This is a genomic window from Variovorax sp. MSC1_012 (assembly GCF_023667525.1).
Taxonomy (GTDB): Bacteria; Pseudomonadota; Gammaproteobacteria; order Burkholderiales; family Burkholderiaceae_C; genus Variovorax; species Variovorax beijingensis_B.
In genome coordinates this window covers 2190060-2416040 of record NZ_CM174443.1, presented here as the reverse complement: position 1 = coordinate 2416040, position 225981 = coordinate 2190060, and the positions used below count along the sequence as shown (strand labels likewise).

Genomic DNA, 225981 nt, shown 5'->3' with positions numbered 1-225981 from the left:
ACGGTGCGGCGGGTGGCGTAGTACTGGACCTCGGCGCGGCTCGCGGCGTCGAGCGTGAGGCGGCTGCCGTCGGGCAGGGCCTGTCCCTGGATGCGGCCGATGGCAGTCGCGAGGGTGGTGCTGTAGCCGGGCATCCATTGGCGCCAGGCCTGCCAGAGCGCGGCGCTGCCGACGCCGAGCCCGCACACGCCGAGCAGGGCCGACAGCGCGCGGCGCCGTCCGGTGCGCGCTGGCGCCACATCGCCGCGCCAGCGGTGCAGCGCCGCCTCGACGCTATCGAGCGCCCGCATCACTTCGCGTTCCACGGTCTTGATCGACACCCCATGGCGGCGCGCCAGTTCGGCATGGCAGGCGCCATCGAGCCGGTCGGCCAGGAAGATGTCGCGGCTGCGCGGCGGCAGAGCCCGCAACGCGGCATCCACTGCATCGAGCGCCTGCCGGTGGGCGAAGCCGTCGGCCACGTCCCGCGTGCTGTGGTGTTCGTGTCCGGCCATCAGTCCGGTGTCGAGGTCGGCGGGGGCCGGGCTGAAGCGCTCCGCACTGCGCTGGCGGCGGCGCAGGTGGTCGATCGCGAGGTTCTCGGCCACGGTGTAGACGTAGGCGTGCGCGGCGGCCTCGGGCGGTGCGGGGTCCGCGGCGGTGTCGCGCATTTGGGCGCGTTCGGCCAGCCGGACCCAGGTGTCGTGCGCCAGCTCCCGCGCCTCGTGAGGGCTGCCGGTGCGGCGCGCGATGAAGCGCACCAGTTCCTGGTAGCTGTCCTGGAAGGCTTTCAGCAGCGGGCTGGGAGAGAGTTGGGCGGACATGGGCTGGGAAGTGGCGTGCGAATCGCTGGAGAATTATTGTCGAGAATAGTTCTCATTTGACGGCGGCATACCCGAATCGGCCCCGTTCTGTGGCGAGCGAGGCCACCGCCGGCCCGGGCCGGAGCAGCGGCTAGCTGGCGCAGCCGTCGGGGCCGCAGGCTTCGGACGCTGCTGCAGAAGGCGTCGGCGCGACAAAGGTGGCGAGTTGCGCCTTCCATTCTTCGGTACGGCCGAGCCAGGGACCGATCTCGATGCGGCTCGCGCTGCCGTCGGCCTGCGCGAGCACGAAGGTCGGAAAGCCCTGGCCGCCCGCGCGCTGCAGCAGCTGGCGGCTTGCAGCGATGTGTTCAAAGGTCGCTTCGCCGGCGAGGCACGAGTAGGCCGATGCGAAGGCGCCTGCATCGAAGCCGAGCTCCGCTGCCAACGCTGTAAGCACATCCGCATCGGCGATGCGCCGGCCTTCGACATAGTGCGCGCGCTGCAGGCGATGGATCATGTCGAGGCCGCCACCGCTTCGCAGCGCCTCGGCCGCGAGCACCGCGGTGGTCGGCGGTTCGGAGTCCATCACCGCGCCGGTGTCGCGCAGCAGGCCGTCGAGGTAGGCCTCGCCGAAGGGCTGGCCCGTGAGCTCGGCGATGCGGCGGTCGTGCGGCATCACGTAGTCGCGCCACTGCGGCGTGATCGCGCGCCGGTTGGCGCCCGTCATCATGCCGCCGCCGTGGAACTCGACCTGGAGGCCCGGCACGCTGCGCGCCGCCTCGACCAACGGCGCGGCCGCATAGCACCAGCCGCACATCGGATCGAAGATGTAGTGCAGCGTCGTGGTGCTGCCGTCGTTCACTGCGGCCATTTCATTTCTCCCTTGATGACCTTGGCCCCCAGTTCAAGCGACGAGGTGCCTTCGAGCTTGGGGTAGCGCTTCTTCATCGCGGCGATCAGTGCGGCCGAGTCCTTGGTCTTCCTCGCCTCGGTCTCGAAGGCCTGCAGGTAGGCGCGCGTGAACTTCACTGAGGCGAGCGCGTAGGGCGCGCTGCCGTCCGGATTCGGAAGGTAGTGGCCGGGCACCACGGTCTTCGGGTGCAGCGCCTCGATACGGCCGAGCGTCTTGATCCAGTCGCGGCGCGAGGCGGGCGTCTGCGTGTCGGCCACCCACACATGGATGTTGGCCGAGACCGGGATGCCGCCGACCACCGCCTTGAGCGAGGGGATCCATGCGAAGCTGCGTTCGGGCGTGGGACCGTCGAGGCCGACGACCTGGATCTTGCGGCCCTCGAGCGTGATGCTGTCGCCGGCCAGCGGCTCGGGCACGACCAGCGCCTTGGGCGCGTTGTCCTTCAGGATCGGGCCCCAGTGCGCGAGCTTGCCGTCCTTCGAGGCCTGGATGGCGGCCACGGTCTGCGGCGTGGCGACGATCTTCGCGTCGGGGAACGCGGCCTGGATCACGTCGAGGCCGAAGTAGTAGTCGGGGTCGCTGTGGCTGATGTAGACCGTGGTCAGCTTCTTGCCGCTGGCCTTGATCTTCTGCACCAGCGCCTCGGCGTCGTTGCGCTGGAACTGCGCGTCGATCAGCACGGCATCGGTCTGGCCCATGACCAGTTCGGAAGAGACCGGGAACATCGACTTGGCGCCGGGGTTGTACACGTCGAGCTTGAGCGGCTCGGCGGCGTGGGCCGCCAGGGCGGCGAACGACAGTGCGGCGGAGAGAAGGGTTCTGCGGAACATTCGGGTCTTTCGGTGGCGTTGGCGGGATCGCCAACGTGAACAGACCAGATGTTAAGTTTCGTGAATGGAAGCAAAAACCCTGTATTTGCCAATGAATAGTTTCTGTTTTCGATCGAATCAGGCGGCGGCAACCCGGTCCGTTACGCACCGTTCGAGATGCGCCACCAGCAATTGCGCCGACGGCGACAGCGCCGCTTCGTCGCGGAAGCAGATGGCGAAGCGGCGGCGCGCCCAGGCATCGGCGAGCGGCATCAGCCGAAGGCCGTAGGTGTCGGTAAAGGGCTGCGCCACTTCGGCCGGCACCACGCTGATCGCGAGCCCGGCCCGCACCACGCGCAGGGCGGCATCGAAGTTGGACACCAGTACGCGGTACACCAGCGGCTTGCCCGCCACCGCCGCCTCGCGCGCGAGCATGAGCTGCACGGCGCTCAGCGCGGGCATGCCGACGAACTCGTGGTCGAGCACGTCCTCGAAGCGTACCTGGCCGCGGCGCGCCGCCGGATGCGAAGGGTGCGCGACGATCGCCAGGTGGTCGGTGCGGTAGTCGCGCCGCTGCAGGCCATCGAGGTCGGCGGCGTCCCAGCACAGGCCGATCGAGGCGCTGCCTTCGCGGATGCCGCGCACGATCTCGGGGCTGACGCGCTCTTCCATGTCGACGCGGATGTTGCGGTGCGCGGGGTTCTGCAGGAAGTTCGCCACGTCCTCGGCCAGCGATTCGGCCAACGCCGAGGCCGAGGCCAGGATGCGCACATGCCCGCGCGCGCCGCCTGCATAGGCCGCCATGTCGCGCTCGATGCGGTGGGCGCTGCCGAGCATCGCGCGCGCATGCTCGAGCAGCGTTTCGCCGGCGGGCGTGGGCACCACGCCGCGGCGCTTGCGCAGCAGCAGCGGCGTGCCGACGGCGTCTTCGAGCTGGGCCAGGCGCTTGCTGATGGCCGAGCCGACGATGCTGGCCTGCTCGCCCGCGCGCGCGATGCTGCGGGTTTCGCAGACGGCCACGAAGAGGCGGAGGGTGGTGAGGTCGAGGTCTCTCATGGTGTTCCGTTTTGGAATCGGATGGCTTCCAAAATATACCTTCTGGATCGAATCGGAACTTCTAAGATCGACGCCGACCCTCACGACGGAGACAAGTTTTGATTCACGCCTTCCTGCCGCCCAGCGCGGCCGTCCGCGAAGTGGGGCTGCGCGACGGCCTGCAGAGCATCGCCAGAACCCTGCCCACCGCCCAGAAGCTCGAATGGATCCGCGACGCCCATGACGCCGGCCAGCGCGAGATCGAAGTCGGCTCCTTCGTGCCCGCGCGCCTGCTGCCGCAGCTGGCCGACACGGCCGAGCTGCTGGCTTTTGCAAAGACGCTGCCGGGGCTCTTCACCTCGGTGCTGGTGCCCAACCTGCGGGGCGCGGAACTGGCCATTGCGGGCGAGGCCGATCTCATGATGGTGCCGCTGTCCGCCAGCCATGCCCACAGCCTTGCCAACCTGCGCAAGACGCCCGACGAAGTGGTGGCCGAGGTTGCCCGCATCCGCGCCGCGCGCGACGCCGCGGGCTCCAGGACCCTGATCGAGGGCGGCGTGGGCACCGCGTTCGGCTGCACGATTCAGGGCCATGTGGCGCCGGATGAAGTGCTGCGTTTGATGCAGGCGCTGCTCGACGCGGGCGCCGACCGCGTGGGCCTGGCGGACACCGTCGGCTATGCCGATCCCGCGATGGTCCGCAGCCTGTTCGAGCGCGCGCAGCGCATCGCGGGCGAGCGCCTGTGGTGCGGCCATTTCCACGACACGCGCGGCCTCGGGCTGGCCAATGTCTATGCCGCGCTGGAAGTCGGCATCGCGCGCTTCGACGCCTGCCTGGCCGGCATCGGCGGCTGCCCGCACGCGCCTGGCGCGAGCGGCAACGTCGACACCGAGGACCTCGTCTTCATGCTCGAAAGCATGGGCGTTTCGACCGGCGTCCAGCTGCCGAAGCTGCTCGGCCTGCGACAGCGCGTGGCCGGCTGGCTCGAAGGCGAAACGCTGCAGGGCACGGTGTGGCGCGCGGGCTTTCCGAAAACTTTCGCGCCGGCCACCGGAGTGGCAGCATGAGCGTCACCACCGAAGAGAAACGCCTGCCGCTTGCCGGCATCCGCGTGGTCGAGTTCACGCACATGGTCATGGGTCCGACCTGCGGCATGGTGCTGGCCGACCTGGGCGCCGAGGTCATCAAGGTCGAGCCGATCGATGGCGACCGCACGCGGCACCTGCTGGGCGCGGGCGCCGGCTTCTTCCCGATGTTCAACCGCAACAAGAAGAGCATCGCGCTCGACCTGCGCCATCCCCAGGGGCTCGAAGCGGCGCTGCGCCTGTGCGCCACCGCCGACGTGGTGGCGCAGAACTTCAGGCCCGGCACCATGGACAAGTACGGCCTCGGCTACGCCGCGCTCGGCAAGCTCAACCCGCCGCTGGTGTACGTCAACCACACGGGCTTCCTGCCCGGCCCCTACGAGCACCGCACCGCGCTCGACGAGGTGGTGCAGATGATGGGTGGCCTGGCCTACATGACCGGCCGTCCCGGCGACCCGCTGCGCGCGGGCACCAGCGTGAACGACATCATGGGCGGCATGTTCGGCGCCATCGGTGCGATGGCCGCGCTGATGCAGCGCGCGCAGACCGGCAAGGGGCAGGAGGTGCAGTCCGCGCTGTTCGAGAACAACGTGTTCCTGGTCGGCCAGCACATGCTGCAGTACGCGATTACCGGCCAGGCTGCGGCGCCGATGCCCGAGCGCATCTCGGCCTGGGCGCTGTACGACGTGTTCACCGTGAAGGACGGCGAGCAGATCTTCCTGGCCGCGGTGAGCGATGCGCAATGGACCGTGTTCTGCGATGCGCTGGGCTTCGACGACCTCAAGGCCGACCCGGCCCTGCGCACCAACAACGACAGGGTCCGCCTGCGGCCCACCCTGCTGGCGGACCTGCGCCAGCGCCTGGCCGACCGTCCGGCTGCCGAACTGTCGGCGATCTTCGAGGCGCGGGGCCTGCCTTTCGCGCCCATCGTGCGGCCCGAAGACCTCTACGAGGATCCGCACCTGAAGGCGACCGGCGGCCTCGCCGATATCCGCCTGCCCGACGGCGAGCGCGCCGGCCAGACCGCGCAGACCACGCTGTTCCCGATCACGCTCGGCGGCCAGCGCCTGGGCGTGCGCCTCGATCCGCCGACACTCGGCGAGCACACGCGCGAGCTGCTGGCCGAGCTCGGCTACGGCGACGCGCAGGTGGCCGCGATGCAGGCCGAATCGGCCGTCGCCTGAGCGCCTTTTCAAAACCACAAAGAGAGACAAGCCATGCGCACGATCCTTCCCCCGATGACCCGCCGCACCGTCCTGGGCTTCGGCGCCTCCGCCGCCGCAGTGGCGGCATGCCCCGCGCTCGCGCAGGGCTCCGACAAGCCCATCCGCTTCATCCTGCCAATCAGTGCCGGCTCGGGCGTGGATGCCATCGTGCGTGCGGCGTCGGTCGCGCTCGGCAAGGCCTTCGGGCAGCCGGTGGTGATCGAGAACCTGCCGGGCGCGGGCGGCATCACCGGCACCTCGGTGCTCGTCAAGGCCGCGCCCGACGGGCTCACGCTCGGCGTGGTGTCGAACAACCACGTCATCAATCCGGCCGTCTACAAGAAGATGCCCTTCGACGCCATCACCGACGTCACGCCGATCAGCGTGGTGGGTGCGACGCCGCTGGTGCTGGTGGTGAACCCCAAGCTGCCCGCGAAGAACGTCAAGGAACTGGTCGCACTGCTGCGCGCCAGGCCCGAGAGCTACAACTACGCCTCGTCGGGCAACGGCACCATCATTCACCTGGCAGGCGAAATGTTCATGGACGAAGCGGGCGTGAAGGCGCGGCACATTCCCTACAAGGGCACGGGCCCGATGGTCACCGACATGATCGCGGGCCAGGTCGAGATGGGCGTGGTGGCGCTGCCCGCGGTGCAGCCGCATCTCAAGAGCGGCGCGCTGCGCGCCATCGGCCTGTGCGGACCGGCGCGTTCGCCGGCCGCGCCCGACATTCCCACCATCGCCGAGCAGGGCCTGCCCAACTACGTCGTGGAAGGCTGGTTCGCGGTGATCGGGCCGCCGAAGATGCAGGCCGCCGACGTCCATCGCGTGCACGACGCGGTGGCCGCGGCCTTCACGAGCGCCGAGGTGCGCGAGGCCATGGACAAGCAGGGCAACATCATCAAGCCCACCTCGCCCGAGCAGGCCGCGAGCTACTTCCGCAGCGAGGCGGCGCGCTATGCGGCGCTGGTGAAGAAGGCAAACGTCGTGCTGGAGTGAAGCGCCAAATTCAGGTCGGGCTCGTCAACTTGAGGCCGAGGATGCCCGCGACGATCAGGCCGACGCAGATCAACCGCGCCGCGTTGGCGGGCTCCTGGAACAGCGCGATGCCCAGGATCACCGTGCCCACGGCGCCGATGCCGGTCCACACGGCGTAGGCCGTGCCCACGGGCAGCGAGCGCATCGCCCAGCCCAGCAGCACCACGCTGAGCACCATCGAGGCGGCCGTGCCCACCGAGGGCCAGAACCTCGTGAATCCTTCCGTGTACTTGAGTCCGATGGCCCAGCCCACCTCGAGCAGGCCCGCCACCAGCAAAACCATCCACGCCATGCGCGCTCCTTGAAAAGTTTCAGTTCTCCGGCCGCACGGCACGGTAGAGGGCGCGCACGAAATCCGACTGCGTGATCATGCCGGTGAGGCGCTTTTCATGGTCGATGATGGGGATATGGTGGTGGCCGCCCTCGGAGAACAGCGGCACCAGGTCGACCACCGGGCGGTCCGCGCTGGCCACGCGCACCTGGCGCGTCATGATCTGGCCCACCACCTCCGGCTTGTTCGACACCACGGTGCGCGTGGCGCGGATCAGGTCGCGCAGCCGGCCGGCAATGCCTTCGTGGTGCTCCAGGTCGAGCTGGCGGAAGAAGTCGGCCTGCGTGACGATGCCGACCACGCGGCGCGTGCGGTCGGTGACGGGCAGCGCCTTGATGCGGCGCTGGTTCATCAGCATCCAGGCCTCCTGCAGCGGCGTGCCGAACTCCACCGACACGGGGTCGCGCGACATGATGTCGGCGCAGTGCAGGGTGCCGAGCCGGCGCTTGTACGACTCGAGCTCGGTCTGCTGGATCAGCGACTCGAGGTCGTCGCGGCTGATGTCCAGCACCTGGTTGTAGCGCGCCAGCACCGCATCGATGTCGGCCTGGCTGAAGCGGGAGTCCGCCGAGGGCGGCCGCACCACCTGCACATGCGGATAGCGCCTGCCCGTGAGCGTGTTGTAGGCCACGCCTGCCAGCACCAGCAGCAGCGAATTCGCAAGGGTAGGGAACAGGGTCGCCGAGAAGTCCGTGGTGTGCGTCAGCACGGCCAGCAGCGCCGCCGCGCCGCCCGGCGGATGCAGGCTGCGCGTGGCGAACATCAGCCCGATGGCGGCGCCAACGGCCAATGCCGCGGCCCAGGCCGCATCCGGTATCCAGTGGACGCAGGCGATGCCAACGAGCGTGGACAGCGTGTTGCCGACAATGACCGACCAGGGCTGTGCCAGCGGGCTCGCGGGCACGGCAAACACCAGCACCGCGCTCGCGCCCATCGGTGCGATCAGCCAGACGCTGATGCCTGCCGCCTGCGCCATCCAGCGGCACAGCAGCGCCGTGATCACGAGGCCGATGGCCGCGCCGGCCACGGCGCGCATGCGCTCGCGCGCGTCGACGGTGTTGCGGCCCGGCAGCCAGGCGCGCGCATGCGTCAGCAAGGCGGAAAGCTGCGGCATCGCGTCAGGCCTCCGCAGCCACCCGGCGGCCGATCTCGGGCCACTGCCCGTGCAGCCAGACCCAGGCGACAAGGCCGATGCCCAGCATCAGCGTCGAGGTCAGCGCCAACGCCAGCGTGGAATGCATGACCAGCGGCGCCACCACGCCGGCCACGATGCCGTTGGCGGTGGAGCCGATCACGGCCTGCAGCGACGAGGCCATGCCGCGCCGCTCCGGATGCAGGTCGAGCACCAGCAGGGTGACGACCGGCACCATCAGCGCCCAGCCGAACGCGAACACCGCCAGCGGCCACAAGGCCCAGGCCGCGTGCGCGGTGAACAGCGCGTTGGCCGCGACGTTGACCAGCGAGGTCACCAGCATGATCAAAAAGCCGTCGCGGATCTGCCGCTTGGGCGCCACCTTGCCCGCCATGCGGCCGCTGGCCCATGCACCCGACATGATGCCGCCGATGGTCAGCAGGAAGAACCAGAAGAACTGCGTCGGCGCCAGCGCCAGGTGGTCGCCGAGAAAGGCCGGCGCGGCCAGCACGTAAAGGAACATGCCGTTGAACGGAACGCCGCTCGCGAACGCGAGCAGCAGGAAGCGCGGATCCGAGCACAGGTCCCAGTAGCCGCGCATCAGGTGGCGCACCTGGAAAGGCTGGCGCTGGCTCTGGTGCAGGGTTTCGGGCAGCAGCTTGTAGTTGGCCGCGAACAGGATCACGCCGACCGCCACCAGGAACCAGAAGATGGCGTGCCAGCCGGCATGCACGAAGAGAAAGCCGCCGACGATCGGCGCGATGGCCGGCGCCACGCCGAAGTAGATGGTCACCTGGCTCATCACGCGCTGCGCGTCGGCCGGCGGAAACATGTCGCGGATCACGGCGCGCGACACCACGATGCCCGCCCCGGTCGACAGGCCCTGCAGCCCGCGGAACAGCACCAGCTGCGCGATGTTCTGCGACAGCGCGCAGCCCAGCGAAGCGAGCGTGAATACCGCGAGCCCCCACAGCACCACGGGCCGGCGGCCGAAGCTGTCCGACAGCGCGCCATGGAACAGGTTCATGAAGGCAAAGCCGAACAGGTAGGCCGAAAGCGTCTGCTGCATCTCGGCCGGCGTGGCGCCGATGGAGCGCGCAATGCCCGAGAAGGCCGGGATGTAGGTGTCGATGGAGAAGGGGCCCAGCATGCCCAGCACCGCGAGCAGCACGGCCAGTGCCCAGCGCGGGGCCTGCCAGAGTTTGTCTGCATCGGGATTCATGGCAATTGCTCCATTCTTCTTGTTTGCGTTGCACAAAAGAGAGCGCCCGCCGCCCGTATGACGGGGCGCTGCGGGCGCTTGTGGCTTCAGGGAACCCGGATTACAGAGTATCGATGAAGCTGCGCAGTTTGTCCGAACGCGACGGATGCTTGAGCTTGCGCAAGGCCTTCGCCTCGATCTGGCGGATGCGCTCGCGGGTCACGTCGAACTGCTTGCCGACTTCTTCCAGCGTGTGGTCCGTCGACATCTCGATGCCGAAGCGCATGCGCAGCACCTTGGCTTCGCGCGGCGTGAGGCTGTCGAGGATGTCCTTGACCACGTCGCGCAGGCCGGCCTGCATTGCGGCCTCGATCGGCGCCGTGTTGCTGCTGTCCTCGATGAAGTCGCCCAGGTGCGAATCGTCGTCGTCGCCGATGGGGGTTTCCATCGAGATCGGCTCCTTGGCGATCTTCATGATCTTGCGGATCTTGTCTTCCGGGATCTCCATCTTCGCGGCCAGGATGCCGGCGTCGGGCTCGAAGCCGAACTCCTGCAGATGCTGGCGCGAGATGCGGTTCATCTTGTTGATCGTCTCGATCATGTGCACCGGGATGCGGATGGTGCGCGCCTGGTCGGCGATCGAGCGCGTGATGGCCTGGCGGATCCACCACGTGGCGTAGGTCGAGAACTTGTAGCCGCGGCGGTATTCGAACTTGTCGACCGCCTTCATCAGGCCGATGTTGCCTTCCTGGATCAGGTCCAGGAATTGCAGGCCGCGGTTGGTGTACTTCTTGGCGATGGAGATCACGAGGCGCAGGTTGGCCTCGATCATCTCCTTCTTGGCATCGCGCGAGGACGATTCGCCCTCGTTCATGCGCTTGTTGATTTCCTTGAGCTGGGTCAGCGGCACCACCACACGCGACTGGATGTCGGCGAGCTTCTGCTGCAGTTCCTGCACCGGCGGAATATTGCGTGCGAGCACGGCGCTCCAGGGCTTGCCGGCAGCGGCCTGCTTCTCGACCCACTTCTGGTTCAGCAGGTTCGACGGCACGCGGTTGCCGTTCTTGTCGTAGCCCGAGAAATCGCGGATGAATTCGTCCTGCGGGAAGCCGCACTTGTCCACGATGATGCGGCGCAGCTCGCGCTCCTTCTTGCGCACGTCGTCGACCTGGGTGCGAACCAGGTCGCACAGCTTCTCGATGGTCTTGGCCGTGAAGCGGATGGTCATGAGCTCGTCCGACAGGGCCTGCTGGGCCTTCTCGTACGCGGGCGTGCCGTAGCCTTCCTTGTCGTAGATCTTGTGGACCTTCTCGAACATCGAGGCAATGCGGTCGAAGCGCTCGAGCGCATCGCGCTTGAGTTCCTCGAGCTTCTTGGTGAGGGCCTTGGAGCCGCCCTTGCCGTCGTCGTCGTCTTCCTCGTCGAACTCGTCGAAGTCTTCCTCGGCCACGTAGTCGTCGGCCTCGTTGGGGTTCGAGAAGCCATCCACCACGGTGGAGATGACGACCTTGCCTTCACGGATGTCGGAGGCCAGGCGCAGGATCTCGGCGATGGTGGCGGGGGAGGCCGAGATGGCTTCCATCATGGCCATCAGGCCGCCTTCGATGCGCTTGGCGATTTCGATTTCGCCTTCGCGCGTGAGCAGCTCGACCGTGCCCATTTCGCGCATGTACATGCGCACCGGGTCGGTCGTGCGGCCGAATTCGCTGTCCACCGTGGACAGGGCCGCTTCGGCTTCTTCCTCGGCCTCTTCCACCGTGGTGGCGGTGGGGGCGGTGTTGTTCAGCAGCAGGGTCTCGGCGTCGGGCGTTTGCTCGTACACCGCCACGCCCATGTCGTTGAGCATGGTGACCACGACTTCCATGGTCTCGGCGTCGACCAGCTTGTCGGGCAGGTGGTCGGAGATTTCGCCGTGCGTGAGGTAGCCGCGGGTCTTGCCGAGCGTGATCAGCGTCTTCAGGCGCGAGCGGCGCTTGGCCAGGTCTTCCTCGGAGAGCACGGTCTCGTCGAGGCCGAACTCCTTCATCAAGGCGCGTTCCTTCGCCTTGCTGATCTTCATGCGCAGCGGCTTGACCTTTTCCTCGGTGGTCGTGGCAACCGCCGGCTCGTCGCCGGCCAGGTCTTCCTCGATGTCCGACAGGTCGACGTCGCTTTCGGGCGCTTCGTTGCCGGCCTTGGGCTTGCGGCCGCGCTTGGCGCCGGTGGCGGGCGCAGCAGCGCCGGCAGCCTTGGGCGGGCGGCCTACTTTCTTGGCGGCAGGGGCGGCGGCAACTGCCTTGGCGGCAGCTTTTTTCGGATCGTCGATGGAGGTCGATTTCGTGGGCACGGTTTTCACTTTCGTTGCGGCTGCCGATTTGGAAGCGGCGGCACCCGACTTAGTTGCCGGCATAACGCCAGCTTTCAACGGTTTTTCTGCGACAGACTTCGCGGCGACGCTTTTGGCGAGTGAAGGAGCAGGCTTCTTTGAACTGGGCATACGACCTCGTTACAGCAAGATGGACCAAGCGGAATCACAGGCGCACCGCCACACGGCAGCGCCACCACGGTCCGGGCACAGGCACGGACGGAACAATTGGGAAAGAGGAAGAAATTCCTCGTCAGGCAAGATGTCGGGCGAACATTTGGTGTGCAGTCCTTGCGGTTATTGACCCTTTCCGACGGATTCTTTCCGTTGGAGTGCGTTGCGCTAGGGGTCGGCCCGGAGGTGCTGCTGTCGCTCTTGCCTAATTTCGCCAGTTGCGAAGCCTTACATTATAGCCTATTGCGCAAATTTCAAGCAGTTTCTGCTCCTCGCGGGTTCAATCGGTTGCGCAACTCGAGCCGCCTGGCCTCCAGCGCCTTGTAGCGTTCGAGAGCCTTCGGGTCCTTTCCGACCGCGGCAATGGCCTCGCTCTGCTGGGCCTTCAGCCGGTCGTCGAGCATGAAGTCGAGCACGCTCGCGAGCTCCTTGGCGGCATCGGCCAGGTGCTGCTCTTCCTCGCCCTCGGGGATCGGAGCGCTTTCGGAAACGTTCATGAGGCGCTCCGCCAGGGTCTCGAAATCGAGCCCGCGCATGCCTTCGCGAAGCGCCGCCCACGGCTGCACGCCGTGCTCGTGCAACTGGCTGTCGAGCCAGGTGAAAAGCGCACCGTGCGGGCCCGGCAGGTCGCACAGCATCACATGAAGCTCGTGCGACAGCGCGTCCCACTGCGCCATGTTGGACAGCAGCAGCCGCGCCGCCACGTCCGGCCGGCTCGGCGGCTTGCCCCGGCCGCGCAGCGGCTCGATCGGCGCCTCGAATTTGCCGCCCCAGCGCTTGCCCTTGGTGAATTTGCGCGGCTTGCTATCGCTTTCATAGCGCGGCGGCTCGTATTCGGCCGGAGGCGGCATGTCGGGGTATTCGCTCTCGTGGCTCGGGTCGCCCTGGCGCTGGCCCGGCGCCGCGGCCGGCCTGCGTGGACCCGGCGTGGAAGCCCAGAGTTCGGAGAGCGCCGCGGCGTCGAGCTGCACCAGCGCGGCGATCTCGCTCAGCAGCTGGCGCTTGAGCGCGCCGTCGGGCATGGCGCTCCAGAGCGGACGCACATTGCTCGTCATGTGCGCACGGCCTTCCGCGGTGCTCAGGTCGCAGCCCTCGCGCGCGGCCTCGAGCATGAAGCGCGACAGCGGCGTGGCTTCCTGGATGAAGCGCGCAAACGCATCGGCGCCGAATTCGCGGATGAAGCTGTCGGGGTCGTGTTCGGCCGGCAGGAACAGGAACTTGATGCTGCGCACGTCGGTGGCATAGGGCAGGGCGCCGTCGAGCGCCTTGCGCGCGGCGCGGCGGCCGGCGGCGTCGCCGTCGAAGCTGAACACCACCGATTCGGTGAAGCGAAAGAGCTTCTGCACGTGCTCCGTGGTGCAGGCCGTGCCGAGCGTGGCCACGGCATTGGGAAAGCCGAGCTGCGCCAGGGCGACCACGTCCATGTAGCCCTCGGTCACCAGGGCGAAGCCGCGCTCGCGGAAGGCGGCGCGGGCCTCGTACAGGCCGTAGAGCTCGCGCCCCTTGCTGAACACGGGCGTCTCGGGCGAATTGAGGTATTTGGGCTTTTCGTCGCCGAGCACCCGGCCGCCGAAGCCGATGCATTCGCCCTTCACGTTGCGGATGGGGAACATCACGCGGTCGCGGAAGCGGTCGTAGCGCTTGGCGTCCTCGGCGCCGTCTTCGGTGTTGACGATCACCAGGCCGCTTTCGGCCAGCAGGGGGTCGTCATAGTCGGGGAACACGCTCGCAAGCGCGCGCCAGCCGGCGGGCGCATAGCCGATGCCGAACTGCCTGGCCACTTCGCCCGAGACGCCCCGGCCCTTCAAATATTCGATGGCGCCCGGCGCCTGCCGCAGGGCCTTGCGGTAGGCCTCGCCGGCTTTTTCGAGCACGTCGGTCAGCGTGGCCTGCTTCTGGCGCTGGCTGGCGGCGCGGGCGCGTTCGGCGGGGGAGGCGTCGTCCTCGGGCACCTGCAGGCCGTACTGGCCGGCGAGGTCGTGCACCGCCTCGACGAAGCCCATGCCCGCGTGCTCCATGAGAAAGCCGATGGCGTTGCCGTGGACCCCGCAGCCGAAGCAGTGATAGAACTGCTTGGTGGGACTGACCGAGAAGGAGGGTGACTTCTCGCCGTGGAACGGGCACAGGCCCATGAAGTTGGCGCCGGCCTTCTTGAGCTGCACGTAGCGCCCGACGATTTCCACCACGTCGGCGCGCGCGATGAGTTCCTGGATGAATGAAGCGGGGATGGTCATGTAGGCGAAGAGCGGCAAATCATACGCAAGCCTTCGAGCGCCCGCGCGCGGAGGCCATACTGCCCGCAGCTGGAACTCACGGATGAAGACGCTCAACCCATTGCACCACGTCGCGCCGCTGCTGCGCCATCCCCTGCGCTTCGTCTGGGATGCGCTGAAGGCTTTCCGCGCCAACCAGGGGCTGCTGCTCGCGGGAGCCGTAGCCTATTACGCCTTGCTTTCCATCGTGCCGCTCCTGATCGTGAGCGTGATCGCGATGTCTCACCTGATCGAGCAGGCCGAGCTGCTGCGCACCATCGGCCGGTACCTCGAATGGCTGCTGCCGGGGCAGTCGAAGGCGATCGTGACGGAGCTGTCGAACTTTCTCCAGCACCGCGACGTGATGGGGCCGGTGCTGTTCGTGACCATGATCTTCTTCAGCTCGCTGGCCTTCAGCGTGCTCGAGAGCGCCATGGCGGTGATCTTTCATCACCGCAAGGCCGATCATCGGCGCCATTTCCTGGTTTCGGCGGTCATGCCCTATCTCTACATCCTGTTCCTGTGCGTGGGCCTGCTGCTGGTCACGCTGGTGTCGGGCGCGCTGCAACTGGTGGGGCAGGAAAGCGTCGACCTGCTGGGCCGCAGCTGGTCGCTGTCGGGGGTGTCGGGCCTGCTGCTCTACCTGCTGGGGCTGGGCGGCGAGATCTTCATGCTGACCTCGCTCTACCTCGTGATGCCGGCCGGCCGCATGTCGCTGCGCCATGCGCTGCTGGGCGGCGTGACCGCCGCGCTGCTGTGGGAGGCCACGCGGCGGGTGCTGATCTGGTACTTCTCGACGCTGTCGCAGGTCAACGTGGTCTACGGCTCGCTCACCACGGCGATCGTGGTGCTGCTGAGCCTGGAGATCGCCGCCACGTTCGTGCTGCTGGGCGCCCAGGTCATCGCCCAGTACGAGCGGCTGGACCGCACCGGCAGCACGGCGGTGCCGCCGCTCACCGGGGCGGAAGCCGAATCGCTCCGTCGAGACGAATCACCTCGCCGTTGAGCATGTCGTTCTCGATGATGTGCTTCGCGAGCTTGGCGTAGTCCTCCGGCGTGCCCAGGCGGGAGGGGAAGGGCACGCTGGCGGCCAGCGCGTCCTGCACCTCTTGCGGCATGCCGAAGAGCATGGGCGTGCCGAAGATGCCGGGGGCGATGGTCATGTTGCGGATGCCGTTGCGCGCCAGGTCGCGCGCGATGGGCAGGGTCATGCCGACCACGCCGCCCTTGGAGGCGCTGTAGGCGGCCTGGCCGATCTGGCCGTCGTAGGCCGCGACCGAGGCGGTGGAAATCAGCACGCCGCGCTCGCCCGTGGCTTCGGGCTCGTTCCTGCTCATGGCATCGGCCGCGAGGCGGATCATGTTGAAGCTGCCGATCAGGTTGACCGTGACGGTCTTGCTGAACACCGCCAGCGCGTGCGGGCCGTTCTTGCCCACGGTCTTCTCGGCCGGCGCAATGCCCGCGCAGTTGACCAGGCCCACCAGCTTGCCGAGCTTCTGCGCCGCGGCAACCGCCGCCTGGCCATCGGCCTCCTGGCTCACGTCGCATTTGACGAACACGCCGCCGATGTCCTTGGCGACGGCTTCACCCTTGTCGGCCTGCATGTCGGCGATCACGACCTTGCCGCCGCTGGCAGCCAGCATGCGCGCGGTGCCTTCGCCGAGGCCCGAAGCGCCCCCGGTCACGATAAAAACCTTGCCGTCGATCTGCATTGAGAGTCTCCTGAAATGAGACCGGCATTATCGAAGACGGGCGGGGGGCAAAAAAAAAGGCCTCATCCGAAGATGAGGCCCTGAATTGGATCCGTGAGGACCCAAGGAGACAACTGGTGGTGGTCGGCGGCTTAGCGCTTGCGCGAGGTGGTCGCGGTCTTGGCGGCGGCAACGGCTTGCGTCGACACGGCGTTGAAGTTGGCTTCGGCAACGTCCGACGCTTGCTTGACGGCCTTCTGGACCGATTCGAAAGCGTTGTTGGCGGCAGCCACGGCGCTCTTCAGCACGGCAACGGCGGTTTCCGAGCCGGCGGGTGCATTCTTGGAAGCGCTGTCGACCAGGCCGACAAAGGTTTGCTGGGCTTCAGCAGCCTTGGCTTCGAAAGCCTTGGTGAACTCGGCGCCGGTGCCCTGGGCGATGTCATAGAGGTGACGGCTGTAGGCAGCGGTCTTTTCGGCCAGGGGCTGGAACAGGCTGGCTTGCAGCGTCAGCAGTTCCTGTGCGTCCTTGACGTTCAGGGCGGCTTGGGCGGTGCCGGCAGCTTCGGCCAGGGCAGCCTTGGAAGCGGTCACGTTGAGTTCGACGAGCTTCTCGACGCCTTCGAAGGCCTTGGTGGTCAGGCCGAACAGGGTTTCGAGGTTTGCTTTTTGGGCGGCGAGGATTTGGTCAGCGGTCAGGGCCATTTGGGAATCTCCGGTAAGGATGAAAGGTGGTCGGTTCACGTTGCGCTGCCTCGTCGTCCATGTTTATGTTGCGGTGCAGCATGGCCTCAAGTATAGGCAGCACAGCTTTGCGATCAAGGGGGTTTTGCTGCTTTGCAGCAATTTAGAACACACTTTCTAAATTCGCTCCGGCATCCAGAATGCGGGCCATGCGCGCGTTCTATTCCGGCCAGTTCGTCCTGCCCCTGCCTCCGGGGCACCGCTTCCCGATGTCCCGCTATGCCTTGCTGCGCGACCGCCTGATCGAGCACCTGCCGGCGGTGGACATGGACCAGGCCCCGCGTGCCACCGACGGCGAGCTGGCGCTGGCCCATACCCCGCAGTGGATCGCCGCCATCAGCGACGGCAGCGTGAGCCCGCAGGCCATGCGGGAGATCGGCTTCCCCTGGAGCGAGGCGATGGTCGAGCGCTCGCGCCGTTCCACCGGGGCGACCATTGCAGCCTGCCGCGCGGCATTTGCCGGCGGCGTGGCGGCCAACATGGCGGGCGGCACGCACCACGCCTATGCCGACAAGGGCGGCGGATTCTGCGTCTTCAACGACGCCGCCGTGGCCGCGCGGCTGATGCAGGCGGAGCACGGCCGCGGCGGCCGGCAGCTCAAGGTCGCGGTGATCGACCTCGACGTGCACCAAGGCAACGGCACGGCCAGCATCTTCCGCAGCGACCCGAGCGTCTTCACGCTGTCGCTGCACGGGCAGAAGAACTTTCCCTTCCGCAAGGAGGCGAGCGATCTCGACGTCGAGCTGCCCGACGGCTGCGGCGATGCCGACTACCTCACCGCGCTCGAGCACGCGCTCGACGAACTGGACCGGCGTTTCTCGCCGGGCCTGGTGATCTACCTGGCAGGCGCCGATCCCTTCGAGCGCGACCGGCTCGGCCGGCTCAAGCTGACTTTCGACGGCCTGGAGGCACGCGACCGGCGGGTGTTCGACTGGGCCTGGCAGCGCCGCATTCCGCTGGCCTTCGCGATGGCCGGAGGCTACGCCAGCGACATCGGCGAGACAGTGCAGGTGCAGCTGGGCACCTTCAAGGTGGCCTTCGACTACTGGCGCCGCTGGCAAAATGCCGCGCGATGAGCTCCGCCCCCAAACCCACGCCGCATTCCCGAAGCAGCTATCGCGCGTTTCGCAGCATTCCCACGCGCTGGGCCGACAACGACATGTACGGCCATGTCAACAACGTCGTCTACTACAGCTGGTTCGACACGGCGGTGAATGCGCTGCTGATCGAACGCGGCGCGCTCGACATCCACCAGGGGCCGGCCATCGGCTTCGTGGTCGAGACGCAATGCAACTATTTCGCCCCGATTGCGTTTCCCCAGACCGTGGAGGCCGGCATCCGGGTGGCCCAGGCCGGGCGCTCCAGCGTGCGCTACGAGATCGCGCTCTTTGCGGAAGGCGCGGACACCGCGGCCGCGCAAGGCCACTTCGTGCATGTGTATGTGGACCGGGCCACGCAGCGGCCGGTGCCATTGCCCGAGGCGCTGCAGCGCGTGGTCGACTCGCTGAAAGCCTGATCCAGAAAAAACGGCGCCCGAAGGCGCCGTTTTGTCTTTTTCCGTGCGGCCCGTGAGCCACGTCGGTCCTACATGGTCTTCTTCATGGCCTTGATGTCGGCCTTGCCCTTGGCTTCGTCGGCCTTGGCCTGCTTCACGCAGGCGGCCTTGGCGTCGCCGGTCTGGTCGTCGCACTTTTCCTTGGCGACTTCGTACGTCGCCTTGACCTTCTCTTCCGCAAGCTTGCGGGCATGGGCGTCGCTCGGCTTGTACTGCTGTTCGAGTTCGGCCTTCGCCACGTCTTCCTTGCCCTTGGCTTCCTTCTGGCAGACGTCCTTCGCGTTGTCCTTCATCGAATCGCACTGGGCCTTGGCGACCTTGTAGTCGGCTTCGATCTTTTCCTTCTCGACCTTGTACTCGTCCTTGGTCATCGCGCCGGCCTGGGTGGCCATGAAGCAGGTGGAAGCAAGAGCGAGCATGAGCAGATGTTTCTTCATTGTTTTCTTTCTTTGCGGTTCATAGGAATCGGAGGCTCAGTATTTTTCGTACCAGAGGGCGTCCGGCGTGCGGCCGTCGCGCGATTCCCAGTCCTTGACCTGCTTTTCGGCCTCGTCGCGGCTGATGCCGTGGCGCTCCTGGATGCGGCCGAGCAACTGGTCGCGCTTGCCGGCAATCACGTCGAAGTCATCGTCGGTCAACTTGCCCCATTGCTCCTTGACCTTGCCCTTGAGCTGTTTCCAGTTGCCTTCGATGGTGTCCTTGTTCATGCGAATCTCCTTTAAAAAATGATTCGGCGGGCTCGTTGGCTGCCGTGCACGAACTGTCGCGGGGCCTATTCACCCTGGCGGTAGGACGCCCAGTGCTGGCGCCGTAGGCACAAGCCGACGGCGCCCGTGATAATCGGACGCACGCCGAAAAGCTTGGGACAACGCGCGCCGCACCATGATCATTCACAGCCTGCTCGACACCGACCTCTACAAGTTCACCATGATGCAGGTCGTGCTGCATCACTTCCCGGGAGCCCGGGTCGAGTACCGGTTCAAGTGCCGCAACCCCGGCATCGACCTGGCGCAGTTCGCGGGACAGATCCGCGAAGAGGTGCGAAGCCTCTGCTCGCTGCAGTTCCGGGACGCCGAGCTGGCGTACCTGCGCTCGATGCGTTTCATCAAGAGCGACTTCGTCGACTTCCTGGGCCTGTTCCGGCTCAACGAGAAGTACATCAGCATCACGCCCCAGCCCTCGGGCGAGCTCGAGATCCGCATCAAGGGGCCGTGGCTGCACACCATCCTGTTCGAGATTCCCGTGCTGGCCATCGTGAACGAGGTCTACTTCCGCAATACGCAGAAAAAGCCCGACTTCGAGGAAGGCCGGCGGCGCCTGGAAACCAAGATCGGGCAGCTGCAGGACGCCGGCCTGTCGGACCTCAAGATTGCCGACTACGGCACGCGCCGGCGCTTCTCCAAGAACTGGCATGAAGAGGTGCTGCGCACGCTGAACGCAAGGCTCGGTGCCGTCACCTCGCCGCCGGTGCACGCCGAGCCCGGCGCGCGGTTGCCCCAGCTCGCGGGCACCAGCAACGTGCTCTATGCCATGAAGCTCGGCCTGATTCCCCTCGGCACCATGGCGCACGAATACCTGCAGGCCTGCCAGGGGCTCGGCCCGCGGCTGCGCGACAGCCAGATCTTCGGCTTCGAGAACTGGGCCCGCGAATACCGCGGCGACCTGGGCATTGCGCTGTCCGATGTCTACGGCATGAGCGCCTTCCTGCGCGATTTCGACCTCTACTTCTGCAAGCTGTTCGACGGCGCGCGCCATGACAGCGGCGATCCGTTCCAGTGGGGCGAACGCATGCTGGCGCACTACGCCGCCAACCGGGTCGATCCGCTCACCAAGACGCTGATCTTCAGCGACAGCCTCACCGTGCCGCGCACCATCGAGCTCTACCAGCAGTTCCGCGGCCGCTGCCAGCTGGCGTTCGGCATCGGGACCAACCTCACCAACGACCTCGGCTACGAGCCGCTGCAGATCGTCATCAAGATGATCACCTGCAACGGCCAGCCGGTGGCCAAGCTGTCGGACACGCCTTCCAAGAACATGTGCGAGGACGAAAAATACCTGGCGTACCTGCGCCAGGTGTTCGAGATCGAGCAGCCGCCGGCCTGACGCGCGTCTGGTACGGTACCGCTCCATGAAAAAAACAGTCCGCCTCGCGGCAGCCGCAGCGCTGCCGATGATGTTTCCCGCGCTTGCCATGGCTGCCGAATTCGACGGCAGCAAGCTGTCGGCGCTCTGGGGTGTTCCGTTCGCGGGCATCCTGCTGTCGATTGCGCTGATGCCGCTGCTTGTGCCGGCGTTCTGGCATCACCACTATGGCAAGGTTTCCGCGGCCTGGGTGCTGGCGTTCCTGCTCCCGTTTGCCGCGATCTTCGGCGTGCCGCTTGCGGGCGCCCAGTTCGTGCATGCCCTGGTGGAGGAATACATCCCCTTCATCATCCTGCTCACGGCGCTGTTCACGGTGGCGGGTGGCATCCACATTCGCGGCAACCTGCATGGCGCGCCCGGCCTCAACACGGCCATCCTTGCCATCGGCGCGGTGCTCGCGAGCCTCATGGGAACCACGGGCGCCTCGATGCTGCTGATCCGACCGCTGATCCGCGCCAACGACAACCGCCTGAAGAAGGCGCACGTGGTGGTGTTCTTCATCTTCATCGTTTCGAATGCCGGCGGCTCGCTCACACCGCTCGGAGATCCGCCGCTGTTCCTCGGCTTCCTGAAGGGTGTCGACTTCTTCTGGACCGCGCGGAACATCCTGCCCGAAACGCTGTTTCTCGTTGGCACGCTGCTTGCGCTGTTCTATGCCATCGATCGCCATCACTACCGCAAGGAAGGCGTGCTGCCGTTCGATCCCACGCCGGACACCCCGCGCATCGGCTTCGACGGCGCCGCCAATTTCTGGCTGCTGGGCGGGATCATCTTCTTCGTGCTGCTTTCCGGCGTCTGGAAATCACCGGTCGGCTTCGGGCTGTTCGGCACCCACGTCGGCTTGCCCGGGCTCGTGCGCGACGCCGGACTCATCGCCATCACGCTGCTCTCGCTCAAGATCACTTCCGACAAGGTGCACGCCGACAACCAGTTCGAATGGGGCCCGATGGTCGAGGTGGCCAAGCTGTTCGCAGGCATCTTCCTGACCATCATCCCGGTGATCGCAATGCTGAAAGCCGGCGTCCACGGACCCTTCGGAGCGGTGGTGTCGGCGGTGACGCGGGCCGATGGCCAGCCCGATCCGGCCATGTACTTCTGGGCCGCCGGCCTCCTGAGTTCTTTTCTCGACAACGCACCCACCTACCTGGTGTTCTTCAACACCGCGGGTGGCGATGCCGCCGTGCTCATGACCACCTACGCCACCACTCTGGCTGCCATCTCGGCCGGCGCGGTGTTCATGGGCGCCAACACCTACATCGGCAACGCTCCCAACCTCATGGTCAAGGCCATCGCCGAGAGCCGCGGCGTACGCATGCCGGGCTTCTTCGGCTACATGGCGTGGTCGGTGGGCATCCTGGTACCGCTGTTCGTCCTCATCACCTTCATCTTCTTCCGCTAGGCACAGACATCATCATGAGCAAGCCCAAGATCCTGGTCGCACGCGCGATCTTTCCCGAAACCATCGAACGTCTCTCGCAGCATTTCGAGGTCGAGTCGAACCAGGCCGACGAGAGCTGGAGCAAGGAGCAGCTGATCGCCAAACTGCAAGGCAAGCAGGGCGCCTTCACCACCGGCAGCGAGCGCATCGACGCCGCCGTGCTCGACGCCTGCCCCGGCCTGAAGATCTGCGCCAACATGGCTGTCGGCTACAACAACTTCGACGTCGACGCGATGGCCGCGCACGGCGTGCTCGGCACCAACGCACCCGACGTGCTCACCGAGACCACGGCCGACTTCGGCTTTGCGCTGCTGATGGCCACGGCCCGCCGCATCACCGAGAGCGAACACTTCCTGCGCGCGGGCAAGTGGCAGAAGTGGAGCTTCGACATGTTCGCGGGCTCCGACATCCATGGTTCGACGCTCGGCATCATCGGCATGGGGCGCATCGGGCAGGGCATTGCCAAGCGCGGTGCGCACGGCTTCGGCATGAAGGTGGTCTATCACAACCGTTCGCGGCTCGATGCGGCCCTGGAGGCCGAATGCAAGGCCAGCTACGCAAGCAAGGAAGAGCTGCTCAAGACGGCAGACCACGTCGTGCTGGTGGTGCCGTACTCGCCGGCTTCGCACCACACCATCGGCGCGGCCGAAATCGCGCTGATGAAGCCGACCGCCACGCTGGTGAACATCGCGCGCGGCGGCATCGTCGACGACGCGGCGCTGGCCGTTGCGCTGCGCGAGAAGCGCATTGCGGCGGCGGGGCTCGATGTGTTCGAAGGCGAGCCCAAGGTCCACCCCGATCTGCTGACCGTGCCCAACGTGGTGCTGACTCCGCACATCGCGAGCGCCACCGTGCCCACGCGCCGCGCGATGGCCGAACTCGCGGCCGACAACCTCATCGCCTGGTTCGGCGGCAAGGGGCCGCTGACTCCCGTCACGCCCGTTCCGCCCGCCGCCAGATAAGCAAACAAACACGGACCCTCATCGCCACCTTGGACACTTCCCTGATTCTTCTTCTGCTGGCCGCCTTCGCGGTGGTCCAGCTGGTGCTCGCGGTCTGGCTGCTGGCACGCCGCCAGCCTGCGCCCGACCACAGCGAACTGCTCTCCACGCTGTCCGCGATGGGCGCCGCCAACGAACGCACCGAGCGCGAGCTGCGCCACGAAATCGGCGAAAGCTCGCGCGGCGCGCGGCAGGAAACCGCGCAAGCCTTCGCCACCTTCCAGCAGGCCCTGGTGCAGCAGGGCGCCGAAGCCACCCGCACGCAGAACGCCCAGCTCGATGCCTTCTCGCTGCAGCTTGCCTCCTTGCAGAAGACCCTGGCCGACACGCTCAACACCCAGCTCCAGGGCCTGAGCGAATCCAATGCGCGCCGCCTGTCGGAAGTGCGCGCGACCATGGAAGCGCAGCTGGCGCAGCTCCAGCAGAGCAACACCGCCAAGCTCGACGAGATGCGCAAGACCGTCGACGAGAAGCTGCAGAGCACGCTCGAAGCGCGCCTGGGCGAGAGCTTCAAGCAGGTGGCCGACCGGCTCGAGCAGGTGCACAAGGGCCTGGGCGAGATGCAGACGCTGGCCGTCGGCGTCGGCAGTCTGCAGCGCGTGCTGACCAACGTCAAGACGCGCGGCGTGTTCGGCGAGGTGCAGCTCGAGGCGCTGCTCGAGCAGGTGCTCACGCCCGAGCAGTACGCCAAGCAGATCGAGACCAAGCCGCGCAGCGGACAGCGCGTGGACTTCGCGATCCGCTTCCCGGGCCGCGGCGACGACGGCGCTCCGGTGTGGCTGCCGATCGACGCCAAGTTCCCGCGCGACGACTACGAGCGCCTGATCGATGCGCACGAGCGTGCCGATGCACCCGGCGCCGAGTTGGCGGCCAAGGCGCTCGAGGCGCGCATCCGCGTCGAGGCCCGTTCGATCGCCGAGAACTACCTGGCGGCGCCGCACACCACCGACTTCGCCATTCTTTTCCTGCCGGTCGAAAGCCTCTATGCCGAGGTGCTGCGCCGTCCGGGCCTGATGGATGCCATCCAGCGCCAGCACCGCGTGACGCTGGCCGGCCCGACCACCCTGCTTGCCATGCTCAACAGCCTGCACATGGGCTTTCGCACACTGGCGCTGGAGCAGCAGGCCTCCGAGGTCTGGAAGGTACTGGGCGCGGTCAAGACCGAGTTCGAGCGCTATGGCGAATGGGTTTCGCGCATCAAGGAGCAGGTGGCCAAGGCCTCCGACACGCTCGACAAGGCCGACACGCGCGCCAAGCAGATGCGCCTGGCACTGCGCAAGGTCGAGGCGCTGCCCGAGGCCCAGTCGCAGGTGCTGCTGCCTCCCACGGCCGACAGCGAGGGCGACGACACCCCGTGAAAGGCTCCGAATTGCTGCGGGTGATCGGCGCCCAGGTCTGCCTGCATGCCACCATGGCCGGCATGCGGCTCGCGACCCCGCTGCTGGCGCTGCAGCAGGGCTACAGCGCGGCAGCTGTCGGCGTGCTGATCGCTCTGTTCGCGCTCACGCAGGTGTTCCTGGCGCTGCCGGCGGGGCGCTTTGCCGACCGGCACGGATTCAAGCGGCCGCTGTGGCTGTCGGTCATCGCGGCCTCGGCTGGCGCGGGACTCGTGCTCGTCTTCCCGACCTTTCCGATGATGTGCATTTCGGCGCTGCTGACCGGCGGCGCCACGGGCGCGACCGTCATCGCACTGCAGCGCCATGTGGGCCGCTCCGCGACCAACGCCACGCAGCTCAAGCGCGTGTTCAGCTGGCTTGCGATTGCGCCCGCGGTCGCCAATTTCGTCGGTCCGTTCGTCGCCGGCCTGCTCATCGACCATGCGGGACGTGCACCCGCGGACATGCTGGCGTACCGGGTCTGCTTCGCGGTGATGGCGGCTTTTCCCATCGCCTGCTGGCTGCTTGCGCGCGGCGCGCACGAGCCGCCGCCTGTCGCACCCGCCGCCGGCGCCGTGCCCACGCGGGCCTGGGACCTGCTGCGCGAGCCGATGTTCCGCCGCCTGCTGTTCGTGAACTGGCTGCAGTCGTCGAGCTGGGACGTGCATGCCTTCGTGCTGCCGGTGCTGGGGCATGACCGCGGCATCGGCGCTTCGGTAATCGGCTCCATCCTCGGCGCCTTCGCCATTGCCGCGGCGGCCATCCGGGTGGTGCTGCCGCTGGTGGCCTCGCGCGCTTCGGAGCGAAGCGTGATCCTGAGTTCGACCCTCGTCACGGCGCTGGTGTTCGCGGTCTATCCGCTGCTCGACTCGGCCTGGAGCATGGGCCTGTGCTCGGTGATCCTGGGCTTTGCGCTCGGCGCGGTGCAGCCGATGGTGATGAGCATGCTGCACCAGATCACGCCGCATGCGCGGCACGGCGAGGCGCTGGGCCTGCGGCTCATGACCATCAATGCATCGAGCGTGGCGATGCCGATGCTGTTCGGCTCGATCGGCGCGCTGATCGGGATCGCGGGTGTCTTCTGGGTGGTGGGCGGCGTGGTTGCGCTGGGGGCGCGGGCGACCTGGGGTTTGAAGGCCTGACTCCGCGGCCCAAGCCCGTCCGCGAACCGTTGAAATCCATGCTGCAAATAAGATCAATTCTCATTTGTTGACTTTGAACTGACTTGAAGTCAGTATCGACGCCTTCCTCAACGACCCTTGAAGGCGTCCATGGACTTTCCGGATCCGGCCGCAGCCGACCCGCGGCGCCGTGCCGCGCTCGTGGCCGCGGTGTACCTCGGCAGCTTCATCGCCACGCTCGACGCGAGCATCGTCAACGTCGCGCTGCCCACGCTGCAGCGCGCGCTTTCCACCGACCTTGCGGGGCTGCAGTGGGTGGTCGACATCTACGCGCTGTGCCTTTCGGCCTTCATGCTGTCGGCCGGACCGCTCGGCGACCGCTATGGCCGCAAGCGCGCCTGGCTGGCCGGGGTGGTCGTGTTCACCGCGGGATCGGCCATGTGCGCGATGGCCGGCAGCCTGGCCACCTTGCTTGCGGGGCGGGCGGTGCAGGGCGTGGCCGGTGCATTGATGATCCCTGGCGCGCTCTCGCTGCTGGCGCACGCGTTTCCGGAGCCGGCCAGCCGGACGCGGGTGATCGGCGGCTGGTCGTCGTTCACGGCGCTGTCGCTGATCCTCGGGCCGCTCGTGGGCGGGGTGCTGGTGGACCATGCGGGCTGGCAGAGCATCTTTCTGATCAACCTGCCCATCGGCCTGCTGGCGGTGGCGCTGGGCGCCTGGGGCCTTCGCGAGAGTTCGCATCCCGAGCACGCGGCGCTCGATCCGGCCGGCCAGGTGCTCAGCGTGGTCTGGCTGGGCGCGCTGACCTACGGGCTGATCTCGGCCGGGGAACGTGGCTGGGGCTCCGCAGAGGCCACAGCGGCGCTGGCGGTCGCGGCCATCGGCCTCGCGCTGTTCCTTGCGGTGGAGGCCAGGGTGGAACGGCCGCTGCTGCCGCTCGCGCTGTTCCGCGACGCCCGCTTCTCGGTGACCAGCTTCGCCTCGTTCGTACTCGGCTTCTCGGTGTATGCGAGCCTGTTCTTCTTCTCGCTGTTCCTGCAGCAGGTGCAGGGCTGGTCGGCCAGCGACACGGGCTGGCGGCTGATGCCGCAGTTCATTGCGACGGGCATCGTGGCATCGCAGTTCGGCCGCCTGGCGCGGCGCTACCAGGTGCACACGCTGATGATCGCGGGCTACGGGCTCGTCGGCGCCTCGATGCTGTTGCTGACGCTGTTCTCGGCCGACACGCCCTATGCGCTGCTCGCATTCCTGTTCCTGTTCCTGGGCGCTGGTTCGGGCCTGGCGGTGCCGGCCACGAGCGCTGCGGCGATGGCATCCGTGCCCGCCCAGCGCTCGGGCATGGCTTCAGCCACGACGAACGCGCTGCGCCAGGCGGGCATGCTGATCGGCATTGCACTGCTCGGCACCTTGATGAGCACACGCGCCATTGCGCTGCTCGCCGAAGCGCTTGCGCGTGCCGGGGTTCCGGATGCACGCCAGGCTGCCGTGGCCGCGGTGTCGCGGCATGAGCTTGGCGCGCTGGCCTCGCTCGATCCGGGCATGGCGCACGGCCTGCTGGCGGGCGCGCTGACCGGCGGTTTCCATGCGGCCATGCTCTGCGCGGGGTTGGCGGGCCTGCTGGCGGCGGGGCTGCTGGCGAGCGTCAGGCCGCGTGCCGCCGCCTTGCCTGCCCGCGCCTGAAGGCACGCACCGCCATGCCCGCCGCGCTCGTGCCGTCGTTCTTCAATGCGCGGCTTCGTTCGACTCTTGAAGAGGAGCTTTCGATGATCCGGCACGAACTCGCTCAATGGCCGCTGGTCGTCAGCGTCTCGGCCGGCTTGCAGACAGTGCAGAGCCTGGATGCGTTCGCGCAGGACTGGAGCCGCTGGCTCGACCGCGGCGAACCCTTTGCGATCCTGCGCGTGTTTGCCGACGCCGATTCGCTGGTCCACCCTGAAGGCGGCGCCCGGAACGCGAAGCGATGGTTGCAGGAGCGGGGCAAGGACATCCGCCGCGGGATGCTCGGCATGGCGAGCGTGGTACCGGCCGACCAGTACGAGAAAATGCGCAGCATGAATATCGAGAAGCTCCTTGGCGTGCCGGCCCGCATTTTCGCGAACACCGATGATGCGCTGGCGTGGCTCGGCGAAGAGGTGATGGCGCCGCGAGGGCTGCGGCTTGACGCGCTCGCGGTGCATGCGGCGATCGGCACGGCGCATGCGGCCGCCGTTGTTCCCTGAAGGATCTTTGCATGGCGCGAAGCGGCACGATCAATGCTCCGACTCCCGCGGGCGAGCCCGAGCCGCCGCCGCCGCGCCGCCGCACCAAGGCGCCCGAAACCCGCGCTGCCGCGCTGATGGATGCCGCCGAGCGGCTGTTCATCGCCAAGGGCATCGCCACCACCAGCATCGATGACATCGCGGCCGGCGCACAGGTCGCCAAGGGCACGTTCTACCTGTATTTCGCCTCGAAGGAGGCGTTGCTGGGCGCATTGCAGCAGCGCTTCGTCGACAGCTTCCGCGCGCGGCTGCAGGAAGCCATGGACCGACATCGCCCCGGCAACCACCATGCACGACTCAGGGCTTGGGTGGAGGCGGGACTTGAAACCTATCTGGACAACGTGGCCCTGCACGACGTGGTCTTTCACGAGTACCGGCCCGAGGACCGGCGCATGCGCAACGACAACGCCGTCATCACGCAGCTCGTCGATCTGCTGAAGCAGGGCGATGCCGCCGGGGCCTGGAAGGTGGACGACGCGACGCTGACGGCGGTAATTCTTTTCAACGCGCTGCACGGCGTTGCCGACGATGCGGTGGCCATGGGCTCTGCTGGCGATCCGGCCGCCGATCGCCGCCGCCGCGCCCGCGCGCTCATCCGGTTCTTCGAACAGGGACTGCTCGGGGCAGGCTAAAGCTTGTAGAAGCGCTTGATCGCATCCCACGCATCTTCGGGCGCGTCGACGTATTCGAAGAGCTTCACGTCGGCCGGGGAGATCACGCCTTCCTCGACCAGGAAGTCGAAGTCGACGAGCTTCTTCCAGTAGGCCGAGCCGAACAGCACGATCGGCACCGGCTTCGACTTGCGGGTCTGCACCAGCGTGATCACCTCGAACAGCTCGTCCAGCGTGCCGAAGCCCCCCGGAAACGCCACCAGCGCCTTCGCACGCATCATGAAGTGCATCTTGCGGATCGCGAAGTAGTGAAACTTGAAGCTCAGCGCCGGCGTGACGTAGGGGTTGGCTTCTTCTTCCATCGGCAGCGCGATGGCCAGGCCGACCGAGAGGCCGCCGCCTTCATGTGCGCCGCGGTTGGCCGCCTGCATGATGCCGGGGCCACCGCCGGTGCAGACGAAAAGCTTGTCCTCGGGTTCCTTGCCGTTGCTGTACTCGGCCACCAGCTTGCCGAAGGCGCGCGCCTTCTCGTAGTAGTGCGAGCTGCGCGCCAGGCGGCGCCAGCGGTCGGCCGCCACGGCATCTCCGGCGGTTTCGGCCTGCGCGACCAGCGCGGCTGCTTCTTCTTCGCTGCGAAAGCGCGCGCTGCCGAACACCACCACGGTGTTCTCGATGCCATGGGCGCGCTGCTCCAGGTCGGGTTTCATGAGCTCGAGCTGCATGCGGATGCCGCGGGTTTCGCGGCGCAGCAGGAATTCCGGATCGGCAAAGGCGAGGCGCGAAGGATCGGGATCGAGCGGGAGGCCTTTTTCGGCGTGCGCCTTGAGGGTGGCCCAGGCGTCCGCGAGGCGCTTGTCGTGAAGGTCGTGCGTGTTGTTCATGGAGAAATCGGACAGGAAGACTTGCAGCATTGTGCAGCGTCGGGGAGGCGGTGCCCCGCGGCTCAGAAGGCGCCGTGCCGCCCCTCGCCGCGAACGAAACGCTCGGAGCCGGCTGCGCCCTCGGCCGCGACGATCGGCACGCCGAGCCGGCCTTCCTGCCGCAGCGCATCGGCCAGCGGCAGGTTCCACTGGGCATAGGCGGAATACCGGTCCGCCAGCATGCACTGCTGGGGGAACGACGCGATCTCGCGCGCGAGCGCTTCGGCCGCGTGCCGGGCGCCGCCTGGCGGCACCACGCGGTCGACCAGGCCCATGGCCTGCGCTTCCGTGGCGCTCACGGGCCGCCCGGTCAGGATCAGGTCGAGCGCGCGGCCCATGCCGATGATGCGCGGCAGCCGCACCGTGCCGCCGTCGATCAACGGCACGCCCCAGCGACGGCAGAGCACGCCGAGCACGGCATCTTCCTCGGCCACGCGCAGGTCGGCCAGCAGCGCGAGCTCCAGGCCGCCAGCCACCGCATGGCCGCTGATGGCTGCGACCAGGGGTTTGGCGAGCGCCATGCGGGTCGGGCCCATCGGGCCTGAACCGCCGCCTTCGGGGTCGAGTTCATTGCGGCGCGCGGGATCGCCGACCGCGCCCAGGTCGGCGCCGGCGCAGAAGCTGCCGTGCTCGCCCCACAGCACGGCAACGCGCTGGCTTTCATTGGCTTCGAAGCTTTCGAAGGCAGCGCGCAGCGCCTCGGCCATGGGCCGGTCGACGGCGTTGCGCTGCTTCGGGCGGCTCATGACGATGGTGCTGACCGGCCCATCGATCTCGGTGCGGACGCTCGCGGATGTGTTCATGGGCAAAAGGGTAAACCCATCAACGGAAAAAGGCTCCTTGCGGAGCCTTTGTCGTCCTGATGCTGGCCAGCCAGCAGGGTGCAGGGGCTTAGACGCGCTTGCGGTATTCGCCGGTGCGGGTGTCGATTTCGATCTTGTCGCCTTGCGAAACGAACAGCGGCACCGGCACTTCGAAACCGGTGGCGATCTTGGCGGGCTTGAGCACCTTGCCCGAGGTGTCGCCCTTGACGGCCGGCTCGGTCCAGGTGATTTCGCGCTCGACGCTGGTCGGCAGTTCGACCGAGATGGCCTTGCCGTCGTAGAACACCACTTCGACCGGCATGCCGTCTTCGAGGTAGTTGAGGGCGTCGCCCATGTTCTCGGCTTCGACTTCGTACTGGTTGTACTCGGTGTCCATGCAGACGTACATCGGGTCGGCGAAGTAGGAGTAGGTGCACTCCTTCTTGTCGAGCACGATCTGGTCGATCTTGTCGTCGGCCTTGAAGACCACTTCGGTGTTGAAGTTGGCGATCAGGCTCTTGAGCTTCATGCGCACGGTGGCGGAGTTGCGGCCGCCGCGGCTGTATTCGGTCTTGAGGACGACCATCGGGTCCTTGCCGTGCATGATGACGTTGCCGGCGCGGATTTCTTGAGCGATTTTCATGTCAGGTTCTCTGGATGTTGGCCGCTCGGTGCGCGGAGCCATCGGGCGACGTTTGCAATCTGGTTTGCAAGGTCTTGCCGGCGTGTCTTGCCGGCCTCATTGGCCCCACGGTACATGTCCCGCGGCAGGTTTGGCGGAGAGCATCTCGGATCTGTGTAAATCCGGGCCGAAATCCGCAAAGCCCGCTATTTTAGCTTTTTCCAGCGACCAGATGCCGCAATTGAGTGACCAAGTCCTCTTGTGCGGACAGCCTTTCGCGGGCGGCCAGCACGGTTTCACGCCATGGGCCGTGCGTTTCGAGAGGGGGCAGCGGGTTGCTGTCGAACCCGTTCCAGGCATGGTGGAACTGCCGCAGCGACGGCGGTGCGCCCAGCCAGTCGAGCCATGCGCCGAGCTTGACGTGGTGCGCGTCGTCATCCTGCGGGTAGATCTGCCAGACCAGCGGGGCGCCGGCCCACAGGCCCCGCACGAGCGAATCCTCGCCGCGCACGAAATTCAGGTCGCAGGCCCAGAGGAGGTGGTCGAAATCGGTCTGCGTGAAATAGGGCAGGTATGAAATTGATAGCGCACCGAGTCCCGAGAGCCCCTGGTCCGGCTGTTTCCTGTCGGCAAAGAACGCCCTGACCGCATGCGCGGCGCGGCCCGAGGTGACCAGCAGCCGCGTGGCCTGCGAACCTGCTGCCAGCTGCTCGAGCAGGGTCGCCAGCGCCGGGGGCTCGTAGCAGAAGAGCGACACCAGGCGTTCGCCATCGCGCCAGGGGATTTGCTGCGCCGCCAGCCACTGCGCGCGGTCGAAGCGTGCCCTTCGCTCCAGCAGGCCGGGCTCGCGCAGCAGCCCCCCCGTGGCGGGCGTGAAGCCCGGATAGAAAAAGCGCTTCGTCAATCCCGTGCCGGGGCCCTTGAACACGGGCGAGGGCAGGCCATGCAGGCGTTCGACATACGGCTCGGCCGACAGGTATTCGAGATTGATCCACGTCCGGCCTGGCCCGGTCGGGGCCTGCGGCTCGGCAAAACGCGCGATCAGTTCGGGCGCGGGCTCGCAGCCGAAGGCCTCGATCAGCACATCGGGCGGCGGGGCTGCCACGGCTTGCCGGATGGCGGCGGGCTCGAGCCAGTCGACCACGCTCACGCCTTCGCAGCCCGTGGGGGCCATCCAGTGCAGCGCCGTGGCGTCGTCGATCCATAGGCGCACGCGCTCGCCGAGCGCCGCCAGTTGGCCGGCCAGCCGCCAGCACACGCCGAGGTCGCCGTGGTTGTCGATGACCCTGCAGAAAATGTCCCATTGCATGGGCGCCAGTGTGCCTGTCTTCGGCCTCGGCAAGACCCGCCGCATGCTTGGTATGCTGGCCGGCACCCAACATCCGGAGAGAGAAACCATGCGCTTGCCGATCCGCCGCCGTTCGCCTCTTTCCCTTGGTTTCTTTGGTCCACCCGGTGTGGCGAAAACAGTGCTCGCGCTTTCCCTGGCCCTGGGCGGCCTGGCCGGCGCCTCGGCGCAGACGACGCCGTCGCTGACACCGCAGCAGCAGCGCTTCCACGACATCTACAAGGAGCTGATCGAGATCAATACCAGCCATTCGGTGGGCGATAACACGCTCGCGGCGCGCGCCATGGAAAAGCGCCTGGTCGAATCGGGCTTTGCGCCTGGCGACATCCAGATCTTCGAGCCCTTCCCCAAGAAGGGCAACCTGGTGCTGCGCTTCAAGGGCAACGGCAGCAAGAAGCCGCTGCTGCTGCTGGCCCACATCGACGTGGTCGAGGCCCGGCGCGAGGACTGGAAGACCGATCCGTTCAAGCTGCAGGAAACCGGCGGCTACTTCACGGCGCGCGGGTCCATCGACGACAAGGCCATGGCCTCGGCGCTGGTGTCGGTACTGGGACAGCTCAAGCAGGAAGGCTTCAAGCCCAGCCGCGACATCATCCTGGCGCTGACGGCCGACGAAGAGCGCGGCGATGCGCTCAGCAACGGCGCCTTCTGGCTCATCAACAACAAGCCCGAACTGCTGCAGGCGGAGTTCGGCATCAACGAAGGCGGCGGCGGCGAGCTGCGTGGCGGCAAGCCCAACCTGCACCGCATGCAGGTGGCCGAGAAGATGTACACCACCTACATGCTCGAGGCGCGCGACGTCGGCGGCCACAGCTCGGTGCCGACCAGGAACAACCCGATCTACGCGCTGTCCGCGGGGCTGGAGCGCCTGGGCAGCTATGCGTTCCCGGTCAAGCTGGGCGAGGTCACCAAGACCTATTTCGCACGCAGCGCGCCGTTTGCCACAGGGCAGCTGGCCGACGACATGCGCGCCGTCGGCGGCGGCAACCCCGAGCCCGCGGTGATCGAGCGGCTCTCGGCCAATCCGGCCTACAACGCGCAGCTGCGCACCACCTGCGTGGCGACCATGGTGCAGGCGGGCCACGCAGAGAACGCGCTGCCGCAGTCGGCCAAGGCCACGGTCAACTGTCGCATCCTGCCGCATGACGACCCGGACGAAGTCGAGCGCCTGCTGACCCAGGCCGTCGGCAATGACAAGATCGTGGTGCGCAACCTCGGCAAGCCCTTGCGCAGCCCGGCCTCGCCGCTGAACGGCGACCTGGTGAAGACCGTCGAATCGGTGACGCAGGTCATGTGGCCGGGCGTGCCGGTGGTTCCCGCGATGAGCACCGGCGCCACCGACAGCCGCTTCATGCGCAACGCCGGCATTCCGATGTACGGCGTGACGGGCATGTTCCTCGACCCGGCGGATGCGCGCGCCCACGGGCTGGACGAGCGCATCGAGATCCAGCGGCTCTACGACGGCCGTGAGTTCCTGTACCGGCTGGTGAGCGAGCTCGCCAGATAGGCGCCGCCCTCTCGCGGAGAGGGCGGGCGTCTTCGGTCAGGGTGTGAAGGTGTCTCCCAGCACGATGCCTTCGCGCCGCGGATCGGCGCCGCCTGTGAGCACCGGTTTGCCGCCCACGTTCGTGCGGATGATGGTGCTGATGCCGCTGGACTGCGCCCCGAAGCCCACCGTGTGGCCGAGCGCGCGCAGCCCCGTGATCAGCGGGTCGTTGTTGCCCGAGTCCGAAGTGTCGATGGCCGGATGCTCGCCGCCCACGTTGGTGGTCTTGCTGTTGGAGGCGCCGAAGTCCACCAGCGAGGTGGCCTGCTGCGCATCGAGGCCCCAGTCGAGCGCGCCGACCAGCGTCTTCACCACGTACTGGATGATCGTGCCACCGCCCGGCGATCCGGTTCCCATCACGAACTCCCCCATGCTGCCGTCGCTGTTCTTCCTGAACACCATCGTGGGCGCCATCGTGCTGCGCGGGCGCTTGCCGGGAGCGACGCGGTTGGCCACCTTCACGCTCGGGGTGACGCTGGTGTCGTCGGGGTTGGAGGCGAAGTCCGTCAGCTGGTTGTTCAGCATGAAGCCCTGGGTCATGTGGAACGAACCGAGCGTGCTCTCGACGGTGGTGGTCATCGTGACGACGTTGCCCTGCTTGTCGACGATGGTGAAGTGCGTCGTGCCGTGCTCCTCGGTCTTGTCGATGCCCAGGGGCACGCTCCCGAGATCGCCCGGCAGCGCCGTCCCCATGCTCGCCGACAGGCTGATCAGGCTGGCCCGCTTCTGCAGGTAGGGCTTGTTGATCATGGTGTCGACCGAGCCGCCGGGCAGCGGCACGAAGTCGGTGTCGGCCACGTACTTGTCGCGGTCGGCATAGGCCAAGCGCTCGGCCTCGCTCACCAGGTGCACACCCATCACGGTGGGCTTGCCGCCTTCGAGGTCGATGGCGGTGGGCTTGTACAGGCCCAGGTTGAAGGTCTCGAGGATGCCCAGCGACTGCACCACCGCAATGCCGCCGGACGACGGCGGCGACATGCTGCACACGTAGTAGTCGCGGTAGGTGCCGCAGACCGGTTCGCGGCGCTTGGCCACGTAGCCGGCCATGTCGGCCATGGTCGTCTTGCCGGGCGTGATGGCCGAACCGTCGACGGCCGCCGTGATGCCGATCTTGTCGACGATGCCTTGTGCAATGGCGCCGGTGTAGAACGCGTCTGCGCCCTGCGTGGCGATGGTGCCGAGGGTCCTCGCGTAGGCCGGGTTCCTGAGCCTGGTGCCCAGCGCCTTCGGCGTGCCGTCGTCGTTGAAGAAGTAGGCCGTGGCCTCGGCGTCGCGCTTGAGGCTGGCGGCCGAGCCGGAGATGGCGGCGGCCATGCGTCCGCCGATCGGAAAGCCATCGGCGGCGAGCGTGATGCCGTAGCTGAAGAGGTCCTTCCAGGGCAGCTTGCCGTGGTCCCTGTAGGCGATGTCGAGCATGCGCACCGCGCCGGGTGTGCCGATGGAACGGCCGCTCGCACGGGCGCTGGGCTTGGGCGGGTTCTGGTCCGCCACGTCGTCGATCCAGCGCAAGTAGTTCTCGGTTGCCGCAGCCGGCGCCATTTCGCGCCCGTCGTAGGCCTGCAGCTTCCTGGTCGCCGCATCGTAGTGAAGCATGAACGCGCCGCCGCCCAGGCCGCTGGATTGCGGCTCGACCAGGCCCAGCACGGCCTGCACCGCCACCGCCGCGTCGACCGCGCTGCCGCCGGCCTTGAGGATGTCGCAGCCCGCGCGCGTGGCGAGCGGATGGTTGGCCACCACCATGTAGTTCTTCGCGTAGACCAGCTTGTGGCCGACGACGTAGCCCGAGGCGGGCTCGGGTGCTGCCGGGTCGCCCGGGTCGCCGGAACCCACCACGACCGGCGTGCCGCCGTCGCCGATCAGGCAGCCCTTGTCGGCTTCGGGCGGCGGCGGGACGGGCCGGTTGGCATTGGCCGCGTTGATGGCGGCGATCGTCGCGACCAGGGCGGCGTTGTCCTGTGCGCCGCTGCCGCCGCCCCCGCAGCCGGCCACGGTCAATGCCAGTGCGATCGGAGACAGTGCCAGCCAGGCGCCCGTCCGGATGTTTTTCTTCATGGAGAGTTTCCCCGAGTAGTCTTGATGAAATGACACAGGCGCTCCTCGCGCCCGCCATCATCAGCACAATTCATTCCAGGCCGATCGGGGTTTCCTCGCAGGCTGGCCATGCGGGCCTGGCGTGCGCGCCACAATAGCCGCCATGTCAGACGTGCATTCCGATCAATTGCTCAGCGAAGTCGCGGCCCTGCCGCAGCTGCCGGGCGTCTACCGCTATTTCGACGCGGCCGGCGCGGTGCTCTACGTGGGCAAGGCGCGCAACCTCAAGAAGCGGGTTGCCAACTATTTCCAGAAGAGCCATGGCGGCACGCGCATCGGCCACATGATCAGCAAGATCGCGCGCATGGAGACCACCGTGGTGCGCTCCGAGGCCGAGGCGCTGCTGCTCGAGAACAATCTCATCAAGACGCTCAAGCCGCGCTACAACATCCTGTTCCGCGACGACAAGAGCTACCCCTACCTGAAGATCGCCTCGCACGAGTTTCCGCGCCTGGCCTACTACCGCGGCGCGGTCGACAAGAAGCACCGCTACTTCGGGCCCTACCCGAGCGCCTGGGCGGTGAAAGAGTCGATCCAGCTGCTGCAGAAGGTCTTCAAGCTGCGCACCTGCGAAGACACGGTGTACGCCAACCGCACGCGGCCCTGCCTGCTGTACCAGATCAAGCGCTGCACCGGCCCCTGCGTGGGCTACATCTCGTCCGAGGCCTATGCGCAGGATGTGGCCAGCGCCGAAGCCTTTTTGATGGGCGACACCCAGCTCGTGCTCTCGAAGCTCGAGGCGCGCATGACCGAGCACGCCGAGAAGCTCGAGTTCGAACAGGCGGCCGAGCTGCGCAACCAGATGTCGGCGATCTCGCGCGTGCTGCACCAGCAGTCGATCGAGATCGCTTCCGACAAGGACGTCGATATCCTTGCCGTCAAGGTGCAGGGCGGCAAGGCCTGCGTCAACCTGGCGATGGTGCGCGGCGGCCGGCACCTGGGCGACCGCGCCTATTTTCCGGTGCATGTGGAGGACGCCGTGCAAATCCACCATGGCGAGTTCGATGCGGAAGAGGGCGCAGTGCCCGCCGCGGCCGATCCGATCGAGGTGCAGGTGCTCGAGGCCTTCATTGCCCAGCACTACATCGACGTGCCCGTGCCCGCCACGCTGGTGCTGAGCCACCTGGTGAGCCGCGAGCTGATCGAGGCCATCTCGCAGCAGGCCGGCGCGCGCGTGACGGCCGTGTTCCAGCCGCGCGAGCAGCGCCGGCATTGGCTCGAAATGGCCGAGACCAACGCCGGCCTGCAATTGGCTCGGCTGCTGGCGGAAGAAGGTTCGCAGCAGGCGCGCACCCGCGCGCTGGCCGATGCGCTCGAGCTCGCGCCGGACGACCTCGACAACTTCCGTATCGAATGCTTCGACATCTCGCACACCGCGGGCGAGGCCACGCAGGCTTCGTGCGTGGTGTTCGAGCACCACACGATGCAGAACCGCGAATACCGCCGCTACAACATCGAGGGCATCACGCCCGGCGACGACTACGCCGCGATGCGCCAGGTGCTGCACCGCCGCTACGGCAAGCTGGCCGAGGCCATGGCGGCCGAGACCGACGCGCCGCCCATGGGCGATGCCGGCGGCGCGGGCAGCGATGCGCCCGCCAAGACGAAAGCCGCACGCATGCCCGACCTGGTGCTGGTCGACGGCGGCAAGGGCCAGGTGTCGATGGCGCGCGAGGTGTTCAGCGAACTGGGCCTGGCGCTGTCGCTCATCGTGGGTGTCGAAAAAGGCGAGGGGCGCAAGGTCGGGCTCGAGGAACTGGTGTTTGCCGATGGCCGCGAGAAGGTCTACCTGGGCAAGGACTCCGCGGCGCTGATGCTGGTGGCGCAGATCCGCGACGAGGCGCACCGCTTCGCCATCACCGGCATGCGCGCCAAGCGCGCGAAGGTCCGCGTGGGCGGCAGCCAACTCGAGGACATTCCGGGCATCGGACCGAAGCGCCGCGCGCGCCTGCTGCAACGCTTTGGCGGAATCCGCGGCGTGGCAGCCGCCAGCGTCGAGGACATCGCATCGGTCGAAGGCATTGCCACCGACCTGGCCGAGGAAATCTATCGCGCGCTGCATTGAGGCCGATTGCCCCGGCTTTCGCTTCCGCCTCTCGCACATGACACAATCGCCCGCATGTTCTGGACCCTCCCGACCATCATGACCTGGACGCGCATCGTCGCGATTCCATTGATCGTTGGTGTGTTCTACCTGCCGATGGCAGAGCCGATGCGCAACCTGATTGCCACGGTCATGTTCATCGTCTTCGCGGCCACAGACTGGCTCGACGGCTACCTGGCGCGCAAGCTGAACCAGACCTCGGCCTTCGGCGCCTTCCTCGATCCGGTGGCCGACAAGTTCCTCGTGTGCGCCGCGCTGCTGGTGCTGGTGCACCTGCAGCGCGCCGATGTGTTCGTGGCGCTGATCATCATCGGCCGTGAGATCGCCATCTCGGCGCTGCGCGAATGGATGGCGCGAATCGGCGCCGGCAAGAGCGTGGCGGTCCACATGATCGGCAAGGTCAAGACGACCGTGCAGATGATCGCGATTCCCTTCCTGCTCTATGACGGGCGTCTGTTCAAAGTCATCGACACGGGCCTCTGGGGCCAGTGGCTGATCTGGATCTCGGCGGTGCTCACCGTGTGGTCGATGGTCTATTACCTGCAGAAGGCCATTCCCGAGATCCGGGCCCACAGCAAATGACGATGGTGGCCACGGCACGCGGCTCGGGCTGGCTGCGGGCCATGCCGGCGGTCTTCGTGCTCATCTGGAGCACGGGTTTCATCGTCGCGCGCTATGGCATGCCCTACGCGCCGCCGCTCAAGTTCCTGGCTGTGCGCTTTGCGCTCTCTCTCGTGTGCTTCGGTATCTGGGTCGCGCTCGCGCGGGTTGCCTGGCCGAAGGAGCGCGCGCAGTGGGGGCACCTGGCGGTCACCGGCGTCCTGATGCAGGCGGGCTACCTGGGCGGCGTCTGGGCGGCTGTGCATGCGGGCATGGGTGCGGGGCTGGTGGCACTGCTGGTCGGCATCCAGCCGGTGCTGACCGCTGTCTGGCTGTCGTTCAATGGCGGGCGCATTTCGCAGCGCCAATGGGCCGGACTGGTGCTCGGCTTTGCGGGCCTGGTGCTCGTGGTGTCGCGCAAGTTCGGCCAGGGCAGCGAGGTCAGCGCGTTGACGATGGGGCTTGCCGTCATGGCGCTCCTTTCGATCACGGCGGGCACGCTGTACCAGAAGCGCTTCGTCGCGCCGTGTGACGTTCGCAGCGCGAGCGCCGTGCAGATGGCGGCCGCATTGATCGTGAGCCTGCCCTTTGCGGCGATGGAATCGCAGGGCATCGAATGGAATGCGTACTCGACCGGTGCCATGGCCTGGTCGGTCCTGGTGCTGTCGCTCGGCGGCAGCTCGCTGCTCTACATGCTGATCCAGCGCGGCACGGCCACCGCCGTCACCAGCTTGCTCTACCTCGTGCCGCCATGCACAGCGGTGATGGCCTGGCTGCTGTTCCGCGAGCCGATCACCCTGGTGACCTTGCTGGGCATCGGGCTGACCGCGGCAGGCGTGAGCCTGGTGGTGCGCAGCGAGCGCTGACTGGGCGCGTTTTCTTTCAGCGCGGCGAACCGGCCTTGCCTGGCTTCCAGGGCTCGCCGCGGAACTGTTCGGCCAGGTGATCGAGCAGCAGCCGCACGCGGCGCGGCGTCTTGGGGCGCCAGGGCGCAATCCAGTGGATGTCGGCATCGGGCATGGCGTAGTGGGGCAGCACGCGCACCAGTTCGCCGGAAGCCAGTTGCGGTGCGATGTCCCACAGGCTGCGCAGCATGATGCCGTGGCCGGCCAGGCACCAGTCGCGCACCATCTCGCCCGAATTGCTCGCGAGCGGTCCCTGGACGCGCACGCGCGCCGTGCTGCCGTCGCGCGCGTGGCGCAGGGTCCACAGGGCGAACTGGTGCTGGTTGACCTCGCCGTTCTCGCGGGCCACCAGGCAGTCGTGCGCCGCCAGCGCATCGACCGTGGCCGGCAGGCCGCGCCGTTCCATATATGAAGGAGATGCGGCGAGCACGCGCTGGTTGCGCGCAATGCGGCGCGTGACCCAGTCGGCCGCCCGGCGTTGCTGCACGGCCCAGAGCCAGAGCGCGCCGTCATAGCCTTCGGCGCCGAGGTCGGGGAGCCGCTCGGTCAGCAGCAACTCGATCTGCAGCCCGGGATGGCGCGCCTGAAAGCTGGCCAGGGCAGGGCCGAGCCAGCGCCGGCCGAAGCCGAAGGTCGCAGCCAGCCGGATGGTGCCGACCAGTTCGTTCTGCCGCTCGCCGAGTTCGCTTTCGAGCGCGGCAAAGCCTTCGAGCAGCGCCCTGGCATGCAGGCAGACCGCTTCGCCCTCGGCCGTCACGCTGAGCCGGCGCGTGGTGCGCTCGAACAGCCGCTGGCCCAGCCGTGCCTCGAGCGCACCGAGCCGCTTGGTCACGACCGAGGGCACCACGCCCAGCGTGGCGGAGGCGCCCGCCAGGCTTCCCTGGTCGCGAATGGCCAGCACCAGTTCAAGATCGCCGCGGTCCATCGACAGTGGATTCATGCCAAATCGGAAAGTATGAATTGGCTGATTGTTGCTTGATGATCGATGGAGCGCAACGCACAATCGCCGCGTGACTGCTTCCTTCTTCGACTATCCCGAATTCGACATCGAGCGCAACGGCGTGCGCGTGCATGGCCGCATCGGCGGGCGCGGCGCGCCCCTGCTGCTCTTGCACGGACATCCGCAGACGCATCTGATCTGGCATCGCGTGGTGCCGGCGCTCGCCCAGCAGTTCACGGTGGTGGCGGTGGACCTGCGCGGCTATGGCGACTCCGGCCGCCCCGCGGACGATGCGGATCACATGGTCTACAGCAAGCGCGAAATGGCGCTCGATGCACTCGCCGCCATGCGCCATCACGGCTTCGAGCGCTTCGGCGTGCTGGCGCACGACCGCGGCGCGCGCGTCGCGCACCGGCTGGCCGCCGACCATGCGGCGGCCGTCGACCGCATGCTGCTGCTGGACATCGCGCCCACGCTCTCGATGTACGAGAACACCACCGAGGCCTTTGCGCGCGCCTACTGGCACTGGTTCTTCCTGATCCAGCCGCCGCCGCTGCCCGAGGCGCTGATCGCCTCCGATCCGGTGCACTACGTGCGCAGCGTGATGGGCGGCCGCCACGCGGGGCTCGCGCCCTTCGCGCCCGAGGTGCTGGCCGAATACGAGCGCTGCGCGGCCATTCCGGGCACGGCCGAATCCATCTGCGGCGACTACCGCGCGTCCGCCACCATCGATCTCGTGCACGACCGGGCCGACATCGCCGCCGGCCGCAAGCTTGCGCAGCCGCTGCGCGTGCTCTGGGGCGAGCACGGCGCGGTGGGCCGCTGTTTCGACGTGCTCTCGCTCTGGCGCGAATGCGCAGCCCAGGTTTCGGGCCGCGCCTTGCCGTGCGGCCACTACGTACCGGAGGAAGCTCCGGGCGAGCTGCTCGCCGAGGCGCTCCAGTTTTTCACTTCCCCTCTCCAGCAAGAAGGAACCAGACCATGACCACCCACAGAATCGCAGTCATCGCCGGCGACGGCATTGGCAAGGAAACCATGCCAGAAGGCCTGCGCGTGGTCGATGCCGCGGCGCGCAAGTTCGGCATCGACCTGAAGTTCGACCACTTCGACTTTTCGAGCTGGGACTACTGCGAGAAGCACGGCAAGATGCTGCCCGACAACTGGAAGGACCAGATCGGCGGACATGACGCCATCTACTTCGGTGCGGTCGGCTGGCCCGAGAAGATTGCCGACCACGTATCGCTCTGGGGCTCGCTGCTCCTGTTCCGCCGCGAGTTCGACCAGTACATCAACCTGCGCCCCGCGCGCCTGATGCCCGGCATCACAGCCCCCGTGGTGCGTCGCGACGGCACGCCGCGCGAGCCCGGCGAGATTGACATGTACATCGTGCGCGAGAACACCGAAGGCGAATACTCGAGCATCGGCGGTCGCATGTACGAAGGCACGCCGCGCGAGATCGTGGTGCAGGAAACCGTGATGTCGCGCGTGGGCGTCGACCGCGTGCTCAAGTTCGCCTTCGAGCTTGCGCAATCGCGCCCCAAGAAGCATCTGACCAGCGCGACCAAGTCGAACGGCATCTCCATCACCATGCCGTACTGGGACGAGCGCGTGGCCGAAATGGCGAAGAACTATCCGGGCGTGAAGCTCGACAAATTCCACATCGACATCCTCACGGCCCACTTTGTGCAGCGGCCCGACTTCTTCGACGTGGTCGTGGCCAGCAATCTGTTCGGCGACATCCTGTCCGACCTGGGCCCTGCGTGCACCGGCACCATCGGCATTGCGCCCAGCGCCAACCTCAACCCCGAGCGCACCACGCCCTCGCTGTTCGAGCCGGTGCATGGCTCGGCGCCCGACATCGCGGGCAAAGGCATTGCCAACCCCATCGGACAGATCTGGTGCGGCGCGATGATGCTCGAGTTCCTGGGCCACAAGAAGGCGCACGACGCGATCCTCGCCACCATCGAAAAGGTGCTCGCGCCCCAAAGCGGAGCGCCGCGCACGCCCGACATCGGCGGCAAGGCGAGCACCAGCGACCTTGGCAAGGCCATTGCCGAGGCCCTTTGAAATTCGACTTCACGAAACGCCCCTAAAATCGCGCGCTCCGCTGTTCTGCACGGCCTCGTGTCGTATTGACACCCTGCAGACCAGTGGTTGTAATCCTCGCTGGCAGCGCGCTGCCGAGGCGTCAGTCCTGCCAGGCTTGTCGAGCCGCGTCATTTCGCGGCCAGTTCGCAGCTGACGAAAGCCGACCAACTTTATTTCTTCTACAAGGGGCCCTTGTGAACAAGACCGAACTGATTGAGCACATCGCAAAGAACGCCGATATTTCCAAGGCAGCCGCCACCCGCGCGCTGGAGTCCACCATCGGCGCCATTCGTACCACGCTCAAAAAAGGCGGCTCGGTGTCGCTGGTCGGTTTCGGCACTTTCGCAGTCGGTAAAAGGGCCGCTCGCACCGGTCGCAATCCACGCACCGGCGACGCGATTAAAATCAAGGCCGCCAAGATTCCGAAGTTCCGTCCGGGCAAGGCGTTGAAAGACGCGCTGAACTAAGACGTAGACTACGGAGAGTATTCCCGGTGGGGTGCTTAGCTCAGCTGGTAGAGCGGCGCCCTTACAAGGCGTAGGTCGGGGGTTCGAGCCCCTCAGCACCCACCACCACCCGATGCAAAGGCGAACACAGGTTCGCCTTTTTTATTGCCGTCCCGACATCCGTCGCAAAAGAGTGTTCAAGCATGTTTGATTTCTTCCGCAAGTACAACAAGATCGTCATGATTTTCTTGTTCTTGCTGATCATTCCCTCGTTCGTCCTCTTTGGCGTGGAGCGCTATCAGGGCTCCGGCGGCGAAGAGAAGGTCGCGCGGGTCGATGGCCAGGCCATCACCCGGCCCGAGTGGGATGCACAGCATCGCCTCGAGACCGACCGCATCCGCCAGCAATCGCCCAACGTCGATCCGACGCTGCTCGAATCCGATGTGATGCGCTACGCCACGCTGGAGCGCATGGTGCGCGATCGCGTGCTGGCCGCGGCGGCGGCCAAGTCGAACGTCACGATCTCCGAAGAGCGGCTGTCGCGGATCTTTGCGCAGGACGCGGGTCTTGCCGCGTTCCGCACGCCGGACGGCAAGTTCGACCGCGAGAGCTTCCAGCGCGTCACGGGCCGCACGCCGGAGCAGTACGAGGCGTCGATGCGCGCCGAGCTGGCCACGCAGCAGATGCTGCTGGGCATCTCAGGCACGGCGTTCACGCCGCCCGCGCTGGCTGCGGCAACCATCAACGCCTTCTACGACCGCCGCGAGATCCAGGTCGCGCGCTTCAGCCCCGAGAGCTTCGCGTCGAAGGTGACAGTGAGCGACGCCGACATCGAGACCTACTACAAGGACCATGCGGCCCAGTTCCAGGCGCCCGAGCAGGCCAGCATCGAATACCTCGTGCTCGACCTGGAGGCGGCCAAAAAGAACATCTCGGTCAACGAGGCCGACCTCAAGACCTACTACGAACAGAACACGGCGCGCTTCGGCACCAAGGAAGAGCGCCGCGCGAGCCACATCCTGATCACCGCGCCGGCCAGCGCATCGGCAGCCGACCGCGCCAAGGCCAAGGCCAAGGCGGAGCAGCTGCTCGCCGAAGTGAAAAAGGCGCCCGCCACCTTCGCCGACGTCGCGCGCAAGAATTCGCAGGATCCCGGATCGGCGGAGAAGGGCGGCGACCTCGACTTCGTGACCCGCGGCGCGATGGTCAAGCCTTTCGAAGACGCGATGTTCGCGCTCAAGAAGGGCGACATCAGCGACGTGGTCGAAACCGAGTTCGGCTATCACATCATTCGCCTCGCTGACATCAAGCCGGCCGTGGTGCCTCCTTTCGAGCAGGTGCGCGCCACCATCGAGAACGAAGTCCGCGCACAGCAGGCGACGCAGGAATTCGCGAAGGCCGCGGAAACCTTCACCGATGCGGTCTACCAGCAGCCCGACAGCCTCAAGCCCGCGGCAGAAAAGCTGAAGCTCACGATCCAGACGGCAAGCAACGTCGCGCGCACCCCGGCGCCGGGTGCCACCGGCGTGCTGGCGAACCGCAATTTCCTGAGCGCGCTGTTCGCGGCCGATTCGCTGGACCGCAAGCAGAACACCGAAGCCATCGACGTCGGTTCCAACCAGCTCGCGGCGGGCCGCGTGACGCAGTACACGCCCGCGCATCCGATGCCCCTGGCCGAAGTCAAGGAGAAGATCCGTGCGCAGCTCGTCACCGAGCGTGCCGCGGTCATGGCCAAGGCCGAGGGCGAAGCCAAGCTCGCCGCCTGGACCGCGAAGGCCGACGGCGCCACCTTTGGCGCGCCGGTCACGGTGTCGCGCCGCGAAGTGCAGGCCCAGCCCATCGCCGTCATCGATGCCGCGCTGCGCGCCGACGCGTCCAAGCTGCCCGCGCTGGTGGGCGTGGACCTGGGCACGCAAGGCTATGCGGTGGTTCGCGTGACCAAGGTGGTTCCGCGCGCGCCGTCGGCGCCCGAGCAAACCCAGCAGGAGAACGCGCAGGTCGGCCAGTCGGTGACTGCGGCGGAAGAAGTTGCCTACTACAACCTGCTGAAGGAACGCTTCAAGGCCGAGATCATCGTGCCGAAGCCGGCGGAGACGCTGCCTGTGGCCCGCTGACCTGGGCCCGCTGAACCGCGGCGTGATGCACGCCGTGTCGCATCCGGGTCAGCAGCCCGGGCGCGACCGCGCATTTCGTCGCACGTGGGACAAGCGCAAGGTGCGCTTGTCGCCAGAATCCCATGCATGGGAACCCTCTATCTCGTGCGCCACGGCCAGGCCAGTTTCGGCGCCGCCGACTATGACAACCTGAGCGAACTCGGGCACAGGCAGTCCGTGCGCCTCGGCGAGTACTGGCGAGAGCGCGGCATGCATTTCGATGCCGTGATCACCGGCACCCTGAAGCGCCATCGCCAGACCTGGGAAGGCATTGCCGAGGGGCTCGCGCTGAAGCGCGACGATGTGCTCCCGTGGCCCGGGCTCAACGAATACGACAGCGAAGCGGTCATTGCCACCATTTACGAGGGCAAGCTCGAAAAGCCCGATTCGCCCGAGATGTACCGGCACCACTTCCGCCTCTTGCGCGATGGGCTCGGCGCCTGGATGCAGGGCCGGACCCAGCCTGTCGGCATGCCGAGCTATGTCGACTTCCTGGCGGGTGTGACGACGGCGCTCGACCACGTGCGCGACCGCCACCACGGCGCCAAGGTGCTGGTGGTGTCGAGCGGCGGACCGATCAGCACGGCGGTCGGCCATGTGCTGGGTACGAGCCCCGAAACGACGATCGAACTGAACCTGCGCATCCGGAACACTGCGGTGACGGAGTTTGCCTTCACGCCCAAGCGGCACATGCTCGTCACGTACAACACGCTGCCGCACCTGGACGCGCCGGCCTACGAGAACTGGATCACCTACGCCTGAGCGCCTGAAGCAGCGGCTGCCTCAGGCCTGCCAGACGCCGTAGCCGCTCTGGCGCAGCGCAATGCCGAGCTCGACCTCCATCGAGCGCGCATCCTCGTAGCTCATCGGGTTGTAGCGTTCGTAGAGGGCGGGCAGCAGCCTGAGGCCGAAGGCCTGGACGAAGCTGTTGGCCTGGATGCCGGCCTTGTGCTTGTCGAAGCGTATGTCCGGGTCGAGCCCGGTCATTCCCACGTAGACGAAGGGCTTGCCGAGCTGGTAGTCGGGATTGGCGCGCCTGAACCGGCCGTGGTTCCAGACGCGGTCATCGAGTTCGACCACGTAGACGTGGTGCCTCGCCCGTGGCTTGCGCGGCATCGATCCGCACTGCCGGCCGGATCAGCTCTTGCGCTTGATCAGGCCGTACAGGATCAGCAGCACGATCGCGCCGAGCACCGAGGCAATGAAGCCCGCACCCTGGCCCGCGGTGTACCAGCCGAGTGCCTGGCCGACATAGGTCACGATCAAGGAACCTGCCACGCCGATCAGCGTGGTCACGATGAAGCCTGCGGAATCGTCACCCGGCTTGACGGCCCGCGCCACCAGACCCACGATGAACCCGATCAGGATGGTCCAGACGATGCTCATGAAGAAATTCCTTTGGCGGTGAAGTGGACAGTGGCGGCCGCGGCGAAAAGCGCGAACCGTCGAAGCAAGTGGCGCTCATGATAGCGGAGCAGCGCCATCGCCGAAGCCGGCTGGATCACATCGAGCTCGATGTCCGAGAACTTTGGCGCAGACGGCCATGTCATGGTTGCTGCTGCGTCCTACAGGGTGCTTCGCGGCGCAGCGCTATACCGGGACCATGCTGGAAAAACTGCCTGAAGTCATCGGCCACGCGTTGCAGGGAATGCGCGCGGGTCTGGACAAGATCGTCTTCAATGCGCTGGGCATGCGGCAGGGCATGGCGTCGATCGCCTTGAGCAGCGTTGCGTTCGCGGACCACGCGCCCTTGCCGTCGCGCTATACGGCCGATGGCGAGGGACTGTCGCCGCCGCTGCAGTGGGCCGGGCTTCCGGCGGGCACGGAATCGCTGGTGCTGGTGGTCGAGGATGCCGATTCACCCACGCCGAATCCGCTCGTGCATGCAATCGTCGTCGGGCTGCAGCCGAACGAAGGCAAGCTCGACGAGGCGGCCATCCCGAGCCGGGACAACGCCGGCGCTGCCGGTTTGCGCGTGGGGCGCAACTCCGGACTTCAGGCCGCCTGGCTGCCTCCCGATCCGCCTCCGGGACACGGCGCTCACCGCTACGCCTTTCAACTGTTTGCGCTCGACGACACGCCCGCGTTTTCCGCCGCGCCAGGGCGGGACGAGGTGTTCGACGCGCTGCGGGAGCACGCGCTCGCGAGCGGCCTGCTGATCGGCACCTGCGAAAGGCCGGATGGTTCGATCAAGATCAAGAAGACGGCCCCGGCCGGGCCCCTTGCCACCGGTTGAGAAGAATTTCAGACCAGTTCGCATGCCCCTGTGGCGAAAACCGGGGTTTTTGCCGCTACAATTGAAGGCTCTGCGGTGGCTGTAGCTCAGCTGGTAGAGTCCCAGATTGTGATTCTGGTCGTCGTGGGTTCGAGTCCCATCAGCCACCCCAAAATACCTTTTCCGACTGCTATTGCGCAATAGCGTCCACGGGAACACAGCGCCGAGCCAGCCTCGGCGTTGTCATTTCCGGCCCCCGTGGCCGGCGCAGCCCTCTTCCCTTGGTCTGATAAAAAGCGTCCAAACCGGGTGCGCGCTGCATTGTGCGCTGCCGCAAACCTGACGCAGGGCCTTCAATTTTCCCGCAGCGGCCCGCTTGTAATAAATTGGAATTGAATTAAAATCCGCCCCGTTTCCAATTTTCAGGAGTCCAACAATGGCTTCGACCCTTGCCGATATCAATTCCCAGATCAAGAAGTACGACGAGCAGATTGCGCAATTGCGCAAGCAGGCCGAAGACCTTCGCAACCAAGAGCGCGCGGGCGTGATTGAAGATGTGCGCCGGAAGATCGCTGAATACGGCCTGACCGCGTCGGACCTGAAACTCAGTGCACGCGGCGGCTCGGTCAAGCGCAGCGCAGGGGTTCCTGCGGTCAAGGCAGCAGCCAAATACCGTGGTCCGACCGGCGAAACCTGGTCTGGCGGCCGCGGCCGCAAGCCCCGTTGGGTGACCGAAGCACTGGCTGCGGGCAAGTCGCTTTCCGAGTTCGAGATCAAGTAGGCGACCGAAAAGGCCACCGGCCAATAAAAAAGCCCGCGGTTGCGGGCTTTTTTATTGGGTGCGAAACCCGGGCAAACCCGCAGCGCTCAGTTCACCATCACGAGTTTTCCTTTGACGCCGCGCGATCCCATGTGGGCATAGGCAGCTTTCAATTGTGACATCTGCATCGTGCTGTCGATCACGGGCTTGATCTTTCCCTGTCCGTACCAGTGCGCCAATTCGGCCATCATTTGTGCATTGGCCTTGGGCTCGCGCTTGGCGAAATCGCCCCAGAACACGCCGACCAGGGAAGCGCCTTTCAACAGCGTGAGGTTCAATGGCAGCGACGGAATCGGCCCGGAGGCAAAGCCGACCACCAAATAGCGTCCGCGCCACGCAATCGAGCGAAATGCAGGCTCAGCGAAATCGCCGCCCACCGGGTCGTAAATGACATCGGGGCCTTTGCCGTCGGTCGCGGCCTTGATGGCATCGCGAAAGCCGCCTGGAAGCGCATGCGTCGTGTAGTTGATCGTGGCATCGGCGCCAATGGAGCGGCAGAGTTCGCATTTCTCGTCGGTAGAGGCTGCTGCAATCACTTTTGCGCCCGCTGCCTTTGCGATTTGTATGGCGGCGGTGCCCACGCCGCCCGCTGCACCGAGCACGAGCACGGTTTCACCGGCCTTGAGCTGTGCGCGGTCCATCAGCGCATGCCACGAGGTGGCATAGATCATGATGAACGCCGCCGCGTCGACATGGCCGAAGCCTTCGGGCAGCGGCATGCACAGCGCCGCCGGTGCCAGCGTGTGGGTCCCGAATCCGCCCGTGCCCGACAGGCACGCCACGTTCTGTCCGACCTTCAGGTGGGTGACGCCTTCGCCCACCGCCTGGACGACGCCGGCGTATTCCGAACCGGGCACAAACGGTAGGGGCGGCTTGATCTGGTATTTGTTCTGCACGATCAGCAGATCGGGAAAGTTGAGGCTCGCCGCCCTGATTTCGATCAGCACCTGGCCCGGACCCGGCGCCGGCGTCGGCAGTTCCTTCCAGGTCAGCGCATCAACGCCGGTGGGGTTTTCGCAAAGCCATGCGTGCATGCTCGGGTCTCCTTTGAATCAGTCGTGTGTGGGCAATGAATGCGAGGCGATGATAGGGGGCGCGGCAGGGCGCCCTTGTCCCTGCTGCGACGCACGCGGCGCCTACAATCCGGGCACTGAAAAGCACCATGAAGATACTTATTTCCAACGACGATGGCTTTCAGGCGCCGGGCATCGTCGCATTGCACGACGCATTGAAAGACATCGCGGACGTCGAGGTGGTTGCGCCCGAGCACAACAACAGCGCCAAGTCGAATGCCCTGACGCTGGCGGCGCCGCTCTACGTGCACAAGGCGCACAACGGTTTTCGCTATGTGACGGGCACGCCGGCCGATTGCGTCCACATCGCGCTCAAGGGGCTGCTCGGCTACCGGCCCGACCTGGTGGTTTCCGGCATCAACAACGGCGCCAACATGGGCGACGACACCATCTACTCCGGCACCGTGGGTGCGGCCATGGAGGCCTATCTGTTCGGCATCCCGGCCATCGCGTTCTCGCAGATCGAGAAGGGCTGGGCGCATGTCGACGCGGCCGCGCAGGTGGCTCGGCGCCTGGTGCAGCAGATCGAGCGCGAGCGCATGCTGGACGGCGGTGCCTTCCTGCTCAATGTGAACGTTCCGAACCGGCCGCTCGAAGAGCTCAAGCCGATCCAGGTTTGCCGGCTGGGCCGGCGCCATTCCGCGGAGAAAGTCATCACGCAGGAAAGTCCGCGGGGCGAGACGATGTACTGGATTGCAGGTGCCGGAGGCGCCAAGGACAGCGGCGAAGGTACCGACTTCCATGCCACCGCCGCCGGCCACATTGCGCTGACGCCGCTGCAGATCGACTTGACCGACCATGCCAACCTGGGCCAATGGCGCGAGACGGTTGCCCGTCTCGGTAATTGAGCATGGCCACGCAACGGCCTGGATTCCCGGTTCGCCTGACACCCACCGCCTCGGCCGCCACGCGCGGGCGCCTGCCCGCCGTGCCTGCCAAGCCGATGGTGCCGGCCACCCCCTCGATGGCCTCCGATGCCGTGCGCGCGCGCATGGTGCAGAAGCTCGCCGCCCAAGGCATTGCCGATGCGCGCGTGCTGCGCGCGCTGAGCGCGGTCGAGCGGCATCGCTTCGTCGACAGCGCGCTTGTCAACCAGGCGTATGAAGACACGAGCCTGCCCATCGGGCTGGGCCAGACCATCTCCAAGCCGAGCGTGGTGGCCCGCATGATCGAGCTCCTGCTGGGCGCGCCCGCACTGGTCGGCAAGCCGCAGGACCGTCTCGGCCGCGTGCTGGAAATCGGCACCGGCTGCGGCTACCAGGCCGCGGTGCTGAACCACGTGGCCACGGAGGTCTACAGCATCGAGCGCCTGCGCGGACTGCACGAGCGCGCGCGCGCCAACCTGCGGCACTTCCGGCTGGCCACGGTACATCTGATGCTGGGCGACGGCATGGTCGGCTATGCGAAGGGTGCTCCGTATGCCGGCATCATCGCCGCGGCAGGCGGCGAAGCGGTGCCGCAGGCCTGGATCGAACAACTCGCCGTCGGCGGACGCATCGTGGCGCCCACGCACTCGGCAGGCGGCGGGCAGGCGCTCGTCGTCATCGATAAAACCGCCCGTGGACTCGAGCGCCGCATTCTTGAGGCGGTTCACTTTGTCCCCCTAAAATCGGGCATCGCTTGAAGGAACAACAAATGCAGGGTTTTGGCAATCGGAGTTGGTGCGCTGGTATCACGTTGGCAGTTGTGCTCGTGATCGCGGGCTGCGCCGCACCGCGAGGGCCGGCACCGGTCGAAGACCGGGGCACGATGACGCGCGCGCCCAATGCGGCACCCGGTGGCCCGCTCATCACCACCGACGCTTCGGGCAAGCCGCTTCCAGGCATCGAGAACTATGGCAAGCCTGGCTATTACGCAGTGCGCCCCGGCGACACGATTCGCCGCATCGGCAACGAAACCGGCCAGAGCTGGCAGAACATCGCTCGCTGGAACAATCTTGAAAATCCCGACCTGATCGAAGTCGGACAGGTGCTGCGCGTGGTGCCGCCGGTGGGACCGGCCACCTCTGTCGCAACCGCGCCTGCTCCTTCTTCCGAGGGCGTGGTGACCAAGCCTGTCACGCCGCCGTCGTCGGTGGTGCCTGCGGCGCCCGCCAGTGCCGCGGTCGGCAAGCCGCCGGTCACGGCGTCGCCGTCGGCGCCGGCAGCAAGCTCGGGCGACGAGGACCTCGGCTGGATCTGGCCTGCGCACGGCACGCTGCTTGCGGGGTTCGACGACGCCAAGAACAAGGGCTTCGACATCGGCGGCAAGGCGGGCGATGCCGTCCTCGCGGCTGCCGATGGCCGCGTGGTCTATGCCGGCGCAGGTTTGCGCGGCTATGGCAACCTGATCATCCTGAAGCACAACAACACCTACCTCACGGCCTATGCGCACAACCAGACGCTGCTCGTGAAGGAAGACCAGTCGGTGCAAAAGGGCCAGAAGATCGCCGAGATGGGCAACAGCGACGCCGACCGCGTCAAGCTGCATTTCGAGATCCGCCGCCAGGGCAAGCCCGTCGACCCAGCGCGCTACTTGCCGAGCCGGTGATGCCATGGCCGCTTCCAGCCCCCGTCGCGCACTGCCCGTGCGTCGGCCGGTGGGCCGGGGCCGGGCGGCAGTAGAGAACGGCCGGCAGGCCTCGCCTGCGAAGCCTGCTGCACTTGCTGCAGACCTGATTGCCGCAACCGATTCGCCCGGCGGCGAGGGCGCCGATGCCCTGACGATCTACCTGCGCCAGGTGCGGCGTACCGAACTCTTCACGCCCGAAGAGGAATACCAGGCCGCATGCGCCGCGCGCGCCGGCGACTTTGCAGCGCGGCAATCGATGATCGAGCACAACCTGAGGCTGGTTGTGAACATCGCCAAGGCCTATCTGGGCCGGGGCGTGCCGCTTTCCGATCTCATCGAGGAAGGCAATCTCGGCCTGATGCACGCCATCACCAAGTTCGAACCCGAACGGGGCTTTCGCTTTTCCACCTATGCGACCTGGTGGATTCGCCAGTCGGTCGAGCGCGCAGTGATGACCCAGGCGCGCGCGATCCGTCTGCCGGTGCATGTGGTGCGTGAACTGCAGCAGGTGCTGCGGGCCCGCCGCACGCTCGAAGGCGATGCCGAGTTCCTGGCGCATCGGCCCGACGGTGTGCGCGTGGAGGATGTCGCCTCATTTCTGGGGCTGGAGGTGCAGGCGGTCGCGGAACTGCTGGCGTTGGCCGAGGCGCCGCGATCGCTCGATGCCGGCGATGCGCACGGAGATGAAGGCTTCACCCTGGCCGACACCGTGGCGTCCGAGGATGGCCAAGGCGATCCGACCGACGTCACACACACCCACGAGGTCGCGCGCTTGCTCGATCAATGGGTCCACGCCCTCGATGCCCGCGAGCGCGAGGTGCTGGAGGGCCGCTATGGCCTGCACGACCGCGAGCCCGAGACGCTCGAGGTGCTGAGCGTGCGCCTCGGGCTGACGCGCGAGCGTGTGAGGCAGATCCAGAACGAGGCGCTGGCCAAGATGCGGCGCCAGCTGATCCGTTCCGGCGTGGGGCGCGACGCCTTGTTCTAGCAGGGCTTGCCGTGGCCGCCGAGGGCCGGGCCGGCGCTGAGACAATCGGGGGATGACGGAATCCATTGAAGAAAAGAAAGTCCCCGCGAAAACGCCGGCCACCGCGGCGGGCGAATGGCTCAAGGTCGAGTCGCTCGACCTCGACGCACAGGGCGTGGCGCACAACGCCGAAGGCATGGTCGTGTTCATCGAGGGCGCCTTGCCTTTCGAGGAAGTGCAATTCAACGTTCATCGCCGCAAGAACAACTGGGAGCAGGGCACGGTCACGGCCATCCGGCGCGAATCGTCGCAGCGGGTGCGGCCCGGCTGCCCGCATTTCGGTTTGCACACCGGTGCGTGCGGCGGCTGCAAGATGCAGCACCTGGACGAGGCGGCGCAGGTTGCAGTGAAGCAGCGCGCCCTCGAGGACAACCTTTGGCATCTTGGCAAGGTGCGGCCCGAGAACGTGCTGCGGCCCCTGGAAGGGCCGGCCTGGCACTACCGCTACCGCGCCCGGCTCTCGGTGCGCCATGTGGTCAAGAAGGGCACCGTGCTGATCGGCTTTCACGAGCGCAAGAGCCGGTATCTCGCCGACATGCAGGTCTGCCCGGTGCTGCCGAAGCAGGTCAGCGAGATGCTGATGCCGCTGCGCGCATTGATCGGCTCGCTGGACGCCCGCGAGACCTGCCCGCAGATCGAACTCGCCTGCGGCGATGCGCCCGGCACGACCTCGCTCGGCACGATCGCTTTGGTGCTGAGGCATCTGGAGCCGCTCTCCAATGCGGACATCGGCCGCCTGAAGGCCTTCGCGGCGCAGAACGCCGGCGTCCAGTGGTGGCTGCAGGCCAAGGGGCCGGACACGGTGAAGCTGCTGGAGGAGGGCGGCATGCCGCTGTCCTACGAGCTGCCCCAGTTCGGTGTGACGATGCCGTTCAAGCCCACCGATTTCACGCAGGTCAACCCGCACATCAACCGCGCCCTGGTGGGGAAGGCGCTGCGCCTGCTCGACGTGCAGGCGCACGAGCGCGTGATCGACTGGTTCTGCGGCCTCGGTAACTTCACCCTGCCGCTGGCCAGCCGTGCGCGCGAGGTCCTGGGCATCGAGGGCAGCGACACCCTGGTCGCGCGCGCGAGCGACAACTTCAGCAAGAACCAGCCCGCCACCTCCGCCAGGCGGGCGCTGTCGGCGACCCGGTTCGTGGCCCGCAACCTCTTCGAAATGACCCCCGCCATGCTGGTGGCCGACGGCAGCGCCGACAAGTGGCTGGTCGACCCGCCGCGCGAGGGCGCCTTCGCGCTGGCCAAGGCCATGGCCGACCTGCACCTGCAGCCCGAGCTGCGAACCGATGGCTGGGCACCGCCCAGGCGCATCGTCTACGTGAGCTGCAATCCGTCCACCCTGGCGCGGGACGCCGGCCTGCTGGTGCACCAGGCCGGCTACCGCTGCACGTTCGCGGGGGTGATCAACATGTTCCCGCACACGGCGCACGTCGAGTCGATCGCGGTGTTCGATCTGGCATGAAAAAAGGGCCCGACGGGCCCTTTTTTCACTGGCGCATGCGGCGCCTCGTTCGTTGTTCGCTCAGTCGCGTTCGCCGCCAGCGAGGCCGAGCAGGGCCAGCAGGCTCTGGAACACGTTGAACAGGTCCAGGTAGAGCGCAAGCGTGGCGCTGATGTAGTTGGTTTCGCCGCCATCCATGATCTGCTTCAGGTCATACAGCATGAAGGCCGAGAAGATGCCGATGGCCGCCACCGAGATGGCCATCATGCCGGCGCTCGAACCGACGAAGACGTTGATGATGGCTCCCACCATCAGCACCAAGGCGCCGACGAAGAGCCACTTGCCCATGCCGGACAGGTCGCGCTTGATCACCGTGGCCAGTGAAGCCATCACGAAGAAAACGCCGGCGGTGCCGCCGAACGCGGTCATGATGAGCTCGGAACCGTTCTTGAAGCCCAGCACCATCGCGATCAGCCGCGACAGCATAAGGCCCATGAAGAAGGTGAAGGCCAGCAGCACCGGCACGCCGGCTGCCGAGTTCTTGGTTTTCTCGATGGCGAACATGAAGCCGAAGGCGCCGCCGAGAAAGACGATGAGGCCCAGCCCGCCCGTGAGCGAACTGGTAATGCCGGTGGCGACGCCGAGCCAGGCGCCCAGCACGGTAGGCAGCAGGCTCAGCGCGAGCAGCCAGTAGGTGTTGCGCAGGACGCGTTGGCGCTCAGCCTGCGGCAGCGCCTGGCCGTAGCCGGCGGAAGTGTCGAGGGTGGTAACGCGGTCGTTCATGGCCGTAGCTCCTTTGGTTGCTGCAATGACGCAGTTGGGCGCATTCTAGGGGTCTGCAAGAGGGGGGCGGCACAAAGACCGTATGGACGATGGTCCTAAGCGCTGCGGCGGTCCCGGGCCGGTTGGCCGTTATGCTGTGGGGTTTTACGCAACCTGATTCTCAACATGAAGACCAAGTCCTTCCTCGAACTCGCCGATGTCAAGGCCATTGCCGCAGCTGCCGAGGCTGAAGCCCTCAAGAACAACTGGGCCGTGACCATTGCCATCTCCGACGATGCCGGCAACCTGCTGTGGCTCCAGCGCCTCGATGGCGCCGCGGCACTGTCGTCCCACATCGCGCCTGCCAAGGCGCACACCGCAGCCATGGGACGCCGCGAGAGCAAGGTCTACGAGGACATCATCAACGGCGGCCGCAGTGCGTTTCTCACGGCGCCCGCCGTGCAGGGCCTGCTGGAGGGCGGCGTGCCCATCGTGAAGGACGGCCAGGTGATCGGCGCCGTCGGCGTGAGCGGCGTGAAGTCGAACGAGGACGCCCAGATTGCCAAGGCGGGCATTGCAGCCCTCGGTCTTTGAGCATTCGACGCGCCAAAGCAAAACGCCGACTTTCGAGTCGGCGTTTTTTTGGATATCCAGCGTGAAAAAAAGCTTGGCTAGTCGGCGAACCGTTGGCTAGCAAAAAACGACCCTCGGAGATGAATCTCCTCAAGTCGCCCCACGATGAAACTTGCGCGAAGGGCGGGCTGACTGCTTACTTGGTAAGAATCAGCTTGCCGAGTTTGGTGGCTTGGAGCCGATAGAGGGAGCCGTTGTGCATGATGCCCACGGTCTTGCTTCCCTTGAGAAGCTCCGTGCTTTCGACCATCGGCGCCGGGCGCGGTGCCTGGATGGACGCATGTCCGCCACCCGATTGGTCGAGCGAAGGATGGCTCAGAACAGAAAAGGCGTTCGGCTTGGCTTGCATCTAAATTCCCCTTATCGAAGCGATGAGTGAATGATAATGATTCGCAATAAAAAGTCAATCGCCACGATCAACTTTTTTTAGGGCCATTCAGTGACTTACTTCGCGTCGGGCTCGGTAATGAAGCCGATCTTGCGCACGCCGGCCTCGCGGGCTGCCGACATCGCCTTGGCCACGCGCTCGTAGCGGACTTCCTTGTCGCCGCGGATGTGCAGTTCGGGCTGCGGGTTCTTGGCGGCTTCGGCGGCAAGGCGGGCGGGCAGATCGGCGTCTTCGATCTTCTGTTCGTTCCAGTAGTAGTCGCCCTGGGCAGCAATGCTGAACAGGATGTTCTCCGGCTTGGCCTGCTCGGGTTCGCTGGTGGCGCGGGGCAGATCGATGTTGACTGCGTGCTTCATCACCGGCACGGTGATGATGAAGATGATCAGGAGCACCAGCATGACGTCGACCAGCGGCGTCATGTTGATCTCGTTCATCACCTCATCGGGTTCGTCCTGGGTTCCGAAAGCCATGATGCTCAGCCCTTCTTGAGCGGAACCACGATGGCGTCGCCACCGCCGCTTTGCACGCGCGCGCCCGTCACGAAGTAGGCGTGCAGGTCATGGGCAAAGCTGTTGAGCTTGGTGAGAACAAACTTGTTGCCACGCACCAATGCGTTGTAGCCCAGCACCGCCGGAATGGCCACCGCGAGGCCCAGCGCTGTCATGATCAGTGCTTCGCCGATCGGGCCTGCCACCTTGTCGATGGTGGCCTGGCCGGCCGAGCCGATGCTCATGAGCGCGTGGTAGATGCCCCAGACCGTGCCGAACAGGCCGATGAACGGCGCCGTCGAGCCGACCGATGCCAGGATGGCGAGGCCGGTCTGAAGGCGCGCGGTGAACGCATCGATGCCGTTGCGCAGCGAACGCGTGATCCAGTCGCTCACGTCCAATGCATCGTGCAGATGGGCTTTCGTGTTGCGATGGTGCGCAGCCGCTTCACGGCCTTCCAGTGCCAGGGCGCGGAACGGGTTGCTGTCGTCCTTGCCGAGCTTGTTGAGTGCGGTTGCGAAGTCTTCGCTGTGCCAGAAGTCCTGCGAATGCTTGGCAAGGCGCTTGTACTTGATGACGTCGAGTGCCTTGACGATGATCACGATCCACGACGCAAGCGACATGCCGATCAACAGCAGCGCGACGGCCTTGGTGACGAAATCGCCCTGGTTCCAGACGTTCATCAAGCCGAATTGGGAATCCATACGAAGTTGCTCCAGAGAAAAATTAGTTCAGTTTGAATGAGAAGGGGGCCCGCAGCAGGTAGGTCGTCTGTGCGTTGCCTCCCGTTTGCCTGAAGGGCGTGACCTGGGCGGTGCGGGCGGCGCTGAGCGCCGCTTCGTCGAGCCGTTCGAATCCGCTGGACTTGAAGAGTTCGACGCGCTTGGCGAAGCCCTCGCTGTCGAAATAGATCGAGACGACGGTGGTGCCCGACTCGCCCAGGCGCCTGCTCATGCTGGGATACACGAGCCTGGGCTCCCTGACGTAGCGCGTCTGGCCTTCCGAGATTTCGATCGTCCGTGGTGCAGGCGGCGCCGGCGGCGGGGGCAGAGGAGCGGGCGGCGTGGGCGCGGGAGCTTCCGCAACGGGGGCAGGAGGCGGAGGCTCGGGCACGCCGACCGGCGCACGGGGCGCGGGTGTCGGCTTCGGCTCGCGGACGGCCACCGGGCGAGGCGGAGGCTTGACGGCCTCGGGCTTGCGCTGCGGAGGCGGCGGCGGGGGAGGAGGCGGCTCGGCCGGCTTGGGCGGCTCGACGAACTGGCTCAGGATTTCGACGGGGATCACCACTTCGGCAGCGCGGCGCAGCAGGCCGCTTTGCAGCGCCCACAGCGCGGCTGCATGAAACAGGATCACGCCTCCGGCAATGAGTGCATTGCGCGAGAGGCCCAGAACGGAGGGAGGGGGGGCAAAGCGGTCAGACACGATCAACCAATTCGAATGCGGGCACCCACGGAGCGTGCCTCGATTGCAGCAAAACCGCTACGACTACTGTTTACTTACGAAAGATCCACCAGACCGAGCCTGCAACGAGTATCAGGCTGCCGCCGAGTGCCGCGAAGAGTTCCATGCCTTGCTTTCCGAGATGGAGGTGGCAAGCTGGATCGCACTCGTTCCCGATTCGCGGTTCAACGCGGCAACCGGGTGAGAGGCGCTGCACTGCGCGACGATATCGCGCGCACAACCTTCACACTGGCCACACTGGGTGGCCACGCCAAGCTCGAACTGGACTTCGTCGAAAGTCATGCCGGCCCGCACGTGACGTGCGATTTCACGGTCGGAGACTCGGCGGCAGACGCAAACGATCATGGCGGTGAAAGCGGCAGTTGGCTGGCTGGTTGGGTACGAGCCGATTATAAATACGAATCTCTCGCATTTTCAATAACTATCCCCGCAGGAGGTCTTCCGTACTGATTTTTCGGGAAATCGGGCGGGTGAAGCAGCCATTCCGAGAAACCGGGCGTGCGGCTTCGGGGCGTTCGCGGGTGCAAACCTGGGTGCGTTCGGCCGGGCCCTCGACACTGGTGGCGATGGTCGCCCTGCATCTGGCCGGTGTTTGCTTTCACGAGCTGGTGGCACCGGAAAAACCTGGTTGCCGCCATGCTCGGCGGGCGCAAGCGCCCGCGGGAGCCGGGTGACGTCGACCGAGACGTCGCCCCGGCCTGGTCGAAATCAGCTGACTTCGCCCATCTGCGACTGCAGATAGTTCTGCACGCCGACCTTGTCGATCAGGTCGATCTGGGTTTCGAGGAAGTCGATGTGCTCTTCCGTGTCGTCCAGGATTTCCTGCAGCAGGTCGCGCGAAACGTAATCGCGCACCGTTTCGCAGTAGGCGATGCCATCCTTGATGGTGGCTTGCGCGCCGGTTTCCGCGCCCAGGTCGCAGCTCAGCAGTTCGGGCACGTCTTCGCCGATGTTCAGCTTGCCCAGGTCCTGCAGGTTCGGCAGGCCGTCGAGCATGAAGATGCGGTCCATCAGCTTGTCGGCGTGCTTCATTTCGCCGATCGATTCCTCGTATTCCTTCTTGGCCAGCTTGTCCAGGCCCCAGTGCTTGAGCATGCGGTAGTGGAGGAAGTACTGGTTGATGGCGGTGAGCTCGTTCTTGAGCTGCGCCTGCAGATGTTCGATGACCTTGGGGTCGCCCTTCATGATGTTTTCCTTGTTCTGAAAGCACCGATTGTCAGAGGGGCGGACGCGCCCTTGCAAGCAATCCCATGCTGCGCCGGTCTGCATGCGTGTGATGGTGATACACGTTCGTATTGCGGCCTGCCGAACATGGCGCGGAGCCCATCGCAAACATAGCAAGCTCCAATAGCTTTAATAGCCCATGGCTATTGAAAATATAAGATTGGTAGTTATACTCATGGCTCGCACTTATTTTTCCACCCGCAGCATCCAAGGAATCACCATGTCCCTGATCAACACCCAAGTCCAACCCTTCAAGACCCAGGCCTACCTCAACGGCAAGTTCATCGATGTGTCCGACGAGACGCTCAAGGGCAAATGGTCCGTGCTGATCTTCATGCCGGCGGCCTTCACCTTCAACTGTCCGACCGAAGTCGAAGACGCGGCCGACAACTACCCCGAGTTCCAGAAGCTGGGTGCCGAGGTCTACATCGTGACCACCGACACGCACTTCTCGCACAAGGTCTGGCACGACACGTCGCCTGCCGTCGGCAAGGCCAAGTTCCCCCTGGTGGGCGACCCGACCCACACGCTGACCAACGCTTTCGGCGTGCACATCCCCGAAGAAGGCCTGGCGCTGCGCGGCACCTTCGTGATCAACCCTGAAGGCATCATCAAGACCGCCGAAGTGCACTCCAACGAAATCGCCCGCGACGTCAAGGAAACCCTGCGCAAGCTGAAGGCAGCGGTCTACACCGCCGCCCACCCGAACGAAGTCTGCCCGGCCAAGTGGAACGAGGGCGACAAGACCATCGCTCCGTCGTTCGACCTCGTCGGCAAGATCTAAGCGTCCCCGCGCGAAAGCCCGGGCGCTCACAAGGCCCCCGGGCTTTTTTGTCCCCAGTTGATAGTTTTCAGTTATCGAAAGAGAGTCCGTCATGCTCGACGCCAGCACCAAAGCCCAATTGAAGAGTTACCTCGAACGCGCCACGCAGCCGATCGAGATCGTCGCCTCGCTCGACGACAGCAAGGCCTCGGGCGAAATGCTGTCGCTGCTGAAGGACGTCGCCGAAGCGTCGCCGCTGGTCAAGCTGACCGAAAGCCGCGACGACAACCATCGCAAGCCCTCTTTCTCGGTCAACCGCCCGAGCGAGAACCACGGCCCGCGTTTCGCCGGCCTGCCGATGGGCCACGAATTCACCTCGCTGATCCTTGCACTGCTGCAGATCGGCGGCTATCCCCCGAAGGTCGAGCAGGCGGTGCTCGACCAGATCCGCGCACTCGACGGCGACTTCGAGTTCGAGATCTATGTTTCGCTCACCTGCCACAACTGCCCCGACGTGGTCCAGGCCCTGAACCTGATGGCCATCCAGAACCCGCGTATCCGCACCACGATGATCGAGGGAGGCACCTTCCAGGACGAGGTCAAGGAGCGCCAGGTGATGGCCGTGCCGACCGTGTTCCTGAACGGCACCGAATTCGGCCAGGGCCGCATGAGCCTGGAAGAGATCCTCGCGAAGATCGACACCAGCGGCGTCGAGCGCGAGGCGAAGAAGATCGCCGCCAAGGACCCGTTCGACGTGCTGATCGTCGGCGGTGGCCCCGCCGGTGCCGCGGCTGCCGTGTATGCGGCGCGCAAGGGCATCCGCACGGGCGTGGCCTCGGAGCGCTTCGGCGGCCAGGTGCTCGACACGCTCGGCATCGAGAATTTCATCTCGATCAAGGAAACCGAAGGACCGAAGTTCGCCCACGCGCTCGAAGAGCATGTGCGCGACTACGACGTCGACATCATGAACCTGCAGCGCGCCAAGGCGCTGGTTCCGGGCAAGGACCTGATTGAAGTGCAACTCGAGAGCGGCGCTTCGCTCAAGAGCAAATCGATCATCATCTCGACCGGTGCGCGCTGGCGCAACATCAACGTGCCCGGCGAGCACGAGTTCAAGAACAAGGGCGTGGCCTACTGCCCGCATTGCGACGGCCCGCTGTTCAAGGGCAAGCGCGTGGCCGTGATCGGCGGCGGCAATTCGGGCGTCGAGGCGGCTATCGACCTGGCCGGCATCGTGGGCCACGTCACGCTGATCGAGTTCGACACGCAGCTGCGCGCCGACGCCGTGCTGCAGCGCAAGCTCAAGAGCCTGAAGAACGTGGACGTGTTCACCAACGCGCAGACCACCGAGATCACCGGCGACCAGAAGGTCAACGGCCTGGTCTACAAGGACCGCGCGACGGGCGAGCTGAAGAAGGTCGAACTCGAAGGCGTGTTCATCCAGATCGGCCTGGTGCCCAATACCGACTGGCTCAAGGGCGTGGTCGAACTGACCAAGCACGGCGAGATCGTGGTCGACGCCAGGGGGCAGACTTCCGTGCCAGGCGTGTTTGCCGCGGGCGACGTGACGACCGTGCCGTTCAAGCAGATCATCATTGCGGCCGGCGATGGCGCGAAGGCGGCGCTCGGCGCTTTCGATCACCTGATCCGGACCTCGGCCCCGGCCGAGCAGGCGGCTGCCTGAACGGCGCCTGCGGCAGCCTGGCAGAGCGGCTGCCTCAGTAAACCAGCCGCTCCGGCTTCAGTTCCTGCAGGATGGTGGTGGCAATTTCCTCGATCGACTTGGTCGTCGTCGAAAGCCACCGGATGCCGGCCCGGCGCATCATGGCCTCGGCCTCGCTGACTTCGTGGCGGCAGTTCTCGAGGCTGGCGTAGCGCGAATCGGGCCGGCGCTCGTTGCGGATCTGGCTCAGGCGCTCGGGCTGGATCGTGAGCCCGAAAATCTTCTTGCGGTGGGGCATCAGCGCCGGCGGCAGCTGGCGGCGCTCGAAGTCCTCCGGAATCAGCGGGTAGTTGGCCGCCTTCAGGCCGTGCTGCATTGCCAGGTAGAGCGAAGTCGGCGTCTTGCCGCTGCGGCTCACGCCCACCAGGATCACGTCGGCACCTTCGAGGTCCCGGTTGCTCTGGCCGTCGTCATGGGCCAGGCTGAAGTCGATGGCCGCAATGCGGGCGTCGTATTCCTTGCTCTTGCTGACGTCGCTGAAGCGGCCGATGCGGTGGTTCGACTTCACCGCCAGCTCGATCTCCAACGGCCGCACGAAGGTGCCGAACATGTCGAGCAGCATGCCCTTGCAGCCGGTTTCGATCACCTCCAGCACCTCCATGTTCGCCAGCGTCGTGAAAACGATGGGGCGCACGCCTTCCAGTTCGGCCGTGTGGTTGATCTGCCGCACCGCCTGGTGCGCCTTGTCGACCGTGTCGGTGAACGGCAGCCGCACGTGGCGCGGCTTCATCTCGAACTGGGCCAGCACGGCGTTACCGAATGTTTCGGCGGTAATGCCGGTGCCATCGGAAATGAAGAAAACGGTGCGTGTATGCATGGTGTTGCTCTTGCGGCCTTGTCCTGCGGCGCGTGCAATCTCGCCACGCCTACAATCCGGGCCATTATCGGGAATCCGCTTTCCCACCCCCAATTCTTTCCATGCACACCGCGCCCGCACCCAGAGCAACGAGAACGATCGTGTCGCGCCGTCTGCATGCAGCACCGGTTTCAACTTCTGGAGCTTTCCCATGTCTGCACTTTTCGACGCGACCGCCCTGGTCGTACCGTTTGAAAACCTGAGGATGACCGACGTCGAGTCGGTCGGCGGCAAGAACGCCAGCCTCGGCGAAATGATCTCGCAGCTGCCGCAGGGCGTGCGGGTGCCCACGGGCTTTGCGACCACGGCGCATGCGTTCCGCCAGTTCCTGGCCCACGACGGCCTGGCCGACAAGATCAGCAAGCGGCTCGCCGCACTGGACACCGAAGACGTGCGGGCGCTGGCCGTGGCCGGCGCCGAGATCCGTGCGATGGTCGAGGCCCAGCCCTTTCCGGCCGATCTGCAGAAGGCCATTGCCGATGCGTTTGCGGAACTGAGCGCCGGCAACCCCGCGGCCTCGTTCGCCGTGCGCTCCTCGGCCACCGCCGAAGACCTGCCCGACGCCTCGTTCGCGGGCCAGCAGGAAACCTTCCTCAACGTGGTCGGCATCGACGACGTGCTGCACAAGATGAAGGAAGTCTTTGCTTCCCTCTACAACGACCGCGCCATCAGCTACCGCGTGCACAAAGGCTTCGCGCACGACGTGGTGGCGCTCTCGGCGGGCGTGCAGCGCATGGTCCGCTCGGACCTCGGCGCGGCCGGCGTGATGTTCACCATCGACACCGAATCGGGCTTCGAGGACGTGGTGTTCATCACCTCCAGCTATGGCCTCGGTGAAACGGTGGTGCAGGGCGCCGTGAACCCCGACGAGTTCTATGTTCACAAGCCCACGCTGCGCGCCGGCAAGAAGGCCGTGATCCGCCGCAACCTGGGCTCCAAGCTGATCCAGATGGAGTTCGCGTCGCCCGAGGAGAAAAAGGCCACCGGCAAGCTGGTGAAGACCACCGACGTGAAGGCCGAGCAGCGCAACCGCTATTCGCTGAGCGACGCCGACGTCGAGCAGCTCGCCAGGTACGCACTCGTCATCGAAGAACACTATGGCCGCCCGATGGACATCGAGTGGGGCAAGGACGGCACCGACGGCCAGCTCTACATCCTGCAGGCGCGCCCTGAAACCGTGAAGAGCCAGCAGCAGGGCAAGGCCGAGCAGCGCTACAAGCTGCTGGGCAAGGGGGCGGTGCTCGCCGAAGGCCGTGCCATCGGCCAGAAGATCGGCACCGGCCCCGTGCGGCTCGTGCACAACATCAGCGAAATGGACAAGGTCCAGGCCGGCGACGTGCTCGTCACCGACATGACCGACCCCAACTGGGAACCGGTGATGAAACGCGCCGCCGCCATCGTCACCAACCGCGGCGGGCGCACTTGCCACGCCGCCATCATTGCGCGCGAGCTCGGCATTCCGGCCGTGGTCGGCTGCGGCGATGCGACCGACCTGCTGAAGGACGGCACGCTGGTGACCGTGAGCTGCGCCGAGGGCGACACCGGCTTCATCTACGACGGCCTGCTCGAAACCGAAGTGACCGAAGTGCAGCGCGGCGTGATGCCCGAGATCGACATCCAGTTGATGATGAACGTCGGCAACCCGCAGCTGGCCTTCGATTTCGCGCAACTGCCGAACCACGGCGTGGGCCTGGCTCGCCTCGAGTTCATCATCAACAACAACATCGGCGTGCATCCGAAGGCGATCCTCGATTATCCGAACGTCGACAACGACCTGAAGAAGGCCGTGGAGTCGGTGGCCCGCGGCCATGCCTCGCCGCGCGCTTTCTATGTCGACAAGGTCGCCGAAGGCATCGCGACCATCGCTGCGGCCTTCTGGCCCAAGAAGGTGATCGTTCGCCTGTCGGACTTCAAGTCGAATGAATACCGCAAGCTGATCGGCGGCAGCCGCTACGAGCCGGAAGAAGAAAACCCGATGCTCGGCTTCCGCGGTGCGGCGCGCTACCTGAGCAAGGATTTCGGCGAGGCCTTTGCCATGGAATGCGAGGCGCTCAAGCGCGTGCGCAACGACATGGGCCTGACCAATGTGCAGATCATGGTGCCCTTCGTGCGCACGCTGGGCCAGGCCGAACGCGTGACCACGCTGCTCGGCGAACATGGCCTGAAGCGCGGCGAGAACGAGCTCAAGCTGATCATGATGTGCGAGGTGCCGAGCAATGCCATCCTGCCGGAAGAGTTCCTGAAGTACTTCGACGGCTTCTCGATCGGCTCGAACGACCTGACCCAGCTCACGCTCGGCCTGGACCGCGATTCGGGGCTCGAGCTGCTCGCCGCCGATTTCGACGAGCGCGATCCGGCCATCAAGGCACTGCTGAGCCGTGTCATCAAGGCCTGCAAGGCCGAGGGCAAGTACGTCGGCATCTGCGGCCAGGGTCCCAGCGACCACCCGGACTTTGCGCTCTGGCTGGCAGAGCAGGGGATCGAGTCGATTTCGCTCAACCCTGACAGCGTCATCGACACCTGGCAGCAGCTCGCCAAGCGCTGACAACTGAAGAGCGGCGGGGGCGCGCGCCCGCCGCGCGAGTAGCCCTTGCGGGAAGTCCCTCACCGGGGAATTCCCGCTTTGGCACGTCGCTTAATTGAATCAGAATGTGTTACTTGTGTCAGACTTGCGACATTCGCAAGCTGGCGGGTTGCTTGCGGATTGCATGGCGAAGCCGCTCGTCGCCGCACCCGCCGGTTTTTCGCGGAAGAAACCATCATGATTCTTGTCAAGACAGAAGCCGGACAGCAGGTTCTCAAGGATCGCTCGGTGCCGCTTTCGCCGCGCCAGCGCACCGCCTTCATCCTGTTCGACGGCAAGCGCTCGGTCGACGAGGTGCTTGCCTCCGGAACGGGCATCGGGCGAGAAGAAATCGACCAGATGGTCGATCTCGGGCTGCTCGGGCCCGCGGCGGGGAGCAAGCCGGCTGCGCCGGCGCCAGCCAGGCCGCCCGTGCCCGAGGCGCCTGCGCCGGCTGCTGCAAGCAAGGCGCCCGCGGTGCCAAAGCCGGCCGAACCCGCGCCGTCCACCGGGCGCAGCAGACAGCAGCGCTACAAGGATGCCTATCCCATCGCCACCCAATTGACAGGTGCGCTCGGCCTGATGGGCTTCAGGCTCAACCTGCAGGTCGAAGGCACCACCAGCTACGAAGACCTGGTCGCCCTGGCGCCCAAGATACGCGCCGCGGTGGGCGCGGAGAAGGCCGCAGCGCTGGACCGGGCCCTGAACGACTGAGGCTGGACACGCGTGGCGTAAGCAGTGCTACAATAGCCGGCTTTGCCTTGCCACACTGCGCCCGACGCTGCAGGTGGCTTTTCCTCTTCCACGGAAGAATCCACAAGGAGTGCCATGCGTCACTACGAAATCATTTTGCTGATCCACCCGGATCAGAGCGAACAAGTTCCGGCCATGCTGGAGCGCTACAAGGGCCTCATCACGGCCGGCGGCGGCAAGGTCCACCGCGTTGAAGACTGGGGCCGCCGCCAGCTGGCCTACCAGATCAACAAGCTCAGCAAGGCGCACTACCTGTGCGTCAACATCGAAGCCGAGCAAACCGTGATGGGCGAACTGGAACACGCGTTCAAGTTCAATGACGCCGTGCTGCGCCACCTCACCGTTCAGAAGAAGAAGGCCGAAACCGGTCCTTCGTCGATGATGAAGACGGTCGAGCGCGAAGAAGCCCGCAAGGCTCAGCAGGCCGAATACGCCGCCAACAACAGCTGATGGCGTGACCGCTGCCGCTGCTGCGGCAACCGGAGTCAATCAGCTTGTGCTGACCGCCTCGGTTGCTGAACTCGGAGCCTTGCGATACACGCCCGCCGGCCTTCCCGCCATCGATCTGAAGCTCGAACACGAGTCGACGCTCCAGGAGGCAGGAAAAGCCAGGCAGGTGAAAGCGGCCCTCAGGGCCGTTGCCTTCGGCGCCATCGCCGAACGGCTCGCAAAGCAATCGATGGGAAGCCTCTGGCGTTTTCAGGGCTTTCTCGCGACACCGGGCAATGGCAAGCATCCGGTCCTGCACATCCAGGATTTTCAGCAAGATTAATTTTCGACAAGAGGTCCCCAAATGGCCACGTTCAAGAAATTCAACAAAGACAAGCGCCCGAAGCGCAACACCCAGTCGCTGCTGTTCAAGCGCAAGCGCTTCTGCCGCTTCACCGTCGCTGGCGTCGAGGAAATCGACTACAAGGACATCGACACGCTGCGTGACTTCATCAGCGAAAACGGCAAGATCATTCCCGCCCGCCTGACCGGCACGCGCGCGATCTACCAGCGCCAGCTGAACACCGCCATCAAGCGCGCGCGCTTCCTGGCCATGGTGCCGTACAGCGACCAGCACCGCGTCTAAGAAGGAGCACACACCATGCAAATCATTCTTCTGGACAAGGTTCTGAACGTCGGCGGCCTCGGCGACATCGTCAAGGTCAAGGACGGCTACGCACGCAACTTTCTGATCCCGACGGGCCGCGCCCGCCGCGCCACCGCTGCCAACAAGGCCGAATTCGAAGCCAAGCGCGTCGAACTCGAAAAGGCTGCGGCCGCCAAGCTGGCCGAGTCGCAAGCCCAGGGCGAAAAGCTCGGCGGCACGACCGTCAAGCTGACCCAAAAGGCCGGCGTCGACGGCCGCCTGTTCGGCTCGGTCACCAACGGCGACATCGCCGAAGAACTGGGCAAGCAAGGCTACAAGGTTGCCAAGTCGCAGGTGCGCCTGCCCAACGGCCCGATCAAGGTCGTTGGCGACAGCACCGTGAGCGTTGCGCTGCACACCGACGTGGTGGTCGACATCACCGTCACGGTCTACGGCGAAACCGCCTGATCGTCCACAGCGCCTTGTGCGCTGCCGCAAAAGCCGCCTCCGGGCGGCTTTTGTCTTTCTGCGCACCGGTTTTCCAGCGCGATGCACTGAAAGATCACTGTTTATTCACAACTTTGTCCACACACGCCAGCGCGTGCGCGGCTTAGCATGCAGGGTTGCAAGGGAAGTCCATGTCCGCCGTTTTTTCCTATGCCGACAATGACCCGTCGGCCGATCGTCAAGTTGCCCAGCTTCGCATTCCGCCTCATTCGATCGAGGCCGAGTCGAGCGTGCTCGGCGGCCTGCTGCTCGACAATGGAGCCTGGGACCGCATGGGCGACCTGCTGGTGGATGGCGACTTCTACCGCCACGAACACAAGCTGATCTATGCCGCGATCGGCGGATTGATCAACGCCAGCAAGCCGGCCGACGTCATCACGGTCTACGAGCAGCTGCAGGGCCTGGGCAAGGCCGATGAAATCGGCGGCCTGGTCTACCTCAATTCGCTCGCGCAGTATGTGCCGAGCGCGAGCAACATCCGCCGCTACGCGGAGATCGTGCGCGAACGCTCGATCCTGCGAAAACTCGTCTCCGCGAGCGACGAGATCGCGACCAATGCCTTCAACACGCAGGGCAAATCGGTCGACAAGATCCTGGACGAGGCCGAGCAGAAGATCTTCAACATCGGCGAAGAAGGCACGCGGATGAAGCAGGGCTTCCAGAGCATGGATGCCCTGGTGGTCGAACTGCTCGATCGCGTGACCGAGATGGCGGAGAACCCGAACGACATCACCGGCGTGCGCACTGGCTTCTACGAGTTCGACAAGATGACCTCGGGCCTGCAGCCGGGCGACATGATCGTGCTGGCCGCGCGTCCTTCGATGGGCAAGACCTCGCTGGCCATCAACATCGCCGAGCACGTGGCGCTCAACGAAGGGCTGCCGGTCGCGGTCTTCTCGATGGAAATGGGTGCGTCGCAGCTGGCGGTGCGTATCGTCGGCTCGATCGGGCGCATCGACCAGGGACACCTGCGCACCGGCAAGCTCAGCGACGAAGAGTGGCCGCGTCTCACGGAAGCGATCGAAAAGCTGCGCAACGTGTCGCTGCACATCGACGAGACCCCTGGCCTGACCACCAGCGAGCTGCGCGCCAACGCGCGCCGCTTGGCGCGCCAGTACGGGCGCCTCGGCCTGATCGTGGTCGACTACCTCCAGCTCATGAGCGTGTCGACCAGCATGAACGACGAGAACCGCGCCACGGCCGTGGGCGAAATCTCGCGCGGCCTGAAGATGCTCGCCAAGGAGCTCAAGTGCCCGGTGATCGCGCTGTCGCAGTTGAGCCGCGGCGTCGAAAGCCGCACCGACAAGCGTCCCATGATGAGCGACCTGCGCGAATCCGGCGCCATCGAGCAGGACGCGGACATCATCATGTTCATCTACCGCGACGACTACTACGACAAGAACAGCAAGGAGCCGGGCGTGGCCGAGGTGATCATCAGCAAGCACCGCAACGGGCCGACGGGCACCGTCAAGCTGACCTTCCTCAAGCCGCTCACCAAGTTCGAGAACCTGGCCAGCTACGGCAGCAGCGACGACTACTGACGCCGCCGCATCTTCATTTCCGCTGCTCCGGCAGCTTCGCTTCGGCCGCCCGCGCCTTCACCTGGCGCAGCATGTCGGCCAGCGTTTTGCCTGCTTCGTCGCGAAAGCGTTCGGGCAGCACGTCGACCGCGTCCATGCGGTCGATGCGAAAGCCACGGAAGTCGTTGCGTAGCTCGCACCAGGTCGAAAGCGTCCAGACCCTGCCCCAGTAGAAGCAGCCGAGCGGACGCACGGTGCGTTCGCTGGCATCGCCCGACACGTCGCGATAGTGAAGGCGCAGTTTCTGACGCGCCTGCACGGCTTCGCGCAGGATCTGCAGCCGCGCGCGCAGGGCGTCGCCCAGGCCCAGTGCAGGCGCGTAGAGCGCCAGTGCCTCGGCCGAGACGCGTGCCGCCGGCGGCAGCACCGAGAGGATCTTGCCGAGCCCGGTTTCGATGTCGCGCGCGAGCGCCGGATCGACCCAGCTCTGCGCCAGGCGGGCCGCGGCCACGAGCGCCGAAGCCTCGTCCTGCGTGAACATCAGCGGCGGCAGCTCGAAGCCCGCACCCAGCCTGTAGCCCACGCCGGCCTCTCCCTCGATCGGCACGCCCTGGTGCTGCAGGTCGGCCACGTCGCGGTAGACGGTTCGCTCCGATACCTCGAGGCGCTGCGCCAGGAAGGCCGCGGTGGTGAGCCGGCGCCCGCGGATGATCTGCACGAGCTGAAACAGGCGGTCGGCGCGGCGCATCAGCGTGCTTCCCGGGGTGGCCCGGCGAGCGCCTTCGGCCGGCCCTGGCGTGTGCTCATGAAACTCCGATGTGGATCGCCACCTTGTCCGGCCCCTCGTAGGCTTCGAAATCGCTGCGGTAGCGGCGCGCGATTTCCGGGTGTGCTTCGAAATACTGCCAGATGCGTTGCCAGGCGGCGATCACCATCTGCGGCATCTCGCCCTGGCCCGTGAAGACGAGGTAGTCGCCGGCCTCGAGGACCACGCTGCCCGTTGTATCCGCGACGGCCACGCCCACGGTCACGTCGAAGGCGCCATGCGCGTCGGATTCATAGCTGGAGTAGACGCCGAAGATGCGGGCGTCGCCGGTGCGGCCGGGCGTCGACCGGTAAGTCTCTTCGCCGAAGAAGCGATTCCATAGCGCGCCGATACGGGCGCTTGCGGGGTCGTTCTCTTCGCGGTTGGTGGTGCGGACCGTGAGGCCCGCGACCTGGAAGGCGTCGTGGTGCCGGCGGATGGGTTCCATCGGGGTTGTCTTCTGCATGGATGATGTGAGGATTGTGGCGCTCAAAGCGCGAGCGCCTTCAGGTCGGCTTTCATGGCCTGTGCGATCAGCACCATGTCGGCGTCGGAGACATCGAACAGCCCGAAGCGGAACTTGTAGCCCCACTGCTTGGGGTTCTCGATGAAGGCCAACTGCCCCAGCAAGGGCGCGATCGGCGCTTCGCGGGAGGCCGCGTAGGCCACGTCGAGCCTGCAAGGAACAAAGCCGTTGCCCATGTCCGCGTCATACGGCCCGCCCGGCTGCACGATGCCGATAGAGACGAAGCTGCGCAGCTTGTCGGTGCCGCCGAAGACCATGGCCGGTGCGTAGTAGGCGACGCGGTCGCCCGCCGCAACCCGCTTGAGCGGACCGAGCTTGCCGTGGCCGACCTGCATGAAGCCGAGCGGCTTGTGGTCGCGCCCGCGGCGGGCGTGTTCCGCGCTGGCGACGGCGATCCAGTTGCGCTGTGCCATGGTGCGATTCAGGCGAGCGCGTGGAGGCCGACTTCGTTGCCTTCGGTGTCGCGCAGATGGGCGATGAAACCCATGCCCGGCGGCAGCGCGGACTTGGGCGCGACGATGTGGCCGCCTGCCGCTTCGATGCGTGCCAGCGCAGCATCGATGCTCGGCATGCAGTCGAGGTAGATGCGGATGCCGCTGCCCGCGCGTGCGCTGGCGTTCGCGCCGGCCTGCAGGGCGCCCCCGGTGGCGGGGTTGTCGTACGGGAAGATGGCCAGCGTCTGGCCGCCGAAGTCTTCGCGGCGCAGCTTGCGGCCGAGCACGGCTTCGTAGAAGGCCTGGGCGCGGTCGATGTCGGTGACGGGAATCTCGAACCACGTGATGGCGTTTTGCATGGAGGACTCGCTTTCGTTGTGTTGAAGGAGCCCTGATGGTGCGGGCCGCCTCCTGACAGCGTGTTGTCAGGAGCCTGTCACCGCGGACGAAAAAAGGCCCGCAATGCTCTGGGAGCATTGCGGGCCTTTGGACGGCCGTGGACCGGCGGCTCTTAGAGCACGTCGCTCGCGAAGTCAGCCAGCCGGGAGCGCTCGCCGCGCGCCAGCGTGATGTGTCCGCCGTGCGGCCAGCCCTTGAACTTGTCGACCGCGAAGGTGAGGCCCGAGGAGCCTTCCGTCAGGTAGGGCGTATCGATCTGCGCAAGGTTGCCCATGCAGATGATCTTGGTGCCCGGACCGGCCCGGGTGATCAGCGTCTTCATCTGCTTGGGCGTCAGGTTCTGCGCCTCGTCGATGATCACGTACTTGTTCAGGAAGGTGCGGCCGCGCATGAAGTTCATGCTCTTGACCTTGATGCGGCTTCGGATCAGCTCGTTGGTGGCTGCGCGGCCCCATTCGCCTGCGCCGCCGCCGTCGCCCTTGGCAAGGAACTCGAGGTTGTCGTCGAGCGCGCCCATCCAGGGGCCCATCTTTTCTTCCTCGGTGCCGGGCAGGAAGCCGATGTCCTCGCCCACGCTCACCGTGGCGCGGGTCATGATGATCTCGGTGTAGCGCCGGTCGTCGAGCACCTGCGTGAGGCCCGAGGCGAGCGCCATCAGCGTCTTGCCGGTACCGGCGGTGCCCGTGAGCGTGACGAAATCGACTTCGGGGTCCATGAGCAGGTTCATCGCGAAGTTCTGCTCGCGGTTGCGCGTGTTCACGCCCCAGACCGCGTTCTTGCCCGAGCTGTAGTCCTTGAGGGTCTTGAACACCGCGGTCTTGTCGCGGATCTCGGTGACGCGCGCGTACATGCTCGGCTCGCCCGGGGCTTCGAAATAGACGAACTGATTGATGTACAGGTTGGGCACCAGCGGACCGCTGACCCGGTAGTAGGTGTTGCTGCCGCTTTGCCAGCTTTCGACCGTCTTGCTCTGGCGCGTCCAGAAGTCGGCCGGCAGCGCGAGCGAGCCCGCGTAGAGCAGGTCGCCGTCTTCCAGCGTCTTGTCGTTCTGGTAGTCGTCGGCGGCCAGGCCCAAGGCGCGCGCCTTGACGCGCATGTTGATGTCCTTCGACACCAGCACGACTTCCTGCTTCGGGCGGCCGGGCTGGTCGTTGGCGTAAAGATCGCGCAATGCCTGGACCACGCCGAGGATCTGGTTGTCGGCCTTGCCCTGGGGCAGGCTGATCGGCAGCGAGTAATCGAGCGGCGCGGTCTGGAAGAACAGCTTGCCGCCGGCCTCGCGATGGCCGGTGGTGTCGAGCTTCAGGCCCTTGGCAATGTCGGCGTCCTGGGCAGCGGCCAGCGCATCGAGCGTACGGCTGGTCTGGCGGCCGTTGCGGGCGACTTCCGTGGTGCCTTTCTTGTGGCCGTCCAGCTCCTCGAGCACGATCATCGGCAGGAAGATGTCGTGCTCCTCGAAGCGGAACAGGCACATCGGGTCGTGCAGCAGCACATTGGTGTCGAGCACGAACAGCTTGGCGGGCCCGTTGGATTTGCTGCGCTTGGGCCGCGCCGGGGCCTGCGGCGCCGCAACTTGCTGCTGCTGCGGTGCCGGCGCATGGACGGCGGGCGCCGGCGCCTCAGGCTCCCGGCGTGCAGCGGGCTGCTGACGCTGGCCGCGGGAAGGGGCGGGTTTCGATTTCGCGTGGATCGGTGGCGCGGCCTCGCTGCCGCCGCCTACCGCATCGGCGGCATCGCGGTCGAACAATTCCAGCGGCTGGGAGGAGCCGCTCGACGACGCCGAATCAGTGCGCGATTCGCCCGAGCGGCGCGATCCCCTGTGCGAGGAGCGGGCGGGTGCATCGTGCGCATCCGGCGAGAGCAATGCGGCGCGTTTCGTGGGGGCGGGAGGCAATGGCATGTGTCAGGTCGCTCGCAGGAAGTGGAAACCAGAAAACGAAAAAGCCGCCTGTAGACCAAGGCGGCTTTGTTCGGGGGATGCGGTCGTGGAGCTCAACGGCATGAGGCCATTATGCACACCGCCGGTGACCCGTCTCGCGCTCTTTGCACAGTCCGTTGGGCATTTCCCACGGCCGGATGCAAAAGCGCACAGACGGCGCTTCTTGTAACGCTCAGGCGGCCTTCTTGAGGGCCTTGACGGCCTTGAGGACGTCGTCGACGTGGCCCGGGACCTTGAGGCCGCGCCATTCGGCCTTGAGGATGCCGTCCGCGCCGATCAGGAAGGTGCTGCGCTCGATGCCCTTGACCTTCTTGCCGTACATGATTTTGTTCTTGACCACGCCGAACATGTGGCACATCTTTTCTTCGGTATCGGCGATGAGTTCGAACGGGAGTTCGAGCTTGGCCTTGAACTCGTCGTGCGACTTCATGTTGTCGCGGGACACGCCGAACACCGTGGCACCGGCCTTTTCGAAGTCCTTGTAGCGGTCGCGAAACTGCATGGCTTCGGTCGTGCAACCCGGAGTGTTATCTTTCGGGTAAAAATACATGACCAGCACGTGGCCGAGGTGAGAGGTATTCGAGACTTTCAGTCCGCCCGTGGCGTTGGCGTCGAATTCAGGAATGGGTTTGTTGACAACGATCGCCATGAAACTTGTTTTCTCCGTTGGTTTCCATTGATCGGGCGCTTTGCAGCACACTCGACGAATGGAGGATTGGTCGTTGCTAACTGGAGCAGCAGGCCTGTTCGCAACCCGGTATTTTACCCCGAAAAGCCTTCTCTCACCGCTCGGGCGGTTCCACGAGGAGGGCGGCGATCACGTGGCGGCCTTCGCCGGCCAGGATGTTGTAGGTGCGGCAGGCTGCCGGGGTGTCCATGGTCTCCACGCCGGTGCGCCTGGCCATCAGGGGCTGGAGCCAGGCAGGCTGCGGAAAGCGGATGCGTGATCCGCTTCCAAAAATGACCAATTCCGCGCCCAGCGACGCAAGCTGGGCGAAATGCTCGGGCCCGAGCTGGTCGAAACGGGAGCAGTTCCATTCGAAGCGCTCGCCGCGGGAGCCCACCACCACGCTGCCCTCGACCTTTTCGTTGTTGATTGCGACCCACCCGGGGCCGTGCGCGGTAAGGGACTGGGCGTCGGATTTGTCGGGCTGGAGCTTCATCGGGGCACTGGGAACTGTGGTCAAATTATAGGTTTTCCCAGTGACACGAGGCCTTCCAGGGCCTTTCGATCTCGAGTAGTAACCCGCGCCCGGGAGGGCCCTTTGAAGCAGTTCAAGAAATCGGCCAAGCTGGCCAACGTGCTCTACGACATCCGCGGCCCCATCATGGACGCCGCGAAGCAGATGGAGGAAGAGGGCCAGAAGATCATCAGGCTCAACATCGGCAACCTGGCCGTGTTCGGCTTCGATGCGCCGGAAGAAGTCCAGCAGGACATGATCCGCAACCTGCCGGGGTCGGCGGGCTATTCGGACAGCAAGGGCATCTTCGCGGCCCGCAAGGCGGTGATGCACGAAACCCAGAAGCAGGGTGTCGCAGGCGTCACGCTCGAGGACATCTACCTGGGCAACGGCGCGAGCGAGCTGATTGCCATGGCCACCAACGCGCTGCTGAACGACGGCGACGAAATGCTGCTCCCGGCCCCCGATTACCCCTTGTGGACGGCTGCCTCGAGCCTGTCCGGCGGCAAGCCGGTGCACTACCTCTGCGACGAAGCCAACGGCTGGATGCCCGACCTGGACGACATCCGCGCCAAGATCACGCCCCGCACCAAGGGCATCGTGGTCATCAACCCCAACAATCCGACCGGTGCGCTCTATTCCGACGAACTGCTCAAGAGCATCGTCGCCATTGCGCGCGAGCACCACCTGGTGATCTTCGCCGACGAGGTATACGACAAGGTGCTGTACGACGGTGTCCGGCACACCGCGATCGCGAGCCTGTCGACCGACGTGCTCACGCTGACCTTCAATTCGCTGTCCAAGAGCTACCGCTCGTGCGGCTACCGTGCGGGCTGGATGGTGGTTTCGGGCGACAAGGCGCGGGCGCAGGACTACATCGAGGGCTTGAACATGCTCTCGAACATGCGCCTGTGCGCCAACGTGCCCGGGCAATGGGCCATCCAGACCGCGCTTGGCGGCTACCAGAGCATCAACGACCTGGTCGGCGACGGCGGCCGCCTGCGGCGCCAGCGCGACCTGGCCTACGAGCTCATCACGGCCATTCCGGGCGTGAGCTGCGTCAAGCCGAGCGCCGCGCTCTACATGTTCCCCAAGCTCGATCCCGAGGTCTACCCGATCACCGACGACCGCCAGTTCTTCCTCGAGCTGCTGAGGGAAACCAAGGTGATGCTGGTGCAGGGCACGGGCTTCAACTGGGCCACGCCGGACCACTTCCGCATCGTGTTCCTGCCCCACGAGGACGACCTGCGCGAAGCGATCAACCGCATTGCCAGGTTCCTGGAGCTGTACCGGCTGCGCAGCAAGACGGATTGATCGCGCGGCCGCTCGCCGCGCGGCCGGCGGTCCCTTTCTTTCCCCCTTTACGAACCATCCACGCGAATCTCCAATGAAACCCATCCAAGTAGGCCTGCTCGGCGCAGGCACGGTCGGCAGTGGCACCTTCAAGGTGCTGCTGCGCAATCAGGAAGAAATCAAGCGCCGCGCAGGCCGGGGCATCGAGATCACGATGGTGGCCGACCTCGACGCGGCGCGTGCGCGCGAAGTGGCCGGCGAAGGCGTGAAGGTGGTTGCCGATGCGCGCGAAGTCATCGCCAACCCGGACATCGACATCGTCATCGAACTCATCGGCGGCTACGGCATTGCGAGGCAGCTGGTGCTCGAGGCGATTGCGGCCGGCAAGCACGTGGTCACGGCCAACAAGGCATTGCTTGCGGTGCATGGCACCGAGATCTTTGCGGCCGCGCATGCCAAGGGCGTGATGGTGGCTTTCGAAGCGGCCGTGGCCGGCGGCATCCCGATCATCAAGGCGCTGCGCGAGGGCCTCACGGCCAACAGCATCCAGTGGCTGGCCGGCATCATCAACGGCACCACCAACTTCATCCTCTCCGAGATGCGCGACAAGGGGCTCGACTTCGCCACCGTGCTCAAGGAGGCCCAGCGCCTGGGTTATGCCGAGGCCGACCCCACCTTCGACATCGAGGGCGTGGACGCCGGCCACAAGGTCACGCTGATGAGCGCCATTGCCTTCGGCATTCCGGTGCAGTTCGACAAGGCGCACATCGAAGGCATCACCAAGCTGGCGGCGCAGGACATCAAGTACGCCGAACAGCTTGGCTACCGCATCAAGCTGCTCGGCATCACCAAGCGCACCGCGCAGGGCATCGAGCTGCGCGTGCACCCCTCGCTCGTGCCGTCGAAGCGGCTGCTTGCGAACGTGGAAGGCGCGATGAACGCGGTGGTGGTGCATGGCGATGCCGTCGGCACCACGCTGTACTACGGCAAGGGCGCGGGCAGCGAGCCGACCGCCAGCGCGGTGATCGCCGACCTCGTCGACATCACCCGCCTGCACACGGCCGATGCCGCGCACCGCGTGCCGCACCTGGCCTTCCATCCTGACGCCATGAGCGATCTCAAGGTGCTGCCGATGGCCGAGGTGGTCACCAGCTACTACCTGCGCCTGCGCGTGGCCGACCAGGCCGGCGTGCTTGCCAAGGTCACGGGCCTGCTGGCCACCGCGGGCATCAGCATCGACGCGGTGCTGCAGCGCGAAGCCGACGAAGTGGGCGGGGAAGGCTCCACCCAGACCGACCTGATCATCCTCACGCACGATGCCCGCGAAGGCACCGTGAACGACGTGCTCGCCGAACTGCAGGCCCTGCCCACCGTGCTGCAGCCGATCGTGCGCATCCGCAAGGAAGAGCTGTCCTGAGGACGGCGCAAGAGACATAACGTGAACTACCTGAGCACCCGCGGCCACCCCGACCGCAAGCGTTTCTGCGAAATCCTGCTCGAGGGCCTCGCGCCCGACGGCGGGCTGTACCTGCCCGAGCACTATCCGCAGATCGACACCGCCATGCTCGCCAAATGGCGCGGCCTGCCGTATGCGGAACTGGCGTTCGAGATCCTCTCGCTCTACATCGACGACATTCCGCCGGCCGAGCTGAAGGCCATCTGCGCTAGGACCTATACGGCCGAGGTGTTCGGCTCAGATGAGATCGTGCCGCTGCGCGAGCTGGAAGACGGCGTGTACCTCGAGGCCCTGTCCAACGGCCCCACGCTGGCCTTCAAGGACATGGCGATGCAGCTGCTGGGCAACCTGTTCGAGTACGAACTGGCCCGCCGCGGCGCCGAGCTCAACATCCTGGGCGCCACCAGCGGCGACACCGGCAGCGCAGCCGAGTACGCCATGCGCGGCAAGAAGGGCGTGCGCGTCTTCATGACCTCGCCCGACGGCCGCATGAGCCCCTTCCAGCAGGCGCAGATGTTCAGCCTGCAGGACGAGAACATCCACAACATCGCCATCAGCGGCGTGTTCGACGACTGCCAGGACATCGTCAAGGCCGTGTCGAACGACCTGGGCTTCAAGCGCAAGTACCGCATCGGCACGGTCAACTCGATCAACTGGGCAAGGCTGCTCGCGCAGGTCGTCTACTACTTCGCAGGCTACTTCCAGGCCACGGCCAGCAACGACAAGCCCGTGAGCTTTACTGTGCCTTCGGGCAACTTCGGCAACGTCTGCGCGGGCCACGTGGCGCGCATGATGGGCCTGCCGATCCAGACGCTGGTGGTCGCCACCAACGAGAACGACGTGCTCGACGAATTTTTCCGCACCGGCATCTACCGTGTTCGCGCGGCAGCCGACACGCACGAGACCTCGAGCCCCTCGATGGACATCAGCAAGGCCAGCAATTTCGAGCGCTTCGTGTTCGACCTGGTGGGGCGCGATGCCGGCAAGCTGCGCTCGCTGTTCGTGGACGATCTGGGCCGCCACGGCCGTTTCGACCTGAGCGCCGATCCCGCCTTCGGGCAGGCCGCGGAACGCTTCGGCTTCAAGAGCAGCCGCAGCACGCATGCCGACCGCCTGGCCACCATCCGCGACACCGACAAGCGCTTTGCCACGCTGGTCGATCCGCACACGGCCGACGGCCTCAAGGCCGCGCGCGAGCACCTCGCGCCCGGCGTGCCGATGGTGGTGCTCGAAACCGCACTGCCGATCAAGTTTGCCGCCACGCTGGTGGAAGCGCTGGGCCACGAGCCCGCGCGCCCGGCCAGATTCGAAGGCATCGAGGCGCTGCCCAAGCGGGTCGTCAAGCTGCCGGCCGATGCCGAGGCCGTGAAAGCCTACATCGCGCAGAACTGTGATTGATCCTTGCCGCATGCCGCGCCCTGCAGCGGCTGCCCCGCACATGCATTCGGCGGCCGCATAGACGGCCGCCACAGGAACTCGACATGAAGGTGATCGGCTTTTCCGGGTATTCGGGTTCGGGCAAGACCACGCTGGTCGAGCGCCTGATTCCCGTGCTCAAGCTCCATGGCCAGCGCGTGTCGGTGGTCAAGCATGCGCACCACAAGTTCGACATCGACCATCCCGGCAAGGACACCTACCGCCATCGCGAGGCGGGGGCTTTCGAGGTGGTCGTGGCGTCGGACAAGCGGCTTGCGCTGATCCGCGAATTCGAGCAGCCCGCGCAGCTGTCGGTGCACGACCTCATCGCCGAGCTCCATGACGGCGTCGACTGGGTGCTGGTCGAGGGCTTCAAGCACAGCGACCTGCTCAAGATCGAGGTCTGGCGCGCCCCCGAGGACGGCAAGCCGCCCCGGCCCTCGCAGTACATCGAGGACGCCTTCGTGACCGCCATTGCCACCGATGCGCCCGCGAGCCTGCCGGTGCCCACCAGCCTGCCGCTGTTCGACCTCGACGACATCGAGGGCATCGCGCAGTGGTTGATCGACAGCGCAAGCCGCTTCGAATACAACCCCGAACACCATGGCTGATTCCGCCACTCCCTCGCGCCCGCCGCTGATGGCGCTCGACGATGCCCTTGCGAGCCTGCTCGCCAAGGCGCTGCCGAAGCTGCCCGCAGAAAGCGTCGCCACCTTCGATGCGGACGGCCGCGTGCTCGCACAGGACATCGTCTCCGCGCTCACCGTGCCGCCGCGCGACAACAGCTCGATGGACGGCTATGCGGTGCGCGTGGCCGACTGCGCCGCGCCGGGCGCCGTGCTGCAGGTCGCGCAGCGCATCCCCGCGGGCACTGTGGGTACGCCGCTGGCGGCCGGCACCGCGGCGCGCATCTTCACCGGCGCCCAGATCCCCGAAGGCGCCGACGCCATCGTGATGCAGGAAGACACCCAGCCCGTGCCGCAGGAGGGCACCCTCGGCGTGGTGCGCATCGATATCGTTCCCGCGGCCGGCCAATGGATTCGCCGCGCTGGAGAAGACGTGGCCGCCGGCGACGTGGTGCTGCGCCAGGGCGAGCGCCTGACGCCCGCCGCGCTCGGGCTCGCCGCCAGCGTGGGGTTCGACCGGCTCCAGGTGGCGCGGCGGCCGCGCGTTGCGCTGCTGTCCACCGGCGATGAACTGGTGATGCCCGGCGAAGTCGCGCCCGAGGCCATGAAGCCCGGCGCGATCTACAACTCCAACCGCTTCTTCATGCGCGCCTTGCTGCACCGGCTCGGCTGCGAGGTGGCCGACCTGGGCATCGTGCCCGACAGGCGCGAGGCCACCATCGAGGCGCTGCGCGGTGCTGCCGAGACCAGCGACCTGATCATCACCACCGGCGGCGTGTCGGTGGGCGAGGAAGACCACATCAAGGCCGCGGTGCAGGCGCTCGGCGAGCTGCAGCTGTGGTCGCTCTCGATGAAGCCCGGCAAGCCCTTCGCCTACGGGTCGATCGCCAGGGCCGGTGGCGAGGCGCAAGGGCGCTGCCACGTCACGGGGCTGCCCGGCAACCCAGTGTCCAGCTTCCTGACCTTCCTGCTGCTCGTGCGCCCGTTCCTGCTGACGCTGCAGGGCGCCACGCGCGTGGCGCCCGAGCCCGTGCAGATGCGCGCCGACTTCGACTGGCCGCGCGCCGACCGCCGCCGCGAGTTCCTGCGCGCCCGGCGCAACGCCGCGGGCGGGCTCGACCTGTTCGCCAACCAGAGCTCGGGTGTGCTGACCTCGATGGTCTGGGGCGACGGCGTCGTCGACAACCCGCCCGGCCAGACCATCCAGGCCGGCGGTACGGTGAATTTCATCCCCCTGGCCTCGCTGCTGGCCTGACCGAAGCTGTCCATGAAGGTCCAGATCCGTTACTTCGCCTCCGTGCGCGAGGCGCTCGACACCAGCGGCGAAACCGTCGACACCGGTGCCGCCACGCTGGCCGCGCTGCGCGACGAACTCATCGCACGCGGCGGGGCGTATGCCACGGCGCTCGCGCGCGGCAAAGCCGTGCGCATGGCGCTCGACCAGGCCATGAGCGACGAGGCGGCCGCGCTGCGCGAAGGCTGCGAGGTCGCCTTCTTCCCCCCGGTTACGGGCGGCTGAGCCGGGCGTCCAGCGCCACCAGGCGCTCGCGCAAGGCATCCGACGCGCGGGTCATCGGCAAGCGCAACTCGTCGCGCATCGATCCGCCGTGCGCCAGCAGCGCCTTGAGCGGACCGGGGTTCGGTTCGGCAAACAGCATCTCGATCAACGGCTGCAGCGGCTGCCACTCGGCGCGCGCCTCTTCGAGCCGGTTCTCGGCCAGCAGGCGCAGCACCTGCACGAAGCGCTTCGTCTGCACATGCCCGCTCGCCGCGATGGCGCCCACGCCGCCTTCGGCCACTGTGCCGAAGATCTGGTGGTCTTCGCCCGACAGCACCTGCAGCCGGCCGTCGGCAATCACGGCGCGCGTCTTGGCCATGTCGCCGCCGCAGTCCTTGATGCCGCGGATGCGCGGGTGCTCGGCCAGCGCCAGCAGCGTTTCGCGCGCGAGGGTTGCGCCAGTGCGGTAGGGAATGTCGTAGACCAGCACCGGCGCGGCGCTGGCGTCGGCAATGGCGCGGAACCATTCGAGCAAACCGGCCTGCGAGGGCCGGATGTAGTGCGGTGCAGGCACCAGCAGCCCCGCCAGTGGCCGTTCGGCGAGGCGGCGCACCCAGGCCGTCGTCTTGCCCAGGTGATAGCCCGAGAGGCCCATGACGATCGGCAGCCCGGCCGCAGCGGCCTGCACCGTGTCGAGCGCGGCGAACTGTTCGGTTTCATCAAGCGCGGCGGCCTCGCCGGTCGAGCCGCAGACCACGAAGCCGGCCACGCCGTCGCCGGCAAGCCGGCGGGTCAGCGCCGACAGCGCGGCGTGGTCGACGGCGCCGTGCTGGAACGGCGTGACAAGGGGAATCCAGAGGCCCGAGAAGTCAGGGCTGGAGGAGGGGATGGGCGATGGCGGCACGCGGGTTTCCTCAAGGGAATCGACCGATGGAAAGGAACCGTCGTTCGATGCGCGCGCAACCCATTCGGGGCCAAGGCCTTGGCAGGCTCCGTCGCTCATCCGACGACGGAACCGCAGCTCCGGTCAGACGAGCTTTGGTTTTTTGGCTTTGCTGCCCTGGCGCGCACGGGTGCCTTCGGTGTGCGAAGGCACTGAAGAAAGCATGGCGAGGCGGGGCATTGCCGAAGTCTAGCGCGATGCCACAATCCCGGCATGAGTGGCACACGCGTTTCGATCCAGACAGCCGATTTCGACCTGGGGCAGGAGGTCGCCGCGTTGCGCGCCGGCGACAAACGCGTGGGTGCGGTCTGCAGCTTCGTCGGCACCGTGAGGGATCGCAACGACGGCAGCGCGATCGCCTCGATGGAGCTCGAGCACTACCCCGGCATGACCGAAAAGGCCATCGAGGCCATGATCGACGAGGCGCACAAGCGCTTCGACATCCTGGGTGCGCGCGTGATCCACCGCGTGGGCCTCTTGCAGCCGCTCGACCAGATCATGATGGTCGCGGTGGTCTCGGCCCACCGCGGCCAGAGCTTCGAGGCCTGCGAATTCCTGATGGACTACCTGAAGACCCAGGCCCCGTTCTGGAAAAAGGAACAGACGCCCGAAGGCGCCCGCTGGGTGGATGCGCGCGTCAGCGACGATGCCGCATTGGCGCGCTGGGGCATCACCGCCCCCAATGCCTAGTCAGAGAGGCTTGAAGCCGCTCGACTGGATGATCCGTTCCCAGGTCTGCGTGTAGCTGCGCACGCGGCCTGCGAACTGGCCCTGCGGCTCGTAGCCGACCGTCAGCCCCATGGTGGTCAGCTTCTGCTTCACGTCGGGCATGGCCAGCACCTTCTGCAGCGCCTCGCCGTACTTGTCGATGATCGACTGCGGCGTGCCCACGGGCGCGAAGATGCCGTAGTAGGGCAGGTCTTCCAGGTTCGAGAAGCCCAGCTCGGTGAAGGTGGGCACGTTCGGCAGCACGGCCTGGCGCTTGGCGCCGATGGAAGCGACGATGCGCACCTTGCCGGCCTTGTGGTTCTCGATGAAGTCGGGCACCGAGGCGATGCCGGCCGTGATCTGGTTGCCCAGCATGTCCGCCGTCATCGGCGCGCTGCCGCGGTAGGGCGCGGGCTGCACGTCGATCTTGTATTTTTCCGAGATCATCTTCACCAGGAACTCAGGAATAGAGGCCGGCGCCGGAATGCCGATGGTTTCCTTGCCGCCGCGCTGGGTGCGAACCCACTTCACATATTCGTCGATGCTCTTGGCCGGCGTGCCGCCCGAGACGGCCAGCACGTTGGCAAAGGTGGCGAAACCGGCCACCGGCACGAAGTCGGTCGCGGGGTTGAAGCCCGGGTTCTTCACCACCTGCGGCAGGATGGAGATCGAATGGTCATGGGAGAGGAACAGCGTATGGCCGTCGGCCGGGGCCGCCTTGAGCGCTTGCGCTGCGATCTGCCCGCCGGCGCCGGCGCGGTTTTCCACCACCACCGGCACGCCCAGCACGTCCTTGAGTTTTTCGCCGAGTGTGCGTGCAATGGCGTCCGTGCCGGCACCGGCCGGAAAACCGACCAGCAGGCGGATGGGCGTGCCTTGCGCCTGCGCAAGTCCTGTCAGGCCCATGGCCGCTAGAAAGAGCCCGACGCCGAGCGCCCGGCGAACCGGATGGGCGCGCTGCATTGAAAAAACCATGATCGACTCCATTCGAAAGATGACGAGGCACAGTGCAATAGCCGTGCCCGAAGTGCCGGACACCTTGAATCGCGCCCGAACAGTCCTATTTTGAGTGCAGGAATACCACCATGCGACAAGACAAACTCACCACCAAGTTTCAAGAAGCGCTGAGCGACGCCCAGACGCTCGCGCTCGGCAACGACAACGCCTACATCGAACCGGCCCACTTGCTGGTCGCGATGCTGCGCCAGGAGGACGGCCCGCGCGCCCTGCTGGAGCGCGCCGGCGTCAACGTGCAGGGGCTCGCGAACGCTGCCGAGGCGGCCATCAAGAAGCTGCCGCAGGTGCAGGGCCACGACATCGTGCAGGTCGGCCCTGAACTCGGCAAGCTGCTGCAGGCCACCGAGAAGGAAGCCATCAAGCGCAACGACCAGTTCATTGCGGGCGAGCTCTTCCTGCTGGCCGTGGCCGACAGCAAGTCGGACATCGGCAGGATCGCCAAGGAAAACGGTCTCGGCCGCAAGTCGCTCGAAGCTGCCATCGACGCCGTGCGCGGCGGTCAGGGCGTGAACAGTGCCGACGCCGAAGGCCAGCGCGAAGCCCTCAAGAAATACTGCATCGACCTTACCGAGCGTGCCCGCCTGGGCAAGCTCGACCCGGTGATCGGGCGCGACGAGGAAATCCGCCGCGCCATCCAGGTGCTGCAGCGCCGCACCAAGAACAACCCCGTGCTCATCGGCGAACCCGGCGTCGGCAAGACCGCCATCGTCGAAGGCCTGGCCCAGCGCATCGTTGCGGGCGAAGTGCCCGACTCGCTCAAGGGCAAAAGGGTGTTGTCGCTCGACATGGCCGCGCTGCTCGCGGGCGCCAAGTTCCGCGGCGAGTTCGAGGAGCGCCTGAAGACCGTGCTGAATGAACTGGCCAAGGACGAAGGCCAGACCATCGTCTTCATCGACGAACTGCACACCATGGTGGGCGCCGGCAAGGCCGAGGGCGCGATGGATGCGGGCAACATGCTCAAGCCCGCGCTCGCACGCGGCGAACTGCACTGCGTGGGCGCCACCACGCTCGACGAATACCGCAAGTACGTCGAGAAGGACGCCGCGCTGGAGCGCCGTTTCCAGAAGATCATCGTGGGCGAACCCAGCGTCGAGGCCACCATCGCCATCCTGCGCGGCCTGCAGGAAAAGTACGAAGTGCACCATGGCGTGCAGATCACCGACCCGGCCATCGTGGCCGCGGCCGAGCTCTCCGACCGCTACATCACCGACCGCTTCCTGCCCGACAAGGCCATCGACCTGATCGACGAGGCCGCGGCCAAGATCAAGATCGAGATGGACTCCAAGCCCGAGGTCATGGACCGGCTCGACCGCCGCCTGATCCAGCTGCAGATCGAGCGCGAGGCCGTGCGCCGCGAAAAGGACGAAGCCTCGCAGAAGCGCTTCGGACTGATCGAGGACGAGATCGGGCGCCTGCAGAAGGAGATTGCCGACTACGACGAGATCTGGCAGGCCGAGAAGGCACAGGCGCAAGGCAGCGCGAAGATCCGCGAGGACATCGACAAGATCAAGTTCGAGATCGAGGAATGGAAGCGCAAGGGCGACTTCAACAAGCTCGCCGAGCTGCAATACGGCCAACTGCCGGCGCTGGAGAAGCGCCTGCGCGAGGCCGAGGAAAGCGAGGCGAGCAAGGGTAAGTCCAGCGCACCCACGCTGCTGCGCACGCAGGTGGGCTCCGAAGAAATCGCCGAGGTCGTGGCGCGCGCCACCGGCATTCCGGTCGCCAAGCTGATGCAGGGCGAGCGCGACAAGCTGCTCGTGATGGAAGACAAGCTGCACGAGCGCGTGGTGGGGCAGGACGAGGCCATCGGCGCGGTGGCCAACGCGATCCGCCGCTCGCGCTCGGGCCTCTCCGACCCGAACCGCCCGACCGGCTCGTTCCTGTTCCTGGGCCCCACGGGCGTGGGCAAGACCGAGCTGTGCAAGGCGCTCGCGGGCTTCCTGTTCGACAGCGAAGACCATCTGATCCGCATCGACATGAGCGAGTTCATGGAGAAGCACTCGGTCGCCCGCCTGATCGGGGCGCCGCCGGGCTACGTGGGCTACGAGGAGGGCGGCTACCTGACGGAGGCCGTGCGCCGCAAGCCCTACAGCGTGGTGCTGCTCGACGAGGTCGAGAAGGCGCACCCGGACGTGTTCAACGTGCTGCTGCAGGTGCTCGACGACGGCCGCCTGACGGACGGCCAGGGCCGTACCGTGGACTTCAAGAACACCGTGATCGTGATGACCAGCAACATCGGCTCGCCGATCATCCAGGCCATGGTGGGCAAGCCTTCCGAAGAGATCAAGGAAGCGGTGTGGGACGAGCTGAAGAACTACTTCCGCCCCGAGTTCCTGAACCGCATCGACGAGACCGTGGTGTTCCATGCGCTCGACGCGAAGAACATCGAGTCGATCGCCGCGATCCAGCTCAAGGTGCTGCAGGCGCGGCTTGCGAAGATGGACCTGGGCCTGGAGGTGTCGCCTGCGGCGCTGGCCGAGATTGCCAAGGTCGGCTTCGACCCGGTGTTCGGCGCGCGGCCGCTGAAGCGTGCGATCCAGCAGCGCATCGAGAATCCGCTCTCGAAGCTGCTGCTCGACGGCAGCTTCGGGCCGAAGGACACCATTGAAGTGAACACCGACCCGATCCGGACCCCCGGCCAGTTCTCGTTCACCAAGGCCGGGGAACCATCGGAGGCCGTTGCGGCCTAAAGTCGGATGATGAACTTCATTTTTCGCGTCATTCTTCTGCTCCTGGGGCTGATCTTCGCGGCCAGCCTGGCGGTTGCCGTCATGTTGCTGGCGGCCGTGTGGGGTGTGCGCTACGCCTGGGGACGGGTCACGGGCAAGCCCGTGACGCCCTGGATGGCTTCGATGGGCGGGCGCTTCAACCCGCGTTCGGGCTTCGAGCGTTTTCGCAATGCGGCACAGCCAGCCGAACCGACCGCCGCCGATGTGGCCAATGCGCGTGCGCGCGGCGAATCGGTGCGCAGCCCGCTGTCGCTGCGTCCCGCAGGCGACGTGACCGACGTGCGGGCCCGGCCCGCGCGCGGCGAATAAGCCCGCCAGCGAGGGTCAGGCGCGGTACAGCGCCTCGATCTCTTCGGCGTAGGCCTCGTAGATGCTGGAGCGCCGCACCTTCATGGTTGCGGTGACTTCGCCGTCGTCGTGGTCCAACTCTTTTGTGAGCAGGTGAAAACGCCGGATCTGCGACACCTGTGCGAGCCTGTCGTTGCCGCGTGAAATTTCCGTTTCGATCAGCGCGCGCACCCGCGGCTCTTCCACCAGCGAGCGGAAGTGCGTGAACGGAATGCGCTCGGCCTCGGCCCACTTGCCCACCGTTTCGTAGTCGATCTGCAGCAGCGCGCCGACGAACTTGCGCCCGTCCGCCACCACGATGCATTCCTTGATGAAGGGGCTGCCCTTCATGGTGTTCTCGATTTCCGAGGGCGTGAGGTTCTTGCCGCCGGCCGTGATCATGATGTCCTTCAGGCGGTCGACGATGCGCAACTGGCCGTCTTCCTCGCGCACCACGTCGCCGGTGTACAGCCAGCCGTCGCGGATCGACGACGCGGTGGCCTCGGGGTTCTTGTAGTAGCCCTCGAACACCATCTCGCCGCGCACCAGCAGTTCGCCCGCTTCGCCGATGCGGTGCTCGGTGCCGAGCGTCGGCGGGCCGACGGTGCCGATCCGCACGGCATCGCTGCGGTGGCCGGCGATCATGCCGGTCGATTCGGTGAGGCCGTACACCTCCACCAGCGGCACGCCCAGCGTGCGGAAGAAGCGCACCACGTCGGCCGGAATCGGCGCCGCGCCGGTCAGCGCGATGCGCGCGCGCCGCAGGCCGATGAAGTTCTGCAGTGCGCGCAGCACCGTCCAGTAGTGCAGAGCGAAACGGGCGCGCTCGGCCAAGGTCCAATCGCTGCGCGGCTTCTCGGCCAGCGGCGCGCAGGCCGCGAGCGCGCGGCGGAACAGCGCGCGCTGCAGCCGGCCCGATTCCTGCATCTTGATGCTGATGCCCGCATGCAGCTTCTCCCAGATGCGCGGCACGCCGAGGAACATGGTGGGCGCCACTTCGCGCAGGTCTTCCTGCACGGTGCGGATCGATTCGCCGAAGTTCACCTGCGAGCCCAGGTAGACCGGCACGAAGGCCGTGAGCATCTGCTCGGCCACGTGGCACAGCGGCAGGTACGAGAGATGCGTGGTGTCGCCGTCGAGCGCCAGCCGCTCGACGATCCCGGGCACCACGCCGCGGATGTTGCGGTACGAGATCATCGCGCCCTTGGGCTTGCCGGTGGAGCCCGAGGTGTAGATCATCAGGCCGATGTCGGCGAGCGTCTGGCCTGCCAGCGCGGCGTCGATCGGCGCGTCGCCCTCGCGTGCGTACACCTCGGCGCCGGCCTGTTCCACCTCGGCAAAGGTCGCGATGAGCGCGCGCACTTCGGGCGGATAGCTCGCGAGGCCCTTGGTCTCGATCACGACGATCTTGCGCAGGCGCGGCAGCTGGCCGATGGCGTCGAGCACCTTGTCGGTCTGCTCCTGGTCCTCGCAGACGATCACCTCGATGTCCGCATGGCCGACCACATAGGCCACCTCGTTGCTCGGGCTGGTCGGGTAGACGCCGACGGTCACGGCGCCGATCAGTCCGGCGCCCATCTGCGCGAGCAGCCACTCGACGCGGTTCTCGGAGATCACGCCAAGGTGCCCGCCGGGCGCCAGGCCCATCGCATGCAGGCCAAGGCCGAAGCGGGATGCGCGGCGCAGGTAGCCGGCCCAGTCCAGCGGATGCCAGATGCCGAAGTCCTTCTGCCGTATCGCGATGCGTTGCGGCTGCATGCGCGCCTGCTCGCGCAGCATCTGCGGCAGCGTGAGGGAGGGAAGAAGCGCGTCGGTCATGACAGCCAGCGCTTGCGGCGCTTGTAGTGCTTGAGCGCGCGGAAGCTGCGCGACTCGCCGCTGCCGCCTACGCCCAGGTAGAACTCGCGCACGTCGGGGTCGGCCGCGAGCCGCTCGGCGCTGCCGTCGATCACCACCTTGCCGCTTTCCATGATGTAGCCCGTGTGGGCAATGGCCAGTGCCACGCTCGCGTTCTGCTCCACCAGCAGCATCGAGGTGCCGCGCTCGGCGTTGATGCGCGCAATGATCGTGAAGATGTCTTCCACCAGCCTGGGCGAGAGGCCCAGCGAGGGTTCGTCGAGCAGGATCAGCTTGGGCTGCGCCACCAGCGCGCGGCCGATGGCCAGCATCTGCTGCTCGCCGCCCGAGAGATAGCCCGCGAGGCCTTTGCGGCGTTCGTGCAGGCGCGGGAAGTACGCGTAGACGTCGTCGAAATTGCGCGGCGGCGCGGGGCCGTCGCGCCCGGTTAGCGCATAGGTTGCGGCGATCAGGTTCTCCTCGACCGTCAGATCCTCGAACACGCGCCGGCCTTCCATCACGTGGCTGAGGCCGCGCCGTACGAGCTGCTGCGGCGCCAGTTGCGCGGTCGGCGCGCCATCGAACACGATGCGGCCCGCCTCGACCTCGCCGTCTTCCAGCGCGAGCAGACCCGACACCGCCTTCAGCGTGGTCGACTTGCCCGCACCGTTGCTGCCCAGCAGCGCCACGATCTGCCCGCGCGGCACGGCCAGCGACAGGCCGCGCAGCACCTGCACGACCTTGTTGTAGACCACCTCGAGGTTGTTGACCTCCAGCACGAGGTCGGGTGCCGCGCGCGCGTCCATCAGTTCAGCGAGATCCAGTCCGATGCCGGCACCATCTTCTGCGCCTTCATGTCGGCCTTGTAGACGCGGCCCACGGGAATCGAGTTGCCCTTGACCGTGATCGGCATGCCGATGAGCCCGCCGGTGTCGAAGTCCTTGATGGTGTTGAGCGAGGCCTTCAGGTTCTTGCCGTCCAGCGGCTTGCCCGCATCCAGCGTGCGCCTGGCCGCTTCGGTGAACAGCATCGCCGTGAGAAAGCCCTGCGTGTAGGCCGTGCTCTGGTACTCGGGGCGCAGCGCGCGGATCCTGTCGAGCATCGGCGCCTTGGCCGAGGTGTCGTAGTAGTAGCGGTAGGGCATCACGCCCATGAAGCCGTCGGCGCCTTCGCCCATCTTCATGACGGTGGAGCTGTCCATGGTCCAGAAGGTGCCCATCCACTTGCTGCTCATGCCCATCTGCTTGCCCTGCTGCACGAACTCCGGAATGGGCGCGAGGATGTAGCCGTGGAAGATGGTGTAGTCGGGTGCGGCGCGGCGCAGCTTGATGACTTCGGTCGACACGTCCACGCTGCCCGGCGGCGTCATGAGCTTGACCGGCACGGTGAGGCCCAGCTTCTTGGCGGCGGCTTCGCTGGCTTCGATCGGATCGCGGCCGAATTCGGAATCGGAATACACGAAGGCCACCTTGGCACCCGGCTTTTCCTTGGCGATGTGGCGCAGCAGGATGCCGATCTGCTCGGTGTAGTCGGGGCCGACCAGGAACTGGTTCGGGTACTTGGCCGAATCGTTGAGTTCGGTGGCAAAGGAAGCGCCTGCCATGAGGATCTGGCCGTTGCGTTCGAGCTCGGGGTTGATGGTCTTGGAGAAGCCGGTCGAGTCGCCGTAGTAGAGGTTGACCTTGTTCTGGCTCGTGATCTTCTTGAAGGCCGCCACCGACACGTCGACCTTGTAGCCCGTGTCTTCAGGCACGTAGCGCAGCTTGCGCCCCTTGATGCCGCCCGCGTCGTTGACGATCTTTACGTAGTCGGCAATACCGGCGTTGATGCCGACGCCTGCAAAGGCGAACACGCCGGTCATCGGAATGGAGCCGCCGATGACAATGTCCTCGTTGCCTTGCGCGTTCGCGAACGGCGCGGCGGCGGTGATTGCAAGGCCGGCCGCGATCAGCAGCGCACGGCGGTGTTGGGAAAGCTTCGGTGTCTTGTCGGGCATGCTTGTCTCCTGGGTCTAGTTACGAAACGGCCATAGATGGAAGAAGCGGCGGATGCGCCGCCACACTTCTGCGAGCCCGTGCGGCTCGAACACCAGAAATCCGACGATCAGCAACCCGAACACGACGGTGCGCACGGGCGACAGGAATACGGTCATCTCGACGCCGCCGGGCAGCAGGTCGACGATGAGCTTGAGCAGCTCGGGCACCATGGTCATGAACACCGCGCCGAAGATGCCGCCCAGGATCGTGCCCATGCCGCCGACGATGATGGCTGCGAGGAAGAAGATCGACATCAGCAGCGGAAAGCTCTCGGGCGTGACCACGCGGAAGAAGTAGGCCCAGAGGCCGCCCGCGACGCCCGCGTAGAACGACGAGAGCCCGAACGAGAGCAGCTTGTAGCGCAGCAGCGGAATGCCCAGCACCTCGGCCGAAATGTCGCGGTCGCGGATCGCGATGAAGGCGCGGCCCACGCGCGTGCGAAACAGGTTGGCCGCACCGAGCACCATGAGCAGCATGACGGGCACGATCACCCAGTAGAGGCGGAACGAGGTGTCGAGCGGCAGCCCGAAGAACTGCGCAGGCGGCAGCGAGAGGCCCGAGGTGCCGCCCGTGAGCTTGAGGTTGGCGAACAGGAAGTGCGCGATGAACGACGCCGCGATGGTGGCAATGGCGAGGTACAGCCCCTTCACGCGCAGCGAGGGAATGCCGACGATCAGCCCGCCGAGCATGGCGACGATGCCGCCCGCGGCGATATTGACAAGGAAGGGCGTGCCGAGCCGCGTCTGCATGATCGCGACGGTGTATGCGCCCAGGCCCATGAAGGCTGCTTGCCCGAGGCTCACCAGACCCGTGTAGCCGGTAAGAATGTTGAGGCCCGTCGCACTCGCCACGTTGATGGCGACCAGGCAGGCCAGGTAGAGCCAGTAGTCGCTGGCCATGAACGGGAACAGCACCAGCAGTGCGGCGCCGATCGCGAGCCATACCTTCTGGGTGCGCGAGTCGAACAGCGCCGCGTCGGCTGTGTAGCTTTGCTTGAGGGTGCCGATGCGCATCAGAGCCTCTCGATCTCGTGCGTGCCGAAAAGACCGTACGGCCGCACCATCAGCACGAGCACCAGCACGATGAAGGTCGCAAGCAGCTTGTACTCGCCACCGAGATAAGACCCCGCCAGTGCCTCCACCAGCCCGATGAAGACACCGCCGACCAACGCCCCCAGCACGCTGTCGAGCCCGCCGACGATCACCACCACCAGCACCGAAAGCCCGAACACGCCCATCGACGACGAGATGCCGCCGATGGCGCCGACGATGATGCCGGCCACCGCCGCGATCATGGCCGAGGCCACCCATGCGAGCGAGAACACGCGCGGCACGTTGATGCCCATCGAGTAGGCCGCCGCCTGGTCGGAAGCAGTGGCCCGCAGCGCCACGCCGCCGCGCCAGAAGCGGAACAGCAACAGCACCATGCCGATCAGCACCACGGCAATCAGCGCGCCGTAGGCGATCTTCGGTGCAAGGAACGCGTCGCCGATCATCACCGGCGCGTTGGGCAGGAATTCGGGCAGCCGGCGCTGGTCTGCGGTCCAGATGATCTCGACCAGCCCGACGAGGATCGACGCAAGGCCCACCGTCACCATGAACACCGAGATCGGCGGCTCGCCCAGCAATGGCCGGATCATCGTGCGCTCGATCACCGCGCCCAGCAAGCCGGTGCCGATCACCGAGCCGAGCACGGCGAGCCAGATCGGCAGCGAGAAGCTCGCAGCAAAGGTGAAGAACAGGTACGCGCCGACCATCAGCATCTCGCCGATGGCGATGTTGACCACGTGCGTGGCCTTGTAGACCAGCACGAAGGCCAGCGCGGCCAATGCATAGAGCCCGCCGCCGGCAATGCCGGTGAGTGCGATCTCGAACAGGTAGGCCCAATCCATCAGGCCGCTCCCACCGCGGATTCGCCGCGCAGCCGCCGCCGCAGTTCGCCGACGTCGCCCGCGCCCAGGTAGGCGCGAATCACCTCGGGGTCGGCCTGCACCTGCGCCGGCGTGCCTTGCGCGATTACCTGGCCGAAGTTGAGCACCACGACGTGGTCCGACAGGTCCATCACCATGCCCATGTCGTGCTCCACCATCAGCACCGTGATGCCCCATTCGCGCCGCACGTCGAGAATGAAGCGCGCCATGTCCTCGGTCTCCTCGCGGTTCATGCCGGCCACGGGTTCGTCGAGCATCAGCACCTTGGGCTGCATGGCCAGCGCGCGCGCCATCTCCACGCGCTTCTGCAGGCCGTAGGGCAGGGCTGCGACCGAGGCGTGGCGGATGTGGTCGATCTCGAGGAAATCGATGATGCGTTCCTCCACGTCGCGCCGCAGCTCGGCTTCTTCGCGGCGCGCACGGCCCAGGTAGAACAGCGCGTCGAACACATTGGCCTTCAGGTGCGTGTGGCGGCCGAGCTTGATGTTGTCGAGCACCGTCATGCCGCGGAACAGCGCGATGTTCTGGAAGCTGCGCGCCAGGCCTAGCGCGGCGCGCTTCGGCGCGGGCAGGTGCGTGATGTCCTCGCCCTCGAACAGCACGCGGCCCTGCGCGGGCTTGTAGAAGCCGGAGATCGTGTTGAACAGCGATGTCTTGCCCGCGCCGTTGGGGCCGATCACCGCGGTGATCGAGCCGGGCGCCACGCCGAAACCCACGTTGGTCAGCGCCTTGACGCCGCCGAACGCGAGCGTCAGCGCATCCACCCGCAGCACGGATGCGGCTGGCGCGGAAAGGTCGTCCCGTATGGGCTCATCAGGCATGGCTAAGAGGGAGGTGCTGGCGTCAGGGTTTGTGTCCAGGACCAGAAAAGCTACTGGCCCGTAAAATTCCTACTGACGGGTAATGTCAAGGTTTGCCGCAGGCCGCGGCATCAGGACTTTCCCCGCCCGCACAAACCCCATGGCCCGTCCCGCCCCCATCGCATCCTCTCCCTCTGCGTCCCCCGCAGCGCCTTCTCCCTGGGCACCCGCCGGCAAGCGCGCGCAGCAGCGCGAGGTCAAGCGCAACGCCGTGCTCCAGACGGCGGCGCAGCTTTTCAACGAGCGCGGCTTCCATGCAACGTCGCTCGACGACATTGCCGAGCGGCTCAACGTCAGCAAGCCCACGCTCTATTACTACGTCGAGAGCAAGGACCAGATCCTGCTGGAGTGCGTGAAGACCGCGCTCGACCTGATGCAGGCCGGCATCGGCGAGGTGCGCGCCGCGGGCGGCAGCGCCATCGACCAGCTCAAGGCCTGCATGCGCATCTATTCGGGCGTGGTCACGCAGGACTTCGGCATGTGCGTGATCCGCATCGGCGAAGACCCGCTGCCCGCTCCGCTCAGGAAGGAGCTGCGGCGCCTCAAGGCCGGCATCGACGGGCAGTTCCGCCGGCTCATCGAGGATGGCGTGGCCGAAGGCTCGATCGCGCCCTGCGATCCCAAGATGGCCGCCTTCATGCTTGCCGGCGCGCTGAGCTGGATCGGCCGCTGGTACCGACCCGATGGCGACCTGACGCCCGACCAGATTGCCGACCAGGGCATCGAACTGCTGTTGAATGGCGTACTGAACCGCCCGGCCGCGCCGCGCCGCAAGCCCGCGGCGACGAAGGCCAGGTGAGCGGCCACCGAATCCAATTTTCAATCCAGGAGAGCGACACCATGACAACGCGCGACATCTTCGTGGTCGGCACCGCCCGCACCGCCATCGGCACCTTCGGCGGCGCGCTGAAGGACGTGCCCAACACCCAACTGGCCACCACCGCCGTCAAGGCGGCCATCGAACGCAGCGGCGTGGCGGCCGATGCCATCGGCCACGTGGTGATGGGCAATGTGATTCCCACCGACGTGAAGGACGCGTACCTGAGCCGCGTGGCCGCCATCGATGCGGGCTGCCCGATCGAGACGCCGGCCTTCAACGTCAACCGCCTCTGCGGCTCCGGCCTGCAGGCGATCGTGTCGGCCGCGCAGGCCATTGCGCTGGGCGACTGCGACATCGCCATCGGCGGCGGTTCGGAATCGATGAGCCGCAGCCCGTACTTCGACACCTCGGCGCGCTACGGCGCGCGCATGGGCGACGCGGTGCTGGTCGACTACATGCTGGGCATCCTGCACGACCCGTGGGAGAAGATCCACATGGGCATCACGGCCGAGAACGTGGCGGCGCGCTACGGCATCACGCGCGAGCAGATGGACGAACTGGCCGTGGCCAGCCAGCAGCGCGCGGCGGCCGCCATTGCGGCGGGCCGCTTCAAGGAGCAGATCGTTCCGGTCGAGGTGAAGACGCGCAAGGGCGTCGTGCTGTTCGACACCGACGAGCATGTGCGCGCCGACACCACCGTGGAGACGCTCTCGAAGATGAAGCCCGCCTTCAAGAAGGACGGCCTCGTGACTGCCGGCAATGCCTCGGGCATCAACGACGGCGCGGCCGCCGTGGTGCTGGCCAGCGGCGAGAGCGTCAAGGCGCGGGGCCTGAAGCCGCTGGCACGCCTGGTGGGCTATGCGCATGCCGGCGTGGAGCCCGCATACATGGGCATCGGCCCGGTGCCGGCCACGCGCAAGGTGCTGGAGCGCACGGGCCTGAAGGTCGCCGACTTCGACGTGGTCGAATCGAACGAAGCCTTCGCGGCGCAGGCCTGCGCGGTGATCAAGGAGCTGGGCTTCGATCCGGCCAAGGTGAACCCGAACGGCTCTGGCATTTCGCTGGGCCACCCGGTGGGCGCGACCGGCGCGATCATCACGACGAAGGCGATCGCAGAGCTGCACCGTACCGGTGGGCGCTATGCGCTGGTCACCATGTGCATTGGCGGCGGACAGGGCATTGCGGCGGTGTTCGAACGCGTTTGAAGGCACACTTGCGGGCATGCCCCGCGCCCCCATTCAGGTCGACCCCGACGAAGTCGAGTTCAGCGCCATCCGCGCGCAGGGCGCGGGCGGCCAGAACGTCAACAAGGTGTCGAGCGCGGTGCACCTGCGCTACGACATCCACGCGAGCTCGCTGCCTGCCGACGTGAAGGAGCGGATGCTCGCGCTGCGCGACAGCCGCATCACGCAGGAGGGCGTCTTCGTGCTGAAGGCGCAGCAGCATCGCACGCAGGAGATGAACCGCGCCGACGCGCTCGCCCGCCTGCAGGAGGTGGTCGACAGCGTGGCCACGCCGCCGCGCGTGCGGCGCGCCACCAAGCCGACCTACGGTTCGAAGCAGCGCCGGCTCGAAGGCAAGAGCCAGCGATCGCAGATCAAGAACCTGCGCGGACCGGTGCGGGACTGACCGGCTTGCCGCCGCGCAGCCGCTTGATCTGCAGTGTCACGCCGACCAGGTACAGCACGCCGAGCACCGCGGTGATCGCCTTGAGTTCGGGCGCATCGGCATTGGGCAGCAGGGGCGCGCCCAGCGGCAGGCGGGTCAGGGTTTCGGTGAAGGCCGGAATCCAGTGGAACAGGAAGCTGGCCGAGAAGGCCGCGGCTTCGACGTAGCGCGAGGCCTGGCCGAAGAGGGCGCCGCGGCCGGCGGCTGCACCCACGGCCAGTGCCGCGAGCGTCAGGATGCCCAGCGCATGCGGCTTGCCGAAGCCGCCGTGCTGGAAGATGCCGAAGCCGGTCAGGCACGTCAGCACGGTGGTCCACACGAAGATCCGGCCCCAGCCGGTGCGCAGCGTGATTTCCCTGTAGCGGAACAGGGCGACCAGCCCCGCGATCACGGCAATCAGGCTGATCGCGGTGTGGACAATGCCAAGGGACGTGAGTCCCAGCCATCCTGTTTCAGCCATGCGGATCTCCTCGGAGTCGTGGTGGCGCGATTCTGGCCGGGCACGGGCAATTTGTCTTCACCGTTAAGCCTCCGCTAAGCTGGCGGACGCGGGCCGCAAGCACAATAGGCGCCATGAGAGCCTCCATCCGACACGCTTTGCCGGCCTTCCTGCTGGCGCTGGGCGCCGTTGCCTTGGCAGGCTGCGAGCCGGCCGCCGACAGCGCCTCGGCTGCGGCGGGTGCCGTGCAGGAGCTCAAGTGGGAAGAGCTCGTTCCCAAGAACTGGGACCCGACCAAGCGCTACCGCAACCTGAGCCTGGAGTCGCTGCGCGACAACGATCCGCGCGCGATCCAGATGCTCGACGAGATGCGCGCCGTCTGGGACAACGCGCCGGTCAACGTGGCGCTCGATGGCACGGCCGCGCGGCTGTCGGGCTTCGTCGTCCCGCTGGACAACACGCAGGCCGGCATCCGCGAGTTCCTGCTGGTGCCGTACTTCGGTGCCTGCATCCACACGCCGCCGCCGCCGGCCAATCAGATCGTGCACGTGGTTGCGGCCGACACCGTGAAGGGCCTGCACGCGATGGACACGGTGCGCGTGAGCGGCCTGCTGAAGGCAGCGCGCTATTCCTCCGTGGACATGGGCGTGAGTGGCTACGAGATCAAGTCGGCCTCGGTGGAGCCTTTCGTCGCGGCGCGCTGAGGTGGTCTTGATGGCGTGGCCGCCCGGGCCTTCGTTCAGCTGCCGTCGTCGCTTTTCGGCAGGGGCACTGCCGGCACGTCGGTCCCCTGCGTCAGCGCCGCCAGCGCCTCGCCGTCGGTACGGTAGCTGAACAGCATCGGCCCCGGTGCGAGCAGGCCGGCGCGCTCCAGCACCTGCATGGCCGGCAGCTTCAGGCCGCTCAGGTGCAGGCGCACGCCCTTGGCTTCCATCATCCGGCGGATCGAGCCGAACACTTCGGCACCCGTGATGTCGATGCGGTTGATGGGCTGCGCAAAGAGGCACACGTCGGTGAGTTCGGGGCGCTCGGCCAGCGCGGTCGTGAGCGCGCGTTCGAGCGTGGAGGCCGAAGCGAAGTCGAGCTCGGCATCCATGCGCAGCGCATAAAGCTGCGGTGCCAGCGGCGGCAGCTTCCAGAGGTTGCGGTCGCGCAGGCTGCCGTCGGGATGCAGGCCCACCTCGACGATGCGCGGATGCAGGTGGCGGTACATGTAGTGCGCCAGGCTCGCGAGCAGGCCGCCCAGCACGCCCCAGTAGATGCTCGGCGCCGTGGCAATGGTCAGCACGAAGGTGCCGAACGAAATGCCCGCTTCGATGCGCGACACGCGCCAGAGCGCGACGAAGCTCGCCGGCTTGACCAGCCCCAGAATGGCCGTGACCACCACCGCCGCCAGCACCGCCTGCGGCACGTGATAGAGCAGCGGCATCAGCCACAGCAGCGCGCCGGCCACCACCACCACGCTGAACAGCGTGGCCCAGCCGGTCTGGGCGCCCGCATACAGCGTGATGGCCGAGCGCGAGAACGACGAGCTGGTCGGAAAGGCGCCAGTGAAGCCCGAGGCCAGCTTGGCCAGGCCCTGGCCGATCAGGTCCTGGTTCTCGTTCCAGAGCGTGCCGGCGCGCGCGTTGTCTACCTTGGCGCTCGACGCGGTCTCGAGAAAGCTCACGAGCGTGATCATCAGCGCGGGCAGCACCAGCGCGCTGAACGTGTTCAGCGGCAGCAGGCCCGGCCAGTAGAAGGAAGGCAGGCCCGAAGGCAGGCTGCCCACCACGGCCCCGCCGCGCAATGCGTAGTTGATGCTCCAGCTGATGGCCGCGGCGCCCGCCACCAGCGCCATGGTGGTCGGGAAGCGCGGCGCGAGCCGCTTGCCGAGCCACAGCACGGCGATGCTGCCGAGTCCGAAGGCGATGGCGACCAGGTCGGGCGGCGGCCCGCCTTGCAGCACCTGGGGAAGGGTGCGCCCCGTGAAGCCGAGCAGCGCCGGCAGCTGCGAAATGGCGATCAGCACCGCCGCGCCCTGCGTGAAGCCGATCAGCACCGGCGAGTTGACCAGCCGCAGCAGCCAGCCGAAGCGCCCGATGCCCAGCACGATCTGGATCGCGCCCGACATCAGCGTGAGCCACACCGCCATTTCCACCCATTCGGCGCTGCCGGGCACCGCCAGCGGCGCGAGCGATGCACCCACCAGCAGGCTGGTGAGCGCCGTGGGCCCGACCGACAGCCGCTGCGACGAACTGAAGATCACCGCGATGAGCGCCGGAAAGAGCGCCGCATACACGCCGGTGACCAGCGGCATGCCCGCCAGCGCCGCGTAGGCCACGCCCTGAGGAAGGACCATCAGCGCCACCGTGATGCCGGCAATTGCCTCGTTGCGCAGCAGCGCCGCGGAAGGACGGGGCCAGGCCAGGCAGGGAACCCAGCGCGCGATGCGCTGGCGCAGGGAAGAAGAGGAGGAGGGGGTGGCTGCCGGATTCATGGATGGTGGGTGGCTTGCTGGCGATTGTCCTGCGCCACCGCAGGGGGAAACCTGCGCGGCCATTTGGGCCGCGCGCATGGAGAGCAACTAGACCAGCGAACTCGCGTTCTCGAGCACGTAGTCGCAGGCCTTCTCCTTCACCTTCGACGAGAGCATCTTGAAGTTCAGCGTCTTGCCGTCGCCGCCCTTGAGCAGCCCCTTGGCGCCGCTCGCGAAGCCGGTTTCCTGCTGCTTCTGTCCGGTGATCTTGGCCAGCAGCTTGTCCTTTACCGAGGCCGCATCGCCGCCGAGATAGTTGTTCTTGACGCAGTACTGCAGCACGCCGGCCGCATTGCCCATGGTGCTGGAGCCGATCGCGGGCATCTTGAAGCCGAGGTTCTCGCCGAGGGCAGAACTGCCGCCCGAGGAGCCCATCTGGTCCTTGAGCTTGCCGAGCAGGTCCGATTGGGCCGAGACCGAGGCGCCGGCCGCAACCAGCGCCATGGAAATCAGTGCGGTGCGAAAACGCATGATGACGAACTCCCGTCTGTAGAGGTGAATGAAGATTCCATCGTCAGCATACCCCCGACGGAACCCCGGTTTCACGGGCGGCGGAAGAGCAGCACCGAATTCGTGCCGCCGAATGCGAAGGAGTTGCTCATGGCCGCCTCGATGTTGGGCGCGCTGGTATCGTGCTGCGTGACGAGGTTCAGGCTGCAGGCCGGATCGACCTCGCTGCAGTTCGCGTTCGGCGGCAACTGGCGGCGATGCAGTGCCAGCACCGTGATGAGCGCCTCGATGGCGCCCGCGGCCCCGAGCATGTGGCCGTGCAGCGCCTTGGTGGAGCTGACGCGCAGGCTGTCCAGGTCATCGCCCCACACATCGGCCAATGCGTTGCGCTCGACCACGTCGCCGATGCGCGTGGCCGTGCCGTGCGCGTTGCAGTAGCCCACGTCGCGCGGCGCGAGGCCGGCCTGCCGCAGGGCTTGGCGCAGTGCGCGCGCCTGGCCGGGTGCGTCGGGCTTCGTGAGATGGGTGGCGTCGCTGCCGAGGCCCCAGCCGGCCAGCGTGGCGTAGCTGCGGGCGCCGCGGCCGCGCGCGCGTTCGGCGGATTCGAGCACCAGGAAGGCCGCGCCTTCGCCCAGCGCAAAGCCGCTGCGGTCGCTTGCAAAGGGCCGCACCGCGCCGGCCGCTTCGCCGGGCTGGAAGCTGGCCAGGGTCTGCATCGCCTGCCAGGCCAGCACCACGCCCGGCACGATCAGCGCTTCGCTGCCGCCGGCAATGGCCATGTCGACTTCGCCGCGCTCGATGGCCTTGGCCGCTTCGGCAATGGCCACCGACGACGAGGCGCAGGCGACCGAGTAGGTCAGCACCGGTCCCTGCACCCCCTGGCGCATGGCCACGTGGGCCGCGGGCGCGTTGGGCATGAAGGCGGGAATGGTGAGCGGAGACACCCGCCCGTTGCCGCGGTAGGCGGCCTCTAGCGCCGCGGCGCCGCCCATGCCGCAGCCGGCGTAGACGCCGACACGTTCGGGATCGGCGTCGTTGTTGGCGGCAAGACCGGCATCGCGCAGCGCGAGGTCGGCGGCGGCCACCGCGAGCTGGCTCACGCGGTCGACGCCGGCGAGCTGCAGTTTGGTGAACCAGCGTGTTTCGTCGAAGGCCACCAAGGCCGCGGCGGCGGGCTTGGGCAGTTCGGGAAAGATCGGCCGGATGGCCGACTGGCCGTCGAGCAGGGCCTGGAATAGTGCGCCGGGCTCGTCGCCGTGCGGCGCCACGACGCCCAGTCCGGTGACGCAGACCTCGTGCTTCACGCTGTCTTCGCGGCCCTGACCTTGTCGACCAGCACCGCCAGCTCGGTCAGCGTGTCGATGTTGGCGTCTTCATCGGGCATGGTGATGCCGAAGTGGTCTTCGATGGCAAACAGGAACTCGGCCAATGCCAGCGAGTCGAGCCCGCCGGTTTCGCGCATCGATGCGTTGGGGTCGAGTTTCGACGGTTCGATACCGTACTTCTCGTGGATCAGGTCCTGCAATTCCTTCAGCGAACTCATCGTGCGATGCCTGTTGTCGTGTGCCGGCCGCTGATCGATCGCCGCCCTCGGGGCGCGCCATGGGATCGACCCCTTCCTCGCTCGGCTTCTGGGTCAGTGATGGCCAATGATATCCGCTCCCACCAGGGTATTGCCTCGGTGCATGCCCTCCGGCCGCCAGCGCAGCGAAGGGAGCGCGAAGGCCATTCCCAGCAGCGCGCCGGCCAGCGCGTCGAGCACCACGTGCTGCTTGACGGCCAGCGTCGAGTACGCGATGGCGGCAAACCACAGCCAGTTGGCAAGGCGCAGAAAGACCGGCGTGCGCGCCTCGCGCAGCACATGGTCCAGCCGGATCGCCGTGAAGATGGCCACGGCCACGTGCATCGAGGGGCAGGCGTTGCCCGCGGCATCCACGCCCTGCAGCATCGCAAAGCCGGGATAGCCCGACACGTCGATGGCCAGCGGCGGTATCTGCGTCGGCCAGAAATAGAAGAGGCCCAGGCCCGTCAGGCACAGCGCGCCGATCCACAGGCCGTAGACCACCAGCTCGCGGAAGTTGGGCTGCAGGCCGGGTGCGACGCCCACGTAGACCCACAGCGAGAGGTAGGCGCCCAGCGTGTAGGGCTGGAACGGAATCAGGTGGTCCAGCGCCGTGAGCGGCATCACCACGACCGGGTAGGCCGGGTTGCGCAGCATGTGGAAGTAGCCGATGAAGAAGAGCCAGGTGAAGACCGTGGTGCCGATCGCCTTGAGCCAGAAGAGACGGCGAATGCGCGCGCCGATGTCTGCGGTCCAGGTCTGGGGGCTGTGCGTTCGCGGAAGGGGCGCCATGGGCAGGTGGGTCGGTGGTCCGTGGTTTTAGTCGGCCGGCCGATCTTGCCAGAGCGCCGTGACGCTACGGCGCAGTTCAGGCGAGCGCGGCGGATCGCTTCTTGTGCTGGAACGAGGTCGGCGAGCGTCCGGTGGCGGCCTTGAACATGGCGCAGAACGCGCTGTCGGTGGCATAGCCGCTGGCAGCCGCCACCTGGCTCACGGCCATGCCGCGCGCCAGCAGCGGCAGCGCATGCGCCATCACGGCCTGCTGCCGCCACTGCTGCCAGCTCATGCCGAGCTGGTCTCGGAAGAGCCGCGCCACGGTGCGCTCGCTGGCGCCGATGGCGGCGGCGCGCTCGGCCAGGGTCGCGCGGTCGGCCGGGTTGCGCAGCAGCGTCTCGCACAGCTGGCGCAGCCGCTTGTCGGAGGGCAGCGGCACGTCGATGCGGATCTGCGTGGCGCGCTCGAGTTCGTCCACCAGCAGCGGGGCGATCATGCGTTCGCGCTGCGGTGCGTGGGGGTCGGCCGGCGGCAGGCCGTCGGGCGTGGTGTCGAGCGCAAGCATCAGCGCGCGCAGCAGCGGGCTGATTTCGAGCACCTCGCACTTTTCCCAGGGCGGGCCGAGCCAGGCATGCAGGTACACGGTGCGCAGCTCGGCGTCTTCGATCAGCATGATGCTGTGCGGCATGTTGGCCGGCACCCAGACCGCGCGCGAGGGCGGCACGATGTAGCTGCCGTCCTGCGTGCTGAGCCGGATCACGCCCCGGGTCGAGAAAGTGAGCTGCGGCCACGGGTGCTGGTGCAGTTCGACGAAGGTGTCGGCGCTCAGGAAATGTTCCTTGGCGCGCAGCGGCCTGACCGCGTCGGGTGCGTAGAGATGCGGCGTGAGCGAGGCGACGCTGGTGACCGGGGAAGGGAGTGAAACGGCGCTTGGCATGGTTTCGACAAATGTTGTCGCTGTATCGCCATTCTGCCGCGGCGAGCGGGCATAGCATCGGTGCCTGCGCGGTTTTTTGTAGCAATCCATGTCTTCCTCTTCCTCCCCGACAGCCACTCCTTCCACCAGCCTGCGCGGCGATGCTCAGCTCATTGGCCTGGTCGGCCTGGCCCATGCCATCAGCCACTTCAGCCAGCTGATCCTGGCGCCGCTGTTCCCCTGGCTCAAGGACGCGTTCAACGTGAGCTACACCGAGCTGGGCGCGGTGCTGACGGTGTTCTTCGTGGTCTCGTGCATCGTGCAGGCGGCCTCGGGCTTCGTCGTCGACAAGCTGGGGCCGCGGCCGGTGCTGTTCGTGGGGCTGGGCGCGCTGGCCCTGGCGGCTTTCGGCTATGCGCTGGCCCAGAGCTACTGGATGCTGCTGCTGTGCGCCGTCGTGGGCGGCATCGGCAACGGCGTGTTCCACCCGGTCGACTACACGCTCTTCAACCGCAAGGTGGCGCCGACGCGGCTCGGCCACGCCTACAGCGTGCACGGCATCACCGGCAGTCTGGGCTGGGCGCTGGCGCCGGCCTTCGTGGTGCCGATTGCCATCGCCTTTTCGTGGCGCGTGGCGCTGGCTTCGGCCGGTGCGCTGGCCATCGTGGTGCTGCTGGTGCTCTGGGCCTACCGCGGCGTGCTGGCGCTCGACGTGAAGGCGGTGCACAAGGCCACCGGGCACGGCGAGCCGGCACCCATCGGCGGCGAGTTCGACTTCCTGCGCATTCCGGCCGTGTGGATGTGCTTCGGCTTCTTTTTCTTCTATGCCGTCGTGATCAGCGTGGTGCAGACCTTCGCGCCGGTGGCGGCCGGCCACCTGCACGCGGTGCCGGTGGCGCTGGTGGCGGTGTGCCTCACGGTCTACATGGTGGCAAGCGCGGCCGGCATGGTGGCGGGCGGCTTCCTGGCTTCGGATCCGTCGCGCTGCGAACGCATCGTCGGCATCGGCTTCGGGGTGGCGGCCGCGCTGGCACTGGTGCTGGCCTTTGCGCAGTTTCCGCCGGTGATGGTGCCGGTGCTGTTCGGCGCCATGGGGTTCGTGTCGGGCGTTGCGGGCCCTTCGCGGGACCTGCTGGTCAAGCGCTCGACGCCGCCCAATGCCACCGGGCGTGTCTACGGCGTGGTGTATGCGGGCCTGGACATCGGCCAGGCGCTGGCGCCGCTGGTGTTCGGCCGCTTGATGGACCATGGCCAGTACACGAGCGTGATCGCAGGCCTGGCGCTGGTGCAGGCCGTGCTGATTGCCAGCGCCTTCAACGTGACCCGGGTGCGCCGCACGGCGCTGGTGCCTGCCTCGGCCTGATCTCCCGCGGATTTCGTCTCACGCCGTGGGCAGGATCTCGCGCACGCGCTCCCAGGGCCGGCACATCAGCGTGCCGCGCGGCGAGACGACGATGGGCCGCTGCAGCAGGATCGGGTTCGCGACGATGAAGTCGAACAACTGGTCGTCGCTCCACTTCGGATCGGCCAGCTTCAGCGCTTCGTAAGGCGCTTCCTTCGTGCGCAGCAGGTCGCGCGCGCCCAGGCCCATGGCCTTGGCCAGCTCGCGCAGCTTCTTCTTCGAGGGCGGGGTCTCCAGGTACAGGACGATCTCGGGCTCCACGCCGCTCTCGCGGATCAAGCCCAGCACGTTGCGCGAAGTGCTGCAGTTGGGCTTGTGGAAGATGGTCATCGGGTAGTCGGTGGTCGGGGTGCCTGCGGCCATGGCGTTGTCGTCAGTCTTTCTTTGTTTCCTGGTCCATCGTGAAGGGAAAGCGCGCCGCCCAGAAATCGGCCAGGCGTGGATCGGCATCCACGCGCCGCACCACCCGGGCCATGCGCGGCGCCTCGCGGTAGAAGCGCCTGCGCTGCGGCGTCCAGCGCGACAGCACGGTCACGTAGAGATCGAGCATGCTGATCTTCTCGCCGAGCAGGTAGGGCGCGGGCTCGTCGATCTGCGTGTCCATCAGGTGCCAGCAGTGCGCGATGCGCTCGGCCGTGCGTTCGAGCATCGCAGCCTGCGCTGCCGGATCGGGCGTGAGGCGCGTGGGGTCGTCGCGCACCCAGTAGAGCGAATAGATCGCCGCCGGCAGGTAGACCATCCATCGCAGGTAGCGCGCGCGCAGCGGATCGCCGGGCGCGGGGCAGAGGCCGGCTTCGGGATAGCGGTCGCCGAGCCAGATCAGGATGGCCGCGCTCTCGGTCATCACCTCGCCCGAAGGCAGCACGATCGCGGGCACCTGCCGCATCGGGTTGATGCCCGAGACGCGTTCGCGCTCGGACTCCCCCTCCCATGGCGAGACGTCGACCACGTCGACCTGCGCGCCGATCAGCGTCAGCGCCGCATGAACAGGCGTGGCGCCCGAGCCGGGCGCGCCGTAGAGGGTGTAGCGGTCGTTCGAGGAAGCGGATGAGGAAGTCATCCGCCCAGATTACTGCAGCTGTGCGCCGGTTGTCACGCGGCCAGCAAGGCGTCGGCCTTCTTCAGGCCCTCGAGCGTCTTCACGCAGGCCTCGGCCACTTCGGTGCCCTTGACGGCGAAATGGCGGTGGAAGTACTTGCGGTGCTCCACATGCTCATGGAAGTGGTGCGGCGTGAGCACGGCCGAGAAGATCGGCACGTCGGTCTCGAGCTGCAGCGACATCAGCGTGCTGACCACGGTGCCGGCCACGAACTCGTGGCGGTAGATGCCGCCATCGACCACCAGCGCGCAGCCCACGATGGCCGCGTACCTGCCCGAGTTGGCGAGCCGCTTGGCATGCAGCGGAATTTCGAAGGCGCCGGGCACGTCGAAGATGTCGATCAGTTCGCGGGCCACGCCGAGCCGCTCCATTTCGGCAAGGAAGGCGTCGCGCGCCTGGTGGACGATGTCGGAATGCCATTGCGCCTCGACAAAGGCAATGCGCTCGCCGCGCGGCTTGCCCGGCGCGTTGACGGCGGAAAGGGGAAGGTCGTTGATCTGACTCATGGTGTGCCTCTTGAAAGCAGGTTTCCTGAATCAGGGCGCACGAAACCGCAGGGCAGCACGCGCGCCATTGCAAAAAGGGATTGCAAAGCGCGCGAGCCGGCCCGCATTTCGCGCTCTCTTTCATCCGGACTGTGACCGTCGGCTTCGGAATTGCACCGAAATCTGCTGACCCCGCAGCCCGTTGCAGGCCTCGGGCGCTCGCGGGCTCGTGCGGCTCTTCTCTCGAAGAAACCGCCATTACCGCCGGTGGGGAGTTTCGCCCCGCCCTGAGAACGCTTGCCGTCCGGCATGCCGGGCGACGGTGCGATTCTAGGAGCGGCCGGCAGCGCCGGTTGTCGCCCGCGCGCCAGACCTTCGGTGGCGCGGGGATTTTCGCCGTGCGCGGGATGCGTGCGGCTCAGCGCTTCGCGAGGAACTGCGTCATCCGATGCAGTTCGTCGTCGAGCGCCGCGCGGAACACCGCATCGCGGGGCTTGCGGCCGGCGTAGCCGAACGCGGGCTGCAGCCGGCCTCCGGGCACGGTGATGTTGGCCCAGCCGATCACGCGCTCATGCCAGAGCAGAGGCAGCGCGTAGTAGCCGAACTGCCGCTTCGGCGCCGGCGTGTAGGCCTCGAACTTGTACGTCCAGCCCCACAGCAGCTCGAAGCGGCGGCGGTCCCACACCACGGGATCGAAGGGCGCGAGCAGGCGCACTTCTTCGTCGGGTGCATGGCGCCGCGAGGCCGGGTTCTCGTCGCCGGGCCAGTACCAGGTGGTGCCGTCGATACGGCAGCTCGCGAGCCGTTCGTCGCGTGCCAGGCGCAGCGCGGCCTGCGTCTGCGCCGACAGATGCGGTGCGCCGTAGCCGAGCAACCGCACGAGATACGTCAGGCTCGCGGCCGGCAGCGGCGCGTACTTGCGCACCACCAGGTCGATGAGCGCGGCGGCGCGTTGCGCGCGGCCGGCGGGGCTGTCGTCGGCCGGCACATGCGTCACGGCCTCGTAGACGCGTGTGCCGCTGTCGCGCCGCACCACGCGCAGCATGCCGCGGTAGTGCAGGCCGTCGAGCAGCCGCGTCGTCGCATTGCTCGAGCCGCCCCAGTAGTTCTTGACGCTGCCGTGTGCAAAGTGCTGTTCGACTTCACGCGGATGCACCGGCCCGCGCTCGCGCACGAAAGCCAGCACGTCGGCCGCCTTGCGCTGGGTGTCGGCGTCCCACGCGCGCCTGGCTTCGCGCGGATGCATCAGCGCCAGGTGCTCGCGCGGCAAAAATCCGTAGTTGACGAGGCAGTCTTCCTCGATGGCGAGGCGGGTGTAGCGGCTTTCGAGATCGCCCGCGCGGTAGTCCTTCACGCGGTGGCGCAAGGTCAGGTCTTGCGCGCGCGCAGGGGCGCGGATCGGGTCGGCCTGCACGAAGCCGAGCCGGCGGATCGCGCCCGGCAGCGTGGTCGGTTTGAAGAGGGTGCGCGCTATGGCGTAGCGGCGCAGGTCGTCCAGGGTCGGGGTGGCCATGGGGCGGATTGCAGCACAACCTCGAATGCCTTCGCTAGACGGCTTGCTTGTGCCGTTCGATACACACGTCGAGCGTCTCACTGCCGGTCCGCTGCCACCAGTCGAGATTCGAAAATATCTCGACTTCGCTGAATCCCGCGAAGCCTGCAGCTTCGACCCAGCCGCGGATCTTCTTGAGCTCGACCACGCCGTCGCCCATCATCCCGCGATCGCTCAGCAGGTCGCGCGTAGGCGTGAGCCAGTCGCAGACGTGGTATGCCAGCAGCCGTTCATGGCCGGCGCGGGCGATCTGCTGCTGCAGTTTCGGATCCCACCACACGTGGTAGATATCCAGCGCCACGCCCAGCATGCCGCTCTTGCCCGTGTCGAGCTCGTCGCAGATGTCGAGCGCGTGTTCGAGCGTGTTGATGCAGGCGCGGTCGGCCGCCTGCATCGGGTGCAAGGGCTCGATGGCCAGCGGCATGCCGACTTCGCGTGCGTATTCAAGCGATGCGGCAATGCCGTCGTGCACCTCGCCGCGCGCACGGGCGATGTCCTTGTAGGCGGCCTTGCCGTCGAGCGCGCCGGGCAGGGCGCCAACCACCAGCACGAGGCAGGGCGCATCGAGCGTCTTGGCTTCGTCGATGGCCCGGCGGTTGTCGTCGAGCGCAGCCTTCAGGCCCGCTGCATCGGCCGCCGGAAAGAAGCCGCCGCGGCAGTAGCCCGAAAGGCCGATGCCATGCGCCTTCAGCTGCTTTGCGACCTTGTCGAGCCCGACCGCCGCCACCTGGTCGCGCCAGGGGCTGATCGCGCGGATGCCGCGTTCAGCGCACTGGTCGATGATGCGGTCGAGCGGCACCTCCGAGCCTGATTGCTTGCGGATGGTCGCGGTGTTGATCGACAGCCAGTCGTGGTTCTGCGAGAAGTCACGCATGAGCGGGCTCAGCCTTCCACGCCGTGCAGCGCAAGCAGCGTCTTCATGCGCCGCACAGCCAGCTCCGGCTGCTCCAGCAGGTTGGCCGCGTCGGCCAGCCGGAACAGCTCGGCAAAGTGCTGCAGCGAGCGCGTGCTCTGCTGGCCGCCGACCATCGTGAAGTGCTTCTGGTGGCCGTTGAGCCAGGCCATGAACACCACGCCGGTCTTGTAGAAGCGCGTGGGCGCCGCAAAGATGTGGCGCGACAGCGGCACCGTCGGGCCGAGGATCGCGTGGAACTTCTCGGTATTGCCCTGGGCCAATGCGCCCAGCGCCGCGCTCGCTGCGGGTGCGATGGCGTCGAAGATGCCGAGCAGCGCGTCGCTCTTGCCGTGCGTCGGCTCGCTGCCAAAGCCGTCACCGGCGATCAGCTCGGCGTAGTTGAAGTCGTCGCCCGTGTACATGCGAACACCGGCCGGCAAGCGGCGGCGCATCGCGATTTCCTTGTCCTTGTCGAGCAGCGAGATCTTGATGCCGTCGACCTTGTCGGGGTGCGCCGCGATGATGCCGATCGCGGTGTCCATCGCGGCGTCGACGTCCTTCGTGCCCCAGTAGCCGGCCAGCGCCGGGTCGAACATCTCGCCCAGCCAGTGCAGCACGACCGGCTGCTTCGCCTGCGACAGGATGCGGTCGTACACGCGCTCGTAGTCGGCAGGGCTCTTGGCCACGCGCGCCAGCGCACGACTCGCCATCACGATCAGCTTGCCGCCGAGCGCCTCGATGGCGGCCATCTGCTCTTCATAGCCGCGGATCACGTCGTCGACGCTCTTCACCTCGTCGAGGTTCAGGTGGTCGGTGCCGCAGCCCGAGGCCACCAGCGCGCCGGGCACGTCCTTCGCGGCGTCGAGCGAACGGCGGATCAGCTCGAGCGAGGTCGGCCAGTCCAGGCCCATGCCACGCTGCGCCGTGTCCATGGCCTCGGCCACGCCCAGGCCCAGCGAGAACAGGTGGCGGCGGTAGGCGATGGTCGTGTCCCAGTCGACGGCGGCCTGCAGCCACGGGTCGACCGCGGCGAGCGGATCGGCCACCACGTGCGCGGCCGAGTAGGCGATGCGGTTGAATTTCACGCCTGCATCGGGCTTGACCGGTGCGGTGCCGCGCAGGGCGTAGGGCGCGAGCGCACCGCTCGCGGTGGGAAGGGTCAGCGTCAGTGCCATGGCTTGTTCTTCTTCAGACCTTCAGCGCGGGCACGTCGACCCAGCGGCGGTCCTTCCACGACTCCAGCGCGGCCTCGACCAACTGCACGCCCTTGGCGCCTTCGGGCAAAGTCCACTTGTAGGGCTCGTTCTCGACCACGTGGCGAATGAAATGCTCCCACTGGATCTTGAAGCCGTTGTCGTAGACCTGCGAATCCGGAATTTCCTGCCACTGGTCGAAGAAGTTCATCGTCTGCTTCTCGTCCGGGTTCCAGATCGGTCGCGGCGTGGCCACGCGCGACTGGGCGCGGCAGCTCGACAGGCCCGCCACGGCCGAGCCGTCGGTGCCGTCGACGTGGAAGGTCACGAGGTCGTCGCGGCGCACGCGCGTGACCCAGCTCATGTTGATTTGCGCGATCACCGGCTCGCCGTTGTGGCCCGTGAGTTCGCAGGTGGCGTAGGCCGCGTCGTCGGCGGTGGCTTCGTAGGGCTTGCCGGCTTCGTCCCAGCGCTTGGGGATGTGGGTGGCGCCAATGCACGAGACCGACTTCACTTCGCCGAACAGGTTGTCCAGCACGTAGCGCCAGTGGCACATCATGTCCAGGATCATGCCGCCGCCGTCTTCCTTGCGGTAGTTCCAGCTCGGGCGCTGGATGGGCTGCAGGTCGCCCTCGAACACCCAGTAGCCGAACTCCAGGCGCACGCTGAGCATGCGGCCGAAGAAGCCGGCGCGGCGCAGCATGTCGAGCTTGCGCAGGCCCGGCAGGAAGAGCTTGTCCTGCACGGCGCCGTGCTTCAGGCCGGAGCCTTCGGCCAGCCGCGCGATCTCCACCGCTTCATTCAGGTTGGTGGCGATCGGCTTCTCGCAGTACACGTGCTTGCCGGCGCGGATGGCCTTGGCCAGCAGCGTGGGGCGCATCTGCGTGGTGCCGGCGTCGAAGAAGATGGTGTCGTCCTTGTTGGCCAGTGCGGCGTCGAGGTCGGTGCCCCAGCGCGCGATGTTGTGGGCCTTGGCGAGTGCTTCCATCTTCTCGGCGTTGCGGCCGATGAGGATCGGGTCGGGCATGACCTTGTCGCCGTTCGACAGCGTGACGCCGCCTTGCGCGCGGATTGCGCAGATGGAGCGGATCAGATGCTGGTTCATGCCCATGCGTCCGGTGACGCCGTGCATGATGATTCCGAGTCGTTGTGTAGCCATGTCTTCTGCTGAAAGAGGTTGGAGAGAAAGAAGGAGAAGGAATTACTGCGCCGGCGTCAGGCCGGCGGCCTTGACCAGCGTCGCGTTGGACTTGATTTCGTCCTTGATGTAGGCGTCGAACTGCTCGGGCTTGAGCGTCCACGCATCGGCGCCGAGCTTCAGGAAGCGTTCCTTGACCTCGGGCGAGGCCAGCGCCTTCACGACTTCTTCGTTGAGGCGGTTGACGATCTCGCGCGGCGTCTTGGCCGGCGCCATCATGCCGATCCAGAAGTTGAACTCGGAGCCGGGCACGCCGGCCTCGGTGGTGGTCGGCACGTCGGGCAGGGCGGCGGCGCGCTTGGGCGAGCCCACTGCCAGTGCGAGCAGCTGGCCATCCTTGATCTGGCCGATCACCGGCGCGATGGGCGAGAAGTAGTAGTCGACCCGGCCCGACAGCACTTCGGTCACGGCCTCGGCCGAGCCCTTGAACGGGATGTTGGTCGCATCGATCTTTGCGGCCAGCTTGAACTTCTCGGCGTTGAGGTGGGTCGCGCTGCCCTGGCCCGCGGACGCGAAGTTGATGGTGCCCGGCTTGGCCTTGGCCGCCGCGACCAGTTCCTGCAGCGTCTTGATGCCCTTGGCGGGCGAGATCACCAGCGCGTTGGGCAGCGACGAGATCGGCGTCACGCCGGCGAAGTCGTTCACCGTGTCGAAGGGCAGCTTTGCGAAGGTGGAGGGGCTGACCGTGTGCGACGACGAGTGAATCATGATCGTGTAGCCGTCCGGCGCAGCCGTGGCCACCGCCTGCTGGCCGATGGTGCCGCTGGCGCCGCCGCGGTTGTCCACCACCAGCGTCTGCCCCATGCTCTGGCCCATCTTGTCGGCAATGGCACGCGCAATGATGTCGGTGGTGCTGCCGGCCGCGAACGGCACGATCACGCGGATCGGCTTGTTGGGATACCCGTTCTGCGCCGACGCCAGGCCCGGCATCAGGGCGGCGAGGCAGGTGAGCGTGGCCAGTGCGGTGGTGCGTACAAGTTGCTTCATGGTTGTCTCCGTGCGGGCGGGCCGCCTTGTCTTGTCGATTAATTCACCAATAAGTGAATTAACGATTTTAGAAAGGCCAGCCCCGCAGTGCAACCGCTGCGAATTGGTAGATACCCGGAGAAGTGGCGCCCGCCTGCGGGCCTAGTGCAGGACGTAGCCCAGCACGAGGTCGGTCATGTGGGAGAGGCGCTGCGCCATGGCCTTGGGGGCGCGCAGGTCACGGCCGAAGACGGCCGACAGCGTGTGGTTGTTCGAGAGGTAGAAGTAGCACAGCGAGGCGATCGAGATGTAGAGCTGCACCGGGTCCACCCCGGCGCGGAACAGCTTGTCGCGCTTGCCGCGTTCGAGCACCGTGTCGAGCAGCTGCACCAGCGGCGAGTTCATTTCCTGGATGCGCTCGGAGCGCTTCAGGTGCGCGGCGCAATGCAGGTTCTCGCTGTTCAGCAGCGTGATGAACTCGGGGTGCTCCAGGTAGTAGTGCCAGGTGAACGAAACCAGCTGGCGGATGGCCTCGACCGGATCGATCTCGTCCAGGTGCAACTGCTGCTCGGCCTCCCGGATGTCGGCATAGGTGCGTTCGAGCACTGCGAGGAACAGGTCGTCCTTGCTGCCGAAGTAGTAGTAGATGAGGCGCTTGTTCAGGCCCGCACGCGCGGCGATGCTGTCCATGCGCGCGCCGGCCAGGCCGCGCTGGGCGAACTCGTCGCGTGCCGATGCAAGGATGGCGAGTTGCGAGCGGTCGGCATCGCGCGAGCGCGGCTCGGCCGTTTCGGGCAAGGGATCCTTGGTGGCTTTCATGGCGCGAATTTAACCATTTGGTGAATTAACGCAAGGCATCGGGGGTGGGCGCACATAATTGCCGGAGACATTGCAGCTGAGGTTCGACTTCCCATGAGTACATCACAACCCGCCGGCCACCTGATCGTCGAATGCCTGGTCGAGCAGGGCATGGAGATTGCGTTCGGCGTGCCCGGCGAGAGCTTCCTGGCGGTGCTCGACGGCTTCCACGCCTACCGTGAGCGGGCCCGCTTCATCGTCAACCGGCAGGAGGGCGGTGCGGCCTTCATGGCGGAGGCGCACGGCAAGCTCACGGGCCGCCCGGGCGTGTGCTTCGTGACGCGCGGGCCGGGCGCCACCAATGCATCGATCGGCGTGCACACCGCGTTCCAGGATTCGACGCCGATGGTGCTGTTCGTCGGCGACGTCGGCAGCGACTTCCGCGACCGCGAGGCTTTCCAGGAGGTCGACTACGGCAGCTTCTTCGGACCCAGCACCAAGGGCTTTGCCAAGCGCGTGGAGCGCATCGACGACGCCAACCGCATTCCCGAATACGTGGCGCGCGCCTTTGCCACCGCGATGAACGGCCGTCCGGGGCCGGTGGTGCTGGTGCTGCCCGAGGACATGCTGCGCAGCCAGACCTCGGCGCGGCCGCTGAAGCGCGTGGAGGCGGTCCAGCCGTGGAGCGACCCGGGCGCATTGCGCACCTTGCGCGAGCTGCTGCTGAAGTCCGAGCGGCCGCTGGTGATCGCGGGCGGCGGCGGCTGGACGGCACAGGCCGCGCAGGCGCTGCAGCGCTTCGCCGAAAACTGGCGGCTGCCGGTGGCCAATGCCTTTCGCTTCCAGGACACCTTCGACAATCACCATCCGCTGTACGTGGGCGATGTCGGCATTGCGATCAACCCCAAGCTCGCGCAGCGCGTGAAAGACAGCGACCTGATCATCGCCATCGGTCCGCGGCTTGGCGAGATGACCACCGGCGGCTATACGCTGCTCGAGGCGCCGAAGGCCCAACAAAAACTGGTGCATATCCACGCGAGCGCCGAGGAACTCAACCGCGTCTACCAGGCCGACCTGGCCATCAACGCCGGCATGAGCGCCGCCGCGCGCAGCCTGGAGGTGCTGAGCGCACCGCCCACGCTGCCGTGGGAAGAATGGGCGGCGCAGGCCCATGCGGACTACGAGGCGAACCTCGAGCCGCAGGCGCTCGTCGGCATGCCGGCCGAAACGCCGCGCGGCCCGGTCGACATGGCCGCGGTGGTCGCGCTGCTGCAGAAGCACCTGCCGCCGGACGCAGCCATCACCAACGGCGCCGGCAACTTCGCGAGCTGGGTACACCGCTACTTCCGCTATCAAGGCTTGGCAAAGGGCCACAAGACGCAGCTGGCGCCCACCAGCGGCGCCATGGGCTACGGCGTGCCGGCGGGCATCGCGGCCAACCTGGCGACGGGACGCATGGCCTTCACGATTGCGGGCGACGGCGATTTCCTGATGACCGGGCAAGAGCTCGCGACTGCTGTGCAGCACGGAGGCAAGAGCATTGTCGTGCTGCTGAACAACGGCATGTTCGGCACCATCCGCATGCACCAGGAGCGCGAGTATCCCGAGCGCGAGAGCGGCACCGCGCTGCGCAACCCCGACTTCTGCGGCCTCGCGCGCGCCTACGGCTACGCGGCCGAGCGTGTGACGGAAACCGCGCAGTTCGAGGCCGCGCTGCTGCGCGCGCTGGCGGCCGAGACGGGCACGCTGATCGAGATTCCGCTCGACCCCGAGGTGATCACCACGCGCGGCACGCTCGCGTCGATCACTCGGGCGGCACAGGCGCGGGGCTGAAGAGAGCCGCGGCGCGCGGTTGCCGCAGGCGAAAAAAAAAGCCGGCATGAGCCGGCTTTTTGATGCGGGAGCGCGAGGCCCCCGAGTGCTTACTTGACGTGCTTGCCGATCAGCGCGGCCAGTTCGAACATCGACACTTGCGGCTTGCCGAAGATTTCCTTCAGCTTGGCGTCGGCGTTGATGTTGCGCTTGTTGGCCTTGTCCTGCAGGTTGTTCTTCTTGATGTAGTCCCACAGCTTGCTCACGACTGCGGTGCGCGGCAGTGGCGTCGAGCCCACAACGGCGGCGAGTGCCGGGCTGGGGGTCAGGGCCTTCATGAACGCGGCGTTGGGCGTGCGCTTCTTGGCGGGTGCGGCCTTCTTTGCAGGGGCCTTCTTCGCCGGAGCAGCCTTCTTTGCAGGAGCCGCAGCCTTCTTTGCGGGAGCAGCCTTCTTGGCCGGTGCGGCCTTCTTCGCAGGAGCCGCAGCCTTCTTTGCGGGAGCGGCCTTCTTTGCCGGAGCTTTCTTGGCCGGAGCCTTCTTTGCAGTTGCCATGGTTGATTTCCTTTTTTGGTTGAACAGTCACCAATGAAAAACTTGCGTCTCCAGTGGCATTGCGGATGCTAAAGGAGAAAAAACGCGTTTCCAAGGGAAAAAGAGCTTTTTTCATTGGGAGCTGTTGTTTTTTCAGAGGGGAGAACCCCCGGTTTTCAGCTTCGGCGTGCGGGCCAGGTCGCCAGCACCACGCCAGCGAGCGCAAGAGCGAACGCAAGCAGTTGTGCCGCAGAGAGGCTTTCACCGAGCACCAGCACGCCCACGAGGGCCGCGCTCACGGGCAGCATCACGGCAAACACGCCCGCTTGCGCAGCAGGCACATGGCGCAATCCGGTCATCCAGAGCCACACGGTCCAGATGCTCGCTGCAAGCGCGTAGACCACGAGCAGTGCCCAGGTGCCCAGGCGCACCGCCGTGAAGTCGAACTGCAGCGCGAACCAGATGCCGAAGGGCATCGACAGCACGAAGCCCCAGAGGTTGATGAGCGAGGAGATCCGCTTGGGGCCGAGGCGGCCGGTGAGCGACTTGCCGATCACCGCGTAGGCGGTTTCGCAAAGCACCGCGCAGAAGACGAGCAGGTTGCCGAGCCACGGCATCGAAGCCGACGCGGCGCCGTTGTCGCCCGCTGCGGGTGCATGCGCCGGCGCAAGGGCCAGCAGGCCGATGCCGATCGCAGCGCAGCCGATGGCCAGGCCGATGCGCACCGTGATGCGCTCGCGCAGGAAGAGCCAGCTCGCGACCGCCACGGCTGCCGGGATCGAAGCCATGATCACGCCGGCGGACACCGCGCTCGTCAGGCTCACGCCGAACAGCATGCAGATCGAGAACAGGAAGTTGCCGAGGAACGATTCGAGAAAGACCAGCCCGCGCGTGCGTGCGCTCATCGGCGGTTCGCCCGGTGCGCGCCGCAGCCAGTGCGGCATGGCCAGCGCCGCGATGCCGAAGCGCAGCCAGGCGAGCAGCAGCACCGGGAAGGCCGCCACCAGCGGCTTGGAGAGGGCGACGTAGCCGCCGACGAGCGACATGCTCAGGGCCAGGCAACCATAGGCCAGCAGGCGGCTGGCGGGAGCAGCGGTGTTCAATAGACTGGACGGCTTGTTGGAACGATGGATTCGATGATGCCCCAATCCCCCGAGCCCGATGGCGCGCCGGACGCAAGCGCGCAGCGCCACGTCTTTGTCTACGGCACCCTGCGCCGCGGCGGGCGCAACGACATCGCGCGCTATCGGCCCGCGCCGGTCCACGTGGCCGATGCGAGCATTGCCGCCACGCTGTACGACCTGGGCGCCTACCCCGGCGCGGTGCTCGGCGGACAGCGGCGCGTCGTCGGCGAGATCTACCGCGTCGCACCCCAGGTGGAAGCCGAGCTCGACCGGCTCGAGGCAGTTGCCGCCGACGATTCCGGCGAATACATCCGCCGCCGCGTGATCGTGGAAGCGGGCGCGCAGCGGTTCGAGTGCCTGGTCTACGAGATCCATCCGGCGCGCATCGAAGGGCGCGCGGTGATCGACAGCGGCGACTGGATCGCGCACGCCGCCGCCAGGTGAGCCGTTCTTTCGCGCCTCGTTTTCACGCCTGAAAGATCCATTGCACATTGCGAAAAGAGCGGCTGCTGCGGCGCAATATTTTTTCTCAATATGAGAAAAATAATTTTGTATTGAGAAATGTCTCTGTAAGTTGTTGATTTTTATGGCTTTAAAATATGTCTTCTATAAGACATAAGAGTCCGCCTTGGGTTTAGAGTAACTCCCACGGCCGCAGCGCCCGATCCTTTCAATCAACCTCACGGAGTGACCATGCCCCAGACCCTCACCGAACAATTGAGCCGCGAACAGCAAATTGCCGCCCTCGAGAAAGAATGGGCCACCAATCCCCGCTGGAAGGGCATCAAGCGCGGCTACAGCGCAGCCGACGTGGTCCGCCTTCGCGGCTCCTTCCCCATCGAGCACACGCTCGCGCGCCGCGGCGCCGAGAAGCTCTGGGAACTGGTGAACAACGAGCCCTACGTCAATTGCCTCGGCGCGCTCACGGGCGGCCAGGCCATGCAGCAGGTGAAGGCCGGCGTGAAGGCCATCTACCTGTCGGGCTGGCAGGTTGCCGCGGACGCCAACACCTACTCGTCGATGTACCCCGACCAGTCGCTGTACCCGGTGGACTCGGTGCCGACCGTGGTCGAGCGCATCAACAACACCTTCCGTCGCGCGGACGAAATCCAGTGGTCCAAGAACGTGAACCCCGGCGACAAGGGCTATGTCGACTACTTCGCGCCCATCGTCGCTGATGCCGAAGCCGGCTTCGGCGGCGTGCTGAACGGCTTCGAACTGATGAAGGCCATGATCAAGGCCGGCGCCGGCGGCGTGCACTTCGAGGACCAGCTCGCCTCGGTCAAGAAGTGCGGCCACATGGGCGGCAAGGTGCTCGTGCCCACCACCGAGGCCGTGCAGAAGCTCATCGCCGCGCGCATGGCCGCCGACGTCTGCGGCACGCCGACGCTCGTGATTGCCCGCACCGACGCCGAAGCCGCCGACCTCATCACCAGCGACTACGACGAGAACGACAAGCCTTTCCTCACCGGTGAACGCACCGCCGAAGGCTTCTACAAGACGAAGAAGGGCATCGACCAGGCCATCAGCCGCGCCATCGCCTATGCCCACTACGCCGACCTGGTGTGGTGCGAAACCGGCACGCCCGACCTCGAGTTCGCCAAGCGGTTTGCCGACGCGGTCCACAAGGTGCACCCCGGCAAGATGCTGGCCTACAACTGCTCGCCGTCGTTCAACTGGAAGAAGAACCTCGACGACGCGACCATCGCCAAGTTCCAGAAGGAACTCGGCGCCATGGGCTACAAGTACCAGTTCATCACGCTGGCCGGCATCCATTCGATGTGGTTCAACATGTTCGACCTGGCGCAAGACTACGTGCAGCGCGGCATGTCGGCCTACGTCGAGAAGGTGCAGGAGCCCGAGTTCGCAGCGCGCGATCGCGGTTACACCTTCGTGTCGCACCAGCAGGAAGTCGGCACCGGCTACTTCGACGAGGTGACCACGGTCATCCAGGGCGGCAAGTCCAGCGTCACGGCGCTGACCGGCTCGACCGAAGAAGAGCAGTTCCACTGATCCGCTGATTCCGCCAGCACAAAACGATTCGCTGTCACCTTCCAGCCCGGCCGAGCGCCGGGCTTTTTTTTGGCCGGCACCCCCAAGACCTCGCGCCGATGGGCCCGGCGGTCAGCGGATAGAATTGCGGCCTCTGCACCCAACAAGAGCGAGAAAGGCACCTTGGTTATGACACCGCGAACTACTCCGCAAGGATTCAGCGGCTTTTTCTTCATCTCCGAAGGAAAGGGCCGGTAGCCCGCGCTCGCTGGTTTCTTCCAGCTCTCATCCCAAGCAAAGCGCGGCCAGTCACCGCGCTTTTTGTTTTTTCGCCCGAGGTTTTTCATGATCCAGATCACGCTTCCCGACAACTCGCGCCGCGAGTTCCCCGGCCCGGTTTCGGTGGCCGAAGTTGCCCAGTCCATCGGACCCGGGCTCGCCAAGATGACGGTGGCCGGCAAGATCGACGGCAAGCTCGTCGATGCCAGCGACGTCATCGACCATGACGCCAGGCTCCAGATCATCACGCCCAGGGACGACGAGGGTCTGGAAATCATCCGCCACTCGACGGCCCACCTGGTCGGCCACGCCGTGAAGCAGCTCTATCCGACGGCCAAGATGGTCATCGGGCCGGTGATCGAGGAGGGCTTCTACTACGACATCTCCTACGAGCGCCCCTTCACGCCCGAGGACATGGCCGCCATCGAGGCGCGCATGCGCGAGCTCATTGCGCAGGACTACGACGTGGTCAAGAAGATGACGCCGCGCGCCGAAGTCATCGAGGTCTTCAAGTCGCGCGGCGAAGACTACAAGCTGCGCCTCGTCGAGGACATGCCCGACGAGCAGGCCATGGGCCTGTACTACCACCAGGAATACGTCGACATGTGCCGCGGCCCACACGTGCCGAACACGCGCTTCCTGAAGGTCTTCAAGCTCACGAAGCTTGCCGGTGCCTACTGGCGCGGCGACGCCAAGAACGAGCAGCTGCAGCGCATCTACGGCACGGCCTGGGCCGACAAGAAGCAGCTCGACCAGTACATCCAGCGCATCGAGGAAGCCGAGAAGCGCGACCACCGCAAGCTCGGCAAGGAACTCGACCTGTTCCACATCGACGAAGTGGCGCCGGGCGTGGTGTTCTGGCACCCCAAGGGCTGGGCCCTGTGGCAGGCGGTGGAGCAGTACATGCGCGGCATCTACCGCGACACGGGCTACTGGGAAGTGAAGGGCCCGCAGATCCTCGACAAGAGCCTGTGGGAGAAAACGGGCCACTGGCAGAACTACCGCGACAACATGTTCACGACGGAGTCGGAAAAGCGCGAATACGCGCTCAAGCCGATGAACTGCCCGGGCCACGTGCTCATTTTCAAGAGCGACCTGCGCAGCTACCGCGACCTGCCGCTGCGCTACGGTGAGTTCGGCCAGTGCCACCGCAACGAACCCAGCGGCGCGCTGCACGGCATCATGCGCGTGCGCGGCTTCACGCAGGATGACGGCCACATCTTCTGCACGGAGGACCAGATCCTCGAAGAGTGCGTGGCCTACACGGCGCAGCTGCAGAAGGTCTATGCCGACTTCGGCTTCACGGACATCCTCTACAAGGTGGCCACGCGCCCCGACAACCGCGTGGGCTCCGACGAACTCTGGGACAAAGCCGAGCACGCGGTGATGGAAGCGCTGCGCCGTTCGGGCGTCGACTTCATCATCTCGCCCGGCGACGGTGCCTTCTACGGTCCCAAGATCGAATACACGTTGAAAGACGCGCTCGGCCGCCAGTGGCAGTGCGGCACGATGCAGGTCGACTTCAACACGGCCGAGCGTCTGGGCGGCGAGTACGTCACGGAAACGAGCGGCCGCGCGCACCCCGTGATGCTGCACCGCGCCATCGTCGGCAGCCTCGAGCGCTTCATCGGCATGTTGATCGAACACCATGCCGGCGCGCTGCCCGCGTGGCTCGCTCCGGTGCAGGTGGCGGTGCTCAACATCAGCGAAGGACAGGCCGATTACGCCGCTTCAGTGGCGAAAACGCTGCAGAATCAAGGGCTTAGGGTTCAGCTCGACCTGCACAACGAGAAGATTACGTATAAAATACGCAAGCATTCGTTGCAAAAGCTCCCTTACATCCTTGTCGTGGGCGACAAAGAGAAGGAAGCTGGTGCCGTCGCAGTGCGCGCCCGGGGCAATCAAGACCTCGGTGCAATGTCCCTCGAATCGTTCGTGCAACGGCTCGTCCAGGATGTTGCTGACAAGCGTTGATTTGTCCTGCAAGCACCCTCATATGTGCTTCTCGACCCGATCATGCCGCTTGTCCGCGAGGACTGACCCGGCTTCCGCTACAGATTTTGTAGCAATTTTTGAAGGATTCTGACCATCGCTACTGCATTTCGCGACCGCCGCCACCGCGAGGAACGCCAACACCGCCTGAACCGGGAAATCATGGCCCCGGAAGTCCGCCTTGTAGGCCCGGAAAACGAGCCATTGGGTGTTATGAGTCTCTCCGAGGCCTTGCGCCTTGCCGGTGAGGCTGACGTGGATCTGGTAGAGGTCGTTGCCGCGGCCAATCCGCCTGTGTGCCGTCTGATCGAGTACGGCAAGTTCAAGTACCACGAGCAGAAGAAGGCGGCCGAGGCCAAGTCGAAGCAGAAGGTCATCGAGGTCAAGGAAATCAAGTTCCGCCCCGGTACCGATGACGGCGACTACAACATCAAGATGCGCAACATCAAGCGCTTTCTTGAAGAGGGCGACAAATGCAAGATCACGCTGCGCTTCCGTGGCCGCGAGATCACGCACCAGGAGCTCGGTCTGGCGTTGCTGCAGCGAATCCGCGATGAATTGGGCGACCTGATCGTCGTGGAGCAGTTCCCCAAGCTCGAAGGCCGGCAGATGATCATGATGATCGCGCCGGGCCGCAAGAAGCCGGGTGGCGGTGGTGCCGCAAAGCCCGCTTCTTCGGAAGCATCGGCGCCCGCGGCGGCCTGAAAAGGCTGGCAGGGCAGGAGAGCAGCAGGGTTTGAAGAATTTCGCCGCTGCCGGCGCTTCGCAAGAAGGGCAGGCAGCGGCGGGATAAAGAAGTGTCTCGGGGCCAACAAGTCCGTGGAGTATCCGCGGCGCCTCACGAGCACAAACTAAAGGAGCATTCACATGCCCAAAATGAAGACCAAGAGCAGCGCGAAAAAACGTTTCCGCGTTCGTCCCGGTGGCACCGTCAAGCGCGGTCAAGCCTTCAAGCGTCACATCTTGACGAAGAAGACCACCAAGAACAAGCGTCACCTGCGTGGTGCAGTCGCAGTGCATGAGACCAACATGGTTTCTGTCGCCGCCATGCTGCCCGGCCGTGGCATTTAACTCAGACGAACAAGGAGTACACACATGCCTCGCGTCAAACGTGGTGTAACGGCTCGCGCCCGCCACAAGAAAGTTCTCGCACTCGCCAAGGGTTTCCGCGGTCGCCGCGGTAATGTCTTCCGCATCGCCAAGCAGGCGGTGATGAAGGCTGGGCAATATGCCTACCGTGACCGCCGCACCAAGAAGCGCGTTTTCCGTCAACTGTGGATCGCGCGTATCAACGCCGCCTCGCGTGAACTGGGCCTGACCTACAGCCAGTTCGCAAACGGCATCCGCAAGGCCGGGATCGAGATCGACCGCAAGATGCTTGCGGACATCGCAGTGCACGACAAGGCCGCTTTTGCCGGCATCGTGGAGCAGGTCAAGGCCAAGCTGGCTGCTTGATTCTGCACAGCAGGGGTGCCGCCTTCGGGCGGCTTCCTGCGCCCACGACACAAGGGCTGGCGCTTGAAAAGGCTCCAGCTCTTTTTTTATTTTCCCGCCTAATTTTTGTTGCTATGAACGAGTTGGACTCCCTTGTCGAAACCGCCCGCGCCGCCTTCGCCGAAGCGAAAACGCCCGCCGAGCTCGAAAACGCCAAGGCCCAGTTCCTCGGCAAGTCAGGCCGCATCACCGAGCTGATGAAGGGCATGGCCGCGCTCAGCGTCGACGAGAAGAAGTCGCGCGGCGCCGCCATCAACGTGGCCAAGCAGGCCATCGAAGCCGCGCTGACCGAACGCCGCCAGCAACTGGCCGACGAAGAGCTTTCGCTGCAGCTGCGCGCCGAAGCGCTCGACGTGAGCCTGCCCGGCCGCCGCCGCATTCCGGGCGGCCTGCACCCCGTGAGCCGCACCCTGGAGCGCATTGAGGAGATCTTCTCGAGCATGGGCTTCGACGTGGCCGACGGCCCCGAGATCGAGAGCGACTGGCACAGCTTCACCTCGCTCAACAACCCGCCGAACCATCCGGCGCGTTCGATGCAGGACACCTTCTACGTCGACCTCAACGGCGACGACGGCATTCCCTACAACCTGCGTCCGCACACCAGCCCGATGCAGGTGCGCTATGCGCATCAGCACATCAAGAAGTACGCGGCCGAGTTTGCAGCCGCGGCCGCCGACGCCACCGGCACCGTCAAGGCGCCCGAGATCCGCGTGATTGCGCCGGGCCGCACCTACCGCGTCGACAGCGACGCCACGCACTCGCCCATGTTCCACCAGTGCGAAGGCCTGTGGCTCGGCGAGAACGTGAGCTTCAAGGACCTGAAGGTCGTGTTCACCGACTTCTGCCGTACCTTCTTCGAGAGCGACGACCTCGTGCTGCGTTTCCGTCCGAGCTTCTTCCCGTTCACCGAGCCCAGCGCCGAGATCGACATCCAGTTTGCGAGCGGCCCGCTGGCCGGCCGCTGGCTCGAAGTGGCGGGCTCGGGCCAGGTGCATCCGAACGTGGTGCGCAACATGGGGCTCGATCCCGAGCGCTACATCGGCTTTGCCTTTGGCATGGGCCCCGACCGGCTCACCATGCTGCGCTACGGTGTGAACGACCTGCGGCTGTTCTTCGACGGCGACTTGCGCTTTCTCTCGCAGTTCCAGTAAGCACCCGTCCATAGAAATAAATACGAATACGAGATCGAAGAGATGCAATTCCCGGAATCCTGGCTGCGCGAGTTCTGCAATCCGCCCCTTGGCAGCGCCGAGCTGGCCGAAACGCTCACCATGGGCGGCTTCGAGGTCGAAGAGCGCCGCCCCGTGGCGCCGCCCTTCAGCCGCATCGTGGTTGGCGAAATCAAGGAAGCCGTGCAGCATCCCAACGCCGACCGCCTGCGTGTGTGCCAGGTCGACGCGGGGCAGGGCGCCTTGCTCAACATCGTGTGCGGCGCACCCAATGCGCGCGTCGGCATCAAGGTGCCCTGCGCGCTGGTCGGCGCAGAGCTGCCGCCCGGTGAAGACGGCAAGCCCTTTCTCATCAAGCTCGGCAAGCTGCGCGGTGTCGAAAGCCAGGGCATGCTGTGCTCGGCGCGCGAGCTGAAGCTCAGCGAAGACCACGGCGGCCTGCTCGAACTCGACGCCGACGCACCCATTGGCGCGGACGTGCGCGACGTCCTCAAGCTCGACGATGCGCTGCTCACGCTCAAGCTCACGCCCAACCTCGCGCACGGCCTGAGCGTGTACGGCGTGGCGCGCGAGCTCGCGGCGCTGACCGGTGCCCCGCTCAGGACGCCCGCCATCGCGCCGGTGGCCGCATCGTTTGCCGACGTGCTGCCGGTCAAGGTGGAAGCGCCCGAGCTCTGCGGCCGTTTCTCGGGCCGCATCGTGCGCGGCGTGAACACCAAGGTGGCCACGCCCGCATGGATGGTCGAGCGTTTGGCGCGCTGCGGTCAGCGCAGCGTCACGCCGCTGGTCGACATCTCGAACTACGTCATGTTCGAGTACGGCCAGCCCAGCCACATCTTCGACCTCGACAAGATCCACGGCGGCCTCACGGTGCGCTGGGGCAAGGCGGGCGAGCAGCTCAAGCTGCTGAACGGCAACACCATCGGCGTGGACGACAAGGTCGGCGTGATTGCCGACGACCAGGCCGTCGAATCGCTCGCCGGCATCATGGGCGGCGATGCCACCTCGGTGTCCGACGACACGCGCAACATCTACGTGGAGGCCGCGTTCTGGTGGCCCGAGGCCGTCCAGGGCCGCTCGCGCCGCTTCAACTTCTCGACCGATGCGGGGCACCGCTACGAGCGCGGCGTCGATCCGAGCCGCACGGTGGAAATCATCGAGCGCATCACGCAGCTCATCGTCGAGATCTGCGGCGGCCAAGCCGGCGCCATGGACGACAAGATCCTGAACGTGCCCGAGGCCATGCCCGTCACGCTGCGCGTGGCGCGCGCCGCGCGCGTCATCGGCATGCCGCTCACGCAGGCGCAATGCGCCGACGCGCTGCGCCGCCTTGGCTTTGCCCTGCGCGAAGGCGAGGGCACGTTGACCGTGACGCCGCCGCCGCATCGCTTCGATCTGCTGATCGAGGAAGACCTCATTGAAGAGGTCGCGCGCCTGGTCGGCTTCAACAACCTGCCGACCAACGCGCCGCTCGCGCCCATCACCGCGCGTGTGCGGCCCGAGGCCCGACGCAGCCGCTTCGCGGTGCGCCGCAGCCTGGCGGCGCTCGGCTACCAGGAAACCATCAACTTCAGCTTCGTCGAGGCGCACTGGGAGCAGGATCTGGCCGGCAATGCCAATCCGGTGAAGCTCCTCAACCCCATTGCCAGCCAGATGAGCGTGATGCGTTCGTCCTTGCTCGGCTCGCTGCTGCAGGTGCTCAAGTTCAACCTCGACCGCAAGGCGCCGCGCGTTCGCGTATTCGAAGTGGGCCGCGTGTTCATGCGCGACGACAGCGTGGCCACCACCGACAGCACCGTGCGCGGCGTCGACCAGCCCATGCGCGTGGCCGGCCTTGCCTGGGGCGACGCGGAAGAAGCGCGCTGGGACGGCAAGCCGCAGCGCGTCGATTTCTACGATGCCAAGGGCGACGTCGAAGCGCTGCTCGCACCGCGGGTGCCCAGCTTCGAGCCGGCCGAGCATCCGGCCCTGCACCCCGGCCGCTCGGCGCGCGTGCTGGTCGACGGCAAGGCCATCGGCTTCATCGGCGAGTTGCATCCGCGCTGGCGCCAGAAGTGGGACTTCGCGCTGGCGCCGGTGCTGTTCGAGCTCGACCTCGATGCCGTCGCCGCGCGGCCCGTGCCCGTGGCGCAGCCGGTGCCCAAGCACCAGGCCGTGGAGCGCGATATTGCGGTGGTGGTGGCCGAAGCCGTCACGCACAATGCGTTGATGCAGGCCATTCAATCGGCGGCAGCGGCGCAAGGGCTGCTGCGCGACGCCACGCTGTTCGACATCTATCGTCCGCAACCTGCGCGCGACGGCGCGGTGCCGGCATCCGGCGGCCTGGCGCAAGGAGAAAAGAGCATGGCGGTCCGCCTGAGCTTCCAGGACGACAGCGCCACGCTGACCGACGAGCAGGTGGAACCGGCCGTGCGCGCCATCGTCGAACAACTGAGCGCCAAACTCGGCGCACGCCTGAGAGGTTGATGAGAATGAACGCTGCGGAATTCACGCTCGAAGCCCTCGAAACGCCTGCACTCACCAAGGCGCATCTGGCAGACCTGCTGTTCGAGCAGATCGGCCTCAACAAGCGCGAATCCAAGGACATGGTCGAGGCGTTTTTCGACCTCATCGCCAACAGCCTGATCGAGGGTACCGACGTCAAGATCTCGGGCTTCGGCAACTTCCAGATCCGCGTGAAGGCGCCGCGGCCGGGCCGCAACCCGCGCACCGGCGAGGCCATTCCCATTGGCGAGCGCCGCGTCGCCACCTTCCACGCGAGCGCCAAGCTCAAGGAACAAATCCACGGAAGCATCGAGCAGAGCGGCACTTCCGAGGTCGAGTGGAGCCTGGGCGCCGAATAAGTGCTTGGCGCCCTGCGCGTGCGTAGAGTAATCTCTAAGGTTTCCCGCGCACGGTCTTGATTTCAATGGAGAAAACGCTCCCGCCCATTCCCGTCAAACGCTACTTCACCATTGGTGAGGTTGGCGAGCTCTGTGGCGTCAAGCCGCACGTGCTGCGCTATTGGGAGCAGGAGTTCACTCAACTGCGGCCCATGAAGCGGCGCGGCAACCGGCGCTACTACCAGCACCATGAGGTGCTCATGATCCGCCGCATCCGTGACCTGCTCTACGACCAGGGCTTCACCATCAGCGGCGCGCGCAACAAACTGCAAGAACTCGTGCAGGGCGAACGCGACCGGCGTAAGGCCGGCGCGGTGCCGCTCGAGGGCATGGAAGCCGTCGAGATCGACCAGGAAGAGTTCGACGCGGCTCTGCACCAGGAAGAAGGCGCTCCCAACGCTGAGCCCAGGACAGCGGCTCGCACGGTCGATCCGTCGCAGTTGCTGCATCTGCGGCGCGAGCTTTTTGAAATTCGTGAGCTGCTGACCATCGGACGGTGATTTCAGCCGGCTATAATTGAGAGCTTCGGTGTGTGGCGCAGCCTGGTAGCGCACTTGCATGGGGTGCAAGGGGTCGAAGGTTCGAATCCTTTCACACCGACCAACGACAGTAAAAAAAGCCGGTTAGCAAACGCTAGCCGGCTTTTTTCTTTATGCGGTTTGGGGAGCACTCATGACCTGCCCCCTGCTGCCGTGCCATTCATACCGAGGAAGTCCGGGGTTGCAAGATCAATTGATCTCGGTGCAGGGACCGGCGGGCTCCAGTAAACGACTGCGCGACGTAGCTACCGTTTGACCCTTTTGGCAAGGGTGCTCAGGGTCTTGGTAAACCGCGCGGCATCGTCTTTCGATGCCATGCCGAGTTGCTCGGCGGTACCGTCGGGAAACTTGAAGTCGATGGTATGCCGGCTGTCGGCCGCGCCCTGTCGCATAGGGGCCGCCGCGGAAGGGGGCATGAGAGCGTGCGGCAGTTCGCGAGACCTGATTGCGAATCCTTCTCCTTGGAAGCCGAAGGTTTCGAACGCCTGATCGGCGCCTTCCTGTTCAGAAACGATACGTGGCGTTGACCGTGGCCGTGCGCTCCGCGCTGCGATAGCACATGCCCTCGAGGTAGCCGCAGTCGTACAACGCCTGCTTGTTCAGGAGGTTGTTGATGTTGAGCGAAACGCGCCAGGGGCCACGGTCGAAGCCCATGGCCAGGTCCAGCAGCGTGAAGCGCGGGTTCGTGAGGTTCGCGTTGCCGTTGTCGGTGTTGGAGCGCATCTTGCCGAGATGGCGCACACCCAGCGCGACGAACGAAGGGGTCGACTCGCCGACCATGAAGGCGTATTTCGCCCATACCGATGCGCTGTGGCGCGGTGCGCCTTGCTGCGGCAGCCCGACGTCGCCGTTGTTGCTGCGCGTGATCTTCGTCTGCAGGTAGGTGTACTGGGCGATCACGCTCAGGCTACGGGTCAGTTCCGCACGCGCCTCGATCTCCAGGCCGCGCGAAGACACCTCGCCGGTCTGGAGCAGCTTGCCGGGGTTGCCCGGCGCGGAGGTGGTCACGTTCTGGCGCACGAGGTCGAACACCGAGGCCGTGTAGCTGCTCTTCTGATCGTTCGGCTGGTAGCGCACACCCGCCTCGACCTGCCGTCCCTTCGACGGCACGAGCGGCTGGCCTCCGACCGAGGTGCCGAGCTCCGGCGAGAACGACGTCGCGTAGCTGAGGTACGGCGCCCAGCCGCTGTCGAAGAGGTACGTTGCGCCCAGGCGGCCGGTGGTCGCGCTGGCCGACTGGTCGTGGCCGGTGCTGTGCTCGCCGGTGGCGAGGTAGCTCGTCGTGCTCGACTGGTGCACCTTGTCGTGGCGCAGGCCCGCCGTGACCACCCAGCGGTCCCACTTGAGCTGGTCCTGCAGGTACAGGCCCAGTTGTCGCGCGGGCAGCCGCTCGACACTCGGGTCCGACGAAGGCACCAGGGCCTGCCGGCCGTACACCGGGTTGAAGAGATCGATCGGCTCCACGAAGCCGGCCTCGTGCGGGTAGCGGTCGGCGTTGCGGATTCGTGCGTAGTCCAGCCCGACCAGCACGTTGTGCGCGAGCGGGCCGGTGCGAAAGCGCGCCGCCAGCTGCGTGTCCATGAACAGGCTCTTCGAATCGGCCTGCACGGGCCAGAAGTAGCGGTCCACCGTGCGGCCCTCGCTCAGGCCCACGGGGAACATGTCGGTGCGGTCGTTGGAGAGGTTGGTGTAGCGCAGGTTCTGCCGGAACGACCAGGTGTCGTTGAACCGGTGCTCGAACTCGTAGCCCAGCATCTTGTTGGTGCGGCGAAAGCGGTTGTCGTCGCCGCTGACGTTCACGCGCGGATCGACCTGTCCCATCCAGCCCGGCACCTGCAGCTGGTTCGGAAAGGCGTACTGCTGGTTGTCCTTCTGGTAGCGCGCGAGCAGCGTGAGCTTGGTGTCGGCATTGGGCTGCCAGGTCAGCGCCGGTGCGATGTACAGGCGGTTGTCGTGGTCGTGGTCCAGCCGTGTGTTCGCCTCGCGCCCCAGCATCGTAAGGCGATAGAGCCAGGTGCCTTCCGCGTTCAGCGCACCGCCGACGTCGGCCTTGAGCTGCCGGCGGTTGTAGCTGCCGTACTCGACCCCGACCTCGCGCACCATGTCCACGCTCGGCCGCTTGCTGACGGCGTTGACCAGGCCCCCCGGCGGGATCTGCCCGTACAGCACCGACGCCGGCCCGCGCAGCACTTCCAGCCGCTCCAGGCCGTAGGGTTCGATGGTGGCGCCGAAGGTGCGGCCCGAGTTGCGCAGGCCATCCTGCAGGATGCCCGTGGTCTCGATCGTGAAGCCGCGCAGCAGCGAGGCGTCGTCGCTGCCCAGCGAGCGCTGGTTGGGCGTGACGCCGGCGGTGTAGCGCAGCACCTCGTCGAGCGAGTCGGCCTTTCGGTCCTGGATTTCGTCGCCGGTGATCACCGACACCGACTGCGGGTTCTCGATCAACGGCGTGTCGGTCTTGGTGGCGGTGGCGCTGCGGCGTGCCACATAGCCGGTGACCGGTCCGCGCGCGGTCTCTTGCAGAGAGTCGGCGGCCACCACCACTTCGGCGAGCGACGCTGCGCCTGTCGGCGATTCGGCCGCCTTGCGCAAGGTGACGGCCCGCCCTTCCGGAACGGCCACCAGCCCGCTGCCCGCCAGCAACCGCTCGAGGGCTTGGCGCGGTGTCAGGCGCCCGGCGACGGCCGGCGCCGTCTTGCCTGCGACCAGCGATTGGGGCGTGGCGATCTGCGTGCCGGTCTGGCGCGCCCATGCATTGAGCGCGTCGCCGAGCGGCTGCGCGGGAATGCGCAGTTCAAACGCTTCGGTCGAGGTCAGGCCGCCCACGGTGCCCTGGGCCCAGGCAGGCGTGGCGGAGAACGCAAGCGAAAGAGCCAGAGCGAGCGTCGCCGGTGGCGGAAGAAGGCGGTTCATAGAGGTCCAGAAACAGAGAAATGAAAGGTCCTGTCCGTGTAGACGCGCCGGTCTCACGGATGCCGGATGCACTTCCCGGTTTTTTTTGAATCGGCTGCCGCAGCAGCCGCGGCATCGGCGCGCTCAGCGTGCGGGTCTGACTTCGAACCCTCGGCTGCCCGCCACCAGTTGCACCGGCAAGGCGCTGGCCAGCAGGCGGCGCGTCGCGGCGGCATCGCGCGGATCGAAGGTGCCCGTCAGCCGCAGGTCCGCCACGGACGGATCGACTGCCACGATGCCCAGGTCCGCATGGCGTGCCATTTCGGCCAGCGCGCCCGCGAGCGGCGTGTTGCTGAAGCTCAGTTGCGCGCCCTTCCGGGGCGCCACGCTGTCGGCGGCGATCGTGCCGAGCGTCGGCACCGCTCCCATCACCACGCGCTGCCCGGCCACCAGGTCGAACGACGGCGCGGCGGCGGCATCCGCGATGCGCTCCACGCGGACCTTGCCATGCGCCACCACCACTTCCGTCGCCTCGCGCCCCGGCACCGCGGGCGTGCTGCGCACGGAAAACCGGGTGCCGACCACCGTCACGCGCACGCCGCCCGCCTCGACGCGGAACGGCCGCGCGGCATCGGGCTGCACCGTGAACAGGGCCTGCCCTTCGGCCATGCGCACCTCGCGATGTCCCCGGAAGAACACGACCTTCAACGAGGTCGCGGCCTCCAGGTGCAGCGTGGAGCCGTCGGGCAGACGGACCTCCGACTGCCGCCCGCGCGCCGTCTCGAACGCCTGTTCGTAGACCGGGTGCGCCTGCCACCGCGCCCAGCCGAACCAGCCACCGCCCACGGCCATTGCCGCGACGCCTGCCATGGCAAAGCCCGACATCAGCGCGCGACGGCGCGGGGCTGGCTGTGCGCGACGGGCGGGCGCAGCGTCCCTCATCCGGTCGGCGGCGACCATGGCGCGCAAGCGGTCCGCGGCGTCCTGCGGCATCCGGTCGATCAACGCCCAGTCGGCCTCCCAGCGCGCATAGGCGTCGCGATTGCCGCGGTCGGCGTCCAGCCAGTGCTGGAAGGTGCGCTCATCGGCGTCGGTCCATGGCGCCGCATGCCGGCGCATGAACCAGTCGAGCAGCACCTGGCGCTGCGGCGATGCATCGTGCGGATCGGCGGCAGGTGTCATGGTTCGTGGTTCTCTCTTCTTCTTGTAGACGCGCGAGCACGGCCGATGCCGGATGCGGAGGTGCCGGGCGCGCTCTGGGCGTCGAGCGCCTGCAGATGGCGCAGGCAAGCCGCCATGGCAATCTGCAAGTGCGTTTCCACCGTCTTGACGCTCACCCCCATTCTCGCGGCCACCTCGGCACGGCTCAGTCCGTCCAGCTTGTAGAGCACGAAGGCTTCGCGGGGCCGGGGCGCCAGCTGCGCCACGGCGCGCTCGACTGCGGCCAGCCGCTGGCGGCCGGCAAGCAAGGCGTCGGGCTCCAGCGATTCGGGGCCCGGCGCGTCCGGGCCGCTGCCGGTGTTGTCGTCGCCGTCGTTCGGCGGCAGGTCGGCATGGACCTGCGCGCGCACCGCGGAGCGGCGGTGGTGGTCCGTGACGAGGTGGCGCGCCGTCGTGTACAGCAGCGCGCGCGGTTCGAGCACCTCTGCGCTCTTCGAGGCATAGACCCGGGCGTAGCTTTCCTGCGCGAGGTCGGCGGCCAGGTCCCGGTCACCGACCTTGCGTGCAAGGAAGTTCAGCAACTCGCGGTAATAACGTTCGAACAAAAGTGCACCATACCCAGAGAACAGTCGTCACCGGGCCATCTGCATCCGAGGGCTTCGCGAATACACCGCTGAAGCCTGGGCCTGGCGGCGGGTCCACCAGACCAAGAGCCCCGCGATGCACAGGACCGCCGTCAGCAGGCCCAGGAGACAGATCAGCGCTCGCCCCCACCACCCGAGCACTCGTCCCGTATGGAGCGGGTATTGCCAGATCAGGAAGCGGTCACCGGCCGTGCCGCTGTCATAGCCGCTCGTGCCCTTGCGTTCGCCCGTCTGGTCGTCGATGAACATCTGCTCATAACGTACGCGCAATGCCTTCTCGCGCATGCCGTCTTCCTTGAAGGCGATGCGGTAGACCCCGAGCTGGGCGTTGTGGCCCGCGTACCAGGGCACGAATGAGCGGGCTGCGGGCGGCAGATAGGCCCGGGCATGCTCGATGGCTTCTTCTGTGGCAAACGCCGGCGGCCTGGTCGTGGCCAGATGCGGCAGCGCCTGCAGGGGCTGCGGGGTGACGGCTGAAAACAGGCGCACGATGGGACGGAACACCTCGTTGCCCAAGCTGAAGTACACGCCGGAAACCGCCAGCATCAGCGCCATCGGCAGCGTCCACAGTGCCACGGCGCGATGCAGGTCGAAGTTGGTTCGCTTCCACGAGGCGCCGCGCTTGATCTGCCAGGCCGGCTTCCAGCGCTGCCAGAACGTGGCCGCCCCTGCCTTGCGGGCCGATCGGCGTGGCAGCGTGAGACAGGTTCCCACAATCGAGGAGAGGAGCCAGGCGAGTGCGACGCCACCCGTCAACCACATTCCCCACTTCCCCGGCAGATGGAACTTGCGATGCAGCACATTCAGAAAAGGCATCAGGTGGACGCGGTCCCACTTCGGTGCGCCCCACTGGCGCCGGCCGAGCACCGTGCCGGTGGCGGGGTCGACGAAGAGGCGGTCGAAGTCCAGCTTCCAGGGCGTGCCGGTCACCGGGTTCACGCGCGGCGTCACGCGCAACTCGCGCGACTCGCCGGGCTTGGTGTCCAGCGGCAACAGACTGACCTCGAGCCGCGGGTCGTTGTTCTCGACGATTGAAATCAGCCTGTTCGGGGAGAGGCTCGGGCGACCATGGCCAGTGCGCATCAGTGCGGGATTGAGCCAGGCGTCGATCTCGTGTTCGAACGCCAGCATGCTGCCCGTCAGTGCGATGACGAGCAGCAGGGCCATGGCAAGCAGGCCGCAGTACCGATGGACCCCCAACCAGAACTTCCGCGTCATGATCATCCGTGGTCCGCCCGAAAGCCTCGGCCTTCGCCGCCTAGAACTTCGCGCGCAGCGTCAGCTGCACTTCGCGCCCCGGTCCCGGCAGGATCAGGTTGTCCACGCTGCCATGGGCTGAGACGTAGTACTTGCGGTTCGCGACGTTCTTCAGGTTCAGTGCGATTTCGTAGCGCTCGGTCTTGTAGCTGGCCGCGAGGTCCGCGGTCAGGTAGGAGGGCAGCGTCACAAGGTTGCTCAGCGTGGCATAGCGCGCGCCGACGTAGTTCAGGCCGCCGCCGGCACTGAAGCCGTGGCCGAGGTCCTTCATGGCCCAGATGAAGGCCGAGTGGCGCGGCGTGAGCGCGGCCGTCTTGCCCTGCACGGGAATCGCGGCGCCGACCGGCAGCTGCAGCGAGTTCATGGTGGCGAGCGATTTCGTCATCTTGGCATCGAGATACGCATAGCCCGCGCTCACGTCCCAGCGGCCCGGCAGGCGGCCGTTGAGCGCGAGTTCCAGGCCGTTGGTGCGCTGCGTGCCCACGTTGATCTGGCGGCGTGGGTTGTTCGGGTCGGTGTTCTTGATGCCTGAGCGTTCCAGGTTGAACAGCGCGGTCGTGAAGTTCAGCTTGCCGTCCAGGAAGTCGAACTTGGCGCCGATCTCCTTGTTGACCGTGATCTCGGGCGCGCTGTCGAGGTTGCTGGTGGATAGGGCAAAGTTCTCGCCCGAGGGCTGGAACGAACGGCTGTACGACACGTAGTAGGACTGCACGGCGTCGGGCTGCCACACCAGGCCGGCGCGCGGGCTGAACTTGCGGTCGGTGCGGTCCAGCGGCGTGAGCTTGCGCTCGAAGCTGGTGTCCTGCTTGAACACGTCGTAGCGCCCGCCGATCAGCGCCTTCCATTGCGGCGCCAGCGTGATCTGGTCCTGGAAGTACAGCGCCGCGGTGTTGAATTCGCTGTTGCTCGGAATCGCGCTGTCTGCGAGATAGCTGGCGACAGGGATCGGCAGCGGGTCCGCCACTGGGTTGAAAAGACTCACCCGCTGGGCCCCGGTGGCCGAGGACACGCTGTACAGGCGCTTGCGCTGTACGCCGAACTCGGCGCCGATCAGCCACTCCTGCTTGAAGCCACCGAGCTCGTTGCGCCAGGTCAGGTCGGTCTGATTGAACCAGCCGCTCTCGTCGCGATCGACGAAGCCGCGCGTGCGGCCGACGGTCATGCGCACCGGGTCGGTGGTGCCGCTGGGCAGGGTGTTGTTGCGGTCGAGGTGATAGCTCGAGTAGCGCATGGTGTTGCGCAGGCTCAGCGCGTCGCTGAAGCGATGGTTCAGCGTCGCGGTGAAGGTCTGGACCTTGCTGGTCACGGTGTCGTCGCGCTGGCCGTGTGCGGAGCCGTAGTAGGCGCCGATGGGCACGTCGACCGGGCGGCCGTTGAGCGCCGGAATGCCGAAGTCCGTCAGGCGCTGGTCACGCAGGTTCGTGTACTGCAGCAGCAGGTCGGTCTGCGGGCTGAACTTGAGCGCCAGCGATGGCGCGATGTTGTAGCGGTCGGTGAGCTGCTGGTCGCGGTAGCTGTCGGACTTCTCGCGCGCCACGTTGAGGCGGAAGGCCATGTTCTCGCCGATGGGCGTGTTCAGGTCGGCCGTGGCGCGCTTGTAGCCGTGGCTGCCCAGCCCGACCGAGACCTCGCCGAAGCGTTCGCCGAACACCGGCTTCTTGGTCACGCGGTTGATCAGTCCGCCTGAGGAGCCGCGGCCGTAGAGCACGGCCGCCGGCCCCTTGAGCACCTCGATGCGCTCGGTATCGGACAGGTCGCGGAAGTACAGCGCATCATCGCGCACGCCGTCGACGAACCAGTCGGAAATCGCGCTGAAGCCGCGGATCACGACCTGGTCGCGCTGGCCGTCACCGTGGTTGAAGCTCACGCCTGGCGCGTTGCGCAGCGCGTCCTGCATGGAGGTTGCGCCCTGGTCGCGCAGCAGTTGCTCGGACAGCACATTGATGGCCTGCGGCACGTCGCGCAGCGGCGCGCTGCCCTTGGTGGCGGTGCTGGCGGCGGCCGGAGCGTAGCCCTTGTCCTCCTCGGCGTTGACGGTCACTTCCTTCAGGGTCGAGGGTGGGCTGCCGGCGGGTGCGTTCTGCGCCAGAACGGCGCCGGAGAACGATGCCAGGGCGGCTCCGGCCAAAAGGGAAAGGGGCCACAGCGGGCGCGAGGTATTGGAGGAAGACGTCATGTTGTCCAGTTTTTCTAGTCGGGCGGTGCCGCGGCAGCACGGCCGTACACGCCATGGCGACTGGTCCCTGCGGACGAAGTGCCAATGCCGTGCCTTGCCTTGAAAAATCTGGGTGAGGCGGGGCCGCGAGACGGAAATGAACTCCGTCGGCGACGCCCAGTGACGGCCGCTGAATGCGGCGGGCTGGATTGTAAAGAGGCCGTAAAGCAATGAGTACGAAAGAATCACACTCGTTGCAACAAGACAACAGCGGCGCGGCGCGCCGGAGCGCTTCATCCCGGCGGCATGCTTCGAGAGGCGGAGGGTTCAGATGCTCCCCATGGTCATTGCGCTGGCAGCGACGGTCGTGCTGCTCGTCTGGATGGCTCTGTAGGCCGCACAGCAGTGGCGCTACGCAAATCCCGACGTGAGCCTGCGCTCGATCGCATCCGCGATCTCAATGCGACCCGATTGCCGCCGTCCTGTTGGGCTCGACCTGCCAGCCACCACCCAGGGCCTTGAATGCACCGACCGCCGCACGCGCCGATTCCGTTTGCGCTTGCGCTCTCGCGTCGGCTACGCGCAGCAGGCTCTCGTCCGCCTGCAGCACTTCGATCAGGCTGACCACACCTCGCTCATAGGCCGCGAACGATGCCCCTCGCGCACGGCCGAGCGATGCCTCTCCCTGCGCGAGCAGGGCGGCCTGTTCCTCGCGCTTGACCAGGGCGGAAAAGGCGTTCTCCACATCTTCGGTGGCACGCAGCGCAGCGAGCCGGTAGGCCGCGAGCAGCTCCGCGTCCTGCCCCTTGGCAAGTTCGATCTGCGCATCGATGCGCCCGAAGTCGAACAGCCGCCAGCGCAGGCCGAGCAGGGCCGCGGCCTGGCTCGCGCCCCCGGTGAACAGATTGCCGCTGGCCACCGACGTGGCGCTGCCGAGCGTTCCCCCCAGCGACAGCTTCGGGTAGTACTCGGCCACGGCCACGCCGATGCGGGCGTTCGATGCCGCAAGGCGTCGCTCGGCGGCGATCAGGTCGGGCCGGCGCCGCAGCAGCTCGGCGGGCGATCCGGCGGCGCCGATGCCTGGTGCAACGGGAATGGCTGCTGCCGTGGCCAGTTCGGCGCGGTGCGCGCCCGGCGCCGTGCCCAGCATCACGTCGAGCGCATTCATGGCCGCGGCCTCGCCTGCCTCGAGCGCAGGCACCGACGCGCGGACCTGCGCCAGCGCACCTTCGGCCTGGCGCAACTGCAGCTCTGCGGCCAGCCCCTTGCCGTAGCGCAGATCGATCTTCGACACCAGTTCCTGCTGCGTTGCGGCTTGCCGGCGTGCAATGTCCAGGCGGGCTTGCAGGCCGCGCAGGGTGATGTAAATGTCGGCGGTCTGCGCGGCCACTGCCAGACGTGTGGCGGCCGCGCCGGCCTCCGATGCCTGGTAGTCGGCCAGCGCGGCCTCGCGTCCCCGGCGCAGGCCGCCGAAGATGTCCAGCTCCCAGCTGGCGCCGAGGTTCGCTTCATAGGCGTTGCCGTAGCGGTCGAAACCCGGCTGCGCGTTCAGCACCTGGCCCAGCGGCGTTTCCACCGACTGGTAGGCCCTGGCGGCCTGCGCGCCGAGATTGCCCGAAGGCAGCAGCGCCGCATTCGCCGCTCCGAGCCCGGCCCGGGCCTGCGCCACGCGGGCGGAGGCCTGCGCAAGGTCGAGGTTCTGCTTCAGCGCCTGTTCGACATAGCGGGCCAGCTGCGCATCGCCGAAGCCGCTCCACCATGCCGCCAGCTCGGCGTTGGCGGTGGCCGATCGCTGGCCGAGCGCGGCCTCGCCGATGAAGCGGTCGGGCAGGGCTGGGACAGGCCGGACATAGTCGGGCCCCACGGCACAGCCTGCGAGGAGGCTGAACAGCAGGGGCAGGGCAAGCGTACGTGGGGACATGGGAGTACTCCGGGCGGCGGACGGAAAACCAAAAGGAAGTGAGTGACTATAATTCAATTTGGTCACTTGTTGTCGTTTGTTTGTCCAGGCGCTAAGCTCCCGGCATGAACAATGCAACTTCTTCTCCGCCTGCCGCGCGGGGGGCGGCCGACCACGACGTGCGCGCGCAGATCGTCGTCGCGGCCACCGAGCACTTCAGCCAGTACGGCTACGAGAAGACCACGGTTTCCGACCTTGCCAAGGCCATCGGCTTCTCCAAGGCCTACATCTACAAGTTCTTCGAGTCCAAGCAGGCAATCGGCGAAATGATCTGCTCGAACTGCCTGCGCGAGATCCAGGCGGACATCCGCGCGGCGGTCGACGGGGTCGAAAGCCCGCCCGAGAAACTGCGCCGCATGTTCAAGGCCATTGTCGATTCGGGCCTTCGGCTGTCCTTCCAGGACCGCAAGCTCTACGAGATCGCGATCTCGGCGGCCAAAGAGCGCTGGCCGTCGGCCATTGCCCATGAAGAGTGCATTCGGCAGATGCTGCTCGAGCTGCTGCGGCAGGGGCGCGAGTCCGGCGACTTCGAGCGCAAGACGCCAATCGACGAGACGGCAGCGGCCATCTACCTGGTCATGCACCCCTACGTCAACCCCGTGATCCTGCAACTCAGCTCACATTACACGGACCAGGCGCCGGCCCAGTTGTCGGGCCTGGTGCTGCGCAGCTTGTCGCCTTGAAATATTAATTTATATGTGACTATTGACTAAATTGGTCACTGTTATCAAAATCGGGGCCCTGATCGATTCGCCAATGGGCCCCTCATGCACACGCGCCGCCTCCTTACATCCGCCTTCGTCTGCGCCTTGCCGTTCGCGCTGGCCGCCTGCGACGACAAGACCCCGCCCGATCCGCGCACCCAGACGCCGCTGGTGCGCGCCGCCACGGTCCAGGCCGCCGCGCCCGCATCGCGTTCATTCACCGGCACCGTAGCCGCGCGGGTTCAAAGCGACCTGGGCTTTCGCGTCTCCGGAAAGGTGCTGGAGCGCCCGGTCGACGCAGGCCAGACGGTCAAGCGTGGGCAACTGCTCATGCGCATCGACCCGGTCGACCTGAGGCTGGCGGCGCGTGCGCAGCAGGAGGCCGTCAGCGCTGCGCGGGCGCGCGCGAAGCAGGCCGGCGACGAAGAAGCGCGCTTTCGCGATCTGCGCGGCACCGGCGCCATTTCGGTCTCGGCATACGACCAGGCCAAGGCCGCGGCGGATGCCGCGCGGGCCCAACTCGGTGCAGCCGAAGCGCAATCCGAGGTCGCGCGCAATTCGAATCGCTATTCGGAACTCGTTGCCGATGCGGACGGCACGGTGCTCGAGACGCTGGCCGAGCCTGGCCAGGTCGTCAGCGCCGGTCAACCGGTGGTCCGCCTGGCGCAGGCCGGGCGCAGGGAGGCCGTGGTGCAGTTGCCCGAAACGCTGCGCCCGGCCATCGGCTCCGGCGGGCAGGCTACGCTGTTCGGCAAGGAAGGCGCTGCCGTGCCCGTCAAGCTCAGGCAGCTCTCCGATGCAGCCGACAAGCTCACGCGCACCTTCGAGGCGCGCTACGTGCTCGATGGCGCGCTCGCCAACGCACCGCTGGGCGCGACGGTGACGGTTGATATCGCGGACGGCAAGTCCGTACCGGCAGGGGGCGTCCAGGTGCCGATCGCCGCGCTGTTCGACACGGGCAAGGCGACAGGCGTCTGGGTCATCGGTGGCGATCCATCAACCGTGCGCTGGCAGCCGGTGGCGGTCGAGCGCCTGGATGGCGAACGTGCGCTGGTGGCCGGGCAGCTCAAGCAGGGCGACCAGGTGGTCGCGCTCGGCGCGCACCTGCTGCGCGAAGGCGAGAAGGTGCGTGTCGCGGCCCCGGCCGCGACCACCGTGGCGGGCGGAGCCCGCCCATGAGCGAAGGCCGCTTCAATCTCTCGGCGCTGGCCGTACGCGAGCGATCCATCACGCTGTTCCTGATCTGCCTGATTTCGCTGGCAGGGCTGGTCGCGTTCTTCAAGCTCGGCCGCGCGGAAGATCCGGCCTTCACGATCAAGGTGATGACCATCATCACGGCCTGGCCCGGCGCCACGGCGCAGGAGATGCAGGACCAGGTCGCCGAGAAGCTCGAGAAGCGCCTGCAGGAGCTGCGCTACTACGACCGCGCAGAGACCTACACGCGGCCTGGCCTGGCCTTCACCACGCTGACGTTGCAGGACAGCACGCCGCCCTCCAAGGTCCAGGAAGAGTTCTACCAGGCGCGCAAGAAGGTCGGCGACGAAGCGGGCAACCTGCCGTCTGGCGTGATCGGGCCGATGATCAACGACGAGTACGCGGACGTCACCTTCGCCCTGTTCGCACTCAAGGCCAAGGGAGAACCGCAGCGCGTGCTGGTGCGCGACGCCGAGACGCTGCGCCAGCGGCTGCTGCATGTGCCGGGCGTGAAGAAGGTCAACATCGCGGGCGAGCAGTCGGAGCGCATCTACGTCGAGTTCGCGCACGACCGGCTGGCGACCTTGGGCATCGGGCCGCAGGACGTGTTCGCCGCGCTCAACAGCCAGAACGCGCTGAGCCCGGCTGGTTCGGTGGAAACCAGCGGCCCGCAGGTGTTCATTCGGCTGGACGGCGCCTTCGACACGCTGCAGAAGATCCGCGACACGCCCGTGGTCGCGCAGGGCCGCACCCTGAAGCTGTCGGACGTGGCCACGGTCAGGCGCGGCTACGAAGACCCGGCCACCTTCATGATCCGCAACGGCGGCGAGCCTGCCTTGCTGATCGGCGTGGTCATGCGCGAAGGCTGGAACGGGCTCGATTTGGGCAAGGCGCTGGACGTGGAAGCCCGCGCCATCAACGCCGAGCTGCCGCTGGGCCTTGGCCTCACCAAGGTCACGGACCAGTCGGTGAACATCAGCGCGTCGGTCGATGAGTTCATGGTCAAGTTCTTTGCGGCCCTGCTGGTCGTCATGCTGGTGAGCTTCCTGAGCATGGGCTGGCGCGCGGGCCTCGTGGTGGCCGCCGCGGTGCCGCTGACGCTGGCCGTGGTCTTCGTGGTGATGGCCGCTACAGCCAAGAACTTCGACCGCATCACGCTCGGCTCGCTGATCCTCGCGCTCGGCCTGCTGGTGGACGACGCCATCATCGCCATCGAGATGATGGTGGTGAAGATCGAGGAGGGCTACAGCCATGTGGCCGCGTCCGCCTACGCCTGGAGCCACACGGCGGCGCCGATGCTCTCGGGCACGCTGGTCACCGCGGTCGGCTTCATGCCCAACGGCTTCGCGCCGTCGACCGCGGGCGAGTACACGAGCAACATGTTCTGGATCGTCGGCATCGCGCTGATCGCATCGTGGGTGGTCGCCGTGGTGTTCACACCGTACCTGGGCGTCAAGCTGCTGCCCAACTTCAAGAGGATCGAAGGCGGCCATGCCGCGATCTACGGCACGCCGCGCTACAACCGGCTGCGCGGCGTGCTGGCGCGCGTCATCGCGCGCAAGTGGCTGGTGGCGGGCGCGGTCGTCGGCCTCTTCGTGGTGTCGATCCTCGGCATGGGCGTGGTCAAGAAGCAGTTCTTTCCGATCTCCGACCGCCCCGAAGTCCTGGTCGAGGTGCAGATGCCCTACGGCAGCTCCATCACGCAGACCAGCGATGCCACGGCCAAGGTCGAGACCTGGCTCTCCACGCAGCCGGAGGCCCAGATCGTCACCTCGTACATCGGGCAGGGCGCGCCGCGTTTCTACTTCGCGATGGGGCCCGAACTGCCCGACCCGTCGTTCGCCAAGATCGTGGTGCGCACGGCCAGCCAGGAGGAGCGCGAGGCGCTGAAGCACCGCTTGCGCCAGGCCATTGCCGACGGCCTCGCGTCCGAGGCGCGGGTGCGCGTGACGCAACTCGTGTTCGGCCCGTACTCGCCGTTCCCCGTGGCCTACCGTGTCTCCGGGCCCGATGCGAACGAGCTGCGCAGGATCGCGGCCGAGGTGCGGCAGGTGATGGATGCCAGCCCGATGATGCGCACCGTCAACACCGACTGGGGCACCCGCACGCCCACGCTGCACTTCACCCTGAAGCAGGACCGCCTGCAGGCCGTGGGGCTGAGCTCCAGCGCCGTGGCGCAGCAACTGCAGTTCCTCCTGAGCGGCGCGCCGGTGACCACCGTGCGCGAGGACATCCGCACCGTGCAGGTGGTGGCCCGTTCGGCCGGCAGCACCCGGCTCGATCCCGCGAAGCTTGCGGACTTCACGCTCGCCGGTGCCGGCGGCCAGCGCATTCCGCTGTCGCAGGTCGGCGAGGTCGAGGTGCGCATGGAAGAACCCGTGATGCGGCGGCGCGACCGCATGCCCACGATCACGGTGCAGGGCGACATCGCCGACGGGCTGCAGCCGCCCGACGTATCGGCCGCGATCACCGCGCAGTTGCAGCCCCTGGTGCAGAAGCTGCCGGCCGGCTACCGCATCGTCCAGGCCGGCTCCATCGAGGAATCGGAGAAGGCGACCGCGGCGATGCTGCCGCTCTTTCCCATCATGCTGGCGATCACGCTGCTCATCATCATCTTCCAGGTGCGCTCGATCTCCGCGATGGTCATGGTGTTCCTCACGAGCCCGCTCGGGCTGATCGGCGTCGTGCCGACCCTGCTGCTGTTCCAGCAGCCCTTCGGCATCAATGCGCTCGTCGGGCTCATCGCGCTGTCGGGCATCCTGATGCGCAACACGCTGATCCTGCTCGGGCAGATCCATCACAACCAGCAGGAGGGGCTCGATCCGTTCCATGCGGTCGTCGAGGCGACCGTGCAGCGTGCGCGGCCCGTGATCCTGACGGCGCTGGCGGCGATCCTCGCGTTCATTCCGCTGACGCATTCGGTGTTCTGGGGCGCATTGGCTTACACGCTGATCGGCGGCACCTTCGCGGGGACGATCCTCACGCTGGTGTTCCTGCCGGCGATGTATTCGATCTGGTTCAGGATCAAACCCGGCAACGCCGCCCAGCCCGCGCACTGACGCGCCTCATCACCATTCATCAAGAGATCGAAGGAATTGCCATGTCGAGTTCATCAGTTGTTGTCGTGACCGGCGCGTCCTCGGGCATCGGGCGCGCCGCTGCAGAAATGTTCGTGGCGCGAGGCTGCCGCGTGTTCGGCACCGTGCGCGACCTGCGCAAGGCACCTGCGCTGCCCGGTGTCGAGTTCGTCGAGATGGACGTTCGCGAAGAAGGCTCGGTTCAGGCGGGCATCGAATCCATCATCGAGCAGGCCACGCGCATCGACGTGCTGGTCAACAACGCGGGAATGATGATGATCGGCGCGGTCGAGGAAACCGCGACGGCCGAGGCTGCGGAGCTGTTCGACACCAACGTCTTCGGCCTGCTTCGCACGACGCGCGCCGTGCTGCCATACATGCGCCAGCAGCGCCGCGGGCGGATCGTCAACGTGAGCTCGGTGCTCGGTGTGCTTCCGGCTCCGTACATGGGCCTCTATGCGGCCACCAAGCACGCGGTGGAAGGGCTGTCGGAGTCGCTGGACCACGAGGTGCGCCAATTCGGCATTCGCGCGACCTTGGTGCAACCGGCCTTCACCCGGACCAACCTCGATGCCAACGCACCGCGCACCAAGGCGCGAATCGCGGGCTATGACCGCGAACGCGATCTGGTGGCGCTCTCCGTGGCCGACAGCGTGGCCAGTGCGCCCGAGCCGCACCGCGTGGCGGGCACCATCGTCGAGGCGGCGCTCGGCCCATGGCGCATGCGCTGCACGCCGCCGGGGGAGGCGTCGTTGCTGACGAAGCTGCGCCGCTTCATGCCTGCGGGACCGGTGGACGCGAGCCTGAGAAAAAAACTCGGCCTCGCCTGAACATCGACCGGACGAAAGCCCTTGTAGGAGAACATCATGGACAGCCTGGATCTCCTGCGCACCTTCAGCGAGGTGGCCTCTTCCGGAAGCTTCTCCCGCACCGCCAAGCACCTGGCGCTGTCGCGGGGGACCGTCAGCAAGTACATCGCGGCCCTCGAGCACCGCTTCGGCGTGCGGCTGTTGAACCGGACCAATCGCGCCGTCAGCCTCACGGACGCAGGCCTGCTGCTGCTCGACAGGAGCAGGCCAATACTGGAACTGGCCGACGTGACACGCGCCGAACTTCAAGACCGCGCGCGGGTCCCGAGCGGGCGGCTGCGCATTTCGGCACCGCTCGGCATGGAGCTGACAGAACTGCCGGCGCTGATCAACACCTTTCTTGGCCACTATCCGGAGGTCAGCATCAGTCTTGTGCTCACGAACCGCATGGTCGATCTTGCAGAAGAGGGCATCGACATCGCGCTTCGCTTCGGCGCTTCAGCCAACGAAAACCTGATTGTTCGAAAGCTGGTGGCCATGGAACTCAGCGTCTGCGCAGCCCCGGTGTACTGGCGCAAGCATGGCGTGCCTGTTCATCCCGATGAGCTTTCGCAACACGCAGCGCTGTTCAGTACCCATCTGAATCCGCTGCCGAAGTGGCACTTCAAGGCCGACGGCCAGCCAGTCGAAGTCGCGATCCGTGGAAGGCTGGATGCCACGGAAGCTGGCCCCCTGATCCAGGCTGCATTGTTGGGGGCTGGCGTCGTCTATCTGCCGTCGGTCATGCTGAAACCCTATGTCGAGAGCGGTCGGCTGGTGCCCGTCTTGTCGGAATTCGTCCGCAGCGATATGTGGCTGTCCGCCGTGTACCTGCAGCGCCGGCACAGTACCGCTGTGCACCGGGCGCTGCTCGATTTTCTTTCGAGCCGGTTGAAGCCTGCAGGTTTGCAGGCCAGGACCGACTCGCAGTGAGTTGTCCCGGACGGGATTCGACCTCTCCGAGAAACAGGCCTTCGTCGACCGACGAAGCCAGCGGCATCCAGCCGGGTGACATCGGGCCAGTGACGAGCGAACCGGTCGCCACCACGAAAGGCGAGATGCCGCAGGGAGCCGCCGTTGTCGCGGATCGGTGCCCGCCGTGTGGGCTGACGCACGCGGGATGTGAGAAGTCGAAACGCGCGACGTTCGGCCGAGCCAACCGCGCCAAAATCGCAGCTCGACCTTCTTGGCGAGGAGGCAGCTTTGAATATTCGAGACATCGTGCGGGCGGGCATCCCGACGCCCGGTTCAACCGTCCTTGAAATAGGAGCTCTGTGCAGCCCCTTTTTCCACAAGTCAGAAACAGATGTCGTCTACGTTGATCACGTCGATACCGAAGCGCTACGAGAAAAGTATCGTGTCGGGCACGGCATCGACGTGAATCAGATCGTGGAAGTCGATGCGGTTTGGGGCGCCAATACCTTGCTCGAATGTGCAGGGCGCCAAGTCGACTATGTCATTGCTTCGCATGTCGTGGAGCACGTTCCCGATCTCATTACCTGGTTGAAAGAACTTCGCGCGGTGCTCAAGCCAGGAGGCCAGATCCGCCTTGTCGTTCCCGACAAAAGGTTTACGTTCGACTACGTGCGCCGAGAAACTGCATTGCAGGACCTGATCGATGCATATGCGCGCCGTGCCAGAAGACCGCTACCGGCCAACATCTTCGATCACGTTGCGTATGCGCGGCATGTCGATGTCAACGAGGCATGGAAAGGGCCGCTCGATCCATCACAGCTCGAACATTGCCACTCGTTCGAGGCGGCCATGGGCATCGTGCAGGATGCGTTGACCACGGAGAACTATCACGACGTTCATTGTTGGGTGTTCACGCCGCAAAGCTGCGCGGCCCTGATGATTGAGGCGGCCCGGTATGGGCTGCTGGATTTCGAGTGCGCCGGGTTTTGCGACACCCCGTACAACTCGCTTGAATTCTCAGTGTTTTTGCGCCCCTCAACCGATCCTGAAGCCATCGCTGACAGTTGGAAGCGGATACAAGAGGGCTTGACTCCGCCAATGCCTGACCTCGCCGAGCGCGTGGCAAAGCTGAAAGTCGAAGTTCAGGCGAAAACCTCGGAACTGAAAGCGGCAAACGCCCGGGTAGCGGAAATTGAACGCACCCTGAATGCCGTTCGTCACGAGTTGAAGGCCCACCAGACGTCGAAATCGTGGCGCCTCACAGCGCCGCTGCGTGCGTTGCGACGAACACTTCAATAAATGCTTGGCCTTTTTTACGAAGGCGCAGTGCCTACGTGCGCTGCGTCCTGGGCGCGCCGGCCTTCGCAGGCAACAAATGCCCGATCGGCAGCGCCACTTCCGACTTGATCTCGCGCAGCACGATGCTCGAGCGTACGTGCGTGACGCCCGGCAGGCTGAAAAGCACTTCGTGCAGGAAGCGCTCGTAGTGCTTCATGTCCGGCACGGTCACGTTGAGGATGTAGTCCGCCGGCCCGGTGGCCGACACGCAGCGGATGATCTGCGGGCACGCGGCCACTACCTCTTCGAAGCGCTGAACCATCGCCTCGCTATGCCGGTCGAGGTTCACTTCCGCCACGGCCGAGACATGCAGGCCCACCAGCTCGGGGTCGATCAAGGCCGTGTAGCCGCGGATGACGCCGGCCGCCTCCATGTCCCTGATGCGCTTCCAGCACGGCGTGGGCGAGAGCCCGACGGCCTCGGAAATCTGCTGCACGGTCTGTCGTCCGTCGTGCTGCAGTGCAGAAAGGATCTTGAGGCAATGCTCGTCAAGAGAAACAGAATCAGCGTTCATCGCGATTTCCGAGAGGATTCTTCTTCAAACAAGGGTCTGCGCCAGTGTATTGAAGAAACACTTACTTGGGGTGCGGCAGAACAATTCCGGGCATGAACGCCCCACACAAGACGACTGCGCTCCAACGGCCCGGCTACCAGCTTTCCGACAACCTCTGGGCCGATGCCGGCTCCGTCTTCATCACCGGCACCCAGGCGCTGATCCGCATCCTGGCGATGCAGGGACGGCGCGACGCGGCGCGTGGCCTGCACACGCAGGGCTTCGTCAGCGGCTACCGCGGCTCGCCGCTGGGCATGGTCGACCAGGCCATCTGGAAAGCCGGCGACCGCTTCAAGGAAACCGGCATCCGCTTTGTGCCCGCCGTGAACGAGGAGCTGGCGGCCACGCAGGTGCTGGGCACGCAGCGCGTGGAGTCCGACCCCGAGCGCACCGTCGACGGCGTGTATGCCATGTGGTACGGCAAGGGACCGGGCGTGGACCGCGCGGGCGACGCGCTCAAGCACGGCAATGCGTACGGCTCGTCGCCTCACGGCGGCGTGCTGGTGGTGGCGGGCGACGACCATGGCTGCGTGTCGTCGTCGATGCCGCACCAGAGCGACCACGCCTTCATGGCCTGGCGAATGCCCGTGATGCAGCCCGCCAGCGTGGCCGAGTACCTGGAGTTCGGCCTGTACGGCTACGAGCTGTCGCGCTATTCGGGTGCATGGGTCGGCATGGCGGCGCTGTCCGAAATCGTCGAGAGCGCGGGCACCGTCGATCTCGATGCCGTCAACGCGCGCGTCGCGGCCTGGGTAGACGCCGATGCCGTGCGCGCCGCCACCGGCCATTGCGCACCGCCCGACGGCCTGCACTACCGCTGGCCCGACCTGCCGTCGCTGCGCATCGAGTCGCGGCTGGAGGACAAGCTCGCGGCCGTGGCTGCCTTCACGCGGCGCAACAGCATCGACCGCCACGTCATCGTGAGCCCGCACGCCAAGGTGGGCATCGTCACTTGCGGCAAGGCGCACCACGACCTGATGGAGGTGCTGCGGCGCCTCGAGCTCACGCCCGAGCAGCTCGCGCGCGCCGGTGTGCGGCTCTACAAGGTGGGACTGAGCTTTCCGGTCGAGCAGACGCGCATCAAGGACTTTGCGCGCGGGCTCGACGAGATCCTCGTGGTGGAAGAGAAGGGCGCGGTGGTCGAGACGCAATTGCGCGACATCTTCTACAACGCGCCGCCCGATGCGCGCCCCGTGCTCGTGGGCAAGCACGACCGCGAGGGCCGGCCGCTGGTGTCCGCGCTCGGCGAGCTGCGCCCCTCGCGCCTCATCGAGCTGGTCGCGCACTGGCTGGCCGCGCACTTTCCCGACAACCACGACCTGGGCGACCACCTGCAGCATGTGCGCGATTTCACCCCGCCCGAGCTGCTGGGCAACGCGAGCGACGCCGTCAAGCGCCTGCCGTACTTCTGCGCCGGCTGCCCGCACAACACCAGCACCAAGGTGCCCGAGGGATCGACGGCGCGCGCGGGCATCGGATGCCACTTCATGGCCAACTGGATGGACCGCAGCACGGCGGGCCTCATCCAGATGGGCGGCGAGGGCGTCGACTGGATCTCGCACGCCATGTTCACGAAAACGCCGCATGTGTTCCAGAACCTGGGCGACGGCACCTACTACCACTCGGGCTACCTCGCGATCCGCCAGGCCGTCGCGGCCAAGGCCACGCTCACCTACAAGATCCTGTTCAACGACGCGGTCGCGATGACCGGCGGCCAGCCGGTCGACGGGGTCATCAGCGTGGACGCGATCGCGCGGCAGGTGGAGTCCGAAGGCGTCACGAAGGTTGTTGTGGTGAGCGACGCCATCGGTCACTACGACGCCATCAGGAACCGCTTTCCGGCGGGTACCGAGTTCCACGACCGAGCCGCGCTCGACGAGGTGCAGCGGCGCCTGCGCGAGATGCCCGGCGTGACCGTGCTCATCTACGAGCAGACCTGCGCCGCCGAGAAGCGCCGCCGCCGCAAGAAGGGCGAGCTGGCCGATCCGCCCAAGCGCCTCTTCATCAACGAAGCGGTGTGCGAAGGCTGCGGCGACTGCACCGTGCAGAGCAACTGCGTGGCCGTGCTGCCGCACGAGACGCCGATGGGCCGCAAGCGCAAGATCGACCAGACCAGCTGCAACAAGGACTACTCCTGTGCCAAGGGCTTCTGCCCCAGCTTCGTGGGCGTCACCGGCGGCAAGCTGCGCCGCAAGAGCGGGGCGCTCGCGGCCGGCCGCGATGCCTTCCTGCACCGCGTGGCCGCGCTTGCGCATCCGGCGCCGCATGCGTGGACCGGTCCGTACGACCTGCTGGTGACCGGCGTGGGCGGCACCGGCGTCGTGACGGTGGGCGCGGTCATCGCGATGGCAGCGCACCTGGAGGGCAAGTCGGCCAGCGTGCTCGACTTCATGGGCTTCGCGCAGAAGGGCGGCGCGGTGCTGAGCTTCGTGCGGCTGGCCGACACGCCCCAGCGGCTGAACCAGGTGCGCATCGACACGCAGCAGGCCGACGCCATTCTCGCGTGCGATGTGGTGGTGGGCGCCTCGGCCGACGCCCTGCAGACCGTGCGGCACGGGCGCACGCGCGTGCTCGCGAACATCCACGAGATTCCGGTGGCCGAGTCGCTGCGCAACCCCGATGCCGAGCTGCACGTCGACCTGCTGCTCGCGAAGATGCGCTTCGTCGCGGGCGACGAACAGGTCGAGACCTTCGACGCACAGAGCCTGGCCGAGGAGTTCCTCGGCGACACGCTGGCCGCGAACATTGTCGCGACCGGCTACGCGTGGCAGCGCGGCCTGGTGCCGCTGAGCCTCGAGGCGCTCATGCATGCCATCGAACTCAACGGCGTTGCTGTGGCGGCCAACCAGTCGGCGTTCTCGCTGGGCCGGCTGGCCGCTGGAAACGCCGCGGCCCTCGACCAGTTGCGTGCCGCGCCGATGAACGCGCAGATGCAGCACGCCGACGAGCGCCCGCTGGAAACGCTGCTCGCCGATGCGCGCCGCCATCTCACCGGCTACCAGAACGCCGCATGGGCGCAGCGCTTCGAAAAGCGTGTCCGCGCACTGCAGGCGGCCGAGTCGGCGCTGCCGGGTGGCGACGCGAGCCTGCCCTTCACCCGCAACGCGGCGCGCAGCCTGCTGAAGCTCATGAGCTACAAGGACGAGTACGAGGTCGCGCGTCTCTACACCGACGGTGCGTTCCTGCAAAAGCTGAAGGACCAGTTCGAAGGCGACTTGAAGCTCGAGTTCCACATGGCGCCGCCGCTGCTCTCGCGCCCGGTGCACGGCCAGGCGCCCCGCAAGATCCGCCTCGGCGCGTGGATGCTGCCGGCGATGAAGTGGCTGGCGCACGGCAAGCGGCTGCGCGGCACCGCCTTCGACCTGTTCGGCTGCACGCGGGAGCGCCGGCTGGAGCGCGCACTGATCGGCCAGTTCGACCAGCGGCTCGGCGAACTGGCCGCCGGCCTTTCATCCGCCAACCAGCAGCTTGCCGCGCAGATCGCGGCATTGCCGCTGACGATCCGCGGCTTCGGACATGTGAAGCTGGCCAACCTCGCCCTTGCGGCCGATCGCGAGGCGGAGTTGATGCACCGCTTCTCGCCGCAGCGCTATCCCAGGCCTGAAAAGAATGCGAAGGCGGGGCAGTTTCGGGGCATTGCCGTGGTTTCGCACTGACCGATCAAGAGGCCGTCGTGCGAGCACGCGAGAAGCGGAATCCGGACCGGATGCATCTACTCGAGAGAGTGAAGCGGAAGGCTGATGGTGAAGACGCAGCCTGAGCCTGGAACGTCCCGGACCGTCAGTGTTCCGTTGTCCGCTTCAATGCTCTGACGAGCGATCGAGAGCCCGAGCCCCAGACCGGCCCTGTTGTCACTGTTTGGCCTGAAAGGGATGAACATCTTTGCGGCTCCGCCTGGCGGTAAACCTCCGCAATGGTCCTCGACATCGATAAAGACGTGTTCACCCGAGGCGTAAGCGCTCAGGGTCACCATGGAGTTCGCCTTGGTGTACTTGAAGGCGTTCTGCAGCAGGTTGGCCAGCGCCGCATGCAGCAGATCCCGATTGGCCAGGATGGCCAGCGAGGGGTCTACGGTTCGCACCTCGAACACGGCGCCTTTGCGCGCCACATCGAGCCGGGCGACAAGGTCGACGTCCGCAATGAAGGATGCCACCGAGAAGGTCTGGCGTTGATCTGCCCCTTCGCCCCTCACTTCGGCCGTAGCCCTGCTGATCAACAGTCCCAGCGTGGAAAGGCTTCGCTTCAGGACCGCGCCCGTTGCGCCGCTGATGGCCATGTTGCCCAGTTCGAGCGCCCGCACGGCAAGGGTGGCCGTTCCAAGCGAGTTGCGCAGTTCGTGAACCAAAAATCCCAGCCGTTGCTTTTCGCCTGCGAGCTGCTGCACCGACATCTGTGCGTCGCGTTGAGCGCTGAATTCGGTGACGGCGTCCGCAATGGCGTTGTCCAGGCAGCGGTTCAGCGTGCGGAACTCGACCACGGCAAAGGGCGCGTCCCGCTCGAATGCGAGGTCCGTGATCGCCTGGCAGAGATCGCCGTAGTCATGAACGACCTGATCCACGGTATAGCCGAGCTTGAGCAGTTCCTTGCCGTGCGCGGTGGCGCTCACGCCTATTTCCGACAGGGCGAGCGCATCGCCCCCAGAGGGGCCCGAGATTGCGATGCTCACATCCAATTCGTCGTCGTCTTCGGCGGCGAGCGTTCTCGTGAGCTGGTCCAGGAACATGGGCACGCCATGGGCCAGTTGCTTGTCGGTCGCTGCCCGCAGGGAGCGTTGTGCAACCTTCGCTTTGCACCTCGCAATCAGTTCATCCCGATTGTTGAAAAGGAAACGGTGCATGAAGACCTCCTTGGTCAGGGCACGAAGCGGCGAGGCAGGCCGGCAGCTCGTGCTTCGGAGGCTCTAAGACCACTGTATGCGCTTGGGGCTGGAAGGTCGAGAAAACCTCATGGGTCCGTGGTTTGTAGGTGAGCGATCGTCACCAAGCATCCCACCTTCCTACAAGGAGGCTGCCAGCAACATGCGCCAATTGCCTGCATGGAGCGGCCAATTCCCCGGTTGAAATTAATTCAGGAGCTGTCCGCCGAGGAGCGGCGCTGGCAGCCCGATCCCGCAGATTGGCTCAAGGAACAAGACAACATGGCGGGCGACAAGTCCCCTGCGAGCGTCCAGCACGCCCATCGCATCAATCTCAATGAAGCCTGCGAGATCAGAGACTGGACCCACGCACTCGGCGTGAGCGAGCAGGAGCTGCGAAATGCGGTCGCTGTCGTGGGCGACCGGGCAGACAGGGTGCGCGAATTCCTCACCCGACGGTATTGAGAGGTGCAGCCGGGTGTGGGCTGCCTTCTGTTTCGACCGGGAGCTCGAGCGTGAATGCCGCTCCGGTGCCCGGCCCGTCGCTGTGCGCCGTGAGGGTGCCGCCCATTTCATGCGCGGCGATCACGGCGCTGTGCAGGCCGAATCCATGGCCGGTCTTTTTCGTGGTGAACCCGTGTACGAACACCTGGGGCAGGGCCTGCGTTGCAATGCCCATGCCGTTGTCCGCGACGCAAATGCGCAGCCGCTGGCCGGGCGTCAGCTCCACGCGCAACGTGAGCCTGGGCTCGCGGTCGGTCACGCCGTCCATGGCCTGCTCGGCGTTGCTGATCAGGTTCACCAAAATCTGCAGTATCCGTCCCTGGTCCAGCAGCAACTCGGGCACAGGCGCAATCTCCTTTTCCACCACCATCCGGCGCCGCGCCAGCGCCTCTGCGTTGATGCGCAATGCATCGTCCACCAGTTCGCGGATCTGCACCTTTTCCAGGAGCCTGGACGCTCCGGCGTAGGCCTGCTGCGCGGCGATGATCTCCTTGATGTGTTCCACGTTCTTGCCCAGTGCCGCCAGTTCCTTGATGGCGTCGTCCTGCTCCGCCACCAGCGCGGAAGCCAGCTGGCGCAAATAGCCGGGAAGCACCTTGCCCTTGGGGTCCGAAGCGAGGAACGCACCCAGGTCGTCCGCGTGGTCTTCCATCAGCTGGACTGCCCGTGCAAGTCCCGGCACCTTGGAGGCGCGAACGCGCGAAAGAATGAGCGCCGCAGACACGTTCACGCTGTTGAGCACGTTGCCGACGTTGTGCAGCACATTGGTGGCGATCCTGGCCATGCCGGCCAGGTGCGAGGCCTCGACCAGCTGCTTGTGCACCTCGGCAATCTGGCGCTCGGCCTCCTTCAGGTCGGAGATGTTCTTGGTGATGCCGAAGGTTCCGACAATCTGCCCCGCACGGTTTCGCAGAGGCATCTTTGTGGTCAAGGCCCAGGTGTCGGGCCGTCCGTCGATCCAGGTTTCTTTTTCGACCTTGCCGATCATCGGCAAACCCGTGCGGATGATTTCCTGCTCGTCCTCGAACGCCGGGCGCGCGTGCTCTTCGGAAAAGACATCGAAGTCGGACTTTCCCACCAGCCCTTCGGGCGTGGCCATTCCGAACTCCAGGGCCTGGGCCGTGCTGGTCTTGATGAAACGGGACTGCGTGTCCTTGAAGTAGATATGGTCCGGAGAGTTGTCCAGCAGCGCGCGAAGCAGCTCGCGCTCGTTGGCCAGCATGGCGTCCTCTTGATTGCGCTCGGGCACCTCGAGCAGGAGCCCCTGGCTGCCGATGACCGTTCCATCAGGCCCCAGCACTGCGGACTCGATCACCTGCCAGGAAGCCGCCTCCTCGGAGGCGATCTCCGCGGGCGTGCGGCCCAGAATCCGTTCTGCAGGCATGCCCTTGAGTTGACAGAACCGGGCATTGACGAAGGTGAAGCGCCCCTCGGCGTCCTTGCGAAAGATGCCGGCGGGCAGCTGCTCGACGATCGGTGCCGTGTCCTCCAGGAGGGTTGCGCTTGCGGGGGAGGCGGGTTGGCTTTGCATGGCGATGCGCCCCTCAGACAGCGGCAGCTCCCGCAGGATGCGGAGAGCGGTCGCAATACTCGATCAGGAGCTCGGTGAGGACCCGAATCTTCCGTGCGGGATGCTGGCCCGGCGGCCGGACGACATAGGCACCTGCCGGTGGTGGTGGATGGCGCGTCATGACCGGCACGAGTGCCCCGGAGGCCACATGTTCATGCGTCAGCCAATCGGGCAGGTAGGCGATCCCGAGTCCTGCTGTCGCAGCGGCGACCAGGGCCGTGCCGTTGTCGGCCTTGAAGCGCCCCTGCGGGCGAACCGTGATGATCCTGTCTCCATCCGTGAGTTGCCAGGCCTCGGTTCCCTGCATGAGGGCCTGATGGCCGGCAAGCTCCTCGGGTGTCTCGGGCGACCCATGCGCCTTGACATAAGCCGGACTCGCGACGAGCTTCCCATGGACCGGGCCGATGCGTCTTGCGATCAAGTTGGAGTCCTGTAGATAGCCAACCCGTATCGCACAGTCGTAACCCTCCGCGATGAGATCGACGAAGCGATCGCTGTAGCAGGTCTGGATGTGAAGCCCCGGGTGGCGTCGTGCCATTTCCGCAAGCATGGGAGCGAAGTGCGTCGGGCCCAAGGAAAACGGCACCGCAACGCGCAAGCGGCCGCGAAGGTCGCCGGCGGGCAGGATCGCTTCCCTGGCCACGTCGATCTCGGCGCAGACCCTGGCTGCGTAGTCCCGGAACGTGGCCCCGGCTTCGGTCAGAGCAGCCCCGCGGGTGGATCGCACAAGCAGCTGGACACCCAGTTCCGCTTCAAGCCGGAAGAGACGGCGACTGACGATCGACTTGGACACCCCAAGCCGCAGCGCAGCAGACGAAACCCCGCCGGCATCGGCAACTTCCACGAATGTCTGCAGATCTTCGATGTCCACCTCGGTGTTCCCCATTTCGCGACACAGCTCGCCGCGAAATGGTACTACCGGCTCAAAAGGGGGAACAACACAATCCTGCTTCGGGGCAAACGTCCCGCTCGCAACCGAAACAAAGGATCCATCAATGACTTTTCGCAACGGCCTGGCTTCGCTTCTTCGTCCCGAAGACTCGGTACTCGTTCTTATCGACCACCAGCCCTATCAGCTCGCGAACCTGAACAGCCACGATCCGCAAGCTGTGGTCAACAACACGACCGCGCTGGCAAAGCTGGCAAAAGCCTTCAATGTTCCGACCGTTCTCACCAGCGTGATCGCCGCGCGCGGTGGACTTCTCTTCAGGCAGATCACCGACGTGTTTCCGGACCAGGAAGTCATCGATCGCACCTGGGTGAACACCTGGCAGGACGAGAACGTGGTGAAGGTCGTCAAGGCGACCGGCCGCAAGCAGCTGATCATCGCGGGCCTGTGGACCGAGGTCTGCGTCGCAATGCCCGTCATCCAGGCCGCCGGCGAAGGCTGGGACGTGACCGTGATCACCGACGCGTCGGGCGGGATTTCGAAGGAGTCCCACGAAGTTGCCATCCAGCGAATGATCGCGGCCGGCGCGAACGTGATGACCGTGATGGCGCTCGCCGGCGAATGGCAACGCGATTGGGCGCGCACCGAGCATGTCGAGGAGCTGACCGAGATTCTCATCCAGCACTTCAGCGGCAGCGGCATCGCCTACCTCTGGGAGCAGCAGCTGCTCAACACGCCTGTGCCTGCCAAAGCAGGATGATCTGAGGGGAGCCGCTCTGGCTCAATAAATCACAGTCACCCTCATCGAATTGCTCCCGTCGCCATCCGCAGCAGCGGCAGCCGCTTGCGGCGCGGCGCGGGCCGCGATGGCGGCCATGGCGCCGATGGCACCGCGCCAGGTCGGGTCGAGGGTGTCGAGGCCGTCGGCGGTGGTGCCGGCCACGGTGAAGGCGGTTTCGCCGACCTTGTCGAAGCGGTACTCGCGGCCCTTGATGAGCACCGACTTCATGTTGGTCCAGACGCGGTATTCATGTCCGCCATTCACCGGCGTGACCTGGAGCACCTTGAAGGTCGGAAGCACGATCATCGTCACGTTGAACCGCGCCGTGGCGCTGCCCATGCCGTGCATCGGCTCGGCGGAGCCGAGCCGCAGCGGCAACAGCAGCAGCATGCCGACGGCGGCCGCCGCGCGTGCGGCACGCGGTGGAAGCAGCAGGCCGGCCGAACCCGCTCGGGACATGTTTCCGGACATGGGACCTCCTCTCGTCGCAACCTCGGTGGAGGGCATCGCATCGATGCCCCAACCTGGGTTATCGGCAGAGTAGCCGGAAAGTTAAGGCCGCCTGCGCTATTTTTTTGCGGCGCCCGCTGGCCTGACCCGGGCGGGTCAGTAGGTCACGGTGACCGTGACGGTGTCCCGGTAGCTGTCCGGCCGCACATTGGCGCTGCCGCCAAGGACCCGGCCATACACGGTCAGCGCCTGGGCCGTGCCGTTGCCGGTGGCCGTGACGGTGTTGGTGTCCACGACGCTGCCCCACGGGAGCGAGCGGTTGGCATCGCGGTAGAGCCGGTAGGCCACCGTGTCCGTGTTGCCTGGCACGCCCCCCGTCGGCGACATCACCCCGGCACCGACCGTCGAGCCATTGGACGGCGACAGCCCGACCTTGTAGACGGTGGACGTCGAACAGGTCACGTTGATCGTGCTCGTCTGGTCTCTGTTGCCCATGCCCGGCAGGCCGTCGATGCTGCCGAAGTTCAGCGGATTGGCGGTGACCAGGCAGCTTTTGGCGACGGTTGCGTTGACCTCGAAGGGGAAGTTGCCCGACGACGAGCCGTTGCACGTCGCTGGCACGGTCGAGCCCGTGTTCGACAAGAGCGTGATCGAGGTATGAATTCCACCGAAGTTGTCCCTGTACAGGCCTGGAGGTGCCGTGCCCTGGAGTGCAGGCAGTTCCCCGCGCATGGTGGTGCTTCTCGTCACACTGGACCGGCGAGGAATGGTCATCGTGTCGGTGAAGGGAGATGGCACCGCCGCGTTGCCATTCGAACCCCAGACCGTGCCGCTCGCGCCCTGGAAGAGCCGGAACCTCAAGGTGTTGTTGCCCGTGGTGAGCTTCATGAGCCGCGGATCGAAGCTTCCAAGACTTTGGTCGCCGTCGCCAATGTTGAAGCAGACCTTGAGGGACTCGGTGTTGCCGCTCGTGTTGCTGCAGGTGTAGCTCAGCGTGGCCGTGACGGACGGCGGCGTACTCCCATCGACCAACTCCACCGTGCCGAAACTCAGGTTCGTCATCGTCGCACTGCAAGTGGCCGCCTGCGCGCTCCCCACCGGCACCCACCACAGCAGCGCACAAAACAGTGGCAGGCGCAGCGCCTGCAAGGTGCGGCTCAAAAAGCTCATGGCGTCTTTCCCTCCCTGGTGCAGCGCAGCGGCCCGATCTGCGGAATCCCCGCGCCGTCCTTGCGATAGTCGAAGCTGGCCCGGCAGCGACCGGCGGCCGTCTGCACCTCGAGCGTGTTGCGCGGCTCCAGCGACTCCAGGTACACCGCGCCGTCAAAGCCCACCAGCGCCGGCTCGCCGGTGCCGCCGTTCACGCGCACCCGGCTGCCCAGCGGCAGCGGCTTGCCCGCCTCGTCCGCCAGCAGCAGCGCCGCTGCATTGATCGGCGTGATGCCAAAGCGCACCAGCGTGCCGGCGCGGTCGCTAGGCGTGGCCACCGTCTTCACGCGTTCGATCCGCACGTCGGCCGGCAGCTGCATCGGGTCGATCGACAGCTGGTTGTTCTGGTAGGCGCGCAGCGGCGCCACCAGCAGCATGCCGTGGCTGTCGGTGGTGCCGATGTCGCGGTTCTCCAGCCTCACCGGCACGCCCGCAATGCCGTCGGTGGAGACCACCGCAAAGGCATCGTCGATGCGCCGGGCCGCAAAGGGCTGGCCGCCCATGAACGCGACCGAACCCGTGGCGCCCGCGTAGGCATAACGGCTGTCGCCGATCATGCTGATGCCCGCCATCGCGCGGCCATAGCGGCCCAGGTAGTCGAGCTCGGCCTGCCCGCCGTTCTGGCCGCCGCCCTGGCGTAGGCCCGCGCGCCAGCCGATGCCGCCTTCGCTCGGCGTCGAGCTTTGCGCGTCGGCCGAGAAGGTGCTGCGGTCGCCATCGCGCTGCACGCCGGTGCTGGTCGTGACCTTGCCGTCCAGCGCCCAGGTGAAGCCCACGAAAAGGCTGCGCTCCCGCCGGTTGTCCAGGTTCTGGTTGAGGCTCACATTCACCGAGGCGCTGCGCCCCAGCGACATGAACCAGTACGCGCTTGCCAGGCGCGTTGCCTCCTGCGCCGGATAGCGCAGGTACAGATAGCTCAGGCCAAAGCTGCCGAAGCCGTTGGTGGTGTAGCCGATCGACGCGCGGCCCGATCCGCGTGGCGGCGCGCTGCCGTACAGCGATGCAACGTCTCGGTAGTCGCCACGCGTGCGGGTGCCTTCGACCGTGAAATTGAACCGGTTGTCGCGCCAGCTGTAGCCCAGGTTCAGCAGCGATCCCCGCTCGGCGCCGTAGCTGCTCTCCGCCACCGCGCCTGTCAGCACGCCGCTCTGGCCGAGCAGCCATGCGCCGCCGACGCCGCCCTTGACCAGCCCCTTGGTGGCCTCGCCGTGCGCTTCCAGCGTGAAGCTGTTGCTCACGCCGTAGCGCCAGGTGCCGGTGGCGGCGGATTCGTTGCCGTAGTCGAACGAGCGCAGGCCGTAGCTCTTGCGCACCATGCCCAGGTCCACCGACCAGTCCGACAGGCCCGCCTCCAGCAGCCGCTGCGTGTCGTACAGCGAAAAGTCGAGCGTCGTTGCGCGCCCGAAGGCATCGGTCAACACCACCTGCGCATTGCCCGCACCGTTGATGCTGGGCACCGTCTTCAGCTGAAACGGCCCCGCCGGCACCTGGCCCGTGTACTGGCGCAAGCCGTTGATGTAAAGCTCCACCTGCGAAGGCAGCGTGGCCGACCCCAGGAACGCCGGCAGCGGGGTGGTGGTGCGATAGGGCTGCAGCGCAAAGTTGCGCGAAAGCTGGATGCCGCCAATGCGCGTGGAGCGCGACCATGGCAGCGAGGCCGTGGTGGTGTCGCCCACGCGAAGGGTCAGCATGTCTTCGGGGAACGACTTGCTCCAGGTGGTGTCGAGCCGGACCGAGTCGTGCTGCCAGGCCTCGCCATCGTTGCGGGCCGCGCGCGACATCAGCGTGTTGCTGAGCACCGAGCTCCCGCTGAACGCGCGCAGCTCGGTGAGCGCATTGAGGCTCGACGTATTGCCGCGCCCCTGCGTGCCATACAGGTCGTAGTTCAGCAGCAAGCCCGGCGAGGCGCTCGCCTTGGGCACGGCCACCGTCGATGCGTCGACCACCGTCGTGGGCAGGCGCAGCACGTCCGCCGTGGCGAGGATTTCAACGCTCTGGCTTGCGGCGTCGTACTTGACCTGCAGCCCCGGAAGGCTCTTGAGCCGCACCGGATCGGACACGCCCGCCGGCAGCACGAAGCCCAGCTGCCGCAGCGTGGCCGCGCTGGCCCACAGCTCCTGCCCGCGCAGGCCAAAGTGCACCAGGCCGCGCGGATTGCCATTGAGGCTCAGTTCAAGATAAAGGTCGCTGCCTTCCGGGCCGGCCAGATCGCCCTCCGCGGAGGCGGCCACCTGTGCGCTTGCGCCGGCTGCCGCACTCTCAGCCTGCGCGGCAAAAGACACCAGACCGGAAAGAAGCAGCAGTGGCAGCAGGCGCTCAGCGGGCGCGTGGGAGCGGCGGGATGTTTTCCTGCGTCGCGTTGCCATTGATCTTCGTTTCCAGGATGCCGCCGAGGGCAAAGGCCTCCGCGGAAGTCTTCAGCGGCCAACGCATGCGCGCGCCCGGCAGCACGTAGCCCATCAGGCCGGCATGCACCGGCGTGCGGCGGCCGACCGTATCGACAAATTCCAGATCGGCAAGCTGCGCATGCATGCCGCCGTTGTTCGCCACCTCGAGCACCGCCTTGCCGTCTTCGCGGCGCAGCGACCATGCGAGCTGGGGGGCAGGCGACTGGGCGCCCGCGGGTGCGATGAAGATCGGCACCGAATAGCGCAGCACCAGCTGCAGGCCCTTCTTTTCCTTCACCTCCACCGGCAGCTCGTCGATGATCACCCGGTACGAACCTTCGACAGTGCCCGCAGGAACGCCTGAGCGAATCACGCGAATCAGCTGCCGGTCGGAGGCGGCCAGCTGCACCATCGGCGGACTGACCAGCAGTTCGCGCGAGGGCGTCAGCTTTTCGGTGCCGTTCTCCTGCGTCCACTGATACACCCGCACCTGCGCGTGCACCACCGTGTCGCCGGTGTTGCTGAGCCAGAGGCCTTCGGCGTTTTGCGTGGCCTGCAGCGTCAGCGTGACCGGAGACACCTGCAGCCCGCTGGCCGATGCAACCGCCTGCGCCAGGGCAAGCGCGAGAACAGCGGTATAGCGAAGCAGCAGGTGGCGCATGGGCAATCGCTCGAACGATCAGTAGTTGACCAGGACCGTCACCGTGTCGGCGTAGGCGCCAGGTGTCACGTTGGCGTTGGCAACCGTGGCATGCACGGGAATCGTCTGCGCCACGCCGGTGCCCGTGCCGGCCACGCCGTTGCCCACGTCGGTGGCCGTGGCGGTGCTGCCCCAGACCGGGCCGGTAGCGCTTCCCGAACGGAGCTGGTAGGCGACCGTGTCCGAAGTGGTCACGGAGCTCATCACACCGGCGCCGGTGGTGCTGGTGCCCAGCGAGGGCTGCAGGCCGATGTTGTAGGGCGTCGTCTTGGAGCAGGTCACGCTGATGTTGCTGCTGGCGGACAGGTTGGTGGCCGAGGAGTCGACCGGTCCGAAATCGATGTTGGAAGCCGTACCCGCGACCACCGAGCAGGCCTTGTTGACCGTGATCAGGACCTGGAACGTCGAAGTGGCCGGGTTCGTCGCTGCCAGGACGGCGCTGGTGGTAACGGCAAGGGTCGCTGCAGCGATGAGGGAGAGTTTTTTCATGGTGAATGCCAACTGGTTAGAGGAAAGATGTTGGAAAGAAGGGCTGAACTCGCCCCGATTAAGTAACTAAATAGTTCTCAATCATCAATTATTGATACTTTAGTTTCAAAAAGTCAACAGGCGCGCTTCAGGCCGTCGCGTTGCGGTTGCACGCTTGGAATGGGTAGCCCGTCCGCGAGGAACGGTCTGAAAAACGGCTTGAAGGCGGCCCCTACAGAGGGGCCGAGAGCACCAGGACCTGCCGGATTCCTTCTGGCTGGGCGACCCGCATGGAGGCGGGCCTGCAGAAGCAATCGACAACGAAAGACGGCAGTCCGTTGGGACTGCCGGGGCTCGTTACGCTGGATCAGCGGTCGCTTCTGGCTTACAAAATGTAGCTGGAAGTACTGCTTGTCACAGTTGGCTACTTATATTTTAAAAGCGGTTTTGCCAACTTCATCACAGATTTCCGTAGGAAAAAAGGCCTAAAGGCGTCGAAGCGCACTGTCAGGAGAGGTGTCCTGCAGTGATGCGCGGCAACAACGGTTACCTGCCACGGTTCGGCCGGGCCAGGGCTGCGGGCCTCAGTCGTCAGACCTCGAAACGCGGAGCAGGCACATGAGCAGGACGCCCAGGAAGGCGCCAGCTACGAAGATTCCGGTGTCAATTGCGATGGTGTACATGGGTAAAAACAACAAATGCCCTCCCGAAAGGCTCTTTTTGGAGCATTGGACATGCCGCACCTGACCGCTCGCTGAGTGCCAATGTCAATCCCTGGCGCGATACAAAAAAGCGGCCGGTCTACCCAGTACGAGTGATGACAAGTTGCCCGTTTCTTCGCGCTACCGCGTGCAACTTCTTCCAAGTAACAGGGTTGTCCTGACAAGGACATCCATCACATTTTTCGCAGAAGATGGGTTGCAAAAGGTAAGACACGTTAGATTTCTCTGAAAAAGTGATCCCCATCACTTCTTGAATACAAACGTTTAGCAACAAAAGATAAAATATACGTACAGGGAGGAGTATTCAGCAACAGCTAGTCCCTGTGGGGCCGGAGTCGGCCTTCACCGCAACAACCAGGGGACTGTTTTGAGACGAGAAGTGAACGCAACGGCATGGATTGCCGCTGCAATGTTGGGCGTGGCCGTGCTTCAAGGCTGCGCCGTGGTCCCGGGCATGGGTACCGTCGAGCCGTACCAAGTCGCCGAAGAGCTCCCCCCCAAGTTCCAGTACCTGCCCGACGCAGCACCTGAGGACCGGATCACCCCCATCACGCCAGCCCTTGTGCGCACGCTGGCCAAAGCCGCGCCCAAGAACGTGTCGCCCGAAGTGCAAGCCCTGTTCGGCAAGCCGCAGCGCTACACCATCGGCCCTGGAGACGTGGTGGGCGTCATCGTGTATGACCACCCCGAGCTGCTGCCCAACGCCGGCGCCGTTATCTCTCAGCAGGCCGACCCCACGGGCGTGAGCGTGGCACCAGGCTTCATCGTCGATTCCTCGGGCGAAATCGCCTTTCCGTACGTTGGCCGCGTCAGGGTGGCAGGCCTCACCGAGGCCGAGGCCGGCGACCTGATCTCCAAGCTCATCGTCACCCAGGTGCGCGAGCCCGAAGTCACGGTACGCATCCAGTCGTTCAGAAGCCGCCGCGTCTACGTCGAGGGCGAGGTACGCACGCCAGGCTCCCAGATCGTGACCGACGTGCCCATGACGCTCACCGAGGCGATCAACCGCGCCGGCGGCATCACCGCCAACGGCAACCGCGCGGCTGTCACTGTGGTGCGCGATGGCAAGTCCATCGACATCGACCTCACGCGCCTGCGCGAAGCCGGCCGCGACGGCAACGACATTCCCCTGAGGAATGGCGACACCATCCGCATTGGCCACCGCGAGGACGCCAAGGTGTACGTGATGGGCGAAGTCTTGATTCCGTCCGCGCTGACGGTTCGCAGCAACGGCCGCCTCAACCTGAACGAAGCGCTGGGCGAAGCGGGTGGGCCGGTGCTCACCACCTCCAACCCGGGCCAGATCTACGTGATTCGCCAAGGCGCCACCGGCTTGCCTGCGATCTTCCACCTGGACGCCAGGAACCCCGCCGCCATGGTGCTGGCCCGGCAGTTCAGCTTGGAGCCGCAAGACGTGGTCTACATCGACCCGGTGCCGCTCGTGAAGTGGAACCGCGTCGTCAGCTTGATTCTTCCGTCTGCGCAAGTAGTGAACAGCGCCAGCGAGACGTACGTCAGGCATCGCTAGTCGAAGCCAAAAAGTCCCACGCTGCATTCGCGGTTAGCAGCACAGGGACTTGCCTCAAAAAAAAGAACAACCGCGAACGCAGCGCGGCGGTCAGGGGCCGTGCCGCCGATTTTTTCTTCCGGTAATCAACATGCAAGCCATCCATTCAAATCGACCGATTGCCGTCATTGGCTTGGGCTACGTGGGCCTTCCGCTGGCCGTGGAGTTTGGCAAGAAGCGCCAGGTGATCGGCTTTGACATCAACGCCAAGCGCATAGCCGAACTGCAGAGTGGGCGTGACCACACCCTTGAAACCACGCCGGAAGAACTGAAGGCCGCCGCACAGCTGGCCTTTACGTCGCACGCCGATGATTTGCGCGACTGCGCGGTCTTCATCGTGACCGTGCCCACGCCCATCGACAACGCCAACAGGCCCGACCTGACGCCCCTCATCAAGGCCAGCGAAACCGTGGGCAAGGTGATGCCGGCTGGCGCGATCGTGATCTTCGAATCGACGGTTTATCCCGGAGCAACCGAAGAAGTCTGCGTGCCTGTGCTGGAAAAGTTCAGCAATGGCAAGAAGTTCAACGTCGACTTCTTTTGCGGCTACAGCCCGGAGCGGATCAATCCAGGAGACAAGGAACATCGGCTGCCGTCCATCAAGAAGGTGACGAGCGGCAGCACACCCGAGGTGGCTGAAACCGTGGATCAGCTATATCGCCAGATCATCACGGCCGGAACCCACAAGGCCAGCAGCATCAAGGTGGCCGAGGCTGCAAAGGTGATCGAGAACACCCAACGCGACGTGAACATCGCGTTGATGAATGAACTCAGCCTGATCTTTCACAGGCTCGGCATCGACACGGTGGAGGTGTTGCAGGCCGCGGGCACCAAGTGGAACTTTTTGCCTTTTCGTCCGGGACTGGTGGGTGGTCACTGCATAGGCGTGGACCCATATTACTTGACACACAAGGCCGTCGAAGTCGGCTATCACCCCGAAGTGATCCTGGCGGGCCGACGCATCAACGACAACATGGCGATGCATGTTGCTGACGAAGTCATCAAGTTGATGCTGCGTAAGAGCCTGCCTGTTCTGGGCAGCAGGGTCCTGGTGCTGGGGCTGACTTTTAAGGAAAACTGTCCAGACGTGCGCAACACCAAGGTGGTAGACCTCGTGCGCACTCTCCAGAGCTACAACGTACAAGTGGACGTGTTCGACCCGTGGATCAATGTGGCCGATGCGGAGCACGAATATGGACTGCAGTGCTTGGCGGAAATGCCTCAACCCAGTCAATACGCCGCCGTGGTGTTGGCAGTTGGGCACCACCAGTTTGTTGCATTGGGGGAGGCCGGCATCAAGGCTTTGGGTCAAGCGGGCGCCGTGCTTTTTGATGTCAAGGGCATCCTGCCATTGGGTGCTGCGGACGGCAGGCTATGAAAACTTCCAATTCCAGCCAGACTGCCTACGAGCAGTTGCTCGAACGGCTCACCAGCGAGCGCCACACCTGGCTGATCACCGGCGTGGCCGGCTTTATCGGTAGCAACCTCCTAGAGACACTCCTCAAGCTTGACCAGCAAGTGGTCGGCTTGGACAACTTTGCCACTGGGCACCTGCGTAATCTTGACGAGGTGCGGACTCTTGTTAGCGCGGATCAGTGGGCGCGGTTCGCCTTCATCGAGGGCGATATTCGCAAGCTGGAGGATTGTCGCCGCGCATGTGAGGGCGCGGAGTATGTCTTGCATCAGGCCGCATTGGGTTCCGTGCCACGCAGCCTTGCAGACCCCATCACCACCAACGCCACCAATATCGATGGCTTTCTCAATATGTTGGTTGCGGCACGCGATGTAGAAGTGAAGAGTTTCACCTACGCCGCAAGCAGTTCAACATACGGCGACCACCCGGCGCTGCCGAAGGTTGAAGATGTGATCGGCAAGCCGCTGTCGCCTTATGCAGTCACCAAATTCGTTAATGAACTCTATGCGGAAGTCTTTGCGCGTAGCTATGGGTTCAGATCAATTGGCTTGCGCTACTTCAACGTGTTTGGGCCGCGTCAAGATCCGGACAGTGCGTATGCAGCCGTAATTCCAAAATGGACGGCGGCAATGATCGCGGGCGAAGACATCTTTATCAACGGCGATGGCGAGACCAGTCGCGACTTTTGCTTCGTCGAGAACGCCATTCAGGCTAATTTGCTCGCCGCTACCACAACGCTAGCCGAGGCGCACAATCAGATCTACAACGTTGCAGTTGGAGACCGCACCACGCTCAATCAACTTTTTGAGTCACTGCGCGATGTACTTGCAACAAAAGGGGTCGCATATGTGAAGCGTCCATCGTATCGCAGTTTCCGCGCAGCCGACGTGCGGCACTCGCAGGCTGATGTGACTAAGGGCCGGCGACTCTTGGGCTACTCACCGGCATATCCGATTCGGCGTGGAATAAATAAAGCAATTATTTGGTATTTGAGTTGCTATAAGAAGCTGGCCGATAACACCGTTTCGCATTAAATGCCAAGCGTAAAAATGTCGGAAAAAACGCTTAATGCTGGCCGGGAACGATATCGTCGAGCAGCTTCAACGGCTGTCATGAATGTGGTAGCTCAAATTGTTCAGCTGGCAACAGGGCTAATCAGCGTGCCACTCGCGCTGGACTATGTGGGGCCAGAGCGTTTTGGTATTTGGATGACGCTGTCCACTGCCTTGGCATTTATATCCTTTAGTGATTTCGGCGTTGGCATCGGGATGCAGGACCGCATGTCTCGGCACGCGGGTAAAGGTGATTACCGAAGCGCGCGCAATGCATTCTATAGTGCATTTGTCTTGGTTGGCATTATTGTAATTGTGATAATTTTTGTCGGTTATCTTGCAGTTCCGCGATTTGAATTAGCTTCGCTGTTTTCTTTGCAAAGTGTTGAAGCCCAGGCTGATATTGGACCAACGGCTGTAGCCACCATCGTAGTTATTGCAATAGGCCTGCTCGGCGGGTTGGTGCAGCGAGCATTTAACTCCGTTCAAGAGGGATTTTGGGTCGCATTGCTCCAGGTCGTTGCTCGGTTTGTTTCACTCGCGCTTTTGTTCGTCGTCGTTCGTTTTCAACTGGGCCTCCCTGCATTGGTCTTCGTCGTTGGAGGGCTGGCAAGTTGCGTATTGTTGCTTGCAGGCATACCAGTGCTGCTCTATCGACACAAATGGTTGATGCCGGGCTGCCGAGACATTTTTAAAACAATCGATCTGGAAACTGCAAAGGATTTGCTATCAGTCGGTGCTATGGGACTGGGTGCCTCTGTTGCAATTTATCTCGTCAACAATTCACTTCCGTTTCTGATTTCTTCAAAATACGGCGCCGCATCTGTCGCTGACTTTGCCGTACTGCTGAAATTGCTCGCGATTCCTGGAGTGCTGTTGATCTATTTATTGAATCCACTTTGGCCCGCAATTGCTGAGGCCAATCAAAAAAATGATGTGCGATGGATTCGGGAGGCGTATCGAAAATGTTTAATTACATGCATTGGCGTTGCAATTGTGAGTAGTGCTGTGATTTTGCTGGGCGCCCCTCTGATTATTGAGCAATGGATCGGTGCATCCGAGATCATCCCTTCGCGACATCTTATTGTCGCATCGACCATATTTATGCTACTTGGATTTTGGAATAGTGTTGCGTCAACTATTTTGAACGGGCTTTCTCGTTTTAAAGGCCAAGCCAGTTATGGGCTATTATTGGCTGCGGGGGGCGTCGTCGTAGCCGCGCTTATTCCAAATTCTCTTTCAAAAGAATATGTGGTGTGGGTCATTAATGTGGGGTTTGCTTTTCGATGTATTTTGATGCAATTTGAGGTCAATAAAAGTTTCGATGAGCTCTCTTGCAACAGTGCGACGTGAAAGATTACGTTTTCTTGAAACCTTAAACGCACATGTCCGCAGAGTGATGGCTGCAGTTTTTGCCATCCTTATTTCGCAGTTCATCTTTGATATCAAATTGAAGCGTGCAAAAGGAAGTTCGCCTGCCGTAGGCTTACTAGCTGCTAAATGAAGGGTACAACGTGAGTTCGAGCGATGCGAAGTTTCCGAGGATATTGGTAGTTAGCGCTGCCCCGATCAATCGCGTTGATGCGACCGGGATCACGATGTCGAACCTGTTTACGGGCTGGCCGATCGATCGAATCGCGCAAATTTATGATTCGGATAATGCACCAGATCCTACGTATTGCAAAAAGGTGTGGCGCTTCTCCAGCAATGACATTCCTTCGGTTCGCTTCGCGAAGGAAGTGTTGGGGCGGGTTCGAAAATCGGCCAGACATTCGACGATCATGCCAAGCAGTAACCCGGTCGGGCAACCCACCACTTCCTCCAATGACCTCGGATTGCTGGCCGCTCTAGGCGATGTTATTCCTTTTAAGGCATCGTCTGCATTGCTTGAATGGGCAGATGAGTTCGCACCGGATGTCATCTATACACTTCTTGGTGGCTCTCGCATCTGCGAGCTGGTAATACAGCTTTCCGAGCGACTCGGCAAACCAATTGTGCCCCACTTTATGGATGATTGGCCTAGTACTATTTACGAGTCTCACCGCCTTCGCAAAGTATTTCGAAGGGTAATGAATCGTCGTCTTACCGAAGTGATTCGTAGGGCCCCCATAGCTCTTGCGATTGGCGCACACATGGCTGAGGTAATGAATTCTCGGTACGGAAAGAAGTTCGACTATTTTATGAATTGTGTCGAATGCCGTAATGATCTACCGGTGGCCGAGTTACCTCCCTCCCGTGTGGTCCGATTTGGGTACGTGGGGGGATTGCACTTGAATAGGTGGCGATCTTTATTGGCATTGGCTGAAACGCTCGATACACTGATGCGTTCCGGAGTGCCGATTTCGCTCGAAATCTCTGCGCCGACGAAGGACATCGAATTATATGGAAAGCTCTTTAAGCCTTTTGCCTCTGTGTCCCGGTTGTTTTCCATTTCCCCGGATCAGGTAGCCAATGTTTTAGGCTCGTACGATGTATTGGTGCACGCTGAATCTTTCTTGCCGGAGGATTCGCGCTATACGAAGCTTTCCATCTCTACAAAGATTCCTCAGTACATGGCCGCTGGGCGCCCCATTTTAGCGATCGGCCCGAGCAGCCTGAGTTCAATCCAGTACGTCGAACAATCGAAGGCCGGCTTAACTGTGACGGAACAAGGGACTAATTCGGCTTTAACTGACGTCGTGCGTCAGTTGGCCCAGTCGGAGAGTCGAAGACATCTGCTTGGTCAGGCGGGCTATCGTGTGGCACTTGAACACCACGACGCTGTACCAGTGCGACGGCGGTTCGCCTCGGCGCTGGCACGGGCTGCGGCGCAATTGCCTGATTAGCTTCTGTTTATTAGCAAATCATGCGAACAAACAACTGGATAGCGTATGTGGGGCCATTCCCTTTCCCTTGGGGTCAGGCCGGCTCTCGCCGAATGGTTGGCATCGCTCGCTCGCTCGCACAGACAGGATATTCAGTTGTCGTTGCCAGCGGCAGTGATCTACCTACAGTCGAGAAAAATTTAAACGAAGGCGAACCGGAAGGCGCTGTCCGATATGTTGGAATTGGAGAATTGCCTACCCCGGGAATGTCTTCCTTAAAAAAGGCATGGAGAGTCCTTGTTGAATGGGGCGATAAGACCGTTCGGTGGTTAGACCGTCAACCATCCAAGCCATCTCATGTCGTTGTATATGGGGGTAGTGCTCAATACATCTTGAGGCTACTTCCATGGTGCAGACGGCACGGAATACCTTTAATTGTCGATGTAGTCGAGTGGTATGACCCGCGGCAGATGAAAGGTGGACGATGGGGTCCGTTTTACGTCAGTGCTCAAGTGGCTTTACGCTACCTTTATCCTCGATGTGACGGCGTGATTGCGATCAGTTCGCTTCTTGAGCATCACTATCGAAAATTGGGGTGCAAGGTAGTGCGAATTCCTCCATCGCTCAATGTGCAAGTTGATCAAGGCATCGTCCACCTGAAGGACCCTGCAGCGCCCTTGGTGCTTCTCTATGCTGGGACTCCCGGCAAGAAAGATTTATTGTTGCATGTTATAGAAGCGGTGGAAGCCTTGGACGCCACCGGCGACAGGCTTCGATTGAAAATATTGGGGCCTACTTTTGAAAATTTAAGAACCATATATAGCCGTTCTGGATTTGCTCCAAGTATAGAAATTTTGGGGCATGTGAAGCAGGCGGATATTGCTCGGCATATAAGGTTGGCCGATTTAACTGTGTTGCTGAGGGAGCCTGCGCGATTTGCGAACGCGGGATTTCCAACAAAGTTCGTCGAGAGCTTGGCAAACGGAACTCCAGTGATTGTCAACTTGACTAGCGATATTGGCATGTACATTTGCGACGGAATGGAGGGCTTGATTTGTGCTGACTGCTCTGTAAGCTCTCTCAAGTCGGCCATTGAGCGCGCATTGAGGCTTTCCGCTCCTCAGCTTCAGGCAATGCGGCATTCGGCGATTGAGCAGGCGCAGCGATCTTTTGATTTTCGTGCCCACTCAGAAGCTTTGAATTCATTTCTTAAGAGCACAGAGCGAGCTTTCAATTGATCCGTCTTCCTCTCCGCGTTTGCCTTGTCTCCCCGATACCTCCCCCTTACGGAGGTATTGCGCACTGGACTGCTTTGATTTCGTCCTACGCAAGGGATAGACAGGACATCGTGATCTCGCAGATTAATACTGCACCAAAATGGCGCTCTATTCATCAAACTGGAATTATTATTCGATCCATTGGTGGATCATTGCAATTGCTCTCGGACATCGGAAAGCTTTTTTTCTCTCTATGTGGTGCCCGGTTTGACGCCATTCATTTGACTACGTCAGGTCATTTGGGGGCGGTGCGGGATCTTGCGGTGGCTATCCTTGGGAAATTTTTCGGGGTGCCGTTGGTTTTTCACATTAGATTTGGACGCATACCCGCAATCGCTTTGGCGAATTCATTTGAATGGCGATTGCTTCGAACTGTTATGCGTATGTCATCCCGAGTTGTCCTGATCGACAAAGCAACTTTTGAGGCTGTGAGAGGTTATTTTCCTGCGAGTAAGATTGTATTAATTCCCAACTGTGTAAACACGCACTCGCTACCCGTCGGGCAATCGCAGGATGGCCCCAGTGATACTCGATCGGTTCTATTTCTGGGTTGGATAATTCAAGCAAAGGGTGTTGAGGAACTTTTGTCTGCCTGGAGTCGCCTTCAACCTCGGGGCTGGCAACTGGATCTCATTGGCTCGTATAAGCCTGATTACCGTGATAAGCTAGTTCAGAGCTATGGCGCAAAAAACGTAAATTTCTTGGGAGAATTGCCTCACCATAGCGCTATGCAGCACATGGCGTCGTGTGATTTATTTGTTCTTCCGAGTCACACTGAAGGTTTTCCTAATGTCATTGTCGAAGCGATGGCTCTTGGGCGAGCGATTGTGGCCACGAATGTAGGCGCAATTCCGGAGATGCTTGAGGGTGGCGCCGGGGTGCTCGTAAATCCGCGGGATGCTTGCGCATTAGAAGGTGAGATGCGGGCGTTGATTTCCGATGCTCGATCGCGAGCGTCCCTTGGGGAAGTCGCAAGAAAAAAGGCGATCGATTGCTATTCAATTGACGCTGTTTTCTTGGACTACATGCGTATCTGGCGCGGTGTGTCGAATAAAAACTGATTACCAACTCAAATCCAATAAAGAAAATCTCATGTTTTCCGAAAAGACATTGCTTATTAGCGGCGGCACCGGCTCTTTCGGCAACGCAGTGCTCAAGCGCTTTATATCGACTGATATCGGTGAAATCCGCATCTTCAGCCGAGACGAAAAAAAGCAGGATGACATGCGCAAGCGCTACAACCATCCCAAGCTGAAGTTCTATATCGGTGACGTGCGTGATGCGCGCAGCATTGCTGCCGCCATGCGCGGCGTTGACTATGTCTTTCATGCGGCGGCGCTCAAGCAGGTGCCTTCTTGCGAATTTCATCCGATGCAAGCAGTGCGCACAAACGTGCTCGGCACCGAAAACGTCTTGGAAGCAGCAGTTGCCGCAGGCGTGAAGCGCGTCGTGTGCCTCAGCACCGACAAGGCTGTCTACCCGATCAACGCCATGGGCATCAGCAAGGCCATGATGGAGAAGGTGATGGTCGCTGCCAGCCGGAATCTGGAACGTACCCACACCGTGATTTGCGGTACCCGCTACGGCAACGTCATGGCTTCGCGCGGCTCGGTCATTCCGCTGTTCGTGGAGCAGGTGCTCGCGGGCAAGCCCATCACCGTGACCGACCCATCCATGACCCGCTTCATGATGACCCTGGAGGATGCAGTCGAACTCGTGCTGCACGCCTTCGAGCACGGCAATAACGGCGACATCTTTGTGCAGAAGGCCCCCGCAGCCACGGTTCAGGTGCTGACACAGGCCATCCTGGAGGTGATGCGCAAGCCCGATCACGAAGTGCGTGAGATCGGCACGCGCCACGGCGAGAAGCTCTATGAAGCGCTGCTGAGCCGGGAGGAAATGGCCTGTGCCGAAGACCAAGGCGACTATTACCGCGTGCCACCCGACGGGCGGGACCTGAACTACGCCAAGTACGTGGAAGAGGGCGAAGAGCGCATTACCCGCAGCACACACGGCGAAGACTACAACTCGCACAACACCACCCGGCTCGACGTCGAAGGCATGAAGGCGCTGTTGCTCAAGCTCGACTTCATGCAGCGCATTGCGCGTGGCGAACCAGCTCTGGCGCAGGAATAAGGTCATGAAGGTATTGATCACCGGCGCTCGCGGCTTTGTGGGCAAGAACCTGCAGTTGCATCTGGCCGAGCGCAAGGATGTGCAAGTCGTCTGCTTCACTCGTGACGACGGCGTGGAGCAACTGCCTGCACTGTTGCAGGGGGTGGACTTCGTGTTCCACCTCGCGGGAGTCAACCGCCCTCAAGATCCGCAGGAATTCGCCATCGGCAACGCAGAACTCACGCAGAGCCTGTGCCGTGCCGTCTGTGCCATGGCCGAATCCACCGGTAGGAAGGTGCCGGTCGTCTACACCTCGTCCACGCAGGCAGGCCTGGACAATCCGTACGGCCGCAGCAAGCACGGGGCAGAAGAGGCGCTGCAGGCCGCTGCGCGCAGCCACAGCATCCCGGTGCACCTCTTTCGGTTGCCCAACGTGTTCGGCAAATGGTGCCGGCCCAACTACAACTCGGCCGTTGCCACGTTCTGCCACAACATTGCGCGCGGCATGCCCATCCAGGTCAATGATCCCGCCGCGTCCGTCACGTTGGTGTATGTGGACGATGTCGTCGATCGCTTCATTCAGTTGATGGATGGTGCGGACGCCACAGAAAACGCGGACGGTTTTGCCACTGTGACGCCGCAGTACACCACCACGGTGGGCGAACTGGCCCGGCAGATCCAGTCGTTCAGGGACAGCCGCAGCACGCTCATGACCGATCGCGTGGGAACGGGGCTGGTGCGGGCGCTCTATTCAACCTATGTGAGCTATCTGCCGCCCGAGTCGTTCGCCTATACGGTGCCGCAATACGGGGACGCGCGCGGGGTGTTCGTCGAAATGCTCAAGACCCCGGACGCCGGCCAGTTCTCGTTCTTCACCGCGCACCCGGGCATCACACGCGGCGGCCATTATCACCACAGCAAGACTGAGAAGTTCCTGGTCATCAAGGGACAGGCGCGCTTCAAGTTCCGGCACATGCAGACGGGCGAAGCGCATGAACTGGTCACCACGGGCGACAAATCGGAAATTGTCGAGACCGTGCCCGGCTGGACGCATGACATCACCAACATCGGCACTGACGAAATGGTCGTCATGCTCTGGGCCAACGAGGTATTCGACCGTGCGCGGCCAGACACCTTCGCTTGCCCTCTTTAGACCCCAGGCTTGTGACCTTTCCCATGAAAAAACTCAAAGTCGTGACAGTGGTCGGTACTCGGCCCGAGATCATTCGCCTGTCGCGTGTGCTGGCTCGGCTGGACGAGCATTGCGACCACGTGTTGGTGCACACCGGCCAGAACTACGACTACGAACTCAACCAGGTCTTCTTCGACGACCTGGGCGTTCGCAAGCCCGATCACTTCCTGAACAGCGCGGCAGATTCGACCGGTGCCGCGCACACCATCGGTAACCTCATCATTGCAGTAGACAAGGTGCTTGGGCAGGAGCAGCCCGAGGCGATGCTGGTGCTGGGCGACACCAACAGCTGTCTCTCGGTCATTCCAGCCAAGCGGCGCAAGATCCCGATCTTTCACATGGAAGCCGGAAACCGCTGCTTCGATCAGCGCGTACCGGAAGAGACCAACCGGCGCATCGTGGACCACACGGCGGATGTGAATCTGACCTACAGCACCATCGCCCGCGATTACCTGCTGCGCGAGGGGCTGCCGCCGGACCTGGTCATCAAGACGGGCAGTCCGATGTTCGAAGTGCTTTCCCATTACCGCCCGAACATCGATGCATCCGATGTGCTCACAAGACTGAACCTTGGGGTCGGCCAGTACTTTGTGGTGAGCGCTCATCGCGAAGAGAACATCGAGTCTGCCCAGTCCTTCGCAAAGCTGGTCGACGTGCTCAATACGGTTGCCGAAGATCATGGACTGCCGGTCATCGTCTCGACGCATCCGCGTACCCAAAAGCGCATTGATGCCACGGGATCGCGCTTTCATGCCAATGTCCGCTTGCTGAAGCCCCTCGGCTTTCATGACTACGTCAAGCTGCAGATGTGTGCCCGCGCGGTTCTCTCCGACAGCGGCACCATCAACGAAGAGTCCTCGATTCTGAACTTTCCGGCGCTCAACCTGCGCGAGGCGCACGAGCGGCCTGAGGGCATGGAAGAGGGCGCGGTCATGATGGTGGGGCTCGAGCTTGCGCGTGTGCGCCAGGGGCTGGCCATCCTCCAGACCCAACCTCGCGGCGAGCTGCGTGGCTTGCGCCAGGTTGCCGACTACAGCATGCCGAATGTCTCGGACAAGGTGCTGCGCATCATCCACAGCTACACCGATTATGTGAATCGGGTCGTGTGGAAGAAGTACTGATCCCAACATGGCCGTTCGTGTATTGCTGCTGACGCAATGGTTCGACCCCGAACCAACCTTCAAGGGCATTGTGTTTGCGCGTGAACTTGTTCGCCAGGGGTTCGAGGTGGAAGTCGTCACCGGCTTTCCGAACTACCCGGGTGGAAAGGTGTACCCCGGCTACCGTATCAAGTGGCTGCAGCGCGAGGTGATCGATGGCGTGCAGGTCACCCGCTTGCCGCTTTATCCCGATCACGGCCAGTCCGCCATCAAACGTGTACTGAACTACGCGAGCTTTGCGGCGTCCGCTTCCGTCTACGGCCTGTTCTTTGCAAAGCGCCCTGCGGTGATGTATGCCTATCACCCGCCCCTGACTGTAGGCGTGGCGGCAGGGTTGATCCGTCTTCTTCGTCGTATTCCCGTGGTCTACGACATCCAGGACATGTGGCCCGACACCTTGCGGGCGACTGGCATGCTCAACAACGAACGGGCGTTGGGCGTCGTGGCATCTGTCTGCCAGTGGGTGTACAGGCGCGTCGATCACATTGCCGTGCTTTCGCCCGGCTTCAAGAAACTGCTGGTGCAGCGCGGTGTTCCTGAAGCAAAGATCGATGTGATCTACAACTGGGCCGACGAGGCTTCGCTGACGGCACCTCATGGGCAATTGCCCGCAGCGTTTCCTGCTGCAGAAAAATTCCGGATTCTCTTTGCCGGAAACATGGGCAAGGCACAGGCACTGGATGCCGTATTGGACGCGGCGGTGCTGCTGCAACAACGCGAATCGCGTGTTTGCTTCGTGCTGCTTGGTGGCGGCGTGGAAGTAAGCCGCCTCGCCCAGCGGGCTGCCGAACTGCGCCTTGACAATGTGACGTTCTTGCCGCCCGTGCCCATGGCTGAAGTCGGCACTTTGCTGGACGCGGCGGATGCCTTGTTGGTGCACCTGCGCAAGGATCCGCTCTTCGAGATCACCATTCCGTCGAAGACTCAGGCCTACATGGCCGCCGGCAAGCCCTTGTTGATGGCAGTGGATGGCGATGCTGCAAACCTGGTGCGGGAGTCTGGCAGCGGAGTGATTGCTGCATCCGAGGATCCGCAGGTGTTGGCGGCCTCCGCCGAAGCATTGGCTGCAATGGCCCCGGAGGCCTTGGCGGGAATGGGTGCAAAAGCCCAGCTTCACTATCACGAGCACCTGTCGCTGCGTACCGGCGTTGCGCGGTTCGGCGTGCTCTTCAAGCGGCTGGGCGTCGCAAGGGCGTTCGGTGTGAAGCGCGTTTTAGACGTCATCCTGGCCGCGGCGGCATTGCTGCTGTTTGCGGTCCCTCTTGCGCTTTTGACCTGGCAAGTGAGTCGCAAGCTCGGAAAGCCGGTTTTCTTCCGCCAGGTTCGACCGGGCCTGGGAGGACGGCCTTTCGAGATGGTCAAGTTCCGCACCATGACGGATGCACGCGACGCCAGCGGGCAGTTGCTGCCCGATACCGACCGGCTCACGCCGTTTGGCCGTTTTCTTCGTTCGAGCAGCCTCGACGAGTTGCCCGAACTCTGGAATGTGCTCAAGGGTGAGATGAGTCTGGTAGGCCCGCGCCCCTTGTTGATGGAATACCTTCCCCTGTACTCCGCGGAGCAAGCGCGCCGCCACGAAGTGCGCCCCGGCATTACTGGTTGGGCGCAGATCAACGGCCGCAATGCACTGAACTGGGAAGAGAAGTTCAAGCTCGACGTCTGGTACGTCGACAACCGCACGCTGTGGCTCGACATCAAGATCCTGTGGCTCACGGTGCGCAAGGTGCTGGTACGCGACGGGATTTCTGCGGCGGGCGAAGCGACCATGCCGCGCTTCACCGGCTCTTCTGCCGCTGCCTCCCACGGAGGTGAGTCATGACGCAACCCTTGTTCGCGGTCTACGGCGCCAGCGGCTGCGGCCGGGGCGTGATGCCTTTGGCGCGCGCGCAATTGGCGGGACAGTGCGTTGCAGACACGCGGCTTGTTTTCATAGATGACCAGCCCGCCGCGCCCGTGGTCAATGGCCAGCGGGTGCTGCGCTACTCGGAATTCCTGCAGCAAGAGGCGAGCGAGCGCCATGTCGTGCTGGCCATTGCCAACAGCAAGGTGCGCGAGCAGCTGGCCGCGCGCTGCAGGGCGGATGGCGTGCGCGCCTGGACGGTAAGCGCGGGCAACGTCGTGCGCATGGACGATGTGGAACTGGGGGAGGGCGCGGCCCTGAGCCCCTTCGTCACGCTCACTTCCAACATCCGCATCGGTCGGCATTTCCACGCCAACCTTTACAGCTATGTCGAGCACGACTGCGTGATCGGCGATTTCGTCACCTTCGCGCCGGGTGCGAAGTGCAACGGCAATGTGGTCATCGAAGACCACGCGTACATCGGCTCCGGTGCGGTCATCAAACAGGGGCGTCCTGGCAAGCCGCTGGTCATTGGGCGCGGTGCCGTGGTCGGCATGGGCGCCGTGGTCACGCGCGACGTGCCGGCCGGCGCCACGGTGGTGGGCAACCCGGCCCGTCTCTTTTCTCCCAAAGGTTGATTGTGCTGAATACCCCGTTCTCTCCCTGGCCCAGCTTCACCGCCGAAGAAGCCGAAGCTGTGCAGCGCGTGCTGCTCTCCAACAAGGTCAACTACTGGACCGGGCAGGAATGCCGTGAGTTCGAGAAGGAATTCGCTTCCTGGACCGGCACCGCCCATGCGGTGGCGCTGGCCAATGGCACGCTGGCGCTGGATGTCGCGCTGAAGGCGCTGGGCATCGGCCCGGGCGATGAAGTGGTGGTTACGCCGCGCACCTTCATAGCAAGTGTGTCTTGCGTGGTCAATGCGGGTGCGACCCCGGTGTTTGCGGATGTGGAGGCCGACAACGGCAACCTCTCTGCGGCCACCATTGCGCGGGTGCTCACGCCGCGCACCCGCGCGGTGATCTGCGTGCACCTGGGCGGCTGGCCTTGCGACATGGATCCGATCATGGCGCTGGCCGAACAGCACGGCTTCAAGGTCATCGAAGACTGCGCCCAGGCACATGGAGCGCGCTACAAGGGGCGGGCGGTCGGATCCATTGGGCACGTGGGCGCATGGAGCTTCTGCCAGGACAAGATCATGACCACGGGCGGCGAGGGCGGCATGGTCACCACCAACAGCGAATCGTTGTGGCGCGCCATGTGGGAATTCAAGGACCACGGCAAGAGCTATGAGGCGGTGTTCAAGCGCGAGCATCCGCCCGGCTTCCGCTGGGTGCATGAAAGCTTCGGCACCAACTGGCGCATGCTGGAGATGCAGGCCGTGATCGGCCGCATCCAGTTGCGCCGCATGGCCGACTGGACCGTGCAGCGCACGCGCCATGCAGAAGCGCTGTGGGCGGCCTGCCGTCCGCACCCGGCCGTGCGCGTGCCAGCCTTGCCCGAAGGCAGCGTGCATGCGCACTACAAGTGCTATGTCTACGTGCAGCCCGCGCAGCTGGCACCCGGCTGGAGTCGCGACCGCATCGTGAATGCCATCCAGGCCCAAGGCGTGCCATGCTACCAAGGCTCCTGCTCGGAGGTGTATCTGGAGAAAGCCTTCGACGGCACCGGTTGGCGGCCGGCCGAGCGCTTGCCGGTGGCGCGCGCCTTGGGCGAAAACAGCGTCATGTTCCTGGTGCACCCCACACTGACGGCCGCTGAAATGGACGCCAGCTGCGCGGCCATTGGGCGGGTGCTGAAGGAAGCGAGCGCAGCATGAGCCCATCCGCTGCGCGCAGATGGTGGCCCAAGCCCGGGGCCACGGTTTGGCGCTGGCTGCTGGCGCTGGCCATGCTCGTGCTGCTGGTGCTGAGCCTGGCCCCGCTTTCAGCCGACCTGCCCTCCACGGGGTGGGACAAGGGCAACCATGCCTTGGGTTTTGCCGTGCTGGGGCTGCTAGGCCAATGGGCTTGGCCGGGGCGAACGGCCATCGTGTTGACCACGTTGCTGGCCTATGGCGGGCTCATCGAACTGCTGCAATCGTTCACGCCAGATCGCAGTGCCGAGGCTGTCGATCTGCTGGCCGACTGGGTGGGGCTGCTGCTGGGGGCCGGCTTGGCATTCTTGCTGGAGCGCCTGCATTCCGCAGGGCAGGGGGCGCAATGATGGATTCACAGCATTGCAGGGTTGACAAGAATTTCTCAGGGGGCTCCGCATGATCGACCGTATGGCCCAGCCGGTGCTGGCGCTGCCGAGACCCGCAAAGCGGGTGTTGGCCTTGTTGGTGGACACCGGCCTGTGTGTGCTGTGCGTGTGGCTGGCTCTCAGCCTGCGCTACGAGCGGTGGGTAGAACTAACGGGCGTGCACTGGCTGGCGGTAGCCGGCGCGGTCATGTTGGCGCTGCCGCTGTTCGTGATCTCGGGGCTGTACCGGGCAATCTTCCGGTATGCCGGCAGCGCGGCGTTGATGGCCGTCGGGCGCGCTTGCTCCTTGTTCAGCGTGGGCTACGTCATGATGTTCACCCTGGTTGGCGTGGAGGGCGTTCCGCGGACGGTGGGTCTCTTGGTGCCTGCGCTGCTGTTGATCACGGTGGGTGCCTCTCGACTGATGGCGCGCTATTGGCTAGGCGGCCTCTATACACAGGTGCTGCGCAGCAAGACCTTGCCGCAGGTGGTGATCTACGGCGCGGGCAAGGCCGGGCGCCAACTGGCCGCGGCGTTGGCGCACAGCCCCGAGATGGCGGTGCATAGCTTCGTCGACGATTCGCCGCATCTGCAGGGCCGCACCCTCAACGGGCTGCCCATCTACCCGCCGTCCTGGCTTACGGCCAATGCTGCCGCTCAAGGCATTACCGACGTGCTGCTGGCGCTGCCATCGGTCTCGCAAGGGCGCCGGGCGCAGATTCTGAACGAGCTCTTGTCGTTGCACTTGCACGTGCGCACGTTGCCTGGCATGGCTGACTTGGCGCAGGGCCGGGTGCAGGTCAAGGACCTGATGGAGGTCGACATCGAAGACCTGCTGGGCCGCGACCCGGTGGCGCCGGACGAAGATCTGCTGCATCGCCACGTGCGCGGCAAGGTTGTGCTGGTGACCGGTGCGGGTGGCTCCATTGGCAGCGAGCTGTGCCGCCAGATCGCGCAGTTGAAACCCTCGGTGCTGCTGCTGGTGGAGTGGAGCGAATACGCGCTCTATGCCATTCATCGTGAGCTGGATCAAAAAGCGCCTGCGCTCGGCGTGGTGCCGCTGTTGGCATCGGTGTGCGATAGCGCTCGCATGCGCCAGATCATGGGCGTGTGGCGGCCCGATACGGTCTACCACGCTGCAGCCTACAAGCATGTGCCGTTGGTGGAGCACAACCCCGTGGAAGGCCTGATCAACAACACGCTGGGCACGCTCACGGCGGCATTGGCAGCGCGCGACCATGGCGTGAGCCAGTTTGTGCTGGTCAGCACCGACAAGGCGGTGCGGCCGACCAACATCATGGGCGCGAGCAAGCGCCTGGCCGAAATGACGCTGCAGGGCCTGGCCCAGCAGAAGCCGAGCACCTGCTTTTCGATGGTGCGCTTTGGCAATGTGCTGGGCTCCAGTGGCTCGGTGGTGCCGCTGTTTCGTCAGCAGATCGAAGCGGGCGGACCGATCACGCTCACGCACGAAGACATTACGCGCTACTTCATGACCATTCCCGAAGCGGCGCAACTGGTGATCCAAGCCGGCGCCATGGCCGAGGGGGGAGACGTGTTTGTGCTGGAGATGGGCGAGCCGGTGCGCATCATCGACCTGGCGCGCCGCTTGGTGGAACTGTCGGGCCGCACCGTGTGCGACGCGAGGAACCCCGAAGGCGATATCGAGCTGCTGGTCACTGGCCTGCGGCCCGGTGAAAAACTTTATGAAGAACTGCTGATCGGCGACAACGCCATGCCCACTGCCCATCCGCGTGTGATGAAGGCGCATGAAGCGTGCCCGCCCTGGGCAGAGCTGGCGCAGCAGATCGATGAGCTAGGCGCACTGCTGGAGCGTAACGACGTTCCGGCGATCAAATGCAAGCTGCAGCAGCTCCTGGGCGGCTACCTTCCACACGCGGAGGTAGTCGACTGGGTGTACATGGAGCTTGAACGCCAGAGGGACACGTTACCGGCGCCAGTATCGGTCGTGGCTGATGGCGTTGCCGCTGGTGCTTCGGGGCCGCCGTCAGCGCTCGCACCAGTCTGACGACTAGTTAATCTAAAACGCGCCGCAATATCAATCTTCGCGATACCTTGGCGATCGATGTCAAGAAGGGAGCGCGCCGACCTAAACACTTTTGAACTCGCCGAGCGCCAAGTAGCGCTCAGCGGTCTAAGTCTAAAGATGCTGCTATCGGTGTATTCAGTGCTTTGAGGAACATGTGAGCTATAGAAAAGACATTCAGATTCTGCGAGGGATTGCAGTGCTCCTCGTCGTCTGCTTCCATCTTGGGTTTTCCGGGTTCGCCAGCGGATTCCTCGGGGTTGATGTGTTCTTCGTAATAAACGGATAACTGATGGCCGTCATGTACGACTCAACGAAGAAGGCAGATTTTTTCGCCAAGCGGGCCAAACGTCTATTGCCAGCGTACTTCGCAATCGTGTTAGCTTGACCCGTTGAGAGCGCTTCCTAAGATGTGCTGCTGGCTCGATAGTTACCATTGAATTCTGAGACGTCTCTGGTGGTTGCCATCGTATTGCTCGATTGGCTCAAATGGATGCTTGGATGCCCCGAAGTACCAGCCAAACGCCAGCCATGCAATGGCAGAAGCTTCCCATACACCGGTCATAGCAATCGGCAACCAAGTAACCAATAGCATGAGGCCGCCCTTGCGTACCTCTGGGTTCGGTGATCTAAAGATGACGCGCCAAAAAACTGCAGCGACTGTGAAGCCGAAAAGAATAAGCCCCGGCAATCCCGTTTCCGCAGCCATCGTCAAAATTGCATTGTGTACGGAAATACCATCACCATTGACTGCACGGAACGCCCCAAATCCTATCCCGGAAAATATATTCTCGAAGAATAATTGGATCGCCAGCGGCCAAATGTATTCCCGGCCTGAAAGATCTACTGTGTCGCCGGATTGAGTCAGAGCGTCGGAAAAAAATGTCATCCGATCACTTACGGAAGCCGGGAGATAGTCAAAGAAGAAATAAATGCCAGCGCCAGCGAGTGCAATTAAAAAAATGGATGCTACAAACTGTCGCCGCATGGAAAGCAGAAAATAAAGGAGCACCGAGGCACCACCAGCCATTAGAGCTCCGCGAGACCCAGTCAACAGGATTGCCGACATAGCCACGGGGACATACAGCACTGTGGCCAGCTTCACGAGCCATCGTTGCGGCTGATAGTTGAGCAGCGTCAACGCCATTGGAATCGACGTGGCAATTGCATATGCGATGTAGTTGGCGTTTAGTTCTCCGACTGTTGCCCGATCATCGCCATCCCCCCCGGCGGCAAAGCTTACTGCGCTTGTGACCACTGTCAAGCTTGCAACTACGCATCCGAGGACATAAAACACTCCAACAAGTTTCCAGTATTTGGGAGAGAGAGAGAGTCGCAAGGTTGCTATGAAAATGAGAAAAGCAAGAAGCGAAGTGCTAAATATCTGGACGGTTGAAAGCTCTGAATCAAGCGACCACAAGAGAGACAGGAGGCACCAAATCCATAGCAGTGCAATACTGATTTCGACGTTGGCGGGCTTGGCGATTTTCCGTTTGCGCACCGCGTTGTAGATTAGCATGGCCAAGGTTGAAAACGCCAGCGTTCTAAAAAGTGAAACTCCCTCAATGAGGGTACTCATTCCCCAACTTGCGGAAAAGGCCGTGGCAGCCATCGTTAACGCAGCGCTACGCGTTATGAGCGTGTCCAGATTTTTCATTATTTTTCGACTTGTCAGCGATACGAATGTAGGGAGGGGGCGGCCACGGGGGTCAAAATGACGCCCTCGGTCGACTACGAGTTGTCTCACTTCAATTCAGCGCCATCGACCTCGACGCGGAAGTGAGCTCCGCCGAACCCGCGCAGATGTCTTACCGCTGTGATCGAGGCCGCCAGCACCCGGGCCTATGGTGACCCCACTTAGGGCGCGGCGGTCAGCGAAATGGTGGACCAAAAACTCTACTCTGCCTAGCTCGGGGCCCAACGCGCTGCCCGCCCGCCTGGGGGATTTATTCGTTGTATTTGTACGTCGTATACCGATAGCCACCATAGCGGTAGCCATGGCTACCGTAGTGGCGACGCGTCAGGTCGATGCCGTTGAAGATCACGCCGCTCACCGCCTTGCCCGCGTGTGCGAGGCGCTTGGCGCTTTCATTGAGTTCGCCGAGCTGAGTCTGGTCCGCGCGGGCAACCAGCAGCACGGCGCCCATGTACGGCGCCACAGCGGCCGTGTCGGCAGCTACCAACACTGGTGGCGTGTCGATGACGACCAGTTCGTATTGCGCGGACACCATTTCGAGGAGACGCACAAAGCTCTCCGACATCAGCATGTCGGCCGGATTGACCGGCAGCTTGCCGGTGGTGAGGATGTCGAGGTTGGGCAGCACTTGCGCGCGGATGGCTTGCTGAACTGAAAGCTCGCCAGCCAGCAGTTCCGACAGACCGCCTTCGCGAGGCAGGCCGAACTGCTTGTTCAAGTGGCCCTTGCGCATGTCGGCGTCGATCAGCAGCACCCGCTTGCCGGCGTGGGCCATGATGGCCGCGAAATTGCCGGAAACAAAGCTCTTGCCGATGCCTGGCGTCGCGCCCGTGATGAGGATGCGATTGTTGCCAGCCTCCAGCGTAGCGAATTGCAGCGCGATGCGCAGGCTGCGCAACGCCTCGATGGGCGGGCTGTCTGGGTGGGTCACCGCCAGCAGCTGGATACCCTTGGCCCCAGCTGCAACGCTTTGGTCGAGCGTCGTCTGTTCGATCGTGAAGGGTACGACCGAATAGACCGAGAGGCCGGTGTGCGCCTCGATCTCCTGCGGATCCCGAATGCCCGCCAGGAAGCTGCTGCGCATGATCGCCAGCGCCGCGCCAGCTAATAGGCCCAGCGCCAGCGCAATCGCGAGGATCAGTTGCTTCTGCGGTTTGATTGGCTCCTTGGTCTTTACTGCCTTATCAAGCAGGCGCACGTTGCCGGTCTTGCCTTCCTTTACCAAGCGCAGCTGCAGTGCATTGTTCTGCAGTGATTGATAGAGGCCGCTGTTCACCCGCACGTCGCGCTCTAGGCGCAGTGCATCCTGCTGCAAAGTGGGCATGCGGCTTACGCGCGCGTTGAGGCCGCTGATCTCTTTCTCGATAGCGCCGATCTGTCCATCGATGGTCTTCACACGCACGTTGTTATCCGTGAAGCGTGCGGCCAGTTCACGGCGCTTCTGTTGAGTTTCGAGAAGCTTGGTCTGCAGCTCGATGGTCTGGGCCAGCACGCCCTTGGCTTCTTCATCGAAGGCTACGGTGCCGTTCTTGTTGCGAAAGCGCGTGTAGGCATCTTCCGAGGCTTCGAGCTGGCGCTTGAATTCAGGCAGCTGCTCGTCCAGGAAGACCAACGTCTTCTGCGCCTCGGCCGCCTTCCGCTCGACGTTTTGCTGCACGTACTGCTCGCCGATGGCATTGAGGATGCGGGAGAGCTGGTCGCGATCACTGTCTTGCAGTGTCACGCTGATCACGTTTGATTGCTTGCCTTGCTCACCGAGTTGCAGTCGCTTTTGCAGATTCTCGATGGTGCGCAGCTGCGAAGCACGCGACACGACGAATTCCGCGCCGGGCTTTCCTTCGAGCTTGTCGACCAGCAGGTCGATAGCCCCGTCTTCGAGCGCATGGTGCAGCGGCTGGCCAACGATACCGGTCAGTGGCTGGTCCAGTTCCGCGTGTCTCAGCGTGTATTGGCCTTCGCCCTGAGCGGTGATCAGGAAAGGTGCTTCGTCTTCAAGCTCCGCCGGCACGTCGAAGCGGGCGACCCCGATACGTTCCTTGCCGTTGACGTAGCCCCCCATGCCAAGGAAGCCGGGGTCCGAAAGGCCGTCAGCTCGCCGCGCTAGCCAACGGCCCAATATCGGCAGATAGCGCGGCTTAGCGTCGATATAGGCGTGCGTCTGGGTCACTGCGGCGCCCAGTACCATCCGCGAGCGGATGACCTGGATTTCGCCGGTGGCGGGCGTCTTTACGTCGAACAGACTGGAGGCTTCGCCGAGAAAGCCCTTGGCATCCGGCGCTGCATCTTCGACCTGAATCAGCAGGTTGGACTCGTAGACTGGGGTAGACAGCAGCGCGTAGGCTACACCGAGCATCAGCGCCAGCGCAGTGACAGCCGCAACCAGCCATTTGCGGTCGATCAGAATGTCGATCCATTCCGACAGATTGATAACATCATCGTCATCCGGCCTTGCGGCCGAGGCCGTAGCAGCCTGGCCGCCCCGCACAGCATTGGAAGTGGTCACAGCAGGAGTGTTCATTTGAATTGCCGAATCCGTTCGGCCCATGTCTTGACGCCGGCGTCGATGAGTTGAAGTGCGTGCTCGAAGGCTTCCTGGCCCATGCGATAGGGGTCAGGGATATTCAGCTTGGCGGTTTCGGCAAGGCGAAACACCCTGCCGCGCGTGAGCGGGTAGTTGGTTTCGATGTGGCGGCGCTGCCCGTCGTCCATGGTGAGGATCAGATCGGCCTGAACGCACATCGACTGGGTGATCTGGCGTGCCCTGTGCGCGCTCAGGTCGAGTCCGCGCGCGGCCATCAACTCTTGGGCGATGGGATCCGCCGGGTGGCCTATCAACGCACCCGTGCCGGCCGACGACACGGCGATCTCCGGCAGCGCATCGGCCAGCAGGATGTGCGCCATCGGGCTTCGGCAAATGTTGCCGATGCAAACGACAAGAACGGATTTCAACGTGTCCGCCTTTCTTCCATACAAAAAACGCTCATGGGCTGCGATCGAAATTCAAGATGTTGTCTCCGGCACGCGGCTTGTTGTCTGGCGGGGCCGCAAAGTTGAAGGCGCCCTGGTCGCGCACGGAGGTCAGTTCATAAAGGGTGTTGCTGCGGGCCAGGCGCGCGCCGCCGTCGCGCGTGAGCGGCGACCATGCAAAGCCCAGCGCAAACTTGCTCGACCGCGGCAGCAGCGCGTCGAGCGGAATCGAAAGGTAGATGCCCTTGTCGAAATCGCCTTCGCCAAACTGCCTCGACGAGACGTTGGTCTTGGTGGCGTAGGCACCCAGCACAAAGCCGTTGTCGAAGCGGCGGATGACTTCGAGCGTGACGCCACGGTCGCCCGCAAGGTACTGGCCCGCGCTGATCTTGGCCATGACGCCGTTCCAGCCGGTGTCCCAGTAGAGGCTGGCATGGCCGGTGGTCACCTTGTAGTCGCGCAGGCCAAAGTCCTGGTTGAAGTCGCGCTGGCGCACGCGGTTGATGTCCACGCCAAAGGCCACCGGAGAGCGCGCCGGACGGTACAACCATTCGGCGCCAACGCCCGCAAACATGGTTTCGAGCAGGCCGCCATACATGCTGTAGTAGTGGTTGCTCGACAACTGCCCCACGTGCGTGAGTTGCAGCGACGGAATGGTGAAGCGCCGCGATGTGACGTACTCGCGCTGGTAGGTGCGCACGCGCGGCAGCTCGCTGGGCGCGGTGTAGGTGAACTTGTCGTAGTTGTCGGCCAGCCGCAGGTTGACCGCACCGCTGAGCCAGGTGCGCTGGGTAAAGCGGTATTCGGCGGTGGCCTGGATGCCGATCTGGTAGAGCAGAAAGGCGTCGGGCCCGCCGACGATCTGGCCATAGCTCGGCGCCATGCCAAAGGTGAACTTGTCGCGCGGGCGCACCCAGGGAGCGTTCGCTTCCGGAGCGGCCGCCTCGGGGGCGGCGGTGCTCTGCGCGGCGGTGCTCTTTGCGTTGGGGCGGGCCAGCTCGGGTTCGTAGTCGCGCTTGGACACGGCGCGCGCGGCGTGCGGCGGCAGGGCCTGGATGCGCGCGGCCACCCATTCGGCGCGTTCGATGGCCTGCGCATGCACCGCGAGCCCGCGCTCGGCGTAGTGAAAGACAAAGCTCTTGATGGTGTCCGGCGCATCGTGATGGAGCACCGCAATGGCTTTTTCGACGCGCGCGGTGCGGTAGACGGTGTTGCTGTCGGTCACCCACACATGCAGCACGTCGTCCTTGGGCGCAATGCGCTCGACGATCCATTCGGTCTGCGCCTCGATCTCCGCCGCGGTGGTTGCCCAGCCCGGGGAGCGTAGAGCCGCCTCCGGCCGAAATTCCGGCAGCGGCCGGTCGGCCGGCTTGGGCGATTGCGATGCGGCCAGGTTGCTCGACAGCGTGAGGCCAATCATGAACTTGTCGCCGCGCTCGAAGCCGGCAGACAGCGTGACCTTGGGCGACACGCGGTAAGACAGGCCGATGTTGAAGGGCGTGCGCTGGCGCTGGTTGTTGTTCTGCGGCTCGTTCTGGTAGTCGTTGCCTTCGTATTCGAGCTTGAGCGTGAGCGGGTCCCACGGCGTGCGCCACTGCACGCCGCCAAAGAGGGCGGCCGGGCCACGGAAGTAGGAGCCGAACCTGGCTTCGTTGGCTCTCGAACTGCCGCGGGTGTCGAAGCGGCTGCCCAGCAGCTTGAAGGGGTTGCTGATGTTGCCGCTCGCACCCAGGTAGCCCCAGCCGATGCCAAGGCTGAAGTCGAGGTCGTACCAGCGCTTGCTTGCCACCAGGTACTCGCCGGAGAAAAGGCCGGTACCGCCCAGGTCGCGGAAGCCCAGCGCAACTTCGGGCACCAGGGCGGTTTCCTTGAGCAGCCGCAGCTTGATGTCGATGCTCTTGTCCTTGTTCGACTGGCCGGTGGTGCTGGCTTCGTAGGCGCGGTTGGAGATGGATGTGTAGCGAAAGCCCGCTTCCATCCAGTCGAAGGGCTGGAACATCACGTTCAGCCGCGTGTAGGGCCAGATCGACGTGAGCGATGCGCGCGTGTCGCCGGCCACGCCCATGCGGGCCGATGGCGTTTGCAGCAGGCCGGTTTCGCCCCAGTCGTTGCCGCTGATGTCGAGCGGGCGCGGCTGCGAGGCCACGGCTTCGGGCAGCGTCGCGGCCACGGTGGGCGCGGCGAACACGGGCGCGTTGGCGGCCGGGGAAGTGGTGGTGGGTTCCTGCGGCGACGGGCCTTGCACGGCAAGGAACTTGATGAGGCCTTCCGACATGTCCGCCAGCGCGGCCATGCGGCGCGGCGGAGCCCAGATCCAGGCGCCGGGCGCGGGCTCGTCGGCGGGCTCTGCATTCCAGGCGCCGATGCCCGCGCGCGTGGTGCGACCGTCGGGCTGCGCGATCCAGGCCCAGTCGGCGCCGCTGTCGAGCCCGCAGGCGCTCAGGTAGTCGAGCAGCGAGCGTCCGCCTTCATGCGCCACGCGGCAAAAGCTGCCGTCGGGCTGCACCACGGTGACCGAGCGCAGCGGGGCGGGCGGCACCGCGAGCCGCTGGCCTTCGCGGAGCACCGGGTCTTGCCCGGGATTCGCCTGCAGCCAGCGCGGATCGACGATGCCCAGCGCCACGCGGCCGGTCGCCGGAAGGCTCTGCAGCACAGACAGCAGCTGCTCGCGCGAAGCCCGTTCCTCGGGCGAGGCCGATCGAACGGCCGCTTCCACCCGCACCAGCAGCGACTCTTTCAGGTACTGCTGCGCGAGCAGTTCCTGCGGCACCTGCCATGCGAGGCCGGGGCCGGCCGCATCCTCGGGTTGGCGCAGCAGCCAGTCGCTGAGCCGCTCGCCCGGCCGCACTTGCGCGGCGCCGCCAACACTGCGGTCGGTGGCTGCGGCGTGGGCGGAGGGAGTCATCAACACGATCGCGGCGGCCAGCAGGCTGAGGCGGAAGGGGTTGGTGATGGGGCCGGGCGGGGGCGGGGGGCTCATGAACCAGCTGCGCTTGTCGAGGCAACGTTGGCTGGCACAGAGGGATTCCACCGCTCGAAGCTCAAGCACAGATCACGGGAAAGGCACTGCTCGGAATAGACCGCCTCGAGCTTGTCGCCAACCTGGGCGAGGCCAAAGCGTGCCGGCGGCAGCGACGCCGAGGCCGGGCGCGTGCTGCTGCGCTCCTCGACCCAGCGCAGCGAACTCGCGGGCCGGCCGGCGAGCATGGTGTCGGTGGGCGGCGCGATTTGCCGTTGCTCGATTTCGTCGCGTATGCCCGAGCGGTAGCCCGGCATCAGGTCGCGCTCGCGCTGGAAGCGTGTTGTTGTAGTTGTCGTGCGCTCGGCAGCCGTGGCAGAGGGCCAGGCGGGCGCATTGACAAGGCGCACCGCACGCCAGTCGGTCGTCAAGCCGGCCGTGGCCACAAGGCGCCCGTGGCGAAGGCGCACGGTTTCACCCGAGGCGCTGTACCAGACCTCTGTGGGACCTTCGGGGTGTGGGTCGACGTATCCGAGCACGAGAAACACGGTGCGACCTTCGAGGGTGGCCCGCAAATAGCTGAATTCCGGACGGAATGTGTGGGAGTCCGACGGCGAGGCGTTGTTGTTGTAGAGGTGCCGGGCCGTGGCAAGCATTGCCGAGGAGCCCGAGGAGCATCCGCCCAAAAAAAAGGATGATGCGAGTACGCAACATCCTAGTTTTCGCACCGCGCTGGCGGTGCTTTGGAATCTCGCTGGGAACCCCCCCTTGCGGAGGGCTCCGACCATTACCTGGTGCCGGTGGTTCCGGTACCGGTGCCGCCAGGGCCGCCGGGGATGATGAAGCCGCCGCCACCGCCGCCGCCGCCACCACCAAGGGTCGCTGCCAGCAGCACGCCGCCGCCAACTGCCGCGCCAATTTGCGGGGTCGTCAGGCCGCCACCACCGGCTGCGCGCACGGCATCAGCGGCGCTGGCCGGAGGCGTGGGCAGGGTCGTCTGGGCGAGTGCAGGCGCGGAGGCCAGGGCTGCGAGGGCCATGGCTGCGATCAGGTGACTATGTTTCATGAATTTTTTCCCCGTTCAGTTGAAGCTTGGAAGTGAGCGACAGCGTCGACAACCGATAGTAACCGGCGATTGCGCATTGTTACTCTAGTCAACGGCTCGATGGTACCACTTCAGAGGGGCGGAGGGTAGGCGGAAACAGGTTAGACGACGCGGGTCGGGGAAGCCGCAAATCGCGGACGTTTCTGCGTTACAGCAGGAAACTGGATTTGAAATTAGAACTTTGGGCTTCTTAATTCAAATTGTTTAACAATTGCAATGCAGTTGCTGTAAGACGATGCTTACCGTTGAATTGTTTTGTTTCAATTATTGAAGATTCTTCGTTGCGATCTCGCACCGGGCCAGCGGCGCTGAGGCTGCAGGCGGGCACGGCACGGTCGAGCGTGGCTGCCAGCCGCTCGTTGAGCCGCGAGCTGTAGGGCTGGGCCGGGTGGATATCGTCCGCCATGTGTGCCGGATCGAACGCCACGGTGGACCAGTCCGCGAACACGGCACCCGTTTCGCTGGCGACGCGGCGTGCCGTTGCATCGTATTGGGCCGTGCGCTCGGCGAGAGAGCCCCGGACGCGCGACAGGCCGGTGATCACAAGCACCTTGCCTTGTACCTTGGCATGTTGCGCCATGGCGCGCAGTGCCGGTTCATAGGCGTAGTTGTTGCCGACGTCGTTGATGCCGTACTGCAGCACCACGACACTTGCAGAGATCCGCTCCTTCAGAAAACTCGGGCTGCGCTTGTGTGCGCTGTCGCCGATGACGGAGTGATCAGAAACCACCCAGGCCGGCCGTATGCGCCTGAGCGCAACCGCAGGCGGATCCTGGAGCCGTGTGCCCATGGTTGCGCCATAGCCACCCCACAGAATCGAATCGCCATAGAGCGCAACGCTGCAATTGCGCACGGGAGCCGGGGGTGCGGGAGCTCGCGGCGCGGAGGTGCTGGCGACAGGGGCGAGCGTCTTCTGGCCGATGGAGCTGCAGGCGGCCAGCGCAAGGGCGGCGAGCAGAACGACGAGAAGCTTCGCGATGGTCATGCGAACAGTATGCGCTCGGGGTGTGACTCGGCTACGCCAACAGGCGTATGGGCGCACTCGTTCCGCGAAGACACCATGGCAGCCCATCCTTCGAGGAGCCAAATGCTCATTGCACAGCTGTCCGATCCGCACATCCGCGCCAAAGGCGAGCTGTACCAGGGCGTTGTCGACTCCAACAGGATGTTTGCCGAGGCGCTTGCGCACGTGCATGCGCTCGATCGTCGCCCTGATCTGCTGGTGCTCACCGGCGACCTTGTCGACGAGGGCCGCACCGACGAATACCAGATGGCGCGCACGCTGCTCTTGGCTTCGCGCATTCCGTTTCTCGTGATACCCGGCAACCACGACCATCGCGAGAACTTTCGCGCCGCGTTCAGCGGTGACCACGCCTATCTTCCCAAGGCGGGGCCGCTGCACTGGTGCGTGGATGACCACGCGGTGCGCATCATCGGGCTGGACTCGTGCGTTGCCGGCAAGCACCACGGCCACATCGACGCCGAAGGCCTCGCCTGGCTTGCGCGCGCGCTGGCGAAAGACAGGGTGAAACCCACCCTTCTGATGCTGCACCATCCGCCCTTCATGAGCGGCATTCCCTACATGGACGCCTATCGCTGCATGGAGGCCCAGCCGCTCGAAGACGTGGTGCGAAGCGCGCCGAATGTCGAGCTGGTGCTGTGCGGGCATGTGCACCGCACGATGCTGCGCCGCTGGGGCGGCACGGTGATCTGTTCATGCCCGAGCACCACAACGGAAATCGACTTGCAGCTGCGCGCCGATGCGCCGCCGCAGTCGCACGTGGGGCCGCGCGGCTGCATGCTGCACCTGTGGGACGAGCGGCACGGCATGCTCAGCCACCTGAGCCACATCGGAGACTTTGCCGGCCCGTATGCGTTCGCCTGAACAACGCGCCTTGCGCTTTCACGAAAGCGGGCTGGTGCCCGCATCACCATGCACCAGCCGCTCGAACACATCGTCCGAGCCCATCTGGCCGCCCTTGAGCATGATCTCCATGCTATCCAACGCGGCATCGTCGCTGTGCACGCGGCACAGCGAGGCGCCGGCGCCCATGTCGGCCGCATAGGAGAGCCCCCACGCATCGAGCGCCTGCACGGCATGGCTCGAGGTGTCGCCGCCGGCAATGCCGACGCGTTGCAGCGGCGCCATCGCCAGCACCTTGGCCAGCAGGTCGCCGCCGGCGCGCGAGAGGGCCTGAGCATCGAGCTTGTTGTTGCCTTCGGCAGGTGTCTGCTCGGCGGGCCGGGTGCAGGCCAGCATGCTGCGGCCGCGGGCGAGTCCTTGCGCGATGTCGCGGGCATGCCGCTCCAGCGTGGCCGTGTCGCGTTGCGCGAGGCGCGGCGCGTCGAGCCACACGGTGTCGAATGAATGTGCCGCCGCCACCTGACGCGCCGTGACGGGCGAGAGGCTTCCGGCAAGCACCAGCACGGGGCCGCGCGCGGGAGCGACGTGGCGCGGGTCTGTCTGTGCATCAGTGCGCGCATCAAGCGCGGAGGCCAAAGCATCGACCACGCTGCTCGGGCCCACGGCCAGCAGCGTGGCGCGCCGGGCCTGCGCCCACAGCACATGGCCGATGGCGGCGAGTTGCGGGGCATCGGCCACGTCGAACAGTACAGCCTCGGTGTTGCTGGCGTTCGGGCGCAGCGCGCGCTGCAGCGCCTCGCCAAGCGCCTCCGGCCCCAGCGAGGCGGCCGTGAAAGGAATGGAGCGCACGCCGGCCAGGCCCTGCTTCGCCAGGTGCAATCTCAGGTCCGCCTCATGCATCGGCGTGACCGGATGCCGGCTCATCGTCGGATGGCGGTCGATGCGGAACACCTCGCCGCCCGCGCCGGCCGCGGCGAACAGGTTGCCGAACAGGCAGTGCCGGCCGATGTTGGGCTGGCCGCCGACGATCGCGGTCCAGGGCTGTTCGACGGCGCCGCGCAGCGCACGCACTGCTGCGCCAATGGAGCCGATGTGCGGCGCGCTGTCGAAGGTGGAGCAGGTCTTGTAGTGCAGCACGCGCGCACCGAGCGAACGGAACAGCGCGGCGACCGGGGCCAGTTCGGCCTGCATGGCTTCGGGCGCCATGGCGCGGGCGGCGCCCGCGATGCCCAGCACGTCGAGCGGCCCGGCCTGCGCGAGCCGCGCGGCATCGGGCGTTTTCAGGAAGAGCAGGGCACGCAGGCCGGCGCGCGCGGCGGTGCCGAGCGTGTCGGTGGCGCCGGTGAAATCGTCGCCGTAGTAGACGATGGCCGGCGCTTGCGTTGCCGGCATCACGGCCTGCCGAAGAAGGCCAGTGCGCGCGCCAGCTCGGGTGCGCCGCGGGCGGCTTCTTCCAGCGCGGTGCCCGCACGCGCGGCCGACCAGGCCTGGCGGATGCTGGTGACGCCGGCCGCCGCGCCGTCGGGATGCGCGAGGATGCCGCCGCCGGCCATGAAGAGCAGGTCGTCGCTGCCGATGGCGGCCCAGGTGGCGGGCACGGTGCCGGCCCACTGGCCCGACGAGAAGGCCGGCATCACGCGGTCGTCCGCGGCATCGGTCAGGGGCGTGAAGCAGTCGCGCGCCGATTCGATGACTTCGCTGTCGGGCTGCGAGAACTTGCCCTGCAGGCCGTGCACGTGCATGTGGTCGACGCCCGCAAGCCGCCAGAGGGTTTGATACGCCTGGAACGAAATGCCCAGCAGCGGATGGCGCGACAGCGCGCCGTAGCCGTTGCGGTGGCCGTGCAGCGCCAGGCCGGTGTGGCGGCGCAGGGTCTGCATGCCCGAATGGCCGCACCAGTTGAGGCTGGCCATCACGCACGATCCGCCTTCGCGCTCGACCAGGTCGGCATGCCGCTTCATCGCATCGGTTTCGTCGGTGATGTTGAAGGCCACCATCACGTGCTTGCCGGTGCGCTCCTGGTGCGCGCGCACCACGGCCATCACCGCGGGCACGCGCTCGGCAAGCGGCGCATGCGCGGGGTCGGCGCAGACCTCGTCGTCCTTGATGAAGTCGACACCCGCGGCGCAGAGCCTGGCGACCAGGGCGGCAGTCTCGCTGGCGGACAGCCCCACGTTGGGCTTGATGATGGTGCCGACCAGCGCGCCGCTCGCCACGCCGGTGGTGCGCCGCGTGCCCGCGATGCCTGCGCGCGGCATGTCGAACTGCGCGCGGTAGGCGGGCGGCAGCTGCAGCGATTCGAGCCGCAGGCCCGTGACTTCGCCCAGGTCGTACAGGTTGCCCGACACCGTGGCCGCGAGCGTCGGCAGGTTGGCGCCGATGTTCGCTGCGGGAAACGAGATGTCGATGTGCGCACGGCGCCACGGGCCGCGCGTGCCCTTTCGTTCGAGCAGTGCGTTGGGCAGGCTCGGCGCACTGGCCGGTTCCAGTTCGGTGATCGCCTCGACCGTGGCGCGCGCGCGTTCGCGCAGCGCGTCGGTTTCGCCCTCGACGCGCGTGAAGGTGCCGCACGATTGTTCGCCGGCCATCACCTCGGCCACTACGGCCGGGTCCAGCGGCGTCTCGACGAGGTAGCGCGCGCGGATGCGTTCGGTCACGGTCACAGCTTGCTCAGGTCTGGGAAAGGCCGCACCGGCTCGCTGCCGTCCCAGCCCTCGGAGGCGCTGCGGATCAGGTCGAACATCTTGCCCTTGGGCCCCGCCACTTCGGACAGCTCGATGACGGTGCCAGGGTGGTACTCGGTGTCGAAGTAGATGAAGCGGCCGCGCTCGCCCACCTCGCCGCTCATCACGGGCCTGAAGCCCTGCGCGGTGAGGCGGGCCAGGTCGGCGTCGTAGTCGGCCGTCCAGTAGGCCACGTGCTGCAGTCCGGTGCGGCCGGCTTGCAGGAAGTCGCGGTACATCGAGGGCACGTCGTTGCGCGTCTGGATCAGCTCGACCTGCACGTAGCCCGAGTTGGCCAGCGCCACCGAGTTGTGGGGCTCGTGCGCCTGGCCGTTGTAGCGGTAGTTCTTGATCGGCACCTTGGGGTTGTAGAACCACGGGCCCACGCCCAGCGTGGTGCTCCAGTAGTCCATGGCGGCCTCGATGTCATGCACGACATAGCCCAGCTGGCGAATCTCGCCGAGGAATCGACTCATTGCGGTTGGCTCCGTTGATGTGAGTGTGTTGTTGTGATCAGAACTTGAGAAAACCGGTCGAGAACCACGGGAACGCGGCCACGATCACCAAGCCCACCAGCATCGCGGCGATGTAGCCCCAGATGTGGCGGATGCCCTCGTCGGGGTTGACCTTGCTGACGGCGCAGGCGCCGTAGTAGCCCACGCCGAAGGGCGGCGCGAACAGGCCGATGCCCATCGCGAAGATCACGACCATGGCGTAGTGCACCTCGTGCACGCCCGCGGCCTTGGCAATGGGAAACAGCAGCGGCCCGAACAGCACGATGGCCGGAATGCCCTCGAGCACGCTGCCCAGCACGATGAAGGCCACGATCGACACCGCCAGGAAGCCGTACGCGCCGCCCGGCAGCGCGCCCATGACGCGCGCCAGGTCCTGCGAGAAGCCCGACTGCGTGAGGCCCCAGGCCATGGCAGTGGCGCAGCCGACGATGAAGATGATCGCGCCCGAGAGCGAGGCGGTGTCGACCAGCATCGGCTTGAGCCGCTTCCAGTCGAACTGCCGGTACACGAAGAGCCCGACGATGGCCGAATACACGATGCCGATGGTCGACACCTCGGTGGCCGTGGCCACGCCCTCGACCACGGCGGCGCGGATCACGAAGGGCAGCAGCACCGCGGGCAGCGCGACCAGCAGCAGCTTGCCGATCTCGCGCTTGCTGTGGCGCGCAACGCCGCTCAGGTCTTCGCGCCGGTAGCGCCACCACACCACCACGCACAGCGCGGCGCCCAGCACCACGGCCGGCAGCAGCCCGCCCGTGAACAGCGCCGCAATCGAAATGCCCGTGACCGAGCCGATGGTGATCAGCACGATCGACGGTGGAATGGTCTCGGTCTGCGCGCCGGTAGCCGACAGCAGCGCGACCAGGTCACCGGGCTTGGCGCCGCGCTTGACCATCTCGGGGAACAGCACGGGCGCAATGGCCGCCATGTCGGCGATCTTGGAACCCGAGATGCCCGACACCAGATACATCGCGCCGATCAGCACATACGAGAGGCCGCCGCGCACGTGGCCCAAGAGGCTCGCAAGGAACTGGATCATGGCGCGCGCCATGCCCGTCATCTCGATCAGCGCGCCCAGGAAGATGAAGAGCGGCACCGCGAGCAGGATCAGGTGCGACATGCCTTCGTCGAGCCGGCCCACCATCACCAAGAGCGGCGTGCGCGTGGTGAGCGCCAGGTAGCCGAAGGTGGCCAGCGCGAACGAGAAGGCGATGGGCACGCCCGAGAGCACCGTGGCCGCCACCACCACCACGAAGAAGATCACGAGGTTGAACTTGCCGAGCGTGGCAAAGAGCGGCGCTGCAAGCCAGAAGGCCGCCACCAGTGCCGCCATGCCGAGCACCGCAACGGCGATCTGCCGGCCGGTGCACACGCGCAGCAGGCGCAGCAGCGCCATCGCCAGCATGATGCCGATGCCCGTTGGAATGGCCGCGGCGCGCCAGGCGTTGCTGATCTCCAATGCGGGCGTGACGATGAACGACTCTTCATGCGCGTAGTCGATGGACGGCCAGATGATCAGCACCAGGAACGCGACCGAGGCCGCGATGGCAAAGGCGTCGAGCATCGCGCGTGTCGAAGGCTGCACTTTCTGCAGCAGCGCCGTCATGCGCATGTGCTCGCCGCGCCGCAGCGCCACCACGGCGCCCAGCATCGAGAGCCACAGGAACAGGATGGACGCGAGCTCGTCCGACCAAACCAGCGGCGCATGGAACACATAGCGCGACACCACGCCCGCGAACAGCACGCAGATCTCGGCCAGCACCAGCAGCGCGGCCACGGCCTCGACCAGGCCGCCCAGCACGCGGTCGGCGCGCCCGGCCGCGCCGCTCAGCGCGTTGGCGGAGGGGCCGGCGCCCACGAACGGCGCCGCCTCGAAAGTGGATTCATGCACCATGGGCGGTCAGGCCAGCTTGCCGACGGAGCCTTCGAGCAGGGCCCACGCCTCGGGGCCGAAGCGGCCCTTCCACTCGCCATAGAAACCCGACTCGCGCAGCTTGGCGCGAAAGCTCTCGGCCACCGGGCGGTTGATGCTGAGGCCCTTGGCCTGCAGGTCGCCGACCACCGATTCGTTGAGTTTCCTGATGTCTTCGCGCTGCTGCATGCCGGCGTCGTTGATGGCGCGCGCCACGATGGTCTTGAGGTCGTCGGGCAATGCCTCCCAGGCGCGGCCGTTGGCAATGAACCAGTAGCCGTCCCAGATGTGGTTGGTGAGCGAGCAGAACTTCTGCACCTCGAACAGCTTGGCCACCTGGATGATCGGCAGCGGGTTTTCCTGCGCATCGACGATCTTCGTCTGCAGGGCCGAGTACACCTCGCTGAACTGCAGGCTCGCGGGCGCCGCGCCCAGGCCCTTGAACATCGAGATCGACAGCGGGCTCACGGGCACGCGGATCTTCAGGCCGTCCATGTCCTTGGCATTGGTGACCGGCGCCTTGCTGCTGGTGGTCTGGCGAAAGCCGTTGTCCCACATCTTCTCGAAGGCGTAGAGGCGCGACTTGGCAATGGCGCCGCGCACATGCGCGCCGAGCTTGCCGTCCATGGCGCCCCACACCTGGCTGTAGTCGTTGAACGCGAAACCCACCGCGTTGATGGCGGCCACCGGCACCAGCGTGGCAATCACCAGCGCCGAGGGCGTGAAGAACTCGATGCCGCCCGAGCGCACCTGCGCCAGCATGTCGGTGTCGCCGCCGAGCTGGTTGTTGGGAAAGATCTTGATCTCGACGCGGCCCTTGCTTTCCTTGGCAATGCGGTCGGCCGCCTCTTGCGCGCGGATGTTCAGCGGATGGCTGAGCGGCAAGTTGTTGCCGTACTTGTACGAGAACTCCGCGGCGCGCGCGATGCGCGGCACGGCCGACACGATGCCGGCGGCGGGGAGGGCGGAAAGCGTGCGCAAGGCACCGCGGCGGTTCAGGCGAGTGAGCGAGGTCATGTCTTTTGTCTCCAGGATCTTCGGAATGCGGCTGATGCAATCTGATGCACCATTGGATTTGAGCCACAGCGAAGATAAAAGGATGCATCATCCGGGTCAAACTCGATCCTGATGGTTTTTGATGTATGCGGGATAACCCTTCACCTACTTCCGATGCACGGCGCGCGCGCGTGGTCGACATCGCCCGCGCGGCGCAGGTGTCGACCGCCACCGTCGACCGCGTGCTCAACCGCCGCCCCGGCGTGCGCGACGCCACGGTGCAGCGCGTGCTCAAGGCCGCGGGCGAACTCGACTACCTGCCGGGGCCCGAGCTCTATGCGGCGCTCACGCCGCCTCCGCTCAGGCTGGTGTTCCTGCTGCCGGCCGGCACCAACCGCTTCATCCGCATGCTGGGCGACATGGTGGGTTATTCGCAGGAGCACTGGGCGCCGTTCAACGTGCAGTGCCGCACGGTGTTCATCGAGAGCTTCAATCCGCACGAGCTGGCCGACGCGCTGCGCCGCCATGGCCAGCGCTGCGATGGCATCGCGATGATGGCGCTGGAGCACCCCGCGGTGCGCGAGGCCGTGGCGGCGCTGGCTGCGCGCGGCCTGCCGGTGGTCACGCTGATCTCGGACCTGTCGAACTCGGAGCGCGCGGCTTTCGTGGGGCTGGACAACCGCGCGGCCGGCCGCACCGCGGGCTACCTCATCGGCCGCTTCATCGGCGCGCGCGCCGCGAAGGTCGCGCTCATCGCGGGCAGCCTGAGCTACAAGGCCCACGAGGAGCGCGAGGCCGGCTTCCTGCACGTGATCGACGAGATGTTTCCGCGGCTCGAGGTGGTGGGCCTGCGCGAAGGCCAGGACGACGCCGGCAAGAACTACCGGCAGACGCGCGCGCTGCTGGAGCAATACCCCGACATGGGCGGCATCTACAACATTGGCGGCGCATCCGATGGCGTGGCACGGGCGTTGAAGGAGGCGGGGCGCGAGCAGAAGGTGGTGTTCATCGGGCACGGGCTCACGCCCGACACGCGCACGCTGCTGATCGACGGCAGCATGGACGCGGTGATCACGCAGAGCCCGCACACCACGCTGATGAACTGCGTGCGCATCTTCGCCAACCTGCGCGACGGGCGAGAGGTGCTCAGCGGCGTGGAAACCACCCGCAGCCAGGTGATCTTTCGCGAGAACCTGCCGTAGCTTTTTTCGCGCCGAGGACTTCGTTCAGTAGGCCGCGCGCGGCGCGGGCTCTTCGGCCGGCGGCGCGCCGCTGAAGTCGGCCGCGAGCTTGCGGGCCGCGCCCGCGAACAGCAGCACGTCGACACCCACCGCAACGAAGCTGCAGCCCAGCTCCAGGTAGCGCCGGGCCAGCTTCGGGTCGGAGGTCAGCGTGCCCGCGGCCTTGCCCGAGGCCACGATGGTGCGCATGGCGGCCTCGATGGCGGCCTGCACTTCCGGATGCCCGGGCCGGCCCCGGTGGCCCATCGACGCGGCCAGGTCGGCCGGGCCGATGAAGATGCCGTCGATGCCGTCCACGGCGCAGATCTGCGCCAGGTTGGAGAGCGCCGCCACGGTTTCGGCCTGCACCAGCAGGCAGACCTCCGCATCGGCGATGTCGAGGTAGTCGGCGCGCGCGCTCCACTGCGAGGCGCGGCCCACGGCACTGCCGACGCCGCGGATGCCCAGCGGCGGATAGCGCGTGGCCGATACCAGCGCGCGGGCCTGTTCGGCCGTGTCGACCATGGGCACCAGCAGGTTCTTCGCGCCGATGTCGAGCAGTTGCTTGATGAGCGCCGTGTCGCCCTGCACCGCGCGCACCACCGGCTGGGCGCGGTGGGGCGCCACGGCCTGCAATGCGGCCAGCGTCGAGCGCAGGTCGTTGGGCGCGTGCTCGCCGTCGATCAGCAGCCAGTCGAAGCCGGCGGTGGCGCTCACCTCGGCCATGTACGGGTCGGCCATCGAGAGCCAGAGGCCGATTTGCGGCTGTTTGGCGGCCAGGGCTGTCTTGAAGGCGTTGATGGCGGGCATGTCTTTTCCGTTGGAGGTGTGTGGGGGGTGTGCGCGCGGCGTCAGTCCAGCTGGCCCTGGCAGAGGTATTTGGTGTGCAGGTAGTCGTCGAGGCCGTGGACCGAACCTTCGCGGCCGTAGCCTGAATCCTTCACGCCGCCGAAGGGCGCAGCCTCCGCGGCCAGTGCGCCTTCGTTGATGCCGACGATGCCGGCTTCGAGCGCATCTGCCACGCGCCAGATGCGGCGCACATCGCGCGAGTAGAAGTACGCGGCCAGGCCGAAGGGCGTGTCGTTGGCCTGGGCCACCACCTCGGCTTCATCTGCGAAGCGCGTCAGCGGAACGACCGGGCCGAAGGTCTCTTCGCAGGCGCAGGCCATGGTGGCGTCGGCGTTGACCAGTACGGTGGGCGCGAAGTAGTTCGGTCCCAGCGCGGGCAGCCGCGCGCCGCCGGCGAGCACGCGCGCGCCGCGTGCCACGGCGTCCTGCGCATGGCGCTCGATCTTTTCGATGGCGCGTGCATTGATCATCGGGCCGATCTGCGAGGCGGGGTTGCTGGCCGGGCCGACGCGCAGCGCCGACACACGGGCCGCGAGCAGCTCGGCAAACTCGTCATGCACGGCCTCGTGCACGAACACGCGGTTCGGGCACACGCAGGTCTGGCCGCCGTTGCGGAACTTGGCGGCCATCAGGCCCTCGACCGCGGCATCGATGTCGGCATCCTCGAACACGATGAAGGGCGCATTGCCGCCGAGCTCGAGCGACAGCTTCTTGAGCGTGTCGGCCGAGCGGCGCGCCAGGTGCTTGCCGACCGGCGTCGACCCGGTGAAGGTGATCTTGCGCACGCGGGCGTCTTCGAGCCATGCGTCGACGACCTCCGGCGTGCGCTCGCGCGAAGCCGTCACGATGTTGAGCACGCCCGCGGGCACGCCGGCCTGCGCAGCCAGCGCCACCAGCGCGAGCGAGGTGAGCGGCGTGTCCTCTGCCGGCTTGCACACCACGGTGCAGCCCGCCGCAAGCGCCGGCGCGATCTTGCGCGCGATCATCGCGGCCGGAAAGTTCCACGGCGTGATCGCGGCGACCACGCCCACCGGCTCCTTGATGGCGAACATGCGCCGGCCCGGAACGGGCGCGGGAATCACGTCGCCGTTGGCGCGCGTGGCCTCTTCGGCGAACCACTCGATGTAGCTGGCCGCATAGGCGACCTCGCCGATGCCTTCGGCCAGCGGCTTGCCCTGTTCGCGCGAGATCAGGCGGCCCAGGTCGTCCTGATGCGCGAGCACCAGGTCGTTCCAGCGCTTGAGGATCTGCGCGCGCTGCTTGGCCGGCGTTCGGCGCCAGGCGGGGAAGGCGGCGTGCGCGGCATCGGCGGCGGCACGCGCTGCATCCGCGCCGGAGTCGGGCACCTGCGCGATGAGTGCACCGGTGGCGGGGTCGGTCACGTCCAGCGTGCGGTCGGCGGCGCTGCACCATTCGCCGGCAATGAAGTTGGCTGTGCGCTGCAGATCGGGGCGGGAGAGGGTGAGCATGTCTGTTGCGTCAAGAATGGGTCAGAAGTCCAACGTACTGTTCGGCAACCTGCCGCGCATGGCGCCGGCGCGGCCAAGGCCAGGAACACCGTGGAACCGGCTTTGCCGGGCCACCGGTGTTGCCCCCTTGAGGGGGGGAGTCGAGCTACACGAAGTGAGCGAGGGACGGGGGTGGGTTCATTTCAACTTACGATGCCGAGATGCCACGGCACGAACTCGTGGTCGCCCAGGCCCAGCGCTTCGCTGCGCGTGCGCTCGCCAGAGGCATGGCGCAGGATCTGCTCGAAGATCCGCTGGCCGAGTTCGGGCACCGAGAGCTCTCCGTCGAGCACCACGCCGCAATTGATGTCCATGTCCTCCTCGAGGCGCTTGAACATCGGCGTGTTGCTGGCCAGCTTGATGGTCGGCGCAGGCTTGCTGCCGAACATCGAGCCGCGTCCGGTGGTGAAGCAGATCAGCTGCGCGCCACTCGCGATCTGCCCGGTCACGGCCACCGGGTCGTAGCCCGGCGAGTCCATGAAGACGAAGCCGGCCTGGTCGATGGGCTCCGCATATTCGTACACGGCCTGCAGCGGCGTGGTGCCGCCCTTCATGGCCGAGCCCAGCGACTTCTCGAAGATGTTGGCCAGCCCGCCGGCCTGGTTGCCGTGCCCCACCACGCCGTTGAACTGCGCGTTCTGGCCGGCCGTGTAGCGCTCCCACCAGGCCAGCCGGTCGAGCAGCTTCTGGCCGACCTCGGGCGTGGCGGCGCGCCGCGTGAGCATGAATTCGACGCCGTGGATCTCGGGCGTTTCGGAAAGAATGGCGGTGCCGCCGTGGCGAACCAGCACGTCCATGGCCGCACCCAAAGCGGGGTTGGCCGTGATGCCCGAGAAGCCGTCGGAGCCGCCGCACTCCAGCCCGATCTTCAGGTGGCTGGCGCCCACGCGGGTGCGCTGCGCGGCATTGGCCTCGGGCAGCATTTCTTCCACCGCGCGGATGCCGGCCTCGATGGTCTGGCGCGTGCCGCCCACGTCCTGCATCACCATCGTGCGCATGAGGCGGCCCTGCTGCAGCCCCTGCGAGTCGACCAGCGCATCGACCTGGTTGCGCTCGCAGCCCAGGCCCACGATCAGCACGCCGGCCAGGTTGGGATGGCGCGCATAGCCCGCCAGGGTGCGGCGCAGCACGTCGAAGTGTTCGCTCGGCGATGACATGCCGCAGCCGCTGGTCTGCGCGAAGGCGGCCACGCCGTCCACGTTGGGAAAGGCCGCGAGGCGCTCGGGCGTGAAGTGCGCCGCGATGCGCTTGATGACGGTGGCCGAGCAGTTGACCGATGACAAGATGCCGATGAAGTTGCGCGTGCCCACGCGGCCGTCGGCCCGCACAAAACCCATGAAAGTGGCGCGCTCGGCCTCGGGCACGTAGGCCACCGGACGCACATCCTGGCAGAAGGCCGGGTCGCGGTACGAGTCCACCAGCGTGAGGTTGTGGCTGTGCACGTAGTCGCCGGCCTCCAGGTCGCGCGAGGCCACGCCAATGACGGTGTCGTACTTCTTCACCTGCTCGCCGGCCGCAATGGCGCGCGACGCGATCTTGTGCCCCGCGGGAATTTGCGCGCGCGCCCGCACGCCGAACTCGGCAATCGATTCGCCGAGGGCGATGGGCGTCTTGGCAACCAGCACGTTGTCGTGCGGGTGCAGGCGAAGCAGGGGGCTGTCGGCCATCAACCTTTCTCCATCAGTTCCTTGAGATTGAGCTTGCGGATCAGCTCGGTCTCCTGCTTGTAGACGGCTTCGACGTACTTGCGGTAGTCGGGGCCGTCCTGGTACATGACCGGCGCGTCGATGCTGTCGGCCACCTTCTTGAATTCTTCGCTGGCAACGGCCACGCGGAACGCGTCGCGCAGCTTCCTTTCCACCGCGGGCGGCAGCCCGCGCGGCGCGCCGATGCCGTTGGGCGCTTCCACCACCACGTCGTAGCCCAGTTCCTTGAGCGTGGGCGTGTCCTTGAAGCGCGGCGTGCGCGCCTCGCCCCAGGTGGCGAGCAGGCGCAGCTTGCCGCTTTCGACATGCGGCGCCCAGGAGCTGCTGTCGGCCAGCATGTCGACCTGTTCGCCCAGCACGTCCTGCAGCGCGGCCGAGCCGCCCTTGTAGGCAATGGCGTTGAACTTGACGCCGGCCGCCTGCGCGAACTGCTCCATGCCCACGTGGGTGGCGCCGCCCACGCCGGCATGGGCATAGCTGACGACGCCCGGCTTGGCCTTGGCCTGCGCCACCATGTCGCGCAGCGACTTGAAGGGTGAGCTGGCCGGCACCGCGATGCCGAAGGTCTGGCCCGAGGTGCGCGCGAGGTAGCTCAGGTCCTTGAGCGGATCGATCTGCACGGTGCCGATCTGCGCAAAGCGCGTCACCGAGATGGGGATCTGCCCGATGGTGTAGCCGTCCGGCCGGGCCGAGGCCAGCGCCTTGGTGCCGATCATTCCCGAGGCGCCCGCGCGGTTCTCCAGCGCAATGGGCTGGCCGAGTTCGCGCGCGGCAATCTGGCAGATGGCGCGCATCGAGCGGTCGGCGGTGCCGCCGGCGGGCCACGGGCAGATGAAGGTGATGGGGCGTTCCGGATAGTCGGCCGCGAAGGCGCGGCCGGTGGCGGTGGCGAGCGCGGCGGCGCCAAGGCCGCCCAGCACCAGTTGGCGCCGCTGCAGGGTGCGATGCAAGGTCATGCGTATGTCTCCGACGATTGTTGTTCGAGAAAGCTGGGCGCATTCTTCAGTAGACAATCATTGCAATCCAATGAAATAGCGGACTCTCTTCATAGCCTGGAGGTTATGAAGCGGAAACAGCCGCAAGCACCACGATGAGCCAGATCGACCGCGTCCTGCGTTCCAACCTCAAGTTGCGCCACCTGCAGATGCTGGTGGCGCTCGACCAGTTCCGCCACCTGGGCCGCGCGGCCGAATTCCTGTCGGTCACGCAGCCGGCGGTGTCCAAGTCGCTGGTGGAGATCGAGCGCATGTTCGGCCTTGCGCTGTTCGAGCGCTCCACGCGCGGCACCGAGCCCACGCCCTATGGCGCGAGCGTGGTGCGCTTCGCTCGCTCGGTGCTGGCCGACTACGACCGCACGCGCGACGAGATCGCCGCCGTGGCCAGCGGCGCCGCGGGCCGCACCAGCGTGGGCGCCATGGTGGTGGCCATGCCGGTGCTGCTGGCGCGCGCGGTCGAGATGCTCAAGGCCAACTCCTCGCAGACCACGGTGCTGGTGGAGGAGGGCGATCTCACGCGCCTGTTGCCCAAGCTGCGCCTGGGCGAGCTCGATCTGTTCGTGGGGCGGCTGGAGCCCGGCTACGCCGCGCCCGACCTCGAGACCGAGGCACTGCATGCCGAGCCCATGCAGGTGGTGGTGCGGCCCGGGCATGCGCTGGCGGCGAAGCGCCGGCTGGGCTGGGCCGACCTGGCCAAGGAGCACTGCGTGATGCCGCCGCCCTGGGCCTCCTTGCGCGTGAAGCTCGACCAGATGTTCTTTCGCGACGGCGTGCATCCGCCGGCCGACATCATCGAGTCGGCCTCCTTCCTCGCGCAGATCAGCTTTCTGCAGCAGCGCGATGCGGTGGCCTTCATGGCGCGCTCGGTGGCGCGGCATTTCCAGCAGCAGGGCATGCTGAAGGTGCTGCCGGTCAAGGTGCCGATCGAGCTGCCGCCGGTGGGGCTCATCACCATGCGCGGGCGCCGGCGCACGCCCAGCACGCAGCAACTGATCGAATGCCTGCGGCGCGCGGCCAGAGTGAAGTCCGCGGCTTGAGAGGGCGCCGTGGCTTTCCTGCACCGTATACCCAATTCATGGGTATGCACTCTGCAGTGCCTTCGAGGACCATTCGGGCATGTACTTGCATACCCTGGTCGCCGATCTGCCGCATGCGGACCGCACGGCATTGGACGAGGCCAGCGAACTGCGCGCCTACCAGTGCGAAGAAACCGTTCTTGCCTCTGGCGAGTGGACCGACCGGGTCTATTGCGTGGCGAGCGGACTGCTTCAAGTGGTGAGCCATGGACGCGCGAGCGGCGCCGATGTCGTCACCGACCTGATCTGCCAGCACGACTTCTTCCTTGGCCCTTCGCTCGGCGAAAACCGCTACCAGGCGAAGCACACGCTGGTGGCGGCCGAGGCTTCATCGGTGTACCTGATTCCCGTGGGGGCCATGCGCGGGCTCTGCGAGCAGCACCCGCAGATGGCGCTGAAGCTGCTGGGCATGGCCATCGAGCGCACGAGGGCGATGCGCGGGCAGCTCGGGTTGGGGTAGGCACCGGGCCAGCCGCGGCCGATGCGCTATTTGCCCGGCTGCGGGCTGGCCGGAGCCGTCTGCGGCGCGCTCTGCGTCGGCGTCGACGGCTTGACCGGCCCTTCTTCGCGCGTCTGGGCCAGGAAGTTGTAGGCCAGCGCCAGGATGAACACGAAGATGGCCGCGCCGACGCCCCAGCGGAACACGCGCGCGTTGTCGCGTTGGTCGCTTCTGGCTTGTCGAGGAGATTTCATTCTTGAACGCTGCGCTGGCGCATGGGCATGAGGTGTCGGACGGCGGCCCGGCCCCTTGTCGCAAAAAGACAGCAGCAGGCGCCGCTCAGGCCGGGGCTTTCGCGCGCTCGATGATGCCGCGCACCATGGACGAGAGCGTGCAGAGGTAGCGGGCGTCGGCCGAAAGCGAGCGGCTCATGGCGTGGATGAGTTCGCCGAAATCCTCGTCCCCGGGGGCGCTGCCGGCGGCGAGCTGGTGGCGCGACATCGCGTCGCGGATGCGGGTCTGCACCTGCATGTAGTCGGTGCGCAGCAGCACGCTGCGCGCGAGCAGTACATCCAGGTTCAACAGGTCCAATGCGGTCATGGATGTTCCTTCACTGTTTCGCGGAACGACCTCGGCCCGGCGTGGTGTCGAAGAAGATTCGGGCGGAGGCCGGGCGCGCCGCGTCAGAGTTGACCCTGGCCATCGCCGGTGCGGTCGTGCACCCAGCGCATCGCCTGCTGCTCTGCGTGCCGCAGCGCCTCCGCCTCGGTGGCATAGGCGATCTCGTCGGTGTCGCTGGGCAGCGTCTCTTTTTGCTCGGGGCCATGCCCCCGGCCAAGGCACGCGACCACGGGGCGGTACACGCCCGGGCCCGTGCGTTGCGCACCGTACTTGAAGTGCCAGCCCCGGTAGATGAAGTCGATGCCCGGTTCTTCGGTGCCGCTTCCGGCGGCTGCGTCCTGCGTGTTCATTGCGAATGCTCCTTGGGCGCGGGCACGCCCATCGCGCCTTGCGCGCGAGCGCCGCATCGCTGAGCGGCGCCACCGGCCGCATGGTTCAGGCCGCGCGAGAAGAAATACTGCATGGCGATCGAAGGTGCTGCGTAGGAACCTTTCGCATCTGAGGTGGCAGCGCAGACTACATCCAGCGGCCGCGGCAAGATGCTGCCGACGGGGTTACGGGAGCAGTGGCAGAATTTCAGGATCGTGCGCCGCGCACTGCACGCACTGCAGGATCGTGCGCCGCGCACTGCAGGACCGGGGCTCCGGTCCGCAATGACTCCAATGCCCCAATCGAATCCGCCACCGTCTTCTGCCGCCGACAAAGGCGAGCTTGCGCCAAGTGCGCTGGGATTTCCGGTCGTCGGCATCGGCGCGTCCGCGGGCGGGCTGGAAGCGCTGCTCCGCTTCTTCGAGAACACGCCCTCCGGTACGGGCATGGCCTTTGTCGTCATCCTCCATCTCTCGCCCGAACACGAGAGCAGCGCCGCCGACATCCTGCAGCGCGCCACCCGGATGCCGGTCGCGCAGGTCGCCGGGCCAACGCCGGTCGAGGCCGACCACGTCTACGTGATTCCGCCGGGCGTGGCGCTGACGATGAACGACGGCCACCTGCAGGTGGCCGCCAGCCGCCGCGTCGCGGGGCCGCACATGGAGATCGACCTGTTCTTTCGCACCATGGCCGAGGTGCACAGGGAGCGGGCCGTCTGCATCGTGATGTCGGGCATGGGCAGCGATGGGGCGGTCGGCCTCACCCGCGTGAAGGAGCACGGCGGCATCGCCATGGCGCAGGCGCCCGGCGATGCGGCGCACGACGCCATGCCGCGCGCGGCCATTGCCACCGGCATGGTCGACATCGTGCTGCCGGTGGCCGACATGGGTCGGTGGCTGGTCGAACTGTGGCGCAATGCGCAGCACATCCGTCTGCCCTACGACGAGCCGGCGGGCCGGGCCGCGCCGGCACCCGACAGCGGCACGGAAGCCAGCCTGGCCGAGCAGGCGCTGCAGGAGGTGATGAGCCTCTTGCGCAACTACACGCGGCACGACTTTCGCCATTACAAGCGGGCCACGGTGCTGCGCCGGCTGGAGCGCCGGCTGCAGGTGAACCGGCTGGCCGACCTGCCGGCCTACCGCGACTTCCTTCGCGACCACCCCGAAGAGGCGGCGCCGCTCTTGCAGGACATGCTCATCAGCGTGACCAACTTCTTCCGCGACCCGGATGCCTTCGAAGTCCTCGAGCGCGAGGCGCTTCCCGCGCTGATCGAGGGCAAGCAGCCCGGCGAGCAGGTGCGTGCGTGGGTGGCGGGCTGCGCCACCGGCGAGGAGGCCTATTCTCTGAGCATGCTGCTGCGCGAACAGGTCGACCGGCAGTCCAAGCCGCTGGACATCCAGGTCTTTGCCACCGACATCGACGAGCGCGCGATTGCCGTGGCGCGCAGGGGCCTGTATGCCCGGGGCATCGCGGAGGACATCTCGTCTTCGCGGTTGCGGCAGTTCTTCGTGGCCGAACAGGACCAGTACCGCGTCGCCACCTCGGTGCGCGAGCCGGTGCTGTTTGCAGTGCACAACCTGCTGCGCGATCCGCCGTTCTCGCGGCTGGACATCATCTGCTGCCGCAATCTCCTGATCTATCTCGACCGCGCGGCTCAGGGGCATGTGCTGGAGATGTTCCGCATTGCGCTCAGGCCCGGCGGCTATCTGTTCCTGGGCACTTCGGAATCGATTGACGCGGCGGGCAGCCTGTTCACCTCCGTCGACAAGAAGAACCGCATCTACCGCGTCAATCCCCAGCTTTCGCCGGGGCGCCACGTGCCCCTCATCAGCGATGCGCCGTCCGGGCCCGGGGCGACCGGTTCGATGCACGCGCTGCGCGTGCAAAAGCGCAGCGAGCGCCTGAGCTTTGCCGAGCTGCACCAGCGCGCGCTGGAACAGTTCTCGCCGCCCAGCGTGCTCATCAATGCCGACCACGACGTGCTGCACCTGTCCAACGGCGTGGGCCGCTTCCTGGAGCGGCCCGGCGGCGAGCCTTCGAACAACCTCTTGAACAACGTGCGGCCCGACCTGCGGCTGGAGCTGCGAACCGCGCTCTTCAAGGCCGCGCAGACGAACCGCAGCGTGGGGACTCGGCTCGTGCAGAAGCGCGGCGACGGCCGCCAGGTGTTTCTCAACATCACCGTGCGGCCGCTGCAGCAGCGGCTCACGCTGGTGGTGTTCGACGAGATCGAGGAGAGCATGCGCCCCGAAGGCGGCGAGCCGGCCCATGCGGCGCGCGAGCAGCTCATCGGCAAGATGGAAGACGAGATCCGCCAGCTCAAGCTGCATCTGCAGGACACCCTCGAGACCTCCGAAACCTCGACCGAGGAACTGAAGGCCTCCAACGAGGAACTGCAGGCTATCAACGAGGAACTGCGCTCGGCCACCGAAGAACTGGAAACCAGCAAGGAAGAGCTGCAGTCGATGAACGAGGAGCTCGTGACAGTCAACTTCGAGCTCAAGATGAAGGTGGAAGAGCGCGGCCACATCAACGACGACCTGCAGAACCTGATTGCCTCGTCCGAGATCGCGACCGTGTTCGTGGACCGCGACATGCACGTCAAGCGCTTCACGCCGCATGCGAGCAACCTGTTCAACCTGATCTCGTCGGACCTCGGGCGGTCGCTGTTCGACATCACCAGCCGGCTCGACTACCCGGAACTGGCGGACGACACGGCTGCGGCCTTCAAGGAACTGCGCACCAGCGAACGGCATGTGACCAGCGCGGACGGGCGGCAGTTCCTGGCCCGGATACTTCCGTACCGCACGGCGGAGGACAAGATCGAGGGCGCGATCCTCAACTTCTTCGACATCACCGACCTGCGCGCCGCCGAGGAGCGGTCGCGCGCGGGCGAGGAGCGGCTGCGGCTGGTGGCGGCCACCACGCGCGACTTTGCCATCATCACGACCGACGAGCGGGGCCTGATCGCCACTTGGAACGCGGGCGCGAAGCGCATCTTCGGCTACGCGGAAGAAGAAATGCTGCACAAGCCGCTCGCGATGATCTTCACCGCCGAAGACCAGGCGAACGGCGTGCCCGAGGGCGAAATGCGCCGCGCGCTCGAACTGGGCCGCGCCGAAGACGAGCGCTGGCACCAGCGCAAGGACGGCAGCCGCTTTTTCTGCAGCGGCGTCACCACGCCGCTGGAGGCGGCCGCTGGGGGCGGCTTTGCCAAGATCGCGCGCGACATGACGGGCACCAAGCAGCATGAGCTCGCGCAGGAGCACCGCCTCTTCAAGGAAAAGAAGGCCAGCCTCAGCGCGCAGATGGCCAACGAGCTCAAGGACAAGTTCCTGGCCGTGATGTCGCACGAACTGAAGCAGCCGCTCAACCTGATCCAGATGAACGCCGAACTGCTGATGCACGCGCCGGGTACCGCCGAGAACCCGGCCGTGCGGCGCGTGGGCGAGACCATCAAGCGCGCCGTGGCGAGCCAGACGCGCATCATCAACGACCTGCTCGATCTCTCGCGCATCCGCACCGGCAAGCTGCGGCTCAATCGCGTGGCGGTCGATCTGGGCGAACTGGTGCAGGCGGTGGCGCAGGCCGCCGTGAGCGGCGCGGCCGGCAAGAAACTCGCGCTCGAGCTGGATTGCGAGGCCGGCATGGTCTGCGACGGCGATCGCGTGCGCATCGAGCAGATCGCCTGGAACCTGCTGAGCAATGCGGTCAAGTTCACGGCCGAGGGCGGGCGCATCGCGGTACGCGTTGCCGCGGCCGGCGAGGGTTTCGGCAGGCTCACGGTCAGCGACACGGGCTGCGGCATTGCGCCGGAATTCCTTCCGCACGTGTTCGGCATGTTCAACCAGGCGGACAGCGACGTGACGCCGCCCAATGGCGGCCTGGGCATCGGACTGGCGCTGGTCCAGGAACTGACGCGGGCGCACGGCGGCCGCGTCGAGGTGCATTCGGCGGGGCTGGGGCAGGGCGCCGAGTTCAGCGTGTGGCTGCCGCGCGTGGGAACGGCGGCCGAGCCGCTGGCGGACAAGAAGGCCTCGGCCGAAGTCAGCCTCAGCGGCTGGCGCGTGCTTGCGGTGGACGACTATGCCGATGCGCTGGCCCCGTTTGCCGAGGTGCTGCGGCTGGAGGGCGCCATCGTCGATGTGGCCCAGAGCGCGAAGAAGGGGCTGGAGCTGCTCGAGGCGAACACCTACGACCTGCTGGTGTCGGACCTCGGCATGCCCGAGATGGATGGCTACCAGTTCATTGCCGAGGTGCGGCGGCGCCCGGCCACGCGCGATCTGCCATCCATTGCGATGTCCGGCTTCGGCCGCCGCGCCGATGCACGCCGGGCGCTCGAGGCCGGCTTCAACGCGCACCTGCCGAAACCCGCTTCGCTCGAGGAACTCAAGGCGGCCATCGGCCGGCTGTGAGACTTTGCGCTAGCGCGGCGCGCGGTAGATGAAGCCGCTGGCTGGGGCGATCCATTCGGCCTCGCCGGTCGCATGCGCTGCGTGCGCCGCGGCGCAGCCGGTGAACAGCATGCGTTCCTCGGCCAGCAGGAGTTGCCGCGCGGACCCGCCCTGACCAGCCGGGCCCGGCTCTTGTACATGCAGCGTGGCGCCTGCAAGGCGCAGCGTGTCCCCGGGCTGCGGCCACAGCGCGGCCGCATCGGGCCATGCGGATCGAAGCGTTCCGAGCGACGCGGCCGGGGGCTGCGTACCGGCCCCTGTCCAGAGCAGCCACTTCACCTGGCCCGGCACTGCGTTCTGCGCGAGGCCGTGCGGCGGGGGGTCGATCAATGCCCAGTGGCCGCCTTCGCCGCCGACGAAATAGCCGTGATGCGAATCCGCTGCGCCCGCCACGCGCACGACGCGCGCCGACAGCCGCGTGGCGAGGCCGGGCTCGAGCGCGTAGTGCGCGTGGCCCTTGCCGTCGGGATCGAGGTGGCCGATCTCCTCGTAGGCGGCTTCGTCGATGTTCACCGCACGGCGGCCCGCGGGCCCGTCGGCCAGGCGCGGCATGTTCAGCACGATCCGCGTCAGCGCCCGCGCATGGGCCATGCAGTCGGCGGCGCTGTCGAAGCCTGCCAGCTCTTCGAGCGTGCGCCGTGTCACGTTCATCAGCTTGAGGCCGCGGCCCGGGTCCACCGCGTCGGCCGGCTTCAGCCACATGTGCGCCACGGTTTCGCGGCCATCGGGCTTCACGGCCTGGCCCGGCGGCATCTGCGCAATGAAGAAGCGGGTGTCGAAGCGGCGCGGCATGCCCGGCGGCGTGAGCCAGTGGCTGAAATAGGCGAGCCGGTCCATCGCAAGGCGCCAGCCCTGCGCCTCGCACATGGCGAGCAGCGCATTGGTGCCTTGCTCGGCGGCATGGCGCATGGATTCGAGCTGGCTCGGCGGCAGGCCGTCGAGCTCGACCAGGCGGTCGTCGGCATCGCTTGCAAACAGGACGCCCGCTTCCTCGAAGCATTCGCGCACCGCGGCGGCGTAGTAGTCGAGGCCGCCGCCCCGCAGGCCCAGGCGCGCGCTGGCCGCGGCGTCGTCCAGGCCCTTGCACATCAGGTGCAGGCTGCGGTCATGCGCGTCGACCACGCCGCCCGGAAACACGCTGGCGCCGCTGTTCTGGTCGTCGGCCTTTTCGGCGCGGCGCAGCAGCAGCACTTCCATGCCGTCGGCGCCGTCGCGCAGGAGGATCAGGGAGGCCGCCACGCGGATGGGGCGCGGCAGGGACGGCGTTGGACCGGGTGGGGTCGCTGTCGTCGAAGGCTTGGCGTTCATGGGCGCCGATTGTCGGGCCAATGGCGGCCTCGGGCATCGCGTCAGATCGCCCGCTGGTTCACCCGCCGGGAAAGCTGCTCGGCGCTTTCCCTGCGCTCGCTGTAGCGGTCGACAAGGTAGGCGGCCGCATCGCGCGTGAGCAGGGTGAACTTCATCAGTTCCTCCATCACGTCGACCACCCGCTCGTAGCAGGCGGAAGGCTTCATTCGCCCGGCTTCGTCGAACTCCAGGAAGGCTTTGGCGACCGACGACTGGTTGGGAATGGTCAGCATGCGCATCCAGCGCCCGAGCACGCGCAGTTGGTTCACCGCATTGAACGACTGCGACCCGCCCGACACCTGCATGACGGCCAGCGTCTTGCCCTGCGTGGGCCGCACGGCACCCACGCTCAGCGGAATCCAGTCGATCTGTGCCTTCATGATGCCGGTCATGGCGCCGTGGCGTTCGGGCGAGCACCACACCATGCCTTCGGCCCATTGCGCGAGTTCGCGCAGCTCCCGTACCTTCGGATGGTCGTCCGGCGCGCTGTCGGGCAGCGGCAGGCCGGCTGGATCGAAGATCCGCGTTTCGCCGCCCATGGCTTGCAGCAGCCGCGCGGCCTCTTCGGTCAGCAGCCGGCTGTAGGAACGCTCGCGCAGCGAGCCGTACAGCAGCAGGAAGCGCGGTGCGTGGCGCGCCGGCGCCGCATGGGAGAAGCGCTCGGGCGAGGGCCGGTCGAACAGCTCGGCATCGATGTTCGGAAGCTCAGGCAGTGCGGTCGACACGGCGGCCCTCCGCGTCGATGACCTGCTCGCCGTCTTCCTTGGTGAACGGGCCTTTTTGCGGCGAGGGCAGGATGTCGAGCACCTCTTCCGAAGGGCGGCACAGCCGAGTGCCGAGCGGCGTGACGACGATCGGGCGGTTGATGAGGATCGGATGCGCGAGCATGAAGTCGAGCAGCTGTTCGTCGGACCACTTGGGATCGTCGAGCCCGAGTTCGTCATGGGGCGTGCCCTTGCGGCGCAGCAGCGCACGCGGCGCCATGGCCATGGCGGCGAGCAGTTCGCGCAGCGTTTCCCGGGTGGGCGGGGTCTTCAGGTATTCGACGACCCGGGGCTCTTCGCCGCTGTTGCGGATCATCGCCAGCGTGTTGCGCGAAGTGCCGCACGCGGGGTTGTGAAAGATGGTGATGGATGGGCTTGTCGATTGCATTCTTGCAATTATGCAACTATTATTGAAATATGGAAGAACAAGACATCGTCAGATCCCTGGCCGCGCTGGCCCAGCCGATGCGCCTGCAGGTGTTCCGCGCGCTGGTGGTGGCGGGCCCGGCGGGCCTCACGCCCGGCGCGCTGGTGGAGGCGCTCGACGTGCCGGCCACCAGCCTCTCGTTCCATCTGAAGGAGCTGACCCATTCGGGGCTGGTGACGCAGGAGCGCAGCGGCCGCAACCTGATCTACCGCGCGGCCTTCGGGCAGATGAACGCGCTCATCGGCTACCTCACAGAAAACTGCTGCCAGGGCGAGGCTTGCCTGCCCCAGGCGGCCCAGGCTTGTCCATGCTGAAGGAGAAACCATGAAGCGATTCCATGTGCATCTGAACGTCCAGGATCTGCCGGCGAGCATCGCCTTCTACTCCAGGCTTTTTGCCTCGGAGCCGGCGCGCGTCGAAAGCGACTACGCCAAGTGGATGCTCGCCGATCCGCCGGTGAATTTTGCGGTGTCCACGCGCGCCGGCTCGACGGGCATCGACCATCTGGGGCTGCAGGCCGAGAACGAGGAAGAACTTGCGGAGCTCAAGGCCCGCGCCGCCCAGGCCGAGATCGAGACCTTCGACGAAGGCGCCACCACCTGTTGCTACGCACGCAGCGAAAAGCACTGGATCACTGATCCGCAGGGCATTGCCTGGGAACACTTCCACACGCTGGGCAATGCGCCGGTGTATGGAGAGAAGAGGGCAGCTGCGAGCCGGAAGACCGCGTGCTGCGCACCAGGGACGGCGAATTGCCATGGCTGAAAGAACCTACAACGTGCTCTTCGTGTGCACCGGCAACTCCGCGCGATCGATCATGGCCGAAGGCCTGCTCAACCACATGGGCGAGGGCCGGTTCAAGGCGTATTCGGCGGGCAGCCATCCGACGGGCAAGGTCAGCCCGCATGCGCTGCACACGCTCGAGCGGCTGCGGCTTTCCGCGGAGGGCTACCGCAGCAAGAACTGGGACGAGTTTGCCGCGCCCGGCGCCCCCGCCATGGACTTCGTGCTCACGGTCTGCGACAAGGCCGCCGGAGAGGTGTGCCCGGTATGGCCGGGCCAGCCGATGACCGCCCATTGGGGCGTTGCCGATCCCGCGGCTTTCGAGGGCTCGGAAGAAGCAACCGAGCGCCAGTTCATGGACACGGCGCTCACCCTGAAGCGCCGCATCGAGCTGATGCTGGCGCTGCCGCTCGCGCGGCTCGACGCAATGGCCATCCAGCGCGAGATGCGCGACATCGGCAAGGTCCAGAAGGCCGCGCCATGACGGTCAACGTGCTGATCCTGTGCACGCACAACTCGGCCCGCAGCGTGCTCGCCGAAGGCATGCTCAACCACCTGGCGCAAAAGGCGGGCAGGGACGTGCGGGCCTACAGCGCCGGCAGCGCGCCGAGCGGGCGCCTGAACCCCTTCGCGCTCGAGGCGCTCGCCAATGCGGGCGTCGACGTGTCGGCCTGCCGCAGCAAGAGCTGGGACGAGTTCGTGGGTGAGGGCAAGCCGGCCATGCGCATCGTCATCACCGTGTGCGACAGCGCCGCGCAGGAAACCTGCCCCTATTGGCCCGGCAGCCCGGTGCAGGTGCACTGGGGCTATCCCGATCCGTCGAATGCACCCGGCGGCGACGAAGGCAGGCGGGTGGCCTTCGAACTCACGCGCCAGGCGCTCGCCTATCGCCTCGTGCAGCTGCTGGCACTGCCGATCGAATCGATGGCGGACAACGAACTCCAGGCGGCGCTGGCCGCGATTTCCGAAAGCTGACTTTTTCATGAGCTCCACTTCCGCCACCGCCGCCGCTGCATCGTCCGCACCGCCGCCCGCCATCGGCTTCTTCGAGCGCTATCTCACGGTGTGGGTCGCGCTGTGCATCGTGGTGGGCATTGCGCTGGGCCAGTGGCTGCCGGGCGTGTTCCGCGGCATTGCGTCGCTGGAGGTGGCCAAGGTCAACGTGCCGGTCGGCGTGCTGATCTGGGTGATGATCATCCCGATGCTGCTGAAGATCGACTTCGCGGCGCTCGGGCAGGTGAAGGCGCACTGGCGCGGCATCGGCGTCACGCTCTTCATCAACTGGGCCGTGAAGCCGTTCTCGATGGCGCTGCTGGGCTGGATCTTCATCCGCCACGTGTTCGCGCCGCTGCTTCCGCCATCGCAGCTCGACAGCTACATCGCGGGCCTGATCCTCTTGGCAGCAGCGCCGTGCACGGCGATGGTGTTCGTGTGGAGCCAGCTGTGCAAGGGCGACCCGTACTTCACGCTGTCGCAGGTGGCGCTCAACGACGCGATCATGGTGGTGGCCTTTGCGCCGGTGGTCGCGCTGCTGCTCGGGCTGTCGTCGATCACGGTGCCCTGGGACACGCTCTTGACCTCGGTGGGCCTGTACATCGTGGTGCCGGTGGTCATTGCGCAGCTGCTGCGCAAGCATTTGCTCAAGAAGGGCACCGCGCACTTCCAGGCGGCGGCGGCGCGGCTCGGGCCCTGGTCGATCTCGGCGCTGCTGCTCACACTGGTGCTGCTGTTCGCCTTCCAGGGCGAAGCCATCATCCGGCAGCCGCTGGTGATTGCGCTGCTCGCGGTGCCGATCCTGATCCAGGTGTTCCTGAACTCGGGCCTGGCCTATGTGCTCAACCGCAGGCTGGGCGTGGCGCACTGCGTGGCCGGCCCGTCGGCGCTGATCGGCGCGAGCAATTTCTTCGAGCTCGCGGTGGCCACGGCGATCAGCCTGTTCGGCTTCCAGTCGGGCGCCGCGCTGGCCACGGTGGTGGGCGTGCTGATCGAGGTGCCGGTGATGCTGCTGGTGGTCGCGGTGGTCAACCGGTCGCAGGGCTGGTATGAAAAAGGCGTGAGGGCGGGCTGACCGGCGCCGAGGCCGCTGCGGCATGACCCCCGCATCCCGCCGGGCGCTGACGGTGTCGGCGCTCGGAACGGCGCAGACGCTCTCCTGGGCTTCGTCGTACTACCTGCCCGCCATGCTGGCCGCGCCCATTGCGCGCGACCTCGGTGCGCCGTCGTTCATCGTGTTTGCCGCGTTCTCGCTGGCGCTGGTGGTGTCGGCCGCGCTGGGGCCCTTTGCCGGCAAGGCGATCGACCGCTTCGGCGGACGGCCCGTGCTGATGGGCAGCAACCTCGTCTTTGCCGCGGGCCTGCTGGCACTGTCGCAAGCGGGGAGCGTTGCGTGGCTGATGGCGGCATGGGTCCTGATCGGCATGGCGATGGGCAGCGGGCTCTACGAGGCGGCTTTTGCCACGGTGGTGCGCATTCACGGTGCCGACTCGCGCGGCGCCATCACGGGCATCACGCTGTTCGCGGGATTTGCCAGCACGGTGGGCTGGCCGCTGACGGCATTCCTCGAAGCGCATTACGGCTGGCGCGGCGCATGCATGGCCTGGGCGGGCCTGCACCTGGTGCTGGGGTTGCCGCTGAACGCTATCGTTCCACGCGTGCGGGAGGCCGCGGCGCAGCAGCTTTCCAAGACCAAAAAAGCTGCCGCGACTGCGCCGGGCGGTGGGGCCCGGCCGCGGCGAACGGAATTCCTGCTGGCCTATGTCTTTGCCGCCGGCTGGTTCATCAGCACGGCCATGGCGGCGCATCTGCCGAGCCTGCTCCATGCGAGCGGGGTGTCGGTGATTGCCGCGGTTTCCATTGCCGCGCTGGTGGGGCCGGCACAGGTGGCGGGGCGCCTGCTGGAGTTCGGTTTTCTCAGGCGCGCACCGGCGCTGCTGTCGGCGCGGATCGCCGCGCTGGCGCATCCGCTGGGAGTGGCTGCGCTGCTGGTGTTCGGTGCGCCGGCGGCCGCGGTCTTTGCCGTGCTGCATGGCGCCGGGAACGGCATCCTCACGATCGCGGTCGGGACATTGCCCTTGCTGCTGTTCGGCCCCCAGGGTTACGGCGGGCGGCAGGGCCTGCTGATGGTGCCCGCGCGGCTCTTGCAGGCCGGTGCGCCGTTCCTCTTCGGCCTGCTCGTGCAGGGCTGGGGCGAGCGCGCGCTGTGGGCTTCGGCCTTCCTCGGGCTCACGGCCCTGGGCGCGCTGATGTGCATCTCGGTGCCGGGCGCACTTCGAAGCGACCGGCGCTGAAGCCTTCCGAGCGCTTCGCGGCTTCTCGCGGGGGGCGTGTTCTCCGACATGGCCGGGGCGGCTTTCGGGCCATGATCCGATTCATCCGCTTGTGTTCAACGCAGCGCCCATGAAGATCGCGACCTTCAACGTCAATGGCATCAACAGCCGGCTTGCGCTTGTGCTGGCATGGCTGGCCGAGGCCCGCCCGGACGTGGCCTGCCTGCAGGAGCTGAAATCCCCGGACCCGAATTTTCCGGCCGCGGCCATTCGCGAGGCGGGCTACGGCGTGCTGTTCCATGGCCAGCGCGCATGGAACGGCGTGGCCATTCTTGCGCGTGGAACGGAGCCGATCGAAACCGGCCGCGGGCTCGACGGCAACTCCGAAGACAGCCAGAGCCGCTATCTCGAAGCCGTGGTGAATGGCGTGATCGTCGGCTGCCTCTACCTGCCCAACGGCAATCCGCAGCCCGGCCCCAAGTTCGACTACAAGCTCGAATGGTTCGAGCGGCTCAACGCCCATGCGCGCCTTCTCTATGGCTGCGGCATGCCGGCGGTGCTGGCCGGCGACTTCAATGTGGTGCCCACCGATGCGGACATCTACAACCCGGCTTCATGGCAGGACGATGCGCTGCTGCAGCCGGAAAGCCGCGCGGCCTTCGCCCGCCTGCTGAAGCAGGGATGGACCGACGCGATCCGCGCGTGCCATCCCCGCGAGGCGATCTACACCTATTGGGATTACTGGCGCAACCGCTGGCCGCGCAATGCGGGATTGCGCATCGACCACCTGCTGCTCAACCGGGAACTCGCACCCTTTCTGGCCGATGCGAACGTGGACCGCGAGGTGCGCGGGCGGCCCGGGGCGAGCGACCATGCGCCGGTCTGGGTCGAACTCGACCTGCCGGCAGGCTGATCAGGGAAGGGCTGTGGACGAAAGAGTTACATTTAAGTACTTATCGAGCAGCCTGAACGACCCGGCCCCTTTCCCGCGAGATCCACTCCAGTGACCATCGGAACAACGGCAGATGCCTGCTTTCCCGGCTTCGATGACGGGTTCGTCATGGCTTTCCAGCCGATCGTGGATTTCGAGCGGCGCGAAGTCTTCGCGCACGAAGCCCTGGTGCGCGGCACCTCGGGAGAGGGCGCCTTCGAGGTTTTGTCGCGCGTGAATCCGCGGCACCGCTTCGCGTTTCACGAGGCGTGCCGCGTGAAAGCCATCGAGACCGCCTCCGCGCTGGGCATGGAGACGCGGCTGAGCCTCAACATCCTGCCCAACGACGTGGCGGGACATCAGGACGAGTGCTTCCATACCGCCATGTTGGCCGCGCAGCGCTGCAATTTTCCGGTGGACCACCTGATGTTCGAGATCACCGAGGGCGAACGCGTGGCGGACCTGCCGGCACTGGCGGCGACCTTCCGTACCTACAAGGGCTACGGCTTCACCTCTGCCATCGACGACTTCGGCGCCGCCTATGCGGGCTTCGAGCTGCTGGCGGGCTTTCAGCCCGACGTGGTGAAGATCGACATGGGCCTGGTGCGCAACATCCACAACGACGCGGTCCGGCTCAGCATCGTGAAGGGCTTCGTGGGCACCTGCGACGAGCTCGGCATCCGGGTGGTGGCGGAAGGCGTCGAGGCTTCGGAAGAGGTCCATGCGCTGCGCGCGCTGGGCGTGGAGCTGTTCCAGGGCTACCTGTTCGCCAGGCCCGGCATCGCCATGCTGCCGGCCGTGGCGTGGGACGCCGCCTGAGGCGCCAACTCAGGCGTTGCTGGTTGCGCGGACTTCCTCGATGGTGGTCTGCCCCGACAGGACCTTGCCGATGCCGTCCTGGCGCAGCGTGCGCATGCCCTCGCGCAGGGCGGCTTCCTGCAGTTCCTCGGCGCGCGCGCCGCTTTGCACCAGGCGGCGCAGCGTCCTGGAGATCACCATCAGCTCGTGGATGCCGACGCGGCCGCTGAAGCCGGTGTTGTCGCAATGCGCGCATCCGGGGCTCGAAAAGGCCTGCAGCCGGCCGTCGCGGCCGTGCTGGCCGAGCCAGGCGCTGCGCACGGCCTCGCGTTCGGCCGGCGTCTCCTGTCCCGCGAACGCGTGCATGTAGTCGGCCAGCAGCTCCTCGATTTCCTCGGGGCGCATCGGGCGGCTCTGGATGCAGTGGCTGCACAGGCGCCGCACCAGGCGCTGCGCCAGCACCGCGAGCAGCGAGTCCGCGAAGTTGAAGGGGTCCATGCCCATGTCCAGCAGCCGCGTCACGGTTTCGGGCGCGCTGTTGGTGTGCAGCGTGGAAAGCACCAGGTGGCCCGTGAGCGAGGCTTCGATCGCCGTCTTGGCCGTTTCCTCGTCGCGGATCTCGCCGACCATGATCACGTCGGGATCGGCGCGCACGAAGGCGCGCAGCGCCTTGGCAAAGGTCCAGTCGATGCGCGGATTCACCTGCACCTGGCGCAGGCCGGGCTGGGTGATCTCGATCGGGTCTTCGGCCGTCCAGATCTTTCGCTCCGGCGTGTTGATGTGCATCAGGGCCGAGTGCAGCGTGGTGGTCTTGCCCGAGCCCGTGGGCCCGACGCACAGCACCATGCCGTAGGGCCGCTCCACCGCCTTGGTGAGCTCCGAGAGATTGCGCGGCGACAGCCCGAGCTTGTCCAGCGCGATCGGCTTGGCCGAGGCCAGGATGCGCATCACCACGTCTTCCAGCCCGTTGGCCGTGGGAATGGTGGCCACGCGCAGCTCGATGCGGTGCTGCGGCGAGTACTTGGCGAAATTGATCTTGCCGTCCTGGGGCTTGCGCTTTTCGCTGATGTCCAGGTCGCACATGATCTTCACGCGCGCGACCACTGCGTTGCGGTAGCTGGCCGGCAGCTCCAGATGGGTGTGCAGCCGGCCGTCGCGGCGAAACCGGATGCGGGTCTTTTCGTTGCCCGGATAGCTCTCGATGTGGATGTCCGACACGCCTTCGCGGTGCGCGTCCACGATCATGCTGTTGATCATCCGCACCAGCGAGTTGTCCGACTGCTCGATGGGCGCCTCCTCGACGGCCGGTGCGGGGCGCTCCTTCTCGAGGGTGACCAGCAGGTCGCTGGTACCGAGGCTGGCGGGGCCGGTGCTGCCCACGTCGAAGTCCAGCGGCCGCGAGGGATCGTGGACGATGGTCGGGTCGACCGCCTCGGTGCCGATCTTGCCGTAGGCCTTGTAGAGCACGGTGTCCAGCACCAGGCATTCGCCGATCACCGGCACCACCTTCTTCTGGGAGATGAACTCCACTTCGTCGATGGCCGCATGGCGGCCGGCCGGATCGTCCATCGCAAGAATGAGCCGGCCCTCGTGGATCATGAGCGGCATCACCTGCAGGCGCCGGGCGACGGCATGGCTGATGGTGCGCAGGGCATCCACGGCGACCGGGAACTCGTGCAGGTTCACGAGCGGATAGCCCATCTTGCGCACCAGTGCGGCCTTCAGCTGGGCCCGCGTCACCACGCCCATGCGAACCAGGGTCTCGCCCAGCGGCACGCTGCGGTCGAGCTGCTGCTGGGCGAGGCCGGCGCGCAACTGCTCTTCCGTGAGCATGCCCAGCGCCATCAGGGCCTGGCCGATGCGCAGGATGGGCATGCGGCTCTGGGTCTCCAGTGCGTGCAGCAATTGCTCGGGCGTGACGACTTCGGTGGGGGACATGAAATGGGTTTCTCCTGTGAAAGGGATTCTGAGGCCGCCGGGGCGGGCTTGTCAGCAGGAATGCGCCCCCTGCCAGCGGCAAGGGCGATGCACAACCACTACCAAAGTTCTCAATCGGAGAAGCCGAAGGTGTTGCGTCCCGCGGCCTTTGCGCGATAGAGCGCGGCATCGGCGCGCGCCAGCAGGTCGGCGGCGCCGGCCGAGGCGCCCGCGGCCTGGTGGAAGGCAATGCCGATGCTGGTCGTGACGTTCAGGCTGCGGCCGTCCAGTTCGAAGGGGACGGTGCCCACCCGCTCGACGATCTTTCGCGCGACGGCCACGGCGGCTTCCCGCGTGTGCACGTTTTCCAGCACGACCACGAACTCGTCGCCCGCCAGGCGCGCCACGGTGTCGGTGCCTCGCACGCTGGCCAGCAGGCGCTGCGCATATTCCACCAGCACGCCGTCGCCGGTTGCATGGCCGAGCGTGTCGTTGATGGTCTTGAAGTAGTCGATGTCGAGAAACAGCACCGCCAGCGCGTTGCCCGAACGCTGCGCGCGGGCAATGGCGCCCGGCAGGTACTCGTTGAAGGCGAGCCGGTTCGCAAGGCCGGTGAGCGTGTCGACCCGCGCCAGGTCGCTCAGCTTGCGCTCCACCGCCTTCAATGCGCTGATGTCCAGGCTCAGCGAGAAGATGCCGCGCGTGGCGCCGTCGGGGCCGACGTCGGGCACGTAGCTCACGCGGGTGGTGCGGTCGACGTCCTTGGTCCTGGTCTGCGCCTCGAACTCCACGCGCTCGCCCGCCAGCGCGCGCGCGATCATGGCCTTGCGCGAGAGATACAGCTCGGGGCCCGCGACGTCGCCGACGTGGTGGCCCAGGATCTCGGCGGGTTCCACGCCCAGCCATTCGCGGTAGGTGGCATTGGCAAAGGTGATCTTCTCGTCGCGGTCGATGTAGGTGATGAGCGCCGGCAGGTTGTCTGTGATGGTGCGCAGGCGCCTTTCGCTCTCGGCTTGCCGCAGCTCCGCGCGCTTGAGCGCGGTGATGTTGAAAGTCATGAGATAGAAACCGATCAGCCCGCCCTGCGGGTCCATGTCGGCAACCAGGTTGACCTGGAAAAAACCGTCCTTCCCATGCAGCGGCGCCTGCACCGGAAAGCGCACCGACTTGCCCTCGCGCACCAGCGGAAGATAGGGCCGTATCTGCCGGTGCACCGCTTTGCCGAGCGCCGAGCGCAGCGTGACGTTCTCGAGCGGGCCGCTGCCCAGGCCCGCCATCTGCCGCGCGCGGCTGTTGGCGAAGAGGCAGTTCTCGTTGCTGTCGAAATAGCCCACCAGCGCCGGGATGCTGTCGGTTACGTCGCGCAGCCGCTTCTCCTGCTCGGTCAGGGCCTTGCGTATGTTCACCTCGTCGGTGATGTCGAAGGTCATGGCGAACACGCCCTGCACCACGCCGTTCGCGTCCCGGTCGGGAATGTAGTGGGCCTTGAAGGTGCGCTCGCCGATGCCCAGCGCCGGATCGCCGGATTTCTCGACGACCACCGTCTCGCCGGCCAGCGCGCGCTCGTAGGCCGGTGCCACGATGGCAAAGTCCGACGGGCCGCGAACCTCCGGCATCGATTGCCCCACCATGGCCCGGTCCTTGTGCAGTGCCCTCACCTGGGCATTGACGAAGGTGTATCTCAGCGAGGAATCGACGTGCGAGACCAGGGCAGGGATGTTGTCCGCAATGACGCGAACCTGCGCTTCGCTGTGGGCAAGGCTGAATTCGATGCGCTTGCGCTCGGTCACGTCGGAGGTCATGGCGTAGTAGCCGCGGACCTGCCCGGCCTGGTCGCGGTCGGGGATGAGCTCGGTCTGGAAGTAGCGGTCTTCCTCGCCGCGCTTCGCTTCGCCCCGGCTTTCGAAGCTGACTGCCTCGCCGGCCAGCACGCGCCGCACCGCGGCGTCCACCCTCTCGTCCTCGCCGATGTTCTGCGCCGTGCGCCCGATCAGCTGGGCCGCGCCGCGGTCGAGCTTCCTGCACAGCGGGGCGTTCACGAAGGTATAGCGGCCCTGTGCATCCACGTGCGACACCAGCGCGGGCAGGTTGTCGGTGATGTCGCGCAGGAACTTCTCGCTCGACTTGCGCTGCTGCATCAGCGTGTCGAAGGTCCGCGCAAGATCGCCGATCTCGTCCTGCCTGTAGGTGCGCGGCACGCTCGTCTGCAGGGCCGGGTTGTCCACGTCGAGCATGTGCCGGTGCAGATGCGTGAGCGGCCTGAGCTGCTGCCGCACGAGGCCCAGCGCCGCGGCACCCGCAAGCATCGCGAGAACCACCGTGCCGATCCATGCCGAACGTTCGATGGCGTCGACGCGGGCGAATGCCTCCGCGCTCGGATACATGGACCCCAGCACCCAGTTGGTCTGCTGGATGCGCTTGAAAGCATACAGGCCGTGCACCCCCGCGTGGTTCGGGCCTTCGGCCGCGCCTTCGTAGTCCTCCAGCGGACGCTCGATCTCGGGATTGCCGACGCCCTTCAGGCCCGTCTGGTTGATGATGCGCTCGGTGCGCGGATGGTCGATCACCACGCCGTCCGTGCTGGTGATGAACAGATAGCCGGTTTCGCCGAACCTCACGTCGGTGAGTTCGCCCAGGAGGTTGCGGTCCTTCAGGTTGATGGCGCCCGAGATCACGAACTTCAGGTTGCCCGCGGGGTCCAGCACCGGCTCGGTCATGGCGATCTGCGCCAGGCCGCTGAGCCGGTTGAGATAGGGTTCGGAGATCACGCCGGCCCGGGACGAGAGCGTTTGCTGGAAGTACGGCCGGTCCTTGATGTTCACCCGGCCCGGCTGCTGCGCACCGCTCAGGCTCGCGATCAGGTCGCCCTCGGTCGTGAAGAACGCAACATTGCTGAAGGCCTGGCGCAGCGACGGATGCCTTTCGAGGAAGGCCTGCAGCGCTGCCGCATCGGAGAAGTCGTTCGATCCGAGGCTGTCGGCAAAGGTCTCCAGCAGGGTGCGGCGGCTGACGAACTTCTGGTCCACCGTGTTCGCGATGGCCGACAGGCGCGCAAATGCTTCGCTTTCGATCGAGGCCTTCATGCTGGTCTTGACCAGCTGCAGCGCAACCGTGGCAATGGCGAGCGTGGCGGCCAGGACCACCGCGGCAACGCCGAGGCCCACGCGTGTGTTCAGGCTGATGCGGATGTTGCGAAGACCGGGCAATTTCATTGGCATGGACGTGCATCGCGATGAGATCCGCGCTGCGCCTGCACGTAGTGTGTCAGAAGCGGAGAACGGGCCACCTCGCGCAATCCCCCATGCGCCGCTGGCCGACTGCGCACCCTCACATCTCCTCGCGCTTGAGGAGATAGTCGAGCGGGCCGACGCGGAACCACCGGTAGCCGTACGGCTCCAGCAGCATGCAGTGCTTTCCCTTCGAGTTGGCGCGGCTGTGCGCGTTGGAGAGCAGGTTGATGAGCTGCCCGCCATGCCTGCCGAGCGCCTTGGCGCCGAGCTTTATTTCCAGCGGCCTGTCGCCCAGGTTGTGCACGAAGACCGCCGCGTTGCCGCGCCACTCGTAGCGCATCACGAGCACCGCGCGCTCCTCGTTCGGAATCACCTCGAAGTCGCCCCAGCCGATTTCGGGCACTTCCTTGCGCATGCGAAAGACGCGCTCCATCCAGTTGAGCAGCGACTCGGGATCGCGCCGCTGCGCCGCCACGTTCACATGCTCGAAGCCGTAGGCGCCGCCCGTGATCACCGGCAGCACGGGCTTCGAAGAGGTGGTGAATCCGCCCTGGCGTTCGGTGGACCACTGCATCGGCGTGCGCGCGCAGTTGCGCTCCGGCAGGCTCAGGTCGTCGCCCATGCCGATCTCGTCGCCATAGCGGATCACCGGCGTGCCGGGCAGTGTGAGCATCAGGCTGTAGGCCAGCTCGAGGCGCCGCCGGTTGCCGCCGAACATGGGTGCGAGCCTGCGGCGTATGCCGCGGTCGTACAGCTGCATGTCCTTTTCGGGGCCGAAGGCGGCAAACACGCGCTGGCGCTGCGCGGGCCGCAGGCGCCCCAGGTCGAGTTCGTCGTGGTTGCGAAGGAAGATGCCCCATTGCGAGGTGGCGGGACGTGCCCTGGTCGCCTCCAGCGCGTTGGCCAGCGGCCGCGAGTCGCCCACGGCCATGGCATAGAACAGGTTCTGGTTGACCTGGAAGTTGAACATCATGTGCAGCCGCTCGCCCTCGTCGCCGAAGTAGGCCATGTTGGTCCTGGGCAGCACGTTGGCCTCGGCAAGAATGATCGCATCGCCCCGGCGCCACTGGAGCAGTTCGCGGAACTGCCGCAACATGTCGAACTTCTCGGTCGGGCGCACCACCCTCGGACCCTTCGCGCCGATCACGAAGGGCACGGCGTCCATGCGGAAACCGGACACGCCCATCTGGGTCCAGAAGCCCATGATCTTCAGGATCTCCGCCTGCACTTCGGGGTTGGCGGTGTTCAGGTCGGGCTGGAATTCGTAGAAGCGGTGGAAGTACCAGCGTCTTGCGATCTTGTCGAAGGTCCAAGTCGATTTCTGCACGCCGGCGAAGACCACACCATCGGTGTAGCGAGGCGGCTTCTTGTCGGACCACACATACCAGTCGTGATACTTTGACTTGCGGTCCCTGCGCGCCTGCTGGAACCACGGGTGCTGGTCCGAGGTGTGGTTCACCACCAGGTCCATCAGCACGCGCATGCCAAGGCGCGAAGCGGAATGCGTGAACTCGACAAAATCGCCGAGCGTGCCGAATCGGGAATCGACGTTGTAAAAGTCCGAAACATCGTAGCCGTCGTCCTGCCCCGGCGATGGATGGAAGGGCATCAGCCACAGGGTCGTGACACCCAGGCCGTGCAGGTACTCCAGCCGCCGTGTCAGCCCCTCGAAGTCGCCGCAGCCATCGCCGTTGGAGTCCATGAAGGTTCCCACGGAGAGGCAATACACCACGGCGTTTTTGTACCAAAGGTCGTTGATCATGCCGGGGAACCTCCTGAAGATCGGAACCTCGCAAACACGGAACACACGAAAGGAAACCCGATGTCGGCCGATGCTTGGTGGAAGAACGGAATCGTCTATCAGATCTATCCGCGTTCATTCCAGGACAGCGATGGAGACGGCATCGGCGACCTGCGAGGCATCCGCAAGCGGCTCGATTATCTGGTCGAGCTTGGCGTGGATGCCCTCTGGATATCGCCGATCTACCCCTCACCGATGGCCGACTTCGGGTACGACATATCCGACTACTGCAACATCGATCCGCGCTTCGGCACGCTCGAGGACTTCGATGCGCTCGCGGCGGAATGCAAGGCGCGCGGCCTGAAGCTGGTGCTGGACTTCGTGCCCAACCACACCTCCGACCAGCACCCGTGGTTCGTGCAGAGCCGCGCCTCGCGCACGAGCCCCAGGCGCGATTGGTACCTGTGGCGAGACCCGGCAGCCGATGGCGGCCCGCCCAACAACTGGCTCAGCAATTTCGGCGGTCCGGCATGGACCTTCGACGAGGCCAGCGGCCAGTACTACTGCCACTCCTTCCTGAAGGAGCAGCCCGACCTCAACTGGCGCAATCCCGAGGTGCGCGAGGCGATGTACGAGGTGCTGCGCTTCTGGCTGCGGCGCGGCGTGGATGGCTTTCGCATCGACGTGCTCTACCACCTCGTCAAGGATGACCGGTTCCGCGACAACCCGCCCAACCCATCGTTCCAGCCGGGGCAGGATCCTTCGCATAGGCTGCTGGCGCTCTACACCACGGACCGGCCGGAGATGCAGGACATCGTGATCGAGATGCGCCGCGTGGTCGACGCGTTCAGCGACGAGGCTTCGGCGCGGGTGCTGATCGGCGAGCTCTATCTTCCGCTCGAGCGGCTCATGGCCTACTACGGGCGCACCTCCGAAGGCCTGTTGCAGGGCGTGCAGCTGCCGTTCAATTTCCAGCTCATCGCGGCGCCGTGGCACGCCGCCGAAATCGACCGCATCGTGCGCAACTACGAGGCGGCATTGCCGCACGGCGCGGCACCCAACTGGGTGCTCGGCAACCACGACAAGCCGCGCATCGCGAGCCGCGTGGGGCAGGAGCGGGCGCGGCTCGCGGCAATGCTGCTGCTGACGCTGCGCGGCACGCCCACGCTCTACTACGGCGACGAGATCGGCCTGACCGACGTTCCGATTCCGCCCGATGAGGTGCAGGACCCGTTCGAGAAGAACGAGCCGGGCAAGGGCCTGGGGCGCGATCCGCAGCGCACGCCCATGCAGTGGAGCCGGGCCCATGCGGCCGGCTTCACCGATGGCAGGCCATGGCTGCGCCTTGGCGGCGACTGGGGCATGCGCAACGTGGAGTCACAGCTGGCCGATCCGGCCTCGATGCTGCAGCTCTACAAGCGGCTCATTGCGCTGCGGCGCAACGAGGCCGCGCTGCACGAGGGAAGCCATGAGCAACTCGATGCCGGAGCCGATGTGCTGGCCTATGCAAGAACGTCCGGCGACAGGCGGCTGGTGGTGCTGCTGAACTTTGCCACCACCGAGACCCGGCTGGCCGCCGATCTGCTGCCGGCGGAAGTGGTCGTGCTGGCTTCCACCCACGCGGACCGCACCGGCGCGGTGGCCGGCGAGCTGGTGCTGCAGCCGCTCGAAGGCGTGATCGTCACGCACTGATCGGGGCGTGAAAAACGGTGCGTGAAAGGCGCGGCTACTGGCCCGAGGGATAGGTCTCGGGAACTTCCGCGTCCATGGCCGCCGCATTGCGTTCCAGCGGCTCGACTGCGCGGCTGCTGTCGAAGTGCAGCAGCGCATCGAACTGCACTGGCAGCCGCGCGAAGAAATAGTGGCTCTGCCGTTCGGTCTCCGGCCGGTAGATGACGCCGATGGCGCGTTCGAGCCGCGGCTCCCGCAGCGCGAAGAAGTGGCTTCCCTCGCCGCGCAGCGGCAGCATGAAGCGCTCGAGCCCGGTCTCGTGCATGAGGCCCTCGTAGCTGTCCTCGCGCGAAGGAACCACCTGCTTGCGTTCGGCGGCTGCGCCCCACTCGGAGGCCGCCATTACGGTGCCGGTGTGCGTGGTGAAGCCCACCAGCACCGCATCGCGGCCCTGGCGTTCGCGCACCAGCTGGCCGACGTTGAGTTCCCCGCGCTGCTCGCCCATCTCGGTGGCGCGCGCGTCGCCCAGGTGCGAGTTGTGCGCCCACACCACGATCTTCGGACGATCGCTCGCGCGCCACAGGTGGCGCTCGATTTCGCCCAGCGTCTCCACCATGTGCCGGTCGCGCTGGTTCCACGAGGACACGTCGCTCAGGTACATCGAGCGGTAGTAGGCCTCGGCGTTCTTGATCAGGCGCGCGTTCTGCTCGGCGTTGAAGGCGTCTTCCTCGCTGGCCGCGCTGCCGCTGCGCCATGCGTCGCCGGCAGCGCGGCGCATCTCGACCAGCATCTCGACCACTTCCCGCTGGCAGGAGGGCGTGTTGCCGAGGCCGGCCATCAGGCCGTAGACCTGCCCGCCATTGCCGAAGCGGTCGAAGCATCCGTAGCGCTCGCGGGCGCTGCGCGCCGCCACGGGATCGGTGCGGTCGAAATAGCCGAGCACGGCTTCGATGGAGGCGTGCAGGCTGTAGAGGTCCAGGCCGTAGAAGCCGGTCTTTCCCTGCGGCGGGCCCGCGTCGTTGAAGGCGCGCTGCCATTCGACGAAGCTTGCGACGTCCTCGTTGCGCCACATCCAGGTCGGAAAGCGCCGGAAGCCCGCGAGCGCATCGCGCGCGTTGGCGTCGTCGCCGGCGCCCCTCACGTAGCGGTTCGCGCGATAGGCATCGGGCCAGTCGCCTTCGATGGCCACGGCGTTGAAGCCTTTCTCGGCCAGCAGGCGCCGCGTGATGTCCGCGCGCGCCGCATAGAACTCGTGCGTGCCGTGCGAAGCCTCGCCGAGCAGCACGTAGTGCGCATCGCCGATCAGATCGAGCAGGGCGTCATGGTCGCTGGAAGATCCGTCCGTCGGATGCGCCACGGTGCGCAGCGCCTCTGCCTCGTCCGAAATGCGCGATGGCTTCATCGTTCCACGTCCTCAGGCAGGAAGCGCGCCATGATGGTTGGCGTCTTCGATCAGGTGGCAGACTTCCTCGTCGCTGGTCTGCGAGAAGTCCAGGTACCAGCGCCCCACGCCGAGGAACGGCTCCGGCGTCTCGGCGCAGACTACGTCGTCCGCTTCGCCGAGCAGGAGCGCGCAGGCTTCGCGCGAGGCCACCGGCGCTGCAACCACCACGCGGGCCGGCGCCCGCCGGCGCGCCGCACGAACGGCCACGCGCATGGTCGCGCCGGTCGCAAGGCCATCGTCCACCAGGATGGCGGTGCGGCCATGCAGATCGGGTGTGGGCCGGTCGCCGCGGTAGGCGCGTTCGCGCCGCTCGAGTTCGTATTGCTCGTTGCGCACGACTTCATCGACCTCCTTCGCGCCGATGCCGAGTTCGCGCACGAGGGCTTCATCGAGCACCCGCTCGCCGCCACCCGCAATGGCGCCCATCGCGTATTCCTCGTGTCCCGGCACGCCGAGCTTGCGCACCACGAGCACGTCGAGCGGCGCATGCAATGCCTTGGCCACTTCGTACGCGACCGGCGTACCGCCGCGCGGCAGGGCCAGCACGATCACATCGGGCGTGTTGGCGTAGCTTGCCAAACTCCGGGCGAGCGCCCGGCCTGCGTGCTGCCGGTTT

The 225981-nt window shown here is 65.8% G+C and carries 209 protein-coding genes, 3 tRNA genes, 2 pseudogenes and 1 riboswitch (2 of these 215 running past the window's edge); of the genes and pseudogenes, 107 read left to right on the top strand and 107 right to left on the bottom strand.

All coding sequences use genetic code 11. The features are described 5' to 3' along the window. The 4 genes and pseudogenes from L1081_RS11450 to L1081_RS11435 form a co-directional block, all read right to left on the bottom strand. A protein-coding gene (locus L1081_RS11450) for a sigma-70 family RNA polymerase sigma factor (RefSeq protein WP_489416503.1) crosses the window boundary here: on the bottom strand, positions 1–803 show its 5' portion. 523 nt of this gene lie to the left of the window's left edge; the window shows 803 of its 1326 coding nt (coding positions 1–803); it begins with the start codon at positions 801–803; its stop codon lies off the left edge, out of view. 130 nt (positions 804–933) lie between these two features. Continuing rightward, on the bottom strand, positions 934–1653 hold the full coding sequence (locus tag L1081_RS11445; protein WP_489416502.1) for a DsbA family protein: 720 nt from the start codon (positions 1651–1653) through the stop codon (positions 934–936). Continuing rightward, positions 1647–2525, bottom strand: a pseudogene (locus tag L1081_RS11440) (MBL fold metallo-hydrolase); the annotation flags it as partial. The pseudogene L1081_RS11440 and the gene L1081_RS11445, both read right to left, overlap by 7 nt. Positions 2526–2642: 117 nt before the next feature. Next, positions 2643–3560, bottom strand: a complete 918-nt coding sequence (locus L1081_RS11435; protein ID WP_489416501.1) for a LysR substrate-binding domain-containing protein — start codon at positions 3558–3560, stop codon at positions 2643–2645. Positions 3561–3658: 98 nt separating this feature from the next. On the opposite strand from L1081_RS11435, the gene L1081_RS11430 reads away from it, so the two are divergent. Genes L1081_RS11430 through L1081_RS11420 form a run of 3 tightly spaced genes read left to right on the top strand, consistent with a single transcriptional unit; the run spans position 3659 to position 6828 of the window. After that, positions 3659–4606: a hydroxymethylglutaryl-CoA lyase gene (locus tag L1081_RS11430; protein WP_489416500.1), complete on the top strand. Its 948-nt coding sequence runs from the start codon at positions 3659–3661 to the stop codon at positions 4604–4606. After that, on the top strand, positions 4603–5808 hold the full coding sequence (locus tag L1081_RS11425; RefSeq protein ID WP_489416499.1) for a CoA transferase: 1206 nt from the start codon (positions 4603–4605) through the stop codon (positions 5806–5808). Before L1081_RS11430 ends, L1081_RS11425 begins: the two co-directional genes overlap by 4 nt. 33 nt (positions 5809–5841) lie before the next feature. Then, on the top strand, positions 5842–6828 hold the full coding sequence (locus L1081_RS11420; RefSeq protein ID WP_489416498.1) for a tripartite tricarboxylate transporter substrate-binding protein: 987 nt from the start codon (positions 5842–5844) through the stop codon (positions 6826–6828). A gap of 10 nt (positions 6829–6838) precedes the next feature. Here L1081_RS11420 and sugE read toward each other — a convergent pair whose 3' ends face one another. The 5 genes from sugE to dnaG all read right to left on the bottom strand — a co-directional run bounded on the left by sugE (position 6839) and on the right by dnaG (position 14283). After that, a complete protein-coding gene (gene sugE / locus L1081_RS11415) occupies positions 6839–7159 on the bottom strand; it encodes a quaternary ammonium compound efflux SMR transporter SugE (protein WP_489416497.1) in 321 nt (106 codons plus the stop codon). A gap of 19 nt (positions 7160–7178) precedes the next feature. Continuing rightward, complete coding sequence (locus L1081_RS11410; protein ID WP_489416496.1) at positions 7179–8312, bottom strand: HPP family protein; 1134 nt, start codon at positions 8310–8312, stop codon at positions 7179–7181. Positions 8313–8316: 4 nt separating this feature from the next. Further along, positions 8317–9552 (bottom strand): Bcr/CflA family efflux MFS transporter, encoded by a 1236-nt coding sequence (locus L1081_RS11405; RefSeq protein WP_489416495.1) that lies wholly within the window; start codon positions 9550–9552, stop codon positions 8317–8319. 100 nt (positions 9553–9652) lie between these two features. Next, positions 9653–12007: an RNA polymerase sigma factor RpoD gene (gene rpoD / locus L1081_RS11400; RefSeq protein ID WP_489416494.1), complete on the bottom strand. Its 2355-nt coding sequence runs from the start codon at positions 12005–12007 to the stop codon at positions 9653–9655. A gap of 296 nt (positions 12008–12303) precedes the next feature. Then, on the bottom strand, positions 12304–14283 hold the full coding sequence (dnaG, locus tag L1081_RS11395) for a DNA primase (RefSeq protein ID WP_489416493.1): 1980 nt from the start codon (positions 14281–14283) through the stop codon (positions 12304–12306). 82 nt (positions 14284–14365) lie between these two features. Here dnaG and L1081_RS11390 point away from each other — a divergent pair, with 82 nt between their 5' ends. Further along, the gene (locus L1081_RS11390; RefSeq protein WP_489416492.1) at positions 14366–15307 is read left to right on the top strand and encodes a YhjD/YihY/BrkB family envelope integrity protein; all 942 of its coding nucleotides are present in this window, start codon (positions 14366–14368) and stop codon (positions 15305–15307) included. Here the strand turns inward: L1081_RS11390 and L1081_RS11385 are convergent. Then, the gene (locus L1081_RS11385; RefSeq protein WP_489416491.1) at positions 15255–16013 is read right to left on the bottom strand and encodes an SDR family NAD(P)-dependent oxidoreductase; all 759 of its coding nucleotides are present in this window, start codon (positions 16011–16013) and stop codon (positions 15255–15257) included. The genes L1081_RS11390 and L1081_RS11385 overlap by 53 nt on opposite strands. A gap of 131 nt (positions 16014–16144) precedes the next feature. Beyond that, entirely contained in the window at positions 16145–16696 is a 552-nt protein-coding gene (gene phaP / locus L1081_RS11380) for a phasin family protein (protein WP_124961459.1), read from the bottom strand. A 188-nt stretch (positions 16697–16884) separates the two neighbouring features. On the opposite strand from phaP, the gene L1081_RS11375 reads away from it, so the two are divergent. Then, on the top strand, positions 16885–17811 hold the full coding sequence (locus L1081_RS11375; RefSeq protein ID WP_489416490.1) for a histone deacetylase family protein: 927 nt from the start codon (positions 16885–16887) through the stop codon (positions 17809–17811). Beyond that, complete coding sequence (locus tag L1081_RS11370) at positions 17808–18251, top strand: thioesterase family protein (protein ID WP_489416489.1); 444 nt, start codon at positions 17808–17810, stop codon at positions 18249–18251. Before L1081_RS11375 ends, L1081_RS11370 begins: the two co-directional genes overlap by 4 nt. Positions 18252–18319: 68 nt before the next feature. Here L1081_RS11370 and L1081_RS11365 read toward each other — a convergent pair whose 3' ends face one another. Together L1081_RS11365 and L1081_RS11360 are read right to left on the bottom strand one after the other, a co-directional pair. Further along, entirely contained in the window at positions 18320–18727 is a 408-nt protein-coding gene (locus L1081_RS11365; RefSeq protein ID WP_489416488.1) for a hypothetical protein, read from the bottom strand. Positions 18728–18763: 36 nt separating this feature from the next. Next, positions 18764–18997, bottom strand: coding sequence for a CsbD family protein (locus L1081_RS11360; protein WP_124961423.1), 234 nt, complete (start codon positions 18995–18997; stop codon positions 18764–18766). 175 nt (positions 18998–19172) lie between these two features. On the opposite strand from L1081_RS11360, the gene pncB reads away from it, so the two are divergent. From pncB to L1081_RS11320, 8 genes are all read left to right on the top strand, one after another. Then, on the top strand, positions 19173–20393 hold the full coding sequence (gene pncB, locus L1081_RS11355; RefSeq protein WP_489416487.1) for a nicotinate phosphoribosyltransferase: 1221 nt from the start codon (positions 19173–19175) through the stop codon (positions 20391–20393). Positions 20394–20418: 25 nt separating this feature from the next. After that, positions 20419–21831: a sodium:proton antiporter gene (locus L1081_RS11350; RefSeq protein ID WP_489416486.1), complete on the top strand. Its 1413-nt coding sequence runs from the start codon at positions 20419–20421 to the stop codon at positions 21829–21831. 14 nt (positions 21832–21845) lie between these two features. Continuing rightward, complete coding sequence (locus L1081_RS11345) at positions 21846–22832, top strand: NAD(P)-dependent oxidoreductase (protein WP_489416485.1); 987 nt, start codon at positions 21846–21848, stop codon at positions 22830–22832. A 29-nt stretch (positions 22833–22861) separates the two neighbouring features. Continuing rightward, a complete protein-coding gene (locus tag L1081_RS11340; RefSeq protein ID WP_489416484.1) occupies positions 22862–24229 on the top strand; it encodes a DNA recombination protein RmuC in 1368 nt (455 codons plus the stop codon). After that, positions 24226–25389 (top strand): MFS transporter, encoded by a 1164-nt coding sequence (locus L1081_RS11335; RefSeq protein ID WP_489416483.1) that lies wholly within the window; start codon positions 24226–24228, stop codon positions 25387–25389. Before L1081_RS11340 ends, L1081_RS11335 begins: the two co-directional genes overlap by 4 nt. A gap of 129 nt (positions 25390–25518) precedes the next feature. Continuing rightward, the gene (locus L1081_RS11330; protein WP_489416482.1) at positions 25519–27048 is read left to right on the top strand and encodes a DHA2 family efflux MFS transporter permease subunit; all 1530 of its coding nucleotides are present in this window, start codon (positions 25519–25521) and stop codon (positions 27046–27048) included. 14 nt (positions 27049–27062) lie between these two features. After that, complete coding sequence (locus tag L1081_RS11325; RefSeq protein WP_489416481.1) at positions 27063–27587, top strand: hypothetical protein; 525 nt, start codon at positions 27063–27065, stop codon at positions 27585–27587. 11 nt (positions 27588–27598) lie between these two features. Then, complete coding sequence (locus L1081_RS11320; protein WP_489416480.1) at positions 27599–28258, top strand: TetR family transcriptional regulator; 660 nt, start codon at positions 27599–27601, stop codon at positions 28256–28258. Here L1081_RS11320 and L1081_RS11315 read toward each other — a convergent pair. From L1081_RS11315 to earP, 4 genes are all read right to left on the bottom strand, one after another. After that, the gene (locus L1081_RS11315; RefSeq protein ID WP_489416767.1) at positions 28255–29118 is read right to left on the bottom strand and encodes a TIGR00730 family Rossman fold protein; all 864 of its coding nucleotides are present in this window, start codon (positions 29116–29118) and stop codon (positions 28255–28257) included. The genes L1081_RS11320 and L1081_RS11315 overlap by 4 nt on opposite strands. Positions 29119–29180: 62 nt before the next feature. Then, on the bottom strand, positions 29181–29960 hold the full coding sequence (locus tag L1081_RS11310) for a crotonase/enoyl-CoA hydratase family protein (RefSeq protein ID WP_489416479.1): 780 nt from the start codon (positions 29958–29960) through the stop codon (positions 29181–29183). An 88-nt stretch (positions 29961–30048) separates the two neighbouring features. After that, a complete protein-coding gene (gene efp / locus L1081_RS11305; protein WP_012746921.1) occupies positions 30049–30603 on the bottom strand; it encodes an elongation factor P in 555 nt (184 codons plus the stop codon). Between the two features lie 190 nt (positions 30604–30793). Further along, positions 30794–31936: an elongation factor P maturation arginine rhamnosyltransferase EarP gene (earP, locus tag L1081_RS11300; protein ID WP_489416478.1), complete on the bottom strand. Its 1143-nt coding sequence runs from the start codon at positions 31934–31936 to the stop codon at positions 30794–30796. Between the two features lie 43 nt (positions 31937–31979). Here earP and L1081_RS11295 point away from each other — a divergent pair, with 43 nt between their 5' ends. Continuing rightward, the gene (locus L1081_RS11295; RefSeq protein ID WP_489416477.1) at positions 31980–33437 is read left to right on the top strand and encodes a M20/M25/M40 family metallo-hydrolase; all 1458 of its coding nucleotides are present in this window, start codon (positions 31980–31982) and stop codon (positions 33435–33437) included. Between the two features lie 36 nt (positions 33438–33473). Here the strand turns inward: L1081_RS11295 and L1081_RS11290 are convergent, their stop codons facing one another. Further along, entirely contained in the window at positions 33474–35528 is a 2055-nt protein-coding gene (locus L1081_RS11290; RefSeq protein WP_489416476.1) for a gamma-glutamyltransferase, read from the bottom strand. 142 nt (positions 35529–35670) lie between these two features. Here L1081_RS11290 and uvrC point away from each other — a divergent pair, with 142 nt between their 5' ends. The 3 genes from uvrC to L1081_RS11275 are packed head-to-tail and all read left to right on the top strand — an operon-like array spanning position 35671 to position 39137. Next, entirely contained in the window at positions 35671–37632 is a 1962-nt protein-coding gene (gene uvrC, locus L1081_RS11285) for an excinuclease ABC subunit UvrC (RefSeq protein ID WP_489416475.1), read from the top strand. Positions 37633–37686: 54 nt separating this feature from the next. Further along, positions 37687–38253: a CDP-diacylglycerol--glycerol-3-phosphate 3-phosphatidyltransferase gene (gene pgsA, locus L1081_RS11280; RefSeq protein WP_021006500.1), complete on the top strand. Its 567-nt coding sequence runs from the start codon at positions 37687–37689 to the stop codon at positions 38251–38253. Next, the gene (locus tag L1081_RS11275; protein ID WP_489416474.1) at positions 38250–39137 is read left to right on the top strand and encodes an EamA family transporter; all 888 of its coding nucleotides are present in this window, start codon (positions 38250–38252) and stop codon (positions 39135–39137) included. The genes pgsA and L1081_RS11275 overlap by 4 nt, the downstream gene beginning before the upstream one ends. A gap of 16 nt (positions 39138–39153) precedes the next feature. Here the strand turns inward: L1081_RS11275 and L1081_RS11270 are convergent, their stop codons facing one another. Beyond that, positions 39154–40116, bottom strand: coding sequence for a LysR substrate-binding domain-containing protein (locus L1081_RS11270; protein WP_489416473.1), 963 nt, complete (start codon positions 40114–40116; stop codon positions 39154–39156). A 70-nt stretch (positions 40117–40186) separates the two neighbouring features. On the opposite strand from L1081_RS11270, the gene L1081_RS11265 reads away from it, so the two are divergent. The 6 genes from L1081_RS11265 (at position 40187) to L1081_RS11240 (ending at position 45565) form a co-directional block, all read left to right on the top strand. Next, a complete protein-coding gene (locus L1081_RS11265) occupies positions 40187–41101 on the top strand; it encodes an alpha/beta fold hydrolase (protein ID WP_489416472.1) in 915 nt (304 codons plus the stop codon). Continuing rightward, positions 41098–42183 carry a tartrate dehydrogenase gene (locus L1081_RS11260; protein WP_124961410.1) on the top strand — a complete coding sequence of 362 codons (1086 nt, stop codon included), beginning with the start codon at positions 41098–41100 and terminating at the stop codon, positions 42181–42183. The genes L1081_RS11265 and L1081_RS11260 overlap by 4 nt, the downstream gene beginning before the upstream one ends. Positions 42184–42398: 215 nt before the next feature. Next, positions 42399–42671: an HU family DNA-binding protein gene (locus L1081_RS11255; RefSeq protein WP_007830705.1), complete on the top strand. Its 273-nt coding sequence runs from the start codon at positions 42399–42401 to the stop codon at positions 42669–42671. 29 nt (positions 42672–42700) lie between these two features. Next, positions 42701–42776 (top strand) — tRNA-Val (locus L1081_RS11250). A gap of 77 nt (positions 42777–42853) precedes the next feature. Beyond that, entirely contained in the window at positions 42854–44764 is a 1911-nt protein-coding gene (locus tag L1081_RS11245; RefSeq protein ID WP_489416471.1) for a SurA N-terminal domain-containing protein, read from the top strand. A gap of 126 nt (positions 44765–44890) precedes the next feature. Next, positions 44891–45565 (top strand): histidine phosphatase family protein, encoded by a 675-nt coding sequence (locus L1081_RS11240; RefSeq protein ID WP_489416470.1) that lies wholly within the window; start codon positions 44891–44893, stop codon positions 45563–45565. 21 nt (positions 45566–45586) lie between these two features. Here the strand turns inward: L1081_RS11240 and L1081_RS11235 are convergent, their stop codons facing one another. Genes L1081_RS11235 through L1081_RS11225 form a run of 3 tightly spaced genes read right to left on the bottom strand, consistent with a single transcriptional unit; the run spans position 45587 to position 46353 of the window. After that, on the bottom strand, positions 45587–45919 hold the full coding sequence (locus L1081_RS11235) for a hypothetical protein (RefSeq protein ID WP_489416469.1): 333 nt from the start codon (positions 45917–45919) through the stop codon (positions 45587–45589). Positions 45920–45940: 21 nt separating this feature from the next. After that, complete coding sequence (locus tag L1081_RS11230) at positions 45941–46189, bottom strand: GlsB/YeaQ/YmgE family stress response membrane protein (RefSeq protein ID WP_012746934.1); 249 nt, start codon at positions 46187–46189, stop codon at positions 45941–45943. Next, positions 46186–46353 (bottom strand): hypothetical protein, encoded by a 168-nt coding sequence (locus L1081_RS11225; protein ID WP_489416468.1) that lies wholly within the window; start codon positions 46351–46353, stop codon positions 46186–46188. Before L1081_RS11225 ends, L1081_RS11230 begins: the two co-directional genes overlap by 4 nt. Here L1081_RS11225 and L1081_RS11220 point away from each other — a divergent pair. The 3 genes from L1081_RS11220 to L1081_RS11210 all read left to right on the top strand — a co-directional run bounded on the left by L1081_RS11220 (position 46347) and on the right by L1081_RS11210 (position 47799). Then, the gene (locus L1081_RS11220; RefSeq protein WP_489416467.1) at positions 46347–47039 is read left to right on the top strand and encodes a YbhB/YbcL family Raf kinase inhibitor-like protein; all 693 of its coding nucleotides are present in this window, start codon (positions 46347–46349) and stop codon (positions 47037–47039) included. The genes L1081_RS11225 and L1081_RS11220 overlap by 7 nt on opposite strands. Before the next feature lie 75 nt (positions 47040–47114). Further along, a tRNA-His gene (locus L1081_RS11215) sits at positions 47115–47190 on the top strand. 264 nt (positions 47191–47454) lie between these two features. Next, positions 47455–47799 (top strand): H-NS histone family protein, encoded by a 345-nt coding sequence (locus L1081_RS11210; RefSeq protein WP_012746936.1) that lies wholly within the window; start codon positions 47455–47457, stop codon positions 47797–47799. Between the two features lie 86 nt (positions 47800–47885). Here L1081_RS11210 and L1081_RS11205 read toward each other — a convergent pair whose 3' ends face one another. After that, on the bottom strand, positions 47886–48872 hold the full coding sequence (locus tag L1081_RS11205) for a zinc-binding dehydrogenase (protein WP_489416466.1): 987 nt from the start codon (positions 48870–48872) through the stop codon (positions 47886–47888). A gap of 128 nt (positions 48873–49000) precedes the next feature. Between L1081_RS11205 and surE the strand changes: the two genes are divergently transcribed. The 5 genes from surE to rlmD are packed head-to-tail and all read left to right on the top strand — an operon-like array spanning position 49001 to position 53950. After that, complete coding sequence (gene surE, locus L1081_RS11200) at positions 49001–49759, top strand: 5'/3'-nucleotidase SurE (RefSeq protein ID WP_018903013.1); 759 nt, start codon at positions 49001–49003, stop codon at positions 49757–49759. Between the two features lie 2 nt (positions 49760–49761). Next, positions 49762–50535: a protein-L-isoaspartate(D-aspartate) O-methyltransferase gene (locus L1081_RS11195; protein ID WP_124959270.1), complete on the top strand. Its 774-nt coding sequence runs from the start codon at positions 49762–49764 to the stop codon at positions 50533–50535. Positions 50536–50546: 11 nt separating this feature from the next. Further along, positions 50547–51440, top strand: coding sequence for a peptidoglycan DD-metalloendopeptidase family protein (locus L1081_RS11190; RefSeq protein ID WP_489416465.1), 894 nt, complete (start codon positions 50547–50549; stop codon positions 51438–51440). A 4-nt stretch (positions 51441–51444) separates the two neighbouring features. Beyond that, positions 51445–52449, top strand: coding sequence for a sigma-70 family RNA polymerase sigma factor (locus L1081_RS11185; RefSeq protein ID WP_489416464.1), 1005 nt, complete (start codon positions 51445–51447; stop codon positions 52447–52449). 52 nt (positions 52450–52501) lie between these two features. Beyond that, entirely contained in the window at positions 52502–53950 is a 1449-nt protein-coding gene (gene rlmD / locus L1081_RS11180) for a 23S rRNA (uracil(1939)-C(5))-methyltransferase RlmD (protein ID WP_489416463.1), read from the top strand. A gap of 60 nt (positions 53951–54010) precedes the next feature. On the opposite strand, the gene L1081_RS11175 is transcribed toward rlmD, so the two are convergent. After that, a complete protein-coding gene (locus L1081_RS11175; RefSeq protein ID WP_319441532.1) occupies positions 54011–54712 on the bottom strand; it encodes a Bax inhibitor-1/YccA family protein in 702 nt (233 codons plus the stop codon). Positions 54713–54877: 165 nt separating this feature from the next. Here L1081_RS11175 and L1081_RS11170 point away from each other — a divergent pair, with 165 nt between their 5' ends. Continuing rightward, positions 54878–55285 carry a GlcG/HbpS family heme-binding protein gene (locus tag L1081_RS11170; protein WP_012746944.1) on the top strand — a complete coding sequence of 136 codons (408 nt, stop codon included), beginning with the start codon at positions 54878–54880 and terminating at the stop codon, positions 55283–55285. A gap of 175 nt (positions 55286–55460) precedes the next feature. On the opposite strand, the gene hemP is transcribed toward L1081_RS11170, so the two are convergent. The 6 genes from hemP to bfr form a co-directional block, all read right to left on the bottom strand. After that, positions 55461–55673 (bottom strand): hemin uptake protein HemP, encoded by a 213-nt coding sequence (gene hemP, locus L1081_RS11165; protein ID WP_018903010.1) that lies wholly within the window; start codon positions 55671–55673, stop codon positions 55461–55463. 95 nt (positions 55674–55768) lie between these two features. Continuing rightward, positions 55769–56182: an ExbD/TolR family protein gene (locus tag L1081_RS11160; RefSeq protein ID WP_319441533.1), complete on the bottom strand. Its 414-nt coding sequence runs from the start codon at positions 56180–56182 to the stop codon at positions 55769–55771. A gap of 5 nt (positions 56183–56187) precedes the next feature. Then, a complete protein-coding gene (locus L1081_RS11155; RefSeq protein ID WP_489416462.1) occupies positions 56188–56904 on the bottom strand; it encodes a MotA/TolQ/ExbB proton channel family protein in 717 nt (238 codons plus the stop codon). Between the two features lie 22 nt (positions 56905–56926). After that, positions 56927–57625, bottom strand: a complete 699-nt coding sequence (locus L1081_RS11150) for a TonB family protein (protein WP_489416766.1) — start codon at positions 57623–57625, stop codon at positions 56927–56929. 108 nt (positions 57626–57733) lie between these two features. Further along, positions 57734–58006 (bottom strand): (2Fe-2S)-binding protein, encoded by a 273-nt coding sequence (locus L1081_RS11145; protein ID WP_018903007.1) that lies wholly within the window; start codon positions 58004–58006, stop codon positions 57734–57736. A 363-nt stretch (positions 58007–58369) separates the two neighbouring features. After that, positions 58370–58846 carry a bacterioferritin gene (bfr, locus tag L1081_RS11140; protein WP_025569326.1) on the bottom strand — a complete coding sequence of 159 codons (477 nt, stop codon included), beginning with the start codon at positions 58844–58846 and terminating at the stop codon, positions 58370–58372. 259 nt (positions 58847–59105) lie between these two features. On the opposite strand from bfr, the gene ahpC reads away from it, so the two are divergent. Continuing rightward, positions 59106–59669, top strand: a complete 564-nt coding sequence (gene ahpC / locus L1081_RS11135; RefSeq protein ID WP_007830764.1) for an alkyl hydroperoxide reductase subunit C — start codon at positions 59106–59108, stop codon at positions 59667–59669. Positions 59670–59760: 91 nt separating this feature from the next. Then, positions 59761–61332 (top strand): alkyl hydroperoxide reductase subunit F, encoded by a 1572-nt coding sequence (ahpF, locus tag L1081_RS11130; protein ID WP_489416461.1) that lies wholly within the window; start codon positions 59761–59763, stop codon positions 61330–61332. Between the two features lie 34 nt (positions 61333–61366). Here ahpF and ppsR read toward each other — a convergent pair whose 3' ends face one another. Next, on the bottom strand, positions 61367–62188 hold the full coding sequence (ppsR, locus tag L1081_RS11125) for a phosphoenolpyruvate synthetase regulatory kinase/phosphorylase PpsR (protein ID WP_489416460.1): 822 nt from the start codon (positions 62186–62188) through the stop codon (positions 61367–61369). A 190-nt stretch (positions 62189–62378) separates the two neighbouring features. On the opposite strand from ppsR, the gene ppsA reads away from it, so the two are divergent. The 7 genes from ppsA to dnaB all read left to right on the top strand — a co-directional run bounded on the left by ppsA (position 62379) and on the right by dnaB (position 68666). Continuing rightward, on the top strand, positions 62379–64772 hold the full coding sequence (gene ppsA, locus L1081_RS11120) for a phosphoenolpyruvate synthase (protein ID WP_489416459.1): 2394 nt from the start codon (positions 62379–62381) through the stop codon (positions 64770–64772). Positions 64773–64988: 216 nt separating this feature from the next. Beyond that, the gene (locus tag L1081_RS11115) at positions 64989–65504 is read left to right on the top strand and encodes a hypothetical protein (RefSeq protein ID WP_489416458.1); all 516 of its coding nucleotides are present in this window, start codon (positions 64989–64991) and stop codon (positions 65502–65504) included. A gap of 114 nt (positions 65505–65618) precedes the next feature. Beyond that, on the top strand, positions 65619–65993 hold the full coding sequence (gene rpsF / locus L1081_RS11110) for a 30S ribosomal protein S6 (RefSeq protein ID WP_012746958.1): 375 nt from the start codon (positions 65619–65621) through the stop codon (positions 65991–65993). Between the two features lie 4 nt (positions 65994–65997). Continuing rightward, on the top strand, positions 65998–66315 hold the full coding sequence (priB, locus tag L1081_RS11105; RefSeq protein ID WP_319441537.1) for a primosomal replication protein N: 318 nt from the start codon (positions 65998–66000) through the stop codon (positions 66313–66315). 21 nt (positions 66316–66336) lie between these two features. After that, on the top strand, positions 66337–66618 hold the full coding sequence (rpsR, locus tag L1081_RS11100; RefSeq protein WP_007830781.1) for a 30S ribosomal protein S18: 282 nt from the start codon (positions 66337–66339) through the stop codon (positions 66616–66618). A 15-nt stretch (positions 66619–66633) separates the two neighbouring features. After that, entirely contained in the window at positions 66634–67086 is a 453-nt protein-coding gene (rplI, locus tag L1081_RS11095) for a 50S ribosomal protein L9 (RefSeq protein WP_007830783.1), read from the top strand. Positions 67087–67256: 170 nt separating this feature from the next. After that, positions 67257–68666 carry a replicative DNA helicase gene (gene dnaB, locus L1081_RS11090; protein WP_018903000.1) on the top strand — a complete coding sequence of 470 codons (1410 nt, stop codon included), beginning with the start codon at positions 67257–67259 and terminating at the stop codon, positions 68664–68666. Between the two features lie 13 nt (positions 68667–68679). Here dnaB and L1081_RS11085 read toward each other — a convergent pair whose 3' ends face one another. The 7 genes from L1081_RS11085 to L1081_RS11055 all read right to left on the bottom strand — a co-directional run bounded on the left by L1081_RS11085 (position 68680) and on the right by L1081_RS11055 (position 73911). Next, positions 68680–69393 carry a WYL domain-containing protein gene (locus tag L1081_RS11085; RefSeq protein ID WP_489416457.1) on the bottom strand — a complete coding sequence of 238 codons (714 nt, stop codon included), beginning with the start codon at positions 69391–69393 and terminating at the stop codon, positions 68680–68682. Positions 69394–69448: 55 nt separating this feature from the next. Then, positions 69449–69916 carry an effector binding domain-containing protein gene (locus tag L1081_RS11080; protein WP_489416456.1) on the bottom strand — a complete coding sequence of 156 codons (468 nt, stop codon included), beginning with the start codon at positions 69914–69916 and terminating at the stop codon, positions 69449–69451. 23 nt (positions 69917–69939) lie between these two features. After that, entirely contained in the window at positions 69940–70389 is a 450-nt protein-coding gene (locus tag L1081_RS11075; protein ID WP_489416455.1) for an EVE domain-containing protein, read from the bottom strand. Positions 70390–70397: 8 nt separating this feature from the next. Next, positions 70398–70769: a VOC family protein gene (locus L1081_RS11070; protein ID WP_489416454.1), complete on the bottom strand. Its 372-nt coding sequence runs from the start codon at positions 70767–70769 to the stop codon at positions 70398–70400. A gap of 152 nt (positions 70770–70921) precedes the next feature. After that, entirely contained in the window at positions 70922–72709 is a 1788-nt protein-coding gene (locus L1081_RS11065) for a PhoH family protein (RefSeq protein ID WP_489416453.1), read from the bottom strand. A 211-nt stretch (positions 72710–72920) separates the two neighbouring features. Next, positions 72921–73397 (bottom strand): peroxiredoxin, encoded by a 477-nt coding sequence (locus L1081_RS11060; protein ID WP_007830801.1) that lies wholly within the window; start codon positions 73395–73397, stop codon positions 72921–72923. Between the two features lie 133 nt (positions 73398–73530). Continuing rightward, positions 73531–73911: an Mth938-like domain-containing protein gene (locus L1081_RS11055; protein ID WP_012746966.1), complete on the bottom strand. Its 381-nt coding sequence runs from the start codon at positions 73909–73911 to the stop codon at positions 73531–73533. 102 nt (positions 73912–74013) lie between these two features. Here L1081_RS11055 and L1081_RS11050 point away from each other — a divergent pair, with 102 nt between their 5' ends. The 6 genes from L1081_RS11050 to moaD all read left to right on the top strand — a co-directional run bounded on the left by L1081_RS11050 (position 74014) and on the right by moaD (position 80239). Further along, entirely contained in the window at positions 74014–75243 is a 1230-nt protein-coding gene (locus L1081_RS11050; protein WP_489416452.1) for a pyridoxal phosphate-dependent aminotransferase, read from the top strand. A gap of 73 nt (positions 75244–75316) precedes the next feature. Next, entirely contained in the window at positions 75317–76639 is a 1323-nt protein-coding gene (locus L1081_RS11045; RefSeq protein WP_012746968.1) for a homoserine dehydrogenase, read from the top strand. Positions 76640–76660: 21 nt separating this feature from the next. Beyond that, a complete protein-coding gene (thrC, locus tag L1081_RS11040) occupies positions 76661–78076 on the top strand; it encodes a threonine synthase (protein WP_489416451.1) in 1416 nt (471 codons plus the stop codon). A gap of 83 nt (positions 78077–78159) precedes the next feature. Continuing rightward, positions 78160–78705 (top strand): molybdopterin-guanine dinucleotide biosynthesis protein B, encoded by a 546-nt coding sequence (mobB, locus tag L1081_RS11035; RefSeq protein ID WP_124959291.1) that lies wholly within the window; start codon positions 78160–78162, stop codon positions 78703–78705. After that, positions 78698–79975: a molybdopterin-binding protein gene (locus L1081_RS11030; protein WP_489416450.1), complete on the top strand. Its 1278-nt coding sequence runs from the start codon at positions 78698–78700 to the stop codon at positions 79973–79975. Before mobB ends, L1081_RS11030 begins: the two co-directional genes overlap by 8 nt. 12 nt (positions 79976–79987) lie before the next feature. Further along, on the top strand, positions 79988–80239 hold the full coding sequence (gene moaD / locus L1081_RS11025; RefSeq protein ID WP_124959293.1) for a molybdopterin converting factor subunit 1: 252 nt from the start codon (positions 79988–79990) through the stop codon (positions 80237–80239). On the opposite strand, the gene dapA is transcribed toward moaD, so the two are convergent. Continuing rightward, a complete protein-coding gene (gene dapA / locus L1081_RS11020) occupies positions 80226–81221 on the bottom strand; it encodes a 4-hydroxy-tetrahydrodipicolinate synthase (RefSeq protein WP_489416449.1) in 996 nt (331 codons plus the stop codon). The two genes, moaD and dapA, sit on opposite strands and share 14 nt — an antisense overlap. A 153-nt stretch (positions 81222–81374) precedes the next feature. Here dapA and L1081_RS11015 point away from each other — a divergent pair, with 153 nt between their 5' ends. Then, the gene (locus L1081_RS11015; protein ID WP_489416448.1) at positions 81375–81851 is read left to right on the top strand and encodes a molybdenum cofactor biosynthesis protein MoaE; all 477 of its coding nucleotides are present in this window, start codon (positions 81375–81377) and stop codon (positions 81849–81851) included. On the opposite strand, the gene L1081_RS11010 is transcribed toward L1081_RS11015, so the two are convergent. Beyond that, positions 81852–82844, bottom strand: coding sequence for a tripartite tricarboxylate transporter substrate-binding protein (locus L1081_RS11010; RefSeq protein ID WP_489416447.1), 993 nt, complete (start codon positions 82842–82844; stop codon positions 81852–81854). Between the two features lie 110 nt (positions 82845–82954). Between L1081_RS11010 and clpB the strand changes: the two genes are divergently transcribed. Together clpB and L1081_RS11000 are read left to right on the top strand one after the other, a co-directional pair. Continuing rightward, entirely contained in the window at positions 82955–85576 is a 2622-nt protein-coding gene (clpB, locus tag L1081_RS11005; RefSeq protein WP_489416446.1) for an ATP-dependent chaperone ClpB, read from the top strand. Positions 85577–85585: 9 nt separating this feature from the next. Then, positions 85586–85924: a hypothetical protein gene (locus tag L1081_RS11000; RefSeq protein ID WP_489416445.1), complete on the top strand. Its 339-nt coding sequence runs from the start codon at positions 85586–85588 to the stop codon at positions 85922–85924. Between the two features lie 15 nt (positions 85925–85939). Here the strand turns inward: L1081_RS11000 and L1081_RS10995 are convergent, their stop codons facing one another. The 6 genes from L1081_RS10995 to L1081_RS10970 are packed head-to-tail and all read right to left on the bottom strand — an operon-like array spanning position 85940 to position 92565. Continuing rightward, positions 85940–87760: an AMP-binding protein gene (locus L1081_RS10995; RefSeq protein WP_489416444.1), complete on the bottom strand. Its 1821-nt coding sequence runs from the start codon at positions 87758–87760 to the stop codon at positions 85940–85942. Continuing rightward, the gene (locus L1081_RS10990) at positions 87757–88584 is read right to left on the bottom strand and encodes an ABC transporter ATP-binding protein (protein WP_145745896.1); all 828 of its coding nucleotides are present in this window, start codon (positions 88582–88584) and stop codon (positions 87757–87759) included. Before L1081_RS10990 ends, L1081_RS10995 begins: the two co-directional genes overlap by 4 nt. Further along, a complete protein-coding gene (locus L1081_RS10985) occupies positions 88584–89774 on the bottom strand; it encodes an ABC transporter substrate-binding protein (RefSeq protein WP_489416443.1) in 1191 nt (396 codons plus the stop codon). Before L1081_RS10985 ends, L1081_RS10990 begins: the two co-directional genes overlap by 1 nt. Before the next feature lie 15 nt (positions 89775–89789). Next, positions 89790–90827 carry an ABC transporter permease subunit gene (locus L1081_RS10980; protein ID WP_489416442.1) on the bottom strand — a complete coding sequence of 346 codons (1038 nt, stop codon included), beginning with the start codon at positions 90825–90827 and terminating at the stop codon, positions 89790–89792. Then, positions 90827–91705, bottom strand: a complete 879-nt coding sequence (locus tag L1081_RS10975; protein WP_489416441.1) for an ABC transporter permease subunit — start codon at positions 91703–91705, stop codon at positions 90827–90829. Before L1081_RS10975 ends, L1081_RS10980 begins: the two co-directional genes overlap by 1 nt. Next, positions 91705–92565, bottom strand: a complete 861-nt coding sequence (locus tag L1081_RS10970; protein WP_489416440.1) for an ATP-binding cassette domain-containing protein — start codon at positions 92563–92565, stop codon at positions 91705–91707. The genes L1081_RS10975 and L1081_RS10970 overlap by 1 nt, the downstream gene beginning before the upstream one ends. A 139-nt stretch (positions 92566–92704) precedes the next feature. Here L1081_RS10970 and L1081_RS10965 point away from each other — a divergent pair, with 139 nt between their 5' ends. Genes L1081_RS10965 through arfB form a run of 3 tightly spaced genes read left to right on the top strand, consistent with a single transcriptional unit; the run spans position 92705 to position 95053 of the window. Next, on the top strand, positions 92705–93403 hold the full coding sequence (locus L1081_RS10965; protein ID WP_489416439.1) for a TetR-type transcription factor C-terminal domain-containing protein: 699 nt from the start codon (positions 92705–92707) through the stop codon (positions 93401–93403). 41 nt (positions 93404–93444) lie between these two features. Continuing rightward, positions 93445–94629: a beta-ketothiolase BktB gene (locus tag L1081_RS10960; RefSeq protein WP_489416438.1), complete on the top strand. Its 1185-nt coding sequence runs from the start codon at positions 93445–93447 to the stop codon at positions 94627–94629. A gap of 16 nt (positions 94630–94645) precedes the next feature. After that, positions 94646–95053 (top strand): alternative ribosome rescue aminoacyl-tRNA hydrolase ArfB, encoded by a 408-nt coding sequence (gene arfB / locus L1081_RS10955; RefSeq protein ID WP_489416437.1) that lies wholly within the window; start codon positions 94646–94648, stop codon positions 95051–95053. On the opposite strand, the gene L1081_RS10950 is transcribed toward arfB, so the two are convergent. Continuing rightward, positions 95022–95552 (bottom strand): hypothetical protein, encoded by a 531-nt coding sequence (locus L1081_RS10950; RefSeq protein ID WP_489416436.1) that lies wholly within the window; start codon positions 95550–95552, stop codon positions 95022–95024. The genes arfB and L1081_RS10950 overlap by 32 nt on opposite strands. Positions 95553–95665: 113 nt before the next feature. Here L1081_RS10950 and L1081_RS10945 point away from each other — a divergent pair, with 113 nt between their 5' ends. Next, positions 95666–96235, top strand: a complete 570-nt coding sequence (locus tag L1081_RS10945; RefSeq protein ID WP_489416435.1) for a DUF3299 domain-containing protein — start codon at positions 95666–95668, stop codon at positions 96233–96235. A gap of 35 nt (positions 96236–96270) precedes the next feature. Here L1081_RS10945 and L1081_RS10940 read toward each other — a convergent pair whose 3' ends face one another. The 6 genes from L1081_RS10940 to L1081_RS10915 all read right to left on the bottom strand — a co-directional run bounded on the left by L1081_RS10940 (position 96271) and on the right by L1081_RS10915 (position 101771). Continuing rightward, positions 96271–98010, bottom strand: coding sequence for a SulP family inorganic anion transporter (locus tag L1081_RS10940; RefSeq protein WP_489416434.1), 1740 nt, complete (start codon positions 98008–98010; stop codon positions 96271–96273). Positions 98011–98097: 87 nt separating this feature from the next. Next, on the bottom strand, positions 98098–98520 hold the full coding sequence (locus tag L1081_RS10935; RefSeq protein ID WP_489416433.1) for a DUF2501 domain-containing protein: 423 nt from the start codon (positions 98518–98520) through the stop codon (positions 98098–98100). Between the two features lie 71 nt (positions 98521–98591). Further along, complete coding sequence (locus tag L1081_RS10930; RefSeq protein WP_489416432.1) at positions 98592–99803, bottom strand: beta-ketoacyl synthase N-terminal-like domain-containing protein; 1212 nt, start codon at positions 99801–99803, stop codon at positions 98592–98594. Then, entirely contained in the window at positions 99800–100042 is a 243-nt protein-coding gene (locus L1081_RS10925; RefSeq protein WP_307654415.1) for an acyl carrier protein, read from the bottom strand. The genes L1081_RS10930 and L1081_RS10925 overlap by 4 nt, the downstream gene beginning before the upstream one ends. A gap of 93 nt (positions 100043–100135) precedes the next feature. Next, the gene (locus L1081_RS10920; RefSeq protein ID WP_489416431.1) at positions 100136–100852 is read right to left on the bottom strand and encodes a phosphatase PAP2 family protein; all 717 of its coding nucleotides are present in this window, start codon (positions 100850–100852) and stop codon (positions 100136–100138) included. A 76-nt stretch (positions 100853–100928) separates the two neighbouring features. Then, positions 100929–101771, bottom strand: a complete 843-nt coding sequence (locus tag L1081_RS10915; RefSeq protein WP_012746986.1) for an AraC family transcriptional regulator — start codon at positions 101769–101771, stop codon at positions 100929–100931. Between the two features lie 88 nt (positions 101772–101859). Here L1081_RS10915 and L1081_RS10910 point away from each other — a divergent pair, with 88 nt between their 5' ends. Then, complete coding sequence (locus L1081_RS10910; RefSeq protein WP_489416430.1) at positions 101860–103113, top strand: MFS transporter; 1254 nt, start codon at positions 101860–101862, stop codon at positions 103111–103113. 18 nt (positions 103114–103131) lie between these two features. Here the strand turns inward: L1081_RS10910 and arsC (L1081_RS10905) are convergent, their stop codons facing one another. The 9 genes from arsC (L1081_RS10905) to L1081_RS10865 all read right to left on the bottom strand — a co-directional run bounded on the left by arsC (L1081_RS10905) (position 103132) and on the right by L1081_RS10865 (position 111359). Next, complete coding sequence (gene arsC / locus L1081_RS10905; protein ID WP_489416429.1) at positions 103132–103515, bottom strand: arsenate reductase (glutaredoxin); 384 nt, start codon at positions 103513–103515, stop codon at positions 103132–103134. Positions 103516–103525: 10 nt separating this feature from the next. Continuing rightward, positions 103526–104212 (bottom strand): glutathione S-transferase N-terminal domain-containing protein, encoded by a 687-nt coding sequence (locus L1081_RS10900; RefSeq protein WP_489416428.1) that lies wholly within the window; start codon positions 104210–104212, stop codon positions 103526–103528. Between the two features lie 32 nt (positions 104213–104244). Then, entirely contained in the window at positions 104245–104757 is a 513-nt protein-coding gene (locus L1081_RS10895; protein ID WP_489416427.1) for a 6,7-dimethyl-8-ribityllumazine synthase, read from the bottom strand. A gap of 108 nt (positions 104758–104865) precedes the next feature. Continuing rightward, positions 104866–105035: riboswitch (FMN riboswitch) on the bottom strand. A gap of 119 nt (positions 105036–105154) precedes the next feature. Beyond that, positions 105155–106249: a DNA glycosylase AlkZ-like family protein gene (locus L1081_RS10890; RefSeq protein ID WP_489416426.1), complete on the bottom strand. Its 1095-nt coding sequence runs from the start codon at positions 106247–106249 to the stop codon at positions 105155–105157. 34 nt (positions 106250–106283) lie between these two features. Then, on the bottom strand, positions 106284–107162 hold the full coding sequence (locus L1081_RS10885; protein WP_489416425.1) for a TIM barrel protein: 879 nt from the start codon (positions 107160–107162) through the stop codon (positions 106284–106286). A gap of 8 nt (positions 107163–107170) precedes the next feature. Continuing rightward, a complete protein-coding gene (locus L1081_RS10880; protein WP_489416424.1) occupies positions 107171–108358 on the bottom strand; it encodes a DUF993 family protein in 1188 nt (395 codons plus the stop codon). Between the two features lie 13 nt (positions 108359–108371). Continuing rightward, positions 108372–109535: a Gfo/Idh/MocA family protein gene (locus L1081_RS10875; protein WP_489416423.1), complete on the bottom strand. Its 1164-nt coding sequence runs from the start codon at positions 109533–109535 to the stop codon at positions 108372–108374. A 42-nt stretch (positions 109536–109577) separates the two neighbouring features. After that, positions 109578–110561, bottom strand: coding sequence for a tripartite tricarboxylate transporter substrate-binding protein (locus L1081_RS10870; RefSeq protein ID WP_489416422.1), 984 nt, complete (start codon positions 110559–110561; stop codon positions 109578–109580). 141 nt (positions 110562–110702) lie between these two features. Continuing rightward, a complete protein-coding gene (locus L1081_RS10865; protein ID WP_319431514.1) occupies positions 110703–111359 on the bottom strand; it encodes a TetR/AcrR family transcriptional regulator in 657 nt (218 codons plus the stop codon). Positions 111360–111452: 93 nt separating this feature from the next. Between L1081_RS10865 and L1081_RS10860 the strand changes: the two genes are divergently transcribed. After that, positions 111453–113171 (top strand): thiamine pyrophosphate-dependent enzyme, encoded by a 1719-nt coding sequence (locus L1081_RS10860; RefSeq protein WP_489416421.1) that lies wholly within the window; start codon positions 111453–111455, stop codon positions 113169–113171. An 89-nt stretch (positions 113172–113260) separates the two neighbouring features. On the opposite strand, the gene L1081_RS10855 is transcribed toward L1081_RS10860, so the two are convergent. Together L1081_RS10855 and L1081_RS10850 are read right to left on the bottom strand one after the other, a co-directional pair. Then, positions 113261–113704, bottom strand: coding sequence for an SWIB/MDM2 domain-containing protein (locus L1081_RS10855; protein WP_012747003.1), 444 nt, complete (start codon positions 113702–113704; stop codon positions 113261–113263). A 155-nt stretch (positions 113705–113859) separates the two neighbouring features. Continuing rightward, the gene (locus L1081_RS10850) at positions 113860–114786 is read right to left on the bottom strand and encodes an EamA family transporter (protein WP_489416420.1); all 927 of its coding nucleotides are present in this window, start codon (positions 114784–114786) and stop codon (positions 113860–113862) included. A gap of 33 nt (positions 114787–114819) precedes the next feature. On the opposite strand from L1081_RS10850, the gene L1081_RS10845 reads away from it, so the two are divergent. Then, on the top strand, positions 114820–115251 hold the full coding sequence (locus tag L1081_RS10845; RefSeq protein ID WP_489416419.1) for a gamma-glutamylcyclotransferase: 432 nt from the start codon (positions 114820–114822) through the stop codon (positions 115249–115251). 249 nt (positions 115252–115500) lie between these two features. Next, complete coding sequence (aceA, locus tag L1081_RS10840; protein WP_012747006.1) at positions 115501–116820, top strand: isocitrate lyase; 1320 nt, start codon at positions 115501–115503, stop codon at positions 116818–116820. Here the strand turns inward: aceA and L1081_RS10835 are convergent. Beyond that, positions 116730–117146, bottom strand: coding sequence for a hypothetical protein (locus L1081_RS10835; protein WP_489416418.1), 417 nt, complete (start codon positions 117144–117146; stop codon positions 116730–116732). The genes aceA and L1081_RS10835 overlap by 91 nt on opposite strands. On the opposite strand from L1081_RS10835, the gene thrS reads away from it, so the two are divergent. The 9 genes from thrS (at position 117145) to L1081_RS10790 (ending at position 125218) form a co-directional block, all read left to right on the top strand. Beyond that, the gene (gene thrS, locus L1081_RS10830; RefSeq protein ID WP_047784837.1) at positions 117145–119052 is read left to right on the top strand and encodes a threonine--tRNA ligase; all 1908 of its coding nucleotides are present in this window, start codon (positions 117145–117147) and stop codon (positions 119050–119052) included. The two genes, L1081_RS10835 and thrS, sit on opposite strands and share 2 nt — an antisense overlap. 180 nt (positions 119053–119232) lie before the next feature. Further along, positions 119233–119775 (top strand): translation initiation factor IF-3, encoded by a 543-nt coding sequence (infC, locus tag L1081_RS10825; RefSeq protein ID WP_489416417.1) that lies wholly within the window; start codon positions 119233–119235, stop codon positions 119773–119775. Between the two features lie 162 nt (positions 119776–119937). Continuing rightward, positions 119938–120141, top strand: a complete 204-nt coding sequence (gene rpmI / locus L1081_RS10820; protein ID WP_007832497.1) for a 50S ribosomal protein L35 — start codon at positions 119938–119940, stop codon at positions 120139–120141. A 24-nt stretch (positions 120142–120165) separates the two neighbouring features. Further along, complete coding sequence (rplT, locus tag L1081_RS10815) at positions 120166–120525, top strand: 50S ribosomal protein L20 (protein ID WP_012747009.1); 360 nt, start codon at positions 120166–120168, stop codon at positions 120523–120525. 113 nt (positions 120526–120638) lie between these two features. Continuing rightward, a complete protein-coding gene (pheS, locus tag L1081_RS10810; protein ID WP_489416416.1) occupies positions 120639–121715 on the top strand; it encodes a phenylalanine--tRNA ligase subunit alpha in 1077 nt (358 codons plus the stop codon). A gap of 42 nt (positions 121716–121757) precedes the next feature. Next, a complete protein-coding gene (pheT, locus tag L1081_RS10805) occupies positions 121758–124199 on the top strand; it encodes a phenylalanine--tRNA ligase subunit beta (protein WP_489416415.1) in 2442 nt (813 codons plus the stop codon). Positions 124200–124204: 5 nt separating this feature from the next. Further along, positions 124205–124576 carry an integration host factor subunit alpha gene (locus L1081_RS10800; protein WP_012747012.1) on the top strand — a complete coding sequence of 124 codons (372 nt, stop codon included), beginning with the start codon at positions 124205–124207 and terminating at the stop codon, positions 124574–124576. A 65-nt stretch (positions 124577–124641) separates the two neighbouring features. Beyond that, the gene (locus tag L1081_RS10795; RefSeq protein ID WP_489416414.1) at positions 124642–125115 is read left to right on the top strand and encodes a MerR family transcriptional regulator; all 474 of its coding nucleotides are present in this window, start codon (positions 124642–124644) and stop codon (positions 125113–125115) included. Positions 125116–125141: 26 nt separating this feature from the next. After that, positions 125142–125218 (top strand) — tRNA-Pro (locus tag L1081_RS10790). 440 nt (positions 125219–125658) lie between these two features. Here L1081_RS10790 and L1081_RS10785 read toward each other — a convergent pair. The 6 genes from L1081_RS10785 to L1081_RS10760 form a co-directional block, all read right to left on the bottom strand. Then, entirely contained in the window at positions 125659–128064 is a 2406-nt protein-coding gene (locus tag L1081_RS10785) for a TonB-dependent siderophore receptor (protein ID WP_489416413.1), read from the bottom strand. 123 nt (positions 128065–128187) lie between these two features. Further along, positions 128188–129225, bottom strand: a complete 1038-nt coding sequence (locus tag L1081_RS10780) for a FecR domain-containing protein (RefSeq protein WP_489416412.1) — start codon at positions 129223–129225, stop codon at positions 128188–128190. Beyond that, positions 129222–129809, bottom strand: a complete 588-nt coding sequence (locus L1081_RS10775) for a sigma-70 family RNA polymerase sigma factor (protein WP_489416411.1) — start codon at positions 129807–129809, stop codon at positions 129222–129224. Before L1081_RS10775 ends, L1081_RS10780 begins: the two co-directional genes overlap by 4 nt. 27 nt (positions 129810–129836) lie before the next feature. Continuing rightward, positions 129837–131015, bottom strand: coding sequence for a PepSY domain-containing protein (locus L1081_RS10770; protein ID WP_489416410.1), 1179 nt, complete (start codon positions 131013–131015; stop codon positions 129837–129839). A 91-nt stretch (positions 131016–131106) separates the two neighbouring features. Next, the gene (locus L1081_RS10765) at positions 131107–133281 is read right to left on the bottom strand and encodes a TonB-dependent siderophore receptor (protein WP_489416409.1); all 2175 of its coding nucleotides are present in this window, start codon (positions 133279–133281) and stop codon (positions 131107–131109) included. A 436-nt stretch (positions 133282–133717) separates the two neighbouring features. Next, on the bottom strand, positions 133718–135181 hold the full coding sequence (locus L1081_RS10760) for an efflux transporter outer membrane subunit (protein WP_489416408.1): 1464 nt from the start codon (positions 135179–135181) through the stop codon (positions 133718–133720). Positions 135182–135285: 104 nt separating this feature from the next. Here L1081_RS10760 and L1081_RS10755 point away from each other — a divergent pair, with 104 nt between their 5' ends. From L1081_RS10755 to L1081_RS10730, 6 genes are all read left to right on the top strand, one after another. Further along, a complete protein-coding gene (locus tag L1081_RS10755; protein WP_489416407.1) occupies positions 135286–135903 on the top strand; it encodes a TetR family transcriptional regulator in 618 nt (205 codons plus the stop codon). An 84-nt stretch (positions 135904–135987) separates the two neighbouring features. Beyond that, positions 135988–137103 carry an efflux RND transporter periplasmic adaptor subunit gene (locus L1081_RS10750; protein ID WP_489416406.1) on the top strand — a complete coding sequence of 372 codons (1116 nt, stop codon included), beginning with the start codon at positions 135988–135990 and terminating at the stop codon, positions 137101–137103. Beyond that, the gene (locus L1081_RS10745; protein WP_489416405.1) at positions 137100–140177 is read left to right on the top strand and encodes an efflux RND transporter permease subunit; all 3078 of its coding nucleotides are present in this window, start codon (positions 137100–137102) and stop codon (positions 140175–140177) included. The genes L1081_RS10750 and L1081_RS10745 overlap by 4 nt, the downstream gene beginning before the upstream one ends. Positions 140178–140218: 41 nt before the next feature. Beyond that, the gene (locus L1081_RS10740) at positions 140219–141025 is read left to right on the top strand and encodes an oxidoreductase (RefSeq protein ID WP_489416404.1); all 807 of its coding nucleotides are present in this window, start codon (positions 140219–140221) and stop codon (positions 141023–141025) included. Between the two features lie 36 nt (positions 141026–141061). After that, on the top strand, positions 141062–141976 hold the full coding sequence (locus L1081_RS10735; protein ID WP_489416403.1) for a LysR substrate-binding domain-containing protein: 915 nt from the start codon (positions 141062–141064) through the stop codon (positions 141974–141976). A 270-nt stretch (positions 141977–142246) separates the two neighbouring features. Beyond that, on the top strand, positions 142247–143257 hold the full coding sequence (locus L1081_RS10730) for a methyltransferase domain-containing protein (RefSeq protein WP_489416402.1): 1011 nt from the start codon (positions 142247–142249) through the stop codon (positions 143255–143257). Positions 143258–143288: 31 nt separating this feature from the next. Here the strand turns inward: L1081_RS10730 and L1081_RS10725 are convergent, their stop codons facing one another. Continuing rightward, on the bottom strand, positions 143289–143810 hold the full coding sequence (locus tag L1081_RS10725) for an Lrp/AsnC ligand binding domain-containing protein (RefSeq protein ID WP_489416401.1): 522 nt from the start codon (positions 143808–143810) through the stop codon (positions 143289–143291). A 92-nt stretch (positions 143811–143902) separates the two neighbouring features. Between L1081_RS10725 and L1081_RS10720 the strand changes: the two genes are divergently transcribed. Continuing rightward, positions 143903–147505, top strand: a complete 3603-nt coding sequence (locus L1081_RS10720) for an indolepyruvate ferredoxin oxidoreductase family protein (protein ID WP_489416400.1) — start codon at positions 143903–143905, stop codon at positions 147503–147505. A 56-nt stretch (positions 147506–147561) separates the two neighbouring features. On the opposite strand, the gene L1081_RS10715 is transcribed toward L1081_RS10720, so the two are convergent. Then, on the bottom strand, positions 147562–148686 hold the full coding sequence (locus tag L1081_RS10715) for an ATP-binding protein (RefSeq protein WP_489416399.1): 1125 nt from the start codon (positions 148684–148686) through the stop codon (positions 147562–147564). 198 nt (positions 148687–148884) lie between these two features. Between L1081_RS10715 and L1081_RS10710 the strand changes: the two genes are divergently transcribed. Next, positions 148885–149169, top strand: a complete 285-nt coding sequence (locus L1081_RS10710) for a DUF3606 domain-containing protein (protein ID WP_489416398.1) — start codon at positions 148885–148887, stop codon at positions 149167–149169. On the opposite strand, the gene L1081_RS10705 is transcribed toward L1081_RS10710, so the two are convergent. Together L1081_RS10705 and L1081_RS10700 are read right to left on the bottom strand one after the other, a co-directional pair. Further along, positions 149153–150739 (bottom strand): PAS domain-containing protein, encoded by a 1587-nt coding sequence (locus tag L1081_RS10705; RefSeq protein WP_489416397.1) that lies wholly within the window; start codon positions 150737–150739, stop codon positions 149153–149155. The two genes, L1081_RS10710 and L1081_RS10705, sit on opposite strands and share 17 nt — an antisense overlap. Positions 150740–150752: 13 nt before the next feature. Further along, positions 150753–151649: a LysR substrate-binding domain-containing protein gene (locus tag L1081_RS10700; RefSeq protein ID WP_489416396.1), complete on the bottom strand. Its 897-nt coding sequence runs from the start codon at positions 151647–151649 to the stop codon at positions 150753–150755. 124 nt (positions 151650–151773) lie between these two features. On the opposite strand from L1081_RS10700, the gene L1081_RS10695 reads away from it, so the two are divergent. Further along, the gene (locus tag L1081_RS10695) at positions 151774–152427 is read left to right on the top strand and encodes an isochorismatase family protein (protein WP_489416395.1); all 654 of its coding nucleotides are present in this window, start codon (positions 151774–151776) and stop codon (positions 152425–152427) included. Between the two features lie 21 nt (positions 152428–152448). Here the strand turns inward: L1081_RS10695 and L1081_RS10690 are convergent, their stop codons facing one another. The 5 genes from L1081_RS10690 to L1081_RS10670 form a co-directional block, all read right to left on the bottom strand. After that, positions 152449–152919, bottom strand: coding sequence for a hypothetical protein (locus L1081_RS10690; RefSeq protein WP_489416394.1), 471 nt, complete (start codon positions 152917–152919; stop codon positions 152449–152451). 135 nt (positions 152920–153054) lie between these two features. Continuing rightward, a complete protein-coding gene (locus tag L1081_RS10685) occupies positions 153055–154068 on the bottom strand; it encodes a spore coat protein U domain-containing protein (RefSeq protein ID WP_489416393.1) in 1014 nt (337 codons plus the stop codon). Continuing rightward, on the bottom strand, positions 154065–156338 hold the full coding sequence (locus L1081_RS10680; RefSeq protein ID WP_489416392.1) for a fimbria/pilus outer membrane usher protein: 2274 nt from the start codon (positions 156336–156338) through the stop codon (positions 154065–154067). The genes L1081_RS10685 and L1081_RS10680 overlap by 4 nt, the downstream gene beginning before the upstream one ends. An 85-nt stretch (positions 156339–156423) precedes the next feature. Then, positions 156424–157155, bottom strand: a complete 732-nt coding sequence (locus L1081_RS10675; protein WP_489416391.1) for a fimbria/pilus periplasmic chaperone — start codon at positions 157153–157155, stop codon at positions 156424–156426. 18 nt (positions 157156–157173) lie between these two features. Next, positions 157174–157683 (bottom strand): Csu type fimbrial protein, encoded by a 510-nt coding sequence (locus tag L1081_RS10670; protein WP_489416390.1) that lies wholly within the window; start codon positions 157681–157683, stop codon positions 157174–157176. 1080 nt (positions 157684–158763) lie between these two features. Between L1081_RS10670 and L1081_RS10665 the strand changes: the two genes are divergently transcribed. The 16 genes and pseudogenes from L1081_RS10665 (at position 158764) to L1081_RS10590 (ending at position 177054) form a co-directional block, all read left to right on the top strand. After that, entirely contained in the window at positions 158764–159912 is a 1149-nt protein-coding gene (locus L1081_RS10665; RefSeq protein ID WP_489416389.1) for a polysaccharide biosynthesis/export family protein, read from the top strand. A gap of 130 nt (positions 159913–160042) precedes the next feature. Next, positions 160043–161329 (top strand): Vi polysaccharide biosynthesis UDP-N-acetylglucosamine C-6 dehydrogenase TviB, encoded by a 1287-nt coding sequence (gene tviB / locus L1081_RS10660; RefSeq protein ID WP_489416388.1) that lies wholly within the window; start codon positions 160043–160045, stop codon positions 161327–161329. After that, positions 161326–162399, top strand: a complete 1074-nt coding sequence (locus tag L1081_RS10655; protein ID WP_489416387.1) for an NAD-dependent epimerase/dehydratase family protein — start codon at positions 161326–161328, stop codon at positions 162397–162399. Before tviB ends, L1081_RS10655 begins: the two co-directional genes overlap by 4 nt. 15 nt (positions 162400–162414) lie before the next feature. After that, the gene (locus tag L1081_RS10650; protein WP_489416386.1) at positions 162415–163770 is read left to right on the top strand and encodes a lipopolysaccharide biosynthesis protein; all 1356 of its coding nucleotides are present in this window, start codon (positions 162415–162417) and stop codon (positions 163768–163770) included. A gap of 161 nt (positions 163771–163931) precedes the next feature. Continuing rightward, the gene (locus tag L1081_RS10645) at positions 163932–165242 is read left to right on the top strand and encodes a glycosyltransferase family protein (protein ID WP_489416385.1); all 1311 of its coding nucleotides are present in this window, start codon (positions 163932–163934) and stop codon (positions 165240–165242) included. A 20-nt stretch (positions 165243–165262) separates the two neighbouring features. Next, on the top strand, positions 165263–166459 hold the full coding sequence (locus L1081_RS10640; RefSeq protein ID WP_489416384.1) for a glycosyltransferase: 1197 nt from the start codon (positions 165263–165265) through the stop codon (positions 166457–166459). 110 nt (positions 166460–166569) lie between these two features. Next, positions 166570–167559, top strand: coding sequence for a glycosyltransferase (locus tag L1081_RS10635; protein WP_489416383.1), 990 nt, complete (start codon positions 166570–166572; stop codon positions 167557–167559). A gap of 31 nt (positions 167560–167590) precedes the next feature. Further along, positions 167591–168634 carry a polysaccharide biosynthesis protein gene (locus L1081_RS10630; protein WP_489416382.1) on the top strand — a complete coding sequence of 348 codons (1044 nt, stop codon included), beginning with the start codon at positions 167591–167593 and terminating at the stop codon, positions 168632–168634. 4 nt (positions 168635–168638) lie between these two features. Continuing rightward, positions 168639–169766, top strand: a complete 1128-nt coding sequence (gene wbjC, locus L1081_RS10625; protein WP_489416381.1) for a UDP-2-acetamido-2,6-beta-L-arabino-hexul-4-ose reductase — start codon at positions 168639–168641, stop codon at positions 169764–169766. Positions 169767–169789: 23 nt separating this feature from the next. Continuing rightward, complete coding sequence (gene wecB, locus L1081_RS10620) at positions 169790–170926, top strand: non-hydrolyzing UDP-N-acetylglucosamine 2-epimerase (protein ID WP_489416380.1); 1137 nt, start codon at positions 169790–169792, stop codon at positions 170924–170926. A gap of 7 nt (positions 170927–170933) precedes the next feature. Then, positions 170934–172019: pseudogene (locus L1081_RS10615) on the top strand (glycosyltransferase family 4 protein); the annotation flags it as partial. Positions 172020–172166: 147 nt separating this feature from the next. Beyond that, positions 172167–172784: a sugar transferase gene (locus L1081_RS10610; RefSeq protein WP_489416765.1), complete on the top strand. Its 618-nt coding sequence runs from the start codon at positions 172167–172169 to the stop codon at positions 172782–172784. After that, on the top strand, positions 172781–173443 hold the full coding sequence (locus L1081_RS10605) for a NeuD/PglB/VioB family sugar acetyltransferase (protein ID WP_489416379.1): 663 nt from the start codon (positions 172781–172783) through the stop codon (positions 173441–173443). Before L1081_RS10610 ends, L1081_RS10605 begins: the two co-directional genes overlap by 4 nt. 2 nt (positions 173444–173445) lie before the next feature. Continuing rightward, the gene (locus L1081_RS10600; RefSeq protein ID WP_489416378.1) at positions 173446–174624 is read left to right on the top strand and encodes a DegT/DnrJ/EryC1/StrS family aminotransferase; all 1179 of its coding nucleotides are present in this window, start codon (positions 173446–173448) and stop codon (positions 174622–174624) included. Then, entirely contained in the window at positions 174621–175010 is a 390-nt protein-coding gene (locus L1081_RS10595) for a VanZ family protein (RefSeq protein WP_489416377.1), read from the top strand. The genes L1081_RS10600 and L1081_RS10595 overlap by 4 nt, the downstream gene beginning before the upstream one ends. Before the next feature lie 49 nt (positions 175011–175059). Next, on the top strand, positions 175060–177054 hold the full coding sequence (locus L1081_RS10590; protein ID WP_489416376.1) for a polysaccharide biosynthesis protein: 1995 nt from the start codon (positions 175060–175062) through the stop codon (positions 177052–177054). Between the two features lie 448 nt (positions 177055–177502). On the opposite strand, the gene L1081_RS10585 is transcribed toward L1081_RS10590, so the two are convergent. The 7 genes from L1081_RS10585 to L1081_RS10555 all read right to left on the bottom strand — a co-directional run bounded on the left by L1081_RS10585 (position 177503) and on the right by L1081_RS10555 (position 186784). Next, complete coding sequence (locus L1081_RS10585) at positions 177503–178729, bottom strand: O-antigen ligase family protein (RefSeq protein ID WP_489416375.1); 1227 nt, start codon at positions 178727–178729, stop codon at positions 177503–177505. A gap of 289 nt (positions 178730–179018) precedes the next feature. Further along, complete coding sequence (locus L1081_RS10580; RefSeq protein WP_489416374.1) at positions 179019–181286, bottom strand: succinoglycan biosynthesis protein ExoP; 2268 nt, start codon at positions 181284–181286, stop codon at positions 179019–179021. After that, a complete protein-coding gene (locus L1081_RS10575; protein ID WP_489416373.1) occupies positions 181283–181717 on the bottom strand; it encodes an arsenate reductase/protein-tyrosine-phosphatase family protein in 435 nt (144 codons plus the stop codon). Before L1081_RS10575 ends, L1081_RS10580 begins: the two co-directional genes overlap by 4 nt. Positions 181718–181748: 31 nt before the next feature. Then, positions 181749–184715 carry a YjbH domain-containing protein gene (locus L1081_RS10570; protein WP_489416372.1) on the bottom strand — a complete coding sequence of 989 codons (2967 nt, stop codon included), beginning with the start codon at positions 184713–184715 and terminating at the stop codon, positions 181749–181751. Next, the gene (locus tag L1081_RS10565) at positions 184712–185350 is read right to left on the bottom strand and encodes a YjbF family lipoprotein (protein ID WP_489416371.1); all 639 of its coding nucleotides are present in this window, start codon (positions 185348–185350) and stop codon (positions 184712–184714) included. The genes L1081_RS10570 and L1081_RS10565 overlap by 4 nt, the downstream gene beginning before the upstream one ends. A 131-nt stretch (positions 185351–185481) precedes the next feature. Beyond that, positions 185482–185760 carry a hypothetical protein gene (locus tag L1081_RS10560; protein ID WP_489416370.1) on the bottom strand — a complete coding sequence of 93 codons (279 nt, stop codon included), beginning with the start codon at positions 185758–185760 and terminating at the stop codon, positions 185482–185484. A 229-nt stretch (positions 185761–185989) separates the two neighbouring features. Further along, complete coding sequence (locus tag L1081_RS10555) at positions 185990–186784, bottom strand: GDSL-type esterase/lipase family protein (protein ID WP_489416369.1); 795 nt, start codon at positions 186782–186784, stop codon at positions 185990–185992. 102 nt (positions 186785–186886) lie between these two features. Here L1081_RS10555 and L1081_RS10550 point away from each other — a divergent pair, with 102 nt between their 5' ends. Next, the gene (locus L1081_RS10550) at positions 186887–187684 is read left to right on the top strand and encodes a metallophosphoesterase (RefSeq protein WP_489416368.1); all 798 of its coding nucleotides are present in this window, start codon (positions 186887–186889) and stop codon (positions 187682–187684) included. Between the two features lie 18 nt (positions 187685–187702). Here L1081_RS10550 and L1081_RS10545 read toward each other — a convergent pair whose 3' ends face one another. From L1081_RS10545 to L1081_RS10525, 5 genes are read right to left on the bottom strand one after another with little or no spacing between them, the layout of a single operon-like run. Then, positions 187703–189055, bottom strand: coding sequence for a four-carbon acid sugar kinase family protein (locus L1081_RS10545; RefSeq protein WP_489416367.1), 1353 nt, complete (start codon positions 189053–189055; stop codon positions 187703–187705). Then, the gene (locus L1081_RS10540; protein WP_489416366.1) at positions 189055–190326 is read right to left on the bottom strand and encodes a RuBisCO large subunit C-terminal-like domain-containing protein; all 1272 of its coding nucleotides are present in this window, start codon (positions 190324–190326) and stop codon (positions 189055–189057) included. The genes L1081_RS10545 and L1081_RS10540 overlap by 1 nt, the downstream gene beginning before the upstream one ends. Beyond that, on the bottom strand, positions 190323–190862 hold the full coding sequence (locus L1081_RS10535; protein WP_319431609.1) for a VOC family protein: 540 nt from the start codon (positions 190860–190862) through the stop codon (positions 190323–190325). The genes L1081_RS10540 and L1081_RS10535 overlap by 4 nt, the downstream gene beginning before the upstream one ends. Positions 190863–190899: 37 nt before the next feature. Then, complete coding sequence (locus L1081_RS10530) at positions 190900–192795, bottom strand: TRAP transporter large permease subunit (RefSeq protein WP_489416365.1); 1896 nt, start codon at positions 192793–192795, stop codon at positions 190900–190902. Between the two features lie 6 nt (positions 192796–192801). Further along, positions 192802–193830 (bottom strand): DctP family TRAP transporter solute-binding subunit, encoded by a 1029-nt coding sequence (locus L1081_RS10525; protein WP_489416364.1) that lies wholly within the window; start codon positions 193828–193830, stop codon positions 192802–192804. 125 nt (positions 193831–193955) lie between these two features. Between L1081_RS10525 and L1081_RS10520 the strand changes: the two genes are divergently transcribed. Continuing rightward, positions 193956–195011, top strand: coding sequence for a substrate-binding domain-containing protein (locus L1081_RS10520; protein ID WP_489416363.1), 1056 nt, complete (start codon positions 193956–193958; stop codon positions 195009–195011). 24 nt (positions 195012–195035) lie between these two features. Here the strand turns inward: L1081_RS10520 and hpaI are convergent, their stop codons facing one another. The 4 genes from hpaI to L1081_RS10500 form a co-directional block, all read right to left on the bottom strand. Then, positions 195036–195839 carry a 4-hydroxy-2-oxoheptanedioate aldolase gene (gene hpaI / locus L1081_RS10515; RefSeq protein ID WP_489416362.1) on the bottom strand — a complete coding sequence of 268 codons (804 nt, stop codon included), beginning with the start codon at positions 195837–195839 and terminating at the stop codon, positions 195036–195038. Positions 195840–195880: 41 nt separating this feature from the next. Beyond that, a complete protein-coding gene (locus L1081_RS10510; protein ID WP_489416361.1) occupies positions 195881–197347 on the bottom strand; it encodes a succinate-semialdehyde dehydrogenase in 1467 nt (488 codons plus the stop codon). A 182-nt stretch (positions 197348–197529) separates the two neighbouring features. Continuing rightward, positions 197530–199053, bottom strand: coding sequence for a D-arabinonate dehydratase (locus tag L1081_RS10505; RefSeq protein ID WP_489416360.1), 1524 nt, complete (start codon positions 199051–199053; stop codon positions 197530–197532). Further along, on the bottom strand, positions 199053–200048 hold the full coding sequence (locus tag L1081_RS10500; RefSeq protein WP_489416359.1) for a tripartite tricarboxylate transporter substrate-binding protein: 996 nt from the start codon (positions 200046–200048) through the stop codon (positions 199053–199055). The genes L1081_RS10505 and L1081_RS10500 overlap by 1 nt, the downstream gene beginning before the upstream one ends. A gap of 134 nt (positions 200049–200182) precedes the next feature. Here L1081_RS10500 and L1081_RS10495 point away from each other — a divergent pair, with 134 nt between their 5' ends. Both L1081_RS10495 and L1081_RS10490 read left to right on the top strand, forming a co-directional pair. After that, positions 200183–201124: a LysR substrate-binding domain-containing protein gene (locus tag L1081_RS10495; RefSeq protein ID WP_489416358.1), complete on the top strand. Its 942-nt coding sequence runs from the start codon at positions 200183–200185 to the stop codon at positions 201122–201124. 79 nt (positions 201125–201203) lie between these two features. After that, positions 201204–201623: a cyclic nucleotide-binding domain-containing protein gene (locus L1081_RS10490; RefSeq protein WP_489416357.1), complete on the top strand. Its 420-nt coding sequence runs from the start codon at positions 201204–201206 to the stop codon at positions 201621–201623. Positions 201624–201649: 26 nt separating this feature from the next. Here the strand turns inward: L1081_RS10490 and L1081_RS10485 are convergent, their stop codons facing one another. The 3 genes from L1081_RS10485 to L1081_RS10475 form a co-directional block, all read right to left on the bottom strand. Then, a complete protein-coding gene (locus L1081_RS10485; protein WP_489416356.1) occupies positions 201650–201856 on the bottom strand; it encodes a hypothetical protein in 207 nt (68 codons plus the stop codon). Between the two features lie 85 nt (positions 201857–201941). Beyond that, on the bottom strand, positions 201942–202202 hold the full coding sequence (locus tag L1081_RS10480) for a hypothetical protein (RefSeq protein ID WP_489416355.1): 261 nt from the start codon (positions 202200–202202) through the stop codon (positions 201942–201944). 83 nt (positions 202203–202285) lie between these two features. Then, the gene (locus L1081_RS10475; RefSeq protein ID WP_489416354.1) at positions 202286–202573 is read right to left on the bottom strand and encodes a hypothetical protein; all 288 of its coding nucleotides are present in this window, start codon (positions 202571–202573) and stop codon (positions 202286–202288) included. A 312-nt stretch (positions 202574–202885) separates the two neighbouring features. On the opposite strand from L1081_RS10475, the gene L1081_RS10470 reads away from it, so the two are divergent. After that, the gene (locus tag L1081_RS10470) at positions 202886–207007 is read left to right on the top strand and encodes a CheR family methyltransferase (protein WP_489416353.1); all 4122 of its coding nucleotides are present in this window, start codon (positions 202886–202888) and stop codon (positions 207005–207007) included. A 9-nt stretch (positions 207008–207016) separates the two neighbouring features. Here the strand turns inward: L1081_RS10470 and L1081_RS10465 are convergent, their stop codons facing one another. Genes L1081_RS10465 through arsC (L1081_RS10455) form a run of 3 tightly spaced genes read right to left on the bottom strand, consistent with a single transcriptional unit; the run spans position 207017 to position 209545 of the window. Next, the gene (locus tag L1081_RS10465) at positions 207017–208354 is read right to left on the bottom strand and encodes an NUDIX domain-containing protein (protein ID WP_489416352.1); all 1338 of its coding nucleotides are present in this window, start codon (positions 208352–208354) and stop codon (positions 207017–207019) included. A gap of 41 nt (positions 208355–208395) precedes the next feature. Next, positions 208396–209118: an arsenical resistance protein ArsH gene (gene arsH, locus L1081_RS10460; protein ID WP_489416351.1), complete on the bottom strand. Its 723-nt coding sequence runs from the start codon at positions 209116–209118 to the stop codon at positions 208396–208398. Further along, positions 209099–209545: an arsenate reductase (glutaredoxin) gene (gene arsC / locus L1081_RS10455; protein ID WP_489416350.1), complete on the bottom strand. Its 447-nt coding sequence runs from the start codon at positions 209543–209545 to the stop codon at positions 209099–209101. Before arsC (L1081_RS10455) ends, arsH begins: the two co-directional genes overlap by 20 nt. A 29-nt stretch (positions 209546–209574) precedes the next feature. Between arsC (L1081_RS10455) and L1081_RS10450 the strand changes: the two genes are divergently transcribed. The 8 genes from L1081_RS10450 (at position 209575) to L1081_RS10415 (ending at position 215383) form a co-directional block, all read left to right on the top strand. Then, entirely contained in the window at positions 209575–209898 is a 324-nt protein-coding gene (locus L1081_RS10450) for a metalloregulator ArsR/SmtB family transcription factor (RefSeq protein WP_489416349.1), read from the top strand. A gap of 10 nt (positions 209899–209908) precedes the next feature. Further along, positions 209909–210349 carry an ArsI/CadI family heavy metal resistance metalloenzyme gene (locus tag L1081_RS10445; RefSeq protein ID WP_489416348.1) on the top strand — a complete coding sequence of 147 codons (441 nt, stop codon included), beginning with the start codon at positions 209909–209911 and terminating at the stop codon, positions 210347–210349. After that, complete coding sequence (locus L1081_RS10440; RefSeq protein WP_489416347.1) at positions 210342–210851, top strand: arsenate reductase/protein-tyrosine-phosphatase family protein; 510 nt, start codon at positions 210342–210344, stop codon at positions 210849–210851. The genes L1081_RS10445 and L1081_RS10440 overlap by 8 nt, the downstream gene beginning before the upstream one ends. Continuing rightward, positions 210848–211342: an arsenate reductase/protein-tyrosine-phosphatase family protein gene (locus L1081_RS10435; RefSeq protein ID WP_489416346.1), complete on the top strand. Its 495-nt coding sequence runs from the start codon at positions 210848–210850 to the stop codon at positions 211340–211342. The genes L1081_RS10440 and L1081_RS10435 overlap by 4 nt, the downstream gene beginning before the upstream one ends. A gap of 7 nt (positions 211343–211349) precedes the next feature. After that, positions 211350–212435 (top strand): ACR3 family arsenite efflux transporter, encoded by a 1086-nt coding sequence (gene arsB, locus L1081_RS10430; RefSeq protein ID WP_489416345.1) that lies wholly within the window; start codon positions 211350–211352, stop codon positions 212433–212435. Positions 212436–212457: 22 nt separating this feature from the next. Beyond that, on the top strand, positions 212458–213654 hold the full coding sequence (locus tag L1081_RS10425; protein WP_489416344.1) for an MFS transporter: 1197 nt from the start codon (positions 212458–212460) through the stop codon (positions 213652–213654). Between the two features lie 109 nt (positions 213655–213763). Beyond that, positions 213764–214546, top strand: a complete 783-nt coding sequence (locus L1081_RS10420) for an exodeoxyribonuclease III (protein WP_489416343.1) — start codon at positions 213764–213766, stop codon at positions 214544–214546. 90 nt (positions 214547–214636) lie between these two features. After that, entirely contained in the window at positions 214637–215383 is a 747-nt protein-coding gene (locus L1081_RS10415) for an EAL domain-containing protein (protein WP_489416342.1), read from the top strand. 9 nt (positions 215384–215392) lie between these two features. Here the strand turns inward: L1081_RS10415 and L1081_RS10410 are convergent, their stop codons facing one another. The 3 genes from L1081_RS10410 to L1081_RS10400 form a co-directional block, all read right to left on the bottom strand. After that, positions 215393–217300, bottom strand: a complete 1908-nt coding sequence (locus L1081_RS10410) for an ATPase, T2SS/T4P/T4SS family (RefSeq protein ID WP_489416341.1) — start codon at positions 217298–217300, stop codon at positions 215393–215395. Between the two features lie 110 nt (positions 217301–217410). After that, a complete protein-coding gene (locus tag L1081_RS10405; RefSeq protein ID WP_489416340.1) occupies positions 217411–220497 on the bottom strand; it encodes a PAS domain-containing protein in 3087 nt (1028 codons plus the stop codon). Between the two features lie 109 nt (positions 220498–220606). Beyond that, on the bottom strand, positions 220607–222271 hold the full coding sequence (locus tag L1081_RS10400; protein WP_489416339.1) for an alpha-amylase family glycosyl hydrolase: 1665 nt from the start codon (positions 222269–222271) through the stop codon (positions 220607–220609). A gap of 60 nt (positions 222272–222331) precedes the next feature. Here L1081_RS10400 and L1081_RS10395 point away from each other — a divergent pair, with 60 nt between their 5' ends. Beyond that, the gene (locus L1081_RS10395; RefSeq protein ID WP_489416338.1) at positions 222332–223942 is read left to right on the top strand and encodes an alpha-amylase family glycosyl hydrolase; all 1611 of its coding nucleotides are present in this window, start codon (positions 222332–222334) and stop codon (positions 223940–223942) included. A gap of 34 nt (positions 223943–223976) precedes the next feature. Here the strand turns inward: L1081_RS10395 and L1081_RS10390 are convergent, their stop codons facing one another. Beyond that, entirely contained in the window at positions 223977–225323 is a 1347-nt protein-coding gene (locus L1081_RS10390; protein WP_489416337.1) for an erythromycin esterase family protein, read from the bottom strand. A gap of 12 nt (positions 225324–225335) precedes the next feature. After that, on the bottom strand, positions 225336–225981 hold the 3' portion of the coding sequence (locus L1081_RS10385) for a phosphoribosyltransferase family protein (RefSeq protein WP_489416336.1). Its footprint extends 20 nt past the window's final position; the window shows 646 of its 666 coding nt (coding positions 21–666); its start codon lies off the right edge, out of view — the gene reads right to left on this strand; it ends in the stop codon at positions 225336–225338.

Coding starts and splice junctions, on each gene's coding strand:
- L1081_RS10785 (WP_489416413.1), bottom strand. CDS start 128,064: ATGAACCGCCTTCTTCCGCCACCGGCGACGCTCGCTCTGGCTCTTTCG.
- rpsF (WP_012746958.1), top strand. CDS start 65,619: ATGCGTCACTACGAAATCATTTTGCTGATCCACCCGGATCAGAGCGAA.
- L1081_RS10745 (WP_489416405.1), top strand. CDS start 137,100: ATGAGCGAAGGCCGCTTCAATCTCTCGGCGCTGGCCGTACGCGAGCGA.
- L1081_RS11045 (WP_012746968.1), top strand. CDS start 75,317: ATGAAACCCATCCAAGTAGGCCTGCTCGGCGCAGGCACGGTCGGCAGT.
- L1081_RS10395 (WP_489416338.1), top strand. CDS start 222,332: ATGTCGGCCGATGCTTGGTGGAAGAACGGAATCGTCTATCAGATCTAT.
- L1081_RS10940 (WP_489416434.1), bottom strand. CDS start 98,010: ATGAATCCGGCAGCCACCCCCTCCTCCTCTTCTTCCCTGCGCCAGCGC.
- L1081_RS11080 (WP_489416456.1), bottom strand. CDS start 69,916: ATGCAGAAGACAACCCCGATGGAACCCATCCGCCGGCACCACGACGCC.
- L1081_RS11190 (WP_489416465.1), top strand. CDS start 50,547: ATGCAGGGTTTTGGCAATCGGAGTTGGTGCGCTGGTATCACGTTGGCA.
- ahpC (WP_007830764.1), top strand. CDS start 59,106: ATGTCCCTGATCAACACCCAAGTCCAACCCTTCAAGACCCAGGCCTAC.
- L1081_RS11230 (WP_012746934.1), bottom strand. CDS start 46,189: ATGAGCATCGTCTGGACCATCCTGATCGGGTTCATCGTGGGTCTGGTG.
- L1081_RS10705 (WP_489416397.1), bottom strand. CDS start 150,739: ATGCAAAGCCAACCCGCCTCCCCCGCAAGCGCAACCCTCCTGGAGGAC.
- L1081_RS10670 (WP_489416390.1), bottom strand. CDS start 157,683: ATGAAAAAACTCTCCCTCATCGCTGCAGCGACCCTTGCCGTTACCACC.
- L1081_RS10865 (WP_319431514.1), bottom strand. CDS start 111,359: ATGAAAGCCACCAAGGATCCCTTGCCCGAAACGGCCGAGCCGCGCTCG.
- L1081_RS10800 (WP_012747012.1), top strand. CDS start 124,205: ATGAACGCTGCGGAATTCACGCTCGAAGCCCTCGAAACGCCTGCACTC.
- L1081_RS10795 (WP_489416414.1), top strand. CDS start 124,642: ATGGAGAAAACGCTCCCGCCCATTCCCGTCAAACGCTACTTCACCATT.
- L1081_RS11315 (WP_489416767.1), bottom strand. CDS start 29,118: ATGAACAACACGCACGACCTTCACGACAAGCGCCTCGCGGACGCCTGG.
- ppsA (WP_489416459.1), top strand. CDS start 62,379: ATGTCTGCACTTTTCGACGCGACCGCCCTGGTCGTACCGTTTGAAAAC.
- L1081_RS11275 (WP_489416474.1), top strand. CDS start 38,250: ATGACGATGGTGGCCACGGCACGCGGCTCGGGCTGGCTGCGGGCCATG.
- dnaB (WP_018903000.1), top strand. CDS start 67,257: ATGTCCGCCGTTTTTTCCTATGCCGACAATGACCCGTCGGCCGATCGT.
- L1081_RS10650 (WP_489416386.1), top strand. CDS start 162,415: ATGTCGGAAAAAACGCTTAATGCTGGCCGGGAACGATATCGTCGAGCA.
- L1081_RS10410 (WP_489416341.1), bottom strand. CDS start 217,300: ATGTCCCCCACCGAAGTCGTCACGCCCGAGCAATTGCTGCACGCACTG.
- L1081_RS10520 (WP_489416363.1), top strand. CDS start 193,956: ATGCGGGATAACCCTTCACCTACTTCCGATGCACGGCGCGCGCGCGTG.
- L1081_RS11065 (WP_489416453.1), bottom strand. CDS start 72,709: ATGCCATTGCCTCCCGCCCCCACGAAACGCGCCGCATTGCTCTCGCCG.
- L1081_RS11390 (WP_489416492.1), top strand. CDS start 14,366: ATGAAGACGCTCAACCCATTGCACCACGTCGCGCCGCTGCTGCGCCAT.
- L1081_RS10470 (WP_489416353.1), top strand. CDS start 202,886: ATGCCCCAATCGAATCCGCCACCGTCTTCTGCCGCCGACAAAGGCGAG.
- L1081_RS10425 (WP_489416344.1), top strand. CDS start 212,458: ATGACCCCCGCATCCCGCCGGGCGCTGACGGTGTCGGCGCTCGGAACG.
- L1081_RS10585 (WP_489416375.1), bottom strand. CDS start 178,729: ATGAAAAATCTGGACACGCTCATAACGCGTAGCGCTGCGTTAACGATG.
- L1081_RS11425 (WP_489416499.1), top strand. CDS start 4,603: ATGAGCGTCACCACCGAAGAGAAACGCCTGCCGCTTGCCGGCATCCGC.
- L1081_RS10685 (WP_489416393.1), bottom strand. CDS start 154,068: ATGAGCTTTTTGAGCCGCACCTTGCAGGCGCTGCGCCTGCCACTGTTT.
- L1081_RS10755 (WP_489416407.1), top strand. CDS start 135,286: ATGAACAATGCAACTTCTTCTCCGCCTGCCGCGCGGGGGGCGGCCGAC.
- L1081_RS10725 (WP_489416401.1), bottom strand. CDS start 143,810: ATGAACGCTGATTCTGTTTCTCTTGACGAGCATTGCCTCAAGATCCTT.
- L1081_RS10720 (WP_489416400.1), top strand. CDS start 143,903: ATGAACGCCCCACACAAGACGACTGCGCTCCAACGGCCCGGCTACCAG.
- L1081_RS11160 (WP_319441533.1), bottom strand. CDS start 56,182: ATGGCTTTCGGAACCCAGGACGAACCCGATGAGGTGATGAACGAGATC.
- pheS (WP_489416416.1), top strand. CDS start 120,639: ATGAACGAGTTGGACTCCCTTGTCGAAACCGCCCGCGCCGCCTTCGCC.
- L1081_RS10875 (WP_489416423.1), bottom strand. CDS start 109,535: ATGGCTACACAACGACTCGGAATCATCATGCACGGCGTCACCGGACGC.
- L1081_RS10505 (WP_489416360.1), bottom strand. CDS start 199,053: ATGGCCGACAGCCCCCTGCTTCGCCTGCACCCGCACGACAACGTGCTG.
- mobB (WP_124959291.1), top strand. CDS start 78,160: ATGAAGGTGATCGGCTTTTCCGGGTATTCGGGTTCGGGCAAGACCACG.
- earP (WP_489416478.1), bottom strand. CDS start 31,936: ATGCGGCGGGTCTTGCCGAGGCCGAAGACAGGCACACTGGCGCCCATG.
- L1081_RS10550 (WP_489416368.1), top strand. CDS start 186,887: ATGCTCATTGCACAGCTGTCCGATCCGCACATCCGCGCCAAAGGCGAG.
- L1081_RS10560 (WP_489416370.1), bottom strand. CDS start 185,760: ATGAAACATAGTCACCTGATCGCAGCCATGGCCCTCGCAGCCCTGGCC.
- L1081_RS10915 (WP_012746986.1), bottom strand. CDS start 101,771: ATGCCAAGCGCCGTTTCACTCCCTTCCCCGGTCACCAGCGTCGCCTCG.
- L1081_RS11085 (WP_489416457.1), bottom strand. CDS start 69,393: ATGCGCCGCGCCGACCGCCTGTTTCAGCTCGTGCAGATCATCCGCGGG.
- thrS (WP_047784837.1), top strand. CDS start 117,145: ATGATCCAGATCACGCTTCCCGACAACTCGCGCCGCGAGTTCCCCGGC.
- dnaG (WP_489416493.1), bottom strand. CDS start 14,283: ATGACCATCCCCGCTTCATTCATCCAGGAACTCATCGCGCGCGCCGAC.
- hpaI (WP_489416362.1), bottom strand. CDS start 195,839: ATGCCCGCCATCAACGCCTTCAAGACAGCCCTGGCCGCCAAACAGCCG.
- L1081_RS10545 (WP_489416367.1), bottom strand. CDS start 189,055: ATGCCGGCAACGCAAGCGCCGGCCATCGTCTACTACGGCGACGATTTC.
- L1081_RS10480 (WP_489416355.1), bottom strand. CDS start 202,202: ATGACCGCATTGGACCTGTTGAACCTGGATGTACTGCTCGCGCGCAGC.
- L1081_RS10965 (WP_489416439.1), top strand. CDS start 92,705: ATGGCCCGTCCCGCCCCCATCGCATCCTCTCCCTCTGCGTCCCCCGCA.
- L1081_RS10420 (WP_489416343.1), top strand. CDS start 213,764: ATGAAGATCGCGACCTTCAACGTCAATGGCATCAACAGCCGGCTTGCG.
- L1081_RS10400 (WP_489416339.1), bottom strand. CDS start 222,271: ATGATCAACGACCTTTGGTACAAAAACGCCGTGGTGTATTGCCTCTCC.
- L1081_RS11370 (WP_489416489.1), top strand. CDS start 17,808: ATGAGCTCCGCCCCCAAACCCACGCCGCATTCCCGAAGCAGCTATCGC.
- L1081_RS10500 (WP_489416359.1), bottom strand. CDS start 200,048: ATGACCTTGCATCGCACCCTGCAGCGGCGCCAACTGGTGCTGGGCGGC.
- L1081_RS10605 (WP_489416379.1), top strand. CDS start 172,781: ATGACGCAACCCTTGTTCGCGGTCTACGGCGCCAGCGGCTGCGGCCGG.
- L1081_RS11345 (WP_489416485.1), top strand. CDS start 21,846: ATGAGCAAGCCCAAGATCCTGGTCGCACGCGCGATCTTTCCCGAAACC.
- L1081_RS10780 (WP_489416412.1), bottom strand. CDS start 129,225: ATGACACCTGCCGCCGATCCGCACGATGCATCGCCGCAGCGCCAGGTG.
- L1081_RS11170 (WP_012746944.1), top strand. CDS start 54,878: ATGAAGACCAAGTCCTTCCTCGAACTCGCCGATGTCAAGGCCATTGCC.
- L1081_RS11195 (WP_124959270.1), top strand. CDS start 49,762: ATGGCCACGCAACGGCCTGGATTCCCGGTTCGCCTGACACCCACCGCC.
- L1081_RS10710 (WP_489416398.1), top strand. CDS start 148,885: ATGGAGCGGCCAATTCCCCGGTTGAAATTAATTCAGGAGCTGTCCGCC.
- L1081_RS10910 (WP_489416430.1), top strand. CDS start 101,860: ATGTCTTCCTCTTCCTCCCCGACAGCCACTCCTTCCACCAGCCTGCGC.
- L1081_RS10435 (WP_489416346.1), top strand. CDS start 210,848: ATGACGGTCAACGTGCTGATCCTGTGCACGCACAACTCGGCCCGCAGC.
- L1081_RS11060 (WP_007830801.1), bottom strand. CDS start 73,397: ATGGCGATCGTTGTCAACAAACCCATTCCTGAATTCGACGCCAACGCC.
- rpmI (WP_007832497.1), top strand. CDS start 119,938: ATGCCCAAAATGAAGACCAAGAGCAGCGCGAAAAAACGTTTCCGCGTT.
- L1081_RS10925 (WP_307654415.1), bottom strand. CDS start 100,042: ATGAGTTCGCTGAAGGAATTGCAGGACCTGATCCACGAGAAGTACGGT.
- L1081_RS11010 (WP_489416447.1), bottom strand. CDS start 82,844: ATGGTTTTTTCAATGCAGCGCGCCCATCCGGTTCGCCGGGCGCTCGGC.
- L1081_RS10855 (WP_012747003.1), bottom strand. CDS start 113,704: ATGGCAACTGCAAAGAAGGCTCCGGCCAAGAAAGCTCCGGCAAAGAAG.
- L1081_RS10995 (WP_489416444.1), bottom strand. CDS start 87,760: ATGACCGACGCGCTTCTTCCCTCCCTCACGCTGCCGCAGATGCTGCGC.
- L1081_RS10740 (WP_489416404.1), top strand. CDS start 140,219: ATGTCGAGTTCATCAGTTGTTGTCGTGACCGGCGCGTCCTCGGGCATC.
- L1081_RS11295 (WP_489416477.1), top strand. CDS start 31,980: ATGCGCTTGCCGATCCGCCGCCGTTCGCCTCTTTCCCTTGGTTTCTTT.
- L1081_RS10765 (WP_489416409.1), bottom strand. CDS start 133,281: ATGACGTCTTCCTCCAATACCTCGCGCCCGCTGTGGCCCCTTTCCCTT.
- L1081_RS10465 (WP_489416352.1), bottom strand. CDS start 208,354: ATGAACGCCAAGCCTTCGACGACAGCGACCCCACCCGGTCCAACGCCG.
- L1081_RS10405 (WP_489416340.1), bottom strand. CDS start 220,497: ATGCCAATGAAATTGCCCGGTCTTCGCAACATCCGCATCAGCCTGAAC.
- L1081_RS10525 (WP_489416364.1), bottom strand. CDS start 193,830: ATGACCTCGCTCACTCGCCTGAACCGCCGCGGTGCCTTGCGCACGCTT.
- L1081_RS10440 (WP_489416347.1), top strand. CDS start 210,342: ATGGCTGAAAGAACCTACAACGTGCTCTTCGTGTGCACCGGCAACTCC.
- bfr (WP_025569326.1), bottom strand. CDS start 58,846: ATGAAGGGCGACCCCAAGGTCATCGAACATCTGCAGGCGCAGCTCAAG.
- L1081_RS10880 (WP_489416424.1), bottom strand. CDS start 108,358: ATGGCACTGACGCTGACCCTTCCCACCGCGAGCGGTGCGCTCGCGCCC.
- L1081_RS10760 (WP_489416408.1), bottom strand. CDS start 135,181: ATGTCCCCACGTACGCTTGCCCTGCCCCTGCTGTTCAGCCTCCTCGCA.
- L1081_RS10985 (WP_489416443.1), bottom strand. CDS start 89,774: ATGCCCGACAAGACACCGAAGCTTTCCCAACACCGCCGTGCGCTGCTG.
- surE (WP_018903013.1), top strand. CDS start 49,001: ATGAAGATACTTATTTCCAACGACGATGGCTTTCAGGCGCCGGGCATC.
- L1081_RS10945 (WP_489416435.1), top strand. CDS start 95,666: ATGAGAGCCTCCATCCGACACGCTTTGCCGGCCTTCCTGCTGGCGCTG.
- L1081_RS11240 (WP_489416470.1), top strand. CDS start 44,891: ATGGGAACCCTCTATCTCGTGCGCCACGGCCAGGCCAGTTTCGGCGCC.
- L1081_RS10690 (WP_489416394.1), bottom strand. CDS start 152,919: ATGTCCGGAAACATGTCCCGAGCGGGTTCGGCCGGCCTGCTGCTTCCA.
- L1081_RS10590 (WP_489416376.1), top strand. CDS start 175,060: ATGATCGACCGTATGGCCCAGCCGGTGCTGGCGCTGCCGAGACCCGCA.
- arsC (WP_489416429.1), bottom strand. CDS start 103,515: ATGGCCGCAGGCACCCCGACCACCGACTACCCGATGACCATCTTCCAC.
- L1081_RS10895 (WP_489416427.1), bottom strand. CDS start 104,757: ATGAGTCAGATCAACGACCTTCCCCTTTCCGCCGTCAACGCGCCGGGC.
- L1081_RS11245 (WP_489416471.1), top strand. CDS start 42,854: ATGTTTGATTTCTTCCGCAAGTACAACAAGATCGTCATGATTTTCTTG.
- L1081_RS10485 (WP_489416356.1), bottom strand. CDS start 201,856: ATGAAATCTCCTCGACAAGCCAGAAGCGACCAACGCGACAACGCGCGC.
- L1081_RS11365 (WP_489416488.1), bottom strand. CDS start 18,727: ATGAAGAAACATCTGCTCATGCTCGCTCTTGCTTCCACCTGCTTCATG.
- L1081_RS10445 (WP_489416348.1), top strand. CDS start 209,909: ATGAAGCGATTCCATGTGCATCTGAACGTCCAGGATCTGCCGGCGAGC.
- L1081_RS11220 (WP_489416467.1), top strand. CDS start 46,347: ATGTCATGGTTGCTGCTGCGTCCTACAGGGTGCTTCGCGGCGCAGCGC.
- efp (WP_012746921.1), bottom strand. CDS start 30,603: ATGAAAATCGCTCAAGAAATCCGCGCCGGCAACGTCATCATGCACGGC.
- arsB (WP_489416345.1), top strand. CDS start 211,350: ATGAGCTCCACTTCCGCCACCGCCGCCGCTGCATCGTCCGCACCGCCG.
- L1081_RS11320 (WP_489416480.1), top strand. CDS start 27,599: ATGGCGCGAAGCGGCACGATCAATGCTCCGACTCCCGCGGGCGAGCCC.
- L1081_RS10890 (WP_489416426.1), bottom strand. CDS start 106,249: ATGGCCACCCCGACCCTGGACGACCTGCGCCGCTACGCCATAGCGCGC.
- hemP (WP_018903010.1), bottom strand. CDS start 55,673: ATGCAAGCCAAGCCGAACGCCTTTTCTGTTCTGAGCCATCCTTCGCTC.
- L1081_RS11015 (WP_489416448.1), top strand. CDS start 81,375: ATGAGTGGCACACGCGTTTCGATCCAGACAGCCGATTTCGACCTGGGG.
- L1081_RS10715 (WP_489416399.1), bottom strand. CDS start 148,686: ATGCACCGTTTCCTTTTCAACAATCGGGATGAACTGATTGCGAGGTGC.
- pgsA (WP_021006500.1), top strand. CDS start 37,687: ATGTTCTGGACCCTCCCGACCATCATGACCTGGACGCGCATCGTCGCG.
- L1081_RS10750 (WP_489416406.1), top strand. CDS start 135,988: ATGCACACGCGCCGCCTCCTTACATCCGCCTTCGTCTGCGCCTTGCCG.
- L1081_RS10510 (WP_489416361.1), bottom strand. CDS start 197,347: ATGCTCACCCTCTCCCGCCCCGATCTGCAGCGCACAGCCAACTTCATT.
- L1081_RS10845 (WP_489416419.1), top strand. CDS start 114,820: ATGATGCCCCAATCCCCCGAGCCCGATGGCGCGCCGGACGCAAGCGCG.
- L1081_RS10630 (WP_489416382.1), top strand. CDS start 167,591: ATGTTTTCCGAAAAGACATTGCTTATTAGCGGCGGCACCGGCTCTTTC.
- L1081_RS10920 (WP_489416431.1), bottom strand. CDS start 100,852: ATGGCGCCCCTTCCGCGAACGCACAGCCCCCAGACCTGGACCGCAGAC.
- ppsR (WP_489416460.1), bottom strand. CDS start 62,188: ATGCATACACGCACCGTTTTCTTCATTTCCGATGGCACCGGCATTACC.
- L1081_RS10735 (WP_489416403.1), top strand. CDS start 141,062: ATGGACAGCCTGGATCTCCTGCGCACCTTCAGCGAGGTGGCCTCTTCC.
- L1081_RS11325 (WP_489416481.1), top strand. CDS start 27,063: ATGCCCGCCGCGCTCGTGCCGTCGTTCTTCAATGCGCGGCTTCGTTCG.
- L1081_RS10675 (WP_489416391.1), bottom strand. CDS start 157,155: ATGCGCCACCTGCTGCTTCGCTATACCGCTGTTCTCGCGCTTGCCCTG.
- L1081_RS11330 (WP_489416482.1), top strand. CDS start 25,519: ATGGACTTTCCGGATCCGGCCGCAGCCGACCCGCGGCGCCGTGCCGCG.
- L1081_RS10495 (WP_489416358.1), top strand. CDS start 200,183: ATGAGCCAGATCGACCGCGTCCTGCGTTCCAACCTCAAGTTGCGCCAC.
- L1081_RS11260 (WP_124961410.1), top strand. CDS start 41,098: ATGACCACCCACAGAATCGCAGTCATCGCCGGCGACGGCATTGGCAAG.
- tviB (WP_489416388.1), top strand. CDS start 160,043: ATGCAAGCCATCCATTCAAATCGACCGATTGCCGTCATTGGCTTGGGC.
- L1081_RS10450 (WP_489416349.1), top strand. CDS start 209,575: ATGGAAGAACAAGACATCGTCAGATCCCTGGCCGCGCTGGCCCAGCCG.
- clpB (WP_489416446.1), top strand. CDS start 82,955: ATGCGACAAGACAAACTCACCACCAAGTTTCAAGAAGCGCTGAGCGAC.
- L1081_RS10570 (WP_489416372.1), bottom strand. CDS start 184,715: ATGAGCCCCCCGCCCCCGCCCGGCCCCATCACCAACCCCTTCCGCCTC.
- uvrC (WP_489416475.1), top strand. CDS start 35,671: ATGTCAGACGTGCATTCCGATCAATTGCTCAGCGAAGTCGCGGCCCTG.
- rplI (WP_007830783.1), top strand. CDS start 66,634: ATGCAAATCATTCTTCTGGACAAGGTTCTGAACGTCGGCGGCCTCGGC.
- phaP (WP_124961459.1), bottom strand. CDS start 16,696: ATGGCCCTGACCGCTGACCAAATCCTCGCCGCCCAAAAAGCAAACCTC.
- L1081_RS10695 (WP_489416395.1), top strand. CDS start 151,774: ATGACTTTTCGCAACGGCCTGGCTTCGCTTCTTCGTCCCGAAGACTCG.
- L1081_RS11185 (WP_489416464.1), top strand. CDS start 51,445: ATGGCCGCTTCCAGCCCCCGTCGCGCACTGCCCGTGCGTCGGCCGGTG.
- L1081_RS11445 (WP_489416502.1), bottom strand. CDS start 1,653: ATGGCCGCAGTGAACGACGGCAGCACCACGACGCTGCACTACATCTTC.
- L1081_RS10835 (WP_489416418.1), bottom strand. CDS start 117,146: ATGAAAAACCTCGGGCGAAAAAACAAAAAGCGCGGTGACTGGCCGCGC.
- arfB (WP_489416437.1), top strand. CDS start 94,646: ATGCCCCGCGCCCCCATTCAGGTCGACCCCGACGAAGTCGAGTTCAGC.
- L1081_RS11115 (WP_489416458.1), top strand. CDS start 64,989: ATGATTCTTGTCAAGACAGAAGCCGGACAGCAGGTTCTCAAGGATCGC.
- L1081_RS10980 (WP_489416442.1), bottom strand. CDS start 90,827: ATGCGCATCGGCACCCTCAAGCAAAGCTACACAGCCGACGCGGCGCTG.
- L1081_RS11375 (WP_489416490.1), top strand. CDS start 16,885: ATGCGCGCGTTCTATTCCGGCCAGTTCGTCCTGCCCCTGCCTCCGGGG.
- infC (WP_489416417.1), top strand. CDS start 119,233: ATGGCCCCGGAAGTCCGCCTTGTAGGCCCGGAAAACGAGCCATTGGGT.
- L1081_RS10870 (WP_489416422.1), bottom strand. CDS start 110,561: ATGAAGCAACTTGTACGCACCACCGCACTGGCCACGCTCACCTGCCTC.
- L1081_RS11410 (WP_489416496.1), bottom strand. CDS start 8,312: ATGCCGCAGCTTTCCGCCTTGCTGACGCATGCGCGCGCCTGGCTGCCG.
- L1081_RS10960 (WP_489416438.1), top strand. CDS start 93,445: ATGACAACGCGCGACATCTTCGTGGTCGGCACCGCCCGCACCGCCATC.
- L1081_RS11055 (WP_012746966.1), bottom strand. CDS start 73,911: ATGAAGCTCCAGCCCGACAAATCCGACGCCCAGTCCCTTACCGCGCAC.
- L1081_RS11385 (WP_489416491.1), bottom strand. CDS start 16,013: ATGCAGATCGACGGCAAGGTTTTTATCGTGACCGGGGGCGCTTCGGGC.
- wbjC (WP_489416381.1), top strand. CDS start 168,639: ATGAAGGTATTGATCACCGGCGCTCGCGGCTTTGTGGGCAAGAACCTG.
- pheT (WP_489416415.1), top strand. CDS start 121,758: ATGCAATTCCCGGAATCCTGGCTGCGCGAGTTCTGCAATCCGCCCCTT.
- L1081_RS11070 (WP_489416454.1), bottom strand. CDS start 70,769: ATGCAAAACGCCATCACGTGGTTCGAGATTCCCGTCACCGACATCGAC.
- L1081_RS10535 (WP_319431609.1), bottom strand. CDS start 190,862: ATGAGTCGATTCCTCGGCGAGATTCGCCAGCTGGGCTATGTCGTGCAT.
- L1081_RS10970 (WP_489416440.1), bottom strand. CDS start 92,565: ATGCCTGATGAGCCCATACGGGACGACCTTTCCGCGCCAGCCGCATCC.
- L1081_RS11030 (WP_489416450.1), top strand. CDS start 78,698: ATGGCTGATTCCGCCACTCCCTCGCGCCCGCCGCTGATGGCGCTCGAC.
- L1081_RS11360 (WP_124961423.1), bottom strand. CDS start 18,997: ATGAACAAGGACACCATCGAAGGCAACTGGAAACAGCTCAAGGGCAAG.
- L1081_RS11270 (WP_489416473.1), bottom strand. CDS start 40,116: ATGAATCCACTGTCGATGGACCGCGGCGATCTTGAACTGGTGCTGGCC.
- L1081_RS11435 (WP_489416501.1), bottom strand. CDS start 3,560: ATGAGAGACCTCGACCTCACCACCCTCCGCCTCTTCGTGGCCGTCTGC.
- L1081_RS11145 (WP_018903007.1), bottom strand. CDS start 58,006: ATGATCGTTTGCGTCTGCCGCCGAGTCTCCGACCGTGAAATCGCACGT.
- L1081_RS10565 (WP_489416371.1), bottom strand. CDS start 185,350: ATGCTTGCCACGGCCCGGCACCTCTACAACAACAACGCCTCGCCGTCG.
- wecB (WP_489416380.1), top strand. CDS start 169,790: ATGAAAAAACTCAAAGTCGTGACAGTGGTCGGTACTCGGCCCGAGATC.
- L1081_RS10860 (WP_489416421.1), top strand. CDS start 111,453: ATGAGTACATCACAACCCGCCGGCCACCTGATCGTCGAATGCCTGGTC.
- L1081_RS11310 (WP_489416479.1), bottom strand. CDS start 29,960: ATGAACACATCCGCGAGCGTCCGCACCGAGATCGATGGGCCGGTCAGC.
- L1081_RS10580 (WP_489416374.1), bottom strand. CDS start 181,286: ATGAACACTCCTGCTGTGACCACTTCCAATGCTGTGCGGGGCGGCCAG.
- L1081_RS11235 (WP_489416469.1), bottom strand. CDS start 45,919: ATGCCGCGCAAGCCACGGGCGAGGCACCACGTCTACGTGGTCGAACTC.
- aceA (WP_012747006.1), top strand. CDS start 115,501: ATGCCCCAGACCCTCACCGAACAATTGAGCCGCGAACAGCAAATTGCC.
- L1081_RS11405 (WP_489416495.1), bottom strand. CDS start 9,552: ATGAATCCCGATGCAGACAAACTCTGGCAGGCCCCGCGCTGGGCACTG.
- L1081_RS10490 (WP_489416357.1), top strand. CDS start 201,204: ATGTACTTGCATACCCTGGTCGCCGATCTGCCGCATGCGGACCGCACG.
- L1081_RS10975 (WP_489416441.1), bottom strand. CDS start 91,705: ATGGATTGGGCCTACCTGTTCGAGATCGCACTCACCGGCATTGCCGGC.
- L1081_RS11210 (WP_012746936.1), top strand. CDS start 47,455: ATGGCTTCGACCCTTGCCGATATCAATTCCCAGATCAAGAAGTACGAC.
- L1081_RS11350 (WP_489416486.1), top strand. CDS start 20,419: ATGAAAAAAACAGTCCGCCTCGCGGCAGCCGCAGCGCTGCCGATGATG.
- sugE (WP_489416497.1), bottom strand. CDS start 7,159: ATGGCGTGGATGGTTTTGCTGGTGGCGGGCCTGCTCGAGGTGGGCTGG.
- L1081_RS10390 (WP_489416337.1), bottom strand. CDS start 225,323: ATGAAGCCATCGCGCATTTCGGACGAGGCAGAGGCGCTGCGCACCGTG.
- dapA (WP_489416449.1), bottom strand. CDS start 81,221: ATGAGCGACGGAGCCTGCCAAGGCCTTGGCCCCGAATGGGTTGCGCGC.
- L1081_RS10555 (WP_489416369.1), bottom strand. CDS start 186,784: ATGACCATCGCGAAGCTTCTCGTCGTTCTGCTCGCCGCCCTTGCGCTG.
- pncB (WP_489416487.1), top strand. CDS start 19,173: ATGATCATTCACAGCCTGCTCGACACCGACCTCTACAAGTTCACCATG.
- L1081_RS10935 (WP_489416433.1), bottom strand. CDS start 98,520: ATGCGTTTTCGCACCGCACTGATTTCCATGGCGCTGGTTGCGGCCGGC.
- L1081_RS10595 (WP_489416377.1), top strand. CDS start 174,621: ATGAGCCCATCCGCTGCGCGCAGATGGTGGCCCAAGCCCGGGGCCACG.
- L1081_RS10990 (WP_145745896.1), bottom strand. CDS start 88,584: ATGGACGCGCGCGCGGCACCCGACCTCGTGCTGGAGGTCAACAACCTC.
- L1081_RS11225 (WP_489416468.1), bottom strand. CDS start 46,353: ATGACATGGCCGTCTGCGCCAAAGTTCTCGGACATCGAGCTCGATGTG.
- L1081_RS11205 (WP_489416466.1), bottom strand. CDS start 48,872: ATGCACGCATGGCTTTGCGAAAACCCCACCGGCGTTGATGCGCTGACC.
- rpsR (WP_007830781.1), top strand. CDS start 66,337: ATGGCCACGTTCAAGAAATTCAACAAAGACAAGCGCCCGAAGCGCAAC.
- L1081_RS11075 (WP_489416455.1), bottom strand. CDS start 70,389: ATGGCACAGCGCAACTGGATCGCCGTCGCCAGCGCGGAACACGCCCGC.
- rplT (WP_012747009.1), top strand. CDS start 120,166: ATGCCTCGCGTCAAACGTGGTGTAACGGCTCGCGCCCGCCACAAGAAA.
- L1081_RS10770 (WP_489416410.1), bottom strand. CDS start 131,015: ATGGCCCTGCTGCTCGTCATCGCACTGACGGGCAGCATGCTGGCGTTC.
- moaD (WP_124959293.1), top strand. CDS start 79,988: ATGAAGGTCCAGATCCGTTACTTCGCCTCCGTGCGCGAGGCGCTCGAC.
- arsC (WP_489416350.1), bottom strand. CDS start 209,545: ATGCAATCGACAAGCCCATCCATCACCATCTTTCACAACCCCGCGTGC.
- L1081_RS11175 (WP_319441532.1), bottom strand. CDS start 54,712: ATGAACGACCGCGTTACCACCCTCGACACTTCCGCCGGCTACGGCCAG.
- L1081_RS11290 (WP_489416476.1), bottom strand. CDS start 35,528: ATGAAGAAAAACATCCGGACGGGCGCCTGGCTGGCACTGTCTCCGATC.
- L1081_RS10475 (WP_489416354.1), bottom strand. CDS start 202,573: ATGAACACGCAGGACGCAGCCGCCGGAAGCGGCACCGAAGAACCGGGC.
- L1081_RS10655 (WP_489416387.1), top strand. CDS start 161,326: ATGAAAACTTCCAATTCCAGCCAGACTGCCTACGAGCAGTTGCTCGAA.
- L1081_RS10950 (WP_489416436.1), bottom strand. CDS start 95,552: ATGGCTGAAACAGGATGGCTGGGACTCACGTCCCTTGGCATTGTCCAC.
- L1081_RS10900 (WP_489416428.1), bottom strand. CDS start 104,212: ATGACTTCCTCATCCGCTTCCTCGAACGACCGCTACACCCTCTACGGC.
- L1081_RS11420 (WP_489416498.1), top strand. CDS start 5,842: ATGCGCACGATCCTTCCCCCGATGACCCGCCGCACCGTCCTGGGCTTC.
- L1081_RS10885 (WP_489416425.1), bottom strand. CDS start 107,162: ATGCGTGACTTCTCGCAGAACCACGACTGGCTGTCGATCAACACCGCG.
- rpoD (WP_489416494.1), bottom strand. CDS start 12,007: ATGCCCAGTTCAAAGAAGCCTGCTCCTTCACTCGCCAAAAGCGTCGCC.
- L1081_RS11000 (WP_489416445.1), top strand. CDS start 85,586: ATGAACTTCATTTTTCGCGTCATTCTTCTGCTCCTGGGGCTGATCTTC.
- L1081_RS11155 (WP_489416462.1), bottom strand. CDS start 56,904: ATGGATTCCCAATTCGGCTTGATGAACGTCTGGAACCAGGGCGATTTC.
- L1081_RS10640 (WP_489416384.1), top strand. CDS start 165,263: ATGCGAACAAACAACTGGATAGCGTATGTGGGGCCATTCCCTTTCCCT.
- ahpF (WP_489416461.1), top strand. CDS start 59,761: ATGCTCGACGCCAGCACCAAAGCCCAATTGAAGAGTTACCTCGAACGC.
- L1081_RS10530 (WP_489416365.1), bottom strand. CDS start 192,795: ATGGTGCATGAATCCACTTTCGAGGCGGCGCCGTTCGTGGGCGCCGGC.
- rlmD (WP_489416463.1), top strand. CDS start 52,502: ATGACGGAATCCATTGAAGAAAAGAAAGTCCCCGCGAAAACGCCGGCC.